The sequence below is a fragment of the Nissabacter sp. SGAir0207 genome (assembly GCF_005491205.1).
Taxonomy (GTDB): domain Bacteria; phylum Pseudomonadota; class Gammaproteobacteria; order Enterobacterales; family Enterobacteriaceae; genus Chimaeribacter.
The window spans coordinates 1,199,683-1,430,368 of the sequence record NZ_CP028035.1; the positions used below are offsets into that span (position 1 = coordinate 1,199,683).

Below are 230,686 nucleotides of genomic sequence, written 5' to 3' on the forward strand. Positions count from 1 at the left end.
CCGTCGCTGGTGCTCAACGCGCTGGCCGGTGACAACGTAATCAGCGGCCCCGAGGGCGGGGTGATGCAGGTGGTGAGCGGCGCGACCAATGGCGTCGAGGCCGGGCAGGTGGTGACCATCACCATCAACGGCATCAGCTACAGCGCGGAGGTGCTGGCCGATGGCACCTGGCGCGCCGAGGTGCCGGCGGCGGATGTCGCGGCACTGCCGGATGGCGCGCAGATCCTGGCCACCGTCAGCAACGCCGCGGGGCAGCAGGCCGGTGACTCGGCGGTGCTGATCGTGGATAACACCCTGCCATCCCTGACCTTCAACACCTTCGTCGGCGACAACGTACTGAGTGACGCGGAGGCCACCCGCACGCAGACGCTGACCGGCATCACCAGCGGCATTGAGTCGGGCCAGACCGTCACGGTCAAGCTGAATGGCTACACCTACACCACCCAGATTGGCGAGGATGGCGCATTCTCCGTCAGCGTGCCGCCCGCGGAACTGCTGAAACTCTCCAACGGGCAGGTGGAGATCACCGCCAGCGCCACCAACCAAGCCGGACAGGTCACTAACAGCAGCGGCCACATGACCGTGGCCTTCACCACCGAGCGCATCATCGTTGATGGGGTGGCGGGGGATAACTACATCAACAAGGAGGAGAGCGGCAACGGCTTCGACATCATTGGCAGCGCGCCCTCCCTGCCAGCCAACACCCCCATCACCATCACCATCGGCACCAAGAACTTTGGCACGCGGGTGGAGGCGGATGGCAGTTGGCGCACCATGCTGGACATCGATGACATTCGCAGCTTCCCGGATGGCCAGTACACCATGACCTTCAGCGCGCCGGGCAGCGCCTCAACCAGCGTGGACGTCGGCATCTATGTGCAGGCGTGGGAGAAACTGCACATCGACGTGGAGGAGCCTTTTGGTGACGGCGTGCTGACCGCCGGCGAGGCCGAGGAGGGGCAGGTCATCACCGGCACCACCAGCGGCCCAAATCTCCAGGTGCGGGTCTATGTCGATACCAGCCAGTTCACCACCACCTCAGACAGTGAGGGGCGCTGGAGCATCACGGTACCGGCCGAGGTGCTGCTGGGCATGATGGCGATCCCCGACCAGACCAGCGGCTATATCCACGCCGAGGTGACTGACATCGCTGGCAACAGCCAGAGCAATGGGCGCAATTTTGAGATCGCCGCGCAGGACATTGGCCTGACCCTCAATCCGGTGGCGCAGGATAACCGCATCAACGCCGTCGAGGCGGCGGCCGGGATTACCATCAGCGGCAGCGCCGATACCACGGCGGCTGGCCTGACGGTGACCCTCAAGATTGGCGGGCTGGAGCGCACCACCACCATCCAGGCGGATGGCAGCTGGTTGGTGCCGCTCTCCACCTCCGAACTGGTCAGCCTGCCAGAGGGCTATGTGGAGGTCAGCGTCAGCGTGCCCGGCTCCACGCCGGTCAGCCAGTCGGTGGAGGTGGCGATTCAGAGCAACCCGATCCCGACCCTCGCCACGCCGTTTGAGGATGGCACCTTGGGTGCCGATGAGAGCGCCTCTGACCAGACGCTGAGCGGCACCACCGGCGTCAGCGGCGAGGATCAGAACGTGGTGGTGACCTTTGCGGGAAAGGAGTACCTCGCCACGGTCGATAATCAGGGCAACTGGCAAGTGACCCTGCCGGCCGTGGATCTGCAGGCGGTGCCCGCGGGCGCGGCCGCATTGAGCATCGTTGCCACCGATGACGCCGGTAACAGCGGCGTATTGAACACCACCGTGCAGGTGGAGCCGCCGCAGGGGGCGATCACCATCGACCCGGTGACCGGCGATAATCTGGTCAGCTACGCGGAGGCCGTCGCGGGCATCACCCTGACCGGCAGCACCCGTGGGCTGGCGGAGGGCAGCACGCTGACCCTGAGCATCGCCGACGAAACCTACAGCGTCACCACGGACGCCGAGGGGCGCTGGTCATTGCCGCTGGTGGAGGGGCAGGTGATTGGCGTCTGGAATGATCCGATCGTGCTGCTGACCGTCAGCGCGCCAGAGGCCGATGGCCCGGCCACCACGCAGGAGATTGAGAACTACACCAACCGGCGGCCCGAGCCGACGGTGGAGGCGCCGTTTGGCAACAGCGTGCTGTCGGTGGCGGAGGCCGCGACCGACCAGACGCTGGTCGGCTCAACCGGCCTGTCCGGGGCCAACCAGCAAGTGGTGATTACGCTGGGCGGCAGTGACTACACCGGGCAGGTGGACGAGGGCGGCCGCTGGCAGGTGACGCTGGCCGCCGCGGCGTTGCAGGCACTGGAGGAGGGGACGCAGGCGCTGGCGATTACCGCCACCAACGCCGCTGGCGAGAGCAAAACGCTGTCGGTGAACGTGGAGGTGGCGCTGACGCCGCCCACCCTGACCCTCGAGCCGGTGGCGGGCGATGATGTGATCACCTTTGCCGAGGCCGAGGCGGAGGAGGGCATCCTCCTGACCGGCCACACCTCGGTCAGCCAGGGCAGCATTGCCCTGACGCTGGGCGACCAGAGCTGGATCACCGAAACCGACAGCCAGGGCAACTGGAGCCAGCTGATCCCGGCCCACACCTTCAGCTACCCGGAGGGGGCCTTCCCGGATGGCAATTACGCGCTGGTGGCGACCCTCACGGACGCCAACGGCAACAGCACCACCGTCAGCCGCCCGGTTTCGCTACAGGCGGATGCTGGCACACTGCCCGCAGTCAGCGTCACCAGCGGGCTGGATAGCGTGCTGAACGGCGCGGAGCGCCAGGTAGCGCAGGCCATCAGCGGCACCACCCGCCATGTGGAGGCGGGGCAGGCGGTGACCCTCAGCGTCAACGAACAGAGCTACAGCGCCGAGGTACTGGCGGATGGCAGCTGGAGCCTGATTATTCCGGCGGCAGACATCGCCGCCCTGCCGGCTGGCAGCAATATCCTACAGGTGGCGGTGGCCGATCGCGCCGGTAACCCGGCTGAAACCGAACTGGTACGCTTTGCCATCGAGGAGAGTCTGGGCGGCATCGCGCTGGATACCGTCGCCGGTGACAACCGCATCAACGCCTATGAGGCGGGCAGCAACCTGCTGGTGCAGGGCGTCGCCACCAACGTGGCCGAAGGCACGGCGGTGACGCTGGCGCTCGGCGGCCGCAGCTATCAGGCGGAGGTGCAGGCGGATGGCCGCTGGCAGGTCACGGTGCCAGCGGCAGACGTGCAGGCGCTGGGGGATGGCGTCACCACGGCGCAGGTCACCACTACCGACCAGAATGGCGACCCGCTGGCCGACAGCCTGTCGCTCACCCTCCTTACCCACGCCGCCCCGCTGGCGACGCTGGATCCGCCGTTTGGCGACGGCTACCTGAACATTGGCGAGGCGGCCACGCCGCAGGTGCTGAGCGGCACCACCGGCAACACTGGCGTGGGCCAGAGCGTCAGCCTCAGTCTGGCAGGCCATACCCTGCGCGGCACGGTGGATGAGGCCGGGCGCTGGTCAGTGCCGGTGCCCGTCGAGATCCTGCAACAGCTGCCAGCGGAAACGTTGCTGATTGCGGTGGAAGCGACGGACGCCGCTGGCAACGTCAGCAGCGTGCTGGAGTACGCCACGGCCGTGCTGACCGCGCCGACGGTCACGATCAACGCCCTGACCGGCGATAACCTGCTGGACGCCGCAGAACTGGGCGTGCCGCTGGCGATCGCGGGCACCACCAGCGGCGTGGCCGATGGGCAGGTGCTGACCCTGACGATCGGTACGCTTGCCCTCACCACCGAGGTGACGGGGGGTGGCCTGTGGCAGGTGATTGTGCCGGTGGAGCAGCTGGGTCAGCTCGCCAACGGCAGCAGCACCGTCACCGCCAGCGTGGCGGACGTGGCGGGCAACGAGGCCACCGCCAGCCAGATCGTGACACTCAATAACACCCTGGACGGCATCGCCTTCGACCTGATCGCGGGCGACAACCGCATTGACGCGCAGGAGGCGGCGAACGGCTTCAACATCGGCGGCCTCGTCAGCGGCGTGGCACCCGGCACCCAGGTCACCCTGACGCTGGGCGACTACAGCGATCTCACCTACACCAACGAAGATGGCAGCTGGGGCCTCTGGATCCCCGGCAACCTCATCCGCACTCAGGGCCTGTTGACCGCAACGGTAGAGACGGTGGATGCCGACGGTAACCCGCTCAGCGCCAGCGTCGATCTCTTCTCCTCTGCCAATGCCCTGCCGCAGGTGACCATTAACCCGCTGCCCTACGTCAATATTGAGGCGACCCAAACCGGCATTACCCTCACCGGTGAGACCCACTTCAGCGGCGCTGGCCAGAGTCTGACCTTAACGCTGGCCGGTCAGGAGTACAGCGCGCAGGTGGAAGATAACGGTACGTGGTCGGTGTTCCTGCCGCCGGAGGCGTTGCAGGTGCTCAGCGATGGCAGCGCGCCCTTCAGCGTGGTGGTGACCGACAGCGGCGGCAACCAGAGTCAGGCCAGCGCCGCGCTGGAGGTGGACGTCACCGCGCCACAACTGACGCTGGAGCCGGTCACCGGCGACAACGTGCTCAACCAAGGGGAGCTGCAACAGGATCTGGTGCTGGCTGGCACCAGTGACGAACCCTACGGCTGGATCAGCGCCAGCTTCAATGGGCACACCTACACCGGCACCAGTGACGAGAATGGCCTTTGGAGCATCATCATCCCGGCCGCCAGCCTCAATGGGCTGGCACCGGGGACGCAGATCCTGAACGTCACGCTCTCTGACCAGTTTGGCAACCCCACCACCCTCCAGCAGGAGGTGGAGATCGCGAGTAACGACCTGCCGCTGCTAACCATTCTGCCCTTCACCGGCGACAACCAGTTGCTGGGGGCGGAGCGCAGCGTGGCGCAGATGCTGACCGGCACCACTACCCACGTCGAGGCCGGGCAGATCGTCACCGTCACGCTCAACGGCGAGACCTACAGCGCCACCGTGCAGTCAGACGGCCAGTGGAGCCTGATTGTGCCGCAGGAGGATTTGGCGGAGCTGGTCAACATCGCCAGCGGACAGGTGGATCTGGTCGCCTCGGTCAGCAATCAGGCAGGCGATACGGTCACGGATCTGGTGTCGCTGGCCATCGTCACCAACCGGCCCTCGCTGGCCTTTGACCTCATCGCTGGCGACAACCGGCTGAATGCCAGCGAAGCCGGTGGCGATCTGGTGGTGGTGGGCAAGGTGTTTGGCGTACCGGCGGAAAACCCAATCACCGTGACCCTCAACGGCCAGACCTACATCGCCACGGTAGAGGGATCTGACTGGAGCATCACCCTCCCGGCCGCCGATCTGGCGGCGCTGCCCGATGGCGCGATCGTCATCACCGCCGAGGCGGAGGACACCTTCTTCAACCTCATCTCCAGCACCCTGACCCTGACCGTCGCCATCCATGATCTGCCGGAGGTGGGCTATGACACGCCGTTCGGCGACGGCGTGCTGAGCGCGGCGGAGGCCGCGGACGATCAGTTGCTGACCGGCCAGACCGGGCAGACCGGCATTGCCCAGACGGTCACCGTCACGCTGGGCGGCGAGACCTTCACCGGCGAGGTGGACGCCGCGGGCCTGTGGCGGGTGACCCTGCCAGCAGAGGCGTTGCAGGCGCTGCCAGCCGGCCCGGCCAGCTATACCGTGACGGTCACGGACGTGGCGGGCAACAGCGACAGCCAGGAGGTGGCGTTTACCGCCGCGGCCTCCGCGCCGCTGTTGCAGATTGACCCGCTGACCGGCGACAACCTGATTGATCAAACCGAGGCGCTGGGCGAAATCGTGGTTACCGGCAGCGTCACGGATCTGAACGCGCTGCCCGGCGCGACCCTCACCATCACGCTGGCGGGCGTGACGTACCCGGCGACGCTGGATGAGAGCGGGGCATGGAGCGCCACGCTGCCCTTTGGCGCGCTGCTTGACTTCCAGGATGGCGACTACACCCTGAGCGCCACCCTCATTGATGGGGCGGGCAATGTCTCTGAGGCCAGCCAGACCTTTACGCTCGATCTCTACACCCAGCCCTATCTGGGCATCAACGTTTTTGCCGGTGACAACATCCTCAACGGCGCGGAGCAGCAGATTGACCAGCTGGTTGACGGCACCGCCTATGGCGTCGAGGCTGGCCAGATTGTCACCCTGACCCTGAACGGCCAGAGCTACAGCGCCACGGTCGGGCAGGGCGGCAGCTGGAGCACCACCATCCCGGCCGCCGATCTGGCGGCCCTGACTCAGGGCGGCTACTCGCTGCTCGGCACCGTCAGCGATGCGGCGGGCAACAGCAGCGAATTTGAGCGCTACATCTACGTTGACCTGAACGTCGGGGCGGTCGCCATCGACCCGCTGGCGGGCGGCGATGACCGGCTCAATCTGGCGGAGGCCAGCGAGGGGCTGACCGTGACCGGCACCTCCAGCTACCTCTCCTATGAGGAGAACGGCTACATCGCCGTGACGCTGGGCGGCAAAGAGTACACCACCTGGATTGAGGAGTCAGGCAACTGGTCGGTCACCATTCCGGCGGCGGATCTGCTGGCGTTGCAGGATGGCAACTACGGGGTGGTGGTCTCGGCGCAAGACGACGCCGGTAACCCCATCTCGTTTGAGCGCTCGCTGGATGTTTACGTCCACAACCTGCCCAGCCCGACGCTGGAGACGCCGTTTGGCGACGGCGTGCTGGACAGCGGCGAGGCGCAGCAGGCGCAGATCCTGACCGGGGCCACCGGCCTCTCTGCCACCGGCCAGAGCGTGGTGGTGGAGCTGGCGGGCGTGGAGTATGACGCGGAGGTGGACGGGTTTGGCACCTGGACGCTGACGCTGCCGCCCGCCGTATTGCAGGCGCTGCCCGCGGGCGAAAGCACCCTGACGGTCACCGCCCGCGACGTGGCGGGCAACAGCCGCAGTCAGGCGTACACCATTGATGTTGAGTCGGGCAGCAGCTTCACCATCGACCCGGTCACCGAGGATAACAGGCTCAACAGCGACGAACTGAGCGACCTCACCCTCAGCGGTCACACCGCCGCTAGCTGGTCTGGCGCCACGGTGGTGGTGGCGATCTCCTGGTCACCGGAGCGCACCTACAGCGGCACGGTCAATGAGGATGGCAGCTGGAGCGTGGTGGTGCCCGGCGACGATCTCTTCTATGCCGGTGACAACGGCGTGTATAGCGTCGAGGCGGTCGTGACGGCGGAGGATGGCGCCACCCTCACCGCCAGCCACGATTTCATCGTCAATATCCGCGCTTTCAGCGGCGGCTTTGCCTTTGACGATCTGACCGAGGGCGTGCTGTCACCGGAGGAGCAGCTTCAAGACCAGTACCTGAGCGGCACCTTCTTCAGCGAGGAGAGCGTGGTGGGCGGGCGGGCGGTCACCATCACCATGACCGACAGCAACGGCCTGCGCTTCACCTACACCACCACCACGGATGAGGATGGCACCTGGAACGTCATCCTGCCCAGCAGCGATCTGCAACAGCTGAGTGAGGGCGCGGTACAGCTTAACGGCAGCGTCTCGGACGGGGCCGGTAACACCATTTCCAACGAGGATGAGTTTGTTGTCACGCCGGAGAGCGGCAGCTTCACCATTGACACGATTGCCGGGGATAACGTGCTGACGATTGATGAGGTCAGCGGCGGGCTGGTGGTCAGCGGCGGCAGTGCCTACATGCCCACTCTGCTGACGGCAGATGTGGAGATCAATGGCATCGTGCACAGCGTCTACGACTACAGCCCAAACTGGTCAGTCACCTTCACACCGCAAGAGCTGGCGCAACTGCCAGACGGCCCGGTGACGGTTACGGTGAGTGGCTATGACCTGCTTGGCAACCTGGTTACCGCCACCACAGAGCTGACGGTGGAGCTGGGCGATCTCCTGCCGCTGGAGTTTGACGTCTTCAGCGGCGACAACATTGTGGAGGAGTACGAAGTGGCAAACGATCAACAACTGAGCGGCCGCGTCAATGGCGTAGCGGCGGGCAGCATCGTCAACCTGACGCTGGCGGACTTTAGCTACAGCGCCGAGGTGCAGGAGGATGGCAGCTGGAGCACGACTATCCCCGCGGCTGACCTGCAAACCCTGCCCACCAGCTTTGACAACGCGTTCACCGGCACCGTCACCGATGCCGATGGCAACCTGCTGGCCATCGGCAGCCTTGACGTCATCATCTACCGTGACGCCGGTGCGCTGAGCATCGATCCGCTGGCCGGCGGCGATAACCTGCTGACGGCCGATGAGATCAACGACGAGATGTTGATCTCTGGCTATAGCAACCACGCCGAGCCAGAGAGTGATGTGGTGGTGGAGCTGAATGGCCGCACCTATGTCACCAGCGTGGGCAGCGATGGCTACTGGAGCCTGGCGGTGCCGCCGGACGATCTGGCGCAACTGGCCAACGGTGACTACACCGTCACCGCCAGCGGCACGGATGTGGGCGGCAACCCGATCACGGCCAGCAGCCAGCTGACGGTGAGCCGTGGGCTGGTGCCGACGCTGGAGATGCCGTTTGGCGACGGCGTGCTGGACAGCGACGAGGCCGCGCAGGGGCAGACGCTGGTGGGCAGCACCGGGCTGGTGGCCGATGGCCAGAGCGTGGTAGTGAGCCTGGCGGGCATCGACTATGACGTGCAGGTGGATGGGCAGGGCAACTGGCAGCTGGCATTGTCGGCTGAGGCGTTGCAGGCGTTGCCCGAGGGCGAAAACAGCCTGACGGTGACGGCCTTTGACGCAGAGGGCAATAGCGTGGGGGTCGATCGCGCCTTCAACGTCATCCCAACCGGTCTGATCCTCAACCCGATCACCGACGACAATGTGCTGACGAGCGATGAGGCCGTTCAGGACTTCACCGTCAGCGGCCATGCCGCCGTGAGCTGGGCGGGCGCGGCGGTGGCCGTCACCTTCAGCTTCACATCGGAGCTTAGCTACAGCGGCACGGTCGATGACGAAGGCAACTGGAGCATCACGGTGCCGGCGGGCGAGCTCTACTACACTGCCGCCAACGGCCTCTACACCGTGGAGGCGGTGCTGACGCAGGAGGATGGCTCGACCGCCAGCGCCAGCCGTGAATTCACCATGAATACGCTCCCCTTCGTGGGCGACTTCGTGCTGGATCTGTTCACCGGCGACGACGCGCTGAGCTACGAGGAGCGTTCGCAGGATCAGGTACTGAGTGGCACCTACTATGCCGAAGAGGGGACGAGCGGCGATCTGGCGGTTACCGTCACCCTGCGCAATGACAGTGGCCAGATTTTCAGCTATGACACCCGCACCGACGGCAGCGGCAACTTCAGCGTCACCGTGCTGGCGGCGGACATGTTGCAACTTGATGGCAGTGGCCTTGAGATCAGCGCCGCCGCGCGCGATGGGGCTGGCAACACCGTCGAAGGCAGCCGCCCACTCTACCTAAGCGTGCTGCCGCAGACGGGTGGCTCTATCACCTTTGACCCGATTGCCGGGGACAATATCCTGACCGCCGATGAGGTGGCAGGCGGGCTGGTGATCAGCGGCGACAGTGCTTACCTCTTCGATCGCGTGGGTGCCGTCATTGAGGTGCAGCTGAATGGCGTGAGCGAGTATACCACTGTCGATCTCTCCACCGGCTCGCAGTGGTCGGTCACCTTCTCAAGCGACGTGCTGGCGCAACTGCCGGATGGCCCGCTGACCATCACTGCCAGCACCTATGACGTCGGCGGCAATGCGGTGACCAGCACCAGCACGCTGGAGGTGGATCTCCATGACCTGCCCGCCCCGACGCTGGCGACGCCGTTTGGCGACGGCGTGCTGGACAGCGGCGAGGCCGCGCAGGAGCAGACGCTCACCGGCACCACCGGCGTGGCCGAAGAGGGCCAGCGCGTGGTGGTGAGCCTGGCGGGCGAGGAGTATGAGGGTGAGGTGGACAGCGATGGCAACTGGCGCGTGGCGCTGCCCGCTGACGCCTTGCAGGCGCTGGCAGAGGGGAGCACCCCCCTGACGGTGACCGCCACCAACGCCAATGGCGTCAGCGTCAGCCTCGAGAGCAGCTTCGATGTCAACCCGACGGGCCTGACCATCGATCCGGTGACCGAGGACAACACGGTCTACTACTCCGAGTCGGATGAGGGCTTCGCTGTCAGCGGCCACGCGGCCCTTGGTTGGGCGGGCGCGGCGGTGACCGTCACCTTCTCCTTCGAGACAGAGCGCAGCTACAGCGGCACGGTTGATGCCGAGGGTAACTGGCGGGTGGAGATACCGGGCGGCAACCTCAACACCAGCAGCGACAATGGCACCCACAGCGTGGAGGTGGTGCTGACGCAGGAGGATGGCGCGACCGCCTCCGCCAGCCATGACTTCACCATGAACACCCGCCCGCTGGTTGGCGACATCGTGCTGGATCTGTTCACCGGCGACAACACGCTGACCTACGACGAGCAGACGCAGGATCAGGTGCTGACCGGCACCTACTTCGCCGAGGAGGGGCCGAACGCGAACCTGTTGGCGCGCGTCACCCTACAGGACAGCGGCGGACATATCTTCACCTATGAAACGCGCACCGACGACAACGGCCACTTCAGCGTGACCGTGCCCGCCGCGGATATGTTGCTGATTTATGGTGACTGGATAGGGTTTAGCGCGTCGGTCATCGATGGGGCAGGCAACACGGTCAATGGCAGCGTGCCGCTGGATGTGGCGGTACTGCCGCAGGGCGGCGGTAGCATCACCTTTGACCCGGTTGCCGGGGACAATATCCTGACCGCCGATGAGGTGGCGGGCGGGCTGGTGGTCAGCGGCGACAGCGACTACCTCTACGATCCGCGCAACGGCAACCAGATCACCGTGGAGCTGAATGGCCTGACCAAATACTTCTATATCGACTCAAACAGCGGCTCGCAGTGGTCGGTCTCCTTCTCACCAGAGGAGCTGGCGCTCCTGCCGGACGGCTCACTGACGATCACCGCCAGCAGCACCGACCTGAGCGGCAGTTCGGTGATCGCCACCACCCTTCTGGAGGTTGATCTCTACAGCCTGCCGTCCCCGACGCTGGACACGCCGTTTGGCGACAACGTGCTGGACTATCTGGAGGCGCAGCAGGATCAGCAGCTGACCGGCACCACCAACCAGAGCGGCGAAGGGCAGAGTGTCACCCTCGAGCTGGCGGGGCAGATCTTCAGCGCCACCGTGGATGAGAACGGTGCCTGGAGCGTGCTGATCCCGGCGGGCGCGCTGGCTGGCACGGAGAATGGCAACTACCCGCTGACCGTGACGGTAAACGGGCCGCAGGGCGACACCTCGCTGACGCAGGAGGTGACGCTGGCGAGCGGCATCACGCTGACGCTGGACACACCGTTTGGCGATAACGTGCTGGATAGCGCGGAGGCGCAACTGCCGCAGACCATTACCGGCACCACCACCCTGTTGGAGGAGGGGGCGATCGTTGACGTGAGCATCGGCAACTACCTGTTTGAGGGCTTTGTGGATGCGGCGGGCAACTGGAGCGTCACGGTGCCCGCTGGCCGGCTGGCGGAGTTGCCGAACGGCACCTACACGCTGGATATCCGGCTCTACGACACCACCGGCCACGGTGTCGCCACCCTCAACCAGCCGGTGGAGCTGGCGACCATTGATGCGGCGCTGATCTTTGATGACTTTGCTGGCGATAACATCGTCGATGGCACCGAGCAGTTCAGCGACCAGACGCTAAGCGGCGAGGCGCTGGGCGTGCCGGTTGGCAGTCTGGTCACCCTGACGCTGGGCGATCTGAGCTACAGCACCGAGGTGCAGGCGGATGGCCGCTGGAGCGTGCTAATCACCGCCGACGATCTGGCGCAACTGCCGGATGACACCGAGAGCCTGATCGGCGGGCAGATCACCGACGCCGACGGCAACGTGCTGGCGGGCAATGAGCTGGCTATCTTCATCAACCGCGGGCTGGGCACCCTGTCGCTCGATCCGCTGGCCGATGACAGCATCCTGACGGCGGATGAGGCGGCGGACGGGCTGATCGTCAGCGGCACCATCACGCTGTGGATGGTGGATACCCCGGTGACCGTGGAGTTCAACGGCAACACCTACCAGACCACGGTCACGGCCTCCAACGGCAGCTGGCAACTCACCATCCCGGCGGAAGATTTGCTCGGGCTGACGGATGGCAACTACACCCTGACCGCCAGCGCCGAGGACGCGGAGGGCAACGCCCTGAGCGCCAGCGCGCCGCTGGCGGTGGATCTCAACCTCCAGCCGGAGCTGGTGTTCGATCTGTTTGCCGGGGATGACATTCTCGGGGCCGATGAGGCCGACATCGACCAGCAACTCAGCGGCCATGCCTATGGCGTGCCGGCGGGCAGTGTGGTCACCATTACCTTGGGTGACCTGCTGAGCTACACCACCGAGGTGCAGGTCGACCAAAGCTGGAGCGTGACCATCCCGGCGGGGGCGTTGAGCGACCTGCCCAACCAGAGTGACGCCGCCTTCTACGGCGAGGTGACAGACGCTGACGGCAACGTGCTGGCGAGCGCCGACCACCTCTTCTACGTCGATGACAACTATGGCAGTTTGAGCCTCGACCCCTTGGCCGGTGGTGACTACATCCTCTCCGCCGCCGAGGCGGCCGAGGGGCTGATCATCAGCGGCACCATCACGCGCTGGGAGTTCGACACCCCGGTCTATGTGGAGCTGAATGGCACCACCTACCAGACCACGGTCACCGCCTCCAACGGTAGCTGGCAGATCTACATTGCCCCCGAGGATCTGCTGGCACTGCCGGATGGCGACTACACGGTGAATGTCACCGCGCAGGATGCCAGCGGCAATGAACTGGCCGTCACCGCGCCACTGGCGGTGGACATCATCAGCGAGCCGCAGCCGACGCTGAACACGCCGTTTGAGGATGGGATACTCAACGCGCAGGAAACGCAACTTGACCAGGTGCTGACCGGCAATACCGGCCTCAGCGGCGAGGGGCAGAGCGTGCGCGTGGTGGTGAACGGCATCTCCTTCACTGGCACGGTGGATGAGACAGGCGTCTGGAGCGTCACCCTGCCAAGCGCGCTGCTGGCCGGGCTGCCGCAGGGCGAAAATACGCTGGAGATCACCGCCACTGACGCCAACGGCACCAGTACCACCCTTGCCAGCACGCTGGTGGTGGACACCACTGGCCCTGAGGTGGCGCTCGGCACCGTCGCGGGCGATAACATCGCCAACGCCGCCGAGATGGCCGCCGGGGTGGTGGTCAGCGGCACCAGTTCCGAGGTGGGCGGGCTGATCACCCTGCAACTGCTGGAGGGCGTCAGCTACGAAACCGAGGTGCAGGAGGATGGTAGCTGGGAGCTTACACTGCCAGCCGGGCTGCTGACCCACCTGCGTGACGGCGACTACACCCTGACCGTCAGCCAGACCGATGCCGAGGGCAACACCACCACCGTCACCGAGACGCTGCGGCTGGATGGCGATCCGCGCGACCTGCCAACCATCAAGATTGATCGCATCGGTGGGGACAACGTGCTCAATGGTGCGGAGGTGCAGAGCGACCAGATCATCACCGGCACGGTGAAAAATGTGGAGGCGGGCCAGCCAGTGACGGTGACGCTCGGCGACCACACCTACACCGGCGTGGTGCTCTCGGGCGGCAGCTGGGCGGTGAGCGTGCCCGCCGCCGATCTGCTGGCGCTGGGCAACGGGCGTGAAACCCTGACCGCCAGCGTCACCGCTCGCTCTGGCAACCCGGCGGAAGCGGATCGTGACTTCACCATCAAGGGCAAATGCCCCGGCCTGAGCATCGACCCGGTCACCGGCGATAACCTGATCAACGCCAGCGAGGCGGACGGGGCAATCGTGCTGAGCGGCGAGACCTACGGCGTGCGCTCCGGCGCGACGGTGCAGCTGAAGTTGAACGGCCACCGCTACAGCGCCACCGTGCAGAAGGATGGCAGCTGGTCTACCGAGATCCCGGCCTCTGAGGCGGCGCGGCTGCGTGACGGTGAGCTGAAACTCACCGCCAACGTCAAGAACCGGCATGGCGATCGCCTGAGTGACAGCCTGATACTGGACGTGCATACGCGCGACCTGCCAGATCTGTCGCTGGAGACGCCGTTTGGCGATGGCACGCTGAACCTGGCGGACGCCCGCACCGCGCAGCGCCTCACCGGCGAAACCGGGGTGCGCGGCGAGGGGCAGCTGGTGACGCTCACCCTGAACGGCGTGGACTACAGCGCGGATGTCAACAATCGCGGCCAGTGGTCAGTCACGCTACCGGCGGCCGCCCTGCGGGCACTGCCGGAGGGTGAGCTGGAGGTGCGGGTGGTGGCGAAGGACGCGGCGGGCAACAGCGCCGAAACCACCCGTACCGTACTGGTGGACTTCACGCCGCCGGTGCTGTCGCTGGCCCCGCTGCCCGCCATCGGCCTGTCGGAGCAGTCGGCCAGCTTCACCCTGAGCGGCACCGCCACGGCGGCGGCGGCCGGGCTGGTGGTGCTGATCCTGCTTAACGGCGAAAGCTATCAGGCGGAGGTGCAGGAGGATGGCAGCTGGTCAACCGAGATCCCGAGCGGCGCACTGCCAGCCGTTGAGGCGAGCTGGCCACTGGCGATCAGCCTGACGGATGAGGCGGGCAACACCACCGACCTCACCAGCAGCGTGACGCTGCGCACCGAGGGCGACACGGCCACGGCGGAGACGGCGGCAGAGGGCGGCGACACGGCGGTCGAGAGCACCCTGACGGCGGCACTCGCCAGTGACACCGGCTCGCTGACGCAGGATCGGGCGGAGGCCAACAGCGAGGAGAGCTTTACCATTGGCGGCGTCACGCTCGATCTCAGCAAGGCGGGCGACGAGGCGCAGGGGGGCGATGGCGACGACACCATCGCGCTCTACACCCTCGACTTCGCGCACATCGACGGCGGCGCGGGCATCGATACCCTGCTGCTGGCGGGCGAGGATCAGCACCTCGATCTGGTGGCGCTGGGGCTGAAGGTGGAGCACATCGACATCTTCGACCTCGGGCGTACCGGCAGCAACAGCCTGACGCTCAATCTGGATGAGGCGCTGAACGTCAAAGACCAACCGGCGGACAGCCTGCTGGTCAAGGGCGCGGAGGGCAGCCAGCTCAATCTGGCGGGCGACGGCAGCACCTGGGCGGAGAGCGGCCAGCGGCAATTGGATGGGCTGACCTTCGACATCTACCACAACAGCGCGCTGGAGAGCGACAACACGCTGGGGGATGTGCTGGTGCAGCACGGCATTGTGGTGCAGCAGGTGTAGCGCTCATGCGTTGAAAAAGGCCGGGGCAACCCGGCCTTTTTTTATGCCTGCCATTCAGGGCCTTTTATTCAACGGGAAATTGCATTAAAGGTCGATTCAGATCGCAAATAAATTAAATACCGTCCGGCGCGATGGGCCGCCCATTAATTAACCTGAACATTGGGTATAGCATGGGATTAAATAGACCACCCGACCCCTTTCTGGCGGGCGGCCTATTTGCTGGGCGCAAGGCGTATGGCAATGGTTAATTGGTTTTGCGCTAAAAAAAGTGAACATCGATTTCCCGGCAAAAGAAACCGCTTTTTAAAAAGACACAGAATAACCCAATAGTGTTATTTGCAAAGCGGAGCGGGATATGGACGCCCGGAATGGCCTGCGTTGGAAAAAATCCATTAAATCAACCGGCAGGCAGTAAAAAGAGATCAAGGTGATAATGCTAAGCTGGCGCGGATTTTACCGCTCCGGCTATTTTACGCGCCTCCTGCGTTCAGAGAGCGTAATAACCTGATGCAAGGCATTCAGGTTATCCCCCACCTGCCTTTTCCCGTTGGAAAGGGGCCGGGTGGGAATTTTCGCAAATTCTGTGAAGAGTGAGGCAACTATGTCAACGATAAATTCCTCCGCCCGTGAGGGCGGGGTGCTCTTTTCCCAACTCAGCGACGGCGCAATAACTGCGGCTGCCGCTACGCTGGTGATCAATCCGGTCGCCACGGATGACATGATCAATTTTGCCGAGGCGGAAGCGGAACCCGGCATCACCGTCAGCGGCACGTCGTCGCTGGCCAATGCTGACCTGACCGTGACGCTCGGCAGCGGCAGCTACACCACCCAGACGGATGCCAGCGGCGGCTGGAGCGTCATTATCCCCTCACACACCCTTAGCTACCCGGCGGGCGCCTACCCGGATGGCAACTACACCCTGACCGCCAGCGTGGCGGATGGCAGCGGCAACAGCCAGGTGGCGAGCCGGGCGCTCTACCTCAACAGCGACGGTGGCTCGCTGCCGTCGGGCGGCGGCGGCTTTGAGAACAGCGTCAACAACGGCGCGGAGCACCGGGTGGGGCAGACCATCAACGGCTGGACGACCAATGTCGAGGCCGGGCAAGAGGTGATACTGCACATCAATGAGCGGGTCTACACCACGCAGGTGCAGGCGGATGGCAGCTGGCAGGTGATTCTGTCGGCGGAGGAGGTCGCCTCGCTGCCCAACGGCACCGGCAACCTCTGGATCACTGTCACTGACCGCGCGGGCAACCCGGTGGAGCCGGCCATCGCGCGCTTTACCTTTGAGGACAGCCTGCCGGGCATCGCCATTGATACCGTGGCCGGTGACAACATCATCAACTCGGCGGAGGCGCAGGGCGACGTGGTGATTCAGGGCATCGCCCATCTGGTGGCGGCGGGCACGCCGGTCACGCTGGCGCTCGGCAGCCTGAGCTACAGCACCCAGGTGCAGGCGGATGGCAGTTGGAGCGTCACGGTGCCCGCGGCGGATGTGCAGGCGCTGGGCGACACCCAGCTGGCGGCGGTGGTGGAGACCACTGACGAATTTGGCAACCCGCTGTCAGACAGCCTGCAACTGGTGACGGACATCATCGACACGCCGCAGCTCTACTTTGACCCCTTCGCCGGTGATGACGTGCTGAACGTGCAGGAGCAGGCCACCGATCAGTACTTCACCGGCCACGCCTACTTTGTCGAGCCGGGGCAGATCGTCACCCTCCATCTGGGCAACTTCACCTACAGCGCGGTGGTGGATACCTTTGAGAGCTGGAGCGTGCTGATCCCGGCCTCGGATCTGGGCCAGTTCTCCACCGGCCCGGTCGATATCACCGCCACGGTGGCGGATCGCGCCGGTAACACCGCCTTTGCCGAGGGCAGCCTGTACGTCAACCTCAACGTCGGCAGCCTCACCCTCGACCCGATCGCTGGCGACAACCAACTGAATGCGGCCGAGGGGGCGCAGGATCTGGTGATCAGCGGCGACACCGAGGGCGTGCCGCTGGGCAACGGGGTGAATGTCATCCTCAACGGCAAGATCTACTTTACGTCGGTGATCAATGACGCCGGTCACTGGAGCGTGACTATCCCGGCGGCGGATCTGGCGCAACTGCCGGATGGCCCGAACACTGTGGCGGTCAACACCGGCGACAGCGCGGGCAACAGCCTCGACATCACCCAGACCCTGATGGTCTATCAGGACAATCTGCCGTCGCTGCGCATCAACCCGGTCAGCGGCGACAACGTGCTGAACGGGGCGGAGGTGCAGAGTGACCAGATCATCAGCGGCACCACCCGCCACGTGCAGAGCGGCCAGACGGTGGAACTGGAGGCCGATGGCGTCACCTACAGCGCCGTGGTGCAGGCGGATGGGCGCTGGTCGCTGATCATCCCGGCAGAGGCGGTGGCGGACTTTGGCAATGGCCGCGAAGTGCTGCGCGCCAGCGTCAGTGACGTGGCGGGCAACCCGGCCACTGCCTCGCGGGCAATCCACGTCCATAGCCACCGTGACGGCCTGAGCATCGACCCGGTCACCGGTGACAACCTGATCAACGCCAGCGAGGCGGACGGGGCGATCGCCCTGAGCGGCCACACCGAGGGGGTGGCGCGCGGCGCGCTGGTGCACCTGACGCTGAATGGCCAGCACTACAGCGCCCGCGTTGGTCGGGACGGCAGCTGGTCGGCGCGCATCCCGGCAGCGGATGCCGCGGCGCTGGAGGAGGGGACGGCGACGCTGACGGCCCATGTGCGTGGCGCGCATGGCCGGATGCTGTGCGCCAGAGCCACGCTCACCGTCGATCTCACCGCCCCCAGTTTGGCGCTGGCACCGGTCACTGGCGATAACCTGATCACCCTGCAGGAGGCGCAGGCGGGCTTTGCCCTGACCGGCACCGCCAGCGCGGCGGCGGCCGGGCTGCTGGTGATGATCATGCTGGATGGGGTGAGCTACCACGCGCCGGTGCAGGCGGATGGCAGCTGGACGGCCGCCATCCCGGCCGGGGCGCTGGCAGACCAACCGGCGGGCGAGTTGCCGCTGGCCATCAGCCTGAGCGATCTGGCGGGCAATCTGGCGCAGGTCAATAGCGTACTGACGCTGGCCGGGGCAGAGGAGGCGCGTGCACCTGCCGCCGATGAGAGTGCATTGATGGCGGCACCCGCCGCAGCGGAGGTCGCGGCCACGCCCGATCAGGCCGAGGAGACGGGCTTCATTGGCGGCCTGCGGCTGGAGAGCGTGCAGGGCGAGGCGGTGGGCGGCAGCGGCGATGACACCCTGCTGCTGACCTCGGCGGAGGTGGCGCACATTGACGGCGGCGCGGGCATCGACACCCTGTTGCTGGCGGGCAGTGACCAGCACCTCGATCTGGCGGCGCTGGGGCTGAAGATTGAGCACATCGAGATCGTTGACCTCGGCCAGAGCGGCAGCAACAGTCTGGCGCTGGGCCTGCATGAGGCGCAAACCCTCAAGGACACGCCGGATGAGAGCCTGCTGATCAAGGGCGCGGCGGGCAGCCAGCTCAATCTGGTGGGCGATGGCAGCCTCTGGACGGAGAGTGGCGAGCGGCAACTGGATGGGCTGCTGTTTGATGTTTACCACAACAGCGCGTTGGAGAGCGACAACACGCTGGGCGACGTACTGGTGCAACAGGGGATTGTGGTGCACCAGATCTAACATCCATCACACAGGCCGGGGCAACCCGGCCATCTTGTCTCAACCCTGCTAAAAACGTTCACTTTTTATACGGGTAAAGCGGGCCACCGGCTGGGCTGCTCGATTCAGCTCGCACAATCGATAAATTTTTCTGATGTATCCTGACCGCCCCTTTTCCTATGTTAAAAGTTGTGTTTATTATGTGCACCTTAAGTTAAATTATAATAAGTTTAGTTAAATTTGTTTTTAATCAGCATTTTATAGCGGGAATTTGCCGTTATAAACCGGTTTATTTAACAAAATTGCATCCAGTCACACCGATGTAATTAATATTTTTTATCTCTGTGATAGATTTTTTTTAAAGCAGAGCCACACTTTGAAACATATACCTAGAGAGTCACTGACTCTAAAAAGCATCGTTTATCAATGGTCAGGACATCACTGATTATTTTTATGTAGTGTTTATTTTTTGTTCTTTGTTGCCGTGCCGCACCAGATTGAGAAACCACAAAGCCACAGATTAAGTGGGCTTTAGTCAATTTTCCGCGCGTCCTACTCCCTGCTGTATGCCGGGCCACAGACACATGGAATTTTTTCACGACGATTTGGATAAGAGGCAGCATATGGCAACCGGACAGATCCTTTCCCGCAATGAAGGCACTTTCATCTCCCAGGTTTCAGACGGCTCCCAGACATTCTCCCTGACGGAGCCGAGCATTGTGCGCCTGAATGGCGTGCGCAGCATGGTCACCAGTTATGAGCGCGTCGGCAACGACCTGATCCTGCACATGCAGGATGGCACCACGGTGCGCTATCGCAGTTTCTTCCTGGAGGATGCCGCCGGTTACCATAGCGAGCTGGTGTTTGATGATGGCACCGGCCTGCTCGACCACGCCGTGTTTGCCGAGGCGGCCGCCCCAGCGGCCCCGCTGGCGCTGGAGCCGACCTTTGTCGCGCTCGATACCCTGGCCCCGCTGGAGTTTGCTGGCTCGGTCTTCACCCCGGCAGTGCTGGCCGGGCTGGGCGCGGTGGCGGTAGGCGGCGGGATTGCGATTGCCGCTGGCACCGGTGGCGGCGGCGGTGGCGGGGATGATGACGATGGCACGCCGGGTGCGACCCCCGTGTTGACCCTGACGCCCGCCGCGGGCGACAACCAACTGAATGCTGCCGAAAGCCAAAATGACCTGACCCTGACCGGCACCCTGCAAAACGCCCCGGCGGGCAGCACGGTACAGGCCACCCTGAATGGCGTTACCTATCCCGGCACCATTGGCGCGGATGGCAGCGTCTCGGTCACCATCCCGGCCTCCGCCCTCCAGGGCCTGCCGGATGGCACCAGCACCATTGGCGTCACCATCACCACCCCCACCGGCCAGACCAGCCAGACCACCATTCCGCTGACCGTTGACAAGACTCCGCCCACCCTGAGCGTGACGCCAATTGCTGGCGATGGCGTGATTGACGCCACCGAAGCCAGCCAGCCGCTGACCGTCAGCGGCACCGCCTCCACCAGCGAAGCGGGCCAGCCGGTCACCGTCAGCTTCAACGGCGTGACCTACAGCGGCACCGTGGCCGCCGACGGCAGCTGGAGCCTGACCATCCCGGCGGAGGCCCTGAGCGGGCTGGCCGATGGCGGCTACCTGATCACCACCAGCCTGAGTGATGCCGCTGGCAACACCACCACCCTGAGCCAAAGCGTGACCCTGAACGCCAGCGGCGCGGTACTGCCCACCCTGACCCTCAATCCGTTCACCGGCGACAACGTGCTGGACGCCACCGAGCGCCAGAGCGACCAGACCCTCTCCGGCACCACCAGCGGCATTGAGGCTGGCCAGCCGGTCACCGTCACCCTGAATGGCGTGACCTACAGTGCCAGCGTCGGCACGGATGGTAGCTGGAGCGTCACCGTGCCAGCCGCCGACTTGCAGGCGCTGGCGAATGGCACCACCAGCCTGACCGCCACGGCCGCTAACGCCGCCGGGCAGGGGGCAGCCGCCAGCGTGGAGCTGACCGTTCTGGTGAGTGGCAGCGAGCCAAGCGTGACCCTTAATCCGTTCGCCGGCGACAACGTGCTGGATGGCACCGAGAGCCTGAGTGACCAGCCGCTCTCCGGCACCACCAGCGGCATTGAGGTCGGCCAGACGGTCACCGTCACCCTGAACGGCGCCACCTACACCACTACCGTCGGCGAGGGCGGCAGCTGGAGCGTCACCGTGCCAGCCGCCGACTTGCAGGCGCTGACTGATGGCACCACCACCCTGACCGCCAGCGTCACCAACGCCGCCGGGCAGGGCGCAACCGCCAGTGTGGATCTGACTGTGGCGACGGGCGGCGGTGGTGAACCGACCGTGACCCTGAACCCGTTCGCCGGTGACAACGTGCTGGATGGCACCGAGAGCCAGATTGACCAGCCGCTCTCCGGCACCACCACCGGCATTGAGGTCGGCCAGACGGTCACCGTCACCCTGAACGGTGTCACCTACACCACTACCGTCGGCGAGGGGGGCAGCTGGAGCGTCACCGTGCCAACGGCGGACTTGCAGGCGCTGACTGATGGCACCACCACCCTGACCGCCAGCGCCACCAACGCCGCCGGGCAGGGGGCGAGCGCCAGTGTGGATCTGACCGTGGCAATCGGCGGCGGCGCTGAGCCGACCCTGACGCTCGCGCCGTTCGCCGGCGACAACGTGCTGGATGCCACCGAGAGCCAGCTTGACCAGACCCTCTCCGGCACCACCACCAATGTCACCGCTGGCCAGGTGGTGCTGGTCACCCTTGGCAGCAACAGCTACACCGCGGTCGTGGCGCAGGATGGCACCTGGAGCGTCAATGTGCCGTCTGCGGATTTGCAGGCGCTGGCGAGCGGCGACCTCACCCTGAGCGCGGTGGTCAATACCGCCAACGGCCAGCAGGCCACCGCCAGTGCGACCATCACGGTAGAGGCCGCGGCGGTCGATCCGACCCTGACCCTCAACCCGTTCACCGGCGACAATATCCTGACCGAAGAGGAGAGCAACAGCGCCCAGACCCTCTCCGGCACCACCACCGGCATTGAGGCCGGGCAGACCGTTACCCTCACCCTGAACAACAAAACCTATACCGCCACCGTCGGCGAAGATGGCAGCTGGAGCACCACGGTGCCAGCGGCCGATCTGGCGCTGATCCCAAGCGGTGACGCCACCCTGACCGCCACGGTCACGACGCTGGAAGGCACCGAAGTCACCAACAGCCTGCCGCTGGTGATCACCGCCAACGGGCCAGACCCGGTGCCGACCCTGAGCCTTGATCCCTTCGCGGGCGACAATGTGCTGAGCGGCGCGGAGAGCCAGCTGGCGCAGGCGCTGACCGGTACCACCACCGGCGTGGAGGCGGGCCAGACAGTCACCCTGACGCTGAATGGCGAAACCTACAGCGCGCTGGTCTCCGCGGATGGCAGCTGGCGCATTCTGGTGCCAGCGGCCGATCTGGCAGCGCTGGCGGCGGGCGAGCAGACGCTGGATGTCAGCGTCACCAACCTCAACGGCCAGCAGGCCACCGCCAGCCAGACCCTGACGGTCGAGGCCCCCGCTGAACTGCCCACCATCGCCCTGAATGTCATTGCCGGGGATAACGTCCTGACCAGCGGCGAGGCGCAAACTGAGCAGCTGGTGAACGGCACCACCACCAACGTCGAGGCCGGGCAGACGGTCTCGGTGGCGTTTGGCACCCTCTTCACCGTGCAGGCCACGGTACAGGCCGATGGCAGTTGGAGCGCGCCGCTGAGCGCCAGCCAGCTACAATCGCTGATTGGCGCCGGTGACAGCCTCGCCGTGACCGCCACGGTCACCGATCAGGCCGGTACGCCAGCCACCGCCAGCAGCAATTTGATTATCCAACCGGATGCTCCCTCCATCACCCTCGACGCCTTCGCGGGCGACAACGTGCTGAGTGGCGATGAGGCGGCCGTTGCCCAGACCCTCTCTGGCACCACCACCGGCGTCGAAGCGGGCCAGACCGTGACCCTGACGCTGGGCGGCAACAGCTACACCGCCGACGTAGGGGAGGATGGCCGCTGGAGCGTCGAGGTGCCGGTGGCCGATCTGGCCGGGCTGGTGACCGGTGACCTGATTGCCGCCACCGTCAGTAATCTGGCTGGCGTGCAGGCCAGCGCCAGCAACACCCTGACCGTCGATGCCGCGCTCCCCTCCCTGACGCTGGAACCTTTCGCGGAAGACAACATCCTGACCGATGACGAAACCGGCACCGCGCAAGCGGTGAGCGGCGCGACCACCGGCGTGGAGGCGGGGCAGAGCGTCAGCGTGACGCTGAATGGCCGCACCTACACCACCACCGTCAATGAGGATGGCAGCTTCACGGTTGACGTCCCGGCGGCCGACCTGCTGCTGCTCAGCAATGGGCAGGCGCTGCTGACCGCCACTGTCACCAACCTCGCCGGGCAGAGCACCAGCGCCAGCGAGCCAGTGACCGTGAACTTCACCACCGAGCGCCTGACGCTCGATCCGATCACCGCCGATAACCAGATCAACGCCGCCGAGGCGGCCGCGGGCTTCACCATCAGCGGCAGCGCGCCCGATCTGGCGGCAGGCACGCCAGTGACCATCACCTTGGGTGATCGCACCTTCACCGCCACGGTGAATGAGCAGGGCACCTGGAGCGCGCCGGTGGGGGCCAATGCGTTGGTCGGCCTGCCGGATGGCACCCAGACCCTGACCGTCAGCGCACCGGGCAGCGCGCCGATCACTGCTGACATCGGCGTCTTTATCCAGAATCAGGCCAACTTCAACGTGCAGGTCAACGCGCCGTTTGAAGACAGCGTCCTGACCGGCACCGAGGCGGCCACAGACCAGCTGCTGACCGGCTCCACCGGCATCACCGGGGCCGGGCAGAACGTGGTGGTGACCGTCAATGGTATCAACTACACCGCCACCGTCACGGAGGAGGGCAACTGGACGGTCAACATCCCGGCCGCCGCCCTGCAAGCCATCACTGGCGACACCAGCCAGATCACCGTGCAGGCCACCGACGTGGCAGGCAACACCGCCAGCGGACAGGCCAGCTTTGACGTGGCGTTCGGCAACGCGGTGGTGACGCTGGATCCGATCGCGGAAGATAACCGCATCAACGCCACCGAGGCGGCTGCGGGCATCAACGTCACCGGCAACGCCGGGGCGGAGGCCGCTGGCTTGCCGATTACCGTGGCCCTCAACGGCCAGAACTACAGCGGCACCGTCAACCCGGATGGCAGCTGGTCGGTGCCGATCCCCGCCACCGATCTGCTGAACCTGCCAGATGGCACCACCTCCCTGACCGCGACGCTGGCGGGCAACCCGCCAGCCAGCGTCGATCTGGGCATCTTTGTGCAGAACCTGCCCGCCCCAATCACCGCCACGCCGTTTGAAGATGGCGTGCTGGATGCGGATGAAGCCGCCACTGACCAGATCATCACCGGCACCACCGGCGTGGCCGGGGCAGGCCAGACTGTCAGCGTGAATCTGGGCGGCACCGACTACCCGGCCACCGTGGATGAGAACGGCAACTGGAGCGCCACCCTGCCAGCCACCGCGTTGCAGGCACTGCCAGAGGGCACCACGCCGCTGACCGTGACCGCCACTGACGCCGCGGGCAACAGCAACACTGCCACCACCAATGTCGAGGTGGATCAGGTGCCCGCCGCCATCACCCTCGATCCGCTCGGGGGTGACAACATTGTCAATGCCGATGAGGCGGCGGCGGGCCTGACCGTGAGCGGCAGCACCGCCGGGCTGGCGGAGGGCGATCAGCTGACCATCGCGGTCGGCGGCCAGACCTACACCACCCCGGTGCTGGCGGATGGCACCTTCAGCTTTGATCTGCCTGCCGAAGATGTGCAGAACTGGACTGGCAACCCGCTGACCCTGACCGTCACCACGCCGGATGGCGAAGTGACCAGCGTCGAGATTGGCAACTATGTGCAGAACACCCTCGCGCCGACGCTGGAGACGCCGTTTGGCGACAATGTGCTGACCGCCGAGGAGGCGGCGCTTGATCAGGTGCTGACCGGCACCACCGGCGCCACCGGGGCCGGGCAGGGCGTCACCGTGACGCTGGGCGACAACAGCTACACCGGCAGCGTGGATCAGGCGGGCAACTGGAGCGTCACGCTGCCCGCCACCGACCTGCAAGCGCTGGAAGATGGCACCGCCACCCTGACGGTGACCGTGACTGACGCCGGTGGCAACACCAACAGCACCGACTTCACGCCGACCGTGGCCGTCACCGCGCCGACCCTGACGCTGGACGCCATCGCGGGCGACAACCTGATCAACTTTGCTGAAGGCTCGGCGGATATCACCGTCAGCGGCACCTCTTCCGTCGACAACGGCACGGTCACGGTAACGCTTGGCACCCAGACCTTCACCGCCCAGACCGCGGCGGGGGGGGCCTGGAGCCTGACCATCCCGGCCGACACCCTGACGGCGGCGGGTGCCTTCCCGGATGGCACCTACCCGCTGACCGCCACCCTCACCGATGCCAATGGCAACGTCACCACCGCCACGCAGGATCTGGTGATCAACGCCGACTCCGCCTCCCTGCCCACGCTGACCATCGCGGGCTTTGGCAGTGGCGACACCGTGCTGGATGGCGCGGAGCACCAAGTGGCGCAGACCTTGAGCGGCACTACCACCAACGTTGAGGCGGGCCAGCTGGTGACCCTGACCCTTAACGAGCAGACCTACACCGCCACCGTGCAGGGGGACGGCAGCTGGAGCGTGATTGTGCCCGCCGACGCGGTGGCCGCCCTGCCAGCCGGGGCCGGCTCCCTGACCGCCACCGTCTCTGACAGCGCGGGCAACGCCGCTGACCCGGCCACCTTCGACTTCAGCGTCGAGGAGATCCTCACCAGCATCGCCATCGACACCATCTCCGATGACAACCGCATCAACGCGCTGGAGGCCAATGGCGACCTGATCGTGCAGGGGGCGACCACCAACGTGCCGGAAGATACGCAGGTGGCGCTGGCGCTGGGCGGCCGCACCTACTTCGCCCGCACGCTGGCGAATGGCAGTTGGAGCGTCACTGTACCGGCCGCCGATGTGCGGGCGCTGGGCGATGGCCCGACTGAGGTGGTGGTCACCACCACCGACGCGCAGGGCACGACCCTCACTGGCACGCTGGCGCTGACCCTCTACGTCAACCCGCTGCCGGTGGCGACAGTGGATACGCCGTTTGGCGATGGCTACCTTAACGCGCAGGAGGTGACGACCGATCAGGTGCTCACCGGGCGCACTGGCGTCACCGGGGCCGGGCAGACGGTGCAGGTGACGCTGAATGGCACCGAGCTGACCGGCACGGTGGACAACAACGGCAACTGGAGCGTCACGGTACCGGCGGCGCTGTTGCAGGCGCAGAGTGGCGATGTGGCGATCGCGGTGCAGGTGGCGGATGCCGCCGGTAACGTCAGCAATGCCCAGGCGACGGTCACCGTGGATACCACCGCGCCGACCGTGACCCTCAATGCGCTGGCGGGCGATGACATCCTCAACGCCGCCGAACAGGCCGTGCCGCTGGTGATCAGCGGCACCAGCAGCGGCGGCACCGCTGGCCAGACCGTCACTGTCGTCCTGAATGGCGTGTCATACAGCGGCGAAGTGCAGGCAAGCGGCAACTGGCAGGTCACGGTACCGGCCACCGATCTGGCGGTGCTGACCAATGGCGGCCTGACCGTCACTGCCACCCTGACCGATGCGGCGGGCAACCCGGCCACCGACAGCCGCGCCCTGACGGTCAACAACACCCTCGGCGGGCTGGCCTTTGATACCCTCTCCGGCGACAACGCCCTCAATGCCACCGAGGCGGGCCTGCCGTTGGTGATCAGCGGCACCGCCGTCAATGTGGCGGCGGGCAGCACCGTCACCATCACGGCGGGCGGGGAGACCTATACCGCACTGGTCACCAACACCGGCAGCTGGAGCACCAGCATCCCGGCCACCGCCTTTGCCGATGGCCCCAACGCCATCACTGCCACCGTCACGGACAGCGCGGGCACGGTGCAGAACGCCACCACCTCGCTGGATGTGCATGTCACCAACCTGCCGCAGGCGACCCTCGACCCACTGCCAGCCCTGAATGCCGATACCGCGCAGAACCCGCTGGTGATCAGCGGCAATACCGGCGTGGCGGGCGATGGGCAGTCGGTCACCGTGACCCTGAATGGCCAGACCTACACCGGGCTGGTGGCGGGGGATGGCAGCTGGAGCGCCACAGTACCCGCCGATGACCTGGCGGATCTGCCGGATGACGGCTACCCGGTCAATGTGACGGTGACAGACGTGGCGGGCAACATCAGCACCACCGCTGGCCAGCTGGTGGTGGACACCGCCGCGCCGGGGCTGTCACTGGATCCGATCGCCGGTGACAACATCATCAACGCCGCAGAGCTGGCGGCAGGCATCACCCTGAGCCTGACCACCGAACCCAACAATCTGGTGACCGCCACCATCAACGGGCAGGTCTTCAGCACCACCGCCGATGGGAATGGCGCGTGGAGCGCGCAGATCCCGCCGGAGGCGCTGGTCGGGCTGGCGGATGGCACCTATCAGGTGGTCGTCACCAGTCAGGACAGCGTCGGCAACGTCACCAGCGTGACCCAATCCTTCACGCTGGCGGCCACCGCACTGCCCACCCTGACGCTCAATGCCTTCGCCGTGGACAACGTGCTGGATGGCGCGGAGCGCAGCGTTGACCAGCTGCTGAGCGGCACCACCACTAACGTGCAGCCCGACCAGACAGTGACCGTCACCCTCGGCAGCCAGACCTATACCGCCCTCGTGCTGGCGGATGGCAGCTGGAACCTGACGGTGCCTGCCTCTGACCTGCAACTGCTGGCCGCGGGCGCGATTACGCTGGATGCCAGCGTCAGTGATCTGGCTGGCAACCCGGCCACCGCCACCACCGAGATCACCGTCAATACCGGCGTCGATTCGCTGGCGATTAACCTGCTCTCCGGCGACGGCTACCTGAACATCGATGAGGCGGCGGCGGGCCTGACGGTCAGCGGCGCGGCCACCGGCGTGACCGGTGGGGCGACAGTCACCGTCACCTTCAATGAGCAGACCTACACCGCCGAAGTGAACGGCGATGGCACCTGGAGCGTGGCGATCCCGGGTGACGCGCTGACCGGGCTGGCGGATGGGGCCTACACCCTGACCGCCACCACCCCCGGCAACGACGGCACACCGATCACCGCCAGCCAGGATCTCAATGTCCTGATCAATAACCCGCCGGTGATCGTCAGCGATCCGGCCTTCGGCGACGGCTTCCTGAACATCACCGAGGCGGCGAACGGCGCGACGCTGAGCGGCCAGACTGGCGTCACTGGCGTCGGGCAGAGCGTCAGCGTCAACTTGGGCGGGCAGACCTTCACCGGCACGGTGGATGAGAATAGCCTGTGGCGGGTTGATATCCCCTCCGACACCCTGCAAACCCTCACCGATGGGCTGGTGAACTACAGCGTGCAGGTGAGTGACGTGGCGGGCAACCTCGCCAACACCACCGGTGCCTTCACTGTTGACATCACCCCGCCGGGCCTCAACATCGGGCCGTTGACCGCCGATAACATCGTCAACCAGACCGAGGCGGCGGGCGCGCTGACCCTGAGCGGCACCTCCGCCGACATCCCGCGCAATGGCGCGCCGGGTGCGACGGTCAACGTGACGCTCAACGGCCAGTCCTACAGCGGCACCGTTACCGAGGAGGGCACCTGGAGCATCCCGCTGGAGCCGGGCGTGCTGGCGGGCCTGCCCAACGGCAGCTATGACATCGTTGCCTCCATCACCGACAGCGCGGGCAACCGCACCGAGGTGACCAGCAGCGTCACCCTCGCCACTGACCCGGCCAGCGCGCCGGAGCTGGTGTTCAACGTCTTCGCGGGCGATGACATCCTGAATGGGGCCGAGCAGAACACCGCCCAGACCCTGAGCGGCTTCGCCTATAACGTCGAGCAGGGACAACTCGTCACCCTGACCCTCAATGGCCGCACCTACACCGCCGAGGTGATGAGCGACAATAGCTGGAGCGTGCAGGTGCCAGCCAATGACCTGCGCCTGCTGACCACCGGTGACGTCACCGTCACCGGCACGGTGCAGGATGTGGCAGGCAACGTTGCCGACGGCGAGCGCACCTTTGAGGTGAACCTCGATCTGGGCGGCATCAGCCTTAACACCCTGGCGGGCGACAACCGCCTGAACGTGCAGGAGAGCGCCGCCGGGCTGGAGATCAGCGGCACCACCCAAGGCGTGGCGGCCAATACCCCGGTCACCATCACGTTGGGCGGCCAGACCTACAACGCCACCACCAACGATCAGGGCAACTGGTCGGTCATCGTGCCGCAGACCGCGCTGGTTAACCTGCCGGATGGGCCGCAGACCGTGGCGGTCTCCACCACCGATGCCGGTGGCAATCTGGTCAGCAACAGCAGCACCCTGACAGTGTTCCTGCAAAACCTGCCGCAGCCGACCATCGATACGCCGTTTGGTGATGGCATCGTCGGCAGCGCCGACGCCGCACTGCCGCAGACCCTGACCGGCAACACCGGCACCACCGGCGCGGGCCAGAGCGTCACTGTCACGCTGGGCGGCGTGCTCTATGACGGCACCGTCGATGAGAACGGTGTCTGGAGCGTCACCATCCCGGCCCAGACCCTCAATGGCCTGCCAGATGGGACGGCCAGCATTGATGTCACCGTCAGCGATCTGGGCGGCAACACCGCCAGCACCAGCATTCCGGTGCAGCTGGACTTCAGTGCGCCGCTGCTCACCCTGGACAGCATCACTGGCGATAACCTGCTCAATGCCGCCGAGATCGCCAGCGGCGTGCCCATCTCCGGAACCGGATCGGAGGTGGGGCAGTTGGTCAGCGTGCTGTTCAACGGCAATACCTACACCGCCGAGGTGCAGCCGGGCGGGGCGTGGAGCCTCACCCTGCCATCCACGGCACTGGCTAACCTGGCGGATGGCCCCTACACCCTGAGCGTCACCCTGACAGATGGGGCTGGCAACCCGACCACCATTGATCGGGTGGTAACGCTGGATGGCAACGCTGCCAACCTGCCAACCCTGACCATCGACAGCTTCGCCGGTGATGACATCGTCAACGGGGCCGAGTCGCGCACTGCCCAGCTGATCAGCGGCACTACCGAGAACGTGGAGGCGGGGCGCAACGTCCTGATCACCCTTGGCGCGGGCAGCTATACGGCGCAGGTGCAGGCGGGCGGGGTGTGGTCGGTGAGCGTACCGGCCGCCGACCTCGCGCTGGTCAGCAACGGCGCGCAGACCATCAGCGCCACTGTCACGGATCTGGCTGGCAACCCGGCCACCGCTACCCGTGACGTCACCTTCAACAACGCCGAGGGCGGGCTGAGCATCGACCCGGTCACCGGCGACAACCTGATCAACGCCGTGGAGGCGGCCGGGGCGATTGTCATCAGCGGCTCGAGCGCCAATGTGCCAGAGGGCGGGGCGGTGACCCTGACCTTCAACGGCAATGAGTACACCGCCACGGTTGGCCCACAAGGGGGCTGGAGCGTCACTGTGCCGGTGGAGGACACCGCGCTGCTGACCGACGGCAACCTGCTGCTGACCGCCACCGCCACCGATGCTGGCAACACCCCGCTCACCGCCAGCGTCACTGTGGGCGTGTTGGTGGATGTCCTGCCAGCGCCGACCGTTGACACACCCTTTGCCGATGGCCTGTTGAGCCGTGCCGAAGCCACCAACGTGGCCGGGCAGAGCCTCTCTGGCACCACCGGCATCACCGGTGATGGGCAGCGCGTCACTGTCACCCTCGGCGGCCAGACCATTACCGCCGACGTCGATAGCAATGGCACGTGGAGCGCCACCCTGCCGGCCAGCCTGCTGAGCGGGCTGGGCGAAGGCCCGACCACCGTGACGGTCAACGCCATCGACGCCGCGGGCAACAGCGTACCGAGCGAAAGCACCTTCACCGTTGACTTCACGCCGCCGACCCTGACGCTGCAACCGATCTCCGATGACAACGTGTTGGTCAACACCGACACCAGCACCACCGTTACCGGCTCCTCGGATGCCATCGGCCAGACCGTGGTACTGACGCTGTTCGGCGTGCCTTACCAGACCGAAGTGCAGCAGGATGGCAGCTACACCTTCTTCCTCAGCGGCCTGAACCAGCAGCCAAACGGTATCTACCCCTACAGCATCAGCGTGACCGATGCGGCGGGTAACGTTACTACCCTCAACGACGATCTGCGGGTGGCGCGTAACCTGGACATCGCCATTACCCGTGATGCCTTTACCGGCGATGATGTGATCAACGGCGCGGAAGTGCAGGTGCCGCAGATCATCAGCGGCAGCACCGTGGGCGTCGAGGCGGGGCAGATTGTCACCGTCAACTTCAATGGCACCGACTACACCACCGAGGTCACCGCCGGTGGCGGCTGGAGCCTGGTCCTGCCGCAGGGCGCGCTGGCCGGGCTGGCGAACGGCGACAGCGTGATCATCGCCACCAGCGTCAGTGACATCTACGGCAACACCGCCGCCCAGAGCGGCTCGGTCACTGTCAACCTGGATGTGGGCGGCATCGCCTTCGATCCGGTCTCCGGTGACAACTTCATCAATGCCAACGAGGCGACCGCCGATGTCACCCTGAGCGGCGTGGCCACCAATGTGGCCCAAGGGGCGATTGTCACGCTGGCGCTGGATGGCCAGAGCTACATCGCCGCGGTGGGGCCGAACGGCGCCTGGAGCATCACCGTGCTGGCGGCGGACGTGGCACGGTTGCCGGATGGCACGGTGCCGCTGACCGCCAGCGTCACGGATCTGGGCGGCAACCTGATCACCCAGACCGTTGACATCGGCGTGCACATCACCAACCTGCCAGCCCCGGTCATCAGCAGCCTGTTTGGTGACGGAGTGCTCAACAGCGCGGACGCCACCGAACCGCAGACCATCTCCGGCAATACCGGCGTTGCGGGCAACGGCCAGAGCGTGGATGTGGTGCTCAACAACGTCACCTACAACGCCGATGTAGACCCGGATGGCAGCTGGACGGTCATCATTCCGTCCGATGACCTGCAAGATCTGCAGGGTGGGCCAAACGCCGTGACCGTCACCGCGCGGGATGCGGCGGGCAACCTCAGCCAGACCACCGGCAGTGTCACGGTGGACTACACCGCGCCGGTGCTGGTGGTCAACCCGGTGAGTGATGACAACGTGCTGAATGGCGCGGAGGCGCAGGCCGCCTTTAACGTCAGCGGCACCACCGATCCGGCCGAGGCGGGCCGCACCGTGACGGTGCTGCTCAACAGCGTCACTTATCAGACTGAAGTGCAGGGCGATGGCAGCTGGAGCGTCACCATCCCGGCCGGCGCGCTGGCTGGCGTGACGGCGAGCAGTGTGGCGCTCTCCGCCAGCCTCACCGATGCCGCTGGCAACAACAGCACGGTGAACAACCCGCTGACGCTGGTGACCGGCACACCGCTGCCGCAGATCAACACCCCGCTGGGCGACAGCTACCTTGGCATCGCCGAGGCCTCCCAGCCGCAGATCCTGACCGGTAACAGCGGGGTGGCGGGCGCGGGCCAGACCGTGACCGTGACGCTCAACGGCGCGACCTACCCGGCCACCACCAATGAGGTGGGCGACTGGAGCGTGACTCTGGAGCCAGCCGTACTGCAAAGCCTGCCGGAGGGCATCCAGCAGGTGCTGGTGAATGTCACCGACGCCGCGGGCAATCAGGGCAGTGTGCAGAGCGCCCTGACCGTTGACTTCACGGTGCCGGTGCTCAATGCCACCACCATCAGCGGCGATAACGCCATCAACGCCGCCGAGTCCACCCTGCCAGTCACCATCAACGGCAGCACGGATCCGGCCGAAAGCGGCCAGCCGGTCAGCGTGCTGTTCAACGGCCAGACCTACACCACGCTGGTGCTGGGCGATGGCAGTTGGAGCATCGACCTGCCGGTCGAAGTGGTGCAGGATCTGGCCGATGGCACCTATCCCATCGAGGTCACCCTGACGGATGCCGCGGGCAATATCTCCGCGCCACAGACCCTGACCCTGACCGTGGATGCCTCGGACGCCAACCTGCCGACCCTGACCGTTACGGCGGTCGCGGGCGACAACTTCATCAATCAGGCGGAGGCGACTGGTGATGTCATCATCACCGGCAGCAGCACTAACCTGGAGGAGGGCCGTCCGGTCACCGTGACCCTGAATGGCCTGACCTATGGCGGCACCGTGGGCGTGGACGGCACATGGAGCGTGCTGGTGCCGCAGGCGGATATCGCCAACCTGCAAGATGGCGCGCAGACCCTGACCGTCACCTCCTCGGATGCCAGCGGCAACCCGGCCAACAACATCGGCGAGTTCACCGTGGCAGCGCAGGCCGCCAGCCTGCCGCTGATCACCCTCAACGCCGTGGCGGGCGATGGCATCATCAACACGCTGGAGGCGCAGGCTGACGTCATCATCAGCGGCAACAGCCAGCGCCTGCCAGAGGGCAGCCTGCTGACCGTCACCCTCAGCACCGGCCCGAGCTACCAGACACAGGTGGCCGCCGACGGCAGTTGGAGCGTGCTGGTGCCGCCAGCGGATGTGGCACTCTCCCCGTCGGGCACGACGCTCGACATCAGCGTCACCGCCACCAATGCCGCCGGTAACACCGGCACCGGCAGCGCCAGCGTGCTGGTGGATACCGCCACGCCGGTTCTGAGCGTGAATACCAGCGCCGGGGTCGATCTGGCGATCAATCAGGCCGAGGCGGCCGCTGGCCTGACGGTCAACGGCACCACCGAGCCGAACGTCAACGTCGCGGTGCAGTTCAATGGCACCACCTACAGCGTGGCATCCGGTGACGATGGACAGTACAGCGTGCTGATCCCAGCGGGTGACCTGCAACTGATCACCGCCAACGGCCCGCTGCCGCTGACGGTATCGATGGTTGATGCCAGCGGCAACACCAACAGCCAGAGTGTGGATCTGACAGTGGCCTTCAACGCACTGCCGACCCTGACCCTCGACACGCCGTACACGGATGGGCTGGTCAATATCACTGAGGCAACCAGTGACTTCACCCTGACCGGCAGCGTCACCAATCTGGCGGCGGGCAGCACGGTCAACGTCACGCTGGGCGGCTTCACCACCACCGGCACCGTCAACGGTGACGGCACCACCTGGAGCGCGCTGATCCCGGCTGGCAGCCTGACCACGCTGGGCGATGGCCTCTATGCGTTGCAGGTTTCTGCCACCGATGTCTATGGCAACGTGGCCTCCGCGGACACCAGCGTTGACCTGCTGGTGACCACCCAGCCGGCCATCGGCTTCAACCTGCTGTTTGGCGACGGGCTGCTGAATGCCGCCGAGGCCACCACCGATCAGGTGATCAGCGGCACCACCGGCCTCACCGGGCCGGGGCAGACCGTGGCGCTGACCCTCGATGGCACGGCAGTGGATGTGACGGTCGATGAAAATGGCGTCTGGAGTGCCACCCTGACCGCCGCGCAACTCGGCGATCTGGCGGATGGCACCCACACGCTGGCGCTGACCGCCTCTGACCGCGCTGGCAACAGCGCGCAGAACAGCGTTGATTTCGCCTCCATCGTTGACACCCTGCCAGCCCCGACCTTCGATGTGCCGTTTGGCGATGGCATCATCAATGCCGCTGAGGCGGCGCAGGGCGGGGAGTTCACCGGCACCACCGGCATTGTGGGTACGCAGACCGTGACGGTGAACATCAACGGCACGCTCTACACGGCGGACGTGGACACCGGCACCGGCGCCTGGCGGCTGGGGCTGCCGGCGGAGGTGCTGACCGCACTGCCAGATGGCCAGTGGCCGGGCACCGTGACGGTCACGGATGGCGCGGGCAACAGCACCACCATTGGTGGCTCGATCACCGTTGCCATCAATAGCCTGCCGCAGGCGACGCTGAATGCGCCGTTTGGCGACCTGCTGCTCAATAACGCGGAGGCCACGGCCGGGCAGACCCTGACCGGCGGCACCGGGCTGGCGAACCCGGATGGCACCGTGACGGTTACCGTGAGCATTGATGGCGGGGCACCGATCGCGGCAGACGTGGATGTCAACGGCTTCTGGAGTCTGGATCTGGCACCGGAGTTGCTGCTCGCGCTGGCAGATGGGCCTCACACCCTGAGCGTCACCGCCTCAGACTTCGCGGGCAACAACAACACCAGTACGCCGCTGACCTTTGTCGCCAGCCTTAGCGGGCCGGTACCAGAGATCGACACGCCGTTTGGCGATGGCCTGTTGAGCATCAATGAGGCCGCCGGGCCGCTGACCCTGACCGGTAACACCGGCGAGCCCGCACCGGGTGAGAGCGTGCAGCTGACGCTGGATCTCAATGGCGTGACCTACACCGGCACGGTGGCGGACAACGGCGACTGGACGGTGACCCTGCCAGCTGGCGCGCTGCGCAACTTGCCGGATGGCCAGCATGAGCTGGAGGTGACCATCACCGATCAGGCGGGCAACACCGCCACCGAGACCGCCACCTTCACCTCTGACCAGACCGCGCCACAGCCAGCCTTCTCCGTGGCCTCCGGCACCGGGATACTGGACAACGCCGCCGTGGCCAACGGTGCGACCTTCACCGGCACCACCGGCGAGATTGGTGCGGGCCAGAGCGTGGTTCTGACGCTGGGCACCCAGACCTACACCGCCACCGTGGATGAGAATGGCAACTGGTCGGTGCCGTTTGCGGCCGGTGAGCTGGCCTCGGTTGCACAGGGCAACCAGCCGCTGATCCTGACGGCAACCGATGCCGCCGGTAACAGCGCCACCATCAACGATGTGATCTTCGTCGATACCATCGTGCCGACCATCACGGTCACCGCCTTCTCAGCCGGTGACACCCTGGACTATCTGGAGAGCTTCGATACCCAGACCCTGACCGGGACTACCGCCAACGCGGAGCAGGGCGACACTGTCACCGTCAGCATTGGCAACCTCTCCACCACCGGCGTGCTGGCGGCGGATGGCAGCTGGTCAGTCAACCTGACACCGGCGCAACTGGCCGGGCTGGAGGCGGCGGGCGGCGTGATTAACGTCTCCATCACCGATCTGGCGGGCAACGTCGGCAACACCAGCCTGACCGTGGCGGTCGATCTCACCCCGCCGCCGGATCCGCTGCTGATTGTCGGCGCGGTCGGCGGTGATAACATCATCAACGGCGGCGATACCACCCTGCCGGTCACCGGCAGCTTCGCCAACCTGCCGCCAGACAGCACCGGCACCATTACGCTGACGCTGGCGGATGGCACCGTGATTGGCAGCGTAGGGATTACGGGGGCGGCGGGCGACTGGACGGCGCAGATTGACGCCACCCTGATCCCGGAGGGCAACGACACCCTGACCGCCACCCTGACCACCGGCGCGGGCCAGACCCTGACCGGCAGCGTTGACGTGCTGGTGGATCGCACGCCGCCAACGCTGGTGCTCAACCCGTTCACCGGCGACAACGTGGTGAATGCCAACGAGGAGAACAGCAGCCAGACCATCAGCGGCACCGCCTCCACCAGCGAGGCGGGGCAGATTGTCTCCATCACCTTTAACGGCACCACCTACCGGGCAGCGGTACAGGCCAACGGCAACTGGTCGGTGAACGTCTCGAGCGGGGCGTTGCAGGCGCTGGATGACGGCACCTACCCGATGGTCGCCACCCTCTCCGACGCCGCCGGTAACGTCACCAGCCAGTCGCAGGATGTGGTGCTGGACACCAGCGCGCCGCTGATCACCGTGGACGCGCTGCTGGGTGACAACATCCTGAATGCCGCCGACATCCTGATCGGCCAGGTGCTGACCGGTACCGCCGTGGGGGCGGAAGGGCAGACCATCGGCCTCTATCTGGGCGATGCCAACCCGATCGCCACCGCAGTGGTGCAACCGAATGGCACCTTCACCCTTGACCTGACGCCAGAGGTACTGGGCAGCCTGACCGAGGGGACGCTGGTGTTCGGCCTGCGCGTCAATGACGTGGCGGGCAACCAGACCGACGCCACCCTGACCGTCAACAAAGTGATCAATCAGGCGCTGAATCTGGTGGTAGATTCGGTGTTTGGCGACAACACGCTGAACGCGCTGGACACCACGGTGGCGCAGACCATCAGCGGGGTGGCGACCTCCGCTGGCGTCGGGGCGACGGTCTCCGTCAATCTGGGCGGCACCAACCTGACCGCGGCGGTCGGCCAAAATGGCCAGTGGGCGATTGTGGTACCGCCGAGCGTGCTGCAAGCCCTGACGGATGGCGATTTGGCGGTCAACGTCACCCTGACGGACGCCGCGGGCAACAGCCGCAGCGTCAGCCAGACCGTGACCACCATCATCAATAATGTGCCGGTGATTGGTGACCTGACCGGCCTGTTTGGCGGTGACAACCTGCTCAACGTCGCCGAGGCGGCGGTCAACCAGACCGTCAGCGGCGTGGTATCGGCGGCCACGGGCTCGACCGTCAATGTCACGCTCGGTACCCGTAACTATCAGGGTACCGTGGCGGCGGATGGCAGCTTCAACGTGCTGATCCCGGCCGTGGATCTCGCCACGCTGGCGGTGGGCAACACCAACCTCGGCGTCACCGTGGTTGACCCGGCGGGCAACGTCGCCTCCACCACGGCGAGCATCGGCGTCTTTAACTTGCAACCGACCATTACCCTCAACCCGATCTTTGGGAATGGCATCCTTAATGCCGCCGATGCGCTGGTGAACCAGACCATCAGCGGGGTGGTCGCTAACGCCGCGCCGGGCAGCACCGTGACGCTGGCGATTGGCAACAGCACCGTCAATGCCGCGGTGGGCAACAACGGCACCTTTACCGCCACCGTAGCGCCTGACATTCTGGGCACCCTGCTCGATGGCCCGCTGACAGTGAACGCCACCCTGAACGGGGCGGCGGGCAACACCGCCACCACCAGCGGGTTGCTGACAGTGGATGTCACGCCGCCGGTCATCACCCTCAACCCGCTGTTCGGCGATGGCCTGCTGAACGCCGCCGATGCGCTGGTCACCCAGACGCTGAGTGGCGTGGTCAGCGGTGCCGGGGCCGGGGCGCGCGTGGCGGTGACCATCGGTAACCAGCAACTGGTCACCACCACTGCGGCAGATGGCAGCTTTAACCTCGGTATCACGCCCTCCGTGCTGCGCACCCTGACGGATGGCAACCTCTCCGTGGGCGTGACGGTGACGGATGCCGCTGGCAACAGCAGCAGCACCAGCGGCACCGCGCTGGTCGGCATCACCAACTTGCCGACCTTGACGGTTGACCCGCTGTTTGGCGGCGACAACGTGCTGAGTCTGGTCGAATCGCTGGTGACCCAGACCGTCAGCGGGACAGTGACCAACGCGGCGGCGGGCACCACGGTCAACATCAACGTGGGCAACATCACCACCACCGCGGCGGTTGGCCAGGATGGCCGCTTCAGCGCCGCGCTGACGCCGGATATCCTCGGCACCCTGCTGAATGGCAACCTGACGCTCGGTGTCTCCCTGAGTGACCCGGTCGGCAACGTCGCCAGCTTCAGCACCGGGGTGCGCGTCGGCACCAGCCCGACCACCGTGCCGACCGTGACGCTGAATACCATCTTTGGTGATGGCGTGCTGAGCGCGGCGGATCTCAACACCGCCCAGACCATCAGCGGTACCACCACCAACGCGGCGACCGGTTCGAACATCAGCGTCACGCTGGGGGGTGCCACCTACACCACCACGGTGGGCAGTAGCGGCACCTGGAGCCTGACGGTGCCCACCAGCGCGCTGGCAACGCTCGCCAATGGCAATCAGGCGGTGGCGGCGACGGTGACCAACACCTACGGCAACACGGCCACCGCCAATGGCTCGGTCAGCGTCATCGCCCAGACCGCGCCGACCGTGACCCTGACCTCGGTGTTTGGCGATAACGCCATCAGCGCGGCGGACTCGCATCAGGCGCAGACCATCAGCGGCACCACCACCAACGCGGAAGGCTCCACCGTCCGCGTGACGCTGGGGACGCAGACCTTCACCACCACGGTGGCCTCCAACGGCAGCTGGAGCCTGTCGGTGCCGTCCACCACCCTGATTGCGCTGGCGGACGGCAACTATAACGTCACCGCCAGCGTCACCAACGCCGCCAACCTGACCGGCAGCAGCAGCGCCGCGGTGCAGGTGATCACCCACACCACGCCAACGGTGACGCTCAACAGCTTCTTCGGCGGCGACGGCTACCTGAACCTGAGCGAGGCCAACGCCGGGCAGACCATCAGCGGCACCTCCACCAACGCGGCGGGCGGCACCGCCACCGTCACTGTGGCCGGGGTGAACCACACCGCCACGGTGGCGGCGAATGGCACCTGGAGCGTCACGCTGGCACCGGCAGAGCTGCGCGCCATCAGTGACGGCGCGCACACGGTCTCGGTCACCCTGAGTGACGCGGCGGGCAACACCGCCGCCGCCAGCCGCGCCTTCACGGCGGATGTGCAGACGCCGCCGGAAGTGGGCGTCTACCCGCTTACCAGCCTGTTGGGCGTGCTGTTGACCGGCCTGACGGTGGCGGGCCCGACCCGTAACCTGGCGGCGGGCAGCACGGTCAGGGTCAACCTGCAAGGTATCGTGCAGACCGGTACCGTGGATGCCTTCGGTAACTACAGCGTCCACTACAGCGGCGGGTTGTTGACCCAAGTGGGGGTCACCCTGCTGTCAACCGTCACCGTGTCGGCCGTGGACGTGGCGGGCAACACGGCGGCGGTCACCACCTCGCTGCTGCTTGGCTCCCTGCTGAGTGAGCCGGCAGTGGCGGCCACCACGCTGGCGGCGGTCACCACCGATGACGTCTCGGCACTCTCCACCGAGGAGGCCGGTACGGTCACGCTTTCGGCCTTTAGCGTGGCGGCGGAGGGCGACAGCAGCCAGCCAGAGAGCACCCTGACCACGGCGCTGGCCACACCGGATACCAGCAGCACCACGGCGGAAACCGGCACGGCAGCCGAGGAGACGGCCTACTCGATTGGCGGCATGACCCTCGATCTCTCCACCAGCGGCGGCGAGGCGGTCGGTGGCAGCGGCAATGACACCATTGCGCTCTACACCCTCGACTTCTCGCACATTGATGGGGGCGCTGGCACCGACACCCTGTTGCTGGCGGGCACCGAGCAGCACCTCGATCTGGTGGCGCTCGGGCTGAAGGTGGAGCACATCGAGATCTTTGACCTCGGGCAGAGCGGCACCAACAGCATCACGCTGAACCTCAATGAGGCGCAGAACGTCAAGGATGCGCCAGCCGACACCCTGCTGATCAAGGGGGCGGATGGCAGCCAGGTCAACCTGGCGGGCGACGGCGGCACCTGGGCCAACACCGGTGAGCGGGTGGTCGATGGCATGACCTTCGACGTCTACCACAACAACACGCTGGACAGCAGCAACACGCTGGCCGATGTGCTGGTGCAGCACGGCATTCAGGTGCATCAGGTATAAGGAGCGGCATCGCCGGGGCGATGGCCCCGGCTGGGAAGAGAAAGGTCTGACGCAAGGGGCCGGGCACTGTCCGGCCCCGATTAAGTATGGAAAGCAGAGCGGCCGCCCGGCAGGTTGGCCGGGCGGTCAACCGAGATCACCGAATAGAGGGTAGCGTCGGTAATGACCAAAAAAGGCAGGCGTTGTGCTGGGATTGTGCTCAGCACGTTATGGGTAACAGGGATACTGGCGACGGGCAGCGCCCACGCCGAAACACAACCGGAATTCCAATGGCAGGCGGCGCCGACCGAAGAGGCGCGCGCCAGCCTCTCTTTGCGTGAGGCCATCTTGCGGGCCTTCGCACGCAACCCACAAATTGCCTCGGCGGCGGCGCAGATCCACGTCGGCCAGGGCGACCTCAAACAGGCGCGCAGCGCCTGGTTCCCACAAATCTCCCTCAATGCCGCGACGGGGCGCTCCAACCAGACCGACTCCGCCGGGCAGCTAAACAACAACGCCTCCGGCGGCATTGAACTGAGCCAACTGATCTATGACTTTGGCAAGACCGGCGGCAGCATCGATGAGCAGGAGCGGCTGACCGAGGCGTACCGCTACTCGCTGTTCAGCACCATGACCGACGTCGGCCTCAGCACGCTTCAGGCCTATTTGCAGGTGAAGCGCTATCAGGCGCTGGTGGTGGCGGCACGGGACAACATCACTTCGCTGGAGCGGGTGCGCGACACCGCGCGGCTGCGCGCCGACGCCGGGCTTAGCTCGCAGTCGGACGTGTTGCAGGCCGAGACCCGCATCGCCGGGATGCGCGCCACGCTGGAGCAGTACCGCGCCCAGCAGCGCTCCGCTGCCGCCCAGCTGACGGTGCTGACCGGCGTGGTCTCCGACAACTTGCCGGATCTGCCGCGCAGCCTGCTCAACCAGCAGGTGGTGCTGGCGCGCATCCCTTACCAGAACAGCTCGCTGGTGCGCAGCGCGCAGGCGCGGCAGGAGGCCGCCATCCAGCGGGTGCGCGCCCAGCAGGCGCAGCACTGGCCGACCATTCGTGTGCAGGCGGGCCGCACCCGCTATGAGAATGACACCCGCTCCTACTGGGACGATCAGGTGCAGCTGGTGCTGGACGCGCCGGTCTACCAAGGCGGCGCCATCAGCGCGCAGGTGGAGTCGGCACAGGGGGAGCGCGAGGCCGCGCAGGCCGAGGTGGAGAAGGCTAAACTTGACATTAACCAACAGGCCTCCACCGCCTATGCGGACATGGTGGGCGCGCAGCAGCGCCAGCGCGCCGGTGACGACCAGTACGCCAGCGCCATCCACACCCGCGATGTCTATCAGGATGAGTACAAGCTCAGCAAACGCAGCCTCAATGACCTGCTGACGGTGGAGCAGGATGTGTTCCAGGCGGACACCATGCGCATTGGCGCGCTCTATGACGGCTGGGACGGCACGGTGCGCTACGCCGCCGCCGTGGACAATTTGCTCGACATGCTGGGCATTGACCGGCAGCGACAGGCCGGCGACACCCTGCCAGCCCTGTGACCTTATTGCTTCGGGCCAGCGCAGGGCGCGCAGCCCGTGAATGGAGAGTGTGATGACAACAACAGCCTCAACGGACGCCTGGATCGCGGCGATGGTCCGGGCCGCCGAGATCTTTGGCAAGCCCGCCGATCCAAAATTTTTGCGCCAGCAGATGCGCTGGTTTGAGCAACTGCCCTGGAACCGCCAGCTCGACCGCCTGAGCGGCCTGATGGGATTGCAGGTCAGCATCATCAACCGCGACCGCGTGCGCTGGCGGCAGGAGGTGCTGCCAGCGATTGTGGTGCTGGAGCATGGCGGCACCGCGGTGATCGAGACGCTGGATGAGCAGGGGCAGGCCGGTTACTGGATGGAGGATGGCGGCGACATCATGCGTCAGGCCGATCTCTCCAGCCTGCTGTCGCAGGGCGACGGCAATGTGGTGCTGGTGGGCGTGGCGGCGCGCGGGCGCGACGGGCGCATCGATGAGTTCGTGCAGCCCTACCGCAAGCACTGGTTCTGGCACAACTTCCGTGGCACCGGGCGGCGCATCGCCGAGATCTCGCTCGCCTCGGTGGTGGGCAACGTGCTGGCGCTGGCCGGTATCCTGTTTTCGATGCAGGTCTATGACCGCGTGATTCCCGCCGAGTCCTTCCCGACTTTGTGGGTGCTGTTTGTCGGCGTGCTGCTGGCGGCGGCGATTGAGTATGGCATCCGGCTGATGCGCACCCGCGTCTCTGACCTGATGGGCAAGCGCATCGACCTCAAGGTGTCGTCGATGTTCTTCTCGCGCGCGATGGCGATGAAAAACGAGGCGCGGCCCAAGTCCACCGGCGCCTTTATCGCCCAACTGCGTGAGATTGATCAGGTGCGCGAGCTGCTCACCTCCACCACCGTCGGCGCGGCGGCGGACATGCCGTTCGTGCTGCTGTTCCTTGGCATCATGGCCTTTCTTGGCGGGCCGCTGGTGATCATCCCGCTGCTGGCGATCCCGCTGATCGTCATCCCCGGCCTGCTGATCCAGATCCCGATGGCGAAGCTGGCGCAGGAGGGGATGCGCGAGGGCGCGCTGCGCAACGCGGTGCTGGTGGAGTCGATCGAGGGGATTGAGGATATCAAGGCGTTGCAGGCCGAACCCTACTTCCAGCGCCAGTGGGAGCAGAACCACGACGTCGGGGCCACCATCGGCATCAAACAGCGGCAGTGGGGCGCGCGCCTGACCGGCTGGGCCTCCACCGTGCAGCAACTCACCTACGCCGGGATGCTGGTGTTCGGCGTCTATCTGGTGTTGCAGGGCGACATCACCACCGGGACATTGGTGGCCGCCAGCCTGCTCTCGTCGCGCACCATCGCGCCGCTGATGCAGCTGACAATGGTCTTCTCGCGCTGGCAGCACGCCAAGAGCGCGATGAAGGGGCTGGATGAGCTGCTGAAAAAGCCGCTCGACCGGCCAGAGGATGAAGTGCTGGCGCACTGCCCGGCGCTCAGCGGCCACTACCAGCTGAGCAACGTGCAGTACGCCTATGACCCGGAGCAGGGGCCGAACGTGATGGGCATCGGCAAGCTGGAGATCAAGCCCGGCGAGCGGGTGGCGATTCTGGGCAAGGTGGGGGCGGGTAAATCGACGCTGCTCAAATTGCTCTCTGGTCAGGCGACGCCGACCGGCGGCAAGATCATCATCGACGGCGTGGACATCACCCGCGTCGAGCCGGCCGACCTGCGCCGCCAGCTGGGCTACCTGTCGCAGGATTCGCGGCTGTTCTTCGGCACGCTGCGCCAGAACCTGATGCTGGGCTACCCACACGCCACCGATCAGGAGATGTTGCAGGCGCTGCGCATCAGCGGCGCGCTGACGATGGTGCAACAGGACGCCGCCAGCCTCGATCGCATCATCAACGAGGGCGGGCGCGGCCTCTCCGGCGGCCAGCAGCAGATGGTGCTGATCAGCCGCATGGTGCTGCGCAACCCGCAGGTGGTGCTGATGGATGAGCCGACCGCCTCGATGGATGAGCAGCTGGAGGAGTATGTGTTGCGCCAGATGCATACCTGGCTGACCGGCCGCACGCTGGTGCTGGTGACCCATCGCCCGGCGCTGCTGAAGCTGGTGGATCGCATCGTGGTGATGGACAACGGCCGCGTGGTGGCCGATGGTCCGCGTGACCAGATCCTCTCTAACGCCGCTGCTACCCAAGCCGCGGCCGCCAAAGCGCGCCAGGGCGCGGCATAAGGAGCCTGTATGACCCTCATAACGGATGATTTTGAACGTCAGGAGAAGCGCGTTTCCGGCATTATCTGGCTCTCATTGCTGGCGCTGGTGCTGTTTTTTGTCTGGGCCTATTTTGCGGTGCTGGATGAGGTGACAGTCGGCACCGGCAAGGTGACGCCCTCGAGCCGCGCCCAGCAGATTGAGAGCCTGGACGGCGGCGTGATCAAGCAGTTGCTGGTGCAGGAGGGGAGCATCGTCAATAAGGGGCAGATTTTGGCGCGCCTCGACCCGACCCGCTTCCAGTCCAACTTTGGCGAGGCGGCCGCGCGGGTGCGCACCTTACGTGCCTCCGCCGAACGCCTGAGCGCCGAACTGACCGGCGCACCGCTGGTGTTCAGCGCCGAGTCGATGAAGTCGCCGGAGCTGGTGGCGCGCGAGCGTCAGCTCTATCTGTCGCGCAAGCAGAACCGCGACGAGACGGTGAAGAACTTGCAGGATTCGTTGCGGCTGGTGGAGCAGGAGTTACGGATGACCGAGCCACTGGTCGCCAAAGGCGCGGCCGGGCAGGTGGAAGTGATCCGCCTGCGGCGGCAGGCCAGCGAGATCCGCGGCAAGATTGACGAGGCGCGCAACCAGTACGCGGTGAAGGCGCGCGAGGAGCAGGTGAAGAACAACGCCGATCTGGAGGCCGAGATGCAGGTAATGGCCGGCAAGGAGGATCAGGTGACGCGTGCCGAGATGTTCTCGCCGGTGCGCGGCATCGTGAAGGACATTCAGGTGACCACCGTGGGCGGCGTGCTGCAACCGGGCGGCAAGCTGATGGAGATCGTGCCGATTGAGGATCAGTTGCTGATTGAGACGCGCATCAACCCACGCGACATCGCCTACATCCGCCCCGGCCTGCCAGCGACGGTGAAGATCACCGCCTACGACTCCTCCATCTACGGCGACCTGAAGGGCCAGGTGGAGACGGTGTCGCCCGACACCATCCAGGACGAGGTGAAGCGTGACCAGTTCTACTACCGCGTCTACGTCCGCACCGACCGTGCCTTCCTGACCAACCGCAGCGGCCGCCAGTTCCCCATCGTGCCGGGGATGGTCGCCACCGTGGACATTAAGACCGGCCAGAAGAGCGTGATGGACTACTTGCTGAAGCCATTGAACAAGGTGAAGGAGTCGTTGAGGGAACGGTGAGGGGGGGAGGGGGGCTGATGGCCCCCTTAGCCCCCGCTGGGGAGTGGTTTCAGGCACTCTTGGGGGCCTGTGGCTTCGCTAGGCCGGAGAAGGGTTTCGGGCACTCGTGGGTGCTTGTGGCCGAGCCAGGCCGGAGCAGGGTTTCGGTTGTTCGGATTCCTTTTTCTGCTTCGGCCCCGGAGCCTCAACCGAGCAGGGCCTGCCGGCGCGCCGGCCCTGCACCCGCGCGCTTTGGGGTGAAGTGGCTAATCATTGCCCGCTCTCGCGGGTGACCCTCGCTGCGTCTCCGGGCTTCCGGGCCGGCCCAGACGCGCTCCCGGCGCGGCTGGCCCTTTCGCGGGCGTCCTGCCCGCTCACCCGGCCCTACGACTCCACTCGGCAATGATTTAACGCCCCCACCTCCTCTGCAAATGCTTGGCTATGTGAGGAAATAGTTGGGGGGTATTGGAAAGTGGGATGTGCCCGTTCATCTGTCCTTGTGACTCTACTCGGCAATGATTAATGCCCCCCACCGTTTCTGCAAATACTTGGCTATGTGAGGAAAGAGTAGGGGTATTTTTTTGGGGTGCGATGCTTTTGCTTATTCGTCTTTCTCATCAAACAGCTGTTCAATAGATTTGGTTGGGTAAAAGAGGTAGTTCTCACTCTCTCCCTCAAGTTGTGTAAAACCCAATCTCAGATAGAAGTTTTTCGCATCTGCATTTAGCGCTTCGACAAACATTCCGTGAATGCCAACGACCTGTGATGCCCGGTAAACGACTTTCATGGCATGGGCGACAAGCAACTCTCCCCAGCCTTGCCGATGGATGTCTTTGTCAATTGCCAGACGACCCAAGGTCACGCTTGGGACGTTCTTGTAAGGCACTCGCCTTTGCTGCGTTTTGCTTGGAAGAAAGGTCTTTTCAAAGCAACTGCCTGACAATGTGTAGTACCCCATGACGCGCGGCTTTTCCTCTCGCGTAATGAGCATATAACCACGTAAAACTTTGTTGTTGTGCTGGCGCCTTAGGTGCTCAGTAAGAAAAGTATTGAGGTACGCTTCCCCGCAATCGAAATTGCTTAAATCATATTCAACTTCCTCAGAAAAAATCTCTACTTTTAAACCATCCACTTATTACTCCATTTGTTGTAGACGCTTGGCTGCTCGTTTCAACCGGCTGTTTGGTTCTGGTGGGTTATTGATGGCATCCTGAACCAAGTTCCATGACTCCTCGCTGAGGATCAGGCGGCGGTGCTGGTCAATAATTTCTGCTGCACGTTGAGAGGCCGTGTTAACCATGAACTGTGAAATGGACTGGTTAGTCATTGCCGCGGCTTCTTCGATCAGGCTTTTGTCGTTTTCGTTCAGTCTTAGATCGATGCGCTGTTTCTTCAAGGTTGACATGTCTTTCTCCTCGACCGCCCATGACGCAGGAAGGGCGATGACTCCTCGTTACGAGCCATAAGGCTCTCTCTATTTTTTAGACGGTATGCCTACTATTTTATCAATGTCGAATAATGTACGGAATTATGCCGTACAAATATGGTAGGGTTTCACAGGTGAGAACTCAACCATTATTGTGCTTTAAAAAGGTACAGACCAGAATGATTCTTACACCTGCTGAAACGCGTAATAACCATTTATAATCAATTTGTTATGGCAAATATATTCAGTAAACTGACAATATGACTATCCACCCATTACCGAGTGGAGTCGCAAGGCCGGATGAGCGGGCACATCGCACCCTCAAAAAAAATTCCCCAACTATTTCCTCACATACCTACAGCGCGCAGAGGAGGTGGGGGCGTTAAATCATTGCCGAGTGAAGTCGCAGGGCCGGGTGAGCGGGCAGGACGCCCGCGAAAGGGCCAGCCGCGCCGGGAGCGCGTCTGGGCCGGCCCGCAAGCCCGGAGACGTAGCGAGGGTCACCCGCGAGAGCGGGCAATGATTAGCCATTTCACCCAAAAGCGCGCGGGTGCAGGGCCGGCGCGCCGGCAGGCCCTGCTCGGTTGAGGCTCCGGGGCCGAAGCAGAAAAAGGAATCCGAACAACCGAAACCCTGCTCCGGCCTCAGCGAGGCCAAAGGCAATCGCAATGCCTGAAAATCTTTCCCGCCCCAAGCGCGGCCACAGGCATCCCCCATGCCAAAACAAAGAGGGATACTAAGGGGCCTCGCCCCTTAGCCCCACCGACTCCAGAGCCTGAGAGTCACTCAATTTCCGCTTATCCTGCCAGAGCGCCATCCGCCCGCGCAGGGTGGTGCTCAGGCCCTCCAGCGCGCTGCGCGCTTCGTCAAATGCCGGGTTCAGGCTGAGCGCCAGCTCAAACAGCCGCTGCGCCATGTAGCGGTTGCGATCGCAGCCCAGACCGTTCAGCCAGGCCATGCCGAGCGACCAGGCGGCCTCGGCGCGGGTGCGGCTCTCCTCATCACGGATAATCTCCGGCAACCACTGATCCACCGCCTGACGGCGATCGGCCTCCGGGCCAGCCTCCAGCGCCCAGGTGGCGCGCCAGTAACGGGCGTGCAGATCGCCACCGGCAATCGCCTGCTGATACCAGCGCATCGCCCCGGCGTAGTCAGGCTCGCCGCCGCTGCCCTCGCGCAGCGCATTGGCGTAAGCGAACATCGCTGGCACCATGCCCGCCTCGGCGGCGCGGCCAGCGGCCTGCATCGCCCCGTGCGCGCTCTGCAACGCCTCCGGAACATCCTCGTGCCAGGCGTTACGGTAGAACAGGTACAGCTCATAACTGTGCAACGCGCTGCCGCGTAGGGCCATCCCCAACAGCATGGTGTGGGCGGCGTTGAGATCGCCATGCAGCGCCATATCGTGCGCGAGCGTGATCTGCTGCTGCTCGGTCTGTTCACGCGCGCCATCCGCCGCCAGCAGGGAGGCGGCGTAATCCATCAGCGAGGCGGAAAGGCGCAGGTTCTCCGGCACGCCATACAGCCCGTGGGCGCTGGCGCAGGCCGCGAAGGCCGCCAACAGCGCATCGGAGGGGAAGGCGCAGGCGCGCTGCAACAGGCTCGCCAGCACGCCGTGCTCATCCTCCACACCGGAAGCCAGCACCGCCCGCGAGATAAACAGCGTGGCGAAGGGGGAGGGCGTCGCCTCCGGGCACAGCGGCAGCATCTCGGCGTAACAGGCCAGCCCGGCGGCATCGTCATCCTGCCAGTAGGCCAGACAGGGCGCGGCCGCCTCCAGCAACCGCCAGCGCAGCGCCGGGGCAAGATCGGCGGCCAGCACCTCCGCCAGCCGCTGCTGCAACTGCGTTGCCCGGTCGCTCTCCGGCTCGGCCACGTCGCCAGCCAGCGCCGCCAACAGCGCCTCGGCACGGAAACGCTGGCGCGTCTCCTCCTCAAAGGCCGCCATCAGCGGGCCTTCCACCACCTCCTCCATCCGCGCCTGATCGCCGCCCCACGCCGGGGTCTGGAACACCAGCCACGACTCCAGCGTCCCGCTGTCACCCGGCCGCACCGCCAGCGCCAGCCGTAGCCAATAGTCCACCGGGGCCTCCGCCTCTTCACGCGGCGGCAACGATGCTGGTAACTGCGACGGCCAGACGGAAGGCGCGGCCGCGCCCAGCCGGTGCAGCCAGCTGACGCCCTCGGCCCACAGCGGGTTGTTCTCCAACTTGAACTTCTGATGCAGCGGCAGCGGAACCTCGCCAGCGAACAGTGCGCGCAGCCAGTAAGGCTCGCCAAAGCCGCCGCTCAGGGTCATCAGGTGGCGGAAGGCGTGGGTCGGGCGCGGGTGGCAGGCCACTGCATCCAGCAGCGCCAGCACCGCATGGTCACAGCAGAGCTGCGCGCCCAGCCACTGGCTGTCCGGCATCTCAGCCTCGTCGCCCTGGCTGCGGATCGCCCACGCCTGCTCATGCCAGAACATGCCGAGCAACACCCGCGCATGGTAGCTCGTCGGTGAGTGCAGCACCCACTCCTGTAGCAACTCCAGCCGGCCGGCCGCGTCCAACTCGCCGCCGCTGAACAGGGTCTCCATGCTCATCACCACGCCGTAGGGGCTGCGGGGATCGCTGTGCGACTGCCAGCCGCGCATCTGCATCAGCAGCCACTCGTCCAGTTTGGCGAAGCGGCGGGTCAGAAGCAGGGTGCGCGCCCGCAGGATCTCATCGGGCTGGGTGTCAGGGTGTGGCATGCGGTTCCTTTATGGTGGCAGGTGGCGGTCAGGGCGTGATTATGCGAATTTTCTCGGCATAAGTCTAAGTAATGGCGGCCGCGCGCCGCAGCCAGAATGTTCCGAGAAGCGCAATCGCAGGCATGGTGGGCAGAAAATAACGGCACTGTTTATCAGGGAAATAAAGTGTAAGCCGGGATGTTGCCTATTTTTCTGTGGAGTGACTATTATTTATTCCATTAAAGATGGAGTGATGTTTATTTGCTCAGCGATAATCGATGATTACCGTTATTATCAATCACGCAGAATAACTATTTATTCAGAGCAATAAAAAACCGGCCAAAAGGCCGGTGCAAAAAACAGTCAAATTATCGGAGATAATGAAGATAAATACAAATAATGATGATAGCGGGAGGAAGTATATAGTTAATTTACAGATTTGCTTTATCACAATGTGCGATAAAGTAAATCTATGATAAATAACTGATTTGTATGAATTGGCGCGCCTGCTTTACCATAAGATGCTTTATTGTCTTTATTTTTACGCTGGAAAAATGCACTTATTTTTACAACCAGATACGCTTATTTATAACAAGGAAACATTATCACTAGGTTGGTAGCATTTTCTTTCTGGATTAATTATTCACTTATCATGAGAATGAATTCGCCTTGTCGGGCTTTAATTATTATTTGGTAACAGTGGCGCACGCCCGACATCACGATCGAGGAAATTACAATGAAACTCCGCATTCTCTCTCTGATGGTTCCCGCTTTATTGGTTGCCGGCACCGCAGGTGCTGCAGAAATCTATAACAAAGATGGCAACAAGCTGGATCTGTTCGGCAAGATTGACGGTTTGCACTACTTCTCTGACAACGACGGCAGCGATGGCGACCAGTCCTACATGCGCTTCGGCCTGCGTGGCGAGACTCAAATCTCCAACCAGTTAACCGGGTACGGCGAGTGGGAGTACCAGGTGGCGCTGAACAACGCCGAGTCCGAAGGCTCCGCGGACACCTTCACCCGTGTGGGCTTCGCTGGCCTGAAGTTCGGTGACTACGGCTCTCTGGACTACGGCCGTAACTACGGCGTGATCTATGACGTGGGCGCCTGGACCGACGTCCTGCCGGAGTTCGGCGGCGACACCTACGGCGCTGACAACTTCATGATGCAGCGCGGCAACGGTATGCTGACCTACCGCAACAACAACTTCTTTGGTCTGGTGGATGGCCTGAGCCTCGGCCTGCAGTATCAGGGCAAAAACAGCAGCGGCTCCGGCGAAGATGGCCGCAGCGTGCTGGACAGCAACGGCGACGGCTATGGCCTCTCCCTCTCCTACGATCTGGGCAACGGTATCAGCGCCGCGGCGGCTTACGCCAGCTCTGACCGCACTGACGACCAGAACAACGCGGCCCTGTATGGCCACGGCGACCGTGCGGACGCCTACACCGGCGGCCTGAAGTATGACGCCAACAACATCTACCTGGCGGCGATGTACACCAAAACCTACAACGCGACCCGCTTTGGCGACAACAGCAGCACCATTGAAGGCTTCGCCAACGAAGCGGACAACTGGGAAGCGGTGGCGCAGTACCAGTTCGACTTCGGCCTGCGTCCGTCCGTGGCCTACCTGCAATCACGCGGCAAGGACATTGAGGGCTTCGGCAATCAGGATCTGCTGAAATATGTCGACGTGGGCGCGACCTACTACTTCAACAAAAACATGTCCACCTATGTGGATTACAAAATCAACCTGTTGGATGACAACGAGTTCACCCGCGCGGCCGGCATCAACACCGACGACGTGGTGGGCGTAGGTCTGGTTTACCAGTTCTAAGCTTGATGAATTGACAGGGCCGGCACGATGCCGGCCCTTTTTTTATGCAAAATCAGGCGGATTTCTGGTGCACCAGATGCAGCGGTGGGGCGATGTCCAGCGTGATGTCCGGGTTCTGCCGGTACTCCAGCGGGGTGATGTTGAAGCGCTTGCGGAACATATAGGTGAAGTGCGACTGCGAACCGAAGCCAAAATCCATCGCGATATCAAAGATGGGGGTGTCACTGGCGCTAAGCTGGTAGGCCGCACCCGCCAGACGGCGTTCGCGGATATATTTTCCTAGCGAAATGCCCGTCGACTCTTTGAACAGTTTCTGCATGTGCCATAAGGAGTAGCCAGAGTACTCAGCCAGCTCTTCCAGGTGAATGACACGGCCAAGGTGGTTTTCAATCCACTTGCTCAGGGCGCAGACAACGGTGATATGGATATCTGGTGTCATGGGTTTGTCTGTTTCTGAATAGGTATAGGGGCAGTATACACAAATTCTATGAAATAGCGGAGCCGGGGGGGAGGGGGCGGAAATGCGCCGGGCCAGCGTGGCCGCCCGGCGCAGATCGTCAGTGGCTCAAATGGCGGGCCAGAATATCGAAGGCGGCGGCGCGGCTCTCAACCGGGTCGGTCGAGAGGGGATTGGCGCTGTTGCCCTCCACCTTGACCACCCACCAGCCCTCCTCCTCATCAAATACCGCGTAGCTGCCCTTTTCACAGTCTGTCAGCAGGTCGCCCGCCTCAAGCTGGTAGACCGTGTGGTGCATGTAGTTTGTTTTGAGCATGTTTCATCCTTGATTTCAGTAGCCTGGAAACAGCTGCCGTGACGAAGTGCCCTGGCATGGCTGTGGCGCCAAGGGGACGCCCCAGGCCGGCCCACTAGTATCCGCCCGGTATGCCTGGCTGTGAAGGGGCGGATCGCAATTCTGCGAGTTGCCACAAAAAGTGCGGCGGGACTGGCTTAAAACAGGTGGGTCGCCAGCATGGCCAGCGCCAGCCAGAACAGCGCGCAGCTGCCAATCAGCAGCGTCCAAAGGGTGGTAGGGGTCAGGTGCATGGCAGCCTCCGCAGGGGCAAAACAGGAGCGGCCATTATCCGTTGTGGGAGGGGAGGGCAATTGGCCGAGCAGCGCGGTGAAGCAGGGCCTTTTCACTGGTTGACATGCGGGCGCTTCCGCCCGCCGTGCCGCCCGCTTAACCCCAGGGCGGGGTGCCCTGCATCAGCGAAATGACGCCCACGCACACTGCCACAAAGCAGAACAACACCATCAGCAACCGTTTCATACGCCCGCACCCCTTTCACGCGACCATGCAGATTGACCGGCAATATTTTTTCAGAAAAACGGCAAAAGACAATCTGAATTTTAAGAAAGGAGGCAGGTGAACCGGCCGCCGGGCGGCAGCCGGTAAAGGGGTCAGTCGTGGTCGTGGTGCCAGCCCGGCGGTGGGCCATCATCGTGCCAGTGCGGGGGGCCGTCATCGCGCCAGCCATCATGCCAGTGCGGCGGGGGCGGCCCGTGGTGGGGCGGCTCCTCGACCCATACCCAGCGGCCCTCATGGTGGCGGTGGTGATGCCACCAGTCCGGGTCGCGCCAGTCGTCGCCATCCCAGTAGTAACCGCGCCGATCCTGATCCCCGATATGCAGGGAGAGGCCGGGCACATCCACACCCAGCTCGACTTCCGCGTGTGACACCTGCGGAAGAGCCAGCAGCGGCAGGGAGAGTGAGAGCAAGGTGAACAGCGTGACGGTTTTTTTCATCGTATTAACTCCAGCCTGATCGTCAGGTGCGGCTAAAGTAATGCTGAAAAAAAGCGTCGGCTATAGGATTTTATCCCTTTTACGCACTCCTACGGTTTCTTAACAGATGTGACAGGAATCACACCCTTTTCGCGACCGTACGGATCAATAGTCGTCGTGCGTCAGCCACTCATCCGCATCATCGAACATCTCTTCGACCAGACGGTTCAGTACGGACTTGTCCTGCTTGCTGGCGTCGCTGTTCAGGCCGTTGGCCTGCATCGCCTTCACTTTAACCTCTGCATCCGGGAACACCCGGTGAACCCGCTTGGTCAGCTCCGCGGTGATCAGGGCATGGGCATTCGGCAGCCCGGCAACGTTACGTTTGTCGTAAATCAGCTCTACACGCATGACGCGTCCTTACATGTGGCAATTTAGGGTGTTAAGGTGGACGAATATACAGTTGTTGTTGCCATTTCGCCAGAGTTTGCCAGACGGCGGCAAAAATTTTTTTGCGGTGAGGGAGGGGCATGGATGGCGCTATTGACGCGGGGAGAACGGCGGCCAGTCTGGCGCGTCTGCCACCTATTCTGGAAAACAAAAAACCCGCAGTCTCAAAGAGAGTGCGGGTTTTTTGTGGGGTATCCAGCTGTAACGGGTACGGCTGGAAAAAGAGTTGGTCGGCATGAGAGGATTCGAACCTCCGACCCCCGACACCCCATGACGGTGCGCTACCAGGCTGCGCTACATGCCGACGCTATGGGCGACTATACTACCGATTCCCGGCCCGATTGCAAGAGGGCGGCGTAATGACTGCTTTAGTTTTAAGCAGTTAGTCAGCAATAAAGCGCCGTTCGTCGGTCAGCACCTGCAACAGTAGCGCCAGTTGCGGCTTCTCGTTTTTCATCTCCTGACCGTCGCGATCGTAGACCCGGTAGTCGCCGCCAGCGCTCAACAGCAGCGTCTGCGTCGGCGTGGTCACCAGCAGGTTGCCGTGATCGCCGGTGGTCACCCAGTCATGGCGGCGGCGCGCGGCGAACAGATCCTCGCCCTGCGAGTAGTCGGCGGCGCGCGTCTCCACATGCAACAGGCGCTGCATCAGCGTGGCCATCACATCCTCATGGCTGGTCAGCTTGCTGATCTGCTGCGCTGGCGTGCCCGGCCAGTGGATGGCCAGCGGCACCTGCAACTGCTGGCGGCTGTCGCCGTTCGCCAGCTTGCCCTTGTCACCGAGCGCCATGCCGTGGCTGCCGGTGATCACCACCACCGTGCGCTCCAGCTGGCCGCTGGCCCGCAGGCTCTCCAGCACCGCGGCAATCTGCTCATCCATCTGCCCGGCGGCGCGGCGGTACTGCTGCGCCAGCGCATTGCCAGTGAGCGGCTTGCCGTCACTGTCCAACGCCTGACTGATGCCGTTGAAGCTCAGATAGGAGAACCAGGGCGCCTTGCCGTTGCGGCCAGCCAGCCACTGCTGCCACTGCTGGCGCGTCTGGCGGTCGCTTTGTGGGGCCGGGGCTGGCAGTGAGAAGTCGGCCAGCAGCGCCTGACGGTAGAGCGCCGAGCGGAAGCCATCCGAGGCGAACAGCCCGAACTGGTAGCCCTGGCTGCTCAACGCGGCAATCAGGGCGCTGGGTTTGCGCGCCGACAGAATGCCGTCCATATAGGTCGGCGAAATGCCATAGAACAGCCCAAACAGGCCGCTGTCATTCTGGTTGCCAGCGCTGTAGTGCTGGCTGAAGGCAATATTCTGCTGGGCAAAGGCGGCCAGCGTGGGCATGGTCTGCGCCAGATTGTCGGCGCGCAGGCTCTCCGCCGTCACCAGCAGCAGGTTATAGCCGCTGCCGCCATCGCGGAAGGTGATGGCATTTAGTGGGTACTCCACCGCCACCGCTTCCGGCTTGCCCTGCTGCGCCAGTCGGCGCTGGTACTCCTGCGCATCCAGCAAGCCATGTTTCTCCAGGAACTTACGGGCGGTCATCGGGTAGGAGAGCGGCAGGTTGGCGCGCTGCATGGTAATGGGACGGTAGAAATTGGCATCCGCCCAGATATAGAGCAGGTGCGAACTGAAGAAGGTCAATATAAACAGCATCGCCAGCGGCTTGCCGAAGCGCTGCCGGTTAAGGCTGCGCAGCTTCTGCCACGCCCAGGTGCCAAACAGCATCTCCACCAGGAAGATCACGGGCACGCTGATGAACATCAGTTGCCAGTCACGCGCCAGCTCGCCCTGTTCCGGGTTGACCACCAGCTCCCACACCACCGGGTTGAGGTGCAGGTGGAAGCGGGTGAACACCTCGCTGTCAACCAGCAGCAGCGTCAGCCCGGCGGTGGCGAAGGCGGCGGAGAGGAACCTCAACAGCCGTTGCGACATCACCACGAAGGTGAGCGGGAAGATGATCAGCAGGTAGGCGGCGAAGCCAATGAAGCTGAAGTGGCCCAGCAGGCTGACGAAGGCGTAGATGCGGCCAGCCAGCGAGGCGGGCCAGTCAGAGACAAACAGGTAACGGCTGCCCAACCCCAGGCAAAGCAGGATATTGAACAGGGCGAACCAGTGCCCCCAGCTGATCATCTGGGAGACTTTTTCGCGGTAGCGCTGACGATTGTTCACCATACGGGGTTCAGGGCGGCTGTCGTTTTAATGGGCTGTATCGTCGCGGACTGAAGCCTGCAACGCGTCGGCAAACGAGCGCGCCAGGTGTTTACGCTGCGCCGGCGCAACGCTGGTATTGATCAGATTGGTCACCATATTGCCCAGCACCATCAATGAGAGATCGGTCGGGGTACGGTGCTTCTCCAGAACGCTCACCAGCTCGGCAAGCAGTTGTTCGACGTGTTCGTCGCTGTAACGGGATGATTGTGGCATAGTTTACTGTGCTTCTTAACCTGACAAAGTCCAATATCTTAACGTATAGACGCGTGAGTTTCCCCACTTTTATAACATTATACGCGACGTGGGCGTAAGCCTGCGCCCGGCCCCCCGCTTTTAAGTTGCAGCAAGCCGCCTTCGGTGTTTGAATACGCGGCGCACGGCATACCCCACCACGAGAGGAGAGCACCATGAGTCTGGATATCGGCCAGATCGCCCTACACCAGTTGATCAAACGGGACGAGCAGACACTTGAGGTGGTACTGCGCGACTCCCTGCTTACCACCAATGCGGCGGTGGATGAGATGATGGCTGAGTTGCACCGCGTCTACAGCGCCAAGAGCAAGGCCTATGGCCTGTTCAATGAGGGGAGCGAGCTGGCTGACGCGCTGCGTGCCTGCCGCAAGGGCGACGACGATTTCCTCGCCTTCTCCCGCGCCGCCACCGGCCGGCTGCGCGATGAGCTGGCCAAATACCCGTTCGCCAGCGGTGGCGTGGTGCTGTTCTGCCAGTATCGCTACCTGGCGGTGGAGTACCTATTGATTGCGGTGTTGGATAACTGCCCAAGTATGCGCGTCAATGAGCAGCTCGACATCAGCAGCACCCACTATCTGGACATCAACCATGCGGACATCGTGGCGCGCATCGATCTGACCGAGTGGGAGACCAACCCGGAGTCGAGCCGTTACCTCACCTTCCTGAAGGGGCGGGTAGGGCGCAAGGTCGCGGACTTCTTCATGGATTTCCTCGGCGCGGCCGAGGGGCTGGACACCAAGGCGCAGAACCGCGGCCTGTTGCAGGCGGTGGATGACTACTGTGCCGAGGGGCAACTGGATAAGAACGAGCGTCAGGCTTATCGCCAGCAGGTCTACAGCTACTGCAACGAGCAGTTGCAGGCCGGCGAGGAGATTGCGCTGACGGAACTGGCACAGGCGCTGCCGCCGATTGGCGAGCGCGATTTCAAGCAGTTCTCACAGGATGAGGGCTACTCGCTGGAGGAGAATTTCCCGGCGGATCGCAGCACCCTGCGCCAGCTGACCAAATTCTCTGGCAGCGGCGGCGGGCTGAGCATCAACTTTGACGCGCTGCTGATGGGGGAGCGGATCTTCTGGGACCCGGCCACCGACACGCTGACCATCAAGGGCACGCCGCCCAACTTGCGTGACCAGCTGCAACGCCGCCTGAGCGGGGGCGACAAATAGCCAGCCTGTTTTCAGGGCAATAAAAAACGCCGCAGATGCGGCGTTTTTTATTTGGCGAACCCCGGCGTCCCGGAGCCATCATACTGCGTTGCTTATGCGCGAACGAAGTCGATGTGAGCCAGTTTCGGCTTGAACGGGTGACGCTGTACAGCCTGAACTTTAACTTTGGTCTCTTTACCGTCGACAACCAGAGTCAGGGTTTCGCCATAGAATTCAGCTTTCGCTTCCATGTTCTTAACCAGATCATGGTCCAGCTCGATAGCGATCGGTGCTTCAGTACCGCCGTAAATGATTGCTGGGAATTTGTTAGCTGCGCGCAGGCGGCGGCTCGCACCCTTACCCTGCTCTTTACGTACTTCTACATTGATAGTGAACATTGTTTTTTCTCTTTAAGAAATTAACCCTGCTACAGGCGACCCAGCAACAGGTAGGAGATTTCAGCGTTGCGCCTTTTCAGGCGGCAAAGCGGGCGGCATTTTACCGGATTACTCCTGTCGCGGCAATGAAAATAGCCTTAGCCGCGCAGTTCATTGGCGCGGCGGAAGCGCCCCTGATAGTCGAACACCTTTTCGCGGATCTGCCAGAAGCGCCCCTTCAGGCGCGCCACCACAAAATCGGGGTGGCGGAACAGCGCCTGCTGCGCCAGCACGTCGGCGGCGCTCTGCCAGCTAAAGGGCACGCCCGGCGCGCGCTGGTGCGGCCGCACGAACAGCTGCTGGAACGCCAGTTTCTGCGCCGGGCTGCTCAGGCGGAAGCGCTCGCTGGCGCTGGCGCCATCCTCGTCGTAGTAGGTGACGTTCAGCCATTCGCCTTTGTCATCGCGCCCGCTCTCCAGCGCCATGCCACCGCAGCGCAGCACCAGCGCATCTTTCAGCTTCAGCGCCGCCTTCAGCATGTCATCGGGATCGACCAGCACCTGATTGCACTGGTGGCAGCGGCGCGCGGCGATGTCATTCTCCGCGCCGCAGTGCGGGCAGCTTTTGGCGCGGAAGCGGAAGTCGCACTGCTCGCGGTGGCCCTCATCGTCCTCGAACCAGCCCTGGCAGCGGCGGCCAAAGTGCTCAATCACCGTGCCGTCCGGCAGCGCCTTGCCCCAGAACAGGTTGGCGAAACCGCAGGCCGGGCAGAACACCTGCACCGGCTGGTTGTCAGAGGCCCCCTTGGCGGCACCCACCTCCGGCGTGAACAGGTCGTGCGGGTTGCCAGCGTAGTCGAGGATCAGGCAATCCTGCTTGCCGGGGCTGAGGCGCAGGCCGCGGCCCACGATCTGCTGGTAGAGGCTGACCGACTCGGTCGGGCGCAGAATGGCAATCAGGTCAACGTGTGGCGCGTCAAAGCCGGTGGTCAGTACCGCCACGTTGACCAGATAGCGCAGTTGCTGCTGCTTGAAGGCCTCAATCAGCCGATCACGCTCGGCGGGCGGCGTCTGGGCGCTCACCAGTGCCGCCTCGCCAGCCGGTAGCAGGCCGTGGATCTCGCCAGCGTGCTCGACGGTGGCAGCGAAGATCATCACCCCACGCCGGTCGGCGGCATACTCCATGATCTGGCTGATGATGTGCGGGGTGATGCGCTGTTGCTGCTTCAGCTCGCGGTTCAATTCAGATTCGTTGAACAGCCCGTTGCTGTTGGCCTGCAAGCGGCTGAAATCATACTGCACCACCGGCATGTCGAGCCGCTCCGGCGGCACCAGAAAGCCATGCTTGATCATGTAGCGCAGCGGCAGCTCATAGATGCAGTCGCGGAACAGGCTCTTTTCATCGCCGCGCACCATGCCGTGGTAGTGGAACTGGTAGATCCACCCCTTGCCGAGGCGGTAGGGGGTGGCGGTCAGCCCCAGCAGCCGCAGCTGGGGGTTGGCGCGCCGCAGGTGGTTAAGCACCTGCTGGTACTGGCTCTCATCCTCGTCGCTGATGCGGTGGCACTCATCGACAATCAGCAATGAGAAGGCACCATCGAACTGGTCGAGGTTGCGCGCCACCGACTGCACGCTGCCGAACACCACTTTGCCAGCGCTCGCCTTCTGTTGCAGCCCGGCGGCGAAGATGTCCGCCTCCAGCCCATAGGCGCGATACTTGGCATGGTTCTGCGCCACCAGCTCCTTGACGTGCGCCAGCACCAGCACCCGGCCGCGCGCCAGCCGCGCCAGTTCAGCGATCACCAGACTCTTGCCAGCCCCGGTGGGCAGCACGATCACCGCCGGATCCTGGCGACGGCGGAAGTAGCTCAGCGTGGCCTCGACGGCCTCGCGCTGGTAGGGGCGAAGGGTAAATGACATGGGGTGTCCTGCAACAGAAGGGGGCGGTAATTCAGCCAACAGTATGCCAAATTTCAGCCCGCATGGCGACCCGGCCAGATAAGCCGCGCCCGTGGCTATGATAGCGCGGCAAGCCCGGCTATACTGGCGGGTTCATATTGCCCTCCCACCCCCTCGGGAGGGCTGTCATCGATGGCGCGCGGCCGCAGGCAGCGTGGCCGCTCCTCAAAGGGCGTAAAAGATTTAATGCGACTGGACAAGTTTTTATCTCAGCAACTGGGCATCAGCCGGGCGCTGGTGGCGCGTGAGCTGCGCGCCAAACGCGTAACGGTAGACGGCGAGATCGTCAAAAGCGGGGCGCTGAAGCTCACGCCGGAGAACGTGGTGGAATTTGATGGCAACCCGCTCGAACAGCAGAACGGGCCGCGCTACTTCATGCTGAACAAGCCGCAGGGCTATGTCTGCTCCACGGATGACCCCGATCACCCGACAGTGCTCTACTTCCTGGATGAGCCGGTGGCGTACAAGCTGCACGCCGCGGGCCGACTGGATATCGATACCACCGGGCTGGTGCTGATGACCGACGACGGCCAGTGGTCGCACCGCATCACCGCGCCAAAGCACCACTGCGAGAAGACCTATTTGGTGACGCTGGAGCAGCCGCTGTCGCCGGAGACGCCGCAGCAGTTCCTCGACGGCGTGCAGCTGCACGGCGAGAAGAACCTGACCCTGCCGGCACAGCTGGAGCAGCTGGAGCCGACGTTGGTGCGCCTGACCATCCGCGAGGGGCGCTACCATCAGGTGAAGCGTATGTTCGCCGCCGTCGGCAACCGCGTGCTGGAGCTGCACCGCGAACGTATCGGCGCGATTGCGCTGGATGAGGATCTGGCACCGGGCGAGTATCGCCCCCTGACCGACGATGAGATTGCCAGCGTCGGCGTGCCGCGCTGATGACATTGACGCCTGCGGCCCCGCAGGCGTTTTTTTAGAGACAGGAGCAGTAAAGGTGCAAGAAAAGCGCGCGTCCCAGACGGGATTGGTGTTGATTTTGGGACTGTTGTCGATGCTGATGCCGCTGGCGATAGATATGTATCTGCCCAGTATGCCAGTGATCGCCAAGGAGTTCGGCGTTTCCGGCGGCAGCGTGCAGATGACGCTGAGCGCCTATGTATTGGGCTTTGCCATCGGCCAGCTCTTCTACGGCCCGATGGCCGACAGCCTGGGGCGCAAGCCGGTGATCCTCGGCGGCACGCTGGTGTTTGCCCTGGCGGGCGCGGCCTGCGCGATGGCGCAATCGGTTGACCAGCTAGTGCACATGCGCTTCCTGCATGGCCTCTCGGCGGCGGCGGCCAGCGTGGTGATCAATGCCCTGATGCGGGACATGTTCACCAAGGAGGAGTTCTCCCGCATGATGTCGTTCGTGATGCTGGTGATGACGGTGGCCCCGCTGCTGGCCCCAATGCTGGGCGGCGCGCTGATGGTGCTGTTCACCTGGCACGCCATCTTCTGGAGCATGGCCGGTGCGGCGCTGGTGGCCTCGCTGCTGGTGCTGCTGTTCATCCGTGAGACGCTGCCCAAAGAGCGGCGGCAGAAGTTTAACCTGCGCACCACCGCCGGCAACTTCGCCAGCCTGTTCCGCCACAAGCGGGTGTTCAGCTACATGCTGGCGAGCGGCTTCTCTTTCGCGGGCATGTTCTCCTTCCTGAGCTGCGGGCCGTTTGTCTACATTGAGCTGAACGGTGTGTCGCCGCAGCACTTCGGCTTCTACTTTGCGCTGAACGTGGTGTTTATGGTGGTGATGACGCTGTTCAACAGCCGCAACGTGCGCCGCGTCGGGGCCAGCGGCATGTTCCGCATCGGTTTGCTGGTGCAGTTCGTGATGGGCATCTGGCTGCTGGTGGCGACCGCCTCCGGCCTCGGCTTCTGGGCGCTGGTGCTGGGTGTGGCCGGTTATGTGGGCTGCATCGCGATGGTCACCTCCAATGCGATGGCAGTGATCATGGATGACTTCCCGCACATGGCGGGCACCGCCGCCTCGCTGGCTGGCACCCTGCGCTTTGGCAGCGGGGCGCTGATTGGCTCCCTGCTCTCGATGCTGCCCGCGCACAGCGCCTGGCCGATGGTCGGCTCCATGGCCTTCTGCATCACCGCCGCGGGCCTGCTCTACCTCTACGCCAGCCGTCCCGGCAAGGCAGCGGCCGCCACGGCCAGCTAACCTCCTATCGCGGCCCGCACAGGGCCGCGATCTGCCTCTTTTTCCTGCCTTTTTTTGCCCGTTGAGGGGTTTCCCTCAAAGTCAATTTGTTTACATGCAAATCAATTAGTTACGCAATGAAATTGTCTTTTCTGCCGCCAATTGTTTCTTTTTTGTAAAATAATAAGGTATAAAAAGTAATCAGATTGCACAAAAATGGTTGAGATACAGCGAGTAAAGGGTTACAACTAACAAAAAATGAGACCTGGCTCTCACCGTTTCCGGGCGCGACAGGGCCTCGGCGGGTGAACCCGGCCATCCGTCATAACGCGTTTTTCACCCAAGGCAGGGCGGCAAGTGCTGGCCGCACCAAGTTGGGCAACGCGCGGTGATAACCTGATCTTCTGGGGATTGAACGTGAACACGATGCCGCTCTCTGTGGTACACCGCTTGCCGCACCACTACCGCTGGCTGGCTGGCTTCACTGGCGTCAAGGTGGAGCCGGTTCCCCCTGCCAGCGATGGCGATAACCTGATCGGCCTGAAACTGCTGAGCCACGATGGCGACTCTGCCTGGCAGGTGCTGGAGAAGCTGCGCCTGACGCTGGCGGAGATCCAGGTGGACTCCTCGGTGGTGGAGTGGGAAGGGGAGCCGTGCCTGTTTGTCGGCGGCAATGACGAAGACGCTACCCTCTGCCGCCTGAAAAACGTTGGCGCGGCGATTGCCGATTCGCTTAAGGCGCTCTATCCCTTCTGATCCCAGCCGGGGCCGCCGACGGCGGCCTGCCGCACCAGCTGGCGCGTATAGTCGCTCGCTGGCGCACGGAAAATCTGCTCGCACTCGCCCTGTTCCACCACCTCCCCCTGCCGCAAGACCACCACTTGGTGGCACAGCATACGCACCACCTGCAAATCGTGGCTGATAAACAGGTAGGCCAGCCCGTGGCGCTGTTGCAGTGCCGTCAGCAGCGCCAGAATTTGCGCCTGCACCGAGCGGTCAAGGGAGGAGGTCGGCTCATCCAAAATCAGCAGTTCCGGTTGCAGAATCAGTGCGCGGGCAATGGCGATGCGCTGGCGCTGGCCGCCGGAGAACTCACCGGGGTAGCGGTGGCGGCTCTCCGGGTCCAGCCCCACCTCCTCCAGCGCCTGCACCACCCGCGCCTCCCGTTCAACGGGCGACAGCGACTGGTGCACCGCCAGCCCCTCGGCGACAATCTGCGCCACCGTCATGCGCGGGCTGAGGGCGGAGTGCGGATCCTGGAATACCACCTGAATACGGCGGCGGAACGGCAGCAGCTGGCGGCGGCTTAACCCCTGCAACGGCTGGCCGTCGAAGCGGATGTTCCCCTCTGACGCCAGCAGCCGCAGCAGTGCCAGCCCGGTGGTGCTCTTACCGGAGCCGGATTCGCCCACCAGCCCGAGCGCCTCGCCGCGCCGTAGGGTAAAGCTCAGCCCGGCCAGCGCCGGCGGGGGCGGCGGGTCACGGCGGAACAGCCGACGGCGGCGCGGGAAGGTGACGCGCAGGTTCTCCACCCCCAGCAGCGGCGGCGCGTCGGCGGCCAATGGCTGCGGCTGCCCCTGTGGCTCGGCCGCCAGCAGGGCGCGGGTGTAGGAGTGTTGCGGCGCGCCAAATAGCTGCGCCCTCGGTGCCTGCTCCACGCAGCGCCCCTGACGCATCACCGCGACGTTATCCGCCAGTTGCCGCACGATGTTCAGGTCATGGGTGATGAACAGCAGTGCCATGTTCAGCTCACGCTTCAGCGAGGCCAGCAGCTGCAAGATCTGCGCCTGCACCGTCACATCCAGCGCGGTGGTTGGCTCATCGGCAATCAGCAGCGCCGGCTGGGTCAATATCGCCATCGCAATCATCACCCGCTGGCGCTCGCCGCCGGAGAGCTGGTGCGGGTAGTCGGCCAGCCGACGCAGCGGGTTGCGGATGCCGACGCGATCGAGGCAGGCCAGAACCTCACCGCGCGCCGCCTCGCGCCGCATCCCGCGGTGCAGGCTCAGCACCTCCATCAACTGCTTCTCCAGCGTGTGCAGCGGATTGAGCGACACCATCGGCTCCTGGAAAATCATCGCGATGCGGTTGCCGCGCACTTGCCGCAGCCGCGCCTCGCTGGCGTGCAGCAGCGTCTCGCCCTCAAACAGGATGTCGCCCTGTGGGTAGGCGACCGGCGGCGCGGGCAGTAGCCGCAGCACCGACAGCGCGGTGACGCTCTTGCCAGAGCCGGATTCGCCCACCAACGCCAGCGTTTCGCCAGCCGCCAGCGACAGGCTGAGATCGGTGACCACCTGGCGCGCCTGCCCGCCCTGATGGAAGGCAATGCTGAGCTGGCGGATCTCGAGCAGCGGGGAAGTGGGCATATCAGTAGGCCTTGTTCGGGTCAAAGGCGTCGCGCACCGCGTCACCAATAAAGATCAACAGGGAGAGCAGGAGGGCCAGCACGGCAAAGGCCACCAGCCCCAGCCAGGGTGCCTGCAGGTTATTTTTGCCCTCCAGCAGCAGCGCGCCGAGGGAGGGGGAGCCAATCGGCAGGCCAAAACCGAGGAAATCCAGCGAGGTGAGGGTGGTGATCGCGCCGCACAGGATAAACGGCAGGTAGGTGAGGGTGGCGACCATCGCATTCGGCAGCATGTGCCGCAGGATAATCTGCCGGTCGGGCACCCCCATCGCCTGCGCCGCGCGGATATAGTCAAAGTTGCGCGCGCGCAGGAACTCGGCGCGCACCACGCCCACCAGCGTCATCCAGCCAAACAGCACGGTGATCAGCAGCAGCCACCAGAAGCTGGGCTGCACCACGCTCGAGAGCAGGATCAGCAGGAACAGCGTCGGCATCCCTGACCACACTTCAATAAAGCGCTGGCCGAGCAGGTCGATGCGCCCGCCATAGTAGCCCTGCACCGCGCCAGCCAGAATGCCGAGCGCGCTGGTGCAGAGGGTCAGCAGCAGGCCAAACAGCATCGAGATACGGAAGCCATACAGCACCTGCGCCAGCACGTCGCCGCCCTTGCTGTCGGTGCCGAGCCAGTTGTGGCGATCCGGCGGCGAGGGGAAGGGGCCGCCAGCAAAGTTGATGGTGCGGTAGCTGTAGCGCACCGGCGCCCAGATGGCCCAGCCATGCTGCGCGATCTGCGCCTGCACCGCCGGGTCCTGGTAGTCCGCTGCCGTCTCCAGCGGGCTGCCGAAGGTGCTCTCCGGGTAGTCCACCACCAGCGGCAGGTAGAACTCGCCCTGATAACGCACCAGCAGCGGCCGCTCATTCGCCAGCACGTTCGCCAACAGCGCCAGCGCAAACAGCAGCAGGAAGATCCACAGCGACCAGTAGCCGCGCCGGTTGTGACAGAAGCGCGCCCAGCGCGCGCGGTTCAGGGGAGAGAGGCTCATCCGCGCCCCTCAAAGTCGATGCGCGGATCGACCAGCGTGTAGGTGATATCGCTGAGGATATTCAGCAGCAGGCCAATCAGCGTGAAGATGTAAAGGGTGCCGAACATCACCGGGTAGTCGCGTTGCAGGGTGGCGTCATAGCCCAGCAAGCCAAGGCCGTTCAGGGAGAACATCACCTCGATCAGCAGCGAACCGGTAAAGAACATGCTGATAAAGGTGGCCGGGAAGCCCGCGATCACCAGCAGCATGGCGTTACGGAACACGTGGCGGTAGAGGATCTGCTTTTCGCCCAGCCCCTTGGCGCGCGCCGTCACCACATACTGCTTGCGCACCTCATCCAGAAAGGCATTTTTGGTCAGCATGGTCAGGGTGGCGAAGCCGCCAATCACCGTCGCCAGCACCGGCAGGGTAAGGTGCCAGAAGTAGTCCGCCACCTTGCCATACCAGGGCAGGGTGTCAAAGTTGCCGGAGACCAGCCCGCGCAGCGGGAACCAGTCGAGGTAACTGCCGCCAGCGAACAGCACTATCAGCAGGATGGCAAACAGGAAGGCCGGGATGGCGTAGCCAAAGATAATCAGGCTGCTGCTCCAGGTGTCGAAGGCGCTGCCATTGTGCACCGCCTTGCGGATGCCGAGCGGGATGGAGACCAGATAGATGATCAGCGTGCTCCAGACGCCGAGGCTGGCGGAGACCGGCAGGCTCTGCACCACCAGATCCATCACCGACGCGCCACGGAACAGGCTGTCGCCGAAATCGAGCCGGGCGTAGCGCCACAGCATCTCCAGGTAGCGCTCATGCAGCGGCTTGTCGAAGCCAAAGCGCGCCGTGATCTCCGCCACCACCTCCGGGTCCAGCCCGCGCGCGCCCCGGTAGGCACCGTCGCCCGCCGCCGGGCGCGCGCTACCGAGCGACTCACTGCCGGCGGTATTGACCGCCAGCCCGCTGCCCTGACCAAACTGGATATTGGCGATCGCCTGATCCACCGGGCCGCCGGGGGCAATCTGCACGATCAAAAAGTTCAGCGTGATGATCGCCCACAGCGTGGGGATGATCAGCAGCAGGCGGCGCAGCACATAGCGGGTCACCGTGTCTCTCCCATCTTGATTGTTGCTCCTTAGCGCCGTTCGGCCGGCAGGCGGGCCGCTTTATTGACATCGTACCACCAGCAATCGAGATCCATGCCATACAGCGGGCGGATGGCCGGTTGCGAGAATTTGTCCCAGTAGGCGTAGCGCTCGCGCTTGGAGTACCACATCGGGATCATCAGTTGTTGCCAGGTCAGCACCCGATCCAGCGCCCGCCCGAGCGCGCGCAGTGGCGCAGGCTGGCCTTGGTGCCGGACGATCGCCTCCACCAGCTGGTCAATCGCCGGATCCTGCACGCCGGGGGCGTTGTAGCTGGAGTCGAGGTAGCCCGACGCCCAGCGCACCATCAGGTCACCGTTCGGGTACTGCATCGCGCGGTAGAGCGTCGGCAGCATGTCATAGTCCCGGCTGCGCAGGCGGCTGAGGAACTGTGAGTTGTCCACCTCGCGCAGGGTGAGGGTGATGCCCAGCCGCTGCAAGTTGTGCTGGAACGGCAGCACGAACTGGTTATTGCCGCCAGCGGGCAGCAGCAGCTCAAACTGGAACGGCGCGCCGCTGCGCGCGTCCACCAGCTGCTGGTCGCGCACCTCATAGCCAGCCTCGCGCAGCAACGCCGTCGCCTTCAGCAGGTTGGCGCGGTCATTGCCACTGCCGTCGCTGCGCGGCGGCTGGTAGAGGGTGGTGAACACCTCCGGCGGCACCTTGCCCTTCAGCGGGCCGAGCCACGCCAGCTCCGCCGCGTCCGGGTAGCTGCGGGCGGCGTACTCGGTGTTCTGGAAGTAGCTGTCGGCGCGCTGGTAGGCACCGTAGAACAGCGCCCGGTTCATCCACTCAAAATCAAACGCCAGCCCAATGGCCTCCCGCACCCGGCGGTCACGGAATAGCGGCCGCTGGGTATTGAAGGCCAGCCAGCGGGTGTCCTGCGCCGCCTCACTCTCTTCATCGCGCTTGGCGATATAGTTTTTGCTGAAGTTTGGCCCGGTGTACTGGGTCGCCCAGCTCTTGGGCGAGCCTTCGCTGCGAAAGTCATAACTGCCAGCCTTGAACGCCTGAAGCGCCACCTTGTCATCCAGGAAGTAGTCGTAGCGCAGCGTGTCCAGGTTGAAGCGGCCGCGGTTGACCGGCAGGTCGGCCGCCCAGTAGTCGCGCACGCGGCTGTAAACCACATACTGCCCGAGGCGGTAGTCAGTGATCTGGTAGGGGCCACCGCCCAGCGGCGGGGCGGGCAGCGGGTCGCTCAGTTTGTGCTGTTGCCAATAGTGCGCTGGCAATACGGGCAGGCCGCCCAGCAGCCCCAGCACCTGATCGCGGTCTGGCGTCGGGAACTCAAAGCGCACCGTCAGTCGGCTGATGGCGGCCACCTTCACCCCCTTGTAGAACAGCCGGAACTGCGGCACCCCCTCGGTCATGAACTTCTGGAAGGTGAAGGAGAGGTCGCGCGCGGTGACCGGTGTGCCATCCTGGAAGCGGGCGCGTGGGTTGATCGCCACCTCTACCCACTTCAGGCTGTCGGGGTAGCGGGCGGACTCGGCCACCAGCGGGTAGTAGCTGCCAATCTCATCGCTGGAGGCGACAAACAGGGTGTCATAGAGCTGGCCGCTGCGGGCGGCCGGGTTGCCGCGCATGGCGAAGCGGTTGAAGTTGTCATAAGTGCCGAGCGCCGCCTGACGCAGTGTGCCGCCTTTGGGCGCGGCCGGGTTGACGTAGTCGAAGTGGCTGAAGCCAGCCCCATATTTCGGTGTGCCAAGGATGGCGAAGGCGTAGCTCTCATTGATGATATCGGCCCTGGCCGCTGGCAGGCTGACGAGCAACAGCAGGGCAAGCAGTAATCGTGGCACCATGAACAGCTCCTGAAGGTGGCCGGCGCGGCGCGCCTGACATCATGCGACGCGCCGTTGTAACACACCCCCGGCCGCCAGCCAATCTGATAAACGTCGCTAGGGGCGGTAGCCCGCCACAAACGTCCGCAGCGCATCAAGCGCCAGCGGCCGGCTATAGAGGTAGCCCTGCAAATAGGTCACGCCGCGCTCGCGCAGGTAGTGCGCCTGCTGGGGCGTCTCCACCCCCTCGGCCACCGTTTTGAGTCCCAGCTCCTGCGTCAGGTTGAGCACCGTGTCCAGTACCGGCGCGGTCACCGTCTGCCGGCCAATGGCGGTGATAAAACCACGGTCAATCTTCAAATAGTCGAGATTGAACTGCTCCAGGTAGATCAGGGCGCTGTGGCCGGTGCCGAAATCATCAATGGCAATCTCAATCTGCTGGGCGCGCAGCCAGTCAAATTTATGCTGCGCGTCACGGGCGGCCACCATGCCACGCTCGGTGATCTCAAACACCACGTTGAAGTGGTGGGTGGGCAGGCGGTTGAGGAAGTGCAGCACGTCACGCTCAAAGTGCGGATCGCTGAGATGGGCGGGCGACAGGTTGACCGCCAGCTTGGCCCCGACGGGCAGGATGGTCTGCAACTGGATGGCATCCTGCGCAATCAGCCGGAACAGATGGCGGGTCAGCGGCACGATCAGCCCTTGGTTCTCGGCATAGGTAATGAAGACATCCGGCGGGATGGCACCCTCGGTGGGGTGGTGCCAGCGCATCAGCGCCTCAACACCGGCCACCTGCTGTGAGCGGGTCTCGATCACCGGCTGGTAGACCATGTGGAATTGGCGCTGGCGCATCGCCCCCACCATCTCATGACCTGCGCTGTGGCGCGCCCGTTGCAGATAGTAGCTGAGCGCACCGAGTAGCGAGGCCAGCAGCAGCCCTGCCAGCAGCGTGACCTGTATGTCGCCAGCCGTCAGGCTCTGGCTGTAGAAGCGCAGCACCGCGGGCGTGCCGGGCACCGGCAGGTCATGGGCATTTTTGTCCGTCAGTGCCGCGCGCTTGAGCAGGCTGGCGCTGAAGTTGGTGAGCGCGTAATCGCCAATCATGATGGCCATGCCATCGCGGCCTTGGCCGCCGTAGCGGCGGCTAAACAGCAAATAGGGGCTGACGGTGATATCCAGCGTCGCCAGCACGCCACTCTGCGTCTCGCCGGGGGTGGCCAGCCAGACGCCGATGGCGGGCTTCTCCGGCACCATCACGGTGCCCGGTTGCAGCGCCATGTCCTGCGGCAACTGGAGGCGCAGCGCCGGGTAGATCTCCGCCACCTGCCGGGAGATGGCGCCCATCGCCGAGGAGCAGTAGGCCTCACCCTCGCGTACCAACAGGAAGGTGCGCACGCCACGGGTAAAGGCGGCGCGCTGGGTGAGGGAGGCTTGCGTCATGTCGCAGGGCAGGCGGGTCATGTCGCCCATCTGCGCCATATTCTCCCGCAGCGCAGCCAGGTACTCGACGGTAAAGTTCAGCACGTCTTGCGTCAGGCGCTGCTGCTGGCGTTCGTTGGCTTGGTAAACCACCCACAGGGTGATGCCATTAAATAAAAGAAAAAAGAGGGAGGCGAGAAGGAGGCTGCGTCGTAAATAACGTCGCTTGGGCAAAACGGTATGCGTTAATGCCGTTTTTAACCGCATAATGTTCATTCCTTTACGGCATGCCTGAATGGTTCCAGTATAACTGACCGCGGGCAGCGCACGACGCCAATTTTAACCAATTGGCGATGGGCTGTGATTGCCAGCAAATAAAAGAGCGCCTTCCGGGGAAGGCGCTCTTTTATTTCTTTGGCATGAGCAGCAAGGGAAAAAGGCTCAGCTATGTGTCCGGTCGTTCAATATCCGTCGCGCTTCGCGGTAGCGCTTTTTCCAGTAGGCATCACTCAGGCTGGAAATCATTACGCCGCTACTGGTGGAGGCGTGGACAAACTCATCGTTGCCGAGATAGATCCCGACATGGCGACCCGTCGAGCCGGCGCGGAACAGCACCAAATCGCCAGGGCGTAACTTATTCTTCTGGATGCCACGGCCGATGTCCTTTTGCTCATAGGTAGAGCGCGGGAGATCCAGGCCAAACTGCTCGCGGAAGGTGGTCTGGACGAAGGCGGAGCAATCAATGCCGCGCTTGCTGGTGCCGCCCAGGCGGTAACGCACGCCTTTCCAATCCGCGTACTGGTCCATAATTTTTGACTTCACGTCAACATTACGCACCATCTCTTCAAACTCATCCTGAGAGGCTTGCAGTAAAAAACCGTTCCGGTCATTAACTGCATGCGTCTCAGTCTGCGCGTGTTGTGAATTCATCGAACTACAGGCGGAGAGCATGACTGCCATCGCCATTGCGGGGACTGCCCGCCACATATATCTCAGAAACGGTTGAGACTTGACCATTATGAGTGTTTTCCCTTGCTGTCCTTAACGACGAATGTCGCTATCAGAAAATGCCAAACGAAAAGAGCCTACTTATCGTCTGAGTATCGAGCAATTCACCTGCTTGAAAATTGTGGCTTTACGCACAAATTTCATGAAATTTCAGGCGAAAAAAATCAATAACTCCAAAAGCGAATCCGAGATTACCTTAACCCCCTAAGGATTGCGAGTGCTTTTAAAGCATTTCTTATAAGAATTTATGATGTAAGTCGATGTAAGCACAGGAGCAGAATCCGCTGTGCTCTTTTTAGCCGCATTTCGCTGAAATCAACGCCACAAGCGGGAGAAATGTCAATTTATTGTCAATTCTCGGTGAGAATTGCCGAATATAAATGTAAAAAACGGGAGCCATTGGCTCCCGTGGGCATACTTTTTTTATATCAGTGTGGCTGTCTATTTTATTTAATTATGCGCGGCGCGTTTTTCCCGGCAACCGGTTATTGAGCCATTCAATCACCCGGTCGCATGCCGGGGTGAGCAACCACCAGCTCATGCCCACCAGCACCACCGACAGGGAGCCGACGGCGATGTCAGTGAACCAGTGCGCGCCAATCATCAGGCGCGGCAGCGAGAAGATCACCACAATCGCCAGCGCCAGCGCGAAGGCGCCGCGGGTGAAGTAGCGCCCCATAAAGCAGGCGAAGATGATCAGCATCATGCCGTGGTCGCCGGGGAAGCTGTTGCTGGAGGCGTCCTTGGTCGGGATGCCGGTCAGCTCGCTGACGCGGTTGACGTGCGGGAAGTAGAGCGACGGGCTGCGGTGCTGCACCGGCAGCAGGTGGCCAAGCTGGTTGAGCACCACGGCGGTCAGCAGCATCACCACGCCGGTCACCAGCAGGCGGCGACGCCCCTCCGGCCCCTGTCGCAGGTAGAAGGAGAGGTAGAGTAGGCCCATCGCCAGCAGCGAGCAGCCATCAAACAGCCGGTTATTGGTCACGGCAACCAGCTTCAGGAAGCCGGGGCTGGTGGCCAGATGCTGGTTGAAATAGAAAAAGATGGAAGCATCAATCGGGAACCAGAAGCCGTGGTTGGCGGGCAGGTAGTAGGAGAGGAACAGTGCCACGCCCAGCAGGTTCAGCAACAGGATTGCAGGAAGATTTTTGCGCCACATAGCGGTGATGACCTATTTTGTTATTTGATGAAATCAAATCCATAAAATTGGCGGATAAATTAAGCGTCACCGGCTAAACGTAGCTTCAACAAAGCCGATTGAAGCGCATTCCAGTCCGCTTCACCCTGGGTAATCACCTCGATCCGGCTGTCCAACGGCGCGCCCGGCCGGGTCTCAATCTTGAAATCCTGCCCCTGCCGGTTCAGCAGCAGGGTGCCCTCGGCAATCCGTAGCACCCCTTTGACGCGCTCCACCGGGGCCAGCCGCGCCCACTCCATCAGCGGGATGGTGTCAAACACCGTCTCCTCATCGAAAATCCAACCGCAGCTACTGTGCCCCTGGCCGTGGCTGAGGGCGCGCCGCCAGCGCTGGTTGCCCGGCAGGCTGAGTGCCGCCAGCCCACGCGCCGCTGGGGTGCCGTGGTGGTGCGCGCCATCCGGCAGCGTGCGCAGGTTTTGGCGCGGCAGCGCAAGCAGCGCGGCATCCACCTCGCCCTGTTGCACCTCAATCACCGGGCGGCCACCCGCCTCATTGGCTACCCACGCCGCCAGCCGTTGGCGATCCGCCTCCTGCCAGGTGTCCTGCTTATTGGCGATGATCAGATCGGCGGCGGCCAGCTGGTCGCGGAAATTCTCGTTATCGCGGTAACGTTCCTCGCCGAGCTGGCGCGCGTCCAGCAGGCAGAGGGTCGCCTGTAGCGTCAGCCAGGGCTGGTAGGTCTCCGCAGTGAGCAGCGAGAGGATCTGCTTGGGGTGACCGAGGCCGGTCGGCTCAATCAGCAGCCGGTCAGGCTTCTGCTTGAGCAGCATATTCAGGCCAATCTGCATCGGCAGGCCGTTCACGCAGCACATGCAGCCACCGGGGATCTCCTTAAGCACCGCTCCCTGTCCGGCCAGCAGCGCGCCGTCAATGCCCACTTCGCCAAACTCATTAACCAGAATAGCCCAATTCTCATGGCTGGGTTTCTGGCTCAGCAAGTGGCGCAGGGTGGTGGTTTTACCGCTGCCCAAAAAGCCGGTAATCAGGTTCACGTAGGTCATCTGTCTGTCCTTTATTCATGGCGGTGCCGGGAGTGGCGCAGGCCGACTCCCTTGTTCAGCGCAAATTGGCCGCAGCCAGCGCCTAAAAATAGTGGCCTGTGTGGCGACTGATTTACAAGATAAATTTTATAGGCGCAAAAAATGGCGGGGGCAAATAAAAGGGGCGGCAGGTGCGCCCCGTGGGGAGGGGTAGTCAGGCGATGGTCAGTGCCTGCTCAATGCGGGTGGCCAGTTGCGCCAGTGACGCCAGCAGCTGCGGATAGTCGGGATGGGTGAGAATGATGTGGCCGACAAAATCGGCGTTGCTCTGCACCTCCGCGCCAACCCTGTCGCCCGGCCGGGCGGAGAAGTGGCCCTGATGCAGCGCAATGCCCGCCTCGCACGCCAGTGCCGCCATCTCCGGCAGCGCCAGCAGGCGGCCAGCGCGCGGCGCGCGCAACATGCGGATACCGGCATAGCCGCGCGGGCGCAGCGGCTGGGCGACTGGCTGGCCGTCGGTGGCCCAGCGCAACCACGTCAGCCAGGGGTCGAACCCCTCAAAGCTCAGGTGGGCCAGATCCCAGATGTGCATTCCGGCCGGGCGCATGTTGGTCTCCACCGCCGCCGTGGCATCGGGCAGCAGGAAGATCTCATTGTGCCACGCGCCGTGGCGGGCAGAGACCAGCGACTGCATATGCGCCCCGGCGGCCGAGAGCCGCCGCGCCTCCTCCGGCGGCAGCGGCGCGGGCACGATCTGCTGGTACTCCGCCCGGTACAGCCCCTCGGTGGTGTGCTTCTCGGTGATCCATTGCTGCCCGGCGACGCAGTCCCAACTGTACTCGCGCGCACCCTCCACCAGCGACTCAACAATGATGCCACCGCCGTGGTAGGGCGCGACGGCGGCCCAGGCGCGGGCGCACTCCCCCTGCTGGCCGATCACCTGGCAGCCACGGCTGTTGCCCTCCTGCGCTGGCTTGAGGAAGGCTTTGCCGCCCAGCCGCGCCACCTCCTGTTGCAGCGCGGGCAGGCTCGCCACCTGCTGGCTGGAGAGTGGGCGGTAGCCCGCCGGATGGCTGAGCGCCTGGCTGTCGAGCTGGCGGAACAGGCGTTTGTCCAGCCCGGCCAGCGCCTCCTCGGGCGTCGCACCCGGCAGGCCGAAGTGACCAGCAAGGCGCGCGCCCAGCGGCACGCCGCGATCCGAGAAGGGCAGGATGCCGATCGGCTGCAACTGCTGGCGTTGCAGGCTTGCCAGCACGTGGGCGAGGCTGGCCTCACCCTGTTGTATGTCGAACGGGGCCTCAATCACCCAGTCGGCAAACAGCGCATCCAGCTCATTGGCCCGCTCCGTCACCAGCACCAGCCGGGCATCAAAGTGCTTCGCCGCCGCCCGGCGCATCTTCTCGACATCATAAATTCGGACATTGTTGTAGCCGGTGACAATAAAACAGTGCGTGCTCATCGTAGCTCCACCAGGTTGCATTCATGGAAAATCGCATCGATCACCTCGGCAATCTCCTGCTCGGCACCGGCCACCACGCCGCTGAGCGGTGAGGCCTCTGGGGAGTAGGAGATCGTCCCACCGGCTGGCGCGGCGGTGTTGTGTTGGTAGTGCAGCAGGCAGGCCGCCCACTTATCGGCATCAAACGGCAACTGCCACGCCGCCGCCAGATGATGGGACGGGTAGACAAACCAGCCGTAGAACAGTGGGTTGATGCTGCCCACCGCCGCGGGCGTCATGCCATCGATCTGGTAGCGCAGGTCGGCGTGGTAAAGGTTGACGCCGGTGCGCAGGTGGAAGGTCTCGGCAACGCCCGCCCCGCCGACCCGCGCGGCGGTCTCCAGAAACCAGAGGTGGCCGTCGGCATCCTCAATGGCCTCAAAATGGAAGCTGCCATCGCGGTAGCCCAGCGCCGCCAGCACCTCCGTCACCAGCGCCCGGTGCGCTGGCGTGGTGCGGATCTGCACCGACCCCAGCGGCGAGCCGCTGGAGAAGCTGAGGCAGGTGCGCAGGTAGCGGCTGCTGACAAACGCCCGCGGCTTGCCGTTCGACAGCCAGCCGTCGAAGTGGAGCACCGCGCCCTCAATAAAGGTCTCCACCATCATGCTCTCCGCGTTGTCGAGCTGGAAAATGGCGGCGCGGATGGCGGCGTCATCCCCGGTCAGGATGCCGAGGCTGGAGGCCTCCTCACGCGGCTTGAGCAGGAAGCGGCCCGGCTGCGGCGGCAACTGCAAAAACTCCAGCGGGTGCCAGAAGGCGGGCTGGCGGATCTGTTGCTGTTTGCAGCGGTAGCGCATCACCCACTTATTGCGCAGCGGCAGGATCTGCGGGGGGCGATCGCCGGGAATGGCGAAGTGCTCGCGCACCTGTGCGGCGGCGATCAGGTCATGCTCCGAGCGGGCAATCAGCCGGTCAGCGCCCGCGAAAATCTGGGCGTAGTGCGCAATCAGCGTGGGGGCGTCAAAGTGGGGCTGGGCGAGCACCACCGCCACGCTGCCCGCCGGCAGGCGCGGGCCGGGAGGGGTCAGGCAGAAGTAGTAAACCTGATGCGCCCGGTGATCGATGACCTGTTCATAGCGGATCTTCTCGAAGGGAATACGGTGGAACACAATAATTTTCATGCCAGATACTCCGTATCGATATAGCGTTGTGAGGCGGCAATCAGTACCGCCCGCTCCCCGGTGGTCAGCTCCGTGACATTCCACAGCGCCATGCCAAGGAAAATCTCTCGCTCCACCTGGGGCAGGGTGTCACCGGGCTGGTAGAGCAGGCTCTCCTTCAGCGCCTGCGGCAGGCCAGCATGGCGGCCAATCCGCGCCAGCGTGCGCCCCGGAACACCGAAAAAGACGCGGAAAAAGAGGTGGCGTGCACCGGCCTGCCGCGCCTGCCGCGGGCCGTCAATGATCAGCGCCAGCCACTGCCGCAGCAGGCAGACGCCGCTGTGCAGGCGGGTGCTCTCGACGATATAGGCACCGCCGATGCGCGGGTTGATCTCGATAATTTCCCAATGGCCGCTGGCGTCACACTTCATCTCAACGTGATAGACGCCGGTGTCGGCACCCAGCGTCGCCATCACGCAGCGCAGCAGCGCCACGCCAGCCTCAATCTGCGCCGTGGAGAGTGAACGCGGCGGGCAGAGGCTCGCCCCCTCCAGCATGGCGAAACCAGACTGGGCAACCTCCAGCTTCTCATGCACCGCCAGCACCGCCAGCGCCCCCTGATCCAGGCTGATCTCAAAACTGCACTCCACCCCGTCAATCAGGCCCTCAATGATAAAGTTCGCCTCGTCTGAGAAGACGCCCGCGTAGGAGCGATCCGCCACCGCCTGCGCCCGCAGTTGCGCCAGCTGGCCATAGGCGGTGAGGGAGGCGGCCGGGAAGGTGCCCATCGACGCCAGCCCGGTACGCGGCTTGATGAAGTACTTTTCCCGGTCGGTGATGCTCTGGAACCGCGCCTCATCCAGCAGGTGGCAGGAGACGCGCGACAGCCCGGTGGCCGCCAGACGGTTGCGCATCCGCCACTTGTCGCGCAGCAGCGCGACGGTCTCCTCGGTGATATCAGTGGCGTTGAACATCTGGTTGGCGTAGGCCATCAGGTGGCGGTAGCCGTCCCAGACGCTGATGCAGCCCATGAACTGGTGCGTCTGTTCGGTGTCGCGCACCACCTGATCAATGTCCGTGTGGGTCAGGTGCAGCCCCGCGGTCATCCGGTGGTCGCCGGGGGCGGCTGACCACGCCGGGGGCGCCTGCCGGGTGGGGGCGGAGGAGAGAATAAAATAACCATATCCCCAGCTCTCAACGATCTGTTTAATGGGATCAACCATTGAGAGCGTCTGGTGGGAAAGAATAAGCACGGATTTTTTCATTTATTGCCTCTCCTCCCTGAGGGCTTATGCCTGAATGGTTTTTTCGTGCAGTTCCACGAAGAACATTTTCAGCAGTTCCTGAATCTCGGCGAAATAGCGCTTCACATCGGTAATATCCTCATCGCTCTCAATCAGCAGGCTTAAAATATCCCACATCTCCTGGGTATGGTCTTCCACCAGATCGGTATTGAGGTGGGCGGCCTGGCCGGTGATTTTGTCACTGCCGACGCTGTCGGCCAGCGCCGTAATTTGTTTGGGGGTAATTTTCTGAGTGGTATATTCCACCAGGTAGCTGTAACAGACCACGCCGAGCGGTTTTTCATGCTCCGCGACAAAATAGAGGAAACCGGCCAGCAGGCGGGTATAAAAACTCGGTTCGGTCTGGTAGATGGTCTCTTTGCTGATGCCAAGGCTTTCGGCGTCCTGCATAAACAGCGTGTCGTGCAGCATCTCCTCATCCTGATAGGCGGCGTAGAGCTGCGCCGCCTCGGCATTGACGCGGGTAATCTTATGCAGCGCGTGGCACTGGGCGCTGCGCATCAGGCGGATGCGCCAGCAGTGCTCAATCAGGGTCTGGCGATAATAGGCCTGATTGACCTGCTTGCCCTCCAGATGTTTTGCGGAGGGCACCGTGTTGTTCCATTCAATAATTTTGGTGTCGAGGAAATCATCAATTTCGCGTTTTACGTCTTGGCTGCGCTCCGGGCCTAAAAACAGCGGCTGGCGAATGATGGCGGTGTCTTTAATTCGGTTGATCATTATTCACTCCAGATAGTTTTCAATCAGGGTAACATCGCCGGTAATTTGGCACTGGCAGGCCAGGCGAATGTCGGGGTCAACAATATTCAGGGCTTTAAACAGTCTCTTTTCTTTAGAGGTAGGGCGGGTAATATTCTCCTTGCCAGAGATAATTCTTATTCTGCAAATACCGCAGTTGCCGGTCCTGCATCCGAACTTCATATTTTCACGACAATCCGTTAAGGTAATCACGTCACGGAACAGGTATTCCGTTTTACTTTTCATAAAGATTATTGAGGGCATGGTACTTTTCCTTGTGCTGGCGTTGATAAAGCCATAGCCAAATAAGCAGGGCGATAATTGCCGTGGCGGCGAGCACCCCCGCGCTGGCGGCCGTGGGCAGGGTACGCATGGCAAAGACCGTAAACCCGGCACCGGCGCTGACGGAAAGCTCCTTCACCAGCAGCGCGCCCTCCTGGGCAGCGCAGTAGTCGAGGTAGCTCAGGCCGCACTCGGCCAGCGAGAGCAGGCCCAGCCACAGCAGCGCGCCGGGCAGGGTGTGCACCCGGAACGCCCCCGGCAGCGCCAGCACCACCAGCCCGGCAAGGATCAGGGCGAGCACCGCCCAGAGCGCCCGTCGGCCGCAGCGCTGGATCAGCGCCATGATGGGCCGTTGCAGCAGCGTCACCACCGCACTGTTGAGGATGATCATCGCGCCATACCAGCCCGGCAGGGTGGCCTGATGCGCCAGAATGGCCTGCGGCAGGATGGAGAACACCGCAAACAGCTTGATGCCAGCCATCAGCCCCGCCAGCGCCCACTTGAGCTGGCCCCGGCGCGCCACGGCCGGGGCCGGGCTGGCTTCCGCCAGCGGCCTGTGGTGCCACACCGCGGGCAGGCAGGGCAACAGCAGCAGCGCCAGCGCCAGATAGAAGAAGGTGGGCTGCCAGTGCGGGTAGAGCAGCAGCAGGCCCGCCAGCAGGCTGCCAAGGTTCAGCATGATTTTGTTGTTGGCCGCCCCGGCCGGGGTGGCGGCGGCATCCCGCTTGGCGATGTAGCCCACTACCGCGATGCCATAGCTGAACAGCAGCACCGCCACGGCCGCCACGCCGTGGGCGGCGGGCAGTGCCAGCAGCAGCAGGCCAGCCAGCGCGCACAGCAGCGTGACGCGCAAGGCCCGTGCGCCAAACAGCAGTAGCGTCAGCGGCGTGAGGATCAGCAGCAGGCGGTAGCCGGTCGCCAGCAGGATGTTGCTGGTGGCATCCAGCCAGAGGTTGGCCTGCCCGAGCAGGGCGAACAGCGCCACCGCCGACAGCAGGCGCACCCACAGCAGGGCGGCGCCCTTTCCATTCAACGTGTTGTTATTTAAGCCTGTGGAAGATGTTTTACACAATGAACGCATGGATGACAGCCTGTACGGAGCGGATGGCCGTAACCATAGGGCAGGATGGCCGGGCAGGGCAGGGAAAGCACCACGAATTCCCGCCCGGCCTGGCTGGTGAAATCGCCGGTACAGTAGAGAACAGAAAGGAGCGCTATGTTAAGTCTAACCCGCACGCAGTTGGTTGACGGGGTATCCAAGGTCAACCAGCTGGTAGACCTGATCAGCGGGGCGGTGGCGGATGGCAGCCTGCCGCCGGGCAGCCGCTTGCCGTCACTGCGGGAGTTTTGTGAGCAGCTGTCCATCAGCAAATACACGGTGGTCGATGCGCTCGATCGCCTGCGCGCCAGCGGCACCGTCACCTCCATCCAGGGGCGCGGTTACTTTATCAACCGTGGGATCGCCCCGCCAGCCAGCAGCGCGCCCCTTAGCCCGGTCGCGCCGGAACCCGATCTGCACGCACGCCTGAAGCGCGCCTTTGCCACCCATGCCGGCTGGCGGCCCGGTTGTGGCTTCTTCCCGGAGGAGTGGTTGGATACCGAGCTGTTCCGCAAGGCGCTGCGCCAGACCATCCGCACGCCGCGCCTGCGCTTTATGGAGTATGGCCACCCACTCGGCTATCTGCCGCTGCGCAACACCCTCCAGATGAAGCTGGCGGGGGCGGGGCTGCGGGTGCCGGTGGAGAACATCGTGCTGACCAGCAGCACCATGAACGCCATCGATACCCTGCTGCGCGTGCTGCTGACGCCCGGCGACACCGTGTTGCTGGATGACATCTGCTACTTCAACTTCAGCGCCAACCTGCGCCAGCACCATGCGCGGGTGATCCATGCGCCGCGCGGGCACCACGGGGTCGATCCGGTGGCGCTGGAGAGCCTGCTGGCGGCGCACCGGCCCAAGGTGTTTATCACCTCCGGGCTGATGCACAACCCTACCGGGCACAGCTACTCGCTGGAGGAGATGTTCGCCATCATGACCCTGCTGAACCGCTATGGTTGCCACTTGATTGAGGATGATCTCTACCACGACCTGATGGAAGGAACGCCGAAACCGATGGCGGCGCTGGCCGGGCTGGCGAACGCCAGCTATATCTCCGGCTTCTCCAAGCTGCTCAGCGCCAATATGCGCGTGGGGTATATCGCCGCCAACCCGGCGCTGACGCAGGCGATTGTCAGCCTGAAGTCACTGACCGGCGGCGTGACCTGTGAGTTCACCGAGCAGGCGCTCTACCAATTTTTCCGCGACGGCAGTTACTACCGCCACCAGCGGCGGCTGATCAGCCGGCTCAATGAGGCGTCATCGCGGGTGAGGGGCTGGCTGGGGGCGGCGGGCTGCCGCTTCCCGACCCGGCAGGCGCACGGGCTGTTTTTGTGGGCGGAGCTGCCCGCGCACATCGACGGCGAGGCGTTGGCGGAGCGGGCATTGCGGGAGGGCATCGCGCTCGCGCCGGGCACGCTGTTTGGCGGCAGCCGGCGCTTTATGCGTTTCAATATTGCCCACAGTGATGATGAGGCGGTCAGGGTACGGATGCTGGCCCTGCTGGCAGAGGGCGCTTAGCCCGCCACCCACTGCTGCACGGTGTGGCGCGCGCCGTGGTCACGCAGGCTCAGCCAGGCGCGCGTCACCTCCTCAACAAAGGCGCGCTGCTGCGGCAGGTCTTCGCCGAAGACCGCGGTCAGCCCCAGCAGCGCCTCCACCCGGCGGGCGTCGTCCGCCGACGCCGCCACCACCTCGCGCAGTTGCGCCGCCATCGGGTCTTTCACCTCGATCGGCTGGCCAGCATCATCAACGCCGCTGACGTAGCGCATCCAGCCCGCCACCCCGAGCGCCAGCAGGCGGTAGGAGCCGCCATGCTCCAGGTGCCAGCGCACCGACTCCAGCATCCGCTGCGGCAGCTTCTGGGTGCCGTCCATCGCAATTTGCCAGGTGCGGTGTTTGAGCGCCGGGTTGGCGTAGCGGGCAATCAGCTGGTCGGCGTAGCCCGGCAGGTCAGTCTCCTTCACCGTCAGGGTCGGGGCCTGCTCATCCAGCATCAGGCGGTGCGCCGCCTGCCGGTAGGCCGGATCGTCCATGCAGTCGTTGATGTGCTGGTAGCCCGCCAGATAGCCGAGGTAGGCGAGGAAGGAGTGGCTGCCGTTCAGCATCCGCAGCTTCATCTGCTCAAACGGCAAAACGTCGGCGACCAGTTGCGCGCCGCCCACCTCCCACGCCGGGCGGCCCGCGACAAACTCATCCTCCACCACCCATTGCAGGAACGGTTCGCAGGCGATGGCGCACGCATCCTCCACGCCGCCCAGCGCGTCGGCGATCTCTGCCAGCGTCTCCGGGGTGGCGGCTGGCACGATGCGATCGACCATGCTGCTCGGGAAGGTGACGTGGTCAGCGATCCAAGTGGCCAGCGCCGCGTCGCGCGCCTGCGCCAGCCCAATCAGCGAGTTCTTCACCACGTGGCCATTATTGGGGATGTTGTCACAGGAGAGCACGGTGAAGGCTGGCAGGTGGCGCTCGCGGCGCAGGCGCAGCGCCTCCACCAGAATCGCCGGTACCGAGGTGGGTTGGCTGGGGTGGGCGAGGTCGTTGACGATCATCTCATTGTTCAGGTCGAGTTTGCCGCTGCCCGGCTCGATGCAGTAGCCCTTCTCGGTGATGGTCAGCGTCACGATCGCCACCTGCGGCTCGGCCAGCTTCTCCAGTACCGCTGGCACCCCCTCAATCTTGCCATGCACCGACTCATGCACCGCGCCGATGACAATCGCCCGGTTCCCCTCCGCGCCCTTCTCCAGCACGCTGTAGAGGTGATCCTGCTCGCGCAGCTGGCGCATCATTTCTGCGCCGCCGAACAGGCTGATCTCACACAGCCCCCAGTCGCCGCCCTCGGCGTTCAGCACGCGGTCAGTGACCAGCGCCTGATGCGCGCGATGGAAGGCACCGAAGCCGATATGCACGATGCGGCTCTGTAAGTTCTGGCGGTCGTAGCCCGGTTGCTGCACGGCGGCGGGGAGGGAGGTGTTGGCGATCGTCTTCATGAGTGCTCCTGACAAATCCCGGCTCAGCCGGGAAAAACGGTGAGGGCCGCGACGCGGCGGCAAAAGCGGTCAGACCAATTTTCGCATCTGCCTGTTTTGGGTGACGGCGCAAGGCTGGCGCGCTGTGACGCTGTCCGAGGCAGTGTACTGCCGGCGGGCACAAATGCAAATCAGCGACAGCGAGATTCATTGAGATTCGTGAGGTGCATCAAGCCATTGCTTACTGGCTTTTGACAAGGCAGGGCGTCCATGTATGGTAGTAAGATGAATGATAGCTTAAATCAGGTGGTATGACAGCTTTCGCGCTGGCCGCTGCCACCCAGCCAAAAAGGACAGAGCATGGAACAGACATGGCGTTGGTACGGGCCGGCCGATCCGGTCTCACTGGATGATGTGCGTCAGGCGGGCGCGACCGGGGTGGTGACCGCGCTGCACCACATCGCCAATGGCGAAGTGTGGCCGGTGGAGGAGATCCGCGCGCGGCAGGCGGAGATTGCGGCCAAGGGGCTGGTGTGGTCGGTGGTGGAGAGCATCCCGGTGCATGAGGAGATCAAAACCCGCAGCGGCAACTATGAGCGCCATATCGCCCACTACCAGCAGTCGCTGCGTAACCTGGCGGCCTGCGGCATCCGCACTGTCTGCTATAACTTCATGCCGGTGCTTGACTGGACGCGCACCGATCTGGCCTACACGCTGCCAAACGGCGCGAAGGCACTGCGTTTCGACCACATCGCCTTTGCGGCCTTTGACCTGCACCTGCTGGAGCGGCCGGGGGCGGAGCAGGAGTACAGCGAGGCGGAGCGCGTGCAGGCGGCGCGCTATTTCGAGCAGATGGACGAGGCAGCGCGCGCGCAACTGACGGCCAACATCATCGCTGGCCTGCCGGGTGCGGAGGAGGGCTATACGCTGGAGCAGTTCCGCGCCCGCCTCGCCACCTATCAGGGCATCGACAAGGCGGCGCTGCGCGAGAACATGGCGGCCTTCCTGCGCGCCATCGTGCCGGTAGCGGAAGAGGTGGGGATCAATCTGGCGGTGCACCCGGACGATCCGCCGCGGCCGATCCTTGGCCTGCCGCGCATTGTCTCCACCCAGGAGGATATGCAGTGGCTGAAAGAGGCGGTGGACAGCCCGCACAATGGCTTTACCTTCTGCACCGGCTCCTACGGTGTGCGCGCCGACAACGATCTGGTGGGCATGATTGACGCCTTTGGCGACCGCATCCACTTCATCCACCTGCGCGCCACCTGCCGCGAGGAGAACCCCAACACCTTCCACGAAGGGGAGCACCTCTACGGCGACGTGGACATGGTGGCGGTGATCCAGGCCCTGCTGCGCGAGGAGCAGCGTCGCCACCGCGCGGGCCAGCCCTCCGCCATCCCGATGCGCCCGGACCACGGCCACCAGATGCTGGATGACCTGCACAAGCGCACCAACCCCGGCTACTCGGCGATTGGCCGGCTGAAGGGGCTGGCGGAGCTGCGCGGCGTGGAACTGGCGCTTAAGCGCACCCAGTTCACCGACCTGCCCGAACGGCAGGCATAAAAAAAGGCGGGGAAGATCCCCGCCTTTTTTACTTCATCCTTACTTGTCCGCGCGCCCCATGTAGCGGCGCTCGGCGATGTGGATGGTGATCTTCTCACCGGCGCTCAGGTACTCCGGCACGCCAATCACCAGCCCGGTGCTCAGGGTGGCGGGCTTGTTGCGCGCACTGGCGGACGCCCCCTTGATGCCCGGCGCAGTCTCGACAATTTCCAGATCCACCGTCTGCGGCAGCTCCAGTGCCAGAATCTGGCCATCCAGCGTCAGCACCTGCATCCCCGGCATCCCGCCCTCAGGGATGAACAGCAGCTCCTCTTCAATCTGCTCTTTTTTGAAGATGTAAGGAGTGTAGTCCTCATCATCCATGAACACATACTCGTCGCCATCGATGTAGGAGAAGTTGACGCTGCGGCGGGTCAGGGTCACGGTGTCCAGGATGTCATCACCCTTGAAACGCTCCTCCACCTTCAGGCCGGTACGCACGTCAGCGAAGCGCATTTTGTACAGGGTGCTGGCGCCACGGGCGCTCGGGCTTTGGATATCAATGTCTTTAACCAGCAGCAGCTTGCCATTGTAGTTAACCACGAAGCCGCGCTTGATTTCGTTCGCTCTTGCCATAAGAAGTGACCTGTTTGGGAGATGATAAGAAGTGGCGACAAGGTACTCGCGCCGCGTCTTTCAGGCAAGCGGGCAACGCAAAAAGAGTGGGGCGGCGCGGCCTTTGCGCGCCGCCAGAAGATCAGTGGTAGACCGGCAGCAGATCGGCCAGTGACAGCAGGTGCGCGACGGCATTGATCACGCCGAACGCCAGCACGAAGACAATCACCGCCTTGCCGCCCGGCACCCGGTAGGTGGCGGCAGGCTCACGGCGGCGGCTGGCGCGCACCAGCAACGCGGGCACAATCACCGCCCAGACCGTGGCGGCCAGCCCGGCAAAGCCGATGGCGTAGAGGAAGCCATTCGGGAACAGCAGCGCGCCCAATGCTGGCGGTGCGAAGGTCAGCAGCGCCGCCAGCGCCCGGCCACCGCGGTTGCCCGGAATGCGGCAGACGTCCGCCAGGTAGTCAAACAGCCCCAGCGCTACCCCCAGGAAGGAGCTGGCCAGCGCCATATAGGAGAAGGCGTTCAGCAGGGTGACAATCATGCCGCTGTGGCTGGCGTCGCCCATCTGCTTCAGCAGGCTGCCGATGTTGCCGCCCTCGGCAATCACCACCCGGAACGCCTCGCGGCTGATATTTCCCTGCACCACATATTGCCACACCAGATAGATGGTCAGCGCAATCAGCGTGCCACCCACCAGACTGCGCACCACCGGCTTCGGCTGGTGGCGGTAGTAGGTCACCAGCCCCGGCACGTTGCCGTGGTAGCCGAAGGAGGTCAGCAGATAGGGCAGCGCCGCCAGCGCATAGGGCGCGTAGTGGCTGTCTGGCTGGGCAGTGTTGAACAGCAGCGCCGGTTGCGCTTGGGTAAACAGGTTGCCGATGGAGAGCGCAAAGCTGATCACCATGCCGCCAATCAGCACGGTGCTGAGGCGATCGACCGCCTTGGTCGAGTGCCAGACAATCAGCGCCACCACCAGCGCGAACGCCAGCCCGGCGGCCTTCTGGCTGATGCCGTCGCCAAAGGTGTGGGCGATGATCGAGCCGCCAGCGGAGATGTAGGCGTAGTTCAGGATATAGAGCACGAAGGCGATGGAGAGGCCATTCACCACGCTCCAGCGCCGCCCCAGCAGGTCGCGCACCAGCGTGTGGAAGCTGGCCCCGGCCGGGTAGCGCAGCGCCACTTCCAGGATAAACAGGCCAGAGAGCAGCATACAGAGCCAGGTGTAGGCCAGCAGCATGACCGAGCCGCTGAACCAGACGCCCGAAGTCACGACCGGGATGGAGAACATGCCAGCGCCGACGGCAGTGCCGGCGATAATCATCGCGCCACCGAAGGCGGAGGGGCGGGAGAGGGGCAGGGTAAGGTCAGACGACATGGCAACTCCGTGATTGAATCTTTGTACTAGCGCAATAGTACAGGCGGTCGCGCGGCAAGTAAATGGGCAGATGCACCATCGTGGTGAGGATTGCTACTATTTTGTACTGTGAAAGGGGCCGGCGCGTGCCGGGCCGGGCCGGGGTGAATGCTGGCGCGTGAGCATCTTTGCTGGAGCCACGCCCGTAAGCCTGCTATTGTCGCCGTTTTCCAGCCCTGAGATCTCTTCATGGAATGCCGTGCCGATTGCGGGGCCTGCTGTATTGCACCCTCCATCTCCAGCCCGATCCCCGGAATGCCTGACGGCAAGCCAGCCAACACCCGCTGCGTCCAGCTGGATGAGCAGATGCGCTGTCGCATCTTCCACTCGCCGCTGCGCCCGCGCGTCTGCGGCGGGTTACAGGCCAGCCGCGAGATGTGCGGCCCCCACCGTGACGCGGCGCTGATCTACCTGGCGCGGCTGGAGGCGGAGACCGCCCCCTAATCAGGGCAGCGGCAGGCCGCCATTGTCTGCTTTCTCCGGCAGCAGCTCTGCCAGCGGCGCGCTCTCCTCCGCGCGGGCCGGTGCCTCATGGATGCGCCACACGCAGTAGATGGCGACGACTACCATCGCCAGCGCGGTGTAGAACACCGCATGGTAGCTCCACAGCTCGGCCACGCCGCCGGCGAAGGAGCCAGCGATGATCCAGCCGACGCGCGTCGAGTTGGTGAACAGCGTGGTGGCCGCGCCCGCCTGCCCCGGCATCAGATCCTGGAAGTAGAGCATCCCGATGCCAGCCAGAATGCCGATGAACAGCGCGTTCAGCAGCTGTATCAGCAGCAGCGGCAGCGGAGCGGTGATAAACAGCAGGCTGAAATAGAACAGTACCCCGGACGCCACCGCCAGCCGCATCAAACTACGCTTGCCAAGCCGTTTCGCCGCATAGCCCGCCAGCAGCATGATCGGGATCTCCAGCCCGGCGGCGGTGCCCATCATCACTCCACCCAATTTTTCCGGCAGATGCAGCTCATGCACCAGATAGAGCGGCATGGTGATCAGGTAGATGCCGTTGGCCGTCCACATCAATGAGCAGGCCGCGAACAGCAGCAGCGCGTCGCGGCGGTGGCGGCGCGGTGCCTGCAACGGCGCAATGGTCTTCAGCGCCGCCTTCGGCATGGAGGGCAGGTAGTAGCGCACCAGCGCGCCGCACAGCACAAAGGCCACGGCCGCCGCGGCGTACATAAAGGTGAAGCCAAAACCGAGCGCCAGCGCAAAGGCCAGCGGCGGCCCGACCACCCAAGCCAGCGACACCTGCGCCCGCAGGATGGAGGTGAACATCACCGCCTCGCGGCCGGTCTTCTCGGCGTGCTCACGCGCCAGCGCGAACATCTGTGGGTTGGCGGTGGAGCCAAAGCTCGACAGCAGCACCCCCACCAGCAGCAGCACCAGATAGTTGCGGTTGTAGGCGAACAGCACACAGGCCAGCGCGCCCAGCAGGCAGCAGCAGAAGATCAGGGTGCGGCGGTCACCGCGTTTATCTGACCAGCTGGCCAGCAGCTGGCTGACCAGAATGCCGATCACCGCACTGCCGGTATAGAACAGCCCCACCATCATCGGCCGGGCATGGACTTCCGTCGACAGGAACAGGCTCAGGGTAGGGGTTTGCAGCGCACCGGCAATGCCGGTCAAAAAGGCCACCAGCAGAAACGCCGCCGAGGTCATGTCGGGCAGCCGCCGGGCTGTTACAGAGGGAGTGGTCATGATCTATCAATAAAAAAGGGAAGGGCGGGGCGCAGTCTACGCCTGTGGCGCCAAAAACACAGCCGTTTTCCGTGGCGAAAATGAGCAATCTGGCGCATTTCCGCACGGAAAGTCACAGGTCACCCGTGGCTACGCGCCCGCGGCGTAAAATTCTCCCTGCCGCCACAGCGCAATCGCGTTGCGGCTCGCCTCAAAGTGGGGCTGCGGCAGCGCATCCGGGTCGCACCAGAGCCACGCCTCGCACTTCTCCGGCTCCCGCCGCTGGGCCTCGCCGCCGGGGTGGCGCGCCAGCAGGCAGACCGACACCGTGTGCTTCCCCTCCTGCGCCCAGGTCTCCAGATTATTGCTCAGGGCAATCACCTGTGGCGCGACGAGGCGCAGGCCGGTCTCCTCCTCTATCTCGCGGATCGCCGCCTGTTCAAAGCTCTCCCCTGGCTCCATATGGCCGCCCGGAATTGACCAGTAGGGCGCATGGCTGCCGCTGCGTTTGCCAAACAACACCTGCCCCTGCGGGTTCACAATAATCACACCTACCCCTACCACCACCTTCATTCTGGTTCTCCGTATCAGCAAAAACGTCAGCTTTACTCATCCTGTGCTGATGTAAATTCAGCAAGAGTGAAAAAATGTGCGTGAAGTCAAAGATTCGTCACAACAACAACGAGAATGCTTGCATAAACTACAGGCCAATCAGAGACTGATTGAAACGTTTCAGCGCCGGCTGATGACCCCCTCCCAAGCCCGGCGCCGCCTTTTTCTCATAGAAGCTGAAACGATTCAATTTCGGCAAGCGAGGAGAATTATGTTCCAGTTGTCACTGCAAGACATCCACCTTGGCGCCAGCGCCGGCAGCAAGCAGGAGGCCATCCAACAGGTGGCGGCCGCCCTGACTGACGCGGGCTACGTCGGTGCCGGCTACGTTGACGGTATGCAGCAGCGTGAGCTGCAAACCTCCACCTACCTTGGCAACGGCATCGCCATTCCCCACGGTACCACTGACACCCGCGATCTGGTACTGAATACCGGCGTGCAGGTGTTCCAGTTCCCGCAGGGCATCGCCTGGGGCGAGGGCCAGACCGCCTATGTGGTGATCGGCATCGCCGCGAAATCGGATGAGCATTTGGCGCTGCTGCGCCAGCTGACGCACGTGCTCTCTGATGAGAGCGTGGCCGAGGAGATGGCGAAAACGGATGCTAAGGAGACCCTGCGCAGCCTGCTGATGGGCGAAAAACAGCGCGCGGAGCTGCTGTTTGACACCTCGCTGATTGCCGTTGACGTCGCCGCCGACAACCTGATCACCCTACAGGCGCTGAACGCCGGCCGCCTGCAACAGGTGGGCGCGGTCGATACCCAATTTGTCAGCGACGCCGTCAGCCGCGCGCCGCTGAGCCTCGGGCAGGGCGTCTGGCTGGCCGACAGCCCGCAGGGCAACCTGCGCAGCGCCGTGACCGTCAGCCGCCCGGCAAAAGCCTTTGAGTATCAAGGTGAGCGCGTGGCCCTGCTGGCGACGGTGGCGATGGTCGATGACCAGCCGCTGCCGGTGCTGAACTACCTCAGCGACCTGCTGCTGGACGATAAAGCTGAACGTCTGCTGAACGCCGATGCCCCGACGGTGCTGGCGCTGCTGACCAGCGTCGTGCCGGAGGAGAGCCAGGTGCACACCGCCGAATTCGTGGTGCGTAACGAGCATGGCCTGCATGCCCGTCCCGGCACCATGCTGGTCAATACCATCAAACAGTTCTCCAGCGACATCACCGTCACCAACCTCGACGGCAGTGGCAAGCCGGCCAATGGCCGCAGCCTGATGAAAGTCGTGGCGCTGGGCGTGAAAAAAGGGCACCGCCTGCGCTTCACCGCCAGCGGCGCGGACGCCGAACAGGCGTTGCAGGCGATTGGCACTGCCATCGCAGAAGGATTGGGGGAGGGCGTATGAGCCGCAGAGTTGCCACCATCACCCTTAACCCGGCCTACGATCTGGTCGGGTTCTGCCCGGAAATTGAGCGCGGCGAGGTCAATTTGGTGCAGACCGCTGGCCTGCACGCCGCTGGCAAGGGCATCAACGTCGCCAAGGTACTGAAGGATCTCGGCATCGACGTCACCGTCGGCGGGTTCCTTGGCAAAGAGAATCAGGATGGCTTCCAGCAGCTGTTTAGCGAGCTGGGCATCGCCAACCGCTTCCAGGTGGTCAATGGCCGCACCCGCATCAACGTCAAGCTGACGGAGAAGGCGGGGGAAGTGACCGATTTCAACTTCTCGGGCTTTAGCGTCACGCCGCAGGATTGGGAGCGTTTCGTCACCGACTCCCTGAGCTGGCTCGGCCAGTTCGACATGGTGGCGGTGAGCGGCAGCCTGCCGGCCGGGGTTGACCCGGACGCCTTCACCGACTGGATGACGCGCCTGCGCAGCCAGTGCCCGTGCATCATTTTCGACAGCAGCCGCGACGCGCTGGTGGCGGGCCTGAAGGCCTCGCCGTGGTTGGTGAAGCCCAACCGCCGCGAGCTGGAGATGTGGGCCGGCAAAAAACTGCCGACCCTGGCGGAGGTGGTGGAAGCGGCCCACGCGCTGCGCGATCAGGGGATTGCCCATGTGGTGATCTCGCTGGGCGAAGAGGGCGCGCTGTGGGTCAACGCCTCCGGCGCATGGCTGGCGCGTCCGCCGGCCTGCGAGGTGGTCAGCACCGTGGGTGCGGGCGACTCGATGGTGGGTGGCCTGATCTACGGTCTGCTGATGCGTGAGTCCAGCGAACATACTTTACGTCTCGCCACTGCGGTGGCGGCCCTGGCGGTAAGCCAGAGCAACGTGGGCGTCACCGACCGCACCCAATTGGCGGCGATGATGGCCCGTGTTGATTTGAAACCCTTTAACTGACAGCAGGAGGCACAATGAAAACGCTGCTGATGACCGATCCTTCGCAAGGGCAGGCACGGAGCCACCTGGCGAAACGCATGCTGACCGCCGCCGCTGGCAAGGCCGGGGCAACGCTGACTGAAAGTGTGACTGACGCCGAGCTGGTGGTGGTGCTGGGCGAACAGGCCGCCGCCGATGCCGGGCTGACCGGCAAAAAGGTCTATCTGGCCTCCGTCGAGCAGGCGGTACGTGACCCGCAGGGCGTGCTGACGCGCGCCGCCAACGAGGCCACGCCGTATCAGGCACCGCAGGTTGCCGTGGCCGCCGCACCGGCTGCCGCTGCCGCCAGTGGGCCAAAACGCATTGTCGCCATCACCGCCTGCCCGACCGGCGTGGCGCACACCTTTATGGCCGCTGAGGCGCTGGAGGCGGAAGCCAAGAAGCGCGGCTGGTGGGTGAAGGTAGAGACCCGTGGCTCCGTGGGCGCGGGCAACGAGATCACCCCGGAAGAGGTGGCACAGGCAGATCTGGTGGTGGTGGCGGCAGACATCGAGGTTGATCTGGCGAAGTTCGCTGGCAAGCCGATGTACCGTACCTCGACCGGTCTGGCCCTGAAGAAGACCAAGCAGGAGCTGGACAAAGCGGTGGCCGAGGCGGAAGTGTACCGTCCGGCTGGCGCGGGCGCGGCGACGACCAGCAGCAAGAAGCAAGAGAGCGCCGGGCCATACCGTCACCTGTTGACGGGCGTCTCCTACATGCTGCCGATGGTGGTGGCAGGCGGCCTCTGTATCGCGCTCTCCTTTATCTTTGGTATCAAGGCATTTGAAGAGAAGGGCACGCTGGCGGCGGCGCTGATGCAGATCGGCGGCGGTTCGGCCTTCGCCCTGATGGTGCCGGTACTGGCCGGTTACATCGCCTTCTCCATCGCTGACCGTCCCGGACTGACGCCGGGCCTGATTGGCGGCATGTTGGCGGTCAGCACCGGTGCTGGCTTTATCGGCGGCATCATCGCTGGCTTCCTGGCCGGTTACGTGGCGCGCGCCATCAGCGGCAAGCTGCGCCTGCCAGCCAGTATGGAGGCGTTGAAACCGATTCTGATCATCCCGCTGGTGGCGAGCCTGATCACTGGTCTGGTGATGATCTATGTGGTCGGTACCCCGGTCGCGCAGATCATGACCGGCCTGACCAACTGGCTGCAATCCCTCGGCACTGCCAACGCCGTGCTGCTGGGCGCGATCCTCGGCGCGATGATGTGCACCGACATGGGTGGCCCGGTCAACAAGGCGGCCTACGCCTTTGGCGTGGCGCTGCTCAGCTCCTCGGTCTACGCGCCGATGGCGGCCATCATGGCGGCTGGCATGGTGCCCCCGCTGGCGATGGGCGTGGCGACGCTGCTGGCGCGCCGCAAGTTTGCCCAGAGCGAGCAAGAGGGTGGCAAGGCCGCGCTGGTGCTGGGGCTGTGCTTCATCTCGGAAGGTGCGATCCCGTTTGCGGCGCGTGACCCAATGCGTGTCCTGCCGTGCTGCATCGCCGGTGGCGCGTTGACCGGCGCACTCTCCATGGCCTTCGGCGCCAAGCTGATGGCACCGCACGGCGGGCTGTTCGTGCTGCTGATTCCGGGCGCTATCCAGCCGGTACTGCTCTATCTGGTGGCCATCGTCGCCGGTACGGCACTGGCAGGCATCTCCTACGCCATCCTGAAGCGCTCTGACGCAGAAATGGCCGAGAAGATTGAAGCCAACTAAGCGGCAAGGGTAAAAAAAAGGCGCTCACTGAGCGCCTTTTTTATTGCCCGCCGATCAGGCCGGTTGCGGATCGCTGCTGAATTGCTGCGACTTCAGCCAGGCGATCTCCTCCGCCCACAGCGTGTCATCCACCGTCTCCAGAATCATCGGGATACCGTCGAAGCGCGCGTCAGCCATGATGTAGCTGAAGGCGGCCTTGCCGATGTTGCCCATCCCGAGGCTGTGGTGGCGGTCAACGCGGCTGGCGAAGGCGCTCTTGGCGTCATTCAGGTGCATACCGCGCAAGTACCTAAAGCCCACGATGTCACTGAACTGGCGGAAAGTCTCCTCACAGGCCTCGGCGCTGCGCAGGTCATAACCGGCGGCGAAGGCGTGGCAGGTATCAATGCAGACGCCAACGCGGCTCTTGTCCTCGACGCCATCAATGATGGCAGCCAGGTGCTCAAAGCGGAAGCCGAGGTTGCTGCCCTGACCCGCGGTGTTCTCAATCACCGCTGTCACCCCTTCGGTCTGATCCAGCGCGATGTTGATCGACTCTGCGATGCGCGCCAGACAGCTCTCCTCATCAATCTGCGCCAGATGGCTGCCGGGGTGGAAGTTGAGCTGGCTCAGCCCCAGTTGCTGGCAGCGCGCCAGCTCATCAATGAACGCGACGCGTGACTTCTCCAGCGCCTCCTCCAGCGGGTGGCCGAGGTTAATCAGGTAGCTATCGTGCGGCAGGATCTGCGTGCTGGTGTAGCCGTGGCGCTCGCAGGCGCGCTTGAACTTATCAATCACCGCGCTGGTCAACGGCGCGGCGCGCCACTGGCGCTGGTTCTTGGTGAACAGGGCGAAGGCGGTGGCACCCAGCGCGCTGGCGCGCTCCACGGCCTGATCGACCCCGCCGGCGGCGCTGACATGGGCTCCGACAAACTTCATTTCTCTCTCCTCTGGTGGTCGGCGCACAGTGTAATGGTTTTGTGGCGGCAAGCGTACCCTCGTGGCATTTAGCGCAGCAGCGCCGTCACCAGCAGGTTGATGGCCGCACCGCCCAGCACTAGCCACAGGAACAGCACGCCCCCCAGCAGCAGCGGGCGTAGCCCGGCGCGGCGCAGGGTATGGAAGCGGGTGGCGAGGCCGAGCGCCGCCATCGCCATTGCCAGCAGCAGGTTATCCAGCGCCAGCAGCGTCGGCATCCAGTGGGCGGGCAGCAGGTGCAGCGAGTTGACGCCCGCCACCACAATGAACAGCAGCGCGAACCACGGCACCGCCAGTGGCGCGCGCGCCTCGGTGGCCGGGGCACGGCGCGCCAGCCAGGCAGAGAGCAGCAGCAGGAAGGGCGCGAGCATCATCACGCGCATCATCTTGGCGATCACCGCCGCATTCTCCACCTCCGCGCCGAGGGCATGGCCGATCGCCACCACCTGTGCCACCTCATGCACCGTCGAGCCGGTGTAGATGCCAAACGCCTGCGCGCCCAGCCCGGCGGGCAGCAGGCGGCAGATCCATGGGTAGACAAAGATTGCCAGCGTGCCGTAGACCACCACCGTGGTGACAGCCACCGCCACCCGGTTGCTGTCAGCGCGCGCCACCGGGGCCGTCGCCATCACCGCCGCCGCGCCGCAGATGCTGCTACCCGCGCCAATCAGCAGGGTGGTCTCGCGATCCAGCCCAAAAACCCGCCGCCCCAGCCAACAGGCGAGAAAAAAAGTCGATCCAAGTACCAAAAAATCGATAAGCAGCCCGAAGGTGCCCACTGCCGCTACCTGTTGCACGCTCAGGCGCAGGCCATAGAGGATGATGCCCAGCCGCAGCAGCCGCTGGCGGGCGAAATCGATGCCCGAGAGCGTCACCGGGCGCAGCCGGGCGGGCAGGGCGTTGCCCACCACCATGCCCGCCAGAATGGCCAGCGTCAGGGTGCCCAAGCCGAGAGCGCTCAGCCAGCTGGCGCTGCCAAGCCGCGCGGCCAGCCAGGCCAGCCCACCACAGAGCAGCAGCCCCGGCAGCAGGCCAAATGGGGGACGCAGAGAAAAAGTGGGTCTGAGCGCAACGCGCAGCGGCAGGGTGTTCATGGCATACCTCCAAAGATAGTGGGGGTAGCTTAGGGGCAGAAACCTTAAAGGTGAAACGGATAATAGTTCTATAATCTATCGATTAAAGTGGTATAACTATCAGCCCGGTGAAACTATCCGCCTGCCAGCACACCGCCGCCAAGGGGCGCGATCTCACGGATTGCGGCAAACGTGATAATCTTAATAACAAAGCACCTGCACCTGAGGCGGGCCACTGGCCCACCCGCATCGCCACACAGAGATCGCTATGCATATCACACTCCGACAACTTGAAGTCTTTGCTGAAGTGCTGAAAAGCGGGTCAACCACCCAGGCCTCGGTGGTGCTGTCGCTCTCCCAATCCGCGGTCAGCGCCGCACTGGCCGATCTGGAGAACCAGCTTGGCGTTCAGTTGTTTGACCGGGTTGGCAAGCGGCTGGTGATCAATGAGCATGGTCGGCTGCTCTACCCACGCGCGCTGGCGCTGCTGGAGCAGGCCGGTGAGATTGAGCGGCTGTTCAACCATGACAACGGCTCTCTGCGCATCGCGGCCAGCAGCACCATCGGCAACTATATGCTGCCGGGCATGATCGCCGAGTACCGGCTCGACTACCCCAATACCCCGCTGGAGCTGAACGTCGGCAACAGCCAGGATGTGATCAACGCGGTGGCCGATTTCCGCGTTGACCTCGGCCTGATTGAGGGGCCATGCCACATGCCGGAGCTGATTACCCAGCCCTGGTTGCAGGATGAGCTGGTGGTGTTCGCCGCGCCGCAGCGCGTGAAGCAGGGGGAGCCGCTGGCGGCCAAACCGGTATCGCTGGCGGCGCTGGCCGAGGCACCGTGGATTTTGCGCGAGCGCGGCTCCGGCACCCGCGAGGTGCTGGATCACCTGCTGCTGGCGCGCCTGCCAGCCTTCAATCTGGTGATGGAGCTGGGCAACTCCGAGGCGATCAAGCACGCGGTGCGCCACAATATCGGCATCAGCTGCCTGTCACGGCGGGTGGTGGGCGAGCAGTTGACCAGCGGCGCGCTGAGCGAAATCCAGCTGCCGGGCGAGCCGCTGACCCGTACGCTCTACCTGATACATCACCGGCAAAAACATATCTCCAGTGTATTGCAGCGCTTCCTCGACTACTGCAAGTTGCGCCAGTAAAACGCGCTGATTCGCCGGGTTAGTAGGCGATCCGCACACCTCTTCGACAGTTGTTGCCGGGCTGTTACTTATAATCTGCACCGGATCATGAAGGTGTCTTATAACCGGGGAATCCTGCTATATCTTGGGGCCTGTTTTGTTACAATCCGCCCTCAAAATTTCCCAGGACGAGCAGATATAGGGTAAAAATGGCTCAACAACATACTAATAACCCGCAGCCACCCACGGCCCTGCGCCGGGAGTTAAAGGCGCGTCATCTGACGATGATCGCGATTGGCGGATCCATCGGCACCGGGCTGTTTGTCGGCTCTGGCGCCACCGTATCACAGGCCGGGCCGGGGGGCGCGCTGCTCTCCTACGCGCTGATTGGCCTGATGGTCTACTTCCTGATGACCAGCCTCGGCGAGCTGGCGGCCTTCATGCCGGTCTCCGGCTCCTTCTCCACCTATGGCGCCAAATATGTCGAAGAGGGCTTCGGCTTCGCCCTTGGCTGGAACTACTGGTACAACTGGGCGGTGACCATCGCCGTCGAGCTGGTGGCCTCGCAGCTGCTGATGAGTTACTGGTTCCCCGATACCCCCGGCTGGATCTGGAGCGCGCTGTTCCTTGGCCTGATGTTCCTGCTGAACTGGATCTCGGTGAAGGGCTTTGGCGAGGCGGAGTACTGGTTCTCGCTGGTCAAGGTGGTGACGGTGGTGATCTTCATCATCATTGGCATCCTGATGATCGTTGGCATCATGAAGGGCGGCGAGCACGCGGGCTGGCAGAACTGGACCATCGGTGACGCGCCCTTTGCTGGTGGCTTCTCGGCGATGATTGGCGTGGCGATGATTGCTGGCTTCTCCTTCCAGGGCACCGAGCTGATTGGCATCGCGGCGGGCGAATCCGAAAACCCGGCGAAAAACATCCCGCGCGCGGTGCGGCAGGTGTTCTGGCGCATCATGCTGTTCTACATCTTCGCCATCCTGATCATCAGCCTGATCATCCCGTACACCGACCCGAACCTGCTGCGCAATGACGTCACGGACATCAGCGTCAGCCCGTTCACCCTGGTGTTCCGCAATGCTGGCCTGCTCTCCGCCGCGGCAGTGATGAACGCGGTGATCCTGACGGCGGTGCTGTCGGCGGGTAACTCCGGCATGTACGCTTCCACCCGGATGCTGTTCACCCTGGCAAGCGAAGGCAAGGCACCGCGCCTGTTCGCCCGCCTCTCCAAGGGCGGCGTGCCGCGCAACGCGCTCTATGCCACCACTGCCGTGGCCGCGCTCTGCTTCCTGACCTCCATGTTTGGCGACCAGCAGGTTTACCTGTGGCTGCTCAACACCTCGGGCATGACTGGCTTCATCGCCTGGTTGGGGATCGCCATCAGCCACTACCGCTTCCGCCGTGGCTATGTGGCGCAGGGGCGTGACCTGAACGCGCTGCCGTACCGCTCCGGGCTGTTCCCGCTGGGGCCGATCTTCGCCTTCGTGCTCTGCCTGATCATTACGCTCGGCCAGAACTATCAGGCGTTTCTGGCAGACACCATTGACTGGACTGGGGTAGCGGCGACTTACATCGGCATCCCGCTGTTCCTGATTATCTGGTTCGGCTACAAGCTGACGCGCGGCACCCATGTCGTGAAGTACCGTGAGATGGAATTCCCGGATCACAAAGAGTAATTTGCAGGGGCGCCCAGTGCGCCCCTTGTTTTTGCGCACCGCAAACTGCAACAAGGCGTGTCCGCCGTCGCCCGCTCTCCCTCCTGCTGACTTTCCTGCCGTTATCCCCAGTATGCCCTGACCAGCGGCCGATAAAATATAACTTAAACAGCAGGTTACCTATCCTAAAAATCGTCCAAAGCTATCAATCTGATTGATAAGGATTCTCGTTTGCTTTATCGTTGGCTGCGCAATGGCCGGACACGGGCCGTTACCCGCAGGGCCTGGCCCACTGGCCGCCACGGTGTTACCGTGCCGCCCGCCGTGCCACCGCTGCACCATACGTTTTCCGGGACGCCCGCGCGCCCCGGCGCCATGAGACTCGCAACAGGGTAAGAAGATGAGCATCACCACCGACCCCACCCTCCGCCCGGAGAGCGCACTGCCCGCTGGCGTGATGGGGCGTTACCGTCACATTGTCCGGCACCGTTTACTGATTCTGGCGCTGCTGGTCGTCGCCATCACCGCCTCGCTGGTGCTGGATTTCACCCTTGGCCCGGCCGGGCTGTCGCTGCCGACCCTGTGGCAGGCGCTGGTATCACCGGAGACGGTGGATGCTGGCACCCGCGTTATTGTCTGGGATATCCGCATGCCCTATGCGCTGATGGCGGTGGTGGTCGGGCTGGCGCTGGGACTGGCTGGCTCGGAGATGCAGACCATCCTGAATAACCCGCTGGCCAGCCCCTTCACGTTGGGCGTCTCCTCGGCGGCGGCCTTCGGCGCGGCGCTGGCGATCGTGCTGGGCATTGGCCTGCCGGGCGTACCGGCGCAGTGGTTTATCTCCGCCAACGCCTTTATCTTTGCGCTGCTGGCGGCGCTGATGCTGGATGGCGTCACGCGCTGGACGCGGGTCGCCACCTCCGGCGTGGTGCTGTTTGGCATCGCGCTGGTCTTCACCTTCAACGCGCTGGTGTCGATGATGCAGTTCATCGCCACCGAGGACACGTTGCAGGGGCTGGTATTCTGGACGATGGGCAGTCTGGCGCGCGCCTCCTGGGAGAAGCTCGGCATCCTGTTGCTGGCGGTGGCGCTGCTGCTGCCGCTGTCGATGATGAGCTCGTGGAAACTGACCGCGCTGCGCCTCGGCGAGGATCGGGCAGTCAGCTTCGGCATTGACGTGCGCCGCCTGCGTCTGGCGACGCTGCTGCGCATCAGCATCCTGTCGGCGCTGGCGGTGGCCTTCGTTGGCCCGATTGGCTTCATTGGGCTGGTGGCACCACACATCGCCCGGCTGATGTTCGGTGAGGATCACCGCTTCTACCTGCCAGCCAGTGCGCTGATTGGCGCGCTGGTGCTGTCGATGGCCTCGGTGGCCTCGAAAAACCTGATCCCCGGCGTCATCATTCCGGTGGGCATTGTCACCTCGCTGGTGGGCGTGCCCTTCTTCCTGAGCATCATTCTGCGCCACCGGGGGAACGTATGACCGCAGGGCTGCGTATTGAGCACTTCCACGCCGGTTACCCGAAACGGCCGGTGATCCAAAACCTGAACGTGCCGCATCTGGCGCGCGGCCACATCACCGTGCTGCTGGGGCCGAACGGCAGCGGCAAGTCAACGCTGCTGCGTTCGCTGGCTGGCCTCAACCCGGCGCAGGGCGCGCTCTACTTGGACGGACAGGATCTGATGCAGATGCCCTTCGCCCGCCGCGCCGAGCAGGTGGTCTACCTGCCGCAGTCGCTGCCGGCTGGGGTGCATCTGCATGTGCTGGAGTCGATCATCGTTGCCCAGCGCGCCTCCGGTGGGCGCGGGCAGAAGGCGGGCGGCGAGGGGGAGGTGATGGCGCTGCTGGAGCAGCTCGGCATCGCCCACCTGGCCCTCAGCTACCTCGACCAGCTCTCCGGCGGCCAGAAGCAGCTGGTGGGGCTGGCGCAATCGCTGATTCGCCAGCCGTCACTGCTGCTGCTGGATGAGCCGCTCAGCGCCCTCGACCTCAACTACCAGTTCCACGTGATGGATCTGGTACGGCGCGAAACCCGCAAGCGCAACATCGTGACGGTGGTGGTGGTGCATGACATCAACATCGCGCTGCGCCACGGCGACCATGTGCTGATGCTGCAAAACGGCCAGCTGATTGCCGACGGCGCGCCAGACGAGGTGATCACGCCGCAGAGTCTGGCGGCGGTGTATGGCGTGCGCGGGCGCATCGAGCGCTGCTCGCAGGGGAACCCGCAGGTGATGATCGACGGCCTGGTGAGCCGGCCGTCGCTCTAAGCACTAGCCCAGCCGGTCGCGCAGCGCGTAGTAGACCGCGCCGATGGCGGTGAAGGGCACCTGAAGGCTGCGGCCGCCGAAGAAGGGCAGGTGCGGCAGCCGGGCGAAGGCGTCAAAGCGCTCGGCGTCGCCGCGCATCACCTCGGAGATCAGCTTGCCGGCCAGGTGGGTGAGGGTAACACCGTGGCCGCTGTCGCCCTGCATGTAGTAGACGTTGTGCTCCAGCCGACCAAACTGCGGCATCCGCGACAGGGTCAGCAGGAAATTGCCGCTCCAGCGGTAGTCGATTTTCACGTCGCGTAGCTGCGGGAAGGTCTTGTGCAGTTTCGGCAGGATCAGCGGGTCAATCTCCGCCGGGTCACGCGCGCCATAGATCACGCCGCCGCCGAACAGCAGCCGCCGGTCGGCGGTAAGGCGGAAGTAGTCGAGCAGGTAGTTGCAATCCTCGACGCAGTAGCGGTTCGGCAGCAGGGTGCGCGCCACGCTCTCCGGCAGCGGCGCGGTGGCAACAATCTGCGAGCCGCACGGCATACTCAGGCGTGACAGGCGCGGCTCCAGCCGGTCGCCCAGGTAGGCGTTGCCAGCCAGCACCACAAAGCGCGCCTTGACCTCGCCCTGTGCGGTGTGCACCCGCGCTGGCGAGCCATAGTCGATGCGGGTGACGGCGGAGTGTTCATAGATCCGGCCGCCGTGGCGGCGGATTGCCTCGGCCTCACCCAGCGCCAGATTGAGCGGATGGAGGTGGCCGCCGCGCGGGTCAAGCATACCGCCGACATAGCGCCGCGAACCAATCTCATGCTGGATACCGCTCTGATCCAGCATGACCAGACTGTGATGCCCATATTTCTCCCAGCGCGCCTTTTGCTGGTGCAGCTGTTTGAGCTGTTTGTGGTTGAGTGCGGCGAAGATGCCGCCGGGGCGGTAATCACAATCGATCGCGTATTGATCGATGCGCTGGCGGATGATGTCCGCCCCCTCAAAGATCATGCTGCCCAATATTCGGGCACTCTCCTCACCATAACGCTCCTCAATCACATCCACGTCACGGCTGAAAGAGTTGACCACCTGGCCGCCGTTGCGCCCGGTGGCACCCCAGCCGATGCGCACGGCCTCCAGCAATACCACATCATAGCCGGCTTCCGTCAGGTAGAGCGCGGAGGAGAGGCCAGTGAAACCGCCCCCCACCACACAGACATCACACTCTATGCTGCCGGCAAGCTGCGGCCAGGGTTCATGCGGATTGGCGGTGGCCGCATAGTAACTGGCAATATGCTCGGTCATATCCTTCTCCTTATGCAGGCTTGGCGGGCTTCTGGCCCCCAAGGGACGACGCGGCGACCTCAGGCCGGCGTCCCGATGGCTGGGCGCGCACCATGGATGGCATCAAATTTATGCAAATATCAATGCAAACGTTATGCCATTGCCTGCGGAGTGACCGCTCAAAAGGTTGTCGGGGTGTGGGCGCTGATGATGCGGCACACGCGCGCCGACAGGTTGGTAAAACTGTGTGGCATACCAGTGTTGATGGTGTAACTCTGGCCAGCCCGTAGGGGGAAACTCTGGCCGTTGACGGTCAGCACGATCTCCCCCTCCAGCAGGGTGCCGACCTCCTCACCCTGATGGCGGATCTTCTCGCCGGTGCTGCTTCCCGGCTCATAGGTCTCCAGCAGCATCGCCAGCGCGCGCATCGGGTTGCCGTTGTGCACCAGCTTCATCGACACCCCCTGGCTGCCAATCTCAATCAGGTTCTCCGGCTCGATCACCACCTGCGGCGTCTTTAGCCGCTGGTCATCGGCGAAGAACTCCGCCATGGAGAGGCCGTAAACCGTCAGCAGCTTTTGCAGCGTGCTGATGGCCGGGCTGACCTTGTCCTGCTCAATGGTGCTGATGGCGCTGTGGGTCAGCCCGGAGAGTTCGGCGGCCCGGCGCTGTGACAGCCCCAGTTGCTGGCGGATCTGGGACAGCCGTCGCCCCGGCGCCACGCTGATGTCATTCATAGTACGTTTTCCGGCACCGGCCGCTCTTCCACCATCGCGTCGCGGCAGGCACAAATAAAGGCCTCAAACAGTTGGCGTGACACCGGGTTCTCCTCGATGCGCCACTCCGGGTGCCACTGCACCCCCAGGGCGAACGGATGGTCGCGCACGCTGACCGCCTCAATCAGGCCGTCGGGGGCGCTGGCCTCCACGCGCATGGACGGGCTGAGCCGCCGTGTGCCCTGGCCGTGCAGCGAATTGACCTCAAACAGCGGCGTGCCGGGCAATAGCTGCTCCAGCAGGCCGCCCGGCTCGACAATCACCGGGTGCGCCGGGCCGTACTGGATGTCCGCCGACTGCGACAGATCCTCGCGGTGATCCATAAAGCCCGGCTCGTTGTGCACCTGACGGTGCAGCGCGCCGCCGGTGGCCACCACCAACTCCTGCATCCCACGGCAGGCGGCAAACAGCGGCAGGCGCTGGTCGAGCATCGAGCGGATCAGCGTCAGCGCCAGCTGGTCGCGGCCCGGATCGTTCCACTCCTCAATGCCCTCTTCGCCATAGTGGTGCGGCTCAATGTTGCTGGGGCTACCGGTGAGGAACACCCCATCCAGCCGCGCCACCACGCTATCAAGCGCATAGGGCTGGCTGGCCAGCACCTGCGGCAGCGCCACCGGCAGCCCGCCGGCGGTGAAGACCGCATCCAGGTACTTCTCCTCCACCGTCTGGGTATAGTGACCGTCGATGCACTCCCGGCACATCACCACGCCGACCACCGGCCTGTTAAATATATTGCCCATGTTTTAACCTCCCAGACTGGACTAAATCGTTGCCAAAACACGCCCTTTTTGTGACGTCCTGGTCATTATTTTATCAATTTAGCAGCCCATTGGTTAATATTCAAACCGCCCATAACATTTGCAAATCGATTCTGTTGCAGCTATGTTTCTAGCAGATGGTTTATATTTTGAGCGCCTCGGCGCGCTCCCTATCACAGGATCCGGGCTTTGAAAACAGTCAGTTAAAGGCGTGCGCTCCCCCCAACGCGCAGCGCCTGACCCTCACAACGGCAGGTGATTTATGCAAACCAATCTGGTAGAAGTTGAAAAATTCGCAAAACACAGCGACGAGAGACGAAGTAGCGCGTTCCAACGTGAAGTCGAACAATACTTGGAACGCCACCCCCTCACTCAACACATCGACGTCCTCCTCACCGATCTCAACGGCAGTTTCCGCGGTAAACGAATCCCTGTCTCAGCATTGAAAAAAGTCGAAAAAGGCTGCTACTTCCCTGCGTCCGTGTTTGCGATGGACATCCTCGGCAATGTGGTGGAGGAGGCCGGGCTTGGCCAGGAGCTGGGCGAGCCAGACCACGTCTGTATGCCGATCCCCGGCACGCTGGTGCCCTCCGCCGCTGACCCGGAGCACATCGGCCAGCTGCTGCTCACCATGCTGGATGAAGATGGTACTCCCTTTGACGTTGAACCCCGTAATGTGCTGAACAGCGTATGGCAGGCCTTGCGCCAGCGCGGCCTGTTCCCGGTGGTAGCGGTAGAGTTGGAGTTCTATCTCATTGACCGGCAGCGGGACAGCGAGGGCTACCTTCAGCCGCCGTGCGCCCCCGGCACCCAGGAGCGCAACGTCCATACCCAAGTCTACTCGGTGGACAACCTGAATCACTTTGCCGACGTGTTGAGCGAGATCGACACGCTGGCCCAGATGCAGCACCTGCCAGCCGATGGCGCGGTGGCGGAGTCCTCGCCCGGCCAGTTCGAGATCAACCTGCACCACACCGACAACGTACTGCGCGCCTGTGACGATGCGCTGGCGCTGAAGCGGCTGGTGCGCCAGGTGGCGGAAAACCACAACATGCACGCCACCTTTATGGCGAAGCCCTACGAGGAGTACGCTGGCAGCGGGATGCATATCCACGTCAGCGTGCTGGACGGGCAGGGCAACAACCAATTTGCCGATGCCTCGGGTGAGGACTCGGCGCTGCTGCGGCGCGCGCTGGCGGGCATGGTCGACCTGATGCCCGGCTCGATGGCGCTGCTGGCACCCAACGTCAACGCCTACCGCCGCTTCCAGCCGGGCATGTACGTGCCGACGCAAGCCTCCTGGGGCCACAATAACCGCACGGTGGCGCTGCGCATTCCGTGTGGCGAGGCCGAGAGCCGCCGCATTGAGTACCGGGTGGCCGGTGCGGATGCCAACCCCTATCTGGTGGTCGCCACCGTGTTGGCTGGCCTGCTGCATGGGCTGGAGCACGAACTGCCGCTGCCGGAGCCGGTCACCGGCAATGGGCTGGAGCAGGAGGGCGTGCCGCTGCCAATCCGCCAGAGCGACGCGCTGTGTGAGTTCGAAGAGCAGGCGACGCTGAAGCACTATCTGGGCGAGCGCTTCTGCCACGTCTACCATGCCTGTAAGAGTGACGAGCTGCTGCAATTCGAGCGGCTGGTGACAGAAACCGAAATTGACTGGATGCTTAAAAACGCCTGATAGCTCATAGACAAAAGATTTTGTTTCTGGATGTCTCAGGCCTTGTCATTCGTGTTACGGTTCGGCAAAATACTGCGCTTGTAAATAACCGACGCTTCCGGCGTCGGTTATTTTTTTGCATTTATACTCAATGCAACCTAATTGTGTCGTACCCGTGTCTCCATTCTGGGGGCGCGATTTTACCAACCAAGAGGCCGGGCTTAGAACCGGATAGATAAACCAGTTCGTGAGCGACCCCCAATAACAGGTCGCCACTATGAGGAAAAAAAGATGGGGCAATTTGTAACATACCTGCCGGTGCCCGCCGGTGTCTGCTGTGGGGGACTGCGCCATGTCCACTAATGCTATCGCTACCGGTGCGCCGGCCTACCAACGCGTTAAGCTGCACCGTACCCTGACACTGGTTCAGGTGGTGATGATGGGCCTGGCCTATCTACAGCCGATGACCATCTTTGATACCTTCGGCATCGTGACCGGCCTGACTGATGGCCACGTCGCGACTGCCTATGCCTTCGCGCTGATCGCGGTGCTGTTCACGGCCGTCAGCTACGGCAAACTGGTCCAGCGCTTCTCCTCCGCTGGCTCCGCCTACACCTACGCCCAGAAAGCCATTAACCCGCACATCGGCTTTATGGTGGGCTGGTCATCCCTGCTGGACTACCTGTTCATGCCGATGATCAACATCCTGTTGGCGAAAATCTATCTGGAAGCGATCTTCCCCGGCGTGCCCTCCTGGATCTTTGTGGTGGCACTGGTCGGCCTGATGACCTTCTTCAACCTGCGTGGCATCAAGCTGGTGGCGAACCTCAACAGCTTCATCGTGGTGGTGCAGGTTGCCATCATGGTGGTGTTCCTGGGGCTGCTGATCCACGGCGTCTATCAGGGTGAGGGCACCGGCCAGCTGGTGAGCAGCAAGCCGTTCTGGTCTGAGAATGCGCACGTGGTGCCGATGATCACCGGGGCGACCATCCTCTGCTTCTCATTCCTGGGCTTTGACGGCATCAGCTCGCTGTCGGAAGAGACGCCGAACGCCGCCAAGGTGATTCCGCGCGCGATCTTCCTGACCGCGCTGATTGGTGGCGTCATCTTTATCGTGGTCTCCTACTTCTTGCAGCTCTACTTCCCGGACATCTCGCGCTTCCATGACCCGGACGCGTCGCAGCCGGAGATCATGCTGTATGTGGCAGGCAAGTTCTTCCAGTCGGTGATCCTCTGCTTCTCCTGCGTGACCGTACTGGCCTCCGGCATGGCGGCACACGCGGGCGTCTCCCGCCTGCTCTACGTGATGGGCCGCGATGGCGTCTTCCCGCAGAAGATCTTTGGCTTCGTGCACCCGACCTGGCGCACCCCGGCATTCAACGTGCTGCTGGTAGGGGTGGTGGCGCTCTCCGCCGTCTGGTTTGATCTGGTGACCGCCACCGCGCTGATCAACTTCGGTGCGCTGGTGGCCTTCACCTTCGTCAACCTGTCGGTGATCTCGCAGTTCTTTATCCGCGAGAAGCGCAACAAAACCGCCAAGGATATCCTGCACTATCTGGTGCTGCCGGTGATTGGTGCCCTGACCGTGGGCGCGCTGTGGCTGAACCTGGAGCCGAGTTCCATGAACCTCGGTCTGGTGTGGGGCGCGATTGGTCTGGCCTACCTGGCCTTCATCACTCGCTTCTTCACCAAGGCCCCGCCGCAGATGGACGAGAAAGAGCTGGATGAAGAGCTGGCCTAAGCCGCTTTACACTCACTAGTCCTAACGTAGGTTGACACTTTTATACCCTCAGAACGCCTGATGCACTGCATCAGGCGTTTTGTATTTCAGGGACAAGTGCGGCCTCTCTGCGTTATAGATCTTCACCGCCTCGTTGACCATGTTTATCGCCTACTCAGAGCACAGGCTGAAGCGCGCGTTCAGCGAGCACGAGCAGTTTGTGAGCGTGGCACAGAGCTTAAGTGCGAAGAGAATCAGCGACGCTATCCGCGCCCACGAGACGGGCATGAACGAAGCGATGAAATCGAACCGGCTGAACGTGCTGCGCATGACCGGGCGGTGAAGCTGGTGCAGCAAACGGATGTCAGGTTCAATTATCGCCGATGTGGCTCTACCAAGTGATGCCCTGTTATGATGCGTTGATTCTATAACCATGCAAAACAGAGGGATTTGGTATGGCGAGCAAAGGTTTTTTTCTCTACCACCTGGATAAAACCACCTGCGGGGGGCGCATTCTTGCCGGTGCGTCTGACGATACCTACGAAATAGGCGGCATTGTGAGGCAGCAGGTCAGGGAGGGTGACCCGGTGACCTGTGGGAAGCATGAGGGACGGTTCCGCGTCTGCGGCGGTATGGGGGATACCTACCAGGTCGGCGGAGAACTGAAAGAGTGGGCGGGTTCGTTGGACAGCTACAGCTCCTGCCCCTGTCGCGCCCGATTTATTCCGTCTGTTCTCTCGCATACCTATGACAGTGACTGCAACGCCGGTCGCGTAGCGGAGCGGAAGCAGGAAGCCCGGAAGAAGAAACTTATCGAGGCAAAAGAGAAGGGGCTTGAACCGATGCCCATCCCGGCGCTTATCTATGCCACTCAGCGCACAATGGATGATTACGCCGCAAAGGATATGCAGTACGGCGACCTTAGCGAGGCCGAGCTGAAAGCGCGTTTTGGTTTGACGGATATCTCGGCGAGAGTCAACCCGTATACGCTTACCCTGATACCGCCCGTGACTGCCAATCCATATAGTGGGTTTTATCCGGGCAGCCTGACGGAAGAAGCAGTCAGTCGTGATGAAAGCGCACGTCTCATGTTTGATGAGTTTCGGGAACTGGCGCATATGTTCTCATTTCACGGCCCCTATAAAGAGCTTATTACGGAAATGATCGACCATATGCAGGAGAACAGCGGCACGCCGTACAGCAGCCCATTGCTGGACAGAGCGCTGAAAGAGCAGATCCTGAATGACCGTTCTGAACAAAGTTCTTTGCTGAGTATCAAAGATGCTTTGAAAGATGCCATTAATTACGAATATGGACTTATTCCGCTTGCTAAAAAGGGTGTTTTATTTAATGAAGAAGGAAATTTTAAGACTGTTAGCTCGTCAACTCTGCCTAAATTTGACAGCCTACTCGACCGTACTAACGGACTGGTAATTTCAGTCCATGATACCTGGGCGACACATATCACACTCAAGTCACTGGAAGTCGAGGGTAACTCTTATCGAGCAAGGGTACATTATCAAATCCAAGATCACTTCGGCCTTGATATTGCTGACATCCTGAACCCTATATACCGTGAATTTCGCATCTTCCGATTGTGGTTCGCGCTTCAGCGTTGGGATGAATACGGCTACAGACCATTTATCACCGAGATGAATACTACTATAGAAATCACCGGGAGGCAGGATGAATAAACGACTGATAGCAGGTATTATCACAGCAGCAAGCTGTGGCTATTTACTCTGGCAATATCTGACACCCGTTGAGATTGTTGCAGTACATAGCGACGATTTTATTCTTGTCAGGAATTTTCCGTATCTGAAATTTCGTCAGATAGCTTGGTGGGAAGCCAATAAGGATATGATAAAGGCAAAATATGGGGTTCCTCACATATCTGAGGATGGCTTCTATCAAGTATTTATTATGGATTATGGTGATGGCTATCGCGTTGATCAAGGCACGGATGAAGATTCAGATTTACTTTGCTTTGATGATATGCATGTAGATGCACGATGCATTAGAAAAAACAGACTTCGATGGATTGGCTGGAGCCAAAATAGCGGTCAGTTTTATCGATAATTTTTTCCATATGAAAAGGAGGCGGGGTGAATAAGCGGCTGATAGCAGGCGTTATCGCTGCTGCTGCCGGTGGCTATCTGCTCTGGCAGTATCTGACGCCGGTTGAGATTGTAGCGGTACATGATGGCGATACGATACTGGTGAAGCATTTTCCGTACCTGAAAAGCCGTCAGATAGGCTGGTGGGAAGCCAATAAGGACATGATACAGGCGAAATACGGGATACCTCACAAGGGGAAAGATGGCTTTTACCATGTATGGATTATTGATTTTGGGAATGGGTATCGCACGGAACCGGATGAAAGCCTGCTGTTTTCCACAGATGAAGTTTTTTGTTTTAACGACATCCCGACAGAGGTCCGGTGTATTGATAGAAAGCCACTTTTTGACGTTAGGTGGAGTAGGAATTACGGGCTTAAATATGAGTCGTATTAACGTAATTCTTAATGACTGAACGTTGACTAGTCCTAACATAGGTTGACACTTTTATGCCCTCAGAACGCCTGATGCGCTGCATCAGGCGTTCTGTATTTCAGGGACAGGTCAGCCCACCAGTTCGCGGCCATAGTCATACAGCGCCTTGAGCAGGGCAATCTTCTCCTTGTCCCCCTCGTGCAGGTTGTATAGCTCCTCCAGCTCCTGCAAATAGCGCTGTACCCGCTCTGGGTTCAGCGCCTCGCGGCGGTGCTGCAACCAGCGCTGCTGCTCGGCGTCATCCAGCGTCGCGGGGTAGTTGCGCGCCCGGTAGCGGAACAGCAACGGCGCCATGCGCGCATCCTGGAAAGGCAGCTCCAGCGCTGGCAGGTTCTGCGGCTCGGTCTGCTGGATGATCTTCATGGTGGCGCGGTCGGCGTCGCTAAAGAAGCCGTCATACAGGCGGCCATCCACGTCGTCACTGCCGTTGAACGGCTCCGCCTCAGCAAACAGCGCCACCACCTTTTCCCGCACCTGCGGGTTGTCGCGCAGCAGTTGCAGGTTGGCGAGACAGCGCTGGCGGTCGATGCCCAGCCGCTCGGCGGTCTCCGGCAGCAGCGTCTTGGCTGGCGCAAGGATCGGGCATTTGTTGATGTGCACCAGCTTCAGCGGCACCGCTGCCTCGCCCGCCAATTGGTCGCGGCGGGTGTAGAGCCGCTTACGCAGCGCATCGGCCTCCAGCTCCAGCAGCGGCGTCATGTCGCCCGCCAGATCATAGACAATCACCGCGTTTTTGTTCTCCGGGTGCCAGGCCAGCGGCGCAATCCAGCTGGTGTTGCCGCGCGCTGCGCCAAACATGCCGGAGACGTGCACCAGCGGTGCCATCTGCGGGATATCCAGCAGCGCCGTCAGCGCGTGCTTGCTGCGATGGGTCAGCAGGAAGTTGAACAGCCGCGGCTGCGCCTGCTTCACCAGTTTTGCCATCGCCAGCGTGGCGTAAACATCAGACATCGCGTCATGGGCATGTTCGTGGGCGATGCCGTTGGCGCGCGTCAAATCCTCCAGCCGGAAGCTGGGGAAGCCCTCCTCATTCTCCGGCCACTCAATGCCCTCCGGGCGCAGCGCATAGCAGGCGCGCATCACGTCCAGCAGATCCCAGCGCGAATTGCCATTTTGCCAGCTGTAGGCATAAGGATCGTAGAAGTTGCGGTAGAGCAGGTTGCGCGTCACCTCATCATCGAAGCGGATGTTGTTGTAGCCCATGATGCAGCTGTTGGGCACGCTGAACTCATCATGGATGCGGCGGATAAACTCCGCCTCTGGCAACCCCTGGGCGCGGGCGTGCTGCGGGGTGATGCCGGTGATCATCACCGCCTCCGGCTCTGGCAGGTAGTCGTCGGCGGGCCGGCAGAAGATCACCAGCGGCTCGCCAATGATGTTGAAGTCCATGTCGGTGCGGACGCCGGCAAACTGCGCCGCGCGGTCACGCCATGGGCTTTTGCCGAAAGTTTCGTAGTCGTGGATGTAGAACGTAGGCTGGTGGCTTTCGTTTTTCACTGAGGCTCTCTATCTAGGGATGGGGCGCCGCACTGTGCGCCGTCCGGGGTCATGACACGCCGGGAGTGCGCCGGCGCAGCTCCCTCTATGGTAAACCATAATCCCCCTGGCCTGAAGGCACCGCAGCGGCGGCGGGCGGGCCGCGCCCGGCGTGGCCTGCCAGGCTGGACTATACTAACAGGCCGATGTTCCTGAAGATAATCATACGGTGAGGGAGAATGGAGACGTTACAGAATATTAACTATATAGGGCTATTTTTGACGTTGCCATTTTGGGTGGACGTCTTGTTGGTACTGGGGATCACCATTGTCACCTACTGGGTCATTACCCGGATCATCCGGCTGGTGCATAAGCGGATGCTGGCGTGGGCCAATGAGAAACAGAACAACGCCAACCTCATCATCTCCGAGGTGATTGGCAAAACCAAAAAGCTGCTGATTCTGGTGGCGGCCTTCCTGTTCAGCCTGCGCTTTGTGCCGATACCCGATCGCCTCTACGGCACGCTGTCACATGCGTGGTTTTTGGTGCTGGCGATCCAGATCGCCATCTGGCTGGATCAGGCGATCCAGTCCTGGCTGAAAAAGCTGATCTACTCCCCCGGCTCGCGCCGTAACCCAGTGACGCTGGTGATTATGGGCGTCATTATGCGCACGCTGGTGTGGGCGATCATGGTGCTCTCCATTCTGGCAAACGCGGGCGTGGACATCACCGCACTGATGGCCAGCCTCGGGGTGGGCGGTATCGCCATCGCGCTGGCGGTGCAGACGGTGCTGAGCGACATGTTCGCCTCGCTCTCCATCGGCTTTGACAAGCCGTTTGAGATTGGCGACTTCGTGATCTTCAACAACGTCTCCGGCACCATTGAGCACATTGGCCTGAAGACCACCCGCATCCGCAGCCTGAGCGGTGAGCAGATTGTCTGCGCCAACACCATCCTGTTGCAGCAAACCATCCACAACTACAAGCGTATGCAGACCCGCCGCATCGTCTTTACCTTTGGCGTCTCGATTGATACGCCGCCGGAGAAGCTGCGCAAAATTGGCGCGCTGCTGAAAAAAATCATCCAGGACGTGGGCGGCACCCGGTTTGACCGCGCCCATTTCTCCGCCTTCAGCCCGGACCGGCTCACGTTTGAGGTGGTGCACATTGTCAACACCGCTGACTATAACCAGTACATGGATCTCCAGCAGGAGATCAATATCCGGTTGATTGAGGAGCTGGACAAGATGGGGGTACGGCTGGCGCTGCCGAGCCAGATCATGATTACGCCCGAAAAACCGGAGCAGCAAGCGGCCTGAGCGGCCGCCCACGGCCGGGGCCGCACGGCGCCGGCAGATAACCACCTTTGATGAGCAGGTAAACACGATGGACGAAGAGCTGTTTGAACCCGCGCTGCAACCGCTGGTGCCGGAGTTGCAGAGCGGCGACCGGGTGCTGTTGGTGATGGTGCCGCAGGGCAGCCCACCTGAAAGCCACCAACTGGTGGTGCGCATCACCGGCCTGAATGCCGGCCACTATGTTGGCGAGGTGATGGAGACTGACATCCTGGAGCCGGCCTCCACCCCTTGCCGTTACCGGGTGGGGGAGGAGGTGACCTTCCTGCGAACCCATGTGCAGGGTATCGTCGGTTAACGCGGGGGCTGTTTGCTGCTGGCTTTGGTGATGTAGCGCGGGCGGTTCTTGGTTTCGATGTAGATGCGGCCGATGTACTCCCCCAGCACGCCGATGCCGATCAGCTGCACGCCGCCGAGGAACAGGATGGCCGCCATCAGGGAGGGGTAGCCCGGCACCGGGTTGCCCCAGATCAGCTTGTCAATCACCATCCAGACGGCGTACAGCAGCGCCAGCGCCGCCACGCCCAATCCCAGGTAAGTCCAGATGCGCAGCGGCAGGGTGGAGAAGCTGGTGATCCCCTCCAGCGCCAGGTTCCACAGCTTCCAGCCATTGAATTTCGAGTCACCGGCGATGCGCTCGGCGCGGGCATACTCCACCACGTCCACCTTGCCGCCGACAAAGGAGAGGATCCCCTTCATAAACAGGTTGCGCTCCGGCAGGCGCAGGATGTTATCCACCACTTCCCGCGACATCAGCCGGAAATCGCCGACGTTCTCCTCAATTTTCGGGCTGCTGATCTTGTTGTGCAACTTGTAGAACCACTCGGCGGTCTTGCGCTTGAGACGGCCATCGGTGGAGCGGTCGATGCGCTTGGCCAGCACCATATCCGCCCCCTGCTGCCAGGCGTGGATCAGCTCCGGCACCACGGCGATCGGATCCTGGAGATCGACGTCGATCGGGATCACCGCCTCGCCGGTGGCGTGCTCCAGCCCGGCGAACAGCGCCGGTTCCTTGCCAAAGTTGCGGGTGAAGTTAATCAGTGTCACCAGCGGGTCAGCCAGCGCCAGCGCGGCGGCAATCTCTGCGGTACTGTCCTTGCTGCCGTCGTTGATAAAGATGATCTCAATCTGGTAGGCCTGCAACGGGGGATAATCGCGCACCGCGCGATAGAACAGCGGCAGGGCTGCCTCTTCATTAAATACCGGGACAACAAGGGAAATTTTCATGATGCTTCCTTAGCCTTAAACACAAAAAATTTCGAGTAAAGGAAACCGACGATCAGACTGATCGCGGAGAAGGTGATCAGGGTAAACAGGGCGGGCAAGCCGCTGATCTCCGCCACCCAGCCGACAGTGACCGACAGCGCGCCCATGAACAGTACGTAGAACATGTAGCGGATGGTGGTGGCGTCACTTTTGAACGTCACTTTCGCATTCACAAAGAAGGAGAAGGTCACCGCGACGCAGAAAGCGCCAAAGTTGGAGAGCGCCTGATCCGCGCCCGCGCCGTAGAACAGCAGGGCGAATGTGACCCAGTGAATCAGGGTGTTGATCACCCCCACCAGCGCATATTTGGTAAACAGCTTTATCATCCTGAGTGACCTGTAATGAGCAAAACGCGAGTGTAGCACTAACCCAGAAAAGGATCAGTAAGTGTAAAAAGATGTAAAAGACTGAATTCCAAGGGCAAGCCAACCGGGGATGGGCACCCCGCGCCCGCTGGGCTACACTGGGCTACTTTACGGCTTAACCCACAGGCAAATTGTGCGTCTGGACAAGAAAATCTCACCCTTTGAGCATGTTATTTATCGCCACTACCGCATCATGCATGGCCTGCGCATCGCGCTGGCCTTTGTGCTGACCTTTTTGATTGTGCGCCTGCTGGCGATCCCCGAGGGCACCTGGCCGCTGATCACGCTGGTGGTGGTGATGGGGCCGATCTCCTTCTGGGGCAACGTGCTGCCGCGCGCGCTGCAACGCATCGCGGGTACGGTGTTCGGCTCGCTCTCCGGGCTGGTGGCGCTCTGGCTGGAGATGTACTCGCTGCCGCTGATGCTGATCTGGTCGCTGCTGGTGATGTTCGCCTGCGGCTACCTGACGCTCGGCAAGCGCCCCTACATGGCGCTGCTGATTGGCATCACGCTGGCGGTGGTGTGCGGCGGCGCAACCGGCGACATCAAAACTGCGCTCTGGCGCAGCGGCGACGTGATCTTCGGCTCCATTCTGGCGCTGCTGTTCACCAGCATCTACCCGCAGCGTGCCTTTATCCACTGGCGGTTGCAGATGGCGGAGGGGCTGACCCACCTCAATAAACTCTACGGCGCCTACCAGTCGCCCAACATGGTGGAGCGACCCCACCTGGAGGGGCGGTTGAAAGGGTTGCTGGCGCAGATTGTCAAACTGCGCGCGCTGATTGCCCCGGCCAGCAAGGAGACCGGCATCCAGAAGGAGGTATTCGAGGCGATCCAGACCCTCAGCCGCAATCTGGTCTGCACCCTGGAGCTGCTGGTGGACGCCTACTGGTCATCCCGCGAGAGCCACTTCCTGATGCTCAACGCCCGCACCCTGCGCAGCGCGCAGCTGCTGACCCTGCACTCAATGGAGACGCTGGCGGACATCCTGCGCAATGGCGATCCGCAGCGTGAGCGCGACTTCCCGCGCGAGATGGAAGAGATCGCCGATGAGCTAAAATCGCTGCTGCACGGGGCCGGCGGCGGCCACACGCTGGAGCCGCCCATCTATGGCTACCTGTGGCTGAGCCTGGAGCTGACCAAACAGCTGAAAGAGCTGGGCGATCTGCTGACGCTGGCGATGCAGAAGTCCGCGTGAGGGGCAGTGTTGTTTGCCGGGCAAAGGGGGTAAGATAGGACGATCAGGGCTATCTCTGACCCCGGTGATAGGGTAGGGTGGTCAGCCGCGCGTCAGTGAATGAATTTGTGTAAAACTTAAGCAAAGGTGTAAAAATGGATAATGCAAACAAGCAAAGTTTCCAGGATGTACTGGAGTTCGTTCGTCTGTTCCGTCGTAAGAACAAGCTCCAACGCGAAATCGTAGACAATGAGAAAAAGATCCGCGACAACCAGAAACGTGTTTTGCTGCTGGACAACCTGAGTGACTACATCAAGCCGGGCATGAGCATCGAAGAGATTCAGGCGATCATCGCCAACATGCGTGGTGACTACGAGGATCGCGTGGATGACTACATCATCAAGAACGCTGACCTCTCCAAAGAGCGCCGCGAGATCTCCCGCAAGCTGAAGGCGATGGGCGAAGTGAAGGCACACACCGTCAAGTAACCCTCTCCCCGCTTCCTGACCGGGCCTTTGCGCCCGGTTTTTTTATGCCCCTCGTTCCCCTGCCGCCGTTTTTGGGACGGCTTACCTACCGCGACGGCGAGCGGCCGCGTAAGGTAATTGGTCAGGGCCGTGCATCTCTGCCCCTCTGGGGCATCAGGCCAACGTCAAAATAAAAAAACGCGAACGTTGATTGAGGATGATCATGGGAAACGAGTTCCAACACTTTTCACTGGGCGATCTGCCGCTGCAACAGGGGGGCACGCTGCTTGGCGCCTCGCTGGCCTACCAGACCTACGGCGAGCTGAACGCGGCGGGGGACAACGCCGTCCTGCTGCTGGGCCACTACTCACAGGGGCACTACTCCTTTGTGCCGCTGATTGGCGAGGAGCGGGTGCTCGATCCGCATCGCTACTTCATCGTGCTGGTCAATATGTTCGGCAACGGCCTCTCCAGTTCGCCGAGCAACAGCGTCAGCCAGCCCGGCCGCCGCTTTCCGCTGGTCAGCGTGGCGGACAACGTCCATGCCCAGCACCAGCTGCTGCACCGGCACCTGGGCGTCAAGCAGCTGGCGCTGGTGGCGGGCTGGTCGGTGGGGGCGATGCTTGCCTGGCACTGGGCGGCCGCCTACCCGGAGTGGGTGAAACGGCTGCTGGTGGTGTGCGGCGCGGCGCGTTGCAGCCCGCTCAGCCGGGTGTTCATTGATGGGATGCGCAATGCGCTGCTGACCGACAGCGCTTTCGCCAACGGTGACTACCTGATCCCGCCGCTGCGGGGTCTGGCCGCCTTTGGCCGCAGCTACGCTGGCTGGGCCTACTCGGCGGCCTTCTTCCGTGACGAGCTATTCCGGGGGATGGGCTATGAGAGCCTGGAGGCGCTGATGCGTGCGTGGGAGCGCAACCACCAGCAGCAGGATGCCAATGACCTGCTGACCCAGCTGGAGACCTGGCGCCACGCGGACATCAGCCATGACACCCGGCTCAGCGGCGATTTCGCCGCGCGTTTGCGGCGGATAAGCGCCGATGCCATCATTATGCCCTGCGATACCGATAACTATTTCACTATGGCGGAGGCGCGGATCGAGTGCGATTTGCTGCCGCGCGGCGAGTTCCGGCCGCTGATCTCCCCCTATGGCCACTCCGCTGGCCTGCCGGGGCGCTTTGAGCAGGAGAGTGAGTTTATGGAGCGGGCGATGAAAGATCTGCTGCAACGCCCCTAAACTGGATTTGAGCGCAAGGGGCGGGAGGCCGCCGCGGCCCGGCTGGCGTAAGCTGGCGGGGTTTCCCTTACCGCAGGAGAGTCAGCATGAACACGCTTCCCATCACCGAAGACCCGCGCTGGGCGCAGCTGCTGGCGCGTGACCCGCAGGCGACGTTTGTCTATGCGGTGCGCACCACCGGCATCTACTGCCGCCCGGCCTGCCCGTCACGCCGGGCGCGGCCGGAGCATGTCACCTTTTTTGCCGACGCCGGAGCGGCGCAGGCCGCCGGGTATCGCCCCTGCCGCCGCTGTCGGCCAGAGGCGGAGAGCGAGCAGCAGCGCTGGGCGGCGCGCATCACCCACGCCTGCCGTCAGCTGGAGGAGGGCGATCCACCGCCGACGCTGGCCCAGCTGGCCGCCGACGCCGGTGTGACGCCCTGGCACTTCCACCGCCGCTTCCGGGCGCTGACCGGCGTGACGCCGCGCGCCTATGCCGCCGCCCGCCGCGCCGAGCGGCTGCGCGACGGGTTGCCGCAGGCCGCCAGCGTCACCGAGGCGATCTACGCCGCGGGCTATGGCTCCAGCAGCCGCTTCTATGCCGCCAGCCCGGCGGCGCTCGGCATGGCACCGCAGCACTTCCGCCGTGGCGGGCAGGGGGAGCGCATCACCTTTGCCGTCGGCGAGTGCTCACTGGGGGCGCTGCTGGTAGCGCAGAGCGATCGCGGCCTCTGCGCCATCTTGCTGGACGCCTCGCCGGAGGCGCTGGTGCAGCAGTTGCAGGATCGCTTCCCACGTGCCGAACTGGCGGCGGCCGGGCCAGCGTTCGCGCAGGTGATGGCGCAGGTGGCCGGGCTGATGGACCAGCCGCAGGCCGGGCTGCCACTGCCGCTGGACATCCGTGGCACCCTGTTCCAACAACGGGTCTGGCAGGCGCTGTGCGCCATCCCGCCCGGCAGCACCGTCAGCTACCGCGCGCTGGCCACGCAGATTGGGATGCCGTCGGCGGTGCGCGCCGTGGCGCTGGCCTGCGCCGCCAACCCGCTGGCGGTGGCAATTCCCTGCCACCGGGTGGTGCGGCAGGACGGGGCACTCTCCGGCTATCGCTGGGGGGTAGAACGCAAACGGGCGCTGCTACAGCGGGAGGGCGCCCTTCATGATGAGGAGCAGGCAGAGGATGCAGGCGGATCTGTTTGAGCCATCCGGCGCGCCGTGGCACGAGCGCCTGTCGGCGGGCGCGGTGCTGTTGCACGGCTTTGCGCTGGAGGGGGAAGAGGCGCTGCTGGCGGCGCTGCGCACGGTGATCGCCGCCGCGCCATTTCGCAAGATGCTGACCCCCGGCGGGCGGCCGATGTCGGTCGCCACCACCAGTTGCGGGCCGCTGGGCTGGCTGAGCGATCGTCAGGGCTACCGCTATCAGGCGGGCGATCCGTTGCGCGGGCAGGCCCCCTGGCCGCCGATGCCGCCGGTGCTGGCCGATCTGGCGCAGCGGGCAGCGGCGGCAGCGGGCTACCCCGGCTTCAGCCCGGACTCCTGCCTGATCAACCGCTATGTGCCGGGGGCAAAAATGTCCCTGCATCAGGACAAGGATGAGCAGGACTTCAGCCAGCCAATCGTCTCGCTCTCGCTGGGGCTGCCAGCCATTTTCCAGTTTGGCGGGCTGGCGCGCAGCGATCCGGCGCAACGTTACCCGCTGCTGCATGGCGACATGCTGGTGTGGGGCGGGGTGGATCGCCTGCGCTTTCACGGCATCCTGCCGATCCGCGAGGGGGTGCACCCGCGCATGGGGCCGCAGCGCATCAATCTCACTTTCCGGGTAGCGGGCTGACGGTTGCCGCATCATGCAGTATGCTGAACGTACCGTTACGCGACGACCGGGAGGTGATTGATGACAACCCTTGACCCCACCCTGCCACTCCGCATCCGGCCGCTGGCCAGCGCGGACTACCCGCACTGGCTGCCGCTGTGGGACGGCTACCTGTATGCCCGCCAGCGCAGCCTCAATGAAGCCATTACCCTGCTGACCTTCGAGCGGCTCTGCATCGGCGAGCGCCTTGCCGGGCTGGTGGCCGAAGCGCCGGACGGCACGCTGCTCGGCCTGGCGCACCTGGCCTTCCACCCCTCCACCTGGAGCGAGCAGGGCTGTGGCTATCTGGAGGATCTCTACGTCAGCGAGGCCGCGCGCCGCCGGGGCATCGCGCGCCAGCTGGTGGAAGCCGCCTGCCAGCTGGCGGATGAGAAACCCTGCCACTGCCTCTACTGGACCACCGACGAAACCAACACCGCCGCCCGCGCGCTCTATGACCAGCTCGGCGAACGCACCTCACTGCTGACCTACCGCCGCTGGTAACAGCGGCAACATAAGTTTCGCTTATCCAATTTCTGGCTTTCCATCGGCTTTTCGTTAACTCAAGTGTGGCTAATGTTGTCATTTTGTATCGAAAAGTATTTTTGTGTAAATAAAAAAGCATCGATGTAACTTGCCGATTACTCTTATCCCGTACCTTTCACTGGGATGTCACTCAACAACGCGGCCCGCCAACCGGCATGGCCCAGCCCCGACATCCGCACACATGGACAGTGTACAGCCTGACAATGTTTGGTTTTTCTGATGAATGTCTTCCCAGGTTAATGGGTAACCGGGTGGGCGGGAAAGCCCTGCCTGTCCCCCAACAGAGAGATACAAGCCGTGACGATATTGACCCCCTTGCTGGCCAAGAACCGTAGCTGGGCCTTAAGGCAGCAGCAGAACGATCCCCACTTTTTCCGCCACACCGCCCGCCCGCAACAGCCGCACTCCCTATGGATCGGCTGCTCTGACAGCCGGGTGCCAGCCGAGGTGCTGACCGGCTCCCAGCCCGGCGAACTCTTTGTCCACCGCAACATTGCCAACATGGTGATGGAGGAGGATGACAACCTGATGAGCGTGTTGCAGTACGCGCTGGAGTACCTGAAGGTGACGGGCATTGTGCTGTGCGGCCACTACGGCTGCGGCGGCGTGCAGGCCGCCAGCGTCTTGCCGGAGATGCCGCTGGCGCAGGAGGAGAGCGCGCTGGCACGGCGGTTGCGCGTACTGCGCCGCTCGCTGTCGCCCGCGCTGGCACAGCCGCATGAGGATGATGACGCGCGCCTGAACGCGCTGGTCGAGGCGCACGTGCGCCGCCAGTTCGCCCACCTCACCGCCTGCTGGCCGGTGCGTCTCGCCTGGCAGCAGCAGCGGCCGCTGGAGGTCTATGGCTGCGTCTACGACCTGCACAGCGGGCACCTGAAGAAGCTGGTGGAGCAGCACAGCATGGAGGGGCCAGCATGACGCTCTCAACCCTGCGCCATGACATCCCGGCTGGGGTGGTGGTGTTTCTGGTGGCACTGCCGCTCTGCCTCGGCATCGCTCAGGCCAGCGGCCTGCCGCCGTTCGTCGGCCTGCTGACTGGCGTGATTGGCGGGCTGGTGGTGACGCTGTTTAGCCCCTCGCGTTTTGCCGTCAGTGGCCCGGCCGCCGGGCTGGTGACCATCGTCACCGCCGCGATGGAGACCCTCGGCAGCTTCTCCACCCTGCTGCTGGCGCTGATCCTCGCGGGCTTCCTGCAAATCCTGCTGGGCGTGGCGCGCGCTGGCCGCTTTATCTCGCTGGTGCCGGGTTCGGTGATTCAGGGGATGCTAGTGGCCATCGGGCTGTTGCTGATTGTGCAACAGATCCCGGTGGCGCTTGGCCTGCCAGAGGGGCAGGGCGACGGGCTGGTGATCTCGCCGGCGGCGGCGATCATCGCGCTGGTGGCGCTGCTGATCATGTGGCTCTGGACTACGCCGCCGCTCAAGCGCATCAGTTGGCTGACCTACGTGCCCGGCCCGCTGGTGGCGGTGCTGTGGGGCAGTCTGGCGGTGGTGTTCGGTGAGCGCCTGCTGCCGGAGGGGGCACTGCCACGCATCGCGCTGCCAGCCTTCACCAGCTTCGAGGCGCTGGCCGGGGAGCTGGTACGCCCCGACTGGCAGGCGTGGCGCAATCCGTCGGTCTACCTGATCGCGGTGACGCTGGCGCTGGTCGCCAGTCTGGAGACGCTGCTCAGCCAGGAGGCGTTGAAAAAGCTGAAGGAGCAGACGCCGCCGCCCTCGCCGGATAAAGAGATGCGCGCGCAGGGGATCGGTAACCTGTTGAGCGGCTTCCTTGGCGGCCTGCCGATTACTGCGGTGATCGTGCGCAGTTCGGTGAACGTCAACACCGGCGCGCGCAGCAAAATGTCCATCCTGCTGCATGGCGTGCTGCTGCTGATCTGCGGGCTGTTCTTTAGCGGGCTGCTGAACACCATCCCGCTGGCGGTACTGGCGGCGGTGCTGCTCTACACCGGCTACAAGCTGGCTTCACCGGCCATCTGGCTGGCGCAGTGGAAGCAGGGCTGGGCGCAGTATGTGCCGTTTGTCACCACCGTCGCGGGCATCATGCTACTGGGGATGCTGGCCGGGATTGGCGTCGGGCTGCTGGCGCAACTGCTGTGCAGCACCTACAAAAGCCACGCCAACGCGCTGCAACTCTCGCGCTATGACAACCACTACGTGGTGCGTTTCCAGCAGAACCTGACCTTCCTGCACAATCCACGGCTGCACCGCCTGCTGGCGGAGATCCCGGATAACAGCGTGGTGATGGTGGATCGCGAAAACGCTGACTATATTGACCCGGATGTCAGGGCGCTGCTCAGCGAATTCCGCGAAAAGGCTGCCACGCGAAATATCACCCTCAATCGCTGGCCCGCCTGACCGATATAAATACTTAGCCCGCAGCAGCGGGCTTTTTTATTGGCAGGTGATTATTTCGCTGCGCAATGACTTTCCGGGCCACCTATTAAGATTATTTGAGCGATTGTGCGTACACGGTTATTTTGCCGCCCTCCGTTAGCGTATAAAATGCCGTTATTATTTCCGATGAGCGCTGGCGGCCAGACAATTCTGGGAAAGCCGGTGTATTCGCGCAAGGATCGCAATCGCTATGGCAGGTAATGAAATTAATGGGTTGGTGTTTGATCTGGAGGCCGTGCCCGCGACCGAACAGCAGCCGGCCACCATTATTCAGGTCGGCGGCTATCGCCCTGATGTGGGCGAGCAGCTAGAGGCCCAGGTAAATAACAATTTGCCAGAGGTGCTGGCGCGGCTGGATGCCCTCTCTGATGGGGCGGCCTTTATTCTGGGGCATAATATTCTGGAGCATGACCTGCCATTATTACGGCAGGTGCAACCCAGCCTGCGGTTATTGGCCGACCACCTGCCAGCGATTGATACACTCACCCTGTCGCCGCTGGCCTTCCCGCAAAACCCCTACCACCGCCTGATTAAAGATTACAAGCTGATCCGCAGCAGCCTCAATTCGCCGCTCTCGGACTGCCACGCCACCGTGACGCTATTTCAGGATCAGAAGCAGGCGTTCAGCCAGCTCAATGCCCAGCACCGTCAGGAGTTGCTCTGCTACCAGAGCCTGCTGGCCCCCAAGGGCAGTGGCTTTGAGGCACTGTTTACCGAACTGACCGGCCAGCCGCCGCTGCCAGCCAACATGCTGCACACGATGATCTGGCGGCTGATGCGCGAGACAGACCCCACGCTGCAACGCACTCTGAAGGTGTGCCAGACCCGGCTACGCGGTTTGCTGCGCGATGATCTGCCGCGGCCAGAACTGCACCAGCCGATCGCCTACCTGCTCGCGTGGTTGCGCGTCTCCGGCGGCAACTCGGTGCTGGCACCCTGGGTGCGCCACCAGTACCCGGCCGTCAGCCAGTTGGTGACGGAACTGCGTGATGTGCCGTGCGATGACGCCAGCTGCACCTACTGCGCGACCACCCACGATCCGCGCCATGAGCTACAGCGCTACTTTGGCTTCAGCCAATTCCGCGAGGAGCGGCCCGGCAGCAGCCTCCAGCGCGCCATCGTGCTGGCGGGGATGCAGAACCAGCATGTGCTGGCGATTCTGGCAACCGGCGGCGGCAAATCCCTCTGCTACCAGTTGCCCGCCCTGAACCGCTACCACCGCAACGGCAGCCTGACGGTGATCATCTCGCCGCTGCAATCGCTGATGAAAGATCAGGTAGACGGGCTGCTGGCCCACAACATCCAGTGCGCGGCGACCCTCAATGGGCTGCTGACCATGCCGGAGCGCGCCGACGTGCTGGAGAAGATCCGCATGGGCGACATCGGCATTTTGCTGGTCTCGCCGGAGCAGTTCCGCAACCGCGCCTTCTGTCTGGCGCTGCAACAGCGGCAGATTGGCGCGTGGATCTTTGATGAGGCGCACTGCCTCTCCAAGTGGGGCAATGATTTTCGCCCCGACTACCTCTACGCCAGCCGCTTTATCCGCGAGTTCAGCGCCGGGCAGCCGCTGGCGGCCATCGGCTGCTTCACCGCCACCGCCAAGCCGGACGTGCTGGAGGATATCCGCAGCCACTTCAAGCAGGAGCTGGGCATCCGCTTCCGCGAGTTCCTCGGCACGCATGAGCGCACCAACCTGGCCTTTGATGTCATCCCCTGCACGCGCAATGAGAAGTGGCCGCTCACCCGGCAGCTGCTTGCCGAAGGGGTGGGCGAGGGCGGCGCGGTGGTGTTCGTCGCCAGCCGCAAAAATGCCGAGGAGCTGGCGGCCCACCTGCTCCAGCACGAAGTGAAGTGCCGCCACTTCCACGCTGGCCTGCCGCCGGGCGAGAAGAAGCTGATTCAGGAGAACTTCAAGGCTGGCGCGTTGCAGGTGATTGTCGCCACCAACGCCTTCGGCATGGGCGTTGACAAAGCGGACGTACGCTTGGTGCTGCATGCCGACATCCCCGGATCGCTGGAGAACTATTTGCAAGAGGCCGGGCGCGCTGGCCGTGACCAGCAACCCTCCCGCTGCATCTTGCTGTATGACCCGCAGGACATTGAGTCGCAGTTTGGCATGAGCGAGCGCGCCCGGCTGAGTATGCGTGACATCAAGCAGATTTTGCGCAAGGTGCGGCAGGAGAGCGTGCGCTGCAAGGAGGGGCCGCTGATTATCACGGCGGGCGAAATCCTGCTCGATGACAGCGTGGACACCAGCTTCAGCATTGATGACCGGGATGCCGAAACCAAGGTCACGACCGCCATCGCCTGGCTGGAGCGCGGCGGGTTCCTGACGCGCGGCGAGAACCACACCCGCATCTTCCCGGCCCATGTGCGGCTGCGTGGCGAAGAGGCGGAGCGCCGCCTGCAACAGGCCGACCTGCCCGCGCCGTCGCGAGGAGTACCGCGCGATCCTGCAATTCCTCACGGACTCGCCAGCCGATGAGCGCATTGACACCGATCGGCTGATGGTGCTGACCAGCCAGACCCATGAGGAGATTGTCGGCGCGCTGCGCCAGATGGAGGCGTTGCAGCTGATTGAGAATGACGCGCAACTGACGCTCTACCTGCGCTATGGCGTGGTCGGCAGTTCGGAGCGTCGGCTGGAGCAGAGCAGCCAACTGGAGCAGGCGCTGTTTGCGCTGTTCCAGGAGAGTTACCCGGATCACGAGCCGGGCGGCTGGCTGGAGATCAACCTGCAATCCCTGACCGCGGAGTTGAAGCAGCGGCTGGCGGGGCGCGAACTGTTGCCGGTGCAGGTGCTGCAACTGCTGCGCAGTTTGTCGCAGGATCGCGACGGCGACAGCCAGCAGCGCGGCTGTTTTGAGCTGCGGCAGCTTAACCGCGATGCGCTGCGGTTGCAGGTCAAGGGCGGGCTGAGCTGGTCACAGATCCAGGAGCAGGGCGAGAGCCGTCGGCTGCTGGCCGCGGCGCTGGTCACCTTTTTGGTGAAGAAGTTACAGGGGCAGCGCGGCAAGGATCTGCTGGTCGAGACCACCTTCGGCGAACTGGCAGGCATGATTGCCGCGCAGCCGGAGATCGCCTGCCACATCCCGCTGGAGGCGCGCAAAACGCGCACCGAGCAGGTACTGCTCTACCTGCACCAGCAGGAGATCCTCTGCCTCAACCACGGCATGACGGTGATGCGGCGGGCGATGACCCTGCGCGTCAACCCGGAGAAAAAGGGCAACTACCTGAAGGAGGATTACGCGCGTCTGGATGAGCACTACCGCGAGAAGCGGGTGCAGGTGCATGTGATGCGCGAATACGCCGAGATGGCGCTGAAGGAGATGGGGCAGGCGCTGAATCTGGTGCTCGACTACTTCAGCGTGCTCTCCCATGAGTTTATCCAGAAATATTTCCGTGGGCGCGAGGGGGTGCTGAAGCTGGCAACCAGCGAAGAGTCGTGGGAGATGATTGTCGGCAACCTCAACCCGGTGCAGAAGGCGATTGTGGCCGACGACGAGGACACCAACCGGCTGGTGCTGGCTGGCCCCGGCTCCGGCAAGACGCGGGTGATTGTGCACCGCATCGCCTATTTGCTGCGGGTGCGCCGCATCCCGGCGGCCAGCATCATCGCGCTGACCTTCAACCGCCACGCGGCCAACGAGATCCGCCAGCGGCTGGTGGCGCTGGTGGGCACGGAGGCCTATGGCCTGACCATCCTCACCTACCACAGCATGGCGATGCGGCTGACCGGCAGACGGCTGGAGGGCGAGCAGGCAGAGGAGCAGCAAGCAGAGGGGAAAGCGGCGAAGGGCGAATCGGCCTTCGACAAGATCCTGCAACACGCCGTGGATCTGCTGGAGGGCAAGGCCGCCACCGAAGAGGAGGGGGAGGATGACCTGCGCGAGCGGCTACTGCGCGGCTACCGCTACATTCTGGTGGATGAGTATCAGGATATCGATGCACGCCAGTACCGGCTGGTCAGCGCACTGGCGGGCCGACGGCAGGAGGAGGAGGAGGGACGGCTCTGCATCATGGCGGTAGGCGATGATGACCAGAATATCTACGAATGGCGCGGCACCGACAACCGCTATATCGGCGAGTTCGAGCAGCGATATGAGGCGAAAATCGACTATCTGGTGGAGAACTATCGCTCCAGCCGGCATGTCATCAACGCCGCCAACAGTGTGATCATGCGCATCCCTGAGCGCCTGAAAGCTGACTACCCGATCCGCATCAATGCCAGCCGGGAAGAAACGCCGGATGGCGGGCGCTGGCGCGAGCTGGACCCAAGCACGCAGGGGCGGGTCGTGCGCCTGCTGATCGCTGGTCACAAGGGGCATGAGGCCAATGTGCAGGCGCAGGCCGCGCTCGCCGAGCTGATCCGGCTGCGGCGGCTGGAGGGGGAGAGCAGCTGGGACGGCTGCGCGGTGCTGGCCCGCAGCCACCACTTGCTGGAGCCGGTGCAGGCGTGGTGCGAAGAGAAGGGCGTGCCCTACCACCTGGCCGCTGATGGTCATGACGGCTGCTCCCTGACGCGTGAGCGGGAGTTTGTCGCCACCCTTGAGCAGATCCGCGCGCAACCGGCGCTGCCCGTCAGCGACCTGGAGGCGCGCCTCGGCCCGATGTGGACGCAGCCGCGCTGGCAGCACTTCTTCCAGGAGGCGCTGTGGCAGTTACGCAGCGAGCAGGGTGAGCACCCGCTACCCGCGGCGGCGGTGGTGTCGTGGCTGTATGACTATGCCCGCGAGATTCGCCAGCAGCCGAAACCCGGCCTCTACGTCGGCACCGTGCACTCCACCAAAGGGCTGGAGTTCCGCCATGTGGTGCTGCTGGATGGCGGGTGGGGCAGCAGCAGCAATCTCGAGGAGGATCGCCGCCTCTATTACGTCGGCATGACCCGCGCCAAAGAGACGCTGACCCTCGGCGAATGGGAGGATGGCCGGAGCTACGGCCGCGAGCTGGCAGCGGGGGAGACGGTGTGCCGCCGTTATCAGGCCAGCCACCGGCCAGAGCTGGATCGCCACTACCACTACCTGACGTTGAAGGAGGTGGACATTGGCTTTACTGGCCGCAAGCCCGCCAGCCATGCGGTACATGCCGATGTGCGCGCCCTGAAGCCGGGTGACCCATTGCGGCTGGAGGCGAGCCAGGGGAGGTATCTGCTATTGAACGCGCAGGGCCGGGTAGTGGGCCGCACGGCGTGGGCTTTCGAATTGGATATGGAGGTGGCGCATTGCGAGGTGGCAGCCATCTGTGTGTACTACGCCAGCGACAGCAGCGACCCGGAAAAGTACCCAGTAAAGGTGGATCGGTGGGAAGTGGTATTGCCCCGTCTGTGGGGCCGCCGCACCGGGCGTAGCACAAAAGCGCGTGGTTAACCTCCTGTCATCCTAAGAGAAACATGAATTGGCCCGGCCAGTTCACAAAAATGGATAAACAGTGAACAATTACGCGGCTAACTGTGAGTCCATTCACATCAAAATTGTTGCTTCCTGATTATAAGAACGCCATTCATGTTAAATTAAAACGGCGGTTCAATTATGGAAAAGCAACAGATGGCCCCAGGTGACGCAGAGCGGCCGATTCTCTTCCGGCACCTGATGGCCTACGGCGGTGGCAACCTGCTGGGCAGCGGCGCACTGGCCATCGCCGGTGCCTGGTTGCTCTACTTCTACACCACCTTCTGCGGCCTGACGCTGCTGGAGGCGTCGGCGATCTTCTCCGTCGCCAGCATCATCGACGCCCTCAGCAACCCGCTGATGGGCTACCTGACCGACAACTTCGGCCACACCCGCCTCGGCAAGCTGTTTGGCCGCCGCCGCTTCTTCCTGCTGATTGGCGCGCCGCTGATGCTGTTCTACCCGCTGCTATGGGTCGAGGGCTTCGGCTTCTGGTACTACCTCAGCACCTACGTGATCTTTGAGCTGATCTACACCTCGGTGATGGTGCCCTATGAGACGCTGGCCACCGAAATGACCACCCACTTCGCCATTCGCTCAAAACTCACCGGCTACAAGGCCATCTTCGGCAAGATGGCCAACTTCCTCGCGGCCTTCATTCCCGGCCAGTTCATCCTGATCTACGGCAAGGAGTCGGCCAAGCCCTTCTTCTACACCGGCCTGACCTACGGCGCGATCCTGTTCATCGCCATCGGCCTGCTCTACTTCTGTACTTGGGAGCGCCAGCAAGCACCGCTACGCGCCCTCGACCTGCACAAAAAGACGCTGGGGCAGACCATGCTGTCGCTCGGGCGCGATATGGTCTCTACCTTCCATCTGCGGGTGTTCCGCAAGCACCTCGGCATGTACCTGTTTGGCTTCGGTGCCGAGTGGCTGTTCGCCTCGGTCTTCACCTACTTCATCATCTTCGTGTTGCAGTATGACCCGGCGATGGTCGCGGGCCTCAACAGCCTGAACTCGCTGCTGCAACTCTTCTCCACCGCCATCTTTATCGGGCTGTGCGTGCGCAAGGGCTTCAGCAACCCCTACATTTTGGCGCTGGGCATCGTGGTGTTCGCCGTCGGCTGCTACACGCTGCTCTACTTCCTGCAACTGCCAGCCACCTACGCCACGGTGGCGATGCTCAGCATTACCGTGGTGTTTGGCATCGGCACCGGCGGCGTCTACTACATCCCGTGGACGGTCTACACCTTCCTGGCGGACGTGGATGAGATCTTCACCGGCCGCCGCCGCGAGGGGATCTACGCCGGGGCGATGACCTTCTCCGGCAAGCTGATGCGCTCGGTGGTGGTGTTCGTGATGGGCGCGATCCTCAGCTTCTACGGCTTCCAATCCAAGTCCCACACCCAGCCGGAGAGCGCGGTGATCGCCATTGCGCTGGTGTTCTGCATCGGCGTGGTGTCGCTGGCGCTGGTGGCGATGGTGTTCAGCAAGCAGATGACGCTCAACCGCACCACCCACCAGATTGTGCTGGATGAGGTGGCGCGCATCCGCGCTGGCGGCCGGATCGCTGATGTCACGCCACTGACGCGCAACGTGGTGGAGGAGCTGGTGGGCTACCCCTATGAGGCGTGCTGGGGCAACAGCCCGATCTGCCGCAAGATGCTCGACAAGCAGACGCTGGCCCGCCCGGCGCAGCCAACCACCGACGCCTGACGGCAGGCGTCCAGGTTTTTCTGACCGCCGTCAAAATTTATGAAACAACGTTTTATTTTTATTTGTCGCCCGTTTTTATTTGCGTTAGGATCCTTGCCATCCAAGCAGCCCAACGGGGGCGGCGGCACATTGAGGGAACTATGATGATTCTTGAGGCATTTTCACTACAGAACAAGGTCGCCCTGGTGACGGGCTGTGACACCGGGCTGGGGCAGGGGATGGCGGTGGGGCTGGCGCAGGCCGGCTGTGACATCATCGGCGTCAATATCGTTGAGCCTGCCGAGACCGAGCAGCAGGTCACGGCGCTGGGCCGTCGCTTCCTCAGCCTGACCGGCGACCTGCGTAACACCGCGATTGTGCCGGATCTGGTAGCGCGCGCGGTGGCGGAGTTTGGCCGCATTGACATTCTGGTCAACAACGCGGGCATCATCCGCCGCGAGGATGCGCTGGAGTTCAGCGAAAAGGATTGGGATGACGTGATGAACCTGAACATCAAATCGGTGTTCTTTATGTCGCAGGCGGTGGCGAAGCAGTTCATCGCGCAGGGCAGCGGCGGCAAAATCATCAACATCGCCTCGATGCTCTCTTTCCAGGGCGGCATCCGCGTTCCCTCCTACACCGCCTCCAAGAGCGCGGTCATGGGCGTCACTCGCCTGCTGGCCAACGAGTGGGCGAAGCATGGCGTCAACGTCAACGCCATCGCGCCGGGCTACATGGCGACCAACAACACCCAGCAACTGCGCGCCGACGAGTCCCGCAGCCAGGAGATTCTGGGGCGCATCCCGGCAGGCCGCTGGGGCACGCCGGGCGACGTGATGGGGCCAGTAGTGTTCCTCGCTTCGCCGGCGGCCGACTATATTAATGGCTACACCCTGGCCGTCGATGGCGGCTGGCTGGCACGTTAACCCTTTCTGCGGCCCGGTGCGCCGGGCCACGCGACAACCGGAGGCGGCCTGCCGCCCCACAAGGAGAGCGAGATGAAGATTGCATTGATGATGGAGAACAGCCAGGCAGCGAAAAATGCCGTGGTGCTGAAACAGCTGACCGAGGTGGCAACCGAGCGCGACCATCAGGTCTTCAACGTCGGCATGAGCGACGAGCAGGATCACCACCTGACCTACATCCATCTCGGCATTATGGCGAGCCTGCTGCTGAACGCCAAGGCGGTTGATTTTGTGGTGAGCGGCTGCGGCACCGGGCAGGGCGCGCTGCTCTCGCTCAACCTGCACCCCGGCGTAGTGTGCGGCTACTGCATCGATCCGGCCGACGCCTACCTGTTCGCCCAGATCAACAATGGCAACGCACTGGCCCTGCCGTATGCCAAGGGCTTTGGCTGGGGCGCAGAGTTGAACGTGCGCTTCATCTTTGAGAAAGCCTTCACCGGCGAGCGCGGCGCAGGCTACCCGCCAGAGCGCAAAGAGCCGCAGGTGCGCAACGCGGGCATCCTCAATCAGGTGAAAACCAGTATGCTGAAAGGTGGCTGCATCGACACCCTGCGCGCGCTGGATCAAGAACTGGTGAAAACCGCTGTCTCTGGCGAACGCTTCCAGCAGTGCTTCTTTGAGCACTGTCAGGACAAAGAGATTGAAGCCTACGTGCGCAGCGTGCTGGGCTAAACGGCCCGATAAAAAAGCCCCATCAGGAAACTGATGGGGCTTTTTTTATACCCGCCGGATGGTTTAACCGAGCGGGGTTTACAGGGATCAGAAGTGATAGCGGTAGTTGACCATCAGCCCGGTGTCGCGCAGACCATCCTCCTGCCAGTGGTAGGCATCCGCGCTCAGCGCCGCCTGTTTACTCTGGTACTTCACGCCGACCTGCGCCAGCCCGTTGACGCCACCGCCTTTCTGACCATCCTCCACGCGGAAGCGCTGACCGGCTGCGCCCTGCAATGACGCAGTGCGTTCACCCTGGCGGTAGCTCAGGTTCGGGCCGCCCTCCAGCGTGGCAGTCGCCGCCCAGCCGTTTTCTCCAGCGTAGGTCAGTTTCAGGCCAGCTACCGCATCCACGGCGGTTTCCTCCACGCCTGACATGCGCAGGTTAAAGTCACCGGCACCGCGCTCGTTATAGCCCTCTTCGGAGGTGTAACGCAGCTTCATGCCCGCGAACGGCGTCAGCGTCAGCCCTTTTTGCGGGGTGTAGCTTTTCGCCATCTCGCTGCGGAACTCCAGATATTGCTGGTTGTTGTCGCTGTCCGCCACGCGATTGACGTCGCCGTACTGCACCTGCCGGTTGCTGTCGAGGTTGTGAATGTCATAGCGCACGGCGTTGTTCCAGCTCAACCCACTCTCGGCCAGCGGCAGGCTGTGCTGCACGCCGAAGAACTGGCTGTAGCCACCGGTCACGCCGTTGTCACCGGCGGTGCTGACATCACCGTCACCATCGAGCCGTGCAATACCGTACTCCAGCGAAAGCGTCTGATTGTTGCCCAATGCAAACTGCTGACGCAGCGCCATCATGTCATAGCGTGTATCGTTGCCGAGTTCACTGCGCTGGTCACCCTTCGCCACCACGTTGAAGGCCAGTCCGTTGCCCATCACCGGTGCGGTGTCGGCCAGCATCTCGAAGCGGTTACCCAGCACGCGCGCATCCCGTGCCACGCTTTTCGCCTGACTGCCGGAGATTTGGCGCAAGGCACTGTTCAACTCCGCGGTGCTCTTCAGGTTGAGGCTGGTGAACAGGTCATTGTTGGTGTAAGCCGCATCCAGTGCTCCGGCGATACTGGAGACGCTGTCGTCACTCACCACATCCGCGTAGGCGTTTTTGGTCATGGTGACGTCCACGTTGCCGCTATCGTCCTTCTGGCCTTCGGCGCTCCATACCACGCTGGTGGAAGTGATGTTCTGCTCACCGCTGATGTTATCGCCAACAAACACATCCTCAAAGGTCTGAGTCGTGGCGGCGCTGCCCTGCGTAAAGCCGGTATCAATCGACACGTCGCCCAGCGCCACATTGCTGGCGGTCAGCGTCCCGGCGGTGCCATCAGCGTTGGTGCCGATGGTGTACTGATTCAGGGTACTGGCGGCCGTCGGGTCAGTCGGCAGGGTGTAGCTGGCGTAGTGCGTCTCGCTCTTGTCGTCGGTGTTGCCATTGACGCCGGCAATCTGCACGTCGCTCTCTTTCACCAGCCCACTGCCCGTACCCGCCAGATTGACGCTGCCGTTGTTAACGATGCGGCCGTTGTCGCCCAGTTGGCTGAAAGCGTAGGAATCGGCGGCGTAAATATTGATGGTGCCGTTGTTCTCCAGCACCGCGTCGGCGGTGGCGTTGGCATCCAGTTGCATCGCCACCATGCCAGTGTCGCTGGTGCCTTCGGTGCCGAGGTTGATGGTGCCGTTATTTATAAGCTGGGCATTGCTGCTACCCTTCATAGCGACGGTGTTGCTGCCGCTGATGTTCATCACGCCGTCGTTGATTGCCACGGTGTTGCTGTTTTTCATATACACGGCGGTGCCGTTGGCGGCGTTATAGTTCACCTCGCCGGTGACGCCGCTGTAGCCGTTCAGGTCATTGCCCTGATTCCAGAAGGTCGCCGCGTTAGCATCATCAAATGCCGATCCCACTAATACACTGCTGCCGGTCTGGTTGATAGTGCCGTTGTTGATGATGCTGTTACTGCTGCCGCCATTCTTGCCGAGCCGCAACACTATCTGGTCTGTGTTGGTATCGGTGCTGGTTACGGTGCCGCTGTTTTTGAATACCGAGCCACTCTCAACCGTCAGGTTGCGCTGGTTCGAGAAGGTAAGGGTGCCGTCTACGGCATTATTTAACACGCTCTGGTTGCGCAACCAGAAATCTTTGTTATTGGTGGCATTCCAGGTGCCGTGGTTGGTCAGGGTACTGCGGTCGGTCACGGCCCCGTTCTGGATGGTGCCGCCGGCATTGTTGATAACCGTCCCGTCGGTGACCGAGGGCTGGACACTGTCGATCATACCGCTGTTATTGACGGTGCCGTGATCTTCAATCATCAACGGCGCAGTGATGGTGGCGCCGCTCTCATTATTTAGGGTGCCTGATACATCCAGCTGGCTGCCCTCGACGGTGCCGGTGTTACTGACGGTGGCGCCGCTGTAGATTATCGTCTCCTTTGCCAATGTAGTGATACCGCTTAGCACTGTGCCATCAGGCAGTTCATCCTGTGCCAGCGTACTGCTGTTGTCGGCGCTGTCCGGCACACCATCGCCGACATTAATCTGCCCGCGGTTGATGATGCGGTTTCTGGCATTGCCGTCGCTGTAGAATGCCTGACCGTTTTCGGCATTGATGTTGATCACGCCGGTGGTGTCGTTGACGGCCGTAGCGCCGTCGTATACCGCCATACCCACCAACGGCTGGCCCGCCTCGGCGTTTTCATTGGTTTCCAGGTTGATGGTGCCCTGATTGATGACCCGATTGGCGTAGCCATAGGCCACCATGCCGGCCCCGGCGTTATACACCGTGATCACGCCACCCTGATGGTTGGTGGCAGTGGCGGAGTTTTTATTGTAACCGTTTGAGCCGGCATACATGCCGACGGCAAAGTTTTTGGCGGAGTCAGACGGGATGTTGTCCACCATTTGCGTGGTATCGGCCGCATCTTTCCACAGCGCATCGGTGGTGATGGTGCCAAAGTTGTCTGCGGTGCTGTTATCAATCGCATTCATTGCAACACCGCGGCCATACATTTCCAGCGTGCCGTCGGCCGTATTGGTTGCCGAGGAGCCATTGACAGCCGTCATTAACTGGATGCCCACTACGTTGTTATTCGACCAACCAGGGTCACTGATGGAGTAGGTGATTTTGGCATTGAAAAGGCTATCCTGGTTCATAATGTGGCCGGTGATCACGCCTTCATTAACGGCAGATGCTCCATCATAGGCATACAGTCCACGGGGAAAGACAAACTGGCCGGCTATCATGCTGGTACGCTGGATGTCGATGTTGCCCTGATTTTGCACCAAAACGCCTTCGCCCCCACCCTGTGCCAGCGTCATATCCGCTATCTGGATGGTACCCTCATTCATCAGGGATGCCCCGGAGTCCAGGACGATCAGACTGGCATTCTGTGCAAAGTTGTTTGGGTCGCGGTAATTATTGTAGTTATTGAAACGGACGATACCGGTGGTATCTAAGGTTGCGCCTTCAACAATCTCCAATTGGCCGCCATTGGAGAGCGCAAACGCGTTGACACCGATCGGGAAATCACCCTCGATGGTGGTCTCTCCCTGCAACGAGAGGGTAGAGGCGCCGTCGATGGTGATGGCCGCGGCTGGCCCATGACCCATGTGTTGTTCGGCAATCGCATTGCCTGCCTCTATATCCGCAATCTGGTCCACCTCCCCGGTGAGCTGGAGGCCCTGCTGTAACTCCACGCGGTTACCGTCGCCGCTGATAGTCACGCCAGAGAGTGTCTCTTGCGATCCATTCTCTTCGTTACGTTGTTTGGAGGCCAGTTCCGTATCCACCACCACTTGCAGGTGGCCGTCCAGCACCACCGTATTGTTGCTGCCAGTGACGGCGATGCCAGTGGTGGCATCATAAAAGTTATCGGCCGCCAGCGGTGAGGACTGATCTTTATCCACCAGCATATCGCCGGTCAGGGTAATTTGGTTGGACTCGCCCGCCACCTGCACGCCGGTGGCCTGTTGGCCGATCACGTCGATATTATCAGCGCTCAGGTTGACGGTGTTGCCCTGCCCGCTGACGCTGATGCCGGTGGCAAAGTCACCCACCACCATGTCGCCGCGCTGGTTCAGGGTGTTGCTGTCGCCGGTGACCGCAATGCCGGTACCGCCGTTGCTGAGCGTGGCGTCACCGTCGGTATTTAACGTATTGCCATTGCCTGTTACCTCTACGCCGGTGGAGCCGGTGCCATCCACCACAATTGGGCCGAGGGTATTGAGGATGTTATCGTCGCCGCTGATGCTCAGGCCGGTGCCGCCAGCCTGCCCGCCGGTGATGGCGTTGCTGTTGATGGTGTAGCCATCTACAGCCAGTTGTGTGCCGATATTGCCTTCGCCAATGCCGATGCTGTCTTGGTTAATATCGATGGTTTTGCTGACGTCATCGCCATCATCATCGCTGCCGTCGTCGCCGTTATCACCATTATCATCGCCGCCGTCGTCACCGTTATTGTTGCCGCCATTATCCCCGCTGCCGTTATCACCATTATCGTCGCCGCCGCCATTATCCCCGCTGGAGGCGGTAGCAGGGTTGCCGCTGTCGTCATCGGCCACGATGAAGCCCACCGCCAGCGCGGCGGCCACCGCACCGCCGGCTACCCATGTCCACTCTTCCTGCGAGAGCGCGGTCGGGATCAAACAGGCGTCGGGCAGGGCGTCGCGTTGTTCTTGGGTAAGTTGGTTGATATTGGTCGGGCATTTCAGGGGTTTTTTATCTTCGACGGCATTAGCGGCAAAACTATTATTGCTGAGTGCCAGGGCAATACAGAGTGAGAGAAGTTTTTTACGTTGCATGATTCACCTTCAAGATTATTTTGACGAGTCATTCCCCTGGCTTGAGAAAGCCAGTGGGTAATTCCATTTCGAAAGAACGTAAAAGCAAAAGTTACGGTGTTGTTATTACTGGGAGTCACTAGAAAATTTGGAGAGAAATTATATCAATTGAGGGTAAATGTCCCGGCGTCGCGAAAATAAATCCACAGCACATCAGGGGCCAAGGATGACATAAATAAAAAACAGTAAGTTAGACGGAAGGGGATTTTAATTAAAATTTGCTTAATCTTTTATTAATCCCAAATTGATCACTGCAACTAATATTTTATGGTTTAATCATTCATTAAATATCTATTTAACAAAGCTGAAAACGGGCGGCTTATTGGGAAATAATAGCCTGGTATATTCCGCTTCAGCGCCAGCGGTTTTTACGGCATAAAAAAGCCCCATCAGTTTCCTGATGGGGCTTTTTTCATACCCGCCGGATCGTTCAGCCGAGCGGTATCAGCACTTAGGCGGGCTTTTCGTCGGCGGCTTACTGCGCCGGTTGCAGCTCGGTCTTGATCCAGCCCGGCTCGCGTTTGTCGAACGCCTCATAGGCAGCGACCACGTCACTCAGCGGCTCCACCTGGGTCAGCACCTTCACCGGGTCAATCACGCCGGTGCGCACCAGCTCCAGCAGGTGCGGGATGATGGCGTGGTGATTGCAGTTGCCCATCCGCATCGTCAGGTTCTTGTTCATCGCCTTGCCAATCGGGAAGGTCTCCGCCGTTGGTGGGTAGACGCCAATGATGCTCAGGCGGCCAGCCTTCGCCAGCGTGGCGATGGCCCACTCCAGCGCCTGCGTCGGCGCGTCACCGGGGATCCAGTTGCCATTGTGGACATGCTGGTGACCGGCGTTCTCCGGCGCGACCTGCTGCACTTCCTGCTGGAACTTGGTCGCCTTCTCCGCAGCCTCCTCGGCCGCCGGGCCGTGGTGGGCGTGCTGGCTATCAACGCCCACCGCATCGATCGCGCAATCCGCGCCAATGCCGCCGGTCAGGGACTTGATCACCTCGACCGGGTCTTCCTGCTCAAAGTTGACGGTAAACGCCCCCTGACGGCGCGCCATCGCCAGCCGATCCTCATGGCCATCAACCGCAATCACCCGGCCGGCACCCATCAGTAGCGCGCTGGCAATGGCGAACTGGCCGACCGGGCCGCAGCCGAACACCGTCACGGTGTCGCCGCGCGAGATGCCAGCCAGCTCGGCACCAAACCAGCCGGTGGGGAAGATGTCACTGACCAGAATGGCCTGATCGTCCGTCACCTCATCCGGCACCTTGACCAGCGTATTGGCGGCGTGGGGGATGCGCGCCTTCTCGGCCTGCAAGCCGTTCACCGGGCCGGTGGCCTCTGGGCCGCCGAAGAAGCAGGTGCCAGCCTCCGGGCCATTGGGGTTGGCGTTGTCGCACTGCGCGGTGTTGCCAGCGCGGCACGGCGGGCAGACGCCGCAGGAGACGGTGGAGCAGACCACTACCCGGTCGCCAATCTCCAGGTTGCGCACCTCCTTGCCGAGCTGCTCGACGATGCCGACGCCCTCATGGCCAAGGATGGTGCCAGCCTTCATGCCGCTGAACGTGCCGCGCACAAAGTGCAGGTCAGTGCCGCAGATGGCGGAGGAGGTGAGGCGGATAACGGCGTCCGTGGGTTGTTCCAGTTGCGGGTCAGCGACCTCATCCAGACGGATATCCCCGACGGCATGCCAAACGAGCGCTTTCATGGTTCCTCCTTTTTCATTGGGTTTCAGAAAAGTATGGGATCAGATCACGTTTTTTGCGAAAACTCGGGTTGAGAAAATCGGAAAGCGCGCGGGCAGGATGGCCCGCGCGGGAAGGCGCTACGGCGTGGCTTTTGGCACCACCGGGACGACCGGGGCCACCAGCGGCTGGCCGTTCTCAATGCCTTGGGCAGTGGCTTCCGGCACCACCAGCGGCTCTGGCGGCACCAGCGTCTCGGGCACCAGAATCACCTTGCGGCACTCCTCCTCTTTTTTCTCAAAAATTTCGTAACCACGGGCGGCGTCTGACAGTGACAGCCGGTGGGTGATGATCTCCTCGGGCGAGATCAGCCCCTGCTCAATCAGCGGCAACAGCTCCGGCAGATAGGCCTGAACGTGGGTCTGGCCCATCTTGAAGGTCAGTCCCTTGTCGAAGGCGTCACCGAACAGGAAGCCGTGGATAAAGCCCGCGTAGACGCCCGGCACGCTAACGATGCCGCCGCGCCGTACCGCTGCGATGCACTGGCGCAGCGCCTTGCCGCTACTCCCCTCCAGCTTGAGGTTGGCGAGGATGGTTTCGGTCATGCTGCCCTTGGCCTCAAAGCCAACCGCGTCGATCACCGCATCCACGCCACGGTTGCCCGGCGTCTGCTCAATGATGGTCTCCGCCGGGTCATCAATCTCATCAAAGTTGATGGGAATGACGCCGTAACGCTGCTGGGCGAATGCCAGCCGGTAGGGGTGGTGATCCACCATGAAGATCTGCTCGGCACCCAGCATCCGGGCGCAGGCGGCGCTCAGCAGGCCCACCGGGCCAGCCCCGAAAATCGCCACCCGCGAGCCTTTGCCAACCTGCCCATTCTTCACCGCCTGCCAGGCGGTCGGCAGGATGTCGCTCAAAAACAGCACTTTGTCATCTGACAGCACATCCGGCACCTTGAACGGGCCGGTGTTGGCCTTCGGCACCCGCACGTACTCCGCCTGCCCGCCGGGGATGCCGCCATAGAGGTGGCTAAAGCCAAACAGCGCCGCCGGCGGTGGGATCTGCTTCTTGTTGATGATGGCACCACGGCCGGTGTTGGTGGTTTCACAGGCGGCAAACTGCTGCATCCGGCAGAAGAAGCAGTCACCGCAGGCGATCACAAACGGGATCACCACCCGGTCACCCTTCTGGACGGCGGTCACCTCGCGACCAGCCTCCACCACTTCGCCCATAAACTCATGGCCGAAGATGTCGCCGTGCTCCGTCTGGGGGATCTTGCCGCGATAGAGGTGCAGGTCAGAGCCACAGATGGCGGTGGCCGTCACTCGCAGGATAATGTCATCCTGGTTAACAATCCCCGGGTCGGCAACATTATCGACGCTGACCTGATAGGGGCCGTGATAAGTCAGGGCTTTCATCGTTTTATCCTTATAGTGGAGAAGACCCTTTAACTGTAGTGGCAAGCGCCGCCCTTTGCCGGGTGAAAGGCGGCCCTGCCCGAATGCGGTGAAAAATCAGACAATTCTCGGCGGGAGGAAGCTGGGCATTATTTGGTTTTTCTATGGTGGGATTTTAGTTATCCATCTGATAAATAGGACGAAATGGCTGCTTGCACTCTTTAACCTTTTTATACCGCCGGCAACGGTTGTTACGCTTCTCCCCGCTGAATCTTGCCGGGCGGCACCCTATGATCAACGCCGCGTAAACAGATTTGCCGGCGACGCTGGCGAGCATAATGGAGGAGAGAGTGATGAACATAAAGATTGCCGGCACGCTGCTGACCAGCGCGCTGATGCTGATGGGCGCCCTGGCGCCCGCGCACGCCACCGAGCAGGCGGAGCAGCGCCGCGAGGCCCGCGACACGCGGCAGGATACCCGCCAGGATGCGCGGCAGGACAAACGCCGCTGTGTGCTGGATGATGACCAAAGCAACCACGACTGCCGCGAAGATAAACGCGAGCAGAAACAGGATGGACGCCAGGAGGCGCGCGACATCAAATATTGATCGCCCGCCAATGGCCACACCGCCCGCGCCCGTTGGTGCGGGCTTTTTTATGGGCGCGAACAGAACATTGCGTTAAATCAACCCAGCGCGATTTGGCCGCCCTGAACCGCGCCTTTGTCCCAATAACTCGGACATACAGGACTTTTCCGCCGCCCTAACCTAGTCGCCAGCAACATATCTTAGGTTTTGGGAGGCGTTGATGGTGGGTAAATTACGTAAAGTAAAAAACACTCCGTGCCAGCAAAGCGCGGAGCCGCAATTTGTGCTCAGACGGCGGGACATTATCCTCGGTCTGGTGTGCGCCATCTTTTTCATCGATACCATTGCCCCGGTGGCGGCGATGGGCGTGTCCGCGATCGGCTGGATGATCATCATTGGCGCAGTGTTTTTCTTCCCCGGCTGTTTGATGGTGGCGGAGCAGGGCGCGGCCTGGCCAGAAAATGGCGGGCTGTACGCCTGGATCACCCGCGCTTACGGGCAGCGCTGGGGCGCGCGTATCGCCTGGATGTATTGGTGCGGCAACGCGATGTGGATTTCGTCCGCCATGACCATCATCGTCAATGTCTTCTGCCAGTTGGTGGGCATTGAGATGGGGTTGGCGGAGAAGGCCCTCGCCAGCATACTGGTGGTCTGGGTCATCACCTGGTTTGCCCTGCGCCCAATGAAAAACTCCACCGGCATCATCAACTTTGCCGCGCTGGTGAAGATCATCATGGCGATTGGGCTGATGGTCTCCGGCATGGTCTATCTGATGCAGGGGCACGCGCCGAAAAACACCTTCTCATGGCAGGCGATGAAGCCCGCCTACGGTCAGGCGATGGTCTTCATCCCGGCCCTGATCTACAACTTCCTCGGCTTTGAGACCATGTCAGCGGCGGCAGCGGCCATGAAAAATCCCCGCAAGGACGTGCCGATCGCCTCGCTCAGCAATGTCATTCTGGTGATTGGCCTGAACGTGATTGCGGTGACCGGCGTGCTGCTGGTGATCCCCGCCGGTGAGGTGGACATCATTGGCGGCATCATCGACTGCTTCCGGCTGGGGCTGGGCGACGGCACGCTGGCCACGGTGATCATCTGCCTCATCGGCGTGCTCTATCTCGCGGCGATGGGGGCGCAGGCGCTGATGTGGATGCTGGCAACCAGCCGGATCGCGCAGGCCACCGCCCAGTCCCATGCGCTGCCCGCGCTGCTGGGGCGATCCCACCCACGCCACGACAGCCCGGCGGGGGCGCTGATTGTCGGCGGCATCATCACCACGGTAATGACTATCGCCAGCAGCGCGCTCTCCGGCAGCGCCCAGGAGATGTTCTGGTCGATCTTCTCCTCCACCACCATTCTGCTGCTGATCCCTTACTTCGTGAATTTTCAGGCCTTCCTGACGCTACGCAAAAATGACCCCACCCCGCGCCCCTACCGGTTCCCCGGCCCAGCCTGGCTGGTGGTGGCGCTGATGCGTCTGGCACAGGCGATCCTGCTGCTCACCGCGCTGTTTCTGATCTGGGTGCCCGGCCAGCCGTTCAAGGTCGCCAACGCCGGGTTTATCGCGATTGGCGTCATGCTGACGCTGGGCGTGGGTGAGTTCTTTATCCGCCGCTGTGAGAAGCCTGCCGTGACCCCTGACCGCCCACAAGGAGCAACCCATGAAAGCTGATACCGTGTTTGTACGTGGCCGCCTCTGGACGGCGGATGACCGTGTTGCTGCCACCGCGCTGGCGGTGGTGGGGGAGAGGATTGTGTGCGTCGGCAGTGACGAAGAGGTGATGCGCTGGGTCGGTGACCACACCCGCGTGGTTGACCTCGCGGGCCGCATGATGATCCCCGGCTTTCACGATGGCCACTGCCACTATACGCTGGCTGCCGATGAGCATTGCGGCATCAACCTGAAAGGGTTGCAGAGCGCCGAGGCGTGCCTTGCTGCCATCCAACAGAAGCTGGTGAGCCGCCCGGACGCTCCCTTTTTGCGCGGCGGCGGCTTTCTGGAGGCGCTGTTCCCCGACACCGGGCCACGCAAAGAGTGGCTGGACGCGCTCTCCAGCGAGATGCCGATTGCCATCGCCGCTGACACCTACCATTCGCTGTGGGTCAACTCCGCCGCACTGGCGCTGGCCGGGATCACCGCCGAGACGCCCGATCCCCACAACGGCCGGATTGAACGTGATGCCGATGGCTCCCCCAGCGGCTGCCTGCGCGAGACGGCACAGGCGCTGGTGCTGGATCGGCTGCCCGATTGGCCGGTGGAGGAGTACAAGGCGGCGATAGTGGCATTCCAGCAGACCGCCCACACGCTGGGGCTGGTGGCCGCCTGCGATCCCTGGCTGGACATCCACGGCCGCAATGCGGTGCAGGCCCTGCGCGAGCTGGACAGCGAAGGCAAGCTGGCGATGCACTTGCGCGGGGCCTATCTGGCCGATCCGGCGCAGGGGGTGGAGCAGTGTGCGGCACTGCTCGCCCGCTGCCAGCAGGATAACCCGCCGCTGGATGCCACGCACGACCCGCATTTCCGCGTCTCGGCCATCAAGTTTTTTTGCGACGGGATCTTCGAGACCAAAACCGCACGGATGCTGCACCCCTATGCCGCCGCCGCGGAGAAGGGCGCAGAGTACTACGGCGAGCAGAACTGGGAGGCCGGGCGGATGAAGGCGCTGTTTGCCGCGCTGGATAAGGCGCAGATGCAGATCCATGTCCACTGCATCGGCGATGGGGCGGTGCGGCAGACGCTGGATGCCCTGGCGTTCGCCCGGTCGCAGAACGGCGCGCGTGATGCGCGGCACTGCATCGCCCATGCCACCGCCTGCGCACCGGAGGATATGCCCCGTTTCCGGCAGCTCGATGTGACGGTGATGCTCAATACCTTTTGGGCCGAGCGGGATGAGACCTGGCTGATGATTGCGCCGTGGGTGGGCGCGGAGATCGCGGAGCACTACCTCTACCCGGTGAAGTCGTTCTTTGATGCTGGCGTGCGGGTAACCAATGCCAGCGACTACCCGGTGACCCCCTGGCCGAATCCGCTTATCGGCATCGAGACCGCCGTCACCCGTCAGCCCGCGGATAACTATCACCCGTGGGTCTTCGACTATGACAACCCGGTGCACCACCACGCGCCGTGGCCCGAAGAGCGGGCGGGCGTAGAGCCGATGCTGCTGGCCTGCACCCTCAACCAAGCGGTGGCGAATTTTATGGAGGAGTTCACAGGTTCGCTGAGCGTCGGGAAATATGCTGACCTGGTGATTCTTGACCGGGATCTGCTGCCTCTCGCCCCTGCGGAGATTGGCGCGGTGGGCGTGGTGCAGACCTGGTTCAAAGGGCGTTGCGTCTATACCCGGCCAGCCCCCCACCAGAGGAGTGACAGCCACGGCAGGTGAAGACTATGCAGTCCTATCGCCATTTCCAGCGTCTGTTGGCCGACCTCGGTACGCCAGCCTTTCCCTGTCACTTGCAGCAGTGGGTGGCTGACCTACTGAGGTTGCCGGCCATCTACCACACCATCGCACTGCGCTTCCACCGGGCGTCGCTGCGCTTCCCTTCGCCCCACCAGAGCGTGCCGGTCGACGTGCTTTTTTCGGTCAGCAGCATTGAGCCGCAGACCATCCATCAGGCGCTGGCGCTCTACGCCCATGAAGGAGAGTGGCGGCACGACATCCTGCCGCATTTGGCGGAAGGGGAGTCCGTTCAGCAGGTTATCCAGGGCGCCCGGGAGCATGACGCAGACAGCGCCTATTGGGCGCTGGTAAAGCGCTGCCGGCTGGGCATGGAGTGTATGCTGCTTGGCGGCGATGCCCACGCGGTGTATACCTGGTCGCTCTTCACCCGGCAGGGGCAGCAAGGATTCAGCCCACAGCAGCTGGCGCAACTGCGTGAACAGGGGCCGATGATCCTGACGCTACTGAGCAAACATGCGCAGATCATGGCGCTGACGGGCAACCTGCAAACCCTCTCCAGCCGCTTTGGCGCACGGCTGGCACAGTGCGGCATCTCGCTCTCCCAGCGTGAAGTAGAGGTGTGCTGCGGGATACTGGAGGGAATCAGCATTGAACAGCTGGCGCAACGGCTCCAGGTTCGCAGCTGCACCATCCGCACCTATCTGGAGCGGGCGCTGGTCAAGCTTGACCTGCCCGATAAATGGGCGCTATTCCACTGGAGCTGTGGTGTGCCTGCGTCTTCAGCGGGGAGTGCATAACAGTGCGTCATTGAGAAGGGCGACGCTTGGCTGCCCCTTATCACAATTAACCTCCACCGTTGCTTTCTCACTGGCCTGCCAAAACAAGTTGTAGAAAATTGTCCCGCCAATGGCTGGTTATCTTGGAATTCCATGCCACGGCAATACTCCAGCGGAGCTGTTTTTCTGGAGGAATAATGAGTTTTACACCCTCCGGCAAAAAGTGCCGGACACTCTCTGGCAAAAAAGCAACGCCGTTTCCACCCGCGACCAGTGCCAAAAGCGTCGTAATATCATCGGTGACTGGAACAGGATCAGCACTCAGGTGGTTATTTTGTAAGAACAGAGCGGTTTGCTCGGCCAGGCAGGGACTGGCAGATGGCGCTATCTGAAGTAATGGATAGGAGGACAACGCCCTTTGGATGGTCAGATTCTCGATATGACTGTCTGGTGGTACCGCAAGGGTGAGTGTCTCCTCATAAATCACCTGGCATGAGAGGCCGTGGGTGACCGGCATCCGAACAAATCCGGCATGTAGGCTCCCTTCCTGCAACATCTTCATCTGAACGCTGGAGGGAAGTTGATTAATAACGACATCGCACTCAGGAAAATTGTGATGAAACTGATTTATCCATAGAGGAACATTATGGAATGAGGATATGCCAAAGCCAATAAACAACTTCTCATGGCTTTTTCTATTTATTTCTTTCGCATAATTCAGAAAATCAGCATGAGACTGCAACAGTGCATTTGCCTTGGAAAAAAGCTGCGCGCCAAAAACAGTCAGGGTTGCACCATGACGGCCACGCAAAAAGAGATGCCTGCCAGTCAATTTTTCTAACGTCTGTATTTGTTTTGATAGGGCAGGTTGGGTAAGGAAAAGCACTTCCGCAGCATTTTTATAACTTCCCTCTTGCGCTAACGTAACAAAAGCACGTAGCAATTTGATATCTATTCCTTTCATTTATCGAATCCTGAGAAAATGGAATTATACATGCACCTACAGGAGGCCCATGATAACAAGGGCGGGGAGTAAAGGGAGAGATATTTCACCCATCCTTGCACAGAACTCCTTTTTATTGATGGGCTTTGAAATAAGGGAATAGAGATATGCCGAATGACGGGGGTATCTCATTAGGTCAAATTGTTATTGCATCCCACCTCATGGGAATGAGCGATATTAATAAGGAGAGCGAAAATGTGTGATGCCAATACGAGATTTGCCGCTGTATTGTTTGACATGGATGGAGTGCTGATCGATTCAAACGCTGTGATAGAGAAAGCGTGGCATGAAGCGGCTGGCATGTACGGCAAAAAAATATCGGAAGAGGAGATGGTCAAACATATTCATGGGCAACCAGGGCCGCATACTATTCAGACGTTGTTCAATGATTTGTCACTGGACGATCAGAAAAGGGTGCAGGCGCATATTATTCATGTGGAAAATACAGCGATCTACGATCCTATACCCGGTGTGGCACAACTCATCTCTTCCTTGGATGATGCAGGGATTAGCGTTGGCATTGTAACCAGTGGTTGGAGGGAAAAAATCGATCGCGTCGCAGCCATGCTTCAAGTGCAACACTGTATTTCAGTGATTGTTGAACGCGATGATGTCTCCAAGGGAAAACCATTTCCTGACCCTTATTTGCTGGCAGCCGAACGCCTTGCCATTCCAGCGGAGAAAACCATTGTCTTCGAAGATTCCAAAAGTGGTGTGACATCTGCGGTTGCAGCGGGGGCGTATTGTGTTGGGATTGGTGGCATGGAACTTATTGAATGCGGAGCCAAACTTGCGATACCTGATTTTACCGGGATAGAGGTTATCCCTCGGATGGATGGCAATGCCGCGATATCATTCTGCCCAGGCCATGTTTTGGTGATGGAGAAATTAACCGTACTGCTGTCAAAGCCCAAATAGCCGAAAGAAACCTATCCAAACAGTACTGAACAGATATTTGCTACGGCAATATTATTTTGTACCCATGAAGATAAAGACTTGGGCTGTGCAAGCTGCACAGCTCGTACCCCGATTTATATACCTATGAAATAATATGCCAATTGATGCCTGTCTTTGGGCGCTATTTATTAATAGCCTTCAAATCAGCCATAAAGCAGCTACGGTACTATCGTTGGGATTGAGTTTCTGCTGGCCGTTGGTTCAGGAACGTTAGCGCGCTGGCTGTATAAAAGCTAATGTTGTCGCAGCGTGTGACAGTGATTTTAGCGGGGATAACCAGACATCGTGATGCGGCAGGAAAAACGGGTGCGCATTGGGGGAGTGTCTCACGCTACTTTGTTAAATCCGACTTGGATAATGGATTCACAAAGGGCTTGAAACTAAAATGTGGCTCCTCTGACTGGACTCGAACCAGTGACATACGGATTAACAGTCCGCCGTTCTACCGACTGAACTACAGAGGAATCGTGTGAACGGGGCGCATAATAACGGCCTGCCGTGGTGCTGTCAAAGGGTTGTCAGCAAAAGTGTTTCGTTTGCCGCTATTTTGTCCATGCTGTTGATATTTTTGGCAAAGTGGCGGCGCATTGCGCGCCGCCGTGGGGGTTAGCCGCGGGTGAATCGCAGTTGGTAGTGGTAACGCGGCGCGCTGAGCAGGAAATCCTGATGGACGCTGGGGCTCCAGGAGTCATCCCCGCCGACGCCCATGTGGTGGCCATCGAGGTTCAGCCAGGCTCCCGGCTCCTCACGCAGCAGGTGGCGGTGGCTGGCCTCGGTGAGTTGCTCCCGGCTGTGGCGGCTCAGGCCAAAGTGGAAGTGGCCCTCAATGCACCAGTCGCCATAGGTAAGTTGGCGGGTGTCGCAGCGCAAGCCATTCTCGGTCGGGAAGACGTAGGGGGTGCTGAGCGCCGCCAATGGCAGTGTCCAGCGGCCAGGGCGCGCCGCCAATTGGCGATCCGGGTAGTTCTCATGCGGCCCCAGTCCCAGCCAGCTGGCCTGATCCTGCTCCGTCGCCAGCTGGGTACGCAGGCCGATGCGCGCTGGCGGCGGCAGGCCCGCGCCCACCTCGACCTCCACACTGACATGCAAAGTGCCCTGATCGTCGATGCGCCACAGCTTGCGGCTGCGCAGCAGCGCCCGGCCATCGGCCTCGTAGGCGTGGTCGCTGGTCAGCAGCACGCCGTCCGGCAACTGCGCTGCCGTCAAGGCCAGCAGCCGCGGCGCCAGCCGGTAGTAGCCAGCCTGCTTCCAGCGCTCTACCCAAGCGTTGGGATCGATGCGCGTGACCTCGCTGACGCCGATGTCATTGTCCAGCGGCGCGCGCGTGAACTGGTCTTCGAAGGGGGAGAGCAGCCCCGGCGCGCCCTGTGACTGCCACTGCGTCAGCGTGCCGGTGGTGCGGCAGAAGTGCCAGCGCTGGTCGCCGTGCGTCACCTCATAGGCCGCGTCGCTGCTGTGCAGGCGCGGGGCCTCGCCGGGCGGCGGCGTCGTTGGTAGGGCCAGCGTCTGCGGCAGTTGCCACTGATCCCACGCGCTGCGGTGGCCGGCGTCTGACCAGCCGGTCGCCGCTGGCTGCATCACCTCCACCAGCAGCCAGCACTCGCCACCCAGCGGCGCGCGCGGCAGGGTGGCTGGCAGCGTCAGGGTGCGGGTGGCGCGCGGCGGCAGATCCAGCGCCAGCTCGCCGCTCTCCAGCAGCTCGCCGTCATGCTCAATCCGCCAGCGCAGAGTCTCGTTATCGCTATGGCGGAACAGGAACTCACTGCTCACCTCCAGCGTCAGCGGATCGTGGCCGAGCAGCCGGAACTGGAAGAATTGCTGGGCGCGCTGCGCCTCCAGCAGCGCCGGATGCGGCGTGCGGTCGGCGAACACCAGCCCGTTCATGCAGAACTGGCGATCGTTCGGCGTATCGCCAAAATCGCCGCCGTAGGCTTGCCACGGGTTGCCCGCCTCGTCCAGCCGCGTCAGGGACTGATCCGCCCAGTCCCAGACAAAACCGCCCTGAAGTCGCGGGTGCTGGCGGAAGGCGCGCCAGTAGCGGTCAAAGCCGCCAAAGCTGTTGCCCATCGCGTGGGCGTACTCGCAGAGGATCAGCGGGCGCTGCTCGCCGGGCAGGGCGATCCACTTCGCCAGCGACCATTTGGGTACGGCCGGGAAGGGCTGGTCTTCATCCACGCGGGCATACATCGGGCAGACAATGTCCGTGGCGGCACTGTTGGCGCCGCCGCCCTCATACTGCACCGGGCGGGTCGGGTCAGCCGATTTTATCCAGCGGTAGAGGGCATCGTGGGTGCTGCCGTGGCCCGACTCATTGCCCAGTGACCAGATGATAATGCAGGCGTGGTTGCGGTCGCGCTGCACCATGCGGGTAACGCGATCGCTGAAGGCCGGGAACCAGCGCGGGTCGTCTGATAGCCGGTTCATCGGCTGCATACCGTGGGTCTCAATGTTCGCCTCATCCACCACATACAGCCCGTGGCGATCGCACAGGCGATACCAAAGCGGCACGTTGGGGTAGTGCGAACAGCGCACTGCGTTGAAGTTGTGCTGCTTCATCAGCCGGATGTCCTGCAACATGGTGGCCTCATCCATCACCTGCCCATGCTCCGGGTGGTGTTCGTGGCGGTTGGTGCCCCGGATCAGCAGTGGCTGGCCGTTGAGCGTCAGCAGGCCATGCTCAATCGCAACCCGGCGGAACCCGACGTCATACGCCTCCGCCTCCACCAGCTCGCCAGAGAGCTGATAGAGCGCCACCACCGCGCGGTAGAGCGCCGGCTGCTCCGCGCTCCACAGGCGCGGGGCGGCCACCGGCAGCCGCAGCGTCACGCGGTCGTGGTAGGCACCGCGCTCATCCACTGTCTCACTGCCAAACGGCAGCGCCTGCGTCGCCACCTGCTCGTCGCCGTCCCACAGTGTCACCTCCACCCGGTAGGCCTGTTGCTGATCCGGCGTCAGGTTGGCGTGCACCTCGGCCACCAGCTCGCCGTGGCGCAGATCCGCCGCCAGCGGCGTGGTGAGCCGCACGTCCGTCAGGTGTACCGCCGGTTTATGCAGCAGGCTGACGTCACGGTAAATGCCGCTCATGCGCCACATATCCTGATCCTCAAGATAGCTGCCGGCGCACCAGCGCAGCACCATCACCGCCAGCCGGTTCTCACCAGCATGGAGGAACGGCGTCAGGTCAAACTCGGCTGGCAGGCGGCTGTCTTGGGAGAAACCGGCGAACTGCCCGTTGCACCAGAGGGCAAAGGCGGCATTGACGCCATCAAAGATGATGCGCGTCTGCCCCTCTGCCAGCCACGCCTCCGGCACGCGCAGATGGCGGGAGTAGCAGCCGGTGGGGTTCTCGGCTGGCACAAAGGGCGGGTTGACCGGAATCGGGTACTGCACGTTGGTGTAGATGGGCGCATCGTAGCCCGCCAGCTGCCAGTTGGCGGGCACCGCCAGCGTGGCGGCCTCTGGCAGATCCGCCTCCAGCCAGCTGGCTGGCACCGCCTCCGGCCGCGGGAAGTAGCTGAATGCCCACTCGCCATTCAGGCCAAGGTGGCTGGGGGAGGGGGCCTCATCACGGGCGGCTTGCGGGTCACGCCAGCTGGCAAACGGCGGATGGGCCGCCAGCCGGTGGAGGTGGGTCAGATGGGGCATCTCCCAGGGGCGCTGGGCCAGCAGGTCGGCCAGCGACAGGGCAGCAGGTTCAGGTTGCATAGGATCTCCGCTAAAATGTTATGCGCTCACAATTGAGGGTACACTGACGCGGCGGCGGCTGGCTGTAAAGCAGCGGCCCGGCGCGGGGTGAGGTGGCTCACACTTTGCGGGAAAAAAGACCGGCGCCAGAAAGGCGCCGGGTAGGGGCGTCAGGCGGGCATGGCCGCCAGCACTTTCCAGCCGGTGGGGGTGCCATCGGCATTGATATAGATAATGCCATCCTTCGCCGCCGGCTTGCCCAGCCGCTCCGTCATAGTCCCGGCCGGATAGACCGGATAGGTGTGGTTGGGCGTTTTCCAGCCGCTCGCGGTCTTGGCGGTACAGCCGCGGGTAGTGAAGCTGATGTTGCCGGAGCAACTGAAGCTGTCAAAGGTGACGTTATAGAACTGCACGGAGGCCGCGGAGGCGAGCACCGCCTTGGCGATGTAACCGCCGTTGAAGATCGCCTGTGCCTGATAGGCACCGGCAAAGGTGCCGGTGACGTTGCAGTTGTTGAAGGTCACTGGCGTGTAGCCCGCCCCTGGGCTGCGGGTGCCGCTGATGGTGCCGGTGAATTTGGTGTCATAGAAGGTCAGGCTGCCCAGTATGTTACTGGTGAGGCTGAGATCCTTGATCTCACCTTTGATGATCTTCACGTGTTGCGCGTTGTAGCGGAAATCAATCTGCCCGGCCGTCGGGTTAATGACGGTGATGTTGTTTTCCAGCATCAGTTTGTTGGTAATTTCTGGCTCAACCAGTGTGATGTTGGCGGCGGGCGCGGAGATGGTCCAGGCATTGAAGCGGCAACTGGAGAACACTGACTTGGAGCCATAGCTGGTGCTGCAAATGGCGCCAGCAGCGTTGACGTTCCTGATCTCCGCCCGGTCAGTGCCGATATTCACTGACAGGGTAGTAGTCACGCCGGGGCTTTGGCCGGTGGTGGAGTCCTTCAGATCCGAGTCCATAAACACCTGATTGATGGTGCTGTTGCCGATGATGATGTTGTGGTTGGTGTATTTCAGCCCGGAGGCCAGTCCGGTAGTGCCGTCATCCTCCGTCAGCACGATCAACCGCTCGGCGTGGATGTTGTCATAGACATTGCGGACGTTGTTGTTGATGAAAATGCCGCGATGGTAAGCCTGCTCACACTGGATGGAGGAGATGTGGGTGGCGTTGAAGGTATCGCCGGAGGAGCCAAGCTCCAGCGCCCACTTTTTGATATTGCCGCAGCGCTCAACGCTTACCCGCTCGAAGGTGGAGTCCCAGACCGAATCCATATTGATGCCGGTGCCGTTAAAGCCGCTGACGCGGATATGACCGCCAACGAACCACTGCCCCTTGATGTAGACGCCGTTCAGCTCGGTATCGCGGTTGTCGGCATCGAGCACCAGATCGCCGTCGATCACCATTCGGCTGCTGCGCCCGGCGTTGGGGGTATCGGTGGGATCGCCCATGGTGATGACATAGTCGCCGTCGAAATTCTTGGGGTTGACCTTGAAGCGGCCGGAGTCGTCGGACATCACGCGTTTGATCAGCGTAAAGTCGAGGGTGCCGCTGACGCGCCACGGCCCATGCTGGAAAAGCACCGTCTTGCTGGCGGAGGCGGCCAGATAGTGGCGCATCTGCACCGTGCAATCCTCGTTGCCGCCGGGGACGCAGCCAAAGTGCACCGGCAATAACTGCTCCGCCATGCGGCGCCAGCGCTTGCCCCCCTTGGTGACAATATATTCTCCGCCATCATCCGGCGTGGTGGTGTCATGCAACAGGGCCACAAAGGTGCCACCGCCACTCGGCCGATCGCTTTTTTCCGCCCAGTCAGGATAATAACTAGTGACCTGCATCATCTGGCCATCTTCCCACGGCTCAATAGTGCGCAGTGTGGCAATATCTTTGCAACTGTCCATTATTAATACCTCATGGTTAATTTAGCGGGATAAATAACAATGATTTTGGTGGCCACCGTCCATAGTAATAAGTGATGGAATTTATCTCGTCCACTGCTTTTATCAGGAATAGTGTTAAACGTTTTTATTTACTGATTTATAAGTCTTTTTATGGATTATGCCTGTGGCAGCGCGGCAGCATTCATTTGCCTGAAAATAGTGCAGCGTCGCTTATTGAAAAAATATTTTACGCTGTGCGAAGCTTCACAAATTTATTCTGCTGAGCAGTGGAATGGGGCGTTAATTAAAGTGAAGGGTTAAATAAAATCACAGGATAATAACGCTGCTGGCTATTTATCATAATAAAACCGTGGTAAAAAATACGCAGCAAAAAGCCCGTACAGTTGCCTGTACGGGCTTTTCTACAGTTGGCGCTGGCGGCTTGTCTTAGTGTGCGGTCTGCCGCAGGGTGTCATCCATCAGGGCATTCACCTGCTTCATTACCGCTCCTGCCTCCTTGATGCCTTGCGCTTCCTGTTCTTTTACCCACTTCGCCTGCGCGGCCTGATAGTGGCTGGTGGTTTGCCATTGCGCCACTTCCTGCGAGTCCAGAATGCGCACCGTGGCACCGACTTTACGCAAATCGTCTATTTGGGTGGTAAAGCTGTTGTCCATCACTGCGCCCAAGGAGTGATAGGCCGTTTGCGCTGCGCGCTGGATCGCCGCCTGATCCTCCGGGGAGAGGGTGTCCCAGATTTTTTCGTTTATCGCCAGAATATAAAGGTGTCCTAGCCACAGCTCTTTGGCAATCAGCACGTTGGGGGCAAACTGATAGGCTTTCAGATCGTAACCGCTATCGACGTTCAGCATCATGCCGTCAATCGCGCCGCTTCAATAGCCGGAAACAATACGTCATTGATAAAACGGGTACGCATTCCCCCCAGCGGCTCATGATCGCTGTAGATGAGCGTCCGGGTCGCCGACGCAGCAGCGGGCAGCAGCGATGTGGCGAGGAGAAGGGCCATCAGCGTGTGGTGCAAATATCCGGTTTTCATGCATGTCCTTCGCTTTGATTAATAGTTAAGTAATTCTTCGGCGTTGCCGTGGGCGATATTCTCCCTCTCTCCCTGATTAAAGCAAAATAGGATGTTATTTATTGGCCTGCTTCCTTTATCTGCCTCTCAAGGTTGCTGCCGCGCCTTAAAAAGGAGATAGCCGGATAGAAGCCAAAGGCCAGTTTTTCTATTTGCTATCAAAGCGGTAGTTTATGTACCAGAGTTTTTGGCCGTGGGGTTTGCTTATCAGCGATAATTCCGCGCTGTCTGGACGCGTGAAGGAGTTATTGATGGGCTTAATATTTCGGACGGCGGTATCAGTAAATGGAATGGGTGGGGAGGCTATTTTTGCAAATAACGCTAAGCCCCAAAAATGCTGGATGTAAAAAACCCGGCAGGCCTTTAAAGGGCTGCCGGGTAAAAATAACGTCTTATTTTTAACGTCTCCGGACTCGCTGGGATGTCCCGAAACTAAAATGTGGCTCCTCTGACTGGACTCGAACCAGTGACATACGGATTAACAGTCCGCCGTTCTACCGACTGAACTACAGAGGAATCGTGTGAACGGGGCGCATAATAACGGCCCCGATTAGGCTTGTCAAAGCCTGACACGCCCTTGGTGAACTGTTTGCCTTAACCTTCACCAATTTGCTGTCGGGTTGGCCGGTTTGGGCATTTAATCGGCTTATGACAGTGCGGGAGGGGTCATAAGTTTGCATTATGTTGGTGCAGCGCCTGCCCCAGTTAGCTCCGGCTGAACACGTACTGATTCACGGCCCGCGACGTTACCAGCCAAGGATTCCCGTTAGTTTCCCGATAATTAGCAGATAATCCCCGCCCATTATGGGGCAGTTGGCCTGCTTCTTGCTGTACTCCTACAGGTTTTCCCTTTCCTGACGCATTTGGAGGCAGCGATGAACTTAAGACGGTTAAAATATTTCGTGAAAATCGTCGATATCGGCAGTCTGACCCAGGCCGCAGAGATCCTGCATATCGCCCAGCCTGCCCTGAGCCAGCAGTTGGCGACCCTGGAGGGAGAACTGCACCAACAGTTGTTGATCCGCACCAAGCGTGGCGTAACGCCTACCGAGGCGGGCAATATCCTGTATGGCCATGCGCAGACTATTCTGCGCCAGTGCGAGCAGGCGCAACATGCGGTCTACAGTGCCGGGCAGGCGCTAAGCGGGCAGGTGGCCGTGGGTCTGGCGACCGGCTCGGCCGCCTCTGAACTGGCGTTGCCGCTGTTGCAGGCGGTGCGTGACCAACACCCCGGCATTGTGCTCTATCTAAGTGAGAACGCCGGCGCGGCATTGGGCGAGGCGATGACCAGTGGCCGCATGGATCTGGCGGTGCTCTACGGCAACAAGGCCCCGGCTGGCCTGCGCTACACGCCGCTGGCCCATGAGGATCTCTATCTGGTAGGCAGCACGGCGGTGCCCAATCCCGGTGCGTTTATCGAGCTGGCGGAGGTGGCGAAGCAGAGCCTGTTCCTGCCACGCAGTTACCATGTGATGCGCAAGCTGGTGGATGAGGCGCTGGCGCTACGCCGCTTGCAGGCCAAGGTGATTGGTGAGATTGAGTCCGCGCCGACCCTGACGGCCGCCGTCGCCAGCGGCCTCGGGGCCACTATCCTGCCGGAGTCAGCGGCGCGGGCGATGGTCGGCCCGGCCAAGGCGTGGATGTCACGCATCAGCGGCCCCGGCATCCAGGTGCCGCTGTCGCTCTGCCTGGCGGACAACCGGCCGCTGACGCCCGCCGCCGAGGCGGTGAAAAAGATCCTGCTGTCGCTGATGGGCGAGGGCGCACCCAGTGCCCGCATGGCTGCCGTGGCCTGAGAAGCCTAGGGAAGCGACCGGGAGTGGCGGATGGTGCTGTCCAGCCAGTTGCGCAGCGCCGCGATTTTAGGACTGCTGGCCGTTGCCAGCGGCGTGACCAGATAGAACCCCTGTTCGGTTGGCAGGCTGAGATCAAAAGGTCGCACCAGCCGGCCGGCACGCAGGTCATCCTCAACATAGGTCGTACGCCCAATGCAGATCCCATGGCCATCAATGGTGGTCTGTATTGCCATCATCGCCAGATCAAAGGTCAACCGCGAGCCATTGGCCAGCGCGCAGGGCAGCCCTGCGGCTTCCAGCCAGAGGTTCCAGTCATTGCTGGTCAATCCACTCACCTGCAACAACGTATGCTGCTGCAAATCCTCATAGCGCTTGAGTGGCCGCGCGCCCTTCAATAGCGCTGGGCTGCACACCGGAAAGATTTCGTCAGACATCAACCAGTGGGCATGTACCCCCGGCCAATCGCCGCGGCCATAACGAATGGCAGCGTCAATCTCGCCCCAACGCAGATCCACCAGATCGGTAGATGCCTTTACCTGAATATCGATATTTGGGTGGTTTTCGTGGAACGAAGCCAATCTTGGCAACAGCCATTTCGACGCAAAAGAAACGAGGGTGCTAATAGTTAGGGTGCTTTTATTACAGCTTTCTAAAAGTATTTCGGTGGAGTGGCGGAATTCATTGAATATTGCGCAAATGCGGGGGAAATAAATATGCCCTTCAGTGGTAAGGCTCAGAGCATTCTTCTGGCGGAGAAATAACTTAATCCCTAATTCTTCTTCTAACCTCCTGATTTGGTGGCTAATTGCAGTTTGTGTGACATTGAGTTCCTCGGCTGCTTTGGTAAAGCTCATATGACGCGCAGCGGACTCAAACGCTTTCAATCCCTTAAACGATGGCATCTTAACTGGCATATTACTTACGCTTAACAAAAGAATAACTGACATGACATTTTGTCATACCTTACCACGCAATATGTCCTTTGCAACGGTTTTCCTTTACTTGGAATATAGCTGCGCTTTTAACAATCAGAATAACTTATTTTAACATTTGAGGATGGATTTATTATGAGCAAGCAAAACGAAGCGCAGGTAGGTGTCCAAAATGAGGGGATTCGTCCAAAGGCACGCAATGCCTCAAAAATGGCTGAGGTGAGCCGTCCCCACTTCGACCGGGCCTATGATAATGGGTTGATGGGCGTCTCTTGCCGCGTGCGGGATAACCGCCGCATTGAGATTGCCACCACCGGCCAGGAGGTTATTGACTATACCCGCTGCGGCTACCTCAACCTCGATAGTCACCCCAGCGTGCTGGCTGCCGCCCAGGCCTCAATGGATGAGATCGCCTCAGTCCACTTCTCGGTGGCCCGCACCCGCCTCTCCGCAGAGCCGCTGGTACGACTGGAGAGTACGCTGGCTTCGCTGTTTGATGTCGAAAGCGTCGTGGTCTTCCCGACAGTAGCCGCCGCCAACATGGGCGCGCTGCCGCTACTGGCGGCGGGCCTGTTCACCAACGGCGAAAAGCCCCTGATTGCCTTTGACCGCTTTGCACACGTCACGTTGCAGTACCATATCCCCGTTCTGCGTGAAGAGACCGAGGTTATGGTGATTGACCACAACGACCTTGATCATCTGGAACGTCTCTGCCAATCCGGCCGCCAGGTAGCCTATATCGGGGACGGGGCCTACTCCATGGGCGGCGCGGCCCCGGTGCGCCAATTACGCGCTCTGCAAGAGAAGTATGGCCTCTTCGTCTATCTGGATGATGCACATGGCATCTCGGTGGTGGGCAAACATGGCGAGGGCTTTGTGCGTTCGCAACTGGACGGTCTGGACGATCGCACCATCGTTGCCGCCTCGCTGGGCAAGGGCTATGGCGCGGCGGGTGGCCTGCTGATGCTGGGCAGCCGCAAGATTGAACATGCCATCCGCCGCTATGCCCCGACCTACGGCTTCTCTTGTGCGCCAAACATGGCTGCGGTCGGCGCGGCGTTGGCGTCAGCAGAGATCCACCGCACGCCAGAACTGCACAAATTGCAGCGTGCGCTGAACAACAACATGCACCTGTTTGACAGCCTGATCCCCACCGAGACCAAGGGCAGTGAACTGCCTATCCGCATCGTGCGCATCGGTGATGAGATGGAAGCGCTGGCCAAGGGTGAGTCACTGTTACGCCAGGGGCACTACGCCTCGGTAGTCTTCTTCCCCACCGTGCCGCGTGGTCAGGCTGCTCTGCGCATGGCTATCACCGCCGCCCACAACCCGGCTGACATTCTGGATCTCAGTCTGGTGTTACGCAACGGTGACAATAAGGTCGCAGCGGAGGCCCCTGCCGCCGCACCTGCCAGCCTTACCCTGCCGATCGATGGTGAGGAAGTGAAATGAAGGTCACTCACCTCTCCTCGACCTTTGTCACGGCGGTAACGGAGTTCGATATCCGTACCGCCACGGATGACGATATCGCGCAACTGCGCGACCTGATCTATCGCCGCAAAGTGGTGGCGATTAAAAACCAACCCCTAGATCGTGACAGCTACCAGCAATTTGCGGCCCGTTTTGGTGAGCTGGAGAAGTTCAAGCTGAAGAACTACCACGATCCCGACTACCCAAATGTACTGGTGCTCGATAACCGCAACAGTGGCGGCGGCGTTGGCGCGCGCAAACTGGGCAACATGTGGCACAGCGACTCCTCCTATCTGCCGTCGCCGCTCCCGCTCACGTTTCTCCATGCGCAGCGGGTGCCCGCGGCGGCGGGTGATACGCTCTTCATCGACATGGAAGTGGCGCTGGCGGAGTTGCCAGCTGACCTGCGCGCCGCCATTGAGGGGCGTACCGCCCAGCATGATGTGCGCTGGACTTATAAGGTCAAGGCAGAGGATTTGGGGGAGTCAATTCAGGAGATCTTCCAGCGTCTGGCGCAGAGCGTGCCGGCCAGCACGCACCCCACGGTGGCCGTGCACCCGCGCACGGGGGCCTCAAGCCTCTACCTCAATCCTGGTTATACGTTGGAGATCAATGGCTATAAAGGGGAGGAGGGGCGTGACCTGTTGGCGCAGATCACCGCATGGGTGCTGGCCACCCAGACCCTGTTTGCTTACCGCTGGGAGGCCAATGACATGCTGATCTGGGATAACCGCTCCGTGTGGCACTGCGCCACCGCGCTGCCCCCTGACGCCGATCGCCTGATGTACCGCATTGGCGTGAATGATGGCCCCTTCTTTGGCGACACCGTGAGCACCGGTGCCTTACAGGAGCAATTTGCATGAGCCGGAAAAAACGGATTTTACTGGCCCACATTCTGGGTAGTGGCGGCAAAAGGATGCTGAACTCGCGCCAGGATGTGGAGTGTGTGGAGTTCCATAACACCATTACCCCAGAAGCCTTCCGCCAGTTGTTCAATCAATTTGACTACGTCGATGGCGTGATCCTCGGGGTAACGCCGTTTGGTGCGGCCGAACTGGACGCGGCCAGGGGGTTGCGGGTGGTGTCGCGGATTGGCGTGGGATTTGACGCGGTGGACATCCCCTGCCTGACCGAGGCCGGTGTGCCGGTGATGGTCTGCGCCAACGCCAACCACCGGGCCGTTGCCGAGCACACGCTGGGCTTCATCCTTGGCCTGGCGAAGCGGGCGGGTGAGCTGGACAGTCTGGTCAAGCAGGGACGCTGGCAGGAGCGCTACGACTACTTGCCGACAGAGATTGAGGGGCGCCGCCTGCTGATTGTGGGGCTGGGGCGTATCGGTTCACGCGTGGCCCAACTCGCCATGGCGCTGGGAATGGACGTGAGCGCCTACGATCCCTATCTGGACGAGGCCCGCTGGCTGGCGGGTGTCACCCGCGTCACCTCACTGGATGAAGCCCTGCCAGAGGCGGACTACGTGACGCTGCACTGCCCAAAAACGCCGGAAACGATCGGCATGATGGATGCGCAGCGCCTTGGCCGCATGAAGCGCGGCGCATTTCTGGTGAATACGGCACGGGGTGGCATCGTTGATGAGGGGGCGCTCTTCCTGTTGCTGGTGGAGAAGCATCTGGCTGGCGCGGCGCTGGATGTCTTCCTGCCAGAGCCGCCGACGCAGCAGAACCCGTTGCTGTCGCTGCCGAATGTGATCTGCTCACCCCACCTGTCAGGCGTCTCCGCGGAGGCCGTGGAGCGCATGGGCATGATGGCGGCGCGCAACGCCCTTGAGGTGCTGGATGGGGGCGGTGATCCGGCCAATGCCGTTAACCCGAGCGCGCTGGCACTCGCCGCACATTGACCGGGCGGCGGGCCTGGCCCGCCGTTCTGACCTGTTTATGGAGATCCTATGTACTTACGTTACAACCTCTTCGAAGGCCAGCGCGACGCGTTGATCCTGGTGGCCAGAATCATGATTTTGATTCTCTACGGCTACTTTGGATTTACCTATGTCACTGACCACAGCAGTTTTGTGAGCTATCTGCGATCCGTCGATGCGCCCATTCCGCAGGTCACCTCGATTGTGGCGACGCTGGTGGAGTTCTTCGGCGGCATTGCGCTGTTGCTGGGTTTCTGGACGCGCCCGATTGCCGCGATCTTTGTGGTGTACACCATCGGCACGGGCATCATCGGCCACGCCTTCTGGCATGCCGTGGATCCGGCCGCCCACCATGCGCTGTTTGTGCACTTCTTTAAAAACGTCAGCATTTCCGGCGGCTTCCTGTTCCTCTGCTTGCTGGGGCCGGGCAAATACTCCCTGGATGGGCGTTAAATGATGTGCGGCGGGCAGGAAAGCCCGCCGCCTATTAATGAGAGATGATCATGACCCACTTTCAAGAACCGACCGCCGACCTGCGTGATTGGCTGGCACGTGCCGAACAGATTGGCGAGTTGCAACGCGTCACCCTGCCAGTAGATCCGATTGAGGAGATGAGCGCCATTACCTATCTGGCGGCGCGCCAGCCAGCCTCACCGGCGGTGCTGTTTGACTCGGCCTCCTCGCCGCTGGGGTTCCGCCACCTCTGGAACCTGTTTGGCCCAAGCGTGGCGCGCACCGCCATTACGCTGGAGGCTTCTCCCTCCTTGCCAGCGCTGGCACTGATTCGCCAGACCAAAGAGAAGCTCAAGCAGGGCATCGCCCCCCATACGGTGCCGCAAGAGGGCGCGCCAATCTACCAAAACACCCTGACCGGCGACCAGATTGATCTGCTTGCCCTGCCAATCCCCCGGCACTGGCCGCGCGATGGCGGCCAGTATGCAGGCACTGCGGATGCGGTCTTTACCCGTGACCCCCAGACCGGTGCCATCAATATCGGCACTTACCGCATGATGATCCAGGATGAGCGCCACGTCGGCCTCTCACTGGCACCGGGAAAAGATGCCCTGCGGCATATCCATCAGGCATGGGCGCGCGGTGAGTCCCTGCACGTGGCGGCCGCCTGGGGCATTGATCCCCTGCTAATGGTGGCGGGTTCGCAGTCGCTGCCGCCCGGCGTCTCCGAGTATGACTTTGCCGGCGGCATCAAGGGACAGCCCATTGAGGTGGTACGTGCCACCTGCTCTGACCTGTTGATCCCGGCGCGCGCCGAGGTGGTGATCGAAGGGGTCATCCATCCGCACGCCACCCGTGAAGAGGGGCCGTTCGGCGAATTCACCGGCTATTACGGTTACAAGGATCTGAACTGCCCGCTGATTGAGGTCACGGCGCTGCACTACCGTCACCAGCCCATCCTGACCAATGCCCTGATGGCCGATTTTCCTTCCAATGAGCAGAGCGCCTTCTTCTCTACTATCCGTTCGGCCAAGATTTGGAACGACCTGGATAAGCTGGGCATTCAGGGGATCTGTGGCGTCTACTGCCCGCCTGCGGCGGCCGGGGCGTTTGGCATGGTGGTCATCAGCATTGAGCAGAAGTATGCCGGTCATGCAGCACAGGCGTTGGCGCTGGCGGCGCAGGTGCCGGGCGGTGCCTATATCACCAAATGGATTGTCGCGGTCGACCACGATGTGGATCCCACTGACATGAATCAGGTGCTGTGGGCGATGGCGACCCGCGCTACCCCGGCGGATGACATCGATATTTTGCGCAATACCCGCGGCTCCCCCCTCGATCCGGCGCAAAACCCGCCGGAGAAACGCTTCTTTGGCTCAAAGGCGCTGATCAATGCCTGCAAGGACTACCGCAACTTGCATGATTTCCCGGCCCGTACCCTGCTGCGCAAATCGGTGTATGAGCAAGTGGCCGCGCGATGGCAGGAGTATGGTTTTAGCGGCCCGGTGCCAGAGATAAGCGTCTTCGAGCCGCAAGAGGGTGGGTCAGCGCCCGCTGAGTGAGGGCTGGCGGGCATCCTGTAAGCGGCACTGCATCAGGGCGGCGGCGAGGGCAAAGGCCAGCGCGACGCAAATCAGGGCCAGCGGGGCGTGGTGTGGCATTTGCAGTAGCGCGCCCAAGAGCGCGATGCCCGCCAGGCCGCCGCACTGGCGGGCGGCGTTAAGAACCCCGGAGCCAATCCCGACCCGCTCAACGGGCACGCTGGCCAGACAGGCGGTCACAATGACCGGCAGCGTTGCGCCAGCCATCCCCAGCAAGACGCCACCAATGACCAGCATGTCAGGCGTGAGTCCCGAGAGCAGGAGTAGCGCCCCAAGCGCACCGCCCAGCATTCCGGTCATCCCGACCCGGCGCGCGCCATAACGGGTGCTCAGGCGGCCGGAGAAGGTCGCCAGCAGGCCGGTGACCAGGGTCATGGGCAACATATGCCAGCCAATCGTCAGGGGGGCATCGCCCCTGGCCTGGAGCAGCATCGGCAGGAGAAACAGGCTGCCGTAGTACCCCAGGGTCTGTAGGAAGCCAGCGGCAACCGTGGCCGTAAAGGCCCGGGATGAGAAGAGGGTCAGTGGCAACATCGCCCCGGCTGGCCGGCGCTGCGTTTTCAGGAACAGGGTGCCTAGCAGCAGCCCCATCGCCAGCAGCCCGAGTGACATTGGCGAGGCCCAGCCCAGGGTCGCGCCTTCAATCAAGACAAAGGTCAGTGAGAGCAGGGCCAGAAAAGAGAGCAGTTGCCCCGGCCAATCCAGCCTTCGGTGCGGCTGGGCGTCTGGGCCGTGACACAGGAGGCAGCCACCCAGCGCGATGGCGCACAGCGGCACATTCAAAAAGAAGATGGCGCGCCAGCCCAGCGCCTCCGTGAATGCGCCGCCCAGCAGCGGCCCGGCCACCAGCGCCAGCGCGGAAATGCCGCCCCACAGCGCCACGGCCCGGCTGCGTGCCGTGCGGTCTGGGTAGGCGTGGGTCAGCAAAGCCATGGAGCTGGGGAGCATCAGGGCCGCGCCCATGCCTTGCAGGGCACGGAACGCAATCAGTTGGCCGCTGTTGGCCGCCAGCCCACAGGCGACGGAGGAGAGGATAAACAGCAGCAGCGCCACGATAAACAGCCGACGGGCACCAAAGCGGTCACTGAGTGCGCCGGCCGATAGCAGCAGGCCAGCAAACATCAGCGTGTAGGCTCCGGCCACCCACTGCAGGCCAGCCAGCCCCAGGCTGAAGGCATGGCCAATCGCCGGCAGGGTAACGTTCAGGGCGGTGGTATCAAACGCTGTCATAAAAGAGCAAAGGCTGACGGCCAGCAAAACAGGGCGCGGCGAGGCGAGGGGGGCCGGGACGCCGGAGATGGTCATGGGTGACTCCTGACAGGGAAAACAGCCATGAGCATGGGGCAATCAGCGCCACAACAAAAATTAGAAATTTACTTATCCGCAATAAGAGGAGCTACTGATTATGATGAATTTACTGCATTGGCGTCTGGTGGTGGCGGTCGCGGAAACTGGCAACATTACCCGTGCCGCTGAGGCGTATGGCATCACCCAATCAGGGGCAAGCCAGGCCATCAGCCAGGTGGAAGAGATGCTGGGAGTGAAGATTTTTGTGCGTGAGAAGCGCAGCACTACTCTGACAGCCATCGGCCATCAGGTGATTGAGCGCGCGCAGCGGATGCTGGCAGAGTTGACGTCTATCCAGACGCTGGTGAATGCCTCTCGTGGCTGCCATCTCGGGCGGATCCGGCTGGCCAGTTTCCCGACCGTACTGTCTGGTGTCATGCCCGCCTACCTTAAGGGCTTCCGCCGTCTGCACCCTGGCATGGAGGTGGTCACGCTGGAGGGCACCGACGAGGAGATCGAGCAGTGGCTTACGGCTGGCAGCATCGATCTTGGCGTGGTGATGAACCCGGCACCAGAGCGGAACGCGGTGATGCTTGGCCGGGATCGCTGGGTAGTGACGGTGCCCCTCAACCATCCGCTGGCCCGCCGACCCGCTTACAGCCCCGTTGAGCTGGCTGAGGTGGCCTGCCAGCCCTTTATCCTGGCTACCGGCGGGTGCTATCTGCATGGGCAGACCTTGGCCGAGCGGGCGGGGGTCACGCTATCGGATATCCGAATCACGGTGCGTGACTGGTCATCCGCCCATGCGCTGGTCAAGGAGGGCATGGGCGTTTCGATTGTCCCAGAATCGACCCTGCCAGACGACCTGCATGGCGTGCGCATCCTGAATCTGGCGCAACCTATTTACCGCGAGTTTGGGTTGGTAAGTGCCGGGCAGGGGCCAAATCAGGTGGCGGCGCAGGCGCTGCTTCGCTGGCTGGATAAACAGGTGGCCAGCACCGGGGCTAAGGCGGCATGACGTCACCAAATGTTCTTGGAAGGGGCATAAGTTTTCCTCATGCCTCCTTCCTCAAATTGTAATTTTACAGGGCGTACTGCCCTCGCCACTATCACCTCTTATAACCAGCCCTGCCTATTTCCGGTGGCCGGGCGTTTCACCACGACAGGATATTTCATGAAACTCTATTTCGCCCCGATGGCATGTTCACTCTCCCCGCACATCATCTTGCGTGAGTTAAACCTGCCTTTTGAACTGATTCGCATCAATAACAAAACCAAGCGTACTGCCGATGGGCAGGACTTCCGCACCATCAACCCGAAAGGGTATGTCGCGGCACTGGTGCTGGACAATGGCGAGGTGCTGACCGAAGGCCCGGCCATCCTGCAATATCTGGCCGATTTGGTGCCCGCCGGCGGGTTGGCCCCGGCCGCGGGGAGCTGGGAGCGGGTACGGTTGCAGGAGATGCTGAACTTTATCACCACCGAGATCCACGGCGGCTCCGCACCGCTGTTCAACAGCGAACTGCCGGAGGAGGTGCAATCCCTGTTCCGCCGCAAGCTGTTCACCCGACTGGACTACCTGGCTGAGCGTCTGGCTGAGCAGGACTATTTGATGCCGGGCGAATTCAGTGTGGCCGATGCCTACCTGTTTACCGTGCTGCAATGGTTGCCGGTCTTCAATATTGATGTCCAGCAGTGGCCTGCGCTGGCGGCCTTTATCGCCCGCATCAAAACGCGCCCTGCGGTTCAGGCTGCATTAGCGGCGGAAGAGGCCAGCGCGCCAGTCTGATCCCCCGGGCGGCCCGGCCGCCCCTTGAAGGAGAGAGCCATGTTGATTGAAAGGCTTGGCGGTGGACAGGCGGGCCGCAGCCGCGCGGCTGCCTGGAAAGATCTGGTCTGGGCGGTCGCGACCTCCCCGGATCTCACGTTGGATGGCCCCGGCCAGATGCGGGCGGCGCTGGAAGCGCTGGAAAACACACTACGGCGGCTCGGCTCAGACAAGGGCCACATCCTGTCCGTTCACCTGTTTCTGGCCAACATGGCAGACAAGGCGCAGGTGGACAGCGTGTGGAACCAGTGGATTGGCGACAACCCCGAGCACTGGCCCCAGCGTGCCTGTCTGGGCGTTGATCTGGGCGGGCAGCTCCAGGTGGAACTGACCGTGACGGCCGTGAGACGCGACGCCGTGACATAAAAAAACGTCCCGGCCGGTTGAGGGCACCGCATGGATGCGCCAACTGGCCAGGGTTGATGCGATAAAAGCGCCTATCGTCACCACTACACCTCCTACGCCCAACGGCAACCTGCAGCTTGGCCCGCTCCACGGGTCATTCCACGTAATCCCTACACGGCAGGGCTGAGGTAACGGATACGGCCAGCTACCTTTGCCAAAATGGCGCTTCCTGCCGGTGCCCTCAAAAAAAGGGTGGCAGAACTGTCGCGAGTAACTCATTATTTGAAATGTGGTTTCACTCTCCCTCGCAGGCCAACATTGAACGTATACGCTGTATTGCGCCAACGCGTAATGAATACGCATTGGTACGTAAATCGAAAGAGCTATCGGGTGCTGTTCTGGCGTGAGATCACGCCGCTGGCAATCCCTATCTTCCTGGAAAATACCTGTGTGCTGCTGATGGGGGTGCTAAGCACCTTTCTGGTCAGTTGGCTTGGCAAGGAGGCGATGGCCGGGGTGGGGCTGGCAGACAGCTTCAACATGGTGGTGATCTCCTTCCTCGCAGCGGTCGATCTCGGCACCACGGTGGTGGTGGCTTTTAGCCTCGGCAAGCGTGACCGCAAGCGGGCGCGGGCGGCGGCCCGGCAGTCGCTGGTGCTGATGACCCTTGTCGCGCTGCTGCTGGCGATTGGCATCCATATTGAGGGCGAGCGCATTGTCGATGTGATCGCCGGCGACGCCACCCCCGAAGTGAAGGCGATGGCGCTCTCCTATCTACAGACGACCGTCTGGAGCTACCCGGCCGCCGCCATCGCGCTGATTGGCAGTGGGGCGCTGCGTGGGGCGGGCAATACCAAAATTCCGCTGCTGATCAATGGCGGCATGAACATCCTTAACATCATGATCAGTAGCGTGCTGATCTATGGCCTGTTCAATTGGGAAGGGCTGGGCTTTATCGGTGCCGGGCTGGGGCTGACCATCTCACGCTATATTGGCGCGATCGGCATTCTCTATGTGCTGATGATCGGCTTTAACCCGGCGTTGCATATCCCGCTGCGTAGCTATTTTACGCCGCTCAAGCTCAATATCCTGTGGGAGGTGCTGGCGATCGGCATCCCGGCCAGCATCGAGTCAGTGCTGTTCAACGGCGGCAAGCTGTTGACGCAGATGTTCGTTGCCGGCATGGGCACCAGCGTGATTGCCGGCAACTTTATCGCCTTCTCCATCGCTTCGCTGATTAACCTGCCGGGCAACGCCCTCGGATCGGCGTCCACCATCATTGTCGGCAAGCGGCTGGGCAAGGGGCAGATTGGTCAGGCGGAGCGCCAGCTGCGCCACGTCTTCTGGCTCTCCACCATCGGGCTGACGATGATTGCCTGGGTTACCGCGCCGCTGGCTGGCGTGCTGGCCTCCTTCTATACCCATGACGAAGAGGTCAAACAGGTGGTGAAGGAGCTTATCTGGCTCAACGCCCTGTTTATGCCTATCTGGGCCGCCTCCTGGGTGCTGCCTGCTGGCCTGAAAGGGGCGCGTGACGCCCGTTTCGCCATGTGGGTATCGTTGCTGGGCATGTGGGGCTGCCGCATTGTGGCCGGTTATACGCTGGGCATCATGCTGGGAATGGGCGTGCTGGGGGTATGGTTGGGTATGGTGTGCGACTGGGCGGTACGGGGCATCTGCTTCTACTGGCGGCTGGTCAGCGGCCGCTGGCTGTGGAAGTATCCGCGCCAACGCGGCGGAGTCACCGTCACGCCGCCAGCTCGTCGCTGGCATAAAGCAAAAAGCCCGCGCTAGGCGGGCTTTTCTAAATTTGGCTCCTCTGACTGGACTCGAACCAGTGACATACGGATTAACAGTCCGCCGTTCTACCGACTGAACTACAGAGGAATCGTGTGAACGGGGTGCATAATAACGATGCCCCCCTGCCTTGTCAAAGCCGAATCGTCGTTCGCGGTGCGTTTGCTCTCTTCTTGAGCAGGGTGCGCTTTTTCTCGCCGATGACCTCCCTGATCCTGTCCATCTCAAGGCCACTACCCACCCTTTTATTGCCCTGACGCAAAGCACCTGCATCTCATAAGGCTATTATAGCCCGCGCTCTATTTAATGATGATTGATAGCGGAAATAACGCAATGTCCCAGAATGGATGGATAGTATTAGCGGTGTTACTGTCACTATTAAGCCTGTTCTCTTTTATCCGGCACGCCATGCTGGTAAAAGAACGAAAATTGGCAATAGAAGAGGAGAGACGCAGCTGGCAAATTTATTCTAATAAATCCAGAGTGCGGAGAAAATAAGCGTTTCCATGCCGCAAAGGAATATATGCGGCATGGAACGAAAAAAGCCTGCTTTAAAAGCAGGCTTTTCGAATTTGGCTCCTCTGACTGGACTCGAACCAGTGACATACGGATTAACAGTCCGCCGTTCTACCGACTGAACTACAGAGGAATCGTGTGAACGGGGCGCATCATATCCAGCCCTCAGGATGCTGTCAACGGCTAAATTGCATTGAATGTGCAACCGCTCATCATCTAAGCAACTGTTTAGCCACGCAACGCCAACCGCTGTAGCGGATCCTGCCGGTAGAAGGCAGTAAAATGGCGGTAAAGTGCCGGGAAGCGTTCGGCCAGCAACTCTGGCGCACTGAAGAAATATTCGGAGAGCACCGCGAAACATTCGGCGGCATCGGTGGCGGCGTAGGCATCCATGCTGGCGGCCTCTTCACCTACCTGGTCGATCTCATCCTGGATGCTCTCCATCGCCAGGTGCAGTTGTTGTTCCCAGACGGCAATCTCGCGCAGGGGCAGGGGAGGGACACCGTTCGCCACGCCGCCGTTGCGCATATCAAGCTTATGCGCCGTCTCATGGATCACCAGGTTATAGCCAGAGAGATCAAAGGAGTCCTGCACGTCGAGCCAGTTCAGCACGATCGGCCCCTGCTCCCAGCTCTGCCCGGCGTGCACCATCGGGCCGCTGTGCACCAATCCATGCTCATCCTGCCAGTTCTCCTCCACCATAAAGGGTTCGGGATAGATCAGCACTTCATGGAAACCGCCCAGCCACTCCACCCCCAGCGACAGCACCGGCAGGGTGAACAGCAATGCCAGACGGCCAGCCATCAGCGGGGTGAACGCCAACCCCTGCAATGGCACCAGCCGTTTTTGGCGCAGGAATTGCTGCGCCAGGGTGACCAGTTGCGCCTGCTCCGGCACGCTGAGCGGCGCCAGCAAAGGGATAGCGAGCGCCTCCTGCCAGGGCACAGGCGGCGTAGCGGGAGGGGAGAGAGCTTTCCACGGCCACTTAATCATCATCTTGCTCGCAAAGTGTTCATTCGGACGGATTGGCGCAGGTTAGGACTGTAAAAATGCCGCAAAACAGGGCATGATGGCAACCGCAATTACGGAGAGATGCCGGAGCGGCTGAACGGACCGGTCTCGAAAACCGGAGTAGGGGTAACTCTACCGGGGGTTCAAATCCCCCTCTCTCCGCCACTATTCAAGCACTTACTGCCCTTCCTGTCTGTGATAAACCTCTCGCCCGTCTGTTAAACCCCTCTGCAAGACTATTTTCGCGATATCACCCCATTGGCAAACTGCTCAGTCACGGCGGCCGCATGGTTCAGCGCATTGGCCTGCGCCAAATACCCTTTCTGCCTGGCGCGCTCCGCCTGCTGGCGCAAATAAGCGATGATTTTGCTGGTGGCCTGCGTCTCAATGTCCGCAATCACGGCATTGGTCAGGGGAATGTTTTGCAACGCGCCGCCAAGGGTCTGGATGGCAAACACCACCCGCCCACAACTGGCGAGCTTTTTGGCTTCTGCCACGCGCTGTTTGAGGGCCGCATTCTCCGCGGCCAGCGCCACATAGGTAGCCGCCGTGATCCGCGGCCGGCGCGCCCTTTGCTGCAATGATATCGACATGGCAACCTCCCGCAACGCACACGCTGTCGGCCCAGTACCGACGGGCAGGGACTGATACACCAAATATAAGCCTGAAGCTTATAAACTGTCAACGTACAGCCTGATGGTCAGCACCTCATGCCGCTCAGAGATCACGTTTGCGGCGCAACAGGTAGCTCTCAGTGAAGGCGTCCAACTCCTTAAGGCGCTGCTCAAACACCGCCAGCATGTTCTCCTGCTCCAGATCTGGCAGCTGGTCGAACAGGTCAAGTAGCCGTTGCTGACGGTGGCTGAGGCCGGAGACCGGCTCCACCTGCTCACCCAGCAGCCACGGCAGCGGAATGCCCAGCGCCTGCGCCAGCCGCAGGGCCGACGTCTTGCTAATCTGCCCACGCCGGTACCAGCCGTTAACCGACTGCGGGCTGACGCCAGCTATCCTGGCCATCTCGGCTTTCGAGATACCCTTCATTTTGATCAGTTCATCCAGCCGGTTGGCCAGGGCATGATCGGCGCGGTTTAGTGATTTCATCAATCGAGTATATCCATAAGGTTCAAGCTTATGAATAAGCTTGAACCTGAATTTATTGTAAGCCTAAGGCTTATTGTGCTATGGTGAAAAGACCACCACTTTATGATGCTGGTGAGGCTTCTCAGTGAGAGTGGTGAGCCAGCAGGGTTAACCTCCGCTCATCTTTTGCACAGGGCACCCTGTGGGGGAGCCGCCGGTGATTCTGCCGGCAGGGATGATTCCTGTTTAAGTGTCAGACATACACCACGCATAAATTTAACGGCTGAAGGTACGCCGCGCCACCGCTCTTTATGGCTAACAGAATGGCGCGGGTAATAAAAAACCGGGGGAATGCCCCTTTCCCTCCCGACTTCAGCGCGGCTAATTTGATGAATAGCCCATTCAGGTATTAGATAATAATTCGCGCGCAAGGATTAAATGGACAGGCCCCCGCAGGGGATGAACAATTAATCGGAATGACGGCTATGACGTTTGACAACTTACGTGAATATATCTCGGTGGCGGGGCGGTATGAACTGTATACCGATGGCGAAGAGATTATCTGGGTATTACCGCTTACGGATGACCAGGTGATCATTACGCCGGAATCCTATGAAGAATTATTAAACCAATACGGTTATAAAATTGTCCCGATCTGACCCGTGCGGCGCGCCATGCCGCAGGGTGGCGCGCTTGCCGATGGCCGGACATGGGCACATTCACCAGAGCGTTGGAGGCGTTATGTCGACTTCACAACCCGAATGGCTGCTTCACCTGTGGCAGCTGGGCCAGTGGTTGCTGGCCCATCCACTGGGCTTTTTTACCGGCCTGTCTGCCTTTGTGGTCTCCTGCTGGTCAGGGCTGGCGGAGGGGCGGCGCGGTAGCCGGCTGCTGACCGGCGGCATTGTCTGCGTCCTGATCACCCTGGCGGTGGTGGGCGCGATGCGTTCCAGTGGGCTACATGCCGCCTGGATGCCCATCATCGGCATTCTGGTGGGCTTTATCGGCGCGGATCGCATCCGTGACGCGATCCTCTCCGCCTGGGAGAGCCGGCGTATCCCACCTTTTATCGATCCGGGAAATAAATAGCGCAGAAAAAACGCGTTATTCCTTGAAATTATAAAGCGATGCCCCCATATGGCCTTTTCTGTTACCCAACCAAGGAGAGAAAAATGGGCATTAGCGAAAAAGAACATCTCCGTCGTCAGGCGCATGAGAAGCACCAAATTAGCCACAGTGCGACCTGGCTGGCCGCCGTCTCAGGTGCCTACTTTATTCTGATGGCCTGCTACGGCCAGCCCATTGGGGCGATGGTGCTCTCTGGGGGATTTTGTGCGGTAGCGACCGTCAAGGCCTGGACAAAGCGGCGCAAGGCGAACGCCTATAAAAGAAAGCTGCGTGGGCTGGAGCGGGAGCAGGGGGCACCGGTCGCCTGACCGGTACCCACCAACGTTACAGGAAGGAGTCGTCGTCGTCGCTGCCGAAGCTGTCGTCGCCGAAGCCACCGCCAAACGTATCGTTCTGCTGATCAAGGAAGCCATTGCTGGCAAACTGGTCATCGTTGCCGTTGAAGGTATCCAGGTTATTGGATTGGTCAAAATCCTGGAACATCTGCTGGTCTTCTGCGGTATTGACCGGCAGCGGCGCTTCTTCATTCACGATGTTCACAATCTCTTCCGGCTGGGAGTGATGGAACATGCCCGTCAGCATATCTGCCAGCATTACCCCGCCTGCCACACCGGCCGCCGTTTGCAGCGCGCCGCCAATAAAACTGCCCGCGCGTGAAGGGGCCTGCTGCTGCGCATAGGGCTGGCCATAGGGCTGCTGCTGGGGCGCGTTGTTCCAGGCAGCCTGATTTTGCTGCGCGGCCTGATAATTGTTCTGGCCGGGGATCGGCTGTGAACCGGCGTTATTGCGCTGGCCGCCGCCAAACAGGCTGGAGAGGAAGCCGCCGCTCTGCTGGGGCTTGGCCGCTGCCTGTTGCTGCAACGCAGTGACCTGCGCTTCCAGGTCACGCACCCGCTGATCCATCCGCTTCAGCGCCGCTTCCTGGATGATGATGGATTGCGCCATATAGTAAGGTGCGGCGGGCTGATCGCGCAGGCGCTGTTGGATGTGCTGCTCTGCGCCACGGTCGCGGGCCGCGGTCTGGGACTCGGTCTGTTTGAGACGATCAAACAGCCCGTCAATCAGGCGTTGTTCTTCATTTTGCATAGAAACCTCCAGTGGTGTTGCAGCGCCGCATTACGTTGACGCGGCTAATGGCAAGGCCAATTGACTGCACGGTATTCAGGTTAATAATAGTTGACGTTACATCCTTTCGAGCAGTGAATAAACGCGCCAAAAGTAAAGCTGTCCAGAAATTTGTTACTATTTAGTTCCTTAGATGGATTTTGCACCAGTCCGCCGCACCAGCTCCCGCGCTTTTGCCCCTTTTTGCGCTTTCATCCGCCGCCTATAGACAAGTCAAACGATCTCTGAAGCGGATTTCACTTTTATTCCACGCCGCTAAGGGGGTTGACAGCCTTTATAAAGATTGCATCCGGGCCAAAACCGGTCATTTCCGGGGTGATTTATTAGCCATGTCGATGTTTTATGCTTCTTTGTTCCGAATTTTTAGCGGTTTTGTGGAAGGCATTTGCCAAAAAAAGCCGAAGAAAGGGAAGGGAAGCGGCTCATTTAGGAAAAAAGAGCCAAATGGCATGAAAAAAAGCCAAACGTAGGAACTTTGAATTTAGCCATTACTTATCATGCAGTTGCAAAGTTAACTCTCTCGGATTTCACTTTTCTCGTGACGCGCGGCCAGGAAATAAAGTGAAAAGTCGTAAAATCTGAGGAGGTTTTACATTTCACTGATTGCACTGCCTGGGTGGCTATGTGATGGTCGAAAGGTCTAAGACAAATCGCAGGAAAGCAATAATAAGGATTACTGATTAAATCGTCTCTTGTTACGGAGGTTTTGTATGTCTATCGTCTGGCCTTGCCTGGCACTGTTATTACTGGTTGTCTCCTTTTACGCATTTAAAATGCATCGTGGCCAAAAAGAGAAAAAACGGCTGATTGTGCGCTCGCGGATGATGTCATTCCGTCGCCGCCACCACAGCCATAGTTAAAGCGTGCCCGCTGCCACAGCAATCACCACTGATTTAAAAAATAAATGGGCATGTCCTAACCACGCATTTTTATTTTTTGACTTAGGATGCGTTCGTTTCACGACGCGCAGGCGCATCCGGCCCCTTGCCGGATGCGCTCCTCCTCTCTCCCGAGCCGCTATACTTGCAGGATATTTTCTGCATGGGGCGTGCTATGTACCTTCGCATCGACGGCAGCCAATACCGGCAAATTTTGGTCGCCGGCGATATCCACGGCTGTTACCAACTGCTTCACCAACAACTGCAAGCCTACCAATTCGACCCCGAACAGGATCTGCTGCTCTCGGTCGGTGACATCATCGATCGCGGGCCACAGAGCCTCTCCTGCCTTGGGCTGCTGGAGGCCCCCTGGTTCCGCATGGTGCTGGGCAACCACGAGCAGATGGCCTTCACCGCGCTGCTGAGCGGCATGGAGCAGCACTGGCAACGCAATGGCGGCGACTGGTTCAGCCGGCTGCGCGGCGAAGCGCGTTTGCGGGCCGAGCGCCTGCTGCGCCGCTGTGAGCAGTTGCCGCTGGTGATGGAGGTGACCCACCTGCCGCAGCGCGTGGTCATCGCCCACGCGGACTATCCGGCGGCGCACTACCGCTATGAGCAGCCAGTGGATGCCGAGGCGCTGGTCTGGAGCCGCGATCGCGTCAGCCGGGCGCTGGAGGGGGAGGGGGAGCGCATTGGCGGCGCCGACCTGTTCCTGTTTGGCCATACGCCCCTCAAGCGGCCACTCAAATTCCTTAACCAACTCTACCTGGATACCGGCGCGGTCTTTGGCGGCCGCCTGACGCTGCTGCGCATCAAGCGGCCTGAACCTCTTCCGTCACGGTAGATGGCACTGCCGCGCAGGCCCGGCGAAGTGCTATGATGCGCAGCGGGCGCACTGGGCGCTGCTTTGGGCATAAGGAATTTTGCAATGCAGATCATGTCGTTGAACCAAGTCCGCTGGCTGAGCCTGATTGTGGTGATGGGGGGGCTGATACTGGTGCTGCCGCTGCACCTGCTCGGCTGCTTTATCGCAGGCTTTGTGGTGTATGAGCTGGTCAACACCCTGACACCGCACTTCCAGAAGGTGATCAGCGGTGACCGCGCCCGCTGGCTGGTGGTGGCGCTGATCAGTACGGTGGTGGTGAGCGGCCTGATTGCCGCGGTGGCCGGCATCATCAGCTTCCTGATGCAGGATGTGCAGAACATGGCGGCCTTCAGCGCCAAGCTGGCGGTACTGCTGGAGGATGCCCAGTCACGCCTGTCGCCGGTGATGTCGCGCTACTTGCCCTCCAACATTGAGGAGCTGCAACACCAGTTTCTGCTCTGGCTGCGCGCCCACGTGGCCATGCTGCAAAACATCGGCAAGAACGCGGCGCACACCTTCATCACCATGCTGATTGGCATGGTGCTGGGCGCCATTGTCTCCCTACAGCGCGATGACGGCGCCCAGCCACAGCCACCGCTGAAGGCGGAGCTGACCCAGCGCGTGCGCCTGCTGGCGAGCGCCTTCCGCAATATCGTCTTCGCCCAGTTCAAGATCTCGCTGATTAACACCGTGCTCTCGGCGCTGTTCCTGTTTGGCGTGCTGCCGCTGTTCGGCATCCACCTGCCGCTGGCCAAGACGCTGGTGGTGGTAACGTTCCTCTGTGGCCTGATCCCCGTGATCGGCAACCTCATCTCCAATGCCCTCATCTTTCTGGTGGGCCTCTCCCTCTCGCTGTGGGTGGGGATTTTGGTGCTCAGCTACCTGATCATCATCCATAAGGTCGAGTACTTCCTCAACGCGCGCATAGTCGGCACCCGCATCAATGCCCGCTCCTGGGAGATTCTGCTGGCGATGCTGGTGTTTGAGTCCGCCTTTGGGCTGCCGGGGGTGATCGCCGCACCGATCTACTACGCCTATCTGAAGAATGAGTTACGCCATGCGGCGCTGATTTGATTGCGGCGCGAAATAAAAAGTGTGATCCCGGTCGGGGGTGGCTTCTCCCGTCCGGGAGCTGGTGGTATTCTCTGTGGCTTTCGTGGGCGAAGGGAAAAAAGTGGCAAAAGATTTAGATCAGTTACTCAGAGATATCGATCTTCTGATTGAGCAAGCAGAGCACCTGAAAGCGATACCCCCCCGCCCGGAACGTCTTCCCCCCACTGTCAATGGCCGGACTTACGACTCGTTCTGCGAAACCTTCGCCATCAAGGCAGTGCTGCGGGCGCTGATTGGCTCGGTGGATACCATCGTCAAGGTGCAGATGGCGCATAAGGTGGAGCAGGACATCGCCCGGCTGGATGATCAGGTGCGGCAATTGGGCGGCGAGCACGCCGGGCCAGAGGAGCTGGCGCAGATCACTGCCTATGTGCGACATGCGGTATCACAAATTTTAGGGTAGACCCAACAGGCTGAAAAAGGGGCGCGACACCCGCTGGGGCCGCGCCCCTGCTGCATCTGGCGGGGCAGGCACGCCGTGGCAGGTGCCGGGAATAGCAGCAGTTGCCATGCCCCGTCATAAAAAAGGTTGCTATTAGGGGGCGGCTATGAGTAAATGAGTCTCGGCCTGTGGAACAGACCTATTTATGCACGACATCCTGAGTAAAGTAGTTTCAATCTAAGCGTTATCGTTGATAGCCCTTCTGTGACGAATTTCCTTCTGAGTGCCTCATAAGTAATGACTGAAAGCCGGCTATATTTCGCCTTCGGCGTCTCATTTTATTTTTAAGGAATTTATCATGACTATGATGAAAGGTCAGGTTAAGTGGTTCAACGAGTCTAAAGGCTTCGGTTTCATTACTCCGGCTGACGGCAGCAAAGACGTGTTCGTACACTTCTCCGCTATCCAAGGCAACGGCTTCAAGACCCTGGCTGAAGGCCAGAACGTACAGTTCTCCATCGAGAACGGTGCTAAAGGTCCGTCTGCGGCTAACGTTACCGCTATCTAAGCTGACTGCCGTGCCGCCTTATGCGGCGCCGCACCAGTTAAAAAACCCGCTTCGGCGGGTTTTTTTGTTTTTGTCGCCCGGAAAAAGGGCAAAAAAAAGCCCGCTGTGCGCGGGCAAAGTTCCTTGTTACATCGTTTTTAAAGCTACTACTTTGGGGGGTAGTACAGACGTAGTCTAGGGCAAAGCGGGTGCAAGATTCTCGCCGCTAACTGTTAAAGTTTTGAAAAGATGCAGGTCAAAGACAGTACGCGCAGGCTATGGTAGCTTTAATGGGCCATCTGATAACGAGGAGCGGCCATGAAAGTCAATGACGTGGTAACAGTGAAGACCGACGGGGGGCCACGCCGTGAGGGCGTCATCCTGGCGGTGGAGCAGTTTAATGAAGGGGTGATGTATCTGGTGAAGCTGGAGGATTACCCCACCGGCATCTGGTTCTTCAATGAGGTGGACAGCCTGGATGGCACCTTTGTGGAGCCGAAAGCACAGGATTGACCCCGTGGGGGTGGCACTCGCTGCCCCCAGCCGCCTGCCAACTCTTCCTTCCTTCTCCCTTATTCCTCTCGTCTGGCTGGCCTTGCGCTATGCTCAGGCAGAACCCAGAACAGCATTATCGGCAGCACGGGCAATAACTTTAATCGGTTAAATAACAGGCAAATTTCACACGAACATTGATAAGAAAGGGGCATGAACCCAGGCGTGGCGCGGCTTGCGCGCTAGTATAAAATTCTGCGGCTGCTGCTCGGAATGTTCTTAAAAATGAGTGAAATTAAGTGTGAATGGATAATTTTATATGAAATGCAGTGAGGCCAACGCGAAATGCGCAGGCGTCGTCAAGATGAAACATGTAAACACATTGACGGGTGGAGCGGGATAAAAACCCCCACACGAATCACTTCGTGTGGGGTAAGCGCGCAAAAAAAGTCACTGGGATACACACTCATTTTTAATTGCCGAAGCAATTAAAAATGACAATAGCTCTTTTGGCGATAAATAGGTAAAGCGTCAATCACTCAGCGGGAATTAACATAAATGCCGCTGGTCAGCGTATCGGTCAGGCGCACCACATGATAAATAACCTGCTTATTATGAGTTTTAATTTTGCGCTTAATATTTCCTTTGTGGGAGGAAACCGTTTTTGCCTTGATTTGCATCTTATCGGAGATCTGGATGGTACCCTCGCCGGACATCCACATGCGTAGCATGTTGGACTCGGTCTGGCTCAGCGTCACCGGCGTCACATCAAGCTTCGGGCGCTCTGCGGCGTGGCTGTTCTTCTCCAGGTAGCCCTTCAGCAGCTCGTTGAGCGTCTGCGGCTTGATGGCCTTGGAGGAGATGATCACGTTCTTGCGAACGAACAGATACTCTTCGAAATGGATATTGGTAATTGCCATGAAAATAAAGAATAGCGTATCCGGGTGCTGCATGATGATACGTTTAATTCTCTCTTTGGCGTTGGCTTCGTGAATAAAGCAGTCTTCGTTAATAAAGACCACGCTGGGATTTAATTTTTCACAGCGCTCATGAAGGCCTTCAATATCGTTGATGGCATTAATATGTTTCTTTTTGACCCCGTTATTGGTGAGATAATCGGTCAAGCCCAGGCGTGTGTAGCTGCATGAATCCATAATGATCGTCGGCATAAGAGAACCCCTCAATTTAAATCCGTTTTTAACCGTTAAAGTACAGTAAGAAAAATCCTGAAGACGAAAAATAGATCGGATACATAACGTTGGTGTATGTTCTACCAACAAACCCATCATCAGTTCAATGAGAATTTAAGACTATGCCGCTGTTTCCCCGTTAACTATAAATTTGCCTTAAGTCAGTGGGGGTTGGTAAACCGGGTTCTGGGGGGTCAAAACGGGGGGTCTACCTCGTTCAGGTTAGGATAAATGCTGATAGACGGCGCATTGGCGCTGTTGGGGCGAGAAGTGGGTGTTATAGACAAGTTATCTTTGTTTGGGTAACTGTTAAAAATAATTCATCTATTGTTCGGCGCTGCTTAACCATTTCTTGATGCCACTGATGTGGTTGTTTTTTATACAGCAGGTGTGATATTTTATATTTTAAAAACAACAAGTTAAATAATGGGGCCCGTTTAGGGAATGAGAATTAGTTTAAAAATGCTCAGATATTCCACAAATTTGCAACATTTTTGAAACTAAAATCACGTATGCGTGCGTATTTTGTAACTCATTTTACAGCCTGCGCGTATGCTTTTTATTCAATTTTGTGAAGTAAAAGCATTTTAGCTGTACGAATAATCTATAAATCTAAACAGTTGCATGTGAAATCGCCCGGATTTCATCGGGGATTTGCCTCTTTTGCCGTTAACCGGTTGTGTAGATTTCTGCGACAAAATCTGATTTTTTCTGAGTAACATCAGGCAGTTGTTGTCATATAACGAGGTGAAATCACCTGATTCCCTCCCACTTACCGCCCCCTACCAGCGCGATAGCTTTCATTGGGGGCACTAACTGGTACAAGGATGAAATTTATGCCTGTCATTAATCATTTCGGCCAGCCCATCGGCGAACCCTTAACCGGCTGGACTGCCCGCCCGCGGCCTGCCCGCATCATGTTGCCGGGCGATTACTGCCGACTGGAGCCGCTGGAGCCGGCACGCCACCGTCAGGCGCTCTATGATGCCTACTACAGCGTGCCACATACCGAGGAGTGGACTTACCTGCCCGTGGAGCGTCCGGCAGACCAGCGTGGGTTTCAGGCGCTGTTGGAGGGGCTGGCCGGCAGTGAGGATCAGCACATGGCGGTGATTGACAAGGCGAGTGGCGAGGCGGTAGGCAGCGCGGCCTTTATGCGCATACAGCCAGTGCATGGCGTGGCAGAGCTGGGCTGGATCAACTGGTCACTGCGGATGCAGCGTCAGCGCACCGGCACCGAGGCCATCTACCTGATGCTGCGCTACCTGTTTGACGATCTCGGCTATCGCCGCTGTGAATGGAAGTGCGACAGCCTCAACGCGCCGTCACGCGCCGCAGCGCTGCGTTATGGCTTCCAGTATGAGGGCTGTTTCCGGCAGGCGATCGTCACCAAGGGGCGCAACCGCGACACTGCATGGTTCGCCCTGCTGGACAGCGAGTGGCCAGCGGTGCGGCAGGCATTGGCGCAGTGGCTGGCACCAGAGAACTTTGACGAGCAGGGCCAGCAGCGCCACCGGTTGCAGGCGCTGATGCCATAGGGAGAGGCGGGGCGCGGCCCCGCCTGCCTTTACCAGTAGGGCTGCCACACCTGCGTCAGCCGCGTCAACGCCTCGACGTAGAAGTAATCCCCCCAGCTACAGCACTCATCCACCCCCTTATTGTCCGCCAGATGGTAGACCGCATGTTTCAGCAAGCCACTGCCCACCTCGTCGGGCGCACTCAGGTAGTCCACTGTCAGGCTCTGCATGATGAAACAGGCGGCGTCATGGTAGCGGCCCGCCTCAGCCGGTGGCAGCGCCGCCGCCAGTTCCAGCAGCCCACACACCGCAATCGCCGCCGCCGAACTGTCACGCAACGCCCCGGTGCCGAGCAGCGCCAGATCCCAGTGGCAGACGCCATCCTCCGGCAGGCGGGGCAGGAAGTAGTCCGCCAGCCGCCGCGCCAGTGCGACATGTTGGCTGTCGCCGGTGTAGCGCCAGCTCAGCATAAAGCCGAGGATGCCCCAGGCCTGGCCGCGCGCCCAGCAGGAGTCGTCGGCGTAGCCCTGATGGGTATTGCCGAAGCGTGGCGCGCCGCTCTCGGTATCCATATAGAAGGTATGGAAGGTCGAGGCGTCCGGGCGCACCAGATAGCGCGCCGCCTGCTCGGCATGGGTGCGCGCTGCCGTGGCGAAGCGGCCATCGCCAGTTTGCTGGCTGGCCCAGTAGAGCAGCGGCAGGTTGAGGTTGCAGTCGATGATCATCCGCCCGCGCTGCGCCGGGTCATCCAGATCCCCCCATGCCTGAATAATGCCCGCCTGCGGGCTAAAGCGCTCCAGCAGCGCCTCGGCCGCCAGCAGGGCGATGCCGCGCGCGCTGGGGCTGCCGGTCACCCGCCAGGCGGCCACGCAGGAGAGGGTATACAGGAAGCCAAGGTCATGGGTGGCGGTATCGATGCGCTGCACGATGCGCTGGCCGAAAGAGATGACATGCCGCTCCGCCAGCGCGCGGTAGGCCGGGTTGCCGGTGCGCTGGTACGCCAGCCAGAGCTGGCCGCTCCAGAACCCGGTGGTCCACTCGACGTTATCGCGCACCGGGTAGTGGCCGTTGGCGCAGGTCTCCGCCGGGAACCGTTCGCCAACCAGCAGGCGGGTGGCGTCAAGGCGCGCCAGCACCGTGGCCCAGGCTTGCTCCAGATGGGCGGCGAACCGCGGGTGATCGGGTGGGGTAAAGGGGAAAGTCATACGCTTCTCCTGATAAAAGGTTAAGGGCGGGAGAGATCGGCCGTCGGCGGTGCCGGGCGCGCGGCGCGGCGGCTCTGGCAGGCTGACAGGGTAAAGGCCGACACCAGGGTGAACAGCAGGGCGGTGGTGCCCATCAGCAGGTAGGTGGAGCCAAAGCCGATGCGGTCATAGAGGTAGCCAGCGGGCGGCGCGACCACCACCGACCCGACATAGATCATCGCCTGATAGCCGAGCAGGTACATGGTGGCGTTGACCCGTTTCGGGAAGTGCTCCGCGATATACTTGAACACCGAGATCAGCAGCAGCGAGATCTCCAGGCCATACAGCGGCTTGATCAGCGCGATCAGCCACGCCTCATGCACCAGCCCGGAGGCGATCAGGCGCAGCCCGACCACCACGCCGGTCAGCAGCAGCCCCTTCTTGGCACCGAAGTGGTTCACCAGCCAGGGGATCACCATCATCATGAAAAACTCCAGCCCGGACTGGAGCGTGCTGAGGTAGCCGTAGAGGGCGTTGCCCTGCTGCTGGCTGGCAAAGAAGGAGACGAAATAGCGCGGGAACTGCTGCTCAGCGATAAACATCATCCAGGCAACGCCCGCCACATAGAGGCTGAACATCCAGAATTTGCGATCCCGCAGCAGCAGGATCACGTCGGCAAACACGATCTTCTGTTCAGCGATCACCTGGTTATTGCGCAGTTGCGCCTCGCCAATCTTCAGGCTGGCCAGCACCGCCAGCATCAGCAGGGAGGTGGCGCTGCTCAGGCAGAAGTTGAACAGCGGCGAGAGGTTGAACAGCACGCCAGAGGCGGCGGCAGCCAGCGCCCAGCCCAGCGATCCCCACATGCGGATCTGGCCGAACTCCAGCCCATAGAGGCGGCTGAAGCGATCGGCATAGGACTCCGACGCCGCCACCCCGGCATACCAGCCGAGGCTGAGGTAGAGTGCGCCGAGCAAAATGCCAGCCAGCGGCCGTGAAACCAGCAGCGGCTGGTAGAGGTAGGTAAAGAAGGGAGCCATCAGCGCGGAGACCAGCACCACAAAGCAGAGCAGCCGCTTGCTCATGCCGATCTTGTCCATGATGTAGCCATAGAGCGGCTTCATCACCACGGCGAACACGCCGTTGACGGCAAATACCGTGCCGATGGTCATGCTGTCGAGGCCCACCTTCTGGCTCAGCCACAGCGCGTAGAGGCCAAAGCTGGCCGACCAGGTAAAGAAGTAGAGAAAGATAAAGCTGCTCATCTTTATGTAGGCCGTGCGGGCAACGGCCGGGGCGGAAGCGTCCATAGGCACTCTCCTGTACAGGGTCAGGGAGGCCCGCCGGTGGCTGGCGGGCCGGAAAGGGGGTCAGAGCCAGATATGGCGCTGGCCGTGGCGGAAGGTCAGGGTCAGCCGCTGCGCTGTGCGAACCAGTTGCGGGGGATCATCCGGCTGTGGCTGTGGGCTGGCCGCCACCCAGCAGGCGAGCCAGTGCTCGCCGGGCGGCAGCACCCCGCGCAGTACCGGGATGGCGGCGGTCTCCGCGAACATCAGGTTATTGTTGGGCGGGGTGCGCACCCACTCCGCCTGCCGCCGTTCGTCCTCATCCAAACTCTGGATCACACTGACGCCGTTGCGCGCCGCAATCTCACAGCGGCCGCCGGAGGGCTGGCTAATGCGGGTGTCAGGTGCGGCGATCACCGCGAAGCCCCCCTCGGCGCAGGCCAGCTGGCGCGCCGTCACCAGATGGTGCAGCCGCAGATGGCCGTCACCGGCCGGGATCAGCCAGCTCGCCACCTGCACATCGCGCCACGGCGACCAGCGGCAGAAGATCAGGTCAGCGCGCGTCACCACCTCGTGGCATTCGCGCCGCCCGCGCCAGTACTCATCCTCCTCCGCCAGCAGCAGCATGGAGTCCACCGCCGCATGGGGCAGGCCATAGCGCCCGCGCTCCAGACAGAAGCCAAAGCGGTTGGAGTAGGCAAATTTGGTGTATTTCGGGCCGCTGTTGACGAAGTTATTCAGCTCCAGCTGGCCAGCGGTGAGCAGGTAGAGGTGATCGCCCGGCGCGTCGCGCACAATCAGCTGGCTAGCGTGGGGCAGGGCGCGCAGGCGATCCAGCGGCGGCAGCGGCTGCTCCTCCGCCTGCCAGAAGGCGCCCTCCTCGGGCAGCGCCAGTACCAGAAACAGCTTCAGCGCCCAATAGGGGGAGCCGGGGGCGTTGTAATCCTCGGCCATCACCAGATTCGGGTAGTGGTAACCGATGCTCAGCACCCCGTCGCGGTCGAAAATTGGCTGTTGCAGCCAGTGGCGCAAATGGCGCAAGACCAGCCCCTTGACGACGCCGGGGCTGAACACCGGCAGGCCGGAGAAGGCCACCGCGCTCCAGAACGCCCCCTCGGCGAAGCGGTAGGTGAGGCTGCGACCAAACGGGATGGCGGAGCCGTCGGCGGCAAACTGGTGGATGAAGTCCTGGGCGAAGGCCGTGGCGCGCTCCCGCAGGCAGGCGGCGCGCGCCGGGTCTTCATCGGCCATCAGGGTGGCGTAGAGCAGGCCGTAGAAGTGGAAGCCCATCGAGATGTAGTAGTCGCGCGGCCGCCCCGGCCCGTCGGCATACCAGCCGTCGCCCAAATAGTAGCGCTCCATGCTGGCGAAGTGGCGCGCCACGCAGTCGGCATCATAGGGCTGGCCGGTGCGGTGGAAACCGACCTGCACCAGAATCGGGAAGTAGTGCCAGTTGTTGTCCGGGATGGCCGCCTCCGCCCCCTGCGCCAGCCAGGCCGTGATGCGCTGTTGCTGTGGCGCAGCAAACAGCGTCTGCCAGCGCGGCCCCAGCAGCGCCATGCCGACGCCAAAGGCCGCCATCTCCACGCAGCGCTGGTCATACTCTCCCACCTCGCCCCAGTAGCCGGGATGCGCCGGATCGGTGCCGTGATCAATCGCGGTCAGGCAGAAGGGCAGCGCGGCTGGCTGGCCGCCACCGGCCAGCAGCGGGAAGATCCCCCACAGCAGGCGCGCCAGCGCTTCCATCTCCGCCACCCGTGGGCCATAGTGGGCGGTAAAGTGGCCGAGCGGGATGCCGCTGGCACCGGGCTGGCAGTATGGCTCGACCGCCGCCAGCAGCCGGTTCAGGGCCGCCTGCATCTGCGGCCGGGTGGCAAGTTCCGCCGGCTGCGGCGCGGCGGGCACAGATCGGTTTTCAGGACACATCAGGGCCTCCTGACATTCAGGACTGGGTGAAAGAAATAAGGTTAAAAAACGCCAGGGAAATAAAAAATTACGCTAATCTTGAAATCAATTTATTTAAAACCGTCGTCCGGCCGACGCAGCGAATAGTACAGGGAGCCGTGCGTTACCATTTGTTAGCTCGCTCACAAAATAGCGGGCATTGCAAAATAAACGTTGATTTTCAAGGTCTAAAGTGGGCTAAATTATAAAAAAACGCGCAAAAACTTCATTTTGTTGTCTTCGCCATAAAGGGAAAGGGTTTCAACAATAATAAAACCTCAGCCGGGAGCCTCCGAATGGCGGAAAATGATTTTTTGGAACGCATTGCCCTTAATGAACGTTATATCTCCTTCAACCGAATAAGCGCGACCAGCGCCAATTACTACCACTGGCACCAGTGCCTTGAGATCCTGTTTGTGATGCGCGGCTACGGGCTGGTGATTGTCGATAACCAGCAGTACACCCTGCGCCCCGGCCGGATGTTCATCTTCCCACCCTTCAAGCTGCACAAGGTATTTGTCGAGCAGGGGGCCGCCAATCCCTATGAGCGCACCACGCTGCATGTGGAGAACGTGGTACTGGAGAGCACCCTGCAACCCTTTCCCACCCGGCAGAGGATCTTCCACCAACTCTGTGACAGCCAGGGGCCGGCGCGCGTCTACGATCTCAGCGAGCAGGCCGAGCACCTGGATTACCAGCTTGAGAGCTTCCACCGCCTCTGCCAGCAGAACCAGCACCAGCTGGAGGATGTAGCGGTGCTGATGCTGCAACTGATGAGCTTTATGCCACAGCAGGATGCGCCGCACCCGGCGCGGGTCGAGACCACCGCCACCAAGGTGATGAACTGGATTGAGGGGAACTATGACAGCAAATTCTCGCTGGAGCGGCTGGCGCTGGCGATTGGCCTGTCGCGCAGCTACACCTCTCGCGTCTTCAGCCAGGAGACCGGCGGCTCCATCCAGGAGTACCTGGTGACCCGCCGGGTCAAGTGCGCCTGCGAGCTGCTGCGCAACAGCGAATTGACGGTGGAGCAGATTGGCCAGCGTAGCGGCTTCTCCGATACGCCCTATTTCATCACCAGCTTCAAGAAGCTGATGGGCCAGACCCCGTTGCAGTACCGCAAAACCAGCGGCCGCGCCCAGCCGCAGTGAACACTCAGAGTGGCGCGGCCTGGATGCTGTCGCCGGTCAGCACAAAGCGGCCGCCGCCCAAGTGGTGGATCGCATGCAGCTCACGGTTTTCGGCAGTGAACATCCAGCGCCCGTCGCGGAAGACCCGCTCATCGGCTGCCGCGGCCACCACCTCACCGAAACAGGTGTCGTAGCGCGTCTGCGCGTTCGGCTCCGGCAGCAGGCGGCAGGCCAGCCAGGCCGAGCAGCCCGACTCAATCAGCGGCACGCCGCTCTCCGGGCAGCGCTGGCTGGCGATCTGGAAGCGGTCAAACTTGTCGCCGTCGCGGCCCGAGACACTGCCGACCGCGTAGGCGGTATCGACAAAGGCGGCCGTCGGCACGCAGATGCCGAACACGCCGCTCTCCTCAATCATCGTCCGGCTCAGGGTGGCTTTGTCTACCACGATGGCGACGCGCGCCGGGGTGAACTCCACTGGCGTTGACCAGGCGGCGGCCATCACATTGCGCTGTGTGCCGTCCGCGCTGCGGCTGGTGATCAGAATGGTTGGGCCGTGGTTCAGCAGGCGGCTGGCGTGTTCCGGGGCGACCGGGCGGAAATGGCTCATGGCGATCCTCTCAGGCAAAAAGGGCAGTGTACGGCATCCGCCGCCCACCACAACAAGTCAACCGTGCGCAAGCGCATTATCATTACAACATACTTAAAAAACTCATCCGCTACCGGTGGCGATTGGGAACGACGTGGCCGGGCTGTGCAGGGCAACAAGGCCGTGGAAGCAGGTCGGGGTGATTGCCGATCAGGCGGGCGTGCCGCGGGTGGGGGAGGGAAATCCCGTCCGCCGGTTTTTCCGCCAATTTTTCTCAATCGCCGCGCCAGAATCTTCTGAAAAAGCCGTGCCGGATGAACTTTTCGTCAACCGCCAACCACCATATTGCGGCGGGTGCGCAGCCCGCTTACACTGCGGCGTTGCGGAACTTCTCCACGCTGCGCGGCAACGCGTAAGGTGCTGGCATCGTTGGGCATTGGGCTGTTCACTCCATGAATTTTCCGCAACCCTTGATGTCGTAACTTTTCGAGCCCCGGCGCGCCGGCCCGGTTCATGATGAGCCGCCCAGAGCGCCCGGACTGATACTTTGCCCAGCACAGGAACTTCTCCAGGCATGGAAAGAAGAGCATTTCTCAAAGCTTCACTGGCATTCGCCGCCTATTGCGGTATGCCGGCAATGTCGTCACTGTTCAGCCGCACCGCGGCCGCGGCGGAAGTGGCCGACGGTGACGTGACCCCGTTCGACTTCTCCACCCTGCAAACCATGGCGCAGGAATTGGCCGCCGCCCCCTATGGCGGGCCGCCCGCCGCGCTGCCGCCGACCCTGGCTGGCCTGACGCCGCAAGCCTACAACAAGATCCAGTATGACCATGACCACTCGCTGTGGAATGGCAACGGCCCCGACCGCCAGCTGGATGTGGAGCTGTTCCACGTCGGCATGGGCTTCAAGCGCCGGGTGCGGGTCTTCTCGGTGGATGCGCAGAAGCATCAGGCACGCGAGATCCACTTCCGCCCGGCGCTGTTCAACTACAACGATGCGGGCGTGGACACCAAACAGCTGGAGGGGCATGAGAGCCTCGGTTTTGCTGGCTTCAAGGTCAACAAGGCCCCGGAGCTGACGCGCCGCGACGTGGTCTCCTTCCTCGGGGCCAGCTACTTCCGCGCGGTGGATGACACCTACCAGTATGGCCTCTCCGCGCGCGGGCTGGCGATCGACACCTTCTCCGACCACGAGGAGTTCCCGGACTTCACCGCCTTCTGGTTCGATCGCCCCTCGCCAGCAGACACCACCTTCACCGTCTACGCGCTGCTCGACAGCCCAAGCGCCACCGGCGCCTACCGCTTCACCATCCACTGCGAAAAAGACCGGGTGGTGATGGACATTGAGAAGCACCTGCACGCGCGCAAGACCATCACCCAGCTTGGCATCTCGCCGATGACCAGCATGTTCAGCTGCGGCACCAACGAGCGCCGCATGTGCGACACCATCCACCCGCAGATCCATGACTCGGATCGGCTGGCGATGTGGCGCGGCAATGGCGAGTGGATCTGCCGCCCGCTCAACAACCCGCAGCGCCTGCAATTCAACGCCTACGACGACGAAAACCCGCGCGGCTTCGGCCTGTTGCAGACCGACCATGACTTCGAGAACTATCAGGACATCATTGGCTGGTACAGCAAACGCCCCAGCCTGTGGGTGGAGCCAGTCGGCAACTGGGGCAAGGGGGCGGTAAACCTGATGGAGATCCCGACCACCGGCGAGACCCTCGACAACATCGTCTGCTTCTGGCAGCCGGCCGAGCCGTTGCAGGCCGGGCAGCAGCACAGCTACCGCTACCGCCTCCACTGGTGCGCCCAGCCACCGGCGCGCAGCCCGCTGGCCAACGTCAAGGCGACGCGCACCGGCATGGGCGGGTTCCCGGAGGGGTGGGCGCCGGGCGAGCACTACCCGACCGTCTGGGCACGCCGGTTTGCCGTCGATTATATTGGCGGTGACCTGAAATCTTACGCGGATAAAGGGATCGAACCGGTGATTAATGCCTCCGCCGGCCGCATCAATAATATTGAAATTCTCTATGTCGAGCCGATGAATGGTTATCGCATTCTGTTTGACTGGTATCCCGATAGCGATAAGGCCGATCCGGTGGAATTACGCATGTTCCTGCGCTCTGGCCAGGAGACATTGAGTGATACCTGGCTCTACCAATATTTCCCGCCGCCGGCAGATAAACGGCAATATATTGACGACCGCCAGATGCGTTAATTAGCCCATGCCGCCCCCGGCAATTTGCCGGGGTGTTTTCCGGGATTACTACTCATTTTTCAAAAGTTTGCCAGCCATCGGCCGGGGCCAGACGCGCCGGGATTATTGGGTAATAATCGCGTGGGGCGCGTGCGGTTTTTCGCTTTTTATTTGCTGCTGCACCGGCAGATTACCTTGGGCGCTGGCCTGCGCGCGCACCGCGCTATTTGGCTGGATGGCCCAGCCGCTGCGCGCAATCGCCGTGGCCGGGTAACGCGCGTCCAATGTCCGTAGGCTCGCCTGATCATAATTGGCGACCGTGGTATGGTGGGAAGCCAGGGCAGGCGTGCCGATCACCAGCCACAATGCGGCCGTCAGAAATAGTGGTTTCATTCATCTCTTCCTTAATAGGTGACGGAGCTACCGGATGATTATAGGAAAGCCTCCGCTATTTTTTCACCCATTTCTTTTTTTTTCGCCAGAATTTGCCAAACAGGACGCAGGATAACTTTTCAATTTGCATTAAATGCCGTGCGGGCATGGGGATTGCTACAGACTTTTATTTGTCATTTTTCTCATCTGGTCAAAAAAAATCGCCGAATATAGGGCAGGGTGCCCGGTATTCACGGCGATCATAGGCCATGACTTTTTGCGCAGAACCTATCGGGAGAAACGAAAATAAAGCGTTTCATAATTGATCAGTGATAAAGATTATTGCGATTCACTTTGCAAATCATGCGTTTTCCCCTGTACCTCACTTCGCCCTGCGCCATGATGCACTAGGCTTAGCCAGGAAAAGCGTACTGGCGGTGGATTATGTATATCTAATGTTAAAAATTAACATCAAATATACATCGTCGCGACAGCCTGCTGCGTTGGCAGGTTGCCGCCACAGCCAGATTGGTTATCACATCCGGAGGAGTGAGTATGAGTAAATTTGTTTTCTCGTCACCACGTAAATATGTGCAGGGCAGCGGCGTGATGGATGAGCTGGGCCGCTACTTGCCCGCGCTGGGCAACCATGCGCTGCTGATCGCGGATGACGTGGTGTGGAAGATTGTCGGCGAGCGCGTGCAGCGCGCATTGAAAGAGGCGGAGGTGGCGCTGCACTTTGAGCGCTTCAACGGCGAGGCCTCGAGCAATGAGATCAGCCGGCTGGCGGACAGCGCCCGTCAGGCGGGCACCACGCTGGTGGTGGGGCTGGGCGGCGGCAAGACGCTGGACACCGCCAAGGCGGTGGCAGACGAGCTGCACCAGCCGGTGGCGATTGTGCCAACCATCGCCTCCACCGATGCGCCGTGCAGCGCGCTCTCGGTGATCTACACCGACGAAGGGGTGTTTGACAGCTACCGTTTCTATGACAAAAACCCGGATCTGGTGCTGGTGGACACCGCGGTCTGCGCGCAGGCCCCGGCGCGGCTGTTTGCCTCTGGCATTGCCGATGGGCTGGCGACCTACGTCGAGGCGCAGGCGGTGAAGCGCGCCCACGCCAAATCGATGGTGGATGGCGACCCGACCATCGCGGGCATGGCGATTGCCGAAGCCTGCGAGCGCACGCTGCTGACCTACGGCTACAGCGCCTATAAGGCAGTGGAGCAAAAATTGGTGACGCCAGCGGTGGAAGCGGTGGTGGAGGCCAATACGCTGCTCTCCGGGCTGGGCTTTGAGAATGCCGGGCTGGCGGGCGCACACGCCATCCACAACGGCTTTACCGCCGTGCAGGGTGACATCCACCACCTGACCCACGGTGAGAAGGTGGCCTACGGCACCCTGACGCAGATGGTGCTGGAGCAGCGCCCGGACGAGGAGATCGCCGCCTACGTGCGCTTCTACCGCGCCATCAAGATGCCGACCACGCTGGCGGAGATGCACCTGGAGCAGGAGAGCTTCGAGAATCTGGTCAAGATTGGCGCGCTGGCTGGCAGTGAGGGCGACACGCTGAAGAACCTCAACCCCAACCTGACGGCAGAGGATGTGGCGAACGCCATCCTGGCAGTGGACGCCTTCAGCAAAACCGTGCAGTAACCTGACAGGGCGCGCCGCTTCCGGGCGGCGCGCCTGCCTTAGCGCAACAGCAGCGGCAGCAGCGAGAAGAGGTAGAGCAGCAGGCCGATGCAGGCACCGACCAGCGTGCCGTTGATGCGGATAAATTGCAGATCCTTGCCGATGTTCAACTCAATTTGGCGCGACATCTCGCGCTCATCCCAACTCTTCACCGTATCGCTAATGTGCTGCGTCAGGAAGGCCGCGAAATCGGGCGCCATCTTGCCGGCGGCCTGCTCCAGCTGGCGGTTGAGGGAGTTGCGCAGGTTCTCATCCTGTGCCAGCGTCTCGCCCACCCAGCGGCCAGCGTCGCGCATCTTCTGTTGCAGCAGCGAGTCCGGTTTCTCCAGATCCGCGCGCATCCACTCACGCAGGTCACCCCACAGCGCCCGGACATAGGTGCTCAGCGTCTCGTCACTCTTCAGGTACTCCTTGATCTCCTCCGCCCGCTGCGCCATCGACGGATCGTGCTTCAGGCGCTCAATAAACCCGGCGACCGCCAGATCAAAGCGCACCCGCAGCGCGTGGCCGCGATCGGCGCTCACCTCATCCAGTACCGTGCCGACGGCGTTGGCGATCATCTCCGCACCATGCTCGCCCAGCCACTCGGTCGGCAGGATCTTCTCCTTGATCGGGTGCTCGCGCTTCACCCAGCGCACAATCTGGCGCGACAGGGTGGCGCGGGTGTTGGGCTGTTGCAGCGTGCGAATCAGCTGGCTCACCGCGCTGTCGAGCAGCTCCTGATGGCGGCCCTCTTTGGTCATGCTCTCCAGAATGCCCGCGACCGAACTGGTCAGGTCAAGCTTGTCAATCAGGGTGAACAGCGCCTTCTTCAAGAAGCGCTGGATGCGCACGTCATCGGTCATCTCGAACAGGCCGCGCAGCAGCCGCACCAGATAGTTGGCGATGCGGTCGGCATTGCCGGGGGCATTCAGCCAGCTGGCCAGCATCCCCGCCGGGTTATAGCGGCGGATCAGCCCGACCAGCGAGTTGGCGTCGAGGAATTTTTCCTGCACGAACAGCGCCAGATTATCGGCAATCTTGGCCTTATTGCGCGGGATGATGGCGGTGTGCGCGCCCACCAGCGGCAGCGGCACTCGACGGAACAGCGCCACCACGGCGAACCAGTCCGCCAGCGCACCGACCATTGCCGCCTCTGACACGGCCTTGACGCCGTCTACCCACAGGTTACGCGGCAAGAACAGGGTGATGAGGAAGATGGCGGCAGCCGCCAACAGCAGCAGCAGGGCGTTGCGCTTGCTGCGTTTCAGTTCTTTTTCTTTATCCATAAGAGGAGTTTAGGAGCAATTGTGGGAAAAGGGGAGGTTTTGCCGCCGGGCAGCGGCAAAACAGGAATCTCCTTAGAAGGTCAGGCTCAACTGCGCCACCGCCCCCCAGGTGCGCTCCTCACCGGCCATGCCGGCCAGATCGAGCCGCACCCGCGGGCTGGGGGAGAGGCCGACACCGGCAGTGGCCACATTGGCGTCGGTAGAGCGCATATCGGCGCGGTAGCCAGCACGCAGTTGCAGCCATTCGCGCGCCCGGTACTCGACGCCCGCACCGGCATACTGGCGTTTGCCCTCGGAGCGGAAGCGGCTGTCGGGCGTCAGATCGACGTCCAGCGCGGCGGTCAGGCGCTCATGCTGCCAGGCCACGCCGCTGGTCACCAGCGGGCGGATGCGGTAGGTGTCGCGGCGGCCCTCCACCTCTTTGGTGTCGAGGTCACGCGGCACCAGGTTGCGGGCGCTCAGCCCCAGCGTCCAGTCGCGACCCGGCTGGGCGCTAAGGCCAGCATCGAGGTTGAAGCCGGTCTGGTTGCGCTGGTAGCGGCCGCTGGTCAGGTCTGACTTGTCGTAGTCATAGATTGCGCGGTCATAGTTGAACAGCGCGGTGTGCTGGATCTTGGGCGTGATGCCGAACGACACCGGCATCCCACCGACGCGGAAGGGGTGCGCCAACGCCACGCCGTAATCCGTCACCAGCGCCGCCAGCCCGTGGCCGCGCGAGGTGAGCTGATCCTGATCGCCGGGCCGCGGCAGGCGGCGGCCATCGGCAATCTGTTGCAGATAGTCGATATCACCCTGATCGATCTCGGCGGTGACGCGGGCGCTGCCGTAGGCATTCACCACCAGCGCCATCGGCCACTCGTCGTCGGGCAGGGTGACCGCCAGCGCCGCGCCCGCGTGGCCCCAGGCGCGGTTGCCCTGTACCTCGCGCAACTGGCTGGCGAGGCTGCCCGCCGCGCCGCGCAGGCTGGCGTAGTCGGTCACCCCGGTGCGAAAGCGGGCAATCGCATCGGGGATCTGATCGATCTTGTCGAGCGTATGGTCACCGTCGGTGAGCTGCACCCCCACCGCGGGCAGGATCACGCTGACCCCAGCGCCTTCCGCGGCTTGGGTCATCAGCGCCGGGTTGGCGAGCACGGCCGAGCCGTAGAGTGAGGAGGCGACGCCGACGCCGCCCATCGCGTCATTGCGCGCCTCGACGCCGTGGCCAGCGGCCAGTGCGCTGAACGGCGCAAGAAGGAGCAGGGGCGCAACACGCGCGCGTAACAAATTGAAGTGGCATTGAGGCAACATAGCGATCCCAAAAGCATGTCCCTGCACCGGGCAGGAAAAAGGTCAGATCCCCGCGCCGGAGTGGGGCGCAGGGCAGCGGCTGCTGTGAGTAGGAAAGGCGTTCGCAGGCGATGCGCAGTGACGCCGCTGGCGCTTATAGGTGGCCAGTCAGCAGGGTCTGCGTGGGAACGCATCAGTGATTTTCATGAAATCGAAACTTTTTTCAACAAAAAAGTGAAAAGTGAAATGGTGTGATTTCTTTAAAGCATGATTAACACAAAGAGATGTAAGGATTTTTTTCGCAGTGACATAAAATGCTTTCGCCGCGCAATTGTTTAAAAAGCAGTCACGATTTCACTTTTTAGCCGGGGGAGAGGGGCGTGGGGGAGGAAATAGCGCCCCGCAGGGCGCTGGGATCAGGGAACGGTGACGGCCGGGCCAAACACCGAATACTGGGTAGGGTTGATGCTCTGGTAGGGCTGCCAGCCACCGCCGAGTGCCTTGTAGAGCGCCACCAGATCGGTGCTGGTGCGCACGTGCGCTTCGGTGGCCTGCTGGCGCGCCTGCGCCAGTTGCCGCTGGGCATCCAGCACGTTGATGAAGGTGGTGATGCCCTGCCGGTAGCTTTCGCGTGACAGATCGTAAGCGTTCTGCAACGAGCTGGCGGTACGCTCCAGCCGCTCAGTGCGATCCTGATCGGTGCGGTAGCTCACCAGCGCATTCTCCACATCCTGCAACGCGGTCAGCACCGTCTGGCGGTACTCCAGCGCCGCGCTGGCCTGCTGCGCCCGCGCCAGCCGCACACTGGAAACCAACTGCCCTCCCTGGAAGATCGGCAGCGAGATCTGCGGCCCGTAGGCGTAGAAGTGGCTGCTCCAGTCGGTCAGGTAGTCGGTGTCGGTGTTGCGCATCCCGATCTGGCCGGTCAGCGACAGGCTGGGGAAGAGCTGCGCCACCGAGACGCCAATCTCGGCGGTGGCGGCGTGCAGTGAGGCTTCCGCCTGTCGCACATCCGGGCGGCGGCGCGCCAGTTCGGCCGGCACACCGACCGCCACCACGGCAGGGATCGCTGGCAGCGCCTTGGTGGCCTGCAACTCACGATCCAGCGCGCCCGGCGGCTGGCCGACCAGCACCGCCAGCGCATTCATCGCCTGCTGCGTCTGGGACTGGTAGGTTGGCAGCTGGGATTGCAGCGAGGTCAGCTGCGCGCCCGCGTTCTCCACGTCCTGCTGTGGTGCCAGCCCGTTCTGTGCCTGACTCTGGGTCAGTTCCACCGTCTGCTGGGCGATGTCGATCTGGGTTTGCAACGTCTGCAACACGCTCTGGGCGCCGCGCAGTTGCAGGTAGGTGCGCGCCACCTCCGCCTCCAGCGACACCAGCGCGTCATTGCGCCGCTCAATGCTGGCCTGACGCTGGGCGTCGGCAGCCTCCACCGAGCGGCGGGTCTTGCCGAACAGATCCAGTTCCCAGGAGGCGTCAAAGCCGCCCTGGAACAGCGTCACCGGCTGGGTGGCGCTGTCGAGGATCTCGCCGGAGCCGGGTTCATTCTCCTCCAGCTGGCCGCGCACGTCGTGCGCCTTCAAAATGCCCTCCAGCCCCAGCTGCTGGCGGTTGACGCTGGCATTGGCATTCACCGAGGGGAAGAACGCCCCCTGCGCCTGCGTCACCTGCTCACGCGCGCCCGCGATGCGCAGCACCGTCTGTTGCAGCGTCAGGTTGCCGTTGATGGCGCGCGCGATCAGGCTATCGAGCTGCGGATCGCGGAAGTTACGCCACCACGCCGGGTCAGGGGAGGCGGCCAGCGCCTTCGAGCTGGCCTCTGTCGGGGTCTGCACATCCTTGAAGGCGGTGGGCGTCTGGGCGCGCGGCGGCTGGTAGTCCGGCCCGACCGCGCACCCTGCCAGCGCCAGCGCCGTCAGGAGTACCGTGGCCCGCAGGCGGAAGGGCGCCCGCAGGGAGTAAAGAGTAGAGACAGCCATGTCAGTGCCCTCCCGCACTGCCTTCGCTCTTGATCGGCGAAAGCAAAAAACAGAGTGGAATCATGATCAGCGACATCAGCCCGCACAGCATAAACACGTCGTTATAGGCCAGAATGCGGGTCTGGCTGATCATCTCTTGGTAAAGCTGGCCGGTCGCCAGCGACGTTGGGTCGCCCGCCAGCCCGGTAAAGTTGCGGATCGCCTCCGCGCCCTGCTGCACCGCCTGCCGGAACTGCTCATCCAGCGGCGTCATGTGGCTGACCATATGGGCGCTGTGCGCCTGCGACCGCTCGGTGATCGCCGCCGTCGCCAGCGAAATGCCGATCGACCCGGCCACGTTACGGAACATGGTGAACAGCGCCGCGCCATCGGCGTTCAATTTCGGTGACAGCGTCACAAAAGCGATGGTGGTCAGCGGCACGAACAGGAAGCCCAGCCCGATAGACTGCGCGCTGCGCATCAGCACCATGGTTTCGAAATCGACATTCGGCACCAGATGGCTGGAGTAGACGAACGACATCAGCAGCAGGAAGAAGCCGAAGGCGATGATGATCCGCGTCTGTATGATCGGCATCAGCTTCAGCACCAGCGGGATCGACAGCACAATCAAGATCGCCCCCGGCGACATCACCAGCCCGGAGAGGGTGGCGGTGTAGCCCAGTTGCTGCTGCGCCAATTGTGGCATCAGCACCGAGCTGCCGTAGAGGATCATCGCCATGCCAGCCATCAGCAGGCTGGCGACCGCGAAGTTGCGGTCAAGCAGGCAGCGCAGATCTACCACCGGCCGTTTGGCGTAGAACAGCCAGTAGACCGCGCCGACAATGCCGATCACCGCCAGCGTGGCGAACAGCACGATAAAGCTGGACTGGAACCAGTCATCATCCTCGCCGCGGTCGAGCATCACCTGCAAACAGCCGAGGCCAAGGGCGATCAACCCGATGCCGATGTAGTCGATGCTCAGCTTCTTGCTCTCCACCTTCTTCTCCCACGGCGGATCTTCCAGCAGCTGCATCACTGCCAGCACCGTCAGGATGCCGACCGGGATGTTGATCAAGAAGACCCAGCGCCAGCTGTAGTGGTCGGTGATCCAGCCGCCGAGCGTCGGGCCAACCACCGGCGCGACGATGATGGCGATAGAGGAGAGGCCGAACGCCTTGCCGCGATCGGCGGGCTTGAAGTAGTCCAGCAACACTGACTGCTGCACCGGTTGCAGTCCGCCGCCGAAGAAGCCCTGCATGATGCGGAACAGGATCATCTGCCACAGTTCGGTGGCGATGCCGCACAGGAAGGAGCTGACGGTAAACATGGTGATGCAGATCAGGAAGTAGGTCTTGCGGCCGAACACCCGGCTCAGGAAAGCCGAGATGGGCAGCACGATGCCGTTCGCCACCAGATAGGAGGTGAGCACCCAAGTGGACTCATCATAGCTGGAGGAGAGCGAGCCGGCGACGTGGGGTAGCGCCACGTTGACGATGGTGGTGTCCAGGATCTCCATGAACACCGCCAGCGTCACCACCACCGCCACCGCCCACGGGTTGCTGGCGGGTTGCCATTGACGATCGTTGCTCATTCCACCGTGACCTTAGGCACCACCGACAGGCCGAGCGGCAGCGGCTGGTTGGGGTTCAGCCCACTGTCGATGACAATTTTCACCGGCACGCGCTGGACGATTTTCACATAGTTGCCGGTGGCGTTTTCCGCCGGGAAGGTGGAGAAGCGCGATCCCGATCCCTGCTGGATGCTGTCTATGTGGCCGTGCAGTTCGATGTCCGGGTAGGCATCGATGCTGACCTCCACTTTGTCGCCGGGGTTCATCCGCTCAAGCTGGGACTCTTTGAAGTTGGCGGTGACCCAGATGTTCGGCGAGACCAGCGAGAACAGCGAGGATCCGGCCTGTACCAGCGTGCCGAGCTGGACATTGCGTTTGGTGACGTAGCCATCAAAGGGCGCGCGCACCTCGGTGTAGGAGAGGTTGAGGTTGGCGGTTTCCAGCTGGGCTTTCGCCTGCTCGACCTGTTGCTGGGCCGCTTCGACGTTGGCCTGAGCCTGACGGATCTGCAACTGCACCTGTGACGCCACCTGCACCTGTGCCTTGGCGTTCTCCAGTTGCGCGGCAGCGGATCGCAGCTGCGCGTTGGCGGCATCGATGTTGCGTTGGGTAGTGGCGCGCGGGTCCACGCCACGTTGGCGTTTGTAGTCCGCCTGCGCGTTGACCAGATTGGCCTCTGCCTGCGCCTGTTGCGCCTTGGCCTGTGCCAGTTGCGCCGGATACTGCACTTTCGCCAGATCCAGTTGCACCTGCGACTGATGCAGTTGCGACAGCGCCGTGCCGAGCTGCGCCTGCGCACGGTCACGCTCCGCAACGGCGTCACGCGGGTCAATTTTCACCAGCAGCTGCCCTTTTTTCACCAGCTGGTTGTCGTTGACCGCCAGATCGGTGACATAGCCAGCCACTTTTGGCGCGATGGTCACCGCGTCGCCCTCGGTGAAGGCGTCATCGGTGGTCTCCTGATTACGTGTCAGGAACCAGGAGATCAGCGCGACGATGACAATCACCACCACCACCACGCCGAGGATAATCAGCGGCTTCTTGCCGGGGCCTTTGCGCTTGCCGCCCTCCTTATCGTCCTGTTTATCCTGATCGTTATCCGATCCTTTCTGGTTGTCCTGTTTTTCCTGTTTGCCCTGCCCATTATCGTGTTGACGCTGGGCGTTATCCCGATGCCCGGACTCCTCCGGTGCAGATGCGTCCTGTGACGCGTTATTTTTATCGCTGTTCATAGGTCTCATCATGTTATGGCAGCAAACCGCTGCGCCAATAAAAGTGACTCTTTCAAGCTAGAGCCTAATCGAGAGTTTGCAAGTATGCTGCCGGGAATAGCCTGAAAACGCGGGCGTTTCAGGGAGAAAGGGCACGTTTTGTCAATAAGTGTAAAGGTGGGATCGGGCATGGCGGATGCCCGTGGGCGCGCAGGTTTTCAGGCATTGCGGGTGCTTGTGGCCTTGCTTAGGCCGGAGCAGGGTTTCGGTTGTTTGGGTTCCTTTGTCTACCTGAGCCTCGGAGCCTCAACCGAGCAGGGCCTGCCGGCGCGCCGGCCCTGCACCCGCGCGCTTTGGGGTGAAGTGGCTAATCATTGCCCGCTCTCGCGGGTGACCCTCGCTGCGTCTCCGGGCTTCCGGGCCGGCCCAGACGCGCTCCCGGCGCGGCTGGCCCTTTCGCGGGCGTCCTGCCCGCTCACCCGGCCCTGCGACTCCACTCGGCAATGATTTAACGCCCCCACCTCCTCTGCGCGCTGTAAGTATGTGAGGAAATAGTTGGGGAGCTTTTTTATTGGAAGGTGGAATGGATTGGCTTTGGAGCTGATTGTATTTTTGTCTAAGGCATACCTTAAACACTACATACCCGACCGCATAAAACCCATTACCCTTTAAACAAAAATAATCCCCCCATATTCCGCCCCAACTATTTCCTCACATAGCCGAGGATTTGCAGAGGAGGTGGGGGCGTTAATTATTGCCGACGGAGGATTCCGGGCCGGGTGAGCGCACAGGGATGTGCGCGAAAGTGGCAGTCGCGCTGGGAGCGCGTCTGCCGCGGCCCGACAGGCCGGAAGCTGACGGAGGGTACCCGCGGTAGCGGGCAATAATTAGCCGGGGCACCCCAACGCGCGCGGGTGCAGGGCCGGCGCGCCGGCAGGCCCTGCTCGGTTGAGGCGCAGGCGCACAGGTAGACAAATGAATCCGAACAACCGAAACCCTTCTCCGGCCCCAGCGGTGCCAAAGATAACCACGAAAGCCAAAGCAGAAAAAGACAGTGCCAAACCGAAGGTTAAACACACCCGCGTGGTGCAGGGCCGGCGCGCCGGCAGGCCCTGCTCGGTTGAGGCTCGGGAGCACAGGTAGACGAATGAATCCGAACAACCGAAACCAGTCTCCGGCCTGATGAGGCCACAGGCACCCCCGAGTGCCCGAAACTAGCGAGGCCCAGGCACCCAGTGCCTAAAACTGGTGCTGCCCGGGCCTCAGCCAGGCCCCCCATACCCGCCCCCCAGCGCGGCAATCAACTGCACGCTGGCGACCAGTTGCTCGCCCTGCAACGACAGCACGCTCTGCTGCTGCGACAGGCGCGTCGCCTCGGTGGTGGCGACATCCAGATAGTCGATCATCCCGGCTTGGTACTGGTTGTAGGTCACGCGCGCGGACTCCGCGGCGGCGTCGGCGGCGCGGCGCTGGGTGGCCAGTTCGCCCTCCAGCGTGTTCAGCTTGACCAGATAGTTCTCCACCTCCTCGAAGGCGGTCAGCACGCTCTGGCGGTAGCTGGCGACGCTGGCGTCATAGCTGGCGCGCGCCTGCTCAACACTGGCGCGGGTCGCGCCGAAGTCCAGCAGGGTGCCGCTCAACTCTGGGCCAAGCGACCAGACGCGGTTCGGCGCGGAGATCAAATTATGCAGCGTCGAACTGCTGTAGCCGCCGCTGGCGCTCAGCGTCAGATCCGGGTAGTAACCGGCAATCGCCACCCCCACCGCGGCGTTGGCGGCGGCCATGCTGCGCTCGGCGTAGGCGATGTCCGGGCGGCGCTGCAACAGCTGCGAGGGCAGGGTAGCGGGAATGGCCGGCAGGGTGGCGGTCAGCGGCGCAACGGCCAGCGTGAAGGTGGCCGGTGGGCGGCCCATCAGCACCGCCACCGCGTGCTCCAGCTGGGCGCGCTGCCACTGCAAATCCTGCGCCGAGGCGCGGGCGCTCTCCAGCTGGGTCTGCGCCTGCGACAGGGTGCCGCGTGACTCACTGCCAGCGCGGTACTTGTTCTCAATCACCGTCAGGTAACGCTCATAGGCCGCCACGCTGCGTTGGTAGAGCGCAATCTGCTGATCCAAAATGCGGATCTGGAAATAGTCCTGCGCCAGCTCCGACTGGGCGCTCAGGGTAATGTTCGCCAGCTCGGCGGCGCTGGCATCGGCGGTGGCGCTCTCCTCCTCCAGTTGGCGGCGCAGCTTGCCCCACAGATCCAGCTCCCAGCTGGTCCCCACCTGTGCCTGATGGCTGTTGCCGGGCGAGCCACCGGAAGTGGCGCTGCGGGTACTGCTCGCGGTGCCGGTCACGGTCGGGAAGAAACTGGCGCGCGCGCCAGAGACCAGCGCCTGTGCCTGACGGTACTGCGCCGCATACTGCGCCACGTTCTGGTTGGAGATGCGCACTTGCGCCAACAGGCTGGAGAGCACCGGATCATGGTAACCGGCCCACCAGTCGCCCTTGGCGGCGGCGTCCTGCGGCGTGGCCTGCGTCCAGCCCTTCGCCTCCTTGAACTGGGCGGTCATCGGGGCGGGCGGGCGCTGGTAGTCCGGGCCGACGGTACAGCCCGCCAGCAGCAGCGCCAGAAAAAGGGGAGCGAAATTCTTCGTCATAACAATCAGTGTCCAGTTGTCGCGCCACGGGCGCGCACCCGTTGCCAGACCGACCGGGTGCGGCGGCTCAGGCGATCGAGGTAGAGATAGACCACCGGGGTGGTAAACAGGGTCAAAAGCTGGCTCAGCGCCAACCCGCCGGCGATCGCCATCCCCAGCGGGCTGCGCAGGTCGGCGTCACCGCCACTGCCGAGCGCCAGAGGCAGCGCGCCAAAGAAGGCGGCCAGCGTGGTCATCATGATCGGGCGAAAACGCATCAGGCAGGCTTGGGTGATCGCCTGCTGCGGCGTCAGGCCGCGATCGCGCTCCGCCGCCAGCGCAAAGTCAATCATCATGATGGCGTTCTTCTTCACGATGCCAATCAACAGCAAAATGCCGATCAGGGCGATCACCGTCAGCTGGGTGTTGGTCAGCAACAGCAACAGCAGCGCGCCGACGCCCGCCGAGGGCAGGGTGGAGAGGATGGTCAGCGGGTGGATATAGCTCTCATAGAGCATCCCCAGCACGATGTAGACCGCCGCCAGCGCCGCCAAAATCAGCCACGGCATACTGGCGGTCAGGGCGCTAAAGGCTTTCGCCGTGCCCTGGAAGCCAGCCTGAATGGTGTCCGGCAGGCCAATCTTCGCCATCGCCTCATCAATCGCCTGCTGCGCCTGCTCCAATGACACGCCATCCGCCAGGTTGAAGGCCACGGTGCTGGTGGCCGACTGCCCTTGGTGCGCCACCGACAGCGGCGCGTTGGCCCCGCTCAGGCGGGTGAAGGCGTCCAGCGGCACCGCGTCGCCCTGATCGTTCACCACATGCAGCTGGTGCAAAATCGCCGGGTCGCCGGTGAAGTTGGCGTTGAGGTTCATCACCACATGGTACTGGTTCAGCGTCTTGTAGATGGTCGCCACCTGCCGCTGGCTGAAGGCGTTGTTCAGCATGGTGTCGAGCATATTGACGTCCACGCCCAGCCGGGTGGCGGCGTCACGGTCAATGGTCAGCATCACCTCCTGGCCGCCGGTCTGGGCGTCGCTGTCCACGCTGGTGAGCTGCGGCAGCGCCTCCAGCGCCTTCTGCACCTTCGGCGTCCAGGTGCGCAGCGTGTCGAGATCATCGGCCTGCAAACTGAACTGGTAGGAGGCGTTGGCGCTGCGCCCGCCGATGTGCAGGTCTTGCGCTGGCATCAGGAACAGTTGCAGCCCCGGCTGGCTCATGCCCTTCATCGTCAGGCGGTTGGCGACCTCGGCGGCGGTGGCGTCGCGCTGGTCAAAGTCCTTCAGGTGCACGAAGAAGTTGGCGCTGTTGCGCGAGCCAAACCCGCCGCTGCCCATCGAGGACATCACACCATCCACCGCCGGGTCGGCCTGGATCATCTTCGAAAACGCCTCCATCTTCGGCTTCATCGACTGGAAAGAGGTGCTCTGGTCGGCGCGCAACATCCCCATCAACAGGCCGGTGTCCTGATTGGGGAAGAAGCCCTTCTGCACCACGCCATACAAAAACACGTTGAGCATAATGGTCAGCAGCAGGCTGAACAGCGTCAGCCGCTGGTGGCGCATCACCCAGTTCAGCGCGCGGCTGTAAGCCGCCAGCAGGCGGGTGAGGGCGCGCTCAATCGCCATGTAGAGCGGGTGCGGGCGCTTCTCCACTGGCGGCTTGCGGCGCAGCAGGCGTGAGCAGAGCATCGGCGTCAGGCTCAGCGACACCAGCATCGAGATGCCGAGCGAGATGCTCAGGGTAACGGCGAACTCGCGGAACAACCGGCCGACGATGCTGCCCATCAGCAGGATCGGCAGGAACACCGCGATCAGCGACAGGGTCATCGACAGCACGGTGAAACTCACCTCCTGCGCCCCCTTCAGCGAGGCGCGCACCGGCCCCAGCCCCTGCTCGATGTAGCGGGTGATGTTCTCCAGCACCACGATGGCGTCATCCACCACAAAACCGGTGGCGATGATCAGCGCCATCAGCGAGAGGTTATCGAGGCTGTAGCCGAGCAGGTACATCAGCGCGCAGGTGCCAATCAGCGACACCGGCAACGCCAGCGCCGGGATGATCACCGCCTTGATGTCGCGCAGGAAGACGAACACCACCGCAATCACCAGCAGCACCGCGATCAGCAGCGTCTCCTCGGTGTCATGCAGCGAGGCGCGGATGTTGGGCGAGCGATCCACCACAATTTGCAGGCCGGTGTCGCTTGGCAGTGCCTCGCGCAGCGCCGGGATCTGTGCCTTGATGGCGTCGATGGTCTGGAGCATGTTGGCGCCGGCCGAACGGGTGACGCCGAGCATCACCGCGCGCGCGCCGTTGTAGTAGCCGACGTTGTAGTTATCCTCCACCGCGTCATAGACCTTCGCCACGTCGCTCAGCCGCACCGCCTGCCCATCCTGATAGCGGATCACCAGCGAGCGGTACGCCTTGGCCTGATCAAGCTGGCCGTTGCTGTCCACCACCCAGGATTGGCCGCTGCCCTGCAACATCCCCTTCGGCTGGTTGCTGGTGGCGTTGGCGATGGCGCTGCGCACGCTGTCCAGCGACAGGCCAAAGTGGGTCAGGCGCTGCGGCTCCAGGTCGATGCGCACCGCCGGCAGGGCACTGCCGAACAGCGACACCTCACCGACGCCCTGCACCTGCGCCACCTTCTGCTTGATCTGGCTGGAGGCCAGATCATACAGCTCGCCGCTGGTGCGGGTGGAGGAGGTGAGCGCCAGCATCATGATCGGTGCTTCGGAGGGGTTGGCCTTGCGGTAGGTTGGCAGCGACGGCATGCTGCTTGGCAGCAGGCTGCGCGCGGCATTGATCGCCCCCTGCACGTCGCGCGCCGCGCCGTTGATGTCCCGGTCGAGGTCAAATTGCAGGATGATGTTGCTGGAGCCTTGCGAACTGCTGGAGGTCATCTCGCTGATGCCAGCGATCTGCCCCAGCGCGCGCTCCAGCGGCGTGGCGACGGTGGCCGCCATCGTCTCCGGGCTGGCTCCCGGCAGGCTGGCGCTGACCATGATGGTCGGGAAGTCCACCTGTGGCAGCGGGGCTACCGGCAGCAACCGGTAGCCCAGCCCGCCGAGCAGCAGGATCGCCAGCGTCAGCAGCAGCGTCGCCACCGGGCGGAAGATAAACAGCCGTGACAGGTTCCACGGCCGTGCGCGGCGCGCGGTCGGTTCACTCATCGCGCCCCCTGCGGGCCTTTGCGGCGCCAGAAGCGTCGGCCGCGTTCGGCCAGCCGGTCAAAGTAGAGGTAGATAACCGGCGTGGAGAAGAGCGTCAGCACCTGGCTGAACACCAGCCCGCCGACGATCACCAGCCCCAGCGGCTGGCGCAGCTCCGCGCCCGAGCCGTGCGCCAGCATCAGCGGCAGCGCGCCGAGCAGCGCCGCCATGGTGGTCATCAGAATCGGCCGGAAGCGCAGCAGGCAGGCTTGGTGGATGGCGTCACGCGGCGACAGGTGCTGCTTCTGCTCCGCCTCCAGCGCAAAGTCGATCATCATGATGGCGTTCTTCTTCACGATGCCAATCAGCAGAATCACGCCAATCAACGCGATCAGGCTGAACTCGGTGCCAGCCAGCAGCAGCGTCAGCAGCGCGCCCACCGCCGCCGAGGGCAGGGTGGAGAGGATGGTCACCGGGTGGATAAAGCTCTCATACAAAATGCCCAGCACCACATACATGGTGAGCAGCGCCGCCAGAATCAGCCACAGGGTGTTGCCGGTGGCGCTCTGGAAGGCGGAACTTTCGCCCTGGTAGCGCAGGCTGATGCTCTCCGGCAGCTTCAGTTGCGCGCTCAGGTCGGCAATCGCCTGCTGCGCCTGCTCCAGCGAGTAGCCGTCGTTCAGGTTGAATGACAGCGTCACCGCCGGGAACTGGTTCAGCCGGGCGTGCACCAGCGAGCCGGTGCGCTGGTGGATGGTGGCGATGGCAGTCAGCTTCACCATGCCCGTGTTGCTCTCCGTGCTGCTGGTGGAGCTGCTGTCGCTTGAACTGCTGCCCGAGGTGTCGCTGGCCGCCAGATAGATGTCATCAAAGGAGGCGGGCGACTGCTGGAAGCGCGGTGCCACCTCCAGCACCACGCGGTACTGGTTTGACTGGGTGAAGATGGTGGAGACCAGCCGCTGGCCGAAGGCGTTGTAGAGCGCGGTGTCCACGTCCGAGGCGGTGATGCCATAGCGTGCCGCCGCATCGCGGTTCAGCTCGACATAGGCCACCTGGCCCTGATCCTGCAAGTTGCTGGTCACCTCGCTGAAGGCCGGGTTGGCCTGCATCGCTGCCACCAGTTTCGGGGTCCAGGTCACCAGATTCTCGCTGTCGGCGTCATCCAGCGTGAACTGGTACTGGCTCGGCGTCACCTGATCATTGACCGTCAAATCCTGCGCGGATTGCAGGTAGAGCTGGATGCCCGGCACCTGCCGCACCGCCTGCCGCAGCTCGGCGATCACCGCGTCGGCGCGCCCGTCACGCTCATCAAACGGCTTCAGGTTGATCTGCATCCGGCCGCTGTTGAGGCTGGTGTTGCTGCCATCAATGCCCAGCGTGGAGGAGAGGCTCTCCACCGCCGGGTTCTGCAACACCACTTCTGCCAGCGCCTGCTGGCGGCGGCTCATCTCCTTGAACGACACATCCTGTGACGCCACGGTAATGCCCTGAATCAGGCCGGTGTCCTGCGTCGGGAAGAAGCCCTTCGGCACCGCCAGATAGAGCAGGGCGGTGAGGGCGACGGTCGCCAGCGCCACCAGCAGCGTCAGGCGCTGGTGGTTAAGCACCACCGTCAGCAGGCGGTCATAGCCAGCGATCAGCCGGTCGAAAATCTGGCCGCCCTTGCGGTAGAAGCGGCTCTGGCGCTCCTCCGGGATGTGGTGCAGCAGGTAGGCGCACAGCATCGGCGTCAGCGTCAGCGACACCGCCATCGACACCAGAATCGACACCGCCAGCGTAATGGCGAACTCGCGGAACAGTCGGCCCACCACGTCGCCCATAAACAGCAGCGGGATCAGCACCGCAATCAGCGAGAAGGTGAGTGAAATGATGGTAAAGCCAATCTGCCGCGAGCCGTTGAGCGCCGCCTGCATCGGGGATTCACCCTGCTCCAGTCGGCGCGAGATGTTCTCCACCACCACGATGGCGTCATCGATCACGAAGCCAGTGGCGATGGTCAGCGCCATCAGCGACAGGTTGTTGAGGCTGAAACCGGCCAGATACATCACGCCGAAGGTGCCGACCAGCGACAGCGGCACCGCCACGCTGGGGATCAGCGTCGCCGCGACGTTGCGCAGGAACAGGAAGGTCACCATCACCACCAGCGCGATGGAGAGCATCAGCTCAAACTGCACGTCGCTGATGGAGGCGCGGATGGTCTGGGTGCGGTCGGAGAGGATCGAAATCTTCACCCCCTCCGGCAGCGCCGCCTGCAACTGCGGCAGCTTCTGCTTGATGCTGTCCACCACCGAAATCACGTTGGCACCCGGCTGGCGCTGCACGCCGATCACAATCGCTGGCTGGCGGTTGGCCCACGCGGACTGGAAGCTGTTCTCCTCCGCTTCGGTAATGGTGGCGATGTCACGCAGCCGCAGCGCCGCGCCATCCTGATAGGTGAGGATCAGGTTGCCGTACTCCTCGGCGGTGCGTAGCTGGTCATTGGCGTCAATGGTGATGGAGTGGTAAGGGCCATCAAAGCCGCCCTTGGAGCCGTTGACGTTGCTGTTGCCAATCAGCGTGTTGACATCCTCCAGCGTCAGGTTGTGCGCCGCCAGCGCCTGCGGGTTCATCTGCACGCGAATGGCGGGCTGGTGGCCGCCAGCCAGCGTCACCATGCCGACGCCGGAGATCTGCGACAGCTTCAGCGCAACGCGGGTGTTGACCAGATCCTGCACCTTGATCAGCGGCAGCGAGGAGGAGGTGGCGGCCAGGGTGATCACCGCGCTGTCCGCCGGGTTGACCTTCTTGTAGGTCGGCGGGTTGGGCAGGTCGTTCGGCAGCAGGCTGTTGGCCGCGTTGATGGCCGCCTGCACCTCCTGCTCTGCCACGTCGAGTGACAAATCGAGGCTGAACTTCAGCGTGATCACCGAGGAGCCGCTGGAGCTGGTGGAGTACATCTGGCTCAGGCCTGCCATCTGGCCGAGCTGGCGCTCCAGCGGCGCGGTGACGGCGGAGGCCATCACGTCCGGGCTGGCACCGGGGTAGAGGGTGGTCACCTGGATGGTGGGGTAGTCCACCTGCGGCAGCGCCGAGGTGGAGAGCATCCGGTAGGCGAACAGGCCAGAGAGCAGGATCGCGGCCATCAGCAACAGGGTGGCGACCGGCCGCTGGATAAACAGGCGGGACGGGTTCATGGTGCTGGCTTCCCGGCCGGGGCCTGCGCCCCACTGGCGGTGGGTGGCTGCCCACCGGCGGCCGGGGTGGTGGCGTCGGCGGCCTGCGCCTCTACCACCCGCACTTTCGCGCCATCTTGCAGGCGGTCGATGCCGGTGGTTACCACGCGATCGCCAGCGGCCACGCCGGAGAGGATGGCGCGGAAATCATTGCCGAACGCCGGGCCGCTCTGCACCGCCTTGCGGGTTACGCTGCTGTCCTTGTTCACCAGATAGACGAAATCGCCGTCGCTGCTAAGCTGCAACGCCTGCGCCGGGATCACCACCGCATCTTTCAGGGTGCCGGTCTGGAGGCGGACATTGACGAACTGGTTCGGGTAGAGCTGCTCATCCTCATTGGCGAACAGCGCCTTCAGCTTGATGCTGCCGGTGGCGGTGTCAATCTCGTTGCTGATGAAGCTGAGCGCGCCCTGCGCCAGCACGCTGCTGCCATCCTGATCGATGGCGGTGGCTGGCAGTTTTTCCCCGGCGCGCAGCGGCTTCAGCACGGTCTGCAAGCTGGCCTGCGGCACGCTGAAGGTGGCGGCAATCGGCTGGGTCTGGGTCAGGGTGACGATGCCGGTGGTGTCGCTGCTGTGCACCATGTTGCCGGGATCGACCAACCGCAAACCGACGCGGCCGCTGACCGGCGCGGTGATGCGCGTGTACTCCAGGTTGAGCTGCGCGGCGGCAATCTGTGCCTCATCGGCCTTGATCGCGCCCTGATACTGGCCGACGGTGGCGATCTGGGTGTCCAGATCCTGGCGGGCCAGCGAGTCCTGTTTGTAGAGCGTGCGGTAGCGCGCCAGCGTCAGCTGAGCACTCTTCAGCAGCGCCTGATTCTCCGCCAGCTGGCCGCGGTACTGGTCCAGCGTCGCCTGATAGCTGCGCGGGTCAATCTGCGCCAGCAGCTGGCCCGCCTGCACCTGCTGCCCCTCGGTAAAGTAGACCTTCATCAGTTGGCCATCGACCCGGCTGGTGACGGTGACGCTGGCATTCGGCACCACGGTGCCGAGCGCCGACAGGTAGACCGGCACATCCGCCAGCCGCGCGCTGCCCGCCTGCACCGGCGTCGCCATGCCGCCGCCCATCCCCGGCCGGCCCATGCCCGGCGGCCCCATGCCACCGGGCGCGCCATTGCCGGAGAGGTGGCGTGAAAGATAGACGCCACCCGCGATCAGCGCGGCAGCAATCAGCAAAAGGAGAAGGTTTCGCCGTGAGAGAGGTGTGTGGGATTTCATGCCAGAGCCAAGGTGTCCTGTTAAAAGTGAAGCATTATGCCAACTGCGGGGGGAAGGGTTATAGGCCGTATTCCGTAAGCATTACGTAAAAGTTCGTCCCCAATAGATTAGCATCCTTTCTGAATGTGACCCACCGCCGCGGGCAGGCGGGCCAGCCAACGGTTTTACAGGCAAAGCGTGGAGAAAGTGTGGGGGAGGGGCAGGGCAAACGGACAGGGCAGTACGCCCCGCCGGCAGACCGGCGGGGCGGGGGGGTTACTGGGCGGCCAGCACCGCGTCGTGCAGGTTCAGGCGCTGCCAGAAGTTCTGCTCGCCTTCACCGCCAGAGAGCGGGTAGCCATCCGCCAGCGCGGTGTGGCTCATCAGCTGGCGGCGCTGGTTGGCGCTTAGCTGCGGCAGCGGTGCCTCCAGCAGCACCTCGGCACCCGCTGGCACCACCAGCGGCGTGGCGGCGGCGGCGGTTTTCGGCAGGTCATAGGTCATGGTGAAGCGGTAGAAGCTGCGCATCGCCGGGGCGGCGTAGGGGTCATCATGCCCCTGCGGCTGGGCGCAGCGCGCCAGGCTCATGCCGCACTCTTTCTCCAGCGCGCCGCGCAGCTCGGCCTTCGCCTGCTCAAACAGCGTGCGGTAGGCCGGATCATTCAGGTAGTGGGCGACGTTGCGTTGCGCCACCATGCGCGAGCCCATCACGTCCAGCGGGTAGTGCACGCCCAGCACCACGCGCGAGAAACCGTAGCGCGCGCCACGATCCACCAGCTCGACAAAGCGCTCTGGGAGCATCTCCGCCATCAGCAGCGCGTCGGTGTAGCCGGTGTTGGTGTGGCCGCTCGGGAAGGCGCCGCCATCGGCGGTGTAGGGGTGGTCGTCGCCAATCACCACGTCATCCGGCACCAGATGGATGGTGTTGCCGGTTTGCAGGAAGGGGCGCGAATAGTTGAAGTGCTTCTTCGCCGCGCCAGTGCTCACCTCGCTGGCCTTGATCAGCGCTGCCGCCTTGCCCAGCTCGCCCTTGTCATAGGCGGTCAGGAACGCCTGCCCCAGCCGTGGCCCCATCGCGTCGGCCAGGAAGTAGAGGTAGCCAATCCCCTCGGCATCCGCCAGCGCCTGATGGCGCTCGCCCTGTGTCGCGTCGCGGTTGATGATCGTCACCGTCTCCAGGCTCTCCGCCTTGGTCGCCGCTGGCAGGCGGTTGAACGGCTCCAGCAGCGCGATGCCCGCCTGCTGATTGGCCTGCGTGCCGAAGTCATAGCCGCTGGCCTTCAGCCAGTTGGCGTCCGCCTGACGGGTCTGCCCGGCCTTCTCCAGCTGGTCGCGCGCCAGTGACGGCGCATCGCCCTGGATGGCCTGCCGCAGCGTGTGCAGCATGGTGGACTCAAGGGCGACGAAGGGGGCCGAATCGGCGGCCGGCGTGGTGCTGTCAACAATCGGGGTGATGCTGGTGAGGGCCGGCGCCGCCACGGCGGCGTGGGCGGCCAGCAGCGCGCCGGCGATCAGGGTGCGGGAAAAGCGCATAATCAGTCCTTGTGAAATGGTCTTGGCCGTCAACAAGGTAAACCTGAGTGATGACACTTTTATGTCAATTTACGTCAAGAGATTGTCAATCAAAGCCAACCGGAGCGCCGTAGCTTCAGGTAGAGCCACAGGCAGCCGAGCACGGTCACACCGATGGTCAGCGGGTAGCCGAGGGTGCTGTCCAGCTCTGGCATGTCCTTGAAGTTCATGCCGTAGAGGCTAAAGATCACCGTCGGGATCGCCAGAATCGCCCCCCAGCCCGCCAGCCGCTGCACCACCTCATTCTGCCGCACCGACACCAGCGCCAGGTTGACGTGGGTGGCGTTGGTCAGCATCTCACGCATGTCATCGGTCATGGTGATCGCCTGATTGGCGTGGTCTTGCACGTCGCGCATGTAGGCGTGCAGCTCCTCCGGCAGCAGCCCGTCGTGGTGGCGCAGCTGGCCGCAGATGTCCTGCATCGGCACTGCCGCGTTGCGCAGTGAGAGCAGGTGGCGGCGCAGGTGGTAGACCTGTCGCACCGCCTTTTGGTCAAACTCGGTCTTGAACATGCGTGACTCAATCTCGTCAAACTGGCTGGAGAACTCAGTGACGATGGAGAGGTAGTTGTCCACCACGAAGTCGAGCACGCAGTACAGGCCGTAGCCGGGGCCGAGCGCCAGCTGCTCCGGGCACTGCTCGGCGTGGTGGCGCACGTCGGCATAGCTGGAGGAGGCACCGTGGCGCACGGTGATCAGGAAGTTTTTGCCGTAGAAGATGTGGGTCTCGCCATATTCAATCCGCTCGCGGATCTTCTGGGCGGTCTGTACCACGATAAAGAAGGTGTCGCCATACTGCTCAATCTTGGGCCGCTGGTGGGCGGTCAGCGCATCCTCAATCGCTAGATCGTGCAGGCCGAACTCGCGCTGGATGTGGCGCAGGTAGTCATCCTCTGGCTGCCACAGCCCCAGCCAGATAAAGGTCTCCGGCTCCGCCAGCATCTGGCTGATGTTGTCGGAGGTCACCTCGCCGACCGGCTTGCCCTGCCGGTAGGCCATGCTTTTTACTACCTGATCCTTGGGATGCTGTTTGTCGTCTGAAGGGTGCATAACGTCCTGTCTCTTGCTGAAAAATTTCTTCAAGGATAGACAATGCTACGCGGTGCGGCGGTAGGAATCCGCCGCAAATTGACAGGATCAGGAGGCGACGGCAGGCAGCAGCAGGGCGCTCAGCGCCTCTGGCAGCATCGGCCGCGCCAGATGGAAGCCCTGCGCCAGATCGCAGCCGAAGTCGCGCAGGTAGTCGAGGGTGGCGGCATTCTCCACCCCCTCGGCCACCACCACATAGTGCAACATGTGCAGCATGTTGATGGTCTGCTCGACAATCAGACGGCTGTTGGGATCCTGTTCGAGCGGCCGGATCAGCGACTGATCCAGCTTGATCACCTCGACCGGGATCTTCTTCAGGTAGGTGAGGTTACTGTGGCCGCTGCCAAAATCATCCAGCGCCAGCACGAAGCCCTCGGACTTCAGGCGGAACAGGCAGGCCAGCGCCACCGGGCAGTCGAGGATCTTCTGCGTCTCCAGACACTCCAGCTCCAGATCGGCTGGCGTCAGGTCGTGGCGCGCCAGTTGCGCCAGCAGCCGCTCGACAAAGTCCGGCTCGCCAAAGTTGCTGACCGCCACATTGACCGCCACCGGCAGGGTAATGCCCACATCGCGCCACTGGCGAATCTGCCGCAGCGCCTGACCAATCACCCACTCGGTGAGCGGGCGGATCAGGGTGGTGTTCTCCGCCAGCGGCACGAACTGCGCCGGGGCCAGCGCGCCAAACTCCGGGTGCTGCCAACGCAGCAACGCCTCGGCCCCGACCGCCTGGCCGCTCTGGACATCAAATTTCGGCTGGTAGACCAGATAGAGGCCGGTGTCGCGGTCAAGGCACTCCACCAGATCGCTCAGCAGGCGGAAGGCCATGCGCTGCGCCAGATCGGTCTCCTGCTGGTAGGGCAGCACGCGCTCATACTGGTTGATGGCGTCGTGCAGCGCGCTCATCGCCTGCCGCAGCACCCGCTGCGGGTCTTGCACCGGCAGCGAGAAATCCACGTAGCCGATGTGCGGCTCCAGCCGGATCGGCACCGGCAGCGTCAGCGCACCCTGAATGGTGTCAACGCAGTGCAACAGCGTCTCCAGCACCGCCTCCCGGCGCGCGGCTGGCACCCACAGGGCAAAGCGGCCGGTGGCGACGCAGTAGAACTTTTCACGGAAGTCGAACGCCTTGCGCAGGTAGTGGCCAATGTCACGCAGCATCTGCTCCAGCACCGGCAGGCCCAGCGAACGCCCCATCTCGTAGGCGTAGGTGATCTCGATGCAGTCCACCAGAATCAGCACCCCCTGCGCTGGCGCGCCATCCAGCTCGCGCAGATCCTCAATCAGCCGCTGGCGGTTGGGGAGGCAGGTCACCCCATCCACCAGCCCGATGGCGCTGCGCGACTGCAACAGCGCCATCACCACCGCCGCCATCTCCTGCAATGTGCGGCACTGCGCCGGCGTGAACGCGCGCGGCTGGTAGTCAATCACGCACAGGCTGCCGATGGCCACCCCACTGGCGGTAGTCAGCGGCGCACCGGCATAGAAGCGCAGCGGCTGTGCCGCATTCGCCAGCGGCAGGTGGCGGAAACGCGCGTCGAGTTGGGTGTCCGGGCAGACCAGTACCCCGTCATGGTTCAGGGTGTGGAGGCAGAAGGCGTCCTCTTTGTCGGTCTCATCCAGCGGGAAGTTGGTCTTGGCCTTGATCAACTGCCGGTCGGCGGTGATCAGGGTCACCAGACTGGTGGGCATGTCGAGCAGCTTGCAGGTCAGGCTGGTGATTTTGTTAAGGATTTCGTCTTGCGACATGTCAAGGATTTGCAGCTCTTTCAGTGCCTGCAAGCGTTGCTGTTCATCCTGACTTGAGGGGGTAGACATGGGCGATACCTTAGGGGCTGTGAACCCCTCATTACAGACATTTCTTTAAAAAAGACAACAAGTAATGACAAATAAATTCCAAAAGTCTGAAATAAACAAAATTCCCCCGATTTAATCCGGTGGATTGGCGCTGCCGCACGTGACAAGGGCTGTGTTTACAGCCGTTTACTCATGTTATAGCCAGTCAGCTGGAAGTCGCACGCCTCATACAGGTGGCGCGCACGCGGGTTGTCTGCCGCCACCCGCAGGCGCATCTCCGCCACGCCCGCCGCCCGCAGTTGTGCCTCCAGCTCTGCCAGCGCCCGGCGGCCATGCCCCTGCCCACGGCAGTGCGGCAGCACCATGAAGTCCATGATAAAGGCGTTGGTCTCATTCTGCTGATACCAGAGGAAGCCGACCACCGTGCCAGCTTGCTCCAGCGTCAGCAACTGCTGGTGCGCGGTGGCGATGCCGTGGGGCAGCACGCTGGTCAGGGCGTGGCGCGCCTCTGCCTGCGCCCGCTCCGCCGTATAGCCATAGTTGGCTTGCAGATCCTCGGCGTAGTCCGCGACAAAATAGATTGCCCACTGGTCAAACTCGGTTGGGGTCATGGTGCGCAGCATTGGTGCCTCTTTTTTCAGGGAGAGATAGGGGTAGTTTGCCGTCTCGCTTGGCGAAATGCCGCCTATTTTCGCGGCATTCAGCACAGGCTGAGCGAAAAAAACGGTTGCCAGCCTTTCCCTCGCGCTAAAGTCATGCATATACTGTATAAAAAACCAGTATATATGGAGTTAAGTGATGGACGTTTATCGCGCCATGACCGAACCACCGGTGGCAGAGACGCCGCTGTTCCAGGACAGCGTGCCCGCGGGCTTCCCCAGCCCGGCCCAGGATTACGTTGCGCGCCGCCTCGATCTCAATGAGATGTGCGTGACGCACCCGGCCGCCACCTATTTTGTCCGCGCCACGGGCGAGTCGATGGTGGACGCCGGCATTTTCGAGGGATCGCTGTTGGTGGTTGACCGCAGCCTGGAGGCGCGCCACGGCGACATCGTGATCGCCGCAGTCTCCGGTGAGTACACCGTCAAGCGGCTCTGCCTGCATCCGCAGGTGCGGCTGGAGCCGATGAACCCGGCGTTCCCCAGCATCGTGCTACAGGATGAGGACTCGGTGGAGCTGTTCGGCGTGGTCACCTACACGCTGCGCGGCCTGCGCTGAAAAAACGGGCGGCCCGTGGGCCGCCCGTTGCGTCTCTGCCAAGGTGCGCCGTGCCTCAGGCGCAGCGCTCAAGGGCGATCGGCACGTTTTTATAGGCCGGGATGCCGCTCTCCTCATCATGGCTGTTGAGGGGCACCAGCACGTTGCCCTCCGGGTAGTAGGTGGCGACCGAGCCGGGCGCCATGTCATACACCACCACCGTCAGGTTATCCATGCGCCGCTCCGGCGACGGCTGGCCGTTGGCGTCCAGCGCAATCACGTTCACCTTGTCGCCCACCCGCAGCTGGCGGCTCTCCGCCTCATCCGCATTGATAAACAGCACGTCACGGCGGCCGGTCACGCCGCGGTAGCGGTCGTTCAGGCCATACAGCGTGGTGTTGTACTGATCATGGCTGCGCAGGGTGGTCAGCACCAGCTCATGCCCCTGCGCCGAGCGCGGGTCTTCGTTGATCCCCTCCATCACCAAAAAGTTGGCCTTGCCGGAGGGGGTGTTCCACTTGCGCTCCGAGGCGGCGTTGTAGAGCCGGAAACCGCCGGGCTTCATGATGCGCTGGTTGTAATCCTTGAAGGCCGGGAACACCGACTCAATGGCATCGCGGATAAAGTGGTAGTCCGACACCAGTTTGTCCCACGGCACCACGCTGTTGGGCAGCGAGGCCTTCGCCAGCGCCGCCACCAGATTGGGTTCCGAGCGCAGGTGCGGCGAAACCGGCTCCAGCGAGCCGCGCGAGGCGTGCACCATCGACATCGAGTCCTCGACCGTCACCGACTGGTCGCCGGAGCGCTGGGTATCGCGCTCGGTGCGGCCAATCACCGGGAACAGGTAGGTGTGCTTCGCCACCGCCAGGTGGGAGCGGTTGAGCTTGGTCGCCATATGCACCGCCAGATCCAGTTTGCGCATCGCCTCAAAGCAGACCTCCGGGTCGGGCATTGCCACCGGCAGGTTGCCGCCGAGGCAGAACAGCGCCTTGGATTTGCCCTCGCGCATGGCGTGGATGGAGGCGATCGCCCCATGGCCATGCTTGGCGGGCGGCTTGAAGCCAAAGGTGCGCTCAATGCCATCCAGCAGATCCTGATTAGGGATTTCGGTGATGCCCACCGTGCGGTCGCCCTGCACGTTGGAGTGGCCGCGCAGCGGGCAGATGCCCGCGCCCTTTTTGCCGATGTTGCCGCGCATCAGCAGCAGGTTCGCCAGTTGCTGCACGTTCTTGGTGCCGTACTGGTGCTGGGTGATGCCCATGCCGTAGCAGAGGATGGTGCGCTCGGCGCGGGCGTAGAGCCGCGCGACGTGCAGGATATCCTTGTGGCTCAGGCCGGAGACGCGCTCGATGTCAGCCCAGGAGGTGGCCTGCACATCCGCTTTCAGCGCCTCGAAGCCCTCGGTGTGCTCACGGATGAAGGCCTCATCAATCACCCCCGGTTCGCCCTTGCTCAGCGCCTCGTCATGCAGCGCCAGCAGGGACTTCATGATCCCCTTGACCATCGCCGCGTCACCGCCGACCCGCACCTTGTAGTAGGTGGAGGAGAGGCGGGTAGAGCTAAGGGTCAGCATCTCCAGCGGGCTTTGCGGCGAAGTGAAGCGCTCCAGCCCGCGCTCCTGCAACGGGTTGAAGGCGATGATGGTGCCGCCGCGTTTCGCCACCTCGCGCAGGGTGCCGAGCATCCGTGGGTGGTTGGTGCCGGGATTGTGGCCGATGCACAGCACCAGATCGCAGTGGTCGAAATCCTCCAGCTCCACCGTGCCCTTGCCAACGCCAATCGAGACCGGCAGGCCGACGCTGGTCGGCTCATGGCACATGTTCGAGCAGTCAGGGAAGTTGTTGGTGCCATACTCACGCGCGAACAGCTGGTAGAGGAAGGCCGCCTCATTGGAGGCGCGGCCAGAGGTGTAGAACTCCACGCTGTCCGGGTCGTCGTAGCCCTGCATCAGCGCGCCAATCTCACTGAAGGCAGTCTCCCATTCGATGGCCTGATAGGTGTCGCTCTCGGCATGGTACTTCATCGGATGGGTCAAACGGCCCTCATTCTCCAGGTTGAAGTCATTGCGCTCCCACAGCTCCTTCACCGGGTGCGCGGCGAAGAACTCCGGGGTGGCGCGCTTTTTGGTCGCTTCCCAGGAGACCGCCTTCGCGCCGTTCTCACAAAACTCAAACGAAGAGGTGTGGAGCGGATCGGGCCAGGCGCAGCCGGGGCAGTCGAACCCCTGCGGCTGGTTGACCTTGAACAGGGCGATCACATCCTGCTTCACGGACATCTGCCCACGGATGGCGTCTGCCACCGCCTTCAGCGCGCCCCAACCGCCGGCGGAACCGCCGTAGGGGGCAATGCCAATCGCGCCATTTTTCTGTTTCATGTTATTCCTCTCTCACACATGCTTGCCAAACCAGTAAGAAAAATTGTAGTTCATGGCGCTAAAAGCGCGCGGTAACCGGTAAACCGCGCCCAATGCTTAAGCGGGCGGCAAGGGTGGTGGGCGAGGGTGGTTGAACCCGGTGAGATTTGTTACCGTGGCAACATCTTCGCGTGCCAGACCGGCCGCCTCCCCCCGACTACACAGGGAACGTATGGAACTGACCATAGCCGATGGCCTGCGGGCCACCCCCCTTCGTCGCTGGCCCCTGCTGGGCCTGGCGGCACTGCTGGCGCTGGCTGGCTGCACCAGCAAAAAAAGCCCGGAGGCACCGGCCCTGCGCCCGGCCGAGGTGCGCGCGCAGGTGGTGCGGCTGATGCCGCCCTCCGCCGCCGACCGGCAGGGCTGGGCCACCGACATCGTTGCCGCCTTCAGCGCCCAGCAACTGACGCCCAGCGCCGCCAACCTCTGTGCGGTGCTGGCGGTGACGGAACAGGAGTCCAATTTTAAGGCGGACGCCCCGGTGGCCGGGCTGGGCAAAATCGCGTGGAAAGAGATTGAGCGCCGCGCTGGCGAGCGCCACATTCCGGCGTTTGTGGTGCGCACCGCGCTGCTGATCCCCTCGTCGAATGGCAAGTCCTACAGCGAGCGGCTCGACAAGGTGCGCAATGAGAAGGAGCTGAGCGACATCTTCGATGACTTTATCGGCATGGTGCCGATGGGGCAGCGGCTGTTTGGCAGCCTTAACCCGGTGCACACCGGCGGGCCGATGCAGGTGAGCATCGCCTTCGCCGAGGCACACGCGCGCGGCTACCCCTATCCGGTGGAGGGCACCATTCGTCAGGAGGTGTTCAGCCGCCGTGGCGGGATCTACTTCGGCACCCTGCACCTGCTGGGCTACCCGGTGGACTATTCGCAGCCGCTCTACCGCTTCGCCGACTTCAACGCTGGCTGGTACGCCAGCCGCAACGCCGCCTTCCAGCAGGCGGTGAGTCGGCTCAGCGGCATCCCGCTGGCGCTGGACGGCGACCTGATCCGCTACGGCAGCGACGAGGCCAGCGCCACCGAACTGGCGGTACGCACCCTCAGTGCGCGGCTGGATCTCAGCGAGCGCGCCATCCACCGCGCGCTGGAGCAGGGCGAACAGCCGGACTTCGCCGAGAGCACGCTCTACCGCCGCCTCTACGCGCTGGCCGACAAACAGAACGGCAAGCCGGTGCCGCGCGCCATCCTGCCGGGCATCAAGCTGGAAAGCCCGAAGATCACCCGCAACCTGACCACCGCGTGGTTTGCCCAGCGGGTGGACGCGCGCTACCAGCACTGCATGGCAAAGGCCACAGGTAGCTAATCGCCCCAGGTGGCGATCGCCTAAGCTGTAACAACATTCCTAACACCGAGAGAGCTTATGTCACAACCAACCAGCATGACCTTTATTGCCATCCCGCAGACCGGCGGGCCGGAAGTGTTGCAACCGCAGAGTGCGCCAGTGCCGCAGCCAGCGGACGGCGAGCTGTTGGTGAAGGTGCACGCGGCGGGCATCAACCGCCCGGACGTGCTCCAGCGCGCGGGCCTCTACCCGATGAAGCCGGGCATGAATCCGGTGCCGGGGCTGGAGATTGCCGGTGAGGTGGTAGCGGTCGGGGCGAATGTCATCCGCTATGCGGTGGGTGATCGCGTCTGCGCCCTGACCAACGGCGGCGGCTACGCCGAGTACTGCACCGTGCCCGCCACGCAGGCGCTGCCGGTGCCGGAGGGCGTGTCGATGGTGCAGGCCGCCGCCATCCCGGAGACCTTCTTTACCGTCTGGGCCAACCTGTTCGCGATGGGCAACGCCAAGGCTGGCGACCGGGTGCTGATCCACGGCGGCACCAGCGGCATCGGCACCACCGCGCTGATGCTCTGCCGCGCATGGGGCATTGAGGCTTACGCCACCGCCGGTAGCGCGGAGAAGTGTGAGGAGATCCGCGCGCTGGGGGCGACTGCCATCAACTACCGCGAGCAGGATTTCGCCGAGGCGATCCAGCAGCACACCGGCGGCAAGGGCGTGGACGTGATCCTCGACATCATGGGCGGGCCTTACCTTGAGCGTAACATCGCCTCGCTGGCGCAATGTGGGCGGCTGGTGATCATCGGCTTCCTCGGCTCCGCCGTCGCCAAGGAGATCAACATCCTGCCGATTCTCGCCAAACAGGCCATCATCACCGGCTCGCTGCTGCGCTCACGCACCACCGAGCAGAAGGGCGAAATCGCCGACGCGCTCTCCCAGCACGTCTGGCCGCTGCTCGCCAAAGGCGAGTGCCTGCCGATGGTGGACAAAACCTACCCCCTGCGCGACGTCGCCGACGCCCACCGCCGCATGGAGAACGGTGAGCACATCGGCAAGATTGTGCTGACGGTCGGGGAGTAAATTCATCCACGCCCGGCAAAGTTATCCACTTTTTCTGTGGATAAATAGGCCATCAGGGTGTGGGTAAGCGGTGAGAAGACCACACTTGACCCCCGGCAAGCCCCATTTGGCGCGGCTTGCCGGGCTTTTCCACCCGCTATCCGGTTATCCCATCCCCATGAAATCCTCGCGTTTAAAATTCAGCCAGTTGGCGTAGGGTTGCCGATCTCCAGCGGGAGCAGATCGGGGGATTTGATCTCCTTAAGCACAAAGGAGGTCTCCATCTCCTTGATGCCCGGCAGCCGCCGAATTACTGTCATGGCGAACTCCGAATATTGGTCAAGGTCGCGTGCCACCACCTGCAACAGGAAGTCGGCGCTGCCGCCGGTGGCGTAGCAGGCGATCACCTGCGGCAACTGCTGCACCTCGTGTTCAAAGCGGCTGGCCTCCTGCTCGCTGTGGCTGTCAATCTTGATGCGGATAAACGCCAGAATGCCCAGCCCAAGCCGTTTGCGATCCAGCGCCGCGCGGTAGCCCTGAATCACTCCCGCCTCCTCAAACTGCCGTACCCGCCGCCAACAGGGGGAGGGGGCCATGCCAGCGTGCTCCGCCAGCTCCTGATTGGTGACGCGCCCGTCGGTTTGCAGGCGCGCCAGCAGCCGCACATCTTTGCGATCCAGCTTCATGGAAGGATTTTCCCTTTAAGACAGTCAATAAGGTTATCCCTACCATAATCCGGCGATACAGGGGAGAGAAAGGAAATTTTTACCCGGCGACGATGGCTACAATGGCCCCTTCACCACAAGGAGGAACAGGATGAATGATTATCGTGTAGCCATTGTCATCAACCCGGCGCTGCCGCTGGGGCTGGTGGCCAACACCGCTGCCACGCTGGCGGCCGGGCTGGGGGCGCGCCATCCGCAGTTGCTGGGCGGCCAGTTGGCGGAGGGGAGCGGGCTGCTGCTCGACCTCAGCGCCAAACTGCCGGTGCCGATTTTGCAGGCGGACGCCGACACCCTCCGCGCGCTGTGGCAGCGCAGTGAGGGGGCGAACGCCATCAAGGCGGTGGCAGTGTTCCCGGCCTTCGCCCGCCAGCTGCACAACTTCGATGACTACCGGCAACTGCTGCCAGAGCGTCGGCTGGCGGAGGAGGCGCTGGACGGCATCGCCTTCTGCGGCCCGAAAAAGTGGGTCACCTCCCTCACCGGCGCATTGAAACTGCTGCGCTAAATCATGCGCAGCAGGCAGGCGCTCAGCCACAGCCCCAGCCCAAACACCAGATGGGTGATCAGGCTACGCCGCCGCGCCACGGCGGGGGCAGGCAGCTTCGCACCGGCGATGCCCAGCCCCCAGGCCGGTTGCATCACCAGCCACGGGGCGGCCAGCGCCAGCAGGCCCGCCAGCAGCGCCGGGCCGGGGGTCGGGGCCGCCAGCCAGCCCGGCCCGGCAATGCCCACCAGCGCCAGCGCGAACCCCATGCCAATCCCATAGTGCAGCAGCCAGCCAAGCGGCCGCTCGCCCTGCTCCGGCGCGGCAGCGGGCAGGGCGGTACGGCAGAACTGGCCGCGTGCCATGCCCAGTGCCCAGCGCCCCACCAGCGCGTAATCCAGCGACGGCGTGGCAAACAGCCAGCGTTGCACCACCGCCCACATATCCATCACCAGCGTCGCGCCAGCTCCCACGGCCAGCGTATGTAACAGCAGATCCATCAGTACACTCCTGATCAGGGCCGGGCGGCCTCCCGCCCGGCGTGGTAGAGTGCGCCATTCTGCAACTTCATCTTCACTTGAGGTCAAGCATGGAACTGGATATTGGCGAGGTAACGGCACAGAGCGGGGTAACGCCCGCCACGCTGCGCTTTTATGAGGCGCAGGGGCTGATTCGCCCGGTGGGGCGGCGTGGCCTGCGGCGGCAGTACCACCCCAACGTGCTGCAACGGCTGGCGCTGATTGCGCTCGGCCAGCAGGCGGGGTTTTCACTGCGGGAGATCGCCGGGATGCTGGGGCAGGGCGTGGAGGCGGCGCTGGATCGCGCCCAGCTGGCGGCCCGCGCCGATGAGGTGGATCAGCAGATCCAGCGCCTGATGGCGGTGCGCGATGGCCTGCGGCACGTTGCCGCCTGCCCGGCCGCGGCGCACATGGCCTGCCCGGCGTTCCAGCAATTATTGCGCGCAGCGCAGGTGCGGCAGCGCAAGGGGCGTTAGCGCGCCTTGCCGCCGCGGGCGCACCATGCTGAAATCAGGCTGAATCGCCTAACCGGTAACTCTCATCATGAAAACGGATATCAAGAATCTGGATCTCAACTTGCTGAAGGCGCTGGACGCGCTGCTGGATGAGCGCAGCGTGACGCGCGCCGCCGAGCGGCTGTCGCTGACCCAGCCCGCGGTGAGTGGCATGTTGACCCGCCTGCGGGAGTGCTTCAACGATCCGCTGTTCAGTCGGGCGCAGCGCGGCATGGTGCCGACCCTGCGGGCGCTGGAGCTGGCCGCGCCGGTAAAGCAGATCCTGAGCGAGGCGGAGGCGCTGTTACAGCCGCGCGCCTTTGACCCGGCACAGGCACAGATGACCGTGACCCTCGCCGCTACCGACTATGCGCTGAAAGCGGTGATTGCGCCGCTGATCGCCCGGTTGCGCCCGCTGGCACCGGGTATCCGGGTGGCGGTGGTGCCGGTGGAGGAGGCGCGGCTGCCGGGCCAGCTGGAGCGCGGCGACGTCGCGCTGGCGCTGGTGACGCCCGAGACTGTCGCGCCCGACCTGCACGCCCGCGACCTGTATGACGAGGAGTATGTCTGCATGATGCGCGCCGATCACCCGGACGCCGCGCGCTCGCTGACGCTGGATCGCTTCTGCGCCCTTGAGCATGTGCTGGTCTCCCACAGCGGGCAGGCGTTTCAGGGCGCGACTGACGTTGCGCTGGCCGCGCTCGGCCGCCGTCGGCAGGTGGTGGCGGCGGTCAACAGCTTCCTGATGCTGCCGGAGATGCTGCGCATCAGCGATCTGGTGGCGGTCACGCCGCGTCGGCTGGCGGCAGGGACGGCAGGCATGGCGATCATGCCGCCGCCGCTGCCGATTCCCGGCTTCACCAAGACGCTGGCCTGGCACGAGCGCAGCCACCGCGATCCCGGCCAGCGCTGGCTGCGCGCCCAGATCTACGCCCTGTTTGACTACCAGGCGACGCAGATCTTGCCGAAGTGCTCACCGCTCTCCTGATAGCGGAACGCCTCCGGCAACGCCTCGAAGGGGAACACCTTGTCAATCACCGGGCGCAGGCCGGTCTGGTTCATCGCGCTGACATACTGCTGCTGCTGGCGGCGGTTGCCGACAATCAGCCCCTGAATGCGCGCCTGCTTGCCCATCAGCGCCGCGGTGGGAATGGTGCCCTCCACGCCGGTCAGCACGCCAATCTGCGCGATCTGCCCACCAATCCGCACCGCCTGAATCGACTGCGCCATGGTGTTCGGGCCGCCCACCTCAATCACTTGCTCAACGCCGTGGCCGCCCGCCAGCTGGAAGGCCACGCGCCCCCACTCCGGCTCGGTGCGGTAGTTGATCACCTCATCCGCTCCCAGCGCACGGGCGCGCGCCAACTTCTCATCGGAGGAGGAGGTGATGATCACCCGCGCGCCCATGCTCTTGGCAATCTGCAACGCGGTGATGGAGACGCCGCCGGTGCCGAGCGCCAGCACCGTATCACCGGCTTTTAGCTGCCCCTCCACCACCAGCGCGCGCCAGGCGGTCAGGCCGGAGGTGGTGAGGGTGGCGGACTCCTCATGGCGCCAGCCGGTGGGCGCAAGGGTGAAGTGATCGGCGGGCCGCACCACATACTCGGCGGCGAAGCCGTGCGCGCCATCCCCCGGCGTGCGGGCGAAGCTGCCCGCCTCATCGTGCGGCAGGCCATCCTGCCACTGCGGGAAGAAGCAGGAGACCACGTGGTCGCCCACGCGGAACGCCGTGACGCCTTCGCCCACCGCCTCGACCACGCCCGCGCCATCGGCCATCGGGATGCGGCCATCCTCGGTGGGGATGGCGCCGTTGGCGACCAGCAGGTCATGGTAGTTGAGGGAGGTGGCGTGGATCGCCACGCGGATCTCACCGGCACCGGGCGCGCCGGGATCGGGCAGGTCGGTCAGGGTCAGGCGGTCAAGGCCGCCGCGGGCAGGGACAATAAAGGCTTTCATGCTGGCTCCTATTTTGGACAGTGACGCCCCTTAGTGTAGACCCCCACGCCCGTCGGCGCGGCAATAGGCTTACAGTTCAACGGCATCCCAAGCCGCGCATTTAAAAATCCCTGTCTATACTGATGAATAGCGCCGCACCGGCCCGCCAGGAGAGAGATGCGTGAACAGGAAGATGATGCGGGCTGCGGCCCTTGGCCTGCTGCCGCTGGCGGGACAGGCCCATGACTTTGTCGCTGGCCAGCGGGTCGCGCCGGTGGGCGTGGCGGATCGCGGCGAAGTGCTGTGGCAGCAGGAGGCGTTTCGCTACCAGCAGTGGAACAGCGCGCAGCTCACCGGCAAGGTGCGGGTGGTGCTGCACATCGCCGGCCGGCTGTCGGCGAAGGAGATGAACCGCGCGGTGATTGAGGCGATCCAGCAGGCGAATTTGCCGCACGATCGCTACCAGACTACCACCATTGTCAACACGGATGACGCCATTCCTGGCAGCGGGATCTTTGTGCGCAACAGCATTGAGGCGAGCAAAAAGGTCTCCCCCTGGTCACAGTTCGTGATTGATGACCGGGGCGCGGCCCAGCGTGCCTGGCAACTGCGGCAGGGCGGCTCGGCAGTGGTGGTGCTGGATGCCGACGGGCGCACGCGCTTTGCGAAGGATGGGGCGCTGACGCCAGCCGAGGTGCAACAGGTGATGAGCCTGTTGCAGCAGCTACTGGGCTAGCGCCGGGCAAGGGCGAGGGTGTGGCCGGGCAGTTGCCGCATTCACACTCTTCGATTATGGTCAATAAATAACCAAAGCGGGAAACCAGGGACAGCCACGATGAATGCGAACGCCGAAACACTAAGTCAGGACAGCGAACTGCGGGCGATGCGCGATGCGTTGCAGGCCCGCCTCGACCAACTGTTGCCGGCCGGCGACGAGCGCGATCTGGTCAGCGCCGCGATGCGCGAGGGCACGCTGGCACCGGGCAAACGCATCCGCCCGCTGCTGATGCTGCTGGCGGCCAGCGATCTGGGCTGTGACGCCCGCCAGCCCGGCCTGATGGATCTGGCCTGCGCCGTGGAGATGGTACATGCCGCCTCACTGGTGCTCGATGATATCCCCTGCATGGACAACGCGCTGCTGCGGCGCGGCCGCCCCACCATCCACCGCCAGTATGGCGAGAGCGTGGCGATTCTGGCCGCCGTGGCGCTGCTCAGCCGCGCCTTTGGCGTGGTGGCCGCCGCCCACGGGCTGTCGGGCGTCTGCCGCGCGCAGGCGGTGGCGGAGCTTTCGACGGCCGTCGGGATGCAGGGGCTGGTGCGCGGCCAGTTCCAGGATTTAAGCGAGGGGGGGCAGGCGCGCAGCGCCGAGGCGATCTCCACCACCAACGATCTCAAGACCAGCATGCTGTTCTGCGCCACCTTGCAGATGGCGGCGATCGCCGCCGGGGCCTCCGCCGCGGTGCGCCAGAAGCTGCGCTGCTTCGCGCAGGATCTCGGGCAGGCATTCCAGCTGCTGGATGATTTGGCCGACGGGCTGGCTGGCACCGGCAAGGATCTCAATCAGGATGCTGGCAAGTCCACGCTGGTGGCGATGCTGGGCGCGGAGGTGGTGCACCAACGCCTGCGCGACCATCTGCGCAGCGCCGACGAGCATCTGGCCTACGCCTGCGATCAGGGCATGGCGACGCGGCGCTTTATGCACGCGTGGTTCGGCCAGCAACTGGCGATGATGGGGTGACGCCCCGCGCCTTTCCCGTTTTCCCACTGTTTTGGGCCAACTCGTCCCCCTTTTCCCGCCTTATGGCGTGCCCGATTGCCCGGCAAGGAGTGAACGCTGGGCGGTTATGACGTGGTTTCACTGACCGGAGAATCAATGAAGGACGCAAACCTGATTCAACGTAAAAACGATCATCTGGACATTGTGCTGAAGCGCCCCGCCGCGGCCGCGCGGTGCGGCACCGGCTTTGAGCGCTGGCGCTTTGAGCACTGCGCGCTGCCGGAGCTGGATCTGGATGCGATTGACCTCAGTGCCTCGCTGTTTGGCCGGTCGCTGCGCGCGCCGCTGCTGATCAGTTCGATGACCGGCGGGGCCAGCCGGGCGCGTGACATCAACCGCCACCTGGCGGAGGCGGCGCAGACGCTGGGGCTGGCGATGGGCGTCGGCTCGCAGCGGGTGGCGCTGGAGAGCGACGGCGACTGGGGACTGACGCGCGAGCTGCGCGAACTGGCCCCGGATATCCCGCTGCTGGCTAACCTTGGCGCGGCGCAACTGCGCGGCGCGCGCGGGCTGGAGTATGCCCAGCGGGCGGTGGAGATGGTGGAGGCCGATGCGCTGATTGTCCACCTCAACCCCTTGCAGGAGGCAGTGCAGCAGGGCGGCGACCGCGACTGGCGCGGCGTGCTGGAGGATATCCAGCGCGTGGCGGCGGCGCTGCCGGTGCCGCTGGTGGTGAAGGAGGTGGGAGCCGGGCTGTCACCGGCGGTCGGGCGCGCGCTGGCGGCAGCCGGGGTGGCGATGCTGGATGTCGCGGGCGCCGGTGGCACCAGCTGGGCGGCGGTGGAGGGCGAGCGCGCCGCCAGCGCCCATGACCGCGCGGTGGCGATGGCCTTCGCGGAGTGGGGCATCCCCACCGCCGATGCGCTCTGCGCCCTGCGTGAGCTGCTGCCGTCGATGCCCCTGATCGCCTCCGGCGGCATCCGCGATGGCATTGACGCCGCCAAGGCGCTGCGCCTCGGCGCGGATCTGGTGGGGCAGGCGGCGGCGGTGCTCGGCAGCGCCACCACCTCCACCGCCGCGGTGGTGGCGCACTTCCGGGTGGTGATTGAGCAACTGCGCGTCGCCTGTTTCTGCACCGGCAGCGCCAACCTGGCCGCCCTGCGCCGTGCGCCGCTGCACGCCAGCGGGGGCGCGGCATGAGCCACTATGCCGTGGTGGCCCCGCCGTTCTACAGCCACATGCAGGCGATGCAGGCGCTGGCCGGGGCGCTGATGGCGCGCGGCCACCGCATCACCTTTATCCAACAGGAAGATGCCAGCACGCTGATCAACGATCCGCGCATCGCCTTCTGCCCGGTCGGCCGCAACAGCCACCCGGCGGGCACGCTGGCGCGCACCCTGAAACTCACTGGCAACCCGGCTGGCTTCTCCCTGCTGCGGGTGATCCGCGATCTCTCTGACTCCACCGAGATGCTGTGCCGCGAGCTGCCCGGCGTGCTGGAGCGGCTGGGGGTGGATGGGCTGATTGTTGACCAGATGGAGGCGGCGGGCGGCGTGGTGGCCGAGGGGCTGGGGCTGCCGTTTGTCTCGGTGGCCTGCGCGCTGCCGGTCAACCGCGAGCCGGGCCTGCCGCTGCCGGTGATGCCTTTCAACTACGATCAAGACCCGCGCGCGCTGCGGCTCTACCAGAGCAGTAGCCAGGTCTATGACTGGCTGATGCGCGGGCAGGGCCGGGTAATCGCCCGCCACGCGCAACGCTTTGGGCTGGCCCCGCGTGAGGCGCTGCACCAGTGCCTGTCGCCGCTGGCGCAGATCAGCCAGACCATCCCGGCGCTTGATTTCCCGCGCCGCGAACTGCCAGCCTGTTTCCACGCCGTGGGGCCGCTGCGCCCGGCCAGCCGTGCTGTCGCGCCGCTCGCCCTGCCGATCGATCCCGCAAAGCCGCTGGTGTTTGCTTCCCTCGGCACCCTTCAGGGGCACCGCTTCCGGCTGTTCCGCGCCATCGCCCGCGCCTGTCGCAGCCTGGACACCCAGCTGCTGGTGGCGCACTGCGGTGGGCTGAATGCCAGCCAGTCCAACCGGCTGCTGGAGAGCGGTGCCACCTGCGTCACCGATTTTGCTGACCAGCCAGCGGCGCTGCGTCAGGCGCAGGCAGTGATCACCCACGGCGGGCTGAACACGGTGATGGACGCCATCGCCAGCCAGACCCCGATCCTCGCCGTGCCCATCGCCTTTGACCAGCCGGGCGTGGCGGCGCGGGTGGCCTACAGCGGCATCGGCCGGCGGGCATCGCGCTTCAGCGGCCGCCGGGCGCTGGCCGATAATTTACAGGCGCTGCTGGAGAACGATCGCTACCGGCAGCGGCTGGCGGCGGTCAGCCCGCAGTTGCAGGCCGCCGGGGGCGCGGCGCGGGCGGCCGGGATTGTTGAGCGGGCGCTCGGCAGCCGCCGCCCGGTGGTGGCGGGGGAGGTGGCATGAGCGCGCGCTGGGACGTGATTCTGGTGGGCGGCGGGCTGGCAAACGGCCTGATCGCCTGGCGGCTGCGCCAGCGCCAGCCCGGGCGGCGGGTGCTGCTGCTGGAGGCCGGGCCGCAGGCTGGCGGCACCCACACCTGGTCATTCCATCAGGATGACGTGACGCCCGAGCAGCACGCGTGGATCGCGCCGCTGGTGGCGCACCGCTGGCAGGGCTACGACGTGCGTTTCCCGCAACTGGCGCGCACCCTGCCGGGCGACTACCTGAGCATCAGCGATGAGCGCTTTGCCGCCGTGATGGCGGCGGAGCTGGGCGACACGCTGCGCACCCACGCGCCGGTGGCGCACCTCTCGCCGGATGGCGTAACGCTGGCGGACGGCGAGCACCTCGCGGCGGCGGCGGTGATCGATGGGCGCGGCTACCAGCCCAGCCCGCATCTGGCGCTGGGGTTTCAGGCGTTCCTCGGCCAGACGTGGCGGCTGGCGCGCCCGCACGGGCTGGTGCGGCCAATCCTGATGGATGCCACCGTTGACCAGCTGGCGGGCTATCGCTTCGTCTACACCCTGCCGCTCTCCGCCGACACGCTGTTGATTGAGGATACCCACTACATTGACCAGCCCGCGCTGGCGGCCGAGGCGGCGCGGCGACGCATCCGCGACTACGCCGCCGCACAGGGCTGGGCGCTGGAGGCACTGCTGCGCGAGGAGCAGGGCAGCCTGCCCATCACCCTCGCCGGTGACCCGGACGCCTTCTGGCAAGCCGCCGCTGGCCAGCCGTGCAGCGGGCTGCGCGCCGGGCTGTTCCACGCCACCACCGGCTACTCCCTGCCGCAGGCGGTGGCGCTGGCCGATGCCATCAGCGAACAGCGCGATCTCAGCCATCCGGCGCTGTTTGCGCTGATCCGCCAGACCGCGGCGCGCCACTGGCGGCGGCAACGCTTTTTCCGCCTGCTCAACCGGATGCTGTTTCTGGCCGGGCGGCCGGAGCAGCGCTGGCAGGTGATGCAACGCTTTTATGGGCTGGGGGAGGGGCTGATCGCGCGCTTTTACGCCGGGCAGCTCACCCCGCTCGACATGGTACGGATCCTGACAGGCAAACCCCCGGTTCCGGTGGGTGAGGCGCTACAGGCCGTGCTCAAGCACAACCCTCGGCTGCGAGCCTTCTAACGAATGAAAAAAAATATTGTCATCGGCGCCGGCTTTGGCGGCCTGGCCCTCGCCATCCGCCTGCAGGCGGCGGGCCGGCCCACCCTGCTGCTGGAGCAGCGCGACAAACCGGGCGGCCGCGCCTACGTCTATCAGGATCAGGGCTTCACCTTTGACGCAGGCCCAACGGTGATCACCGACCCGACCGCGATTGAGGAGCTGTTTACCCTCGCTGGCAAGCGGATGGCCGACTATGTGGATCTGCTGCCGGTCACCCCCTTCTACCGGCTCTGCTGGGAGGATGGGCAGGTGCTGGACTACGACAACGATCAGGCGCGGCTGGAGCAGGCGATCCGCCGCTTCAACCCGCGTGACGTGGAGGGCTACCGCCGCTTCCTCGACTACTCGCGCGCGGTGTTCAAGGAGGGCTACCTGAAACTCGGCACCGTGCCCTTCCTCTCCTTCCGCGACATGCTGCGCGCCGGGCCACAGCTGGCGCGGCTACAGGCGTGGCGCAGCGTCTACAGTATGGTCTCCGGCTTTATTGAGAATGAGCACCTGCGGCAGGCGTTCTCCTTCCACTCGCTGCTGGTGGGCGGCAACCCGTTCGCCACCTCCTCCATCTACACGCTGATCCATGCGCTGGAGCGCGAGTGGGGCGTCTGGTTCGCCCGTGGTGGCACCGGCGCGCTGGTGCAGGGGCTGGTGCGGCTGTTTGAGGATCTGGGCGGCGAGCTGCTGCTCAACGCGCAGGTCAGCCAACTGGAGACGCAGGGCGCGCGCATCAGCGGCGTGGAGCTGACCGATGGCCGCCGCTTCGAGGCGGCGGCGGTGGCCTCCAACGCCGATGTGGTGAACACCTATGACCGCCTGCTCAGCCGCCACCCGCACGGCGCGGCGCAGGGCCGGACGCTGAAGCGCAAACGCCTGAGCAACTCGCTGTTCGTGCTCTACTTTGGCCTGAATCACCACCACAGCCAGCTGGCGCACCACACCGTCTGCTTCGGCCCGCGCTACCGCGAGCTGATTGATGACATCTTCAACCGCAACGGGCTGGCGGAGGACTTCTCGCTCTACCTGCACGCCCCCTGCGTGACCGACCCGTCGCTGGCCCCGCCCGGCTGCGGCAGCCACTATGTGCTGGCCCCGGTGCCGCACTTGGGCACCGCCGACCTCGACTGGGCAGTGGAGGGGCCGCGCCTGCGCGACCGCATCTTCGACTATCTGGAAGCGCACTATATGCCCGGCCTGCGCAGCCAACTGGTGACGCACCGCATCTTCACGCCGGTCGATTTCCGCGACCAGCTTGGCGCGCACCACGGCTCGGCCTTCTCCATTGAGCCGATTCTGACCCAGAGCGCGTGGTTCCGGCCGCACAACCGCGACAGCCGCTTCAAGAATCTCTATTTGGTCGGCGCGGGCACCCACCCCGGCGCCGGGGTGCCGGGGGTGATTGGCTCCGCCAAGGCCACCGCCGGACTGATGATGGAGGAGGTTGCCCCATGAACCAGCCACTGCTTGACCACGCCACCCAGACGATGGCCGCTGGCTCCAAGAGCTTTGATACCGCCGCCAAGCTGTTTGACGCCGAGACGCGGCGCAGCGCGCTGATGCTCTACACCTGGTGCCGCCACTGCGACGACGTGATTGACGGCCAGACGCTGGGCTTTGCTGGCGCGGGCATCACCGACAGCGCCGACGAGCGGCTGGCGGCGCTGCGCGACCTGACGGAGCAGGCCTACCGTGGCGTGCCGATGAAAGACCCGGCCTTCGCCGCGTTTCAGGAGGTGGCGCTGGCGCACGCCATCCCGCGCCAGCAGGCGTTCGACCATCTGGAGGGTTTCGCGATGGACGTGCGCGACACCCACTACCGCAACTTCGGCGACACGCTGCGCTACTGCTACCACGTCGCGGGCGTGGTGGGGCTGATGATGGCGCGGGTGATGGGGGTGAATGACGAGAAGGTACTGGATCGCGCCTGCGATCTGGGGCTGGCGTTCCAGCTCACCAACATCGCGCGTGACATTGTGGAGGATGCGGAGATTGGCCGCTGCTACCTGCCCGAGGATTGGCTGGCGGCGGCCGGGCTGGCCGGGCGCAACCTGGCCGATCCGGCGCACCGTGAGGCGCTGGCGCGGCTGGCGACGCGGCTGGTGGAGGAGGCGGAGCCATACTACGCCTCCGCCCGCGCCGGGCTGGCCGGGCTGCCGCTGCGCTCGGCCTGGGCGATCGCCACCGCGCGCGGCGTCTACCGGGAGATTGGCGTCAAGGTGCGCCGCGCCGGGCCACACGCGTGGGATCGTCGGCAGGGCACCAGCAAGCCGGAAAAATTGCTGCTGCTGATGGCCGGTGCCGGGCAGGCGCTCACTTCTCGGGTGGCGCGCTCTGCCGCGCCGCGTCCCGCCGGGCTCTGGCAGCGCCCGCGTTAGCCGGGCGGCCATGCTGGCGGCGCAACTCGGCCTGTAGCTTCTCCACCGGCGGCGCGTAGAGAAAACCAAATGACACGCCGCCCTCTTTGCCGCGCACCACGTGGTGCAGGCGGTGTGCCAGATAGAGGCGCTTCAGGTAACCGCGGCGCGGCACATAGCGGAACGGCCAGCGCCGGTGCACCAGCCCGTCATGGACGATGAAGTAGAGCAGGCCGTAGAGCGTCATGCCCGCGCCAATCCACTGCAACGGCCAGACGCCAGCGGTGCCCACCGCGATCAGCACAATCGCCAGCACAGCGAACAGCACCGCGTAGAGATCGTTCAGCTCAAACCAACTATGGCGCGGCGTGTGGTGCGACAGGTGCCACCCCCAGCCCCAGCCGTGCATGATGTATTTGTGCGAAAAGGTCGCCACACCCTCCATGATCACCACGGTCAGCAGCACTATCAGGGTATTCCAGAGCACAAGCATAATTTCTCCTGGTCGCCCACGCGGGCGTTGGCCATCACTGGCCGGTTCCTTCACCTGATGCCGCCCATGCCGGGGGCGGCGTCAGGGCCAACTATCAAGGTAGTCGATAACCGGCCACTCCCGCCAGCGCGTGTCCCTTGCTCGTGCATCTTTCTACGGTGCCTGTCGCGTCGGCAGAGGGCTACTTCACCGGCGGGAAGTCAACCACCGTGTCATTGACGCGGTTGACCATATTGGTGAACAGGATGGCGCTGACCGCGCCGAGCGTCTCGACCACCTGCTGGTCGCTGAAGCCAGCGGCGCGCAGCGCCTCCACGCGGGCGGCGGGCAGGGTGCCGCGCGTGGAGACCACGTACTGCACAAACTGCACCAGCGCGTCGAGGCGGGCATCCTCGTCATAGCGGGCCTCGCGCAGCTTCAGGGTCTGCGCCTCGCTAAAGCCCGCTTTTTTCGCCGCCAGGGTGTGCGCCGCCAGACAGTAGTCACAGCCGCTCTCCTCGCTGACCGCCAGATTGATCGCCTCCAGCTCGCGGGCGCTCAGGCTGCCCTTGTGCAGGCTGGCGTTGAGTTGCAGCATCTGCCCGAGCAGCGCTGGCGCATTGCTGCCGATGGTCAGGTAGGCGTTGGGCACCTTGCCCATGCTTTTCTGAAGCGTGCCAAACAGGTCGGCGGTTTGGCCGGTGGCGTCGCTGGCGGTCAGGGTGTGTAAACGGCTCATGGTGAACTCCTTATTCATCTGGGGGGCAGGTCGGCACGGCCTGATGCCGTGCCCGTTGAAACCAGAATAGGGCAAATCGACGTGGCGGAAATGACGTACATGGGCAGGTTTCAGGACAATCGGTTAACGGCACGATGCCCCCGCAGGGGCACCGGGGGTTAGCCGTGGTAGAGCGGGAAGGCACCGAAGATCACCCCGCCCGCCAGCAGGGCGAAGCTGACCAGAATCCCCCACTTGATGGCGAAGCGCTGGTGGTCGCCAATGTCCACTTTCGCCAGCCCCACCAGCAGGTAGACCGACGGCACCAGCGGGCTGAGCAGGTGGAACGGCTGGCCGATGATGGAGGCGCGGGCAATCTCCGCCGTCGAGATGCCATAGCCCGCAGCGGTCTGCGCAATCACCGGCAGGATGCCGAAGTAGAAGGCGTCATTGGACATAAAAAAGGTAAAGGGCAGGCTGACGATGGCGGTAAACAGCGCCAGATAGGGGCCGAAGCTGTGCGGGATCACCGCCAGCAGGCTCTTGGCCATCGCGTCCACCATGCCAGTGCCGGAGAGGATGCCGGTAAAGATGCCAGCGGCGAAGATCAGCGAGGTCACCGCCAGCACGTTGCCCGCGTGCTCGCTGATGCGCGCCTTCTGCTGCTCCAGCGTCGGGTAGTTCAGCATCACCGCGATGGCGAAGGCCAGCATAAACAGGATCTGGATCGGCATCACGCCCAGCACCAGCAGCACCAGCAGCGCGGTGGTCAGGATGAAGTTGGGCCAGAACATCTTTGGCCGACGGTTGGCCTCGCACTCCTGCGCATCACCAAAGCCGAGGCTGATGTCATTGAGGTGGGCGCTGTCCATCTCCATCACCCCCAGCCGGCGGCGCTCCCGCACGCCGAACAGTACCGCCATTGCCACCAGTGTGGCGCAGGCGAACAGCATCGCCGGGATCATCGGGATAAAGATATCCAGCGCGTCAATGTTCAGCGCGGCGGCGGCGCGGGCGGTCGGCCCGCCCCAGGGCGAGAGGTTCATGATGCCGCTCGCCAAGTTGACCAGACAGGTCATCGCCAGGATGTTCATCCCCAGCTTGCGGTAGAGCGGCAGGAAGGCCGCCACGGCGATCATGTAGGTGGTGGAGCTGTCGCCATCCAGCGAGACCAGCAGCGTCAGCACCGCCGTTCCCACCAGCACCTTCAGCGGATCGCCCCGCACCACCTTCAGGATGGCGCGCACCAGCGGGTCAAACAGCCCGGCGTCAATCATCAGGCCAAAGTAGAGGATCGAGAAGGTGAGCATCACCCCGGTCGGGGCCAGCGCCTTGATGCCACTCAGCATCATGTCGCCCAGCCCGTGGTAGTAGCCGCCGATCACCGCAAACAGCGTCGGCACGATGATCAGGGCGATCAGCGCGGACATGCGCTTGGTCATGATCAGGTACATGAAACAGGTCACCATGGAAAAGCCCAGCACGGTCAGCACATGACGCTCCTTATAATCAACAGGAATGAAAAAATGAGAACTGCACATGCCCCGCCACGCGGGGACTCTCCCTGAAAAGCATGATTATTGTGTTGATCTGACTGGCTAATCTGCCGCCGGTTTTTTTCTATACAACCTAGCAACATTTTTTAACATTTAGTTCATGCCGCAGAAGAATGGTGATCGGCGTCATGATTTATCCCTATCAATAGACGATTTTGTGATAGCGATATCATTGTGACAACGGCGGCAGGGGCGCGCGCAGCGCCTCTACCACCAGTGAAAAGGCGGGTGAGGGCTGGCGGCGGCTGGGGTAGTAGAGGTAGTAACCGGGGAAGGGGCGGCACCACGCCTCCAGTACCGACACCAGCCGTCCCTCTTTCAGGTGCGCGCCAAACTCCTCCTCCGGCAGGTAAGCGATGCCCAGCCCGGCCAGCGCCGCCTCGACAATGTGGCTCGAGGTGTTGAAGGTGAGCTGGCCATTGACCCGCACGTTGAGCGGCCCGCGCTCGCCATCAAACTCCCAGGTGAACAGGCCGCCGCCGCTGACCATGCGCTGGTTGATGCAACTGTGGGCCGTGAGGTCACGCGGCGTGGCGGGGGCCGGGTGGCGGGCAAAGTAGGCGGGCGCGGCCGCCACCGCCATGCGCAGCGGCGGGCCAATCGGCACCGCAATCATGTCCTTGTCGATGGTGTCGCCCAGCCGCACCCCGGCGTCAAAGCGATCCGCCACAATGTCACGGAAGCCATAGTTCACGTCGAACTCAACGTGGATGTCAGGGTAGGCGTGCAGCAGCGGCGTCAGCTTCGGCAGCAGCGTATTGCGCAGCACGTGGGAGCCACAGGTGATGCGCACCGTGCCCGCGGGTGTGTCACGCAGCGCGGCCAGCAGTTCCAGCTCCGCCTCAATCTCATCAAAGCGCTGGCCGAGGGCCTGCAACAGCCGCTCCCCGGCGACGGTCGGCGAGACGCTGCGGGTGGTGCGCGTCAGCAGGCGGATCTGCAACCGCTGCTCCAGCCCACGGATCGCCTGGCTCAGGGCCGGTTGCGTCACGCCGAGCAGGGCAGCGGCGCGGGTAAAACTGCCCTCGCGGGCCACGGTGACAAAGGAGAGCAAGTCATTGAGGTTACGTTTCATCGGCGGCCTGTCGCGGGATTTATAACTGTGGCTTATAGCCTCAGTAAGGATTCATTAGCTAGTCAAGGTATGTCGGCCATGCAAAACTTTCAATCACTTCCCGTTGGCTGGCTGCAAGGAGCCATGATGACCGCTTCGACCGATACCCTTCCCGCTGAACGCCCCGCCCACTGGGGCGGCGTGCTGGCGATGTCACTCTGCGTATTCGCGCTGGTGGCCTCGGAGTTTATGCCCATCAGCCTGCTGACACCGGTGGCGCGCGATTTGGGCGTCAGTGAGGGGCTGGCCGGGCAGGGCATCGCCCTCTCCGGCGCGCTGGCGGTGCTGACCAGCCTCGCCTTGCCGGTGCTGGCGGGCGGCCTCAACCGCAAGACGTTGCTGCTCGGCATGACCGCGCTGATGGCGATCTCGGGCGCGGTGATTGCGTTTGCCAACGGTTACGCCAGCTACCTGCTGGGGCGGGCGCTGATTGGCGTGGCGATTGGCGGTTTCTGGTCGATGTCGGCGGCCACGGCGATGCGGCTGGTGCCAGCGGCGCAGGTGCCGCGCGCGCTGGCGGTGTTCAATGGCGGCAGTGCGCTGGCGACCATCATTGCCGCGCCGCTGGGGAGCTATCTGGGCGCGCTGGTGGGCTGGCGCGGCGCGTTCCTCTGTCTGGTGCCGGTGGCGCTGGTCGCGCTGGTCTGGCAGGGCGCGCGCCTGCCAACCCTGCCCGCCGCCCAGCCAGCCGGGGGGCGCGGCGTGCTGTGGCGGCTGCTGCGCCGTCCGGTGGTGGCGTTGGGACTGGCTGGCTGTGGCCTGTTCTTCATGGGCCAGCTTACGCTCTTCACCTACCTGCGCCCCTTCCTTGAGGGAGTGAACCATGCCAGCGCCCGTACCCTGTCGCTGACACTGCTGGCCATCGGGCTGGCGGGCTTCGCGGGCACCACGCTGATTGGCGCGCTGCTGCGCCGCGGGCTGTTCCGCACGCTGGTCGCCATCCCGTTGCTGCTGGCGGCGATAGCGCTGCTGCTGGTGCTGTGTGCTGGCCAGCTGGCATTGGTGGTGCCGCTGCTCGGCCTCTGGGGACTGGCGGCCACCGCCGCGCCGGTCGGCTGGTGGGCGTGGGTCGCCCGCACGTTGCCGGAGGAGGCCGAGGCTGGCGGCGGGCTGATGGTGGCGGTGATCCAGCTCTCGATTGCCCTTGGCTCTACCGCTGGCGGTGTGCTGTTTGATGTGGGCGGCTACGCCAGCACCTTTATTGCCAGCGCGCTGTTGCTGCTGCTGGCTGCGTTGATGACTGCCTATGCCGCGCGCCGCGCGGCCTGAACCTCTCTTTCCCACCCTTAATAAGGATACCTATGAGAACCTTAACCCTGTTGTTGGGGCTGCTGGCCAGCGCCTGCGCCTCTGCCGCCGATCTCTCTAAAGGCGCGGATAACTTCTACCACAGCACCCGCGTCACCCAGCAAAAAGTGACGTTCAAGAACCAGTACCAGATGCCGGTCACCGGCAGCCTGTTCATCCCAAAAGATCGCGACCCGCAGGCGAAAAACGCGGCGATTGTCGTCGGCCACCCGATGGGCGCGGTCAAGGAGCAGAGCGCCACCCTCTACGCGCAGAAGCTGGCGGAGCAGGGCTTTGTCACGCTGGCGATCGATCTCTCCTTCTGGGGCGAGAGCGGCGGCGAGCCGCGCAACGCGGTGTCGCCGGACATCTATGCTGAGGATTTCAGTGCGGCGGTGGACTATTTGGGCGCCCAGAGTTTTGTTGACCCGGCGCGCATCGGCGTGCTGGGGATCTGCGGCAGCGGCAGCTTTGTTATCAGCGCGGCGAAGATTGACCCACGGATGCGGGCGATCGCCACCGTCAGCATGTATGACATGGGGGCGGCCAACCGCCAGGGCTTGCGGCACGCGCTGACGCTGGCGCAGCGCAAGCAGATTCTGGCGGAGGCGGCGGCGCAGCGTGACGTGGAGTTCCGCGGCGGCGAGACCCGTTACACCAGCGGCACCGTGCACCGGCTGGACGCGGACTCTACGCCGATCGAGCGCGAGTTCTATGACTTCTATCGCACACCGCGCGGCGAGGTGACGCCAGCGGGGCAGTCGCCAGCGCTGACCACCCATCCGACGCTGACCAGCAACGTCAAGTTCATGAACTTCTACCCCTTCAATGACATCGCGACCATCTCACCGCGCCCGATGCTGTTCATCACCGGCGACCAGGCGCACTCGCGCGAGTTCAGCGAGGAGGCCTACCGGCTGGCGGCTGAACCCAAGGAGCTGGTGGTGGTGCCGGATGCCGGGCATGTCGATC

General features: G+C 62.8%; 164 protein-coding genes, 6 tRNA genes and 3 pseudogenes (2 of these 173 running past the window's edge). 88 read left to right on the plus strand and 85 right to left on the minus strand.

Annotation, left to right across the window (positions count from 1 at the left end; genetic code table 11):
- The 7 genes and pseudogenes from C1N62_RS23560 to C1N62_RS05265 form a co-directional block, all read left to right on the plus strand.
- Positions 1 to 7,806: pseudogene (locus tag C1N62_RS23560) on the plus strand (Ig-like domain-containing protein); its annotated part reaches 459 nt to the left of the window's first position; the annotation flags it as partial.
- A gap of 72 nt (positions 7,807 to 7,878) precedes the next feature.
- Positions 7,879 to 15,219, plus strand: a pseudogene (locus tag C1N62_RS23565) (Ig-like domain-containing protein); the annotation flags it as partial.
- A gap of 601 nt (positions 15,220 to 15,820) precedes the next feature.
- Positions 15,821 to 18,889, plus strand: a complete 3,069-nt coding sequence (locus C1N62_RS05245; protein WP_137762633.1) for an Ig-like domain-containing protein — start codon at positions 15,821 to 15,823, stop codon at positions 18,887 to 18,889.
- A 602-nt stretch (positions 18,890 to 19,491) separates the two neighbouring features.
- Positions 19,492 to 40,338: an Ig-like domain-containing protein gene (locus tag C1N62_RS05250; RefSeq protein WP_168195811.1), complete on the plus strand. Its 20,847-nt coding sequence runs from the start codon at positions 19,492 to 19,494 to the stop codon at positions 40,336 to 40,338.
- A gap of 162 nt (positions 40,339 to 40,500) precedes the next feature.
- Positions 40,501 to 41,865: a TolC family outer membrane protein gene (locus tag C1N62_RS05255; protein WP_137762635.1), complete on the plus strand. Its 1,365-nt coding sequence runs from the start codon at positions 40,501 to 40,503 to the stop codon at positions 41,863 to 41,865.
- A 52-nt stretch (positions 41,866 to 41,917) separates the two neighbouring features.
- Positions 41,918 to 44,068 carry a type I secretion system permease/ATPase gene (locus C1N62_RS05260; protein ID WP_240775728.1) on the plus strand — a complete coding sequence of 717 codons (2,151 nt, stop codon included), beginning with the start codon at positions 41,918 to 41,920 and terminating at the stop codon, positions 44,066 to 44,068.
- Between the two features lie 9 nt (positions 44,069 to 44,077).
- Positions 44,078 to 45,241 (plus strand): HlyD family efflux transporter periplasmic adaptor subunit, encoded by a 1,164-nt coding sequence (locus C1N62_RS05265; RefSeq protein ID WP_137762637.1) that lies wholly within the window; start codon positions 44,078 to 44,080, stop codon positions 45,239 to 45,241.
- A 580-nt stretch (positions 45,242 to 45,821) separates the two neighbouring features.
- Here the strand turns inward: C1N62_RS05265 and C1N62_RS05270 are convergent.
- From C1N62_RS05270 to C1N62_RS05280, 3 genes are all read right to left on the minus strand, one after another.
- Positions 45,822 to 46,352, minus strand: coding sequence for a GNAT family N-acetyltransferase (locus tag C1N62_RS05270; protein ID WP_137762638.1), 531 nt, complete (start codon positions 46,350 to 46,352; stop codon positions 45,822 to 45,824).
- A 3-nt stretch (positions 46,353 to 46,355) separates the two neighbouring features.
- Positions 46,356 to 46,625, minus strand: a complete 270-nt coding sequence (locus C1N62_RS05275) for a DUF1778 domain-containing protein (RefSeq protein ID WP_137762639.1) — start codon at positions 46,623 to 46,625, stop codon at positions 46,356 to 46,358.
- A gap of 757 nt (positions 46,626 to 47,382) precedes the next feature.
- On the minus strand, positions 47,383 to 49,374 hold the full coding sequence (locus C1N62_RS05280; protein ID WP_137762640.1) for a DUF4034 domain-containing protein: 1,992 nt from the start codon (positions 49,372 to 49,374) through the stop codon (positions 47,383 to 47,385).
- Positions 49,375 to 50,089: 715 nt separating this feature from the next.
- Here C1N62_RS05280 and ompC point away from each other — a divergent pair.
- Complete coding sequence (gene ompC / locus C1N62_RS05285; protein ID WP_137762641.1) at positions 50,090 to 51,190, plus strand: porin OmpC; 1,101 nt, start codon at positions 50,090 to 50,092, stop codon at positions 51,188 to 51,190.
- 52 nt (positions 51,191 to 51,242) lie between these two features.
- Here ompC and C1N62_RS05290 read toward each other — a convergent pair whose 3' ends face one another.
- From C1N62_RS05290 to C1N62_RS05320, 7 genes are all read right to left on the minus strand, one after another.
- Positions 51,243 to 51,629: a helix-turn-helix domain-containing protein gene (locus C1N62_RS05290; protein ID WP_137762642.1), complete on the minus strand. Its 387-nt coding sequence runs from the start codon at positions 51,627 to 51,629 to the stop codon at positions 51,243 to 51,245.
- Between the two features lie 118 nt (positions 51,630 to 51,747).
- A complete protein-coding gene (locus C1N62_RS05295; RefSeq protein WP_137762643.1) occupies positions 51,748 to 51,963 on the minus strand; it encodes a hypothetical protein in 216 nt (71 codons plus the stop codon).
- 629 nt (positions 51,964 to 52,592) lie between these two features.
- Positions 52,593 to 52,937 (minus strand): DUF2502 domain-containing protein, encoded by a 345-nt coding sequence (locus C1N62_RS05300; RefSeq protein ID WP_137762644.1) that lies wholly within the window; start codon positions 52,935 to 52,937, stop codon positions 52,593 to 52,595.
- Positions 52,938 to 53,081: 144 nt separating this feature from the next.
- Complete coding sequence (locus C1N62_RS05305) at positions 53,082 to 53,327, minus strand: DinI family protein (RefSeq protein ID WP_137762645.1); 246 nt, start codon at positions 53,325 to 53,327, stop codon at positions 53,082 to 53,084.
- A 266-nt stretch (positions 53,328 to 53,593) separates the two neighbouring features.
- Positions 53,594 to 53,670: transfer RNA gene (locus C1N62_RS05310), tRNA-Pro, on the minus strand.
- A 78-nt stretch (positions 53,671 to 53,748) separates the two neighbouring features.
- Complete coding sequence (gene yejM, locus C1N62_RS05315; RefSeq protein ID WP_137762646.1) at positions 53,749 to 55,524, minus strand: LPS biosynthesis-modulating metalloenzyme YejM; 1,776 nt, start codon at positions 55,522 to 55,524, stop codon at positions 53,749 to 53,751.
- A 24-nt stretch (positions 55,525 to 55,548) separates the two neighbouring features.
- Positions 55,549 to 55,776, minus strand: coding sequence for a YejL family protein (locus C1N62_RS05320; RefSeq protein ID WP_137762647.1), 228 nt, complete (start codon positions 55,774 to 55,776; stop codon positions 55,549 to 55,551).
- 194 nt (positions 55,777 to 55,970) lie between these two features.
- On the opposite strand from C1N62_RS05320, the gene yejK reads away from it, so the two are divergent.
- Positions 55,971 to 56,981 (plus strand): nucleoid-associated protein YejK, encoded by a 1,011-nt coding sequence (yejK, locus tag C1N62_RS05325; protein WP_137762648.1) that lies wholly within the window; start codon positions 55,971 to 55,973, stop codon positions 56,979 to 56,981.
- Between the two features lie 92 nt (positions 56,982 to 57,073).
- Here the strand turns inward: yejK and rplY are convergent, their stop codons facing one another.
- A complete protein-coding gene (gene rplY / locus C1N62_RS05330) occupies positions 57,074 to 57,358 on the minus strand; it encodes a 50S ribosomal protein L25 (RefSeq protein WP_137762649.1) in 285 nt (94 codons plus the stop codon).
- Positions 57,359 to 57,495: 137 nt separating this feature from the next.
- Positions 57,496 to 59,256, minus strand: a complete 1,761-nt coding sequence (locus C1N62_RS05335; RefSeq protein ID WP_137762650.1) for a DEAD/DEAH box helicase — start codon at positions 59,254 to 59,256, stop codon at positions 57,496 to 57,498.
- A 225-nt stretch (positions 59,257 to 59,481) separates the two neighbouring features.
- Here C1N62_RS05335 and rsuA point away from each other — a divergent pair, with 225 nt between their 5' ends.
- The 3 genes from rsuA to C1N62_RS05350 all read left to right on the plus strand — a co-directional run bounded on the left by rsuA (position 59,482) and on the right by C1N62_RS05350 (position 62,185).
- The gene (rsuA, locus tag C1N62_RS05340; protein WP_137762651.1) at positions 59,482 to 60,186 is read left to right on the plus strand and encodes a 16S rRNA pseudouridine(516) synthase RsuA; all 705 of its coding nucleotides are present in this window, start codon (positions 59,482 to 59,484) and stop codon (positions 60,184 to 60,186) included.
- A gap of 112 nt (positions 60,187 to 60,298) precedes the next feature.
- Positions 60,299 to 61,450: a Bcr/CflA family multidrug efflux MFS transporter gene (locus C1N62_RS05345; protein ID WP_370465593.1), complete on the plus strand. Its 1,152-nt coding sequence runs from the start codon at positions 60,299 to 60,301 to the stop codon at positions 61,448 to 61,450.
- Positions 61,451 to 61,846: 396 nt separating this feature from the next.
- Positions 61,847 to 62,185, plus strand: a complete 339-nt coding sequence (locus tag C1N62_RS05350) for a YejG family protein (protein WP_137764912.1) — start codon at positions 61,847 to 61,849, stop codon at positions 62,183 to 62,185.
- Here the strand turns inward: C1N62_RS05350 and yejF are convergent.
- The 14 genes from yejF to C1N62_RS05420 all read right to left on the minus strand — a co-directional run bounded on the left by yejF (position 62,173) and on the right by C1N62_RS05420 (position 78,281).
- Entirely contained in the window at positions 62,173 to 63,795 is a 1,623-nt protein-coding gene (gene yejF / locus C1N62_RS05355) for a microcin C ABC transporter ATP-binding protein YejF (RefSeq protein ID WP_137762653.1), read from the minus strand. The genes C1N62_RS05350 and yejF overlap by 13 nt on opposite strands.
- 1 nt (position 63,796) lies before the next feature.
- Positions 63,797 to 64,816: an ABC transporter permease gene (locus C1N62_RS05360; protein WP_137762654.1), complete on the minus strand. Its 1,020-nt coding sequence runs from the start codon at positions 64,814 to 64,816 to the stop codon at positions 63,797 to 63,799.
- Entirely contained in the window at positions 64,813 to 65,901 is a 1,089-nt protein-coding gene (locus C1N62_RS05365; RefSeq protein ID WP_137762655.1) for a microcin C ABC transporter permease YejB, read from the minus strand. The genes C1N62_RS05360 and C1N62_RS05365 overlap by 4 nt, the downstream gene beginning before the upstream one ends.
- A gap of 29 nt (positions 65,902 to 65,930) precedes the next feature.
- The gene (locus C1N62_RS05370; protein ID WP_137762656.1) at positions 65,931 to 67,742 is read right to left on the minus strand and encodes an extracellular solute-binding protein; all 1,812 of its coding nucleotides are present in this window, start codon (positions 67,740 to 67,742) and stop codon (positions 65,931 to 65,933) included.
- A gap of 96 nt (positions 67,743 to 67,838) precedes the next feature.
- Entirely contained in the window at positions 67,839 to 69,416 is a 1,578-nt protein-coding gene (locus tag C1N62_RS05375; protein WP_370465585.1) for a cyclic di-GMP phosphodiesterase, read from the minus strand.
- 165 nt (positions 69,417 to 69,581) lie between these two features.
- Complete coding sequence (mepS, locus tag C1N62_RS05380; RefSeq protein WP_137762658.1) at positions 69,582 to 70,157, minus strand: bifunctional murein DD-endopeptidase/murein LD-carboxypeptidase; 576 nt, start codon at positions 70,155 to 70,157, stop codon at positions 69,582 to 69,584.
- 445 nt (positions 70,158 to 70,602) lie between these two features.
- Positions 70,603 to 71,307, minus strand: a complete 705-nt coding sequence (locus tag C1N62_RS05385; protein ID WP_137762659.1) for a phosphatase PAP2 family protein — start codon at positions 71,305 to 71,307, stop codon at positions 70,603 to 70,605.
- Positions 71,308 to 71,366: 59 nt separating this feature from the next.
- Positions 71,367 to 72,347 (minus strand): GTP-binding protein, encoded by a 981-nt coding sequence (locus C1N62_RS05390; RefSeq protein WP_137762660.1) that lies wholly within the window; start codon positions 72,345 to 72,347, stop codon positions 71,367 to 71,369.
- A gap of 193 nt (positions 72,348 to 72,540) precedes the next feature.
- Complete coding sequence (locus C1N62_RS05395; protein WP_137762661.1) at positions 72,541 to 73,785, minus strand: biotin carboxylase; 1,245 nt, start codon at positions 73,783 to 73,785, stop codon at positions 72,541 to 72,543.
- The gene (locus C1N62_RS05400; RefSeq protein WP_137762662.1) at positions 73,782 to 74,945 is read right to left on the minus strand and encodes an acetyl-CoA carboxylase biotin carboxylase subunit family protein; all 1,164 of its coding nucleotides are present in this window, start codon (positions 74,943 to 74,945) and stop codon (positions 73,782 to 73,784) included. Before C1N62_RS05400 ends, C1N62_RS05395 begins: the two co-directional genes overlap by 4 nt.
- A complete protein-coding gene (locus tag C1N62_RS05405) occupies positions 74,942 to 76,189 on the minus strand; it encodes an acetyl-CoA carboxylase biotin carboxylase subunit family protein (RefSeq protein WP_137762663.1) in 1,248 nt (415 codons plus the stop codon). The genes C1N62_RS05400 and C1N62_RS05405 overlap by 4 nt, the downstream gene beginning before the upstream one ends.
- A gap of 24 nt (positions 76,190 to 76,213) precedes the next feature.
- Entirely contained in the window at positions 76,214 to 76,948 is a 735-nt protein-coding gene (locus C1N62_RS05410) for an iron-containing redox enzyme family protein (protein ID WP_137762664.1), read from the minus strand.
- Positions 76,949 to 76,951: 3 nt separating this feature from the next.
- The gene (locus tag C1N62_RS05415; protein WP_240775729.1) at positions 76,952 to 77,212 is read right to left on the minus strand and encodes a 2Fe-2S iron-sulfur cluster-binding protein; all 261 of its coding nucleotides are present in this window, start codon (positions 77,210 to 77,212) and stop codon (positions 76,952 to 76,954) included.
- Positions 77,202 to 78,281 carry a hypothetical protein gene (locus tag C1N62_RS05420; RefSeq protein ID WP_240775730.1) on the minus strand — a complete coding sequence of 360 codons (1,080 nt, stop codon included), beginning with the start codon at positions 78,279 to 78,281 and terminating at the stop codon, positions 77,202 to 77,204. The genes C1N62_RS05415 and C1N62_RS05420 overlap by 11 nt, the downstream gene beginning before the upstream one ends.
- A 183-nt stretch (positions 78,282 to 78,464) precedes the next feature.
- On the opposite strand from C1N62_RS05420, the gene C1N62_RS05425 reads away from it, so the two are divergent.
- Positions 78,465 to 79,865 carry a PLP-dependent aminotransferase family protein gene (locus C1N62_RS05425; RefSeq protein ID WP_137762666.1) on the plus strand — a complete coding sequence of 467 codons (1,401 nt, stop codon included), beginning with the start codon at positions 78,465 to 78,467 and terminating at the stop codon, positions 79,863 to 79,865.
- Here the strand turns inward: C1N62_RS05425 and C1N62_RS05430 are convergent.
- Positions 79,862 to 81,334, minus strand: a complete 1,473-nt coding sequence (locus C1N62_RS05430) for a mannitol dehydrogenase family protein (protein ID WP_137762667.1) — start codon at positions 81,332 to 81,334, stop codon at positions 79,862 to 79,864. The two genes, C1N62_RS05425 and C1N62_RS05430, sit on opposite strands and share 4 nt — an antisense overlap.
- Positions 81,335 to 81,673: 339 nt before the next feature.
- Between C1N62_RS05430 and uxuA the strand changes: the two genes are divergently transcribed.
- Entirely contained in the window at positions 81,674 to 82,876 is a 1,203-nt protein-coding gene (gene uxuA / locus C1N62_RS05435; protein ID WP_137762668.1) for a mannonate dehydratase, read from the plus strand.
- 39 nt (positions 82,877 to 82,915) lie between these two features.
- On the opposite strand, the gene yeiP is transcribed toward uxuA, so the two are convergent.
- Together yeiP and mtr are read right to left on the minus strand one after the other, a co-directional pair.
- Complete coding sequence (yeiP, locus tag C1N62_RS05440; protein WP_137762669.1) at positions 82,916 to 83,491, minus strand: elongation factor P-like protein YeiP; 576 nt, start codon at positions 83,489 to 83,491, stop codon at positions 82,916 to 82,918.
- A 121-nt stretch (positions 83,492 to 83,612) separates the two neighbouring features.
- Complete coding sequence (gene mtr / locus C1N62_RS05445) at positions 83,613 to 84,851, minus strand: tryptophan permease (protein ID WP_137762670.1); 1,239 nt, start codon at positions 84,849 to 84,851, stop codon at positions 83,613 to 83,615.
- 228 nt (positions 84,852 to 85,079) lie between these two features.
- Between mtr and C1N62_RS05450 the strand changes: the two genes are divergently transcribed.
- On the plus strand, positions 85,080 to 85,334 hold the full coding sequence (locus C1N62_RS05450; protein WP_137762671.1) for a YkgJ family cysteine cluster protein: 255 nt from the start codon (positions 85,080 to 85,082) through the stop codon (positions 85,332 to 85,334).
- Here C1N62_RS05450 and C1N62_RS05455 read toward each other — a convergent pair whose 3' ends face one another.
- Positions 85,335 to 86,591 (minus strand): sugar efflux transporter, encoded by a 1,257-nt coding sequence (locus tag C1N62_RS05455; RefSeq protein ID WP_137762672.1) that lies wholly within the window; start codon positions 86,589 to 86,591, stop codon positions 85,335 to 85,337.
- Positions 86,592 to 86,720: 129 nt separating this feature from the next.
- On the minus strand, positions 86,721 to 87,143 hold the full coding sequence (locus C1N62_RS05460) for an NUDIX hydrolase (RefSeq protein ID WP_137762673.1): 423 nt from the start codon (positions 87,141 to 87,143) through the stop codon (positions 86,721 to 86,723).
- A 250-nt stretch (positions 87,144 to 87,393) separates the two neighbouring features.
- On the opposite strand from C1N62_RS05460, the gene fruB reads away from it, so the two are divergent.
- From fruB to fruA, 3 genes are read left to right on the plus strand one after another with little or no spacing between them, the layout of a single operon-like run.
- Complete coding sequence (fruB, locus tag C1N62_RS05465) at positions 87,394 to 88,524, plus strand: fused PTS fructose transporter subunit IIA/HPr protein (protein WP_137762674.1); 1,131 nt, start codon at positions 87,394 to 87,396, stop codon at positions 88,522 to 88,524.
- Positions 88,521 to 89,459, plus strand: a complete 939-nt coding sequence (gene fruK / locus C1N62_RS05470; protein WP_137762675.1) for a 1-phosphofructokinase — start codon at positions 88,521 to 88,523, stop codon at positions 89,457 to 89,459. Before fruB ends, fruK begins: the two co-directional genes overlap by 4 nt.
- 14 nt (positions 89,460 to 89,473) lie before the next feature.
- Complete coding sequence (fruA, locus tag C1N62_RS05475; RefSeq protein WP_137762676.1) at positions 89,474 to 91,183, plus strand: PTS fructose transporter subunit IIBC; 1,710 nt, start codon at positions 89,474 to 89,476, stop codon at positions 91,181 to 91,183.
- A gap of 54 nt (positions 91,184 to 91,237) precedes the next feature.
- Here fruA and nfo read toward each other — a convergent pair whose 3' ends face one another.
- Both nfo and C1N62_RS05485 read right to left on the minus strand, forming a co-directional pair.
- Positions 91,238 to 92,101: a deoxyribonuclease IV gene (gene nfo, locus C1N62_RS05480; RefSeq protein WP_137762677.1), complete on the minus strand. Its 864-nt coding sequence runs from the start codon at positions 92,099 to 92,101 to the stop codon at positions 91,238 to 91,240.
- Between the two features lie 68 nt (positions 92,102 to 92,169).
- The gene (locus C1N62_RS05485; protein WP_137762678.1) at positions 92,170 to 93,234 is read right to left on the minus strand and encodes a YeiH family protein; all 1,065 of its coding nucleotides are present in this window, start codon (positions 93,232 to 93,234) and stop codon (positions 92,170 to 92,172) included.
- Between the two features lie 247 nt (positions 93,235 to 93,481).
- Here C1N62_RS05485 and yieE point away from each other — a divergent pair, with 247 nt between their 5' ends.
- The 4 genes from yieE (at position 93,482) to C1N62_RS05505 (ending at position 98,280) form a co-directional block, all read left to right on the plus strand.
- Positions 93,482 to 94,369 carry a DNA-binding transcriptional regulator YeiE gene (yieE, locus tag C1N62_RS05490; RefSeq protein WP_137762679.1) on the plus strand — a complete coding sequence of 296 codons (888 nt, stop codon included), beginning with the start codon at positions 93,482 to 93,484 and terminating at the stop codon, positions 94,367 to 94,369.
- Between the two features lie 188 nt (positions 94,370 to 94,557).
- On the plus strand, positions 94,558 to 96,030 hold the full coding sequence (locus C1N62_RS05495; protein WP_137762680.1) for an amino acid permease: 1,473 nt from the start codon (positions 94,558 to 94,560) through the stop codon (positions 96,028 to 96,030).
- A 379-nt stretch (positions 96,031 to 96,409) separates the two neighbouring features.
- Positions 96,410 to 97,492: an iron ABC transporter permease gene (locus C1N62_RS05500; protein ID WP_137762681.1), complete on the plus strand. Its 1,083-nt coding sequence runs from the start codon at positions 96,410 to 96,412 to the stop codon at positions 97,490 to 97,492.
- Positions 97,489 to 98,280: an ABC transporter ATP-binding protein gene (locus tag C1N62_RS05505; protein WP_137762682.1), complete on the plus strand. Its 792-nt coding sequence runs from the start codon at positions 97,489 to 97,491 to the stop codon at positions 98,278 to 98,280. The genes C1N62_RS05500 and C1N62_RS05505 overlap by 4 nt, the downstream gene beginning before the upstream one ends.
- Positions 98,281 to 98,283: 3 nt before the next feature.
- Here the strand turns inward: C1N62_RS05505 and C1N62_RS05510 are convergent, their stop codons facing one another.
- From C1N62_RS05510 to puuD, 3 genes are all read right to left on the minus strand, one after another.
- Positions 98,284 to 99,561 carry an FAD-binding oxidoreductase gene (locus C1N62_RS05510; RefSeq protein ID WP_137762683.1) on the minus strand — a complete coding sequence of 426 codons (1,278 nt, stop codon included), beginning with the start codon at positions 99,559 to 99,561 and terminating at the stop codon, positions 98,284 to 98,286.
- Between the two features lie 158 nt (positions 99,562 to 99,719).
- On the minus strand, positions 99,720 to 100,277 hold the full coding sequence (gene puuR, locus C1N62_RS05515; protein ID WP_137762684.1) for an HTH-type transcriptional regulator PuuR: 558 nt from the start codon (positions 100,275 to 100,277) through the stop codon (positions 99,720 to 99,722).
- Entirely contained in the window at positions 100,274 to 101,056 is a 783-nt protein-coding gene (gene puuD / locus C1N62_RS05520) for a gamma-glutamyl-gamma-aminobutyrate hydrolase (RefSeq protein WP_137762685.1), read from the minus strand. The genes puuR and puuD overlap by 4 nt, the downstream gene beginning before the upstream one ends.
- A gap of 280 nt (positions 101,057 to 101,336) precedes the next feature.
- On the opposite strand from puuD, the gene C1N62_RS05525 reads away from it, so the two are divergent.
- Together C1N62_RS05525 and C1N62_RS05530 are read left to right on the plus strand one after the other, a co-directional pair.
- Positions 101,337 to 102,755, plus strand: coding sequence for a glutamine synthetase family protein (locus C1N62_RS05525; RefSeq protein ID WP_137762686.1), 1,419 nt, complete (start codon positions 101,337 to 101,339; stop codon positions 102,753 to 102,755).
- 331 nt (positions 102,756 to 103,086) lie between these two features.
- Positions 103,087 to 104,475, plus strand: a complete 1,389-nt coding sequence (locus C1N62_RS05530; protein ID WP_137762687.1) for an APC family permease — start codon at positions 103,087 to 103,089, stop codon at positions 104,473 to 104,475.
- Between the two features lie 48 nt (positions 104,476 to 104,523).
- On the opposite strand, the pseudogene C1N62_RS23570 reads toward C1N62_RS05530, so the two are convergent.
- Positions 104,524 to 104,625: pseudogene (locus C1N62_RS23570) on the minus strand (integrase core domain-containing protein); the annotation flags it as partial.
- On the opposite strand from C1N62_RS23570, the gene C1N62_RS05540 reads away from it, so the two are divergent.
- The 4 genes from C1N62_RS05540 to C1N62_RS05555 all read left to right on the plus strand — a co-directional run bounded on the left by C1N62_RS05540 (position 104,615) and on the right by C1N62_RS05555 (position 106,967).
- Entirely contained in the window at positions 104,615 to 104,797 is a 183-nt protein-coding gene (locus C1N62_RS05540) for an MbeB family mobilization protein (RefSeq protein ID WP_137762688.1), read from the plus strand. The pseudogene C1N62_RS23570 and the gene C1N62_RS05540 sit on opposite strands and share 11 nt — an antisense overlap.
- 112 nt (positions 104,798 to 104,909) lie before the next feature.
- Positions 104,910 to 106,148 (plus strand): PAAR domain-containing protein, encoded by a 1,239-nt coding sequence (locus C1N62_RS05545; RefSeq protein ID WP_137762689.1) that lies wholly within the window; start codon positions 104,910 to 104,912, stop codon positions 106,146 to 106,148.
- Complete coding sequence (locus C1N62_RS05550) at positions 106,141 to 106,533, plus strand: DUF943 family protein (protein WP_137762690.1); 393 nt, start codon at positions 106,141 to 106,143, stop codon at positions 106,531 to 106,533. The genes C1N62_RS05545 and C1N62_RS05550 overlap by 8 nt, the downstream gene beginning before the upstream one ends.
- A gap of 26 nt (positions 106,534 to 106,559) precedes the next feature.
- A complete protein-coding gene (locus tag C1N62_RS05555; RefSeq protein ID WP_137762691.1) occupies positions 106,560 to 106,967 on the plus strand; it encodes a DUF943 family protein in 408 nt (135 codons plus the stop codon).
- Between the two features lie 108 nt (positions 106,968 to 107,075).
- On the opposite strand, the gene sbcB is transcribed toward C1N62_RS05555, so the two are convergent.
- The gene (gene sbcB / locus C1N62_RS05560) at positions 107,076 to 108,503 is read right to left on the minus strand and encodes an exodeoxyribonuclease I (RefSeq protein ID WP_137762692.1); all 1,428 of its coding nucleotides are present in this window, start codon (positions 108,501 to 108,503) and stop codon (positions 107,076 to 107,078) included.
- A gap of 218 nt (positions 108,504 to 108,721) precedes the next feature.
- Between sbcB and C1N62_RS05565 the strand changes: the two genes are divergently transcribed.
- A complete protein-coding gene (locus C1N62_RS05565) occupies positions 108,722 to 109,801 on the plus strand; it encodes a mechanosensitive ion channel family protein (RefSeq protein ID WP_137762693.1) in 1,080 nt (359 codons plus the stop codon).
- 67 nt (positions 109,802 to 109,868) lie between these two features.
- Entirely contained in the window at positions 109,869 to 110,135 is a 267-nt protein-coding gene (locus C1N62_RS05570) for a hypothetical protein (RefSeq protein WP_137762694.1), read from the plus strand.
- Here the strand turns inward: C1N62_RS05570 and C1N62_RS05575 are convergent.
- On the minus strand, positions 110,132 to 111,064 hold the full coding sequence (locus C1N62_RS05575; RefSeq protein ID WP_137762695.1) for a glycosyltransferase family 2 protein: 933 nt from the start codon (positions 111,062 to 111,064) through the stop codon (positions 110,132 to 110,134). The genes C1N62_RS05570 and C1N62_RS05575 overlap by 4 nt on opposite strands.
- A complete protein-coding gene (locus tag C1N62_RS05580) occupies positions 111,061 to 111,429 on the minus strand; it encodes a GtrA family protein (RefSeq protein WP_137762696.1) in 369 nt (122 codons plus the stop codon). Before C1N62_RS05580 ends, C1N62_RS05575 begins: the two co-directional genes overlap by 4 nt.
- Positions 111,430 to 111,601: 172 nt before the next feature.
- Between C1N62_RS05580 and C1N62_RS05585 the strand changes: the two genes are divergently transcribed.
- The 13 genes from C1N62_RS05585 (at position 111,602) to C1N62_RS05640 (ending at position 127,834) form a co-directional block, all read left to right on the plus strand.
- The gene (locus tag C1N62_RS05585) at positions 111,602 to 112,666 is read left to right on the plus strand and encodes an FUSC family protein (RefSeq protein ID WP_137762697.1); all 1,065 of its coding nucleotides are present in this window, start codon (positions 111,602 to 111,604) and stop codon (positions 112,664 to 112,666) included.
- Positions 112,667 to 112,800: 134 nt separating this feature from the next.
- Positions 112,801 to 113,133 carry a PTS system regulator TmaR gene (gene tmaR / locus C1N62_RS05590; RefSeq protein ID WP_137762698.1) on the plus strand — a complete coding sequence of 111 codons (333 nt, stop codon included), beginning with the start codon at positions 112,801 to 112,803 and terminating at the stop codon, positions 113,131 to 113,133.
- Between the two features lie 202 nt (positions 113,134 to 113,335).
- Positions 113,336 to 114,349 (plus strand): alpha/beta fold hydrolase, encoded by a 1,014-nt coding sequence (locus C1N62_RS05595; RefSeq protein WP_137762699.1) that lies wholly within the window; start codon positions 113,336 to 113,338, stop codon positions 114,347 to 114,349.
- 86 nt (positions 114,350 to 114,435) lie between these two features.
- The gene (ada, locus tag C1N62_RS05600) at positions 114,436 to 115,524 is read left to right on the plus strand and encodes a bifunctional DNA-binding transcriptional regulator/O6-methylguanine-DNA methyltransferase Ada (protein ID WP_137762700.1); all 1,089 of its coding nucleotides are present in this window, start codon (positions 114,436 to 114,438) and stop codon (positions 115,522 to 115,524) included.
- Positions 115,505 to 116,155, plus strand: coding sequence for a DNA oxidative demethylase AlkB (gene alkB, locus C1N62_RS05605; RefSeq protein WP_137762701.1), 651 nt, complete (start codon positions 115,505 to 115,507; stop codon positions 116,153 to 116,155). Before ada ends, alkB begins: the two co-directional genes overlap by 20 nt.
- A gap of 60 nt (positions 116,156 to 116,215) precedes the next feature.
- Entirely contained in the window at positions 116,216 to 116,677 is a 462-nt protein-coding gene (locus C1N62_RS05610; protein ID WP_137762702.1) for a GNAT family N-acetyltransferase, read from the plus strand.
- A 330-nt stretch (positions 116,678 to 117,007) separates the two neighbouring features.
- Complete coding sequence (locus C1N62_RS05615) at positions 117,008 to 117,637, plus strand: carbonic anhydrase (protein ID WP_137762703.1); 630 nt, start codon at positions 117,008 to 117,010, stop codon at positions 117,635 to 117,637.
- Complete coding sequence (locus C1N62_RS05620) at positions 117,634 to 119,076, plus strand: SulP family inorganic anion transporter (RefSeq protein ID WP_137762704.1); 1,443 nt, start codon at positions 117,634 to 117,636, stop codon at positions 119,074 to 119,076. Before C1N62_RS05615 ends, C1N62_RS05620 begins: the two co-directional genes overlap by 4 nt.
- Before the next feature lie 229 nt (positions 119,077 to 119,305).
- Positions 119,306 to 121,600, plus strand: a complete 2,295-nt coding sequence (locus C1N62_RS23305; protein ID WP_206057762.1) for a RecQ family ATP-dependent DNA helicase — start codon at positions 119,306 to 119,308, stop codon at positions 121,598 to 121,600.
- Complete coding sequence (locus C1N62_RS23310; protein WP_206057763.1) at positions 121,497 to 124,481, plus strand: ATP-dependent helicase; 2,985 nt, start codon at positions 121,497 to 121,499, stop codon at positions 124,479 to 124,481. The genes C1N62_RS23305 and C1N62_RS23310 overlap by 104 nt, the downstream gene beginning before the upstream one ends.
- A 162-nt stretch (positions 124,482 to 124,643) precedes the next feature.
- Positions 124,644 to 126,218 (plus strand): MFS transporter, encoded by a 1,575-nt coding sequence (locus C1N62_RS05630; protein WP_137762705.1) that lies wholly within the window; start codon positions 124,644 to 124,646, stop codon positions 126,216 to 126,218.
- 143 nt (positions 126,219 to 126,361) lie between these two features.
- Positions 126,362 to 127,123 carry a 2-dehydro-3-deoxy-D-gluconate 5-dehydrogenase KduD gene (gene kduD, locus C1N62_RS05635; protein ID WP_137764914.1) on the plus strand — a complete coding sequence of 254 codons (762 nt, stop codon included), beginning with the start codon at positions 126,362 to 126,364 and terminating at the stop codon, positions 127,121 to 127,123.
- Between the two features lie 72 nt (positions 127,124 to 127,195).
- Entirely contained in the window at positions 127,196 to 127,834 is a 639-nt protein-coding gene (locus C1N62_RS05640; RefSeq protein WP_137762706.1) for an RpiB/LacA/LacB family sugar-phosphate isomerase, read from the plus strand.
- Between the two features lie 87 nt (positions 127,835 to 127,921).
- Here the strand turns inward: C1N62_RS05640 and C1N62_RS05645 are convergent, their stop codons facing one another.
- The 3 genes from C1N62_RS05645 to C1N62_RS05655 all read right to left on the minus strand — a co-directional run bounded on the left by C1N62_RS05645 (position 127,922) and on the right by C1N62_RS05655 (position 135,812).
- A complete protein-coding gene (locus C1N62_RS05645; RefSeq protein ID WP_137762707.1) occupies positions 127,922 to 132,673 on the minus strand; it encodes an autotransporter outer membrane beta-barrel domain-containing protein in 4,752 nt (1,583 codons plus the stop codon).
- Positions 132,674 to 133,187: 514 nt separating this feature from the next.
- Complete coding sequence (locus C1N62_RS05650) at positions 133,188 to 134,414, minus strand: zinc-dependent alcohol dehydrogenase (RefSeq protein ID WP_137762708.1); 1,227 nt, start codon at positions 134,412 to 134,414, stop codon at positions 133,188 to 133,190.
- 117 nt (positions 134,415 to 134,531) lie between these two features.
- The gene (locus tag C1N62_RS05655; RefSeq protein ID WP_137762709.1) at positions 134,532 to 135,812 is read right to left on the minus strand and encodes a zinc-dependent alcohol dehydrogenase; all 1,281 of its coding nucleotides are present in this window, start codon (positions 135,810 to 135,812) and stop codon (positions 134,532 to 134,534) included.
- A 332-nt stretch (positions 135,813 to 136,144) separates the two neighbouring features.
- Between C1N62_RS05655 and C1N62_RS05660 the strand changes: the two genes are divergently transcribed.
- The 4 genes from C1N62_RS05660 to C1N62_RS05675 all read left to right on the plus strand — a co-directional run bounded on the left by C1N62_RS05660 (position 136,145) and on the right by C1N62_RS05675 (position 140,576).
- On the plus strand, positions 136,145 to 136,399 hold the full coding sequence (locus C1N62_RS05660) for a hypothetical protein (RefSeq protein ID WP_137762710.1): 255 nt from the start codon (positions 136,145 to 136,147) through the stop codon (positions 136,397 to 136,399).
- A gap of 262 nt (positions 136,400 to 136,661) precedes the next feature.
- Positions 136,662 to 138,050, plus strand: coding sequence for an APC family permease (locus C1N62_RS05665; RefSeq protein WP_168195813.1), 1,389 nt, complete (start codon positions 136,662 to 136,664; stop codon positions 138,048 to 138,050).
- A complete protein-coding gene (locus C1N62_RS05670) occupies positions 138,040 to 139,761 on the plus strand; it encodes an amidohydrolase (RefSeq protein WP_137762712.1) in 1,722 nt (573 codons plus the stop codon). The genes C1N62_RS05665 and C1N62_RS05670 overlap by 11 nt, the downstream gene beginning before the upstream one ends.
- Before the next feature lie 5 nt (positions 139,762 to 139,766).
- Positions 139,767 to 140,576, plus strand: coding sequence for a LuxR C-terminal-related transcriptional regulator (locus C1N62_RS05675; protein WP_137762713.1), 810 nt, complete (start codon positions 139,767 to 139,769; stop codon positions 140,574 to 140,576).
- Between the two features lie 67 nt (positions 140,577 to 140,643).
- On the opposite strand, the gene C1N62_RS05680 is transcribed toward C1N62_RS05675, so the two are convergent.
- A complete protein-coding gene (locus tag C1N62_RS05680) occupies positions 140,644 to 141,519 on the minus strand; it encodes a LysR family transcriptional regulator (RefSeq protein ID WP_137762714.1) in 876 nt (291 codons plus the stop codon).
- Between the two features lie 234 nt (positions 141,520 to 141,753).
- On the opposite strand from C1N62_RS05680, the gene C1N62_RS05685 reads away from it, so the two are divergent.
- Positions 141,754 to 142,476 (plus strand): HAD family phosphatase, encoded by a 723-nt coding sequence (locus C1N62_RS05685; protein WP_137762715.1) that lies wholly within the window; start codon positions 141,754 to 141,756, stop codon positions 142,474 to 142,476.
- A 427-nt stretch (positions 142,477 to 142,903) separates the two neighbouring features.
- Here the strand turns inward: C1N62_RS05685 and C1N62_RS05690 are convergent.
- The 6 genes from C1N62_RS05690 to C1N62_RS05710 form a co-directional block, all read right to left on the minus strand.
- Positions 142,904 to 142,979, minus strand: a tRNA-Asn gene (locus C1N62_RS05690).
- A gap of 142 nt (positions 142,980 to 143,121) precedes the next feature.
- A complete protein-coding gene (locus C1N62_RS05695; RefSeq protein WP_137762716.1) occupies positions 143,122 to 146,220 on the minus strand; it encodes a beta-galactosidase in 3,099 nt (1,032 codons plus the stop codon).
- Positions 146,221 to 146,369: 149 nt separating this feature from the next.
- Entirely contained in the window at positions 146,370 to 148,103 is a 1,734-nt protein-coding gene (locus C1N62_RS05700; RefSeq protein ID WP_137762717.1) for a hypothetical protein, read from the minus strand.
- Between the two features lie 426 nt (positions 148,104 to 148,529).
- Positions 148,530 to 148,955 (minus strand): hypothetical protein, encoded by a 426-nt coding sequence (locus C1N62_RS05705; RefSeq protein ID WP_240775731.1) that lies wholly within the window; start codon positions 148,953 to 148,955, stop codon positions 148,530 to 148,532.
- Entirely contained in the window at positions 148,952 to 149,137 is a 186-nt protein-coding gene (locus tag C1N62_RS23320; protein WP_240775732.1) for a hypothetical protein, read from the minus strand. Before C1N62_RS23320 ends, C1N62_RS05705 begins: the two co-directional genes overlap by 4 nt.
- Before the next feature lie 479 nt (positions 149,138 to 149,616).
- Positions 149,617 to 149,692, minus strand: a tRNA-Asn gene (locus C1N62_RS05710).
- A gap of 359 nt (positions 149,693 to 150,051) precedes the next feature.
- On the opposite strand from C1N62_RS05710, the gene nac reads away from it, so the two are divergent.
- A complete protein-coding gene (gene nac / locus C1N62_RS05715; RefSeq protein WP_137762718.1) occupies positions 150,052 to 150,972 on the plus strand; it encodes a nitrogen assimilation transcriptional regulator NAC in 921 nt (306 codons plus the stop codon).
- A 5-nt stretch (positions 150,973 to 150,977) separates the two neighbouring features.
- On the opposite strand, the gene C1N62_RS05720 is transcribed toward nac, so the two are convergent.
- Positions 150,978 to 151,919 carry a transcriptional regulator GcvA gene (locus tag C1N62_RS05720; protein WP_206057764.1) on the minus strand — a complete coding sequence of 314 codons (942 nt, stop codon included), beginning with the start codon at positions 151,917 to 151,919 and terminating at the stop codon, positions 150,978 to 150,980.
- 120 nt (positions 151,920 to 152,039) lie between these two features.
- Here C1N62_RS05720 and C1N62_RS05725 point away from each other — a divergent pair, with 120 nt between their 5' ends.
- The 5 genes from C1N62_RS05725 to C1N62_RS05745 are packed head-to-tail and all read left to right on the plus strand — an operon-like array spanning position 152,040 to position 157,262.
- Positions 152,040 to 153,356, plus strand: a complete 1,317-nt coding sequence (locus C1N62_RS05725; RefSeq protein ID WP_137762719.1) for an aminotransferase class I/II-fold pyridoxal phosphate-dependent enzyme — start codon at positions 152,040 to 152,042, stop codon at positions 153,354 to 153,356.
- Positions 153,353 to 154,237, plus strand: coding sequence for a TauD/TfdA family dioxygenase (locus C1N62_RS05730; protein ID WP_137762720.1), 885 nt, complete (start codon positions 153,353 to 153,355; stop codon positions 154,235 to 154,237). The genes C1N62_RS05725 and C1N62_RS05730 overlap by 4 nt, the downstream gene beginning before the upstream one ends.
- Entirely contained in the window at positions 154,234 to 155,229 is a 996-nt protein-coding gene (locus C1N62_RS05735) for a hydroxyacid dehydrogenase (protein ID WP_137762721.1), read from the plus strand. The genes C1N62_RS05730 and C1N62_RS05735 overlap by 4 nt, the downstream gene beginning before the upstream one ends.
- A gap of 48 nt (positions 155,230 to 155,277) precedes the next feature.
- A complete protein-coding gene (locus C1N62_RS05740) occupies positions 155,278 to 155,700 on the plus strand; it encodes a DoxX family protein (protein WP_137762722.1) in 423 nt (140 codons plus the stop codon).
- 50 nt (positions 155,701 to 155,750) lie between these two features.
- Positions 155,751 to 157,262 carry a UbiD family decarboxylase gene (locus C1N62_RS05745; protein ID WP_206057765.1) on the plus strand — a complete coding sequence of 504 codons (1,512 nt, stop codon included), beginning with the start codon at positions 155,751 to 155,753 and terminating at the stop codon, positions 157,260 to 157,262.
- On the opposite strand, the gene C1N62_RS05750 is transcribed toward C1N62_RS05745, so the two are convergent.
- Entirely contained in the window at positions 157,245 to 158,606 is a 1,362-nt protein-coding gene (locus C1N62_RS05750) for an MFS transporter (protein ID WP_137762724.1), read from the minus strand. The genes C1N62_RS05745 and C1N62_RS05750 overlap by 18 nt on opposite strands.
- A 100-nt stretch (positions 158,607 to 158,706) precedes the next feature.
- Here C1N62_RS05750 and C1N62_RS05755 point away from each other — a divergent pair, with 100 nt between their 5' ends.
- From C1N62_RS05755 to C1N62_RS05770, 4 genes are all read left to right on the plus strand, one after another.
- Positions 158,707 to 159,606: a LysR family transcriptional regulator gene (locus tag C1N62_RS05755; protein ID WP_137762725.1), complete on the plus strand. Its 900-nt coding sequence runs from the start codon at positions 158,707 to 158,709 to the stop codon at positions 159,604 to 159,606.
- 156 nt (positions 159,607 to 159,762) lie between these two features.
- Positions 159,763 to 160,377 (plus strand): glutathione transferase GstA, encoded by a 615-nt coding sequence (gstA, locus tag C1N62_RS05760; protein WP_137762726.1) that lies wholly within the window; start codon positions 159,763 to 159,765, stop codon positions 160,375 to 160,377.
- 39 nt (positions 160,378 to 160,416) lie between these two features.
- Positions 160,417 to 160,782, plus strand: a complete 366-nt coding sequence (locus tag C1N62_RS05765; RefSeq protein WP_206057766.1) for a Rid family hydrolase — start codon at positions 160,417 to 160,419, stop codon at positions 160,780 to 160,782.
- 297 nt (positions 160,783 to 161,079) lie between these two features.
- Positions 161,080 to 162,555, plus strand: a complete 1,476-nt coding sequence (locus C1N62_RS05770; RefSeq protein WP_305036963.1) for an EmmdR/YeeO family multidrug/toxin efflux MATE transporter — start codon at positions 161,080 to 161,082, stop codon at positions 162,553 to 162,555.
- A 17-nt stretch (positions 162,556 to 162,572) separates the two neighbouring features.
- Here the strand turns inward: C1N62_RS05770 and C1N62_RS05775 are convergent.
- From C1N62_RS05775 to mtfA, 3 genes are all read right to left on the minus strand, one after another.
- A tRNA-Asn gene (locus C1N62_RS05775) sits at positions 162,573 to 162,648 on the minus strand.
- 483 nt (positions 162,649 to 163,131) lie between these two features.
- A tRNA-Asn gene (locus C1N62_RS05780) sits at positions 163,132 to 163,207 on the minus strand.
- A 95-nt stretch (positions 163,208 to 163,302) separates the two neighbouring features.
- Positions 163,303 to 164,067: a DgsA anti-repressor MtfA gene (gene mtfA, locus C1N62_RS05785; protein WP_137764917.1), complete on the minus strand. Its 765-nt coding sequence runs from the start codon at positions 164,065 to 164,067 to the stop codon at positions 163,303 to 163,305.
- Between the two features lie 93 nt (positions 164,068 to 164,160).
- On the opposite strand from mtfA, the gene C1N62_RS05790 reads away from it, so the two are divergent.
- Positions 164,161 to 164,250: transfer RNA gene (locus C1N62_RS05790), tRNA-Ser, on the plus strand.
- Between the two features lie 71 nt (positions 164,251 to 164,321).
- Here C1N62_RS05790 and C1N62_RS05795 read toward each other — a convergent pair.
- Both C1N62_RS05795 and C1N62_RS05800 read right to left on the minus strand, forming a co-directional pair.
- A complete protein-coding gene (locus C1N62_RS05795; protein WP_137762728.1) occupies positions 164,322 to 164,678 on the minus strand; it encodes a hypothetical protein in 357 nt (118 codons plus the stop codon).
- 124 nt (positions 164,679 to 164,802) lie between these two features.
- The gene (locus C1N62_RS05800; protein WP_137762729.1) at positions 164,803 to 165,186 is read right to left on the minus strand and encodes a helix-turn-helix domain-containing protein; all 384 of its coding nucleotides are present in this window, start codon (positions 165,184 to 165,186) and stop codon (positions 164,803 to 164,805) included.
- Between the two features lie 464 nt (positions 165,187 to 165,650).
- Between C1N62_RS05800 and C1N62_RS23135 the strand changes: the two genes are divergently transcribed.
- The 3 genes from C1N62_RS23135 to C1N62_RS05810 all read left to right on the plus strand — a co-directional run bounded on the left by C1N62_RS23135 (position 165,651) and on the right by C1N62_RS05810 (position 166,601).
- Positions 165,651 to 165,824 (plus strand): hypothetical protein, encoded by a 174-nt coding sequence (locus C1N62_RS23135; RefSeq protein ID WP_168195814.1) that lies wholly within the window; start codon positions 165,651 to 165,653, stop codon positions 165,822 to 165,824.
- 82 nt (positions 165,825 to 165,906) lie between these two features.
- On the plus strand, positions 165,907 to 166,254 hold the full coding sequence (locus tag C1N62_RS05805; RefSeq protein ID WP_168195815.1) for a phage holin family protein: 348 nt from the start codon (positions 165,907 to 165,909) through the stop codon (positions 166,252 to 166,254).
- Positions 166,255 to 166,337: 83 nt separating this feature from the next.
- The gene (locus tag C1N62_RS05810) at positions 166,338 to 166,601 is read left to right on the plus strand and encodes an ABC transporter ATP-binding protein (protein ID WP_137762731.1); all 264 of its coding nucleotides are present in this window, start codon (positions 166,338 to 166,340) and stop codon (positions 166,599 to 166,601) included.
- 16 nt (positions 166,602 to 166,617) lie between these two features.
- Here C1N62_RS05810 and C1N62_RS05815 read toward each other — a convergent pair whose 3' ends face one another.
- Positions 166,618 to 167,379 carry a DUF2076 domain-containing protein gene (locus C1N62_RS05815; RefSeq protein WP_137762732.1) on the minus strand — a complete coding sequence of 254 codons (762 nt, stop codon included), beginning with the start codon at positions 167,377 to 167,379 and terminating at the stop codon, positions 166,618 to 166,620.
- Between the two features lie 179 nt (positions 167,380 to 167,558).
- Here C1N62_RS05815 and C1N62_RS05820 point away from each other — a divergent pair, with 179 nt between their 5' ends.
- The 7 genes from C1N62_RS05820 (at position 167,559) to dsrB (ending at position 171,716) form a co-directional block, all read left to right on the plus strand.
- Positions 167,559 to 167,888, plus strand: coding sequence for a hypothetical protein (locus tag C1N62_RS05820; protein ID WP_137762733.1), 330 nt, complete (start codon positions 167,559 to 167,561; stop codon positions 167,886 to 167,888).
- 240 nt (positions 167,889 to 168,128) lie between these two features.
- On the plus strand, positions 168,129 to 168,278 hold the full coding sequence (locus C1N62_RS23140; protein WP_168195816.1) for a hypothetical protein: 150 nt from the start codon (positions 168,129 to 168,131) through the stop codon (positions 168,276 to 168,278).
- Positions 168,279 to 168,471: 193 nt separating this feature from the next.
- Positions 168,472 to 169,140: a metallophosphoesterase gene (locus tag C1N62_RS05825; protein WP_137762734.1), complete on the plus strand. Its 669-nt coding sequence runs from the start codon at positions 168,472 to 168,474 to the stop codon at positions 169,138 to 169,140.
- A gap of 84 nt (positions 169,141 to 169,224) precedes the next feature.
- On the plus strand, positions 169,225 to 170,235 hold the full coding sequence (locus C1N62_RS05830; RefSeq protein WP_137762735.1) for an AI-2E family transporter: 1,011 nt from the start codon (positions 169,225 to 169,227) through the stop codon (positions 170,233 to 170,235).
- 100 nt (positions 170,236 to 170,335) lie between these two features.
- A complete protein-coding gene (locus tag C1N62_RS05835; protein ID WP_137762736.1) occupies positions 170,336 to 170,677 on the plus strand; it encodes a hypothetical protein in 342 nt (113 codons plus the stop codon).
- A 337-nt stretch (positions 170,678 to 171,014) separates the two neighbouring features.
- Complete coding sequence (gene cspE, locus C1N62_RS05840; protein ID WP_168195817.1) at positions 171,015 to 171,224, plus strand: transcription antiterminator/RNA stability regulator CspE; 210 nt, start codon at positions 171,015 to 171,017, stop codon at positions 171,222 to 171,224.
- 297 nt (positions 171,225 to 171,521) lie between these two features.
- Entirely contained in the window at positions 171,522 to 171,716 is a 195-nt protein-coding gene (gene dsrB / locus C1N62_RS05845) for a protein DsrB (RefSeq protein ID WP_137762738.1), read from the plus strand.
- Between the two features lie 518 nt (positions 171,717 to 172,234).
- Here the strand turns inward: dsrB and rcsA are convergent.
- Positions 172,235 to 172,864 (minus strand): transcriptional regulator RcsA, encoded by a 630-nt coding sequence (gene rcsA, locus C1N62_RS05850; RefSeq protein WP_137762739.1) that lies wholly within the window; start codon positions 172,862 to 172,864, stop codon positions 172,235 to 172,237.
- Positions 172,865 to 173,721: 857 nt separating this feature from the next.
- Here rcsA and C1N62_RS05855 point away from each other — a divergent pair.
- The gene (locus C1N62_RS05855; protein ID WP_137762740.1) at positions 173,722 to 174,423 is read left to right on the plus strand and encodes a GNAT family N-acetyltransferase; all 702 of its coding nucleotides are present in this window, start codon (positions 173,722 to 173,724) and stop codon (positions 174,421 to 174,423) included.
- A 29-nt stretch (positions 174,424 to 174,452) separates the two neighbouring features.
- On the opposite strand, the gene C1N62_RS05860 is transcribed toward C1N62_RS05855, so the two are convergent.
- Genes C1N62_RS05860 through C1N62_RS05870 form a run of 3 tightly spaced genes read right to left on the minus strand, consistent with a single transcriptional unit; the run spans position 174,453 to position 178,798 of the window.
- Complete coding sequence (locus C1N62_RS05860) at positions 174,453 to 175,607, minus strand: glycoside hydrolase family 88 protein (protein ID WP_137762741.1); 1,155 nt, start codon at positions 175,605 to 175,607, stop codon at positions 174,453 to 174,455.
- 20 nt (positions 175,608 to 175,627) lie between these two features.
- Positions 175,628 to 176,896: an oligosaccharide MFS transporter gene (locus C1N62_RS05865; protein ID WP_137762742.1), complete on the minus strand. Its 1,269-nt coding sequence runs from the start codon at positions 176,894 to 176,896 to the stop codon at positions 175,628 to 175,630.
- 60 nt (positions 176,897 to 176,956) lie between these two features.
- Positions 176,957 to 178,798, minus strand: coding sequence for a DUF2264 domain-containing protein (locus C1N62_RS05870; RefSeq protein ID WP_370465586.1), 1,842 nt, complete (start codon positions 178,796 to 178,798; stop codon positions 176,957 to 176,959).
- A gap of 314 nt (positions 178,799 to 179,112) precedes the next feature.
- Here C1N62_RS05870 and C1N62_RS05875 point away from each other — a divergent pair, with 314 nt between their 5' ends.
- Positions 179,113 to 179,967 (plus strand): AraC family transcriptional regulator, encoded by an 855-nt coding sequence (locus C1N62_RS05875; protein ID WP_137762743.1) that lies wholly within the window; start codon positions 179,113 to 179,115, stop codon positions 179,965 to 179,967.
- Between the two features lie 4 nt (positions 179,968 to 179,971).
- Here C1N62_RS05875 and C1N62_RS05880 read toward each other — a convergent pair whose 3' ends face one another.
- On the minus strand, positions 179,972 to 180,553 hold the full coding sequence (locus C1N62_RS05880) for a flavin reductase family protein (protein ID WP_137762744.1): 582 nt from the start codon (positions 180,551 to 180,553) through the stop codon (positions 179,972 to 179,974).
- A 553-nt stretch (positions 180,554 to 181,106) separates the two neighbouring features.
- Here C1N62_RS05880 and C1N62_RS05885 point away from each other — a divergent pair.
- The gene (locus C1N62_RS05885) at positions 181,107 to 182,756 is read left to right on the plus strand and encodes a glucan biosynthesis protein D (RefSeq protein WP_137762745.1); all 1,650 of its coding nucleotides are present in this window, start codon (positions 181,107 to 181,109) and stop codon (positions 182,754 to 182,756) included.
- 102 nt (positions 182,757 to 182,858) lie between these two features.
- Here the strand turns inward: C1N62_RS05885 and C1N62_RS05890 are convergent, their stop codons facing one another.
- Entirely contained in the window at positions 182,859 to 183,128 is a 270-nt protein-coding gene (locus C1N62_RS05890; protein WP_137762746.1) for a hypothetical protein, read from the minus strand.
- 534 nt (positions 183,129 to 183,662) lie between these two features.
- On the opposite strand from C1N62_RS05890, the gene C1N62_RS05895 reads away from it, so the two are divergent.
- Positions 183,663 to 184,760 (plus strand): glycerol dehydrogenase, encoded by a 1,098-nt coding sequence (locus C1N62_RS05895; RefSeq protein ID WP_137762747.1) that lies wholly within the window; start codon positions 183,663 to 183,665, stop codon positions 184,758 to 184,760.
- A gap of 38 nt (positions 184,761 to 184,798) precedes the next feature.
- On the opposite strand, the gene C1N62_RS05900 is transcribed toward C1N62_RS05895, so the two are convergent.
- The 13 genes from C1N62_RS05900 to C1N62_RS05960 all read right to left on the minus strand — a co-directional run bounded on the left by C1N62_RS05900 (position 184,799) and on the right by C1N62_RS05960 (position 207,336).
- The gene (locus C1N62_RS05900; RefSeq protein ID WP_137762748.1) at positions 184,799 to 186,067 is read right to left on the minus strand and encodes a DUF445 domain-containing protein; all 1,269 of its coding nucleotides are present in this window, start codon (positions 186,065 to 186,067) and stop codon (positions 184,799 to 184,801) included.
- Between the two features lie 72 nt (positions 186,068 to 186,139).
- The gene (gene traF / locus C1N62_RS05905) at positions 186,140 to 187,357 is read right to left on the minus strand and encodes a conjugal transfer protein TraF (RefSeq protein WP_137762749.1); all 1,218 of its coding nucleotides are present in this window, start codon (positions 187,355 to 187,357) and stop codon (positions 186,140 to 186,142) included.
- A 395-nt stretch (positions 187,358 to 187,752) separates the two neighbouring features.
- Positions 187,753 to 189,315, minus strand: a complete 1,563-nt coding sequence (locus C1N62_RS05910; RefSeq protein WP_137762750.1) for an efflux transporter outer membrane subunit — start codon at positions 189,313 to 189,315, stop codon at positions 187,753 to 187,755.
- Position 189,316: 1 nt separating this feature from the next.
- Positions 189,317 to 190,885, minus strand: a complete 1,569-nt coding sequence (locus tag C1N62_RS05915; protein WP_137762751.1) for a DHA2 family efflux MFS transporter permease subunit — start codon at positions 190,883 to 190,885, stop codon at positions 189,317 to 189,319.
- A complete protein-coding gene (locus tag C1N62_RS05920) occupies positions 190,882 to 192,105 on the minus strand; it encodes an HlyD family secretion protein (protein ID WP_240775763.1) in 1,224 nt (407 codons plus the stop codon). The genes C1N62_RS05915 and C1N62_RS05920 overlap by 4 nt, the downstream gene beginning before the upstream one ends.
- Positions 192,106 to 193,337: 1,232 nt before the next feature.
- A complete protein-coding gene (locus tag C1N62_RS05925; RefSeq protein ID WP_137762753.1) occupies positions 193,338 to 194,717 on the minus strand; it encodes an efflux transporter outer membrane subunit in 1,380 nt (459 codons plus the stop codon).
- A gap of 5 nt (positions 194,718 to 194,722) precedes the next feature.
- A complete protein-coding gene (locus C1N62_RS05930) occupies positions 194,723 to 197,869 on the minus strand; it encodes a multidrug efflux RND transporter permease subunit (protein WP_137762754.1) in 3,147 nt (1,048 codons plus the stop codon).
- The gene (locus tag C1N62_RS05935; protein WP_137762755.1) at positions 197,866 to 201,021 is read right to left on the minus strand and encodes a multidrug efflux RND transporter permease subunit; all 3,156 of its coding nucleotides are present in this window, start codon (positions 201,019 to 201,021) and stop codon (positions 197,866 to 197,868) included. Before C1N62_RS05935 ends, C1N62_RS05930 begins: the two co-directional genes overlap by 4 nt.
- A complete protein-coding gene (locus tag C1N62_RS05940; protein WP_137762756.1) occupies positions 201,018 to 202,280 on the minus strand; it encodes an MdtA/MuxA family multidrug efflux RND transporter periplasmic adaptor subunit in 1,263 nt (420 codons plus the stop codon). Before C1N62_RS05940 ends, C1N62_RS05935 begins: the two co-directional genes overlap by 4 nt.
- Before the next feature lie 255 nt (positions 202,281 to 202,535).
- On the minus strand, positions 202,536 to 203,792 hold the full coding sequence (locus C1N62_RS05945) for a phosphatase PAP2 family protein (protein ID WP_137762757.1): 1,257 nt from the start codon (positions 203,790 to 203,792) through the stop codon (positions 202,536 to 202,538).
- A gap of 89 nt (positions 203,793 to 203,881) precedes the next feature.
- Entirely contained in the window at positions 203,882 to 204,880 is a 999-nt protein-coding gene (locus tag C1N62_RS05950) for a magnesium and cobalt transport protein CorA (RefSeq protein ID WP_137762758.1), read from the minus strand.
- An 87-nt stretch (positions 204,881 to 204,967) separates the two neighbouring features.
- The gene (locus C1N62_RS05955; protein WP_137762759.1) at positions 204,968 to 206,734 is read right to left on the minus strand and encodes an EAL domain-containing protein; all 1,767 of its coding nucleotides are present in this window, start codon (positions 206,732 to 206,734) and stop codon (positions 204,968 to 204,970) included.
- 155 nt (positions 206,735 to 206,889) lie between these two features.
- Positions 206,890 to 207,336: a GNAT family N-acetyltransferase gene (locus C1N62_RS05960; protein WP_168195818.1), complete on the minus strand. Its 447-nt coding sequence runs from the start codon at positions 207,334 to 207,336 to the stop codon at positions 206,890 to 206,892.
- A gap of 175 nt (positions 207,337 to 207,511) precedes the next feature.
- Here C1N62_RS05960 and umuD point away from each other — a divergent pair, with 175 nt between their 5' ends.
- The gene (gene umuD, locus C1N62_RS05965; RefSeq protein ID WP_137762761.1) at positions 207,512 to 207,931 is read left to right on the plus strand and encodes a translesion error-prone DNA polymerase V autoproteolytic subunit; all 420 of its coding nucleotides are present in this window, start codon (positions 207,512 to 207,514) and stop codon (positions 207,929 to 207,931) included.
- Between the two features lie 55 nt (positions 207,932 to 207,986).
- On the opposite strand, the gene C1N62_RS05970 is transcribed toward umuD, so the two are convergent.
- Positions 207,987 to 210,284 carry an FdhF/YdeP family oxidoreductase gene (locus C1N62_RS05970; protein WP_137762762.1) on the minus strand — a complete coding sequence of 766 codons (2,298 nt, stop codon included), beginning with the start codon at positions 210,282 to 210,284 and terminating at the stop codon, positions 207,987 to 207,989.
- A 211-nt stretch (positions 210,285 to 210,495) separates the two neighbouring features.
- On the opposite strand from C1N62_RS05970, the gene C1N62_RS05975 reads away from it, so the two are divergent.
- Positions 210,496 to 211,629 (plus strand): DUF1615 domain-containing protein, encoded by a 1,134-nt coding sequence (locus C1N62_RS05975; RefSeq protein WP_137762763.1) that lies wholly within the window; start codon positions 210,496 to 210,498, stop codon positions 211,627 to 211,629.
- 75 nt (positions 211,630 to 211,704) lie between these two features.
- Positions 211,705 to 212,688: an NAD(P)H-quinone oxidoreductase gene (locus tag C1N62_RS05980; protein WP_206057778.1), complete on the plus strand. Its 984-nt coding sequence runs from the start codon at positions 211,705 to 211,707 to the stop codon at positions 212,686 to 212,688.
- 179 nt (positions 212,689 to 212,867) lie between these two features.
- Here the strand turns inward: C1N62_RS05980 and C1N62_RS05985 are convergent, their stop codons facing one another.
- Positions 212,868 to 213,353: an Lrp/AsnC family transcriptional regulator gene (locus tag C1N62_RS05985; RefSeq protein ID WP_137762765.1), complete on the minus strand. Its 486-nt coding sequence runs from the start codon at positions 213,351 to 213,353 to the stop codon at positions 212,868 to 212,870.
- Positions 213,354 to 213,483: 130 nt separating this feature from the next.
- Between C1N62_RS05985 and C1N62_RS05990 the strand changes: the two genes are divergently transcribed.
- Entirely contained in the window at positions 213,484 to 213,897 is a 414-nt protein-coding gene (locus C1N62_RS05990; protein ID WP_137762766.1) for a DUF2000 domain-containing protein, read from the plus strand.
- Here the strand turns inward: C1N62_RS05990 and C1N62_RS05995 are convergent.
- Complete coding sequence (locus C1N62_RS05995) at positions 213,894 to 214,376, minus strand: DUF2938 family protein (RefSeq protein ID WP_137762767.1); 483 nt, start codon at positions 214,374 to 214,376, stop codon at positions 213,894 to 213,896. The two genes, C1N62_RS05990 and C1N62_RS05995, sit on opposite strands and share 4 nt — an antisense overlap.
- An 89-nt stretch (positions 214,377 to 214,465) precedes the next feature.
- Here C1N62_RS05995 and C1N62_RS06000 point away from each other — a divergent pair, with 89 nt between their 5' ends.
- On the plus strand, positions 214,466 to 214,870 hold the full coding sequence (locus C1N62_RS06000; protein WP_137762768.1) for a MerR family transcriptional regulator: 405 nt from the start codon (positions 214,466 to 214,468) through the stop codon (positions 214,868 to 214,870).
- 67 nt (positions 214,871 to 214,937) lie between these two features.
- A complete protein-coding gene (locus C1N62_RS06005) occupies positions 214,938 to 215,876 on the plus strand; it encodes a LysR family transcriptional regulator (protein WP_137762769.1) in 939 nt (312 codons plus the stop codon).
- Here the strand turns inward: C1N62_RS06005 and C1N62_RS06010 are convergent.
- A complete protein-coding gene (locus tag C1N62_RS06010; protein WP_137762770.1) occupies positions 215,831 to 216,844 on the minus strand; it encodes an NAD(P)-dependent alcohol dehydrogenase in 1,014 nt (337 codons plus the stop codon). The two genes, C1N62_RS06005 and C1N62_RS06010, sit on opposite strands and share 46 nt — an antisense overlap.
- Before the next feature lie 160 nt (positions 216,845 to 217,004).
- Here C1N62_RS06010 and C1N62_RS06015 point away from each other — a divergent pair, with 160 nt between their 5' ends.
- The 7 genes from C1N62_RS06015 (at position 217,005) to crtB (ending at position 224,588) form a co-directional block, all read left to right on the plus strand.
- Positions 217,005 to 217,559, plus strand: coding sequence for a YtfJ family protein (locus C1N62_RS06015; RefSeq protein WP_240775734.1), 555 nt, complete (start codon positions 217,005 to 217,007; stop codon positions 217,557 to 217,559).
- Between the two features lie 99 nt (positions 217,560 to 217,658).
- Positions 217,659 to 218,561, plus strand: a complete 903-nt coding sequence (locus C1N62_RS06020; protein ID WP_137762771.1) for a polyprenyl synthetase family protein — start codon at positions 217,659 to 217,661, stop codon at positions 218,559 to 218,561.
- 135 nt (positions 218,562 to 218,696) lie between these two features.
- Positions 218,697 to 219,740 carry a type 2 isopentenyl-diphosphate Delta-isomerase gene (gene fni, locus C1N62_RS06025; RefSeq protein ID WP_137762772.1) on the plus strand — a complete coding sequence of 348 codons (1,044 nt, stop codon included), beginning with the start codon at positions 218,697 to 218,699 and terminating at the stop codon, positions 219,738 to 219,740.
- Entirely contained in the window at positions 219,737 to 221,017 is a 1,281-nt protein-coding gene (locus C1N62_RS06030) for a glycosyltransferase (protein WP_137762773.1), read from the plus strand. Before fni ends, C1N62_RS06030 begins: the two co-directional genes overlap by 4 nt.
- Positions 221,014 to 222,180: a lycopene beta-cyclase CrtY gene (gene crtY, locus C1N62_RS06035; protein ID WP_137762774.1), complete on the plus strand. Its 1,167-nt coding sequence runs from the start codon at positions 221,014 to 221,016 to the stop codon at positions 222,178 to 222,180. The genes C1N62_RS06030 and crtY overlap by 4 nt, the downstream gene beginning before the upstream one ends.
- Before the next feature lie 3 nt (positions 222,181 to 222,183).
- Positions 222,184 to 223,665, plus strand: coding sequence for a phytoene desaturase (locus tag C1N62_RS06040; protein WP_137762775.1), 1,482 nt, complete (start codon positions 222,184 to 222,186; stop codon positions 223,663 to 223,665).
- Entirely contained in the window at positions 223,662 to 224,588 is a 927-nt protein-coding gene (crtB, locus tag C1N62_RS06045) for a 15-cis-phytoene synthase CrtB (protein WP_137762776.1), read from the plus strand. Before C1N62_RS06040 ends, crtB begins: the two co-directional genes overlap by 4 nt.
- Here crtB and C1N62_RS06050 read toward each other — a convergent pair.
- From C1N62_RS06050 to C1N62_RS06065, 4 genes are all read right to left on the minus strand, one after another.
- Positions 224,524 to 225,060, minus strand: a complete 537-nt coding sequence (locus tag C1N62_RS06050; RefSeq protein ID WP_137762777.1) for a sterol desaturase family protein — start codon at positions 225,058 to 225,060, stop codon at positions 224,524 to 224,526. The two genes, crtB and C1N62_RS06050, sit on opposite strands and share 65 nt — an antisense overlap.
- 181 nt (positions 225,061 to 225,241) lie before the next feature.
- A complete protein-coding gene (locus tag C1N62_RS06055) occupies positions 225,242 to 225,778 on the minus strand; it encodes a carboxymuconolactone decarboxylase family protein (RefSeq protein ID WP_137762778.1) in 537 nt (178 codons plus the stop codon).
- A 158-nt stretch (positions 225,779 to 225,936) separates the two neighbouring features.
- Entirely contained in the window at positions 225,937 to 227,250 is a 1,314-nt protein-coding gene (locus C1N62_RS06060; RefSeq protein WP_137762779.1) for a CitMHS family transporter, read from the minus strand.
- A 232-nt stretch (positions 227,251 to 227,482) separates the two neighbouring features.
- Entirely contained in the window at positions 227,483 to 228,388 is a 906-nt protein-coding gene (locus tag C1N62_RS06065; protein ID WP_137762780.1) for a LysR family transcriptional regulator, read from the minus strand.
- A gap of 123 nt (positions 228,389 to 228,511) precedes the next feature.
- Here C1N62_RS06065 and C1N62_RS06070 point away from each other — a divergent pair, with 123 nt between their 5' ends.
- Positions 228,512 to 229,696, plus strand: a complete 1,185-nt coding sequence (locus C1N62_RS06070) for an MFS transporter (protein WP_240775765.1) — start codon at positions 228,512 to 228,514, stop codon at positions 229,694 to 229,696.
- 32 nt (positions 229,697 to 229,728) lie between these two features.
- Positions 229,729 to 230,686, plus strand: the 5' portion of a protein-coding gene (locus tag C1N62_RS06075) for an alpha/beta hydrolase (RefSeq protein ID WP_137762782.1). It continues 68 nt past the right edge of the window; the window shows 958 of its 1,026 coding nt (coding positions 1-958); the start codon lies at positions 229,729 to 229,731; its stop codon lies off the right edge, out of view.

What these genes read in the sequence shown, in the direction of transcription:
- C1N62_RS05245 (WP_137762633.1), top strand. Translation starts at nt 15,821, where the DNA reads ATGTCAACGATAAATTCCTCCGCCCGTGAGGGCGGGGTGCTCTTTTCC.
- C1N62_RS05250 (WP_168195811.1), top strand. Translation starts at nt 19,492, where the DNA reads ATGGCAACCGGACAGATCCTTTCCCGCAATGAAGGCACTTTCATCTCC.
- C1N62_RS05255 (WP_137762635.1), top strand. Translation starts at nt 40,501, where the DNA reads ATGACCAAAAAAGGCAGGCGTTGTGCTGGGATTGTGCTCAGCACGTTA.
- C1N62_RS05260 (WP_240775728.1), top strand. Translation starts at nt 41,918, where the DNA reads ATGACAACAACAGCCTCAACGGACGCCTGGATCGCGGCGATGGTCCGG.
- C1N62_RS05265 (WP_137762637.1), top strand. Translation starts at nt 44,078, where the DNA reads ATGACCCTCATAACGGATGATTTTGAACGTCAGGAGAAGCGCGTTTCC.
- C1N62_RS05275 (WP_137762639.1), bottom strand. Translation starts at nt 46,625, where the DNA reads ATGTCAACCTTGAAGAAACAGCGCATCGATCTAAGACTGAACGAAAAC.
- C1N62_RS05280 (WP_137762640.1), bottom strand. Translation starts at nt 49,374, where the DNA reads ATGCCACACCCTGACACCCAGCCCGATGAGATCCTGCGGGCGCGCACC.
- ompC (WP_137762641.1), top strand. Translation starts at nt 50,090, where the DNA reads ATGAAACTCCGCATTCTCTCTCTGATGGTTCCCGCTTTATTGGTTGCC.
- C1N62_RS05290 (WP_137762642.1), bottom strand. Translation starts at nt 51,629, where the DNA reads ATGACACCAGATATCCATATCACCGTTGTCTGCGCCCTGAGCAAGTGG.
- C1N62_RS05295 (WP_137762643.1), bottom strand. Translation starts at nt 51,963, where the DNA reads ATGCTCAAAACAAACTACATGCACCACACGGTCTACCAGCTTGAGGCG.
- C1N62_RS05300 (WP_137762644.1), bottom strand. Translation starts at nt 52,937, where the DNA reads ATGAAAAAAACCGTCACGCTGTTCACCTTGCTCTCACTCTCCCTGCCG.
- C1N62_RS05305 (WP_137762645.1), bottom strand. Translation starts at nt 53,327, where the DNA reads ATGCGTGTAGAGCTGATTTACGACAAACGTAACGTTGCCGGGCTGCCG.
- yejM (WP_137762646.1), bottom strand. Translation starts at nt 55,524, where the DNA reads ATGGTGAACAATCGTCAGCGCTACCGCGAAAAAGTCTCCCAGATGATC.
- C1N62_RS05320 (WP_137762647.1), bottom strand. Translation starts at nt 55,776, where the DNA reads ATGCCACAATCATCCCGTTACAGCGACGAACACGTCGAACAACTGCTT.
- yejK (WP_137762648.1), top strand. Translation starts at nt 55,971, where the DNA reads ATGAGTCTGGATATCGGCCAGATCGCCCTACACCAGTTGATCAAACGG.
- rplY (WP_137762649.1), bottom strand. Translation starts at nt 57,358, where the DNA reads ATGTTCACTATCAATGTAGAAGTACGTAAAGAGCAGGGTAAGGGTGCG.
- C1N62_RS05335 (WP_137762650.1), bottom strand. Translation starts at nt 59,256, where the DNA reads ATGTCATTTACCCTTCGCCCCTACCAGCGCGAGGCCGTCGAGGCCACG.
- rsuA (WP_137762651.1), top strand. Translation starts at nt 59,482, where the DNA reads ATGCGACTGGACAAGTTTTTATCTCAGCAACTGGGCATCAGCCGGGCG.
- C1N62_RS05345 (WP_370465593.1), top strand. Translation starts at nt 60,299, where the DNA reads ATGCTGATGCCGCTGGCGATAGATATGTATCTGCCCAGTATGCCAGTG.
- yejF (WP_137762653.1), bottom strand. Translation starts at nt 63,795, where the DNA reads ATGCCCACTTCCCCGCTGCTCGAGATCCGCCAGCTCAGCATTGCCTTC.
- C1N62_RS05360 (WP_137762654.1), bottom strand. Translation starts at nt 64,816, where the DNA reads ATGAGCCTCTCTCCCCTGAACCGCGCGCGCTGGGCGCGCTTCTGTCAC.
- C1N62_RS05370 (WP_137762656.1), bottom strand. Translation starts at nt 67,742, where the DNA reads ATGGTGCCACGATTACTGCTTGCCCTGCTGTTGCTCGTCAGCCTGCCA.
- C1N62_RS05375 (WP_370465585.1), bottom strand. Translation starts at nt 69,416, where the DNA reads ATGAACATTATGCGGTTAAAAACGGCATTAACGCATACCGTTTTGCCC.
- mepS (WP_137762658.1), bottom strand. Translation starts at nt 70,157, where the DNA reads ATGGTCAAGTCTCAACCGTTTCTGAGATATATGTGGCGGGCAGTCCCC.
- C1N62_RS05385 (WP_137762659.1), bottom strand. Translation starts at nt 71,307, where the DNA reads ATGTGGCGCAAAAATCTTCCTGCAATCCTGTTGCTGAACCTGCTGGGC.
- C1N62_RS05390 (WP_137762660.1), bottom strand. Translation starts at nt 72,347, where the DNA reads ATGACCTACGTGAACCTGATTACCGGCTTTTTGGGCAGCGGTAAAACC.
- C1N62_RS05395 (WP_137762661.1), bottom strand. Translation starts at nt 73,785, where the DNA reads ATGAGCACGCACTGTTTTATTGTCACCGGCTACAACAATGTCCGAATT.
- C1N62_RS05400 (WP_137762662.1), bottom strand. Translation starts at nt 74,945, where the DNA reads ATGAAAATTATTGTGTTCCACCGTATTCCCTTCGAGAAGATCCGCTAT.
- C1N62_RS05405 (WP_137762663.1), bottom strand. Translation starts at nt 76,189, where the DNA reads ATGAAAAAATCCGTGCTTATTCTTTCCCACCAGACGCTCTCAATGGTT.
- C1N62_RS05410 (WP_137762664.1), bottom strand. Translation starts at nt 76,948, where the DNA reads ATGATCAACCGAATTAAAGACACCGCCATCATTCGCCAGCCGCTGTTT.
- C1N62_RS05415 (WP_240775729.1), bottom strand. Translation starts at nt 77,212, where the DNA reads ATGAAAAGTAAAACGGAATACCTGTTCCGTGACGTGATTACCTTAACG.
- C1N62_RS05425 (WP_137762666.1), top strand. Translation starts at nt 78,465, where the DNA reads ATGTTAAGTCTAACCCGCACGCAGTTGGTTGACGGGGTATCCAAGGTC.
- C1N62_RS05430 (WP_137762667.1), bottom strand. Translation starts at nt 81,334, where the DNA reads ATGAAGACGATCGCCAACACCTCCCTCCCCGCCGCCGTGCAGCAACCG.
- uxuA (WP_137762668.1), top strand. Translation starts at nt 81,674, where the DNA reads ATGGAACAGACATGGCGTTGGTACGGGCCGGCCGATCCGGTCTCACTG.
- yeiP (WP_137762669.1), bottom strand. Translation starts at nt 83,491, where the DNA reads ATGGCAAGAGCGAACGAAATCAAGCGCGGCTTCGTGGTTAACTACAAT.
- mtr (WP_137762670.1), bottom strand. Translation starts at nt 84,851, where the DNA reads ATGTCGTCTGACCTTACCCTGCCCCTCTCCCGCCCCTCCGCCTTCGGT.
- C1N62_RS05450 (WP_137762671.1), top strand. Translation starts at nt 85,080, where the DNA reads ATGGAATGCCGTGCCGATTGCGGGGCCTGCTGTATTGCACCCTCCATC.
- C1N62_RS05455 (WP_137762672.1), bottom strand. Translation starts at nt 86,591, where the DNA reads ATGACCACTCCCTCTGTAACAGCCCGGCGGCTGCCCGACATGACCTCG.
- C1N62_RS05460 (WP_137762673.1), bottom strand. Translation starts at nt 87,143, where the DNA reads ATGAAGGTGGTGGTAGGGGTAGGTGTGATTATTGTGAACCCGCAGGGG.
- fruB (WP_137762674.1), top strand. Translation starts at nt 87,394, where the DNA reads ATGTTCCAGTTGTCACTGCAAGACATCCACCTTGGCGCCAGCGCCGGC.
- fruK (WP_137762675.1), top strand. Translation starts at nt 88,521, where the DNA reads ATGAGCCGCAGAGTTGCCACCATCACCCTTAACCCGGCCTACGATCTG.
- fruA (WP_137762676.1), top strand. Translation starts at nt 89,474, where the DNA reads ATGAAAACGCTGCTGATGACCGATCCTTCGCAAGGGCAGGCACGGAGC.
- nfo (WP_137762677.1), bottom strand. Translation starts at nt 92,101, where the DNA reads ATGAAGTTTGTCGGAGCCCATGTCAGCGCCGCCGGCGGGGTCGATCAG.
- C1N62_RS05485 (WP_137762678.1), bottom strand. Translation starts at nt 93,234, where the DNA reads ATGAACACCCTGCCGCTGCGCGTTGCGCTCAGACCCACTTTTTCTCTG.
- yieE (WP_137762679.1), top strand. Translation starts at nt 93,482, where the DNA reads ATGCATATCACACTCCGACAACTTGAAGTCTTTGCTGAAGTGCTGAAA.
- C1N62_RS05495 (WP_137762680.1), top strand. Translation starts at nt 94,558, where the DNA reads ATGGCTCAACAACATACTAATAACCCGCAGCCACCCACGGCCCTGCGC.
- C1N62_RS05500 (WP_137762681.1), top strand. Translation starts at nt 96,410, where the DNA reads ATGAGCATCACCACCGACCCCACCCTCCGCCCGGAGAGCGCACTGCCC.
- C1N62_RS05505 (WP_137762682.1), top strand. Translation starts at nt 97,489, where the DNA reads ATGACCGCAGGGCTGCGTATTGAGCACTTCCACGCCGGTTACCCGAAA.
- C1N62_RS05510 (WP_137762683.1), bottom strand. Translation starts at nt 99,561, where the DNA reads ATGACCGAGCATATTGCCAGTTACTATGCGGCCACCGCCAATCCGCAT.
- puuR (WP_137762684.1), bottom strand. Translation starts at nt 100,277, where the DNA reads ATGAATGACATCAGCGTGGCGCCGGGGCGACGGCTGTCCCAGATCCGC.
- puuD (WP_137762685.1), bottom strand. Translation starts at nt 101,056, where the DNA reads ATGGGCAATATATTTAACAGGCCGGTGGTCGGCGTGGTGATGTGCCGG.
- C1N62_RS05525 (WP_137762686.1), top strand. Translation starts at nt 101,337, where the DNA reads ATGCAAACCAATCTGGTAGAAGTTGAAAAATTCGCAAAACACAGCGAC.
- C1N62_RS05530 (WP_137762687.1), top strand. Translation starts at nt 103,087, where the DNA reads ATGTCCACTAATGCTATCGCTACCGGTGCGCCGGCCTACCAACGCGTT.
- C1N62_RS05540 (WP_137762688.1), top strand. Translation starts at nt 104,615, where the DNA reads ATGTTTATCGCCTACTCAGAGCACAGGCTGAAGCGCGCGTTCAGCGAG.
- C1N62_RS05545 (WP_137762689.1), top strand. Translation starts at nt 104,910, where the DNA reads ATGGCGAGCAAAGGTTTTTTTCTCTACCACCTGGATAAAACCACCTGC.
- C1N62_RS05550 (WP_137762690.1), top strand. Translation starts at nt 106,141, where the DNA reads ATGAATAAACGACTGATAGCAGGTATTATCACAGCAGCAAGCTGTGGC.
- C1N62_RS05565 (WP_137762693.1), top strand. Translation starts at nt 108,722, where the DNA reads ATGGAGACGTTACAGAATATTAACTATATAGGGCTATTTTTGACGTTG.
- C1N62_RS05570 (WP_137762694.1), top strand. Translation starts at nt 109,869, where the DNA reads ATGGACGAAGAGCTGTTTGAACCCGCGCTGCAACCGCTGGTGCCGGAG.
- C1N62_RS05575 (WP_137762695.1), bottom strand. Translation starts at nt 111,064, where the DNA reads ATGAAAATTTCCCTTGTTGTCCCGGTATTTAATGAAGAGGCAGCCCTG.
- C1N62_RS05580 (WP_137762696.1), bottom strand. Translation starts at nt 111,429, where the DNA reads ATGATAAAGCTGTTTACCAAATATGCGCTGGTGGGGGTGATCAACACC.
- tmaR (WP_137762698.1), top strand. Translation starts at nt 112,801, where the DNA reads ATGGATAATGCAAACAAGCAAAGTTTCCAGGATGTACTGGAGTTCGTT.
- C1N62_RS05595 (WP_137762699.1), top strand. Translation starts at nt 113,336, where the DNA reads ATGGGAAACGAGTTCCAACACTTTTCACTGGGCGATCTGCCGCTGCAA.
- ada (WP_137762700.1), top strand. Translation starts at nt 114,436, where the DNA reads ATGAACACGCTTCCCATCACCGAAGACCCGCGCTGGGCGCAGCTGCTG.
- alkB (WP_137762701.1), top strand. Translation starts at nt 115,505, where the DNA reads ATGCAGGCGGATCTGTTTGAGCCATCCGGCGCGCCGTGGCACGAGCGC.
- C1N62_RS05610 (WP_137762702.1), top strand. Translation starts at nt 116,216, where the DNA reads ATGACAACCCTTGACCCCACCCTGCCACTCCGCATCCGGCCGCTGGCC.
- C1N62_RS05620 (WP_137762704.1), top strand. Translation starts at nt 117,634, where the DNA reads ATGACGCTCTCAACCCTGCGCCATGACATCCCGGCTGGGGTGGTGGTG.
- C1N62_RS23305 (WP_206057762.1), top strand. Translation starts at nt 119,306, where the DNA reads ATGGCAGGTAATGAAATTAATGGGTTGGTGTTTGATCTGGAGGCCGTG.
- C1N62_RS05630 (WP_137762705.1), top strand. Translation starts at nt 124,644, where the DNA reads ATGGAAAAGCAACAGATGGCCCCAGGTGACGCAGAGCGGCCGATTCTC.
- kduD (WP_137764914.1), top strand. Translation starts at nt 126,362, where the DNA reads ATGATTCTTGAGGCATTTTCACTACAGAACAAGGTCGCCCTGGTGACG.
- C1N62_RS05640 (WP_137762706.1), top strand. Translation starts at nt 127,196, where the DNA reads ATGAAGATTGCATTGATGATGGAGAACAGCCAGGCAGCGAAAAATGCC.
- C1N62_RS05645 (WP_137762707.1), bottom strand. Translation starts at nt 132,673, where the DNA reads ATGCAACGTAAAAAACTTCTCTCACTCTGTATTGCCCTGGCACTCAGC.
- C1N62_RS05650 (WP_137762708.1), bottom strand. Translation starts at nt 134,414, where the DNA reads ATGAAAGCGCTCGTTTGGCATGCCGTCGGGGATATCCGTCTGGATGAG.
- C1N62_RS05655 (WP_137762709.1), bottom strand. Translation starts at nt 135,812, where the DNA reads ATGAAAGCCCTGACTTATCACGGCCCCTATCAGGTCAGCGTCGATAAT.
- C1N62_RS05660 (WP_137762710.1), top strand. Translation starts at nt 136,145, where the DNA reads ATGAACATAAAGATTGCCGGCACGCTGCTGACCAGCGCGCTGATGCTG.
- C1N62_RS05670 (WP_137762712.1), top strand. Translation starts at nt 138,040, where the DNA reads ATGAAAGCTGATACCGTGTTTGTACGTGGCCGCCTCTGGACGGCGGAT.
- C1N62_RS05675 (WP_137762713.1), top strand. Translation starts at nt 139,767, where the DNA reads ATGCAGTCCTATCGCCATTTCCAGCGTCTGTTGGCCGACCTCGGTACG.
- C1N62_RS05680 (WP_137762714.1), bottom strand. Translation starts at nt 141,519, where the DNA reads ATGAAAGGAATAGATATCAAATTGCTACGTGCTTTTGTTACGTTAGCG.
- C1N62_RS05685 (WP_137762715.1), top strand. Translation starts at nt 141,754, where the DNA reads ATGTGTGATGCCAATACGAGATTTGCCGCTGTATTGTTTGACATGGAT.
- C1N62_RS05695 (WP_137762716.1), bottom strand. Translation starts at nt 146,220, where the DNA reads ATGCAACCTGAACCTGCTGCCCTGTCGCTGGCCGACCTGCTGGCCCAG.
- C1N62_RS05700 (WP_137762717.1), bottom strand. Translation starts at nt 148,103, where the DNA reads ATGGACAGTTGCAAAGATATTGCCACACTGCGCACTATTGAGCCGTGG.
- C1N62_RS05705 (WP_240775731.1), bottom strand. Translation starts at nt 148,955, where the DNA reads ATGATGCTGAACGTCGATAGCGGTTACGATCTGAAAGCCTATCAGTTT.
- C1N62_RS23320 (WP_240775732.1), bottom strand. Translation starts at nt 149,137, where the DNA reads ATGAAAACCGGATATTTGCACCACACGCTGATGGCCCTTCTCCTCGCC.
- nac (WP_137762718.1), top strand. Translation starts at nt 150,052, where the DNA reads ATGAACTTAAGACGGTTAAAATATTTCGTGAAAATCGTCGATATCGGC.
- C1N62_RS05720 (WP_206057764.1), bottom strand. Translation starts at nt 151,919, where the DNA reads ATGTCAGTTATTCTTTTGTTAAGCGTAAGTAATATGCCAGTTAAGATG.
- C1N62_RS05725 (WP_137762719.1), top strand. Translation starts at nt 152,040, where the DNA reads ATGAGCAAGCAAAACGAAGCGCAGGTAGGTGTCCAAAATGAGGGGATT.
- C1N62_RS05730 (WP_137762720.1), top strand. Translation starts at nt 153,353, where the DNA reads ATGAAGGTCACTCACCTCTCCTCGACCTTTGTCACGGCGGTAACGGAG.
- C1N62_RS05735 (WP_137762721.1), top strand. Translation starts at nt 154,234, where the DNA reads ATGAGCCGGAAAAAACGGATTTTACTGGCCCACATTCTGGGTAGTGGC.
- C1N62_RS05740 (WP_137762722.1), top strand. Translation starts at nt 155,278, where the DNA reads ATGTACTTACGTTACAACCTCTTCGAAGGCCAGCGCGACGCGTTGATC.
- C1N62_RS05745 (WP_206057765.1), top strand. Translation starts at nt 155,751, where the DNA reads ATGACCCACTTTCAAGAACCGACCGCCGACCTGCGTGATTGGCTGGCA.
- C1N62_RS05750 (WP_137762724.1), bottom strand. Translation starts at nt 158,606, where the DNA reads ATGACCATCTCCGGCGTCCCGGCCCCCCTCGCCTCGCCGCGCCCTGTT.
- C1N62_RS05755 (WP_137762725.1), top strand. Translation starts at nt 158,707, where the DNA reads ATGATGAATTTACTGCATTGGCGTCTGGTGGTGGCGGTCGCGGAAACT.
- gstA (WP_137762726.1), top strand. Translation starts at nt 159,763, where the DNA reads ATGAAACTCTATTTCGCCCCGATGGCATGTTCACTCTCCCCGCACATC.
- C1N62_RS05765 (WP_206057766.1), top strand. Translation starts at nt 160,417, where the DNA reads ATGTTGATTGAAAGGCTTGGCGGTGGACAGGCGGGCCGCAGCCGCGCG.
- mtfA (WP_137764917.1), bottom strand. Translation starts at nt 164,067, where the DNA reads ATGATTAAGTGGCCGTGGAAAGCTCTCTCCCCTCCCGCTACGCCGCCT.
- C1N62_RS05795 (WP_137762728.1), bottom strand. Translation starts at nt 164,678, where the DNA reads ATGTCGATATCATTGCAGCAAAGGGCGCGCCGGCCGCGGATCACGGCG.
- C1N62_RS05800 (WP_137762729.1), bottom strand. Translation starts at nt 165,186, where the DNA reads ATGAAATCACTAAACCGCGCCGATCATGCCCTGGCCAACCGGCTGGAT.
- C1N62_RS23135 (WP_168195814.1), top strand. Translation starts at nt 165,651, where the DNA reads ATGACGTTTGACAACTTACGTGAATATATCTCGGTGGCGGGGCGGTAT.
- C1N62_RS05805 (WP_168195815.1), top strand. Translation starts at nt 165,907, where the DNA reads ATGTCGACTTCACAACCCGAATGGCTGCTTCACCTGTGGCAGCTGGGC.
- C1N62_RS05810 (WP_137762731.1), top strand. Translation starts at nt 166,338, where the DNA reads ATGGGCATTAGCGAAAAAGAACATCTCCGTCGTCAGGCGCATGAGAAG.
- C1N62_RS05815 (WP_137762732.1), bottom strand. Translation starts at nt 167,379, where the DNA reads ATGCAAAATGAAGAACAACGCCTGATTGACGGGCTGTTTGATCGTCTC.
- C1N62_RS23140 (WP_168195816.1), top strand. Translation starts at nt 168,129, where the DNA reads ATGTCTATCGTCTGGCCTTGCCTGGCACTGTTATTACTGGTTGTCTCC.
- C1N62_RS05825 (WP_137762734.1), top strand. Translation starts at nt 168,472, where the DNA reads ATGTACCTTCGCATCGACGGCAGCCAATACCGGCAAATTTTGGTCGCC.
- C1N62_RS05830 (WP_137762735.1), top strand. Translation starts at nt 169,225, where the DNA reads ATGCAGATCATGTCGTTGAACCAAGTCCGCTGGCTGAGCCTGATTGTG.
- cspE (WP_168195817.1), top strand. Translation starts at nt 171,015, where the DNA reads ATGACTATGATGAAAGGTCAGGTTAAGTGGTTCAACGAGTCTAAAGGC.
- dsrB (WP_137762738.1), top strand. Translation starts at nt 171,522, where the DNA reads ATGAAAGTCAATGACGTGGTAACAGTGAAGACCGACGGGGGGCCACGC.
- rcsA (WP_137762739.1), bottom strand. Translation starts at nt 172,864, where the DNA reads ATGCCGACGATCATTATGGATTCATGCAGCTACACACGCCTGGGCTTG.
- C1N62_RS05855 (WP_137762740.1), top strand. Translation starts at nt 173,722, where the DNA reads ATGCCTGTCATTAATCATTTCGGCCAGCCCATCGGCGAACCCTTAACC.
- C1N62_RS05860 (WP_137762741.1), bottom strand. Translation starts at nt 175,607, where the DNA reads ATGACTTTCCCCTTTACCCCACCCGATCACCCGCGGTTCGCCGCCCAT.
- C1N62_RS05865 (WP_137762742.1), bottom strand. Translation starts at nt 176,896, where the DNA reads ATGGACGCTTCCGCCCCGGCCGTTGCCCGCACGGCCTACATAAAGATG.
- C1N62_RS05870 (WP_370465586.1), bottom strand. Translation starts at nt 178,798, where the DNA reads ATGTGTCCTGAAAACCGATCTGTGCCCGCCGCGCCGCAGCCGGCGGAA.
- C1N62_RS05875 (WP_137762743.1), top strand. Translation starts at nt 179,113, where the DNA reads ATGGCGGAAAATGATTTTTTGGAACGCATTGCCCTTAATGAACGTTAT.
- C1N62_RS05880 (WP_137762744.1), bottom strand. Translation starts at nt 180,553, where the DNA reads ATGAGCCATTTCCGCCCGGTCGCCCCGGAACACGCCAGCCGCCTGCTG.
- C1N62_RS05885 (WP_137762745.1), top strand. Translation starts at nt 181,107, where the DNA reads ATGGAAAGAAGAGCATTTCTCAAAGCTTCACTGGCATTCGCCGCCTAT.
- C1N62_RS05890 (WP_137762746.1), bottom strand. Translation starts at nt 183,128, where the DNA reads ATGAAACCACTATTTCTGACGGCCGCATTGTGGCTGGTGATCGGCACG.
- C1N62_RS05895 (WP_137762747.1), top strand. Translation starts at nt 183,663, where the DNA reads ATGAGTAAATTTGTTTTCTCGTCACCACGTAAATATGTGCAGGGCAGC.
- C1N62_RS05900 (WP_137762748.1), bottom strand. Translation starts at nt 186,067, where the DNA reads ATGGATAAAGAAAAAGAACTGAAACGCAGCAAGCGCAACGCCCTGCTG.
- traF (WP_137762749.1), bottom strand. Translation starts at nt 187,357, where the DNA reads ATGTTGCCTCAATGCCACTTCAATTTGTTACGCGCGCGTGTTGCGCCC.
- C1N62_RS05910 (WP_137762750.1), bottom strand. Translation starts at nt 189,315, where the DNA reads ATGGCTGTCTCTACTCTTTACTCCCTGCGGGCGCCCTTCCGCCTGCGG.
- C1N62_RS05915 (WP_137762751.1), bottom strand. Translation starts at nt 190,885, where the DNA reads ATGAGCAACGATCGTCAATGGCAACCCGCCAGCAACCCGTGGGCGGTG.
- C1N62_RS05920 (WP_240775763.1), bottom strand. Translation starts at nt 192,105, where the DNA reads ATGAGACCTATGAACAGCGATAAAAATAACGCGTCACAGGACGCATCT.
- C1N62_RS05925 (WP_137762753.1), bottom strand. Translation starts at nt 194,717, where the DNA reads ATGACGAAGAATTTCGCTCCCCTTTTTCTGGCGCTGCTGCTGGCGGGC.
- C1N62_RS05930 (WP_137762754.1), bottom strand. Translation starts at nt 197,869, where the DNA reads ATGAGTGAACCGACCGCGCGCCGCGCACGGCCGTGGAACCTGTCACGG.
- C1N62_RS05935 (WP_137762755.1), bottom strand. Translation starts at nt 201,021, where the DNA reads ATGAACCCGTCCCGCCTGTTTATCCAGCGGCCGGTCGCCACCCTGTTG.
- C1N62_RS05940 (WP_137762756.1), bottom strand. Translation starts at nt 202,280, where the DNA reads ATGAAATCCCACACACCTCTCTCACGGCGAAACCTTCTCCTTTTGCTG.
- C1N62_RS05945 (WP_137762757.1), bottom strand. Translation starts at nt 203,792, where the DNA reads ATGCGCTTTTCCCGCACCCTGATCGCCGGCGCGCTGCTGGCCGCCCAC.
- C1N62_RS05950 (WP_137762758.1), bottom strand. Translation starts at nt 204,880, where the DNA reads ATGCACCCTTCAGACGACAAACAGCATCCCAAGGATCAGGTAGTAAAA.
- C1N62_RS05955 (WP_137762759.1), bottom strand. Translation starts at nt 206,734, where the DNA reads ATGTCTACCCCCTCAAGTCAGGATGAACAGCAACGCTTGCAGGCACTG.
- C1N62_RS05960 (WP_168195818.1), bottom strand. Translation starts at nt 207,336, where the DNA reads ATGCTGCGCACCATGACCCCAACCGAGTTTGACCAGTGGGCAATCTAT.
- umuD (WP_137762761.1), top strand. Translation starts at nt 207,512, where the DNA reads ATGGACGTTTATCGCGCCATGACCGAACCACCGGTGGCAGAGACGCCG.
- C1N62_RS05970 (WP_137762762.1), bottom strand. Translation starts at nt 210,284, where the DNA reads ATGAAACAGAAAAATGGCGCGATTGGCATTGCCCCCTACGGCGGTTCC.
- C1N62_RS05975 (WP_137762763.1), top strand. Translation starts at nt 210,496, where the DNA reads ATGGAACTGACCATAGCCGATGGCCTGCGGGCCACCCCCCTTCGTCGC.
- C1N62_RS05980 (WP_206057778.1), top strand. Translation starts at nt 211,705, where the DNA reads ATGACCTTTATTGCCATCCCGCAGACCGGCGGGCCGGAAGTGTTGCAA.
- C1N62_RS05985 (WP_137762765.1), bottom strand. Translation starts at nt 213,353, where the DNA reads ATGAAGCTGGATCGCAAAGATGTGCGGCTGCTGGCGCGCCTGCAAACC.
- C1N62_RS05990 (WP_137762766.1), top strand. Translation starts at nt 213,484, where the DNA reads ATGAATGATTATCGTGTAGCCATTGTCATCAACCCGGCGCTGCCGCTG.
- C1N62_RS05995 (WP_137762767.1), bottom strand. Translation starts at nt 214,376, where the DNA reads ATGGATCTGCTGTTACATACGCTGGCCGTGGGAGCTGGCGCGACGCTG.
- C1N62_RS06000 (WP_137762768.1), top strand. Translation starts at nt 214,466, where the DNA reads ATGGAACTGGATATTGGCGAGGTAACGGCACAGAGCGGGGTAACGCCC.
- C1N62_RS06005 (WP_137762769.1), top strand. Translation starts at nt 214,938, where the DNA reads ATGAAAACGGATATCAAGAATCTGGATCTCAACTTGCTGAAGGCGCTG.
- C1N62_RS06010 (WP_137762770.1), bottom strand. Translation starts at nt 216,844, where the DNA reads ATGAAAGCCTTTATTGTCCCTGCCCGCGGCGGCCTTGACCGCCTGACC.
- C1N62_RS06020 (WP_137762771.1), top strand. Translation starts at nt 217,659, where the DNA reads ATGAATGCGAACGCCGAAACACTAAGTCAGGACAGCGAACTGCGGGCG.
- fni (WP_137762772.1), top strand. Translation starts at nt 218,697, where the DNA reads ATGAAGGACGCAAACCTGATTCAACGTAAAAACGATCATCTGGACATT.
- C1N62_RS06030 (WP_137762773.1), top strand. Translation starts at nt 219,737, where the DNA reads ATGAGCCACTATGCCGTGGTGGCCCCGCCGTTCTACAGCCACATGCAG.
- crtY (WP_137762774.1), top strand. Translation starts at nt 221,014, where the DNA reads ATGAGCGCGCGCTGGGACGTGATTCTGGTGGGCGGCGGGCTGGCAAAC.
- C1N62_RS06040 (WP_137762775.1), top strand. Translation starts at nt 222,184, where the DNA reads ATGAAAAAAAATATTGTCATCGGCGCCGGCTTTGGCGGCCTGGCCCTC.
- crtB (WP_137762776.1), top strand. Translation starts at nt 223,662, where the DNA reads ATGAACCAGCCACTGCTTGACCACGCCACCCAGACGATGGCCGCTGGC.
- C1N62_RS06050 (WP_137762777.1), bottom strand. Translation starts at nt 225,060, where the DNA reads ATGCTTGTGCTCTGGAATACCCTGATAGTGCTGCTGACCGTGGTGATC.
- C1N62_RS06055 (WP_137762778.1), bottom strand. Translation starts at nt 225,778, where the DNA reads ATGAGCCGTTTACACACCCTGACCGCCAGCGACGCCACCGGCCAAACC.
- C1N62_RS06065 (WP_137762780.1), bottom strand. Translation starts at nt 228,388, where the DNA reads ATGAAACGTAACCTCAATGACTTGCTCTCCTTTGTCACCGTGGCCCGC.
- C1N62_RS06070 (WP_240775765.1), top strand. Translation starts at nt 228,512, where the DNA reads ATGATGACCGCTTCGACCGATACCCTTCCCGCTGAACGCCCCGCCCAC.